Genomic DNA, 229,979 nt, shown 5'->3' with positions numbered 1-229,979 from the left:
GCTGCTGAGGTCGAGTTGGTCGGAGGTACGGCGAACCGCGGGTTGGTGGTGCGGGTCGGGGATACCGTCCGGCGACCGCTGCGTGCCAGTAGTACGGCGACGCATGCGCTGCTGCAGCACCTGGAAAGCGTCGGATTCAAGGGGGCGCCGGCGTTCCTCGGGGTGGACTCGCAGGGGCGGGAGATCCTCTCGTACCTGCCCGGAGAGACCGTTACCGCGCCGTACCCATCCTGGTCCATGACAGACAAGGCGCTCGACAGCGTGGCGGCGCTGCTGCGGTCGTACCACGAGGCGGTTGCGGACTTCCGGCCCGCCGGGCTCGAGTGGGCCGAGCCGGTGCCCGCCGGCTACGTGACCGGGCTGATCAGCCACAACGACCCGAACCTCGACAACGTGGTGTTCCGGGACGGCGTCGCGGTCGCGCTGATCGACTTCGACCTGGCCGGACCTGGGTCGGCCCTGTGGGACGTCGCAACCGCCGTGCGGCTGTGGGCACCGTTGCGCCCGGACGCGGACATCCACGACGTACGGCGCGGGCAGTCGCTCGCTCGTCTGCGCCGCTTCGCGAACGCGTACGGCCTGACCGACGCGGACCGCCTCCGCCTGGTCGACGCCGCCGCCGACAATCACATCTGGTGCATGGACTACGTCCGCCGAGGCTCCGAAGCCGGCCACCCGTGGTTCCACCAACGCTGGACCACGGGCGAAGCCGAGCTCACAGACCGCACCAACCGCTGGTTCAAGCAGTCGGAGGCCGCCCTCCGTCAGGCGCTCCTGGACTGAGCTCCCGCTCAGCCTCTTCCCGACCCTCGTAGTACTTCTCCTGCAACCGCTTGACGAGCGGCGGGATGAAGATCGACACGGTGCTCGGAAAGCTGCCCCAGTCGTCGCCCACCGCGTACACCACAAACTCAGCACCGACCAGGGCAGTCACCACGATCCAGCCTCTCCGGCAGATTCGTGGCCCTTCGTCGGACATCAGCCCGCGCCGCGTGACTGCTCCGATGCCGAACATGACCCCGATCAGCAGGAACACGGTCCCCCGCGCGATCAGGTACCACTGGTTGGCACCGGAATAGCTGCCGTACCCGCGAAAGACGAGCACGCCGGACACAACCGCGCCTACCGCTATCACCGCGTAGAACGCGGCCCCCAGCTTCATCTTCGGCATACCTGACTATCGCAGGTGGGGATTGGCTGTTGCTGCAGGAAGTGGAAGAGAATGTCCCGGTGCGTTCACGGGTGGTTTTGCTGGCGGGGCCTTCGGGGGCGGGGAAGTCGCGTCTGGCGGAGCAGGTCGGGCTGCCCGTCGTACGGCTGGACGACTTCTATCGCGACGGCGACGACGACGCGATGCCGCGGTCCCCGCTCGGCATCGTCGATTGGGACGACCCACGCTCCTGGGACGGCGATCGCGCGGTCGCGGCCCTGGAACAGTTGTGTACGACGGGAACCGCCGACCTCCCGATCTACGACATCGCAGCCGACGGCACCGTCGGTCACCGACCCGTCACCACCGGCGACTCGCCGCTGATCGTTGCTGAAGGCATCTTCGCCGACCAGATCACCGGCGCGCTCCGCGACCGCGACCTGCTGGCGACCGCGATCTGCGTGTACCACCACCGCGTCGTCACCTTCGTCCGGCGGTTCCAGCGGGACCTCCGCGAGCACCGCAAACCTCCGCTGACGCTGCTCCGCCGCGGCCTGCTGCTGCTCCGCGACGACCCGCAGGTGGTCCGCCGCTGCGTCGCCGCGGGCTGTGAACCGATGCATCCCAAGCCCGCCCGCGCCCGGATCGAGACGCTTATCACGCAGGCGACGTCTCAGTAGCCCCGACTCGTTCGCCTGAAGTTCACCCAGCTCTGTTGGTATCGGGACCATGAGGCGGAAGGGGTCAGCCGTTGCCGTCGCGGCGACCGCGGTACTGCTGGGCGTGACCGGCTGCGGGAGCGCGGACGGCACGTCGGCCGTCGCTGCCCAGCCGCCGGCCGCGAAGCATTCCGCGCTGTCCGGGACGACAGACAAGTCCGCGAGGAGCACTCTCGCCGGGTTGGTCGCGCTCCCCCGCGGGTACGTCGCGGATCCGCGCAACGTCACCGGTCCGTTCACTGCGTCGTCGTACCTGAACACCTGGTCCGCCGACCCGGCGCTGGACCGCGCCCTGCTGCTGAACGCGAGCTTCGTCGAGGGGTACCGGACGACCCGACTCAGCCCCGACAAGAAGAAGCGCTACACCGTGCAGCTGTTCAAGACCGGCTCGGCCGCCAAGGCGAAGGCGCTGCAGAAGGGCCTGTGGAACCAGGACGTCCACGACCACCCCTTCACGATCCCGAACGCGCTCTCCGACGCCCGGGTCGAGTACGACGGCAGCACCGACCAGTCGATCGCCCTGGCCGAAGCCAGCCTCGCCATAGGCCCGATCGTCGTAGAACTCACAGTCCGCGAGGTCAGTGCCCTAGGCACCCACCTCACCCCCGACACCACCCTCATCACCGCCCTCACCAAAGAACAGCACACCCGCCTGACCACAACCTCCAGCTAACCCACTCACCCCACGCCCCGCCGCCCGCTGTCGACGAGGACGGCCTGATGGGAAAGAAATGTCCACATGCCGACGATTTCTTTCCCACCAATGGAATCGGCGGCCGGCACGTGCGGGTATGAAACTGGGGTGGGTCAGTCGATGCGGTCGATCACCAGCGGGCCGCGCTCGTAGGAGTCGGCGACGGCGATTGCGTCCGTGAGGGACTCCAGGGCACGGTCGATGCGTGCGGCGTCGTCGGTGTGGAGCGTGAGAAGCGGCTGGCCTTCCTGGATGCGGTCGCCCGGCTTGGCGTGCATCTCCACGCCGGCGACCGGTGACACCGGGTCCTCCTTGCGCGCCCGGCCCGCGCCGAGGCGCCAGGCCGCGACGCCGACCGCGAGGGCGTCGAGTTTGGACAGTACGCCGGACGACGGGGCCGGTACGACGTGCTGCTCGGGAGCGACCGGGAGCTCGGCGGACGGGTCGCCGCCCTGGGCCGAGATCATCGCCCGCCAGGCGTCCATCGCCGTACCGTCGCGAAGCTTCTCGGCCGGGTCGACGCCGGTGACCCCGGCCGCGGCGAGCATCTCGTTGGCCAGGGCAACGGTCAGCTCGACGACGTCGGCGGGTCCGCCACCGGCCAGTACCTCGACCGATTCGCGAACCTCCAAGGCGTTTCCGGCGGTCAGGCCGAGCGGAACCGACATGTCGGTGAGCAGCGCGACCGTTTTCACACCCGCGTCGGTGCCCAGGGCAACCATGGTCTCGGCCAGCTCGCGGGCATCCGCCAGGTCCTTCATGAACGCGCCGGAGCCGACCTTCACGTCCAGCACCAGCGCGCCGGTACCTTCGGCGATCTTCTTGCTCATGATCGAGCTGGCGATCAACGGAATCGCCTCGACCGTCCCGGTCACATCACGCAGCGCGTACAGCTTCTTGTCCGCCGGCGCCAGACCGTCACCGGCCGCACAGATCACCGCGCCGACGTCCTCGAGCTGCTGCATCAGCTCGTCGTTCGACAGCGACGCCCGCCAGCCCGGGATCGACTCCAGCTTGTCCAGCGTGCCGCCGGTGTGTCCGAGCCCCCGGCCGGACAGCTGCGGTACGGCGACCCCGCAGGCCGCCACCAACGGGGCCAACGGCAACGTGATCTTGTCGCCGACGCCCCCGGTCGAGTGCTTGTCCGCGGTCGGCCGGGACAGCTTGCCGAAGTCCATCCGTTCGCCGGACGCGATCATCGCCGCGGTCCAGCGGGCGATCTCGCGCCGGTTCATCCCGTTCAGCAGGATCGCCATCGCGAGCGCGGACATCTGCTCGTCGGCGACGTCGCCCTTGGTGTAGGCGTCGATCACCCAGTCGATCTGCCCGTCGCTCAGCTCGCCCTTGTCGCGCTTGGCCCGGATGACATCCACCGCGTCGAAACTCATCATTCCTCCAGAAACTCGGGCCCGAACGCGTCCGGTAGCAGTTCGCGCAGCGGCCGGACCCCGGTCGCGGTCTCGATCAGCAGCCCCGGGCCGCCGTTCTCGTGCAGCAGCTGCCGGCACCGTCCACACGGCGTCAGCAGGTGCTCGTGCTGATCCACGCAGGTGAACGCGACCAGCCGTCCGCCTCCGGTCCGGTGCAGGTCCGACACCAGCCCGCACTCGGCGCACAACGTCAGTCCGTACGACGCGTTCTCCACGTTGCACCCGGCAACGATCCGCCCGTCGTCGACGTACGCCGCCGCTCCCACCGGGAAGTGCGAGTACGGCGCGTACGCGCGGTGCATCATCTCGACGGCAACCGCGCGCAACGCCGGCCAGTCGACCTCACTCGGTGACGTAGGGCTCACCGTCCGCCTTCGGTGCTCTGACCCGGCCGACCAGGCCGGCGACCGCGATGATGGTGGCCAGGTACGGCGCCATCAGCAGCAGCTCGCCCGGGATCGGGGTCTGGATGATCTGCAGCTGGGACTGCAACTGGGTCGCGAAACCGAAGAACAGGGCGGCGACCATCGCGCCGATCGGGTGCCAGCGGCCCATGATCAGCGCGGCCAGCGCGATGAACCCGTTGCCCGCGGTCATCTCCTTGGCGAACGAACCGGCGTACCCGACGGTGAAGAACGCGCCGCCGAGACCGGCAAGAATGCCGGCCGCGAGCACGGCCGAGTACCGGATCCGCTTGACCTTGATGCCGACCGTGTCGGCCGCCTTCGGGTGCTCGCCGACCGCGCGGATCCGCAGGCCCCAGCGGGTCTCGAAGAGCACGAACGTGACGACCGCGACCGCGAGGTAGGTCAGGTACACCAGGACCGTCTGGTTGAACAGGATCGGCCCGATGAACGGGATGTCGGCCAGGCCGGGGATCTTCACCGCCGACAGCACGTTCGGCGTGTTCAGCTTCTCCGCTTCCGGCTGCATGAACTGGTCGAAGAGGAAGCCGGTGATACCGGTCGCGAACACCACCAGGACGACACCGAGGACGACCTGGTTGACCAGGTACTTGATCGAGAACACCGCCAGCAGCGCGGCCATCAGCACGCCGCTCGCGGCCGCCGCGATCAGGGCGGCGGTGGCGCTGTTCGTCGTGCTGGACACCAGCGCGGCGGTGAACGCGCCGACCAGGAACTGGCCCTCGATCGCGATGTTGATGACACCGGCCCGCTCGCACAGTACGCCGGCGAGCGCGCCGAGGATCAGCGGCGTCGCGAAGTTCAGCGTGCCCTGGAACTGGTTGGCCAGCGGGAACGTTTTGCCCGCGGAGGCCCAGCACAGGAACGCGCCGATGAACGCGACTCCCAGTACGGCGGCCAGCCACCCGGCGTACCGCTGCGGGACCTGGCGCAGGATGTACGCGACGGCGGCGGCCACGCCGAGGATCCCGAGGACGATGGCGACCGGCTGGGCGGGCAGCCCGAGCAGGTTGTGCTCGAGGTCGCCGGAGACCAGCTGGAACGTCGCCTTGCCGCTCTTGGTGAAGGCCGCCAGCCCGAGGCCGATCAGCGCGAACACCAGCATCACGCCGCCGACGCGCAGCCGGCGGGTGCGGTCGGCCGGGGCCTCGATGACCTGCGGTTTCGCGGGCGCTGCCGGTACCGCGTCCGGTGTTGTCTCGCTCATCCGTTCCAGCCTTTCGCGAGAACCGCGCCCGCTCCGCGTTCCTTCGGCAGGAAGCGGAAGATCGAGCGCACCAGTGCCGGGGCCGCGACGAACAGGACGATCACGGCCTGCAGGACGGTGGTCAGGGTCAGCGGCGTTTGCGTGATCAACTGCATCTGCAGGCCGCCGGCGTTCAGGGCGCCGAACAGCAGACCGGCCAGCACGGTGCCGAGCGGCGTACCGCGGCCGAGCAGCGCGACGGTGATCGCGTCGAACCCGACCGAGGCCGCGACCCCGTCGGTCAGCGGCAGGTCGGTGCCGAGCACCTGCTGGGTCCCGGCCAGACCGGCGAGGGCGCCGGCCACGACCATTGCGATCACGTACGCGCGGCCGACCGACATACCGGCCGTCCGGGAGGCGTCCGCGTTCGCGCCGACCGCGCGGAGCTCGAAGCCGATCGTCGAGCGGTTCAGCAGCCACCAGACGAAGACCGCGGCGACCAGCGCCACCAGGAAGCCGACGTGCAACCGGGTGTCGCCGAACTTCGGGTACTGCGCGTTGCTGTCGACGATCGGGGAGATCGGGTCGGTCCGCCCGGGCCGTTGGAACGTCGACGTGGTGAGCAGCCAGGCGAGCAGGTAGATCGCGACGTAGTTCAGCATGATCGTCACGATCACCTCGTGCGCGCCGGTCCGGGCCTTCAGCAGGCCGACCACGCCGCCCCAGAGCGCGCCGCCGATCAGGCCGGCGACGATCGCCACGATCAGGTGCAGGACGGGCGGCAGGTGCCACGCGAATCCGACGTACGACGCCAGGATCGCGCCGGCGATCAACTGCCCCTGCGCGCCGATGTTGAACAGTCCGGTGCGGAACGCCAGCGAGACCGCCAGACCGCCGCAGATCAGCGGTGTTGCCTGGGTCAACGACTCGCTGATCGGCGTCCAGCCGCCCAGGGCGCCGACGGCGAGCGACTTGTACGCCTCGCCGACCGCGGTCAGGGCCGCGGAGACGGTGTCCATCGGCGCGGCGCCGAAGTACCCGATCGCCTTCTGCACCTGGTCGTCGCCGATGATGATCAGGATCGCCCCGACCAGCAGGGCCAGCACGATCGCGCTCAGCGAGACCAGGCCCTGGACCGCCCACGACGGCAGGCCGGCCGACCGCTGCGGCTCCTTGGCCGGCGGCGCGGGCGCCGCAGCGGCCTCTGTCTCAGTGCTCATCAGATGGTTCCCAAGGTCGTCGGGTTCTCGATCGCCACTTCGTGCGCCTCCGACTTCGAGGCGCCGGCCATCATCAGGCCCAGTTCGTCGCGTGGGGTGTCCGCCGGTACGACGCCGACGACCTTTCCGCGGTACATCACCGCGACCCGGTCCGCCAGCGCGGCGATCTCGTCCAGCTCGGTGGACACGATCAGCACCGCCGTACCGTTGTCGCGCTCCTTCACGATCCGGCTGTGCAGGAACTCGATCGAGCCGACGTCCACACCGCGGGTCGGCTGCGAGGCGACCAGCAGCTTCAGCGGCCGGGACAGCTCACGGGCCAGCACGACCTTCTGCTGGTTGCCACCGGACAGCGACGACACCGGCTGGTCGATGCCCTGGGTGCGGATGTCGAACTCCTCCACCCGGGCCTGCGCGTTCTTCTCGATCTCGTCGGTGCGCAACATCATCCCGTTGCCGAACGGCGGCTTGCGGAACAGGTCGAGGACCAGGTTCTCCGCCACCGAGAACGAGTCCACGAAGCCGTCGTGCCAGCGGTCCTCGGGAACGTACCCGATCCCCGCGTCCAGTCGTTGCCGCGTGCTCCGGCCGGTCAGGTCACGCCCGTCCAGCGAGATCCTCCCGGCCGCGATCGGCGTCAGCCCGAGCAGCGCCTCGGCGAGCTCGGTCTGACCGTTGCCCTGGACACCGGCCACCGCGAGGATCTCACCGGCCCGGACCTCGAGGTCGACACCGTCGACGGCGGTGAACCCGCGCTCGTCGATCACGGTCAGGCCCTCGACCCGCAGTACGGCGTCCTTCGGCTGAGCCGGCTCCTTGTCCACGACCAGGTCGACGGCGCGGCCGACCATCAGCTCGGCGAGCTCCTCCTCGGACGCGGACGGCTCGGCCTGCCCGACCACCTTGCCGCGGCGGATCACGGTGATCTTGTCCGCGATCGCCTTGACCTCTTTGAGCTTGTGGGTGATGAAGACGATCGAGGTGCCGTTCTCCTTGAGCTGGCGCATGACGCCGATCAGCTCGTCGATCTCGGCCGGCGTCAGCACCGCGGTCGGCTCGTCCAGGATCAGCACCCGGGCGTCGTTGGTGAGCGCCTTGATGATCTCCACCCGCTGCTGGACGCCGACCGGGATGTCCTCCACCAGCGCCTCGGGGTCGACCTCGAACCCGTACCGGTCGGACAGCTCGGTGACCAGTGCGTGCGCCTTCTTCCGGTCCAGTACGCCGCCGACCCGGACGTTCTCCCGGCCGAGCATGATGTTCTCGGCGACCGTGAACACCGGGACCAGCATGAAGTGCTGGTGGACCATGCCGATACCGTGCTTGATCGCGGCGCTCGGCGAGGTGATCTGCACCTTCTCGCCGTCGATCACGATCTCGCCCGAGTCGGGCTGCAGCAGCCCGTAGAGCATGTTCATCAAGGTGCTCTTGCCGGCCCCGTTCTCGCCGAGCAGACAGTGGATCTCACCCGGCTCGATGACCAGGTCGATGTGGTCGTTGGCGACCAGCGAGCCGAAACTCTTGGTCAGGCCGGACAGCTCGAGGTGCATGCGGGCAGCCTCCCCTTCAGACGGCGAGCCAGGAAGGCGACGACCTGTAGGTCTGCCTTCCTGGCTCGCACCGTACTACGCAAGACAGCAGCGGTTCAGGATGCCTTCGGCTGAACCTTCGACTGCACGGTGATCTTGCCGCTGATGATGTCGGCCTTGATCTGGTCCAGCTCGGATTTCACGTCCGCCGGGATCTTGCTGTCGAACTCGTGGAACGGAGCCAGCGACGTACCGCCGTTCTCCAGCGTGCCGGTGAACTGGCTGTTGTCGAACTTGTTGTCGACGACCGACACGACCGCGTCCTTCACGGCCACGTCCATGCCCTTCTGGACGCTGCTGAGCAGGACCGAGCAGTACTCCGCCGCGCTCACGCAGCCGTCGGTGTCGACCCAGATCGCGTTCACCTTGCCGTTGCTGGCCTTGGCCGCCTGCAGGCCGCCCAGACCCGACGGGCCGGCCACCGGGAAGATCACGTCGGCGCCCTGGGTGATCAGGTTCTGCGCGTTGTTCTGACCCTTGGCCTTGTCCTCGAAGTCACCGGTGAACAGGCCCGCCTGCTTGGCGTCGTCCCAGCCGAGGACCTGGACGTTCTTGCTCTTCTGCGTGTTGTAGTAGCGCACGCCCTCGGCGAAGCCGTCCATGAAGATCGTCACGGTCGGGATCTTCAGACCGCCGAAGGTGCCGACCTTGCCGGACTTCGACATCGCCGCGGCCAGGTAGCCGGCCTGGAAGCTGGACTGCGCGGTGTTGAACAGCAGCGGCTTCAGGTTCGTGATCGGCTTGGCCGGGGCCGAGTCGACGATCGCGAACTTGATGCCGGCGTTCGCCGCGGCCGCCTTCTCGGTGGCGTCCTCGAGCTTGAAGCCGACGGCAACGATCACGTTGCACTTGGCGTTCACCATCGCGGTCATGTTGGTCGGGTAGTCGTTGTCCGACTTCGACTCCGCCTTGACCTCGGTCAGGCCCTTGTCCTTCACCGCGTCCTGCAGACCCTTGTACGAGGTCTGGTTGAACGACTTGTCGTCGAAGCCCCCGGAGTCGGAGACCATGCAGGCCTTGAAGTCCTTGTTGGCGCTGCTGCCGGAGCCGCTGTCGGTCGGCTTGCTGCCACACGCGGCGACGGCGAGCGTCAGCACGCCCACGATCGCCGTTCCCCGCACGTACTTCTTCACCGGAAGTCTCCTTCTTCGACCAGATACGTTGACACGCCGCACGCCTTCCCCCACGTGCCGCATCCGCAGACTATAGGGCGCGGTCAGTGTTTCTTTGAACGTCAAGCAGGCCTCGATACCGGAAAGTGACCGGCATCCGCGTCACATTTCGACAACTTCTCCGGTGCGGTCACCGCCCGCGCTTCCCACGTCACAGCGTGCACGCTCCGTGGCCGCGCTCACCGAGCGTGGCGATCACGGCTGGTGGAAGGCGGCGGACCTCGACGTGGCCCGGCGTACCGCTGGTGTCACAATCTCCGGATGAGTCATCAGTTACTGGTCGCTGACGTGCTGGCGCGGGTCGAGGCGGTCCGTGAGGACATGGTCGACGTACGGCGCGAGCTGCACGCGCACCCGGAGCTCGGGTGGCACGAGGTACGGACGACCGAGCTGCTCGAGAAGCGGCTCGTCGAGGCCGGGCTGTCGCCGCGGGTGCTGCCGACCGGGACCGGGCTGATCTGCGACATCGGGTCCGGCGACACGTGCGTCGCGCTGCGCGCCGACATCGACGCGCTGCCGGTGCCGGACGGCGTGGAGGCGCCGTGGCGGTCGACTCTCGACGGGGTGGCTCACGCGTGCGGTCACGACGTACACACGTCCGCTCTCCTCGGCGCGGCGCTGGTGCTGGCCGGCATGGCGCGCGACGGGCACCTGGACCGGCGGGTCCGCGTGATCTTCCAGCCGGCCGAGGAGGTCATGCCCGGCGGTGCGCTCGGAGTGATCGCGGCGGGCGGGCTGGACGGCGTACGGCGTATTTATGGTGTGCACTGCGATCCGCGACTGCAGGTGGGTGAGGTCGGCCTGCGCGTCGGCGCGCTGACCGCCGCCGCCGACCGGTTGCTCGTCCGGCTCACCGGACCGGGCGGCCACACCTCCCGACCGCACCTGACCGCCGATCTCGTCTACGCGCTGGCGACCCTGGTCTCGCAGCTTCCTGCGGCGCTCTCCCGCCGCGTGGACCCGCGCGCCGGCATGTCCCTCGTCTGGGGCCGCATCACCTCCGGCTCGGCGGCCAACGCGATCCCGTCCCGCGGCGAGGCCGAAGGCACCCTCCGCTGCCTCGACGCCAACGCCTGGCGACTGGCCGAGGAACTCATCCCGTCACTCGCCGCCCAGATCGTCACGCCGTACGGCGTGGACGCCGACGTCGAGGTCACACACGGCGTACCGCCCGTGATGAACGACGCCTCCGCGATCAACGTCCTGCAGAACGCCGTTCACCAGACGCTCGGCTCCAGCGCCATTGCCCCGACCGACCAGAGCCTCGGCGGCGAAGACTTCGCCTGGTACCTCGAACACATCCCCGGCGCCATGGCCCGCCTAGGCGTCCGCCCACCCACCCAAGAAACCGCCGCCGACCTCCACACCCCCGGCTTCGACCCCTCCGAAGAAGCCATCACCGTAGGCACCACCCTCCTAACCACCACCGCCCTCCTCGACTGAACGGCCACCGGCGAAAGGACACCGCTTCGCGGCGGCAGTCCCGATTGCCGCCTCCGGCGGCATGCGCGAATCGAACCGCCGACAGATGCACGGCGCGAGGCGATGCACCGAGCCTGACGACGATTGAAAGCCTTGCGTGTGTCCTGCAGTTCCCGAAGACGGGCGCCCCAGGCCACTACCGCGCGTGGACTACCGGATGTCTTGGATGAGGTCGACAGCCTCATACATCCCGTACGCGTCGCGGAGAGTCGTGAGAAAGTCGTCGACCGAGATCGGTGGATTCTGGCGGCGTTGGGTCAGCTTGACGACCGCCTCCAACGCCGTCTGCGGCGAGACAGCCACTGTATTGGCCGAGAACTCCGTTGGTGGCAGGATCTCGATGCCGTGCGGGATCTTGCTCCGCGGGAAGTCCTTGAGGTTGACGGTCACGATGGCGCCGGCGTGACCGGCGACGGCGGCCGCGACGACGTGCTCGTCATCGGGATCGGGCAGTCCGAACGTGCCTTCGTACGGCTCCCAGTTCTGGACCTCGGCGTCATCGAAATTGCTTCGCATCTGCTCGATGAGGCGTGCCGCCCTTCGTTGCGCCTCGACCCGGTCGAACCCACGGTCCTCCGTGAGTTTCTCGATCTCGTGATAGTGCAGTTCATCGAGGATCGCGCTGCTCCAGAGCGGGCGGTAGAGATTCTCCACGGCAAGGCTGAGAAGGAAGTCCCGCTGTCGGCTGGGCGAGAGAACACAGGTATCGAGGAGCGCGGCGTACACGCCTCGATACTCTCAGAAACCGGAGGCCCGGCGCCTGTGCTCGGCGCGCTGCTTCCGGATCCGCTTGAGCCGCTCGTTCACAACTGCCGGATCCTCGTCATCGCTCAGATCCAGTGATGTGTCCGCGATCGCCTGGTACTGCCGCTGGCGACGTGCATCGCGATAGGCCAGCAGATCCTTCAGCAGAATCTTGCGACGGCTCCCAACCCGCTCGAAGGGAAGGTCGCCCGAGTCCGTCAATCGCACAACGGTGGGCCGACTGACACCGAGCAGATCTGCGGCTTCCTGGGTCGTCAGCTTCGGCATGGCCGGTGAGATCGTGACCGCCTTGCCGGCCGCGAGCGCTGCCACCGCTTGCACAAGTACCTTGTGGAGCGCCTCAGGAAGCTCGATCTGGTCGTGCTCCTCGGCGCCCGCAAGAAAGTACCGAGCACTCGGACGCTCGCCGGCTTTGCCCTCGTGTGCACTGAGGAAGCTGGCGACCGTCGCCAACTGTTCCTGCTCTTCAGGCAGATACGTCTGCGACTCAAGAAGCTCGGCAGCCATGACAACCTCCGTTCCGAACGTTACGAACCACCTTTCGCAACGTTCGAATATGGTCGCACATTCAAAGACGTCCACACCAGATCAGGACTTCCGCAGCACGCACTGCAATCAAGACGTGATGCCCATGCGAACCATCTAGGCGGACGTGGCGATTCGTGTCGCGCCCGTCTTCTCGTCCCAGAAGAGGACGCAGCGGTGGTACGCGTCGGGAAGGAACGGGTGGGATTGTGACGGACACCGGAGCGTGCGACCGGCGTTTGTCGCGCCTGACTGCGCTGCCGGGCTGACGTTGAGTGGTTAGAGTCGAGGAGTATTAGGTTGTGACAGACATGGACAGGCTCTCCGCCCAGGTCACGAACCCGTGACCGTGGATCCGGGCGTCGCCGCCGCGGCGCGTGTCGCGGTGTCCTCGGGGCGAGCACGCAGTGTCAGCGCCTGGGTCAACGAAGCCCTGCACCGCCAGGTCGATCGTGAACGCAGACTGAGCGGGCTAGATCGCTTCATCGCCGCCTACGAAGCCTGCACGGCACCATCACCGAAGAGGAGATGGCCGAAGCGGTCCGGACAGCCCGAGCCGATGCAATTGCTGTTCGAGGCAAGCGTCCGCACAGCACCGCCTGACCCTCGCCTTGGACGCATCAGGAGGCCGCCCACGGAGCGATGTCCGTCTCGCGGGTCCAGGCCGTCACGCGCGACACCACAGCACTCGGCGCCGGCAGACCCGCCCGACAGCACCTCACGCGCACGCCGCCGAAGGCGGCCAACAGACAGCCACCGCGAAGCGGTGCCCGATTCGGCCGGCGACATCACCCGGATCACCACGACGCTCGATGTCGCGGAGTGGTGAGCCTTAGAAGGTGTCGGCGGGGACGTAGACGCCCCAGACGTCTCGGAGGGTGTTGCAGACTTCGCCTACGGTGGCTCGGGCTTTGAGGGCTTGTTTCATCGGGTAGAGGCAGTTGTCGTTGCCTTCGGCAGCTTTTTTGAGGGCGGCCAGAGCCTCGTCCACCGCGTTCTGGTCGCGGGTGGCGCGGAGGGTGGCGAGGCGGGCTACCTGCTGGGCCTCGATGGTGGGGTCGACGCGGAGCGGTTCGTACGGATCCTCTTCGGCGATCCTGAACTTGTTCATCCCGACGACGACCCGCTCGGCCGAGTCGATCTCCTGGGCGATCTGGTACGCCGAGCGCTCGATCTCCTGTTTCTGGTACCCCTTCTCGATCGCGGCGACGGCACCGCCGTACTCCTCGACCCGGTCCATGAGCTCGAGCGCGGCCGCCTCGACCTCGTCGGTGAGCGACTCGACGACGTACGAGCCGGCGAACGGGTCGACCGTCGCGGTGACGTCGGTCTCGTACGCGAGCACCTGCTGCGTGCGCAGCGCGAGACGGGCTGCTTTCTCGGTCGGGAGCGCGATCGCTTCGTCGTACGAGTTGGTGTGCAGGGACTGGGTTCCACCGAGTACGGCGGCCAGACCCTGGATCGCGACCCGCACCAGGTTCACCTCAGGCTGCTGCGCGGTCAGCTGCACGCCCGCGGTCTGAGTGTGGAAGCGCAACATCAACGACTTCGGGTTGCGAGCGCCGAAGGAATCCCGCATCACCCGCGCCCAGATCCGCCGTGCCGCACGGAACTTCGCCACCTCCTCGAGCAGCGTCGTACGGGCGACGAAGAAGAACGACAGCCGCGGCGCGAACTCGTCCACGTCCAGCCCGGACGCGACCGCGGTCCGGACGTACTCGATACCGTTCGCCAAGGTGAACGCGATCTCCTGCGCGGGCGTCGCGCCGGCCTCGGCCATGTGGTAGCCGGAGATCGAGATCGTGTTCCACCGCGGCAACTCGGTCTTGCAGTACGCGAAGATGTCGCTGATCAGCCGCAGCGACTCCTTCGGCGGGTAGATGTAGGTGCCGCGGGCGATGTATTCCTTCAGTACGTCGTTCTGGATCGTGCCGGTGAGCTTGTCGGCGGAGACCCCCTGCTCCTCGGCCACCAACTCGTAGAGCAGGAGCAGCACCGACCCGGGTGCGTTGATCGTCATCGAGGTGGACACCTGGTCCAGCGGGATCTTGTCGAACAGCACCCGCATGTCGTCGATCGAGTCGATCGCCACCCCGACCTTGCCGACCTCGCCGTGCGCGATCGGCGCGTCGGAGTCGTACCCCATCTGGGTCGGCAGGTCGAACGCGACCGACAGGCCCATGGTCCCGTGGTCGATCAGCTGGTGGTACCGCTGGTTCGACTCGGCCGCCGTGCCGAACCCGGCGTACTGCCGCATCGTCCACGGCCGCTGGGTGTACATCGTCGGGTACACGCCCCGGGTGTACGGGAACTGCCCCGGCTCCCCCAGCTTCGCCCCGGCGTCGAACCCTTCCAGCGGCCCGTACACCGGCGCGACCTCGAACCCCGACTCGCTCCGATGACTCATCCCCCCACGGTAGGCCGAACCACACTCCCACTGGTATGCACAACCCGGGTGAGATCGAGCACTGCGCTGTGAACTGGGTCTCGGGTGCGATTCCTACCAGTGCGATTCCTACTCGGAGGTATCGATGAAGTTGCGGCCGAAGGGCCAGCTGACCGTGCCGCTGGAGATCCGCGAGCACCTCGGGCTGCACGAGGGAGACGAAATGGAGTTCGTCGTCCGGGGGACGCCGTACAGCTGGTCCGCGCGAAATCCAATCGGTCGCACGGTCGGCGGGCCGCCGCGCGGTTGCGCGGTCGTGGCACCAGCGGAATGAGCACCGACGAGATCATGGAGCTGCTCCGTGGCGAGGAGTGACCTCTCACTCCTCCGGCCACCAACAACCCTGGTCGACGCCTGTGTCCTGCTCGACCTCACCACGGACGACCCGAAGTGGGCCGACTGACACATCGCGCTACCGCACCTACTTTCCCACCCTTCAGCTCATCGCCCCCTGAGCGAGGCGATTCTCAGAGTTCGCGTTTGACTAACCGGGCGCAGCTCGGTGGCAACCTGAAGGACACTTCAAGGGCCCGTAGCCGTCGACAGGGCATCGACGGCGGGTCATGGGAGTGTCGCCCACGGTTCATGGTCGGTGAGGAACCTTCGAGCTGTGCGAATCGTGATGGTGGCCGAGACCTTCCTGCCGCAGATCAATGGCGTGGCGAACACGGCTCGCCACGTCGCCGACCGGCTGCGTGCCCGCGGCCACGAACTGCTGATCATCGCCCCCGGCCCGGGCCCCGACAGCTACGGCGACGTCCCGGTGCTCCGGGCCCGGAGCTTCCGTACGCCGGGCTACAAGGAGTACCCGGTCGGCCTGCCGGATCCGTCGATCGAGCGGGCGATGGCCGACTTCCGGCCCGACCTCGTGCATCTCGCCTCACCGTTCATCATCGGCGCGTACGGGCTGCGTGCGGCTCGCAAGCTCGGCGTACCGACGGTCGCGATCTTCCAGACCGACATCGCCGGCTTCGCCCGCCAGTACCCCTGGTACGCCGCCGCGGACCGCGGGATCTGGCGCTGGGTACGGCGTACCCACTCGCGCGCCGACCGTACGCTCGCCCCCTCGTCCGCTTCCGTCGACGCTCTCGTGCAAGGCGGCGTACCGCGGGTGCACCTGTGGGGCCGCGGCGTGAACCTGGACCTGTTCGATCCCAAGCACCGCGACGAGGACTGGCGCCGGCAGATCTCCCCGGACGGGCGGCCGATCGTCGGGTACGTCGGTCGGCTGGCGGCCGAGAAGAAGGTACGGCGGCTCGCGGAACTGACCGACCTGGACTGCCGGATCGTGATCGTCGGCGACGGCCCGGACCGCGCCGCCCTGGAGCACGCGTTGCCGACGGCAACCTTCCTCGGGATGCGCCGGGGCGCCGACCTGGCGTCGATCTTCGCCGGGCTGGACGTGTTCCTGCACACCGGCGAGCACGAGACGTTCTGCCAGACGATCCAGGAGGCGCAGGCCTCCGGCGTCGCCACCGTCGGCCCGGCCGCGGGCGGCCCGCTCGACCTGATCCACCCGGGCGAGAACGGCCTGCTGTTCGAGCCCGGCCGGCCCGGATCGCTGCGGGACGCGGTGAAGACCCTGCTGGACCACCCGACGGCCCGCGGACGGATGGCAGCGAGCGGCCTGCACCGAGTGCAGTCCCGCACCTGGGCCGCCGTCGTCGACGACCTCGTCGACCGCCACTACGCCGAAGTACTCCAAGAGGCCGCGGCCGTACGGCGGGTGGCATGAGCGAGCGCAGCGAGCTCATCAGAAAGCACAGTCGGGTTCGCGCCTCATCGGCGCCCGGAGCGAAGCGAGGACGCCGATGAGCTCACTGCGCATCGCTCAGCTGGCCAACTTCGTCGGGCCGACGTCCGGTGGGATGCGGACCGCGATCGAGCACATCGGCCAGGGGTACGTCGAGGCCGGCGCCGAGCGGATCGTGATCACGCCGGGCGAGAAGGACTCCGTCGACGAGACCGAACTGGGCACGATCGTCCGGGTCAAGGCGCCCAAGGTGAGCGGGGGCTACCGACTCATCACGACGCCGTGGACCGTGATCGACGTACTGAAGCGGTTCCGGCCGACCACGGTGGAGATCTCCGACAAGTCGACGCTGCTCCCGGTGGCACGCTGGGCCCGCAAGAACGACATCGGCACCGTGTTGTTCAGCCACGAGCGGCTGGACGCGATGCTGGCGCTCGGCGCGGCCCGCCCGGGTCAGCTCGGCGGCAACGACGTACTGCGCCCCGGCCGGATGCTCGGCGAACGTCCGGTCAAATGGGGTGCCGACGGAGTGAAGTACAGCCAGCTCGGCATGGTCGCCACCGTCGCGGCGCTGTACAAGATCCTCGGCCGCACGTACGACGCTGTCGTGGTCACCTCGCGCTACGCGGCGGCCGAGTTCGACGAGGTGACGACGCCACTCGTCCGGATCCCGCTCGGGGTCGACCTCGACACGTTCCACCCGTCGCTGGGTGCACCGGCCGATGACGGCGTACTCAAGCTGGTGCACGCCGGCCGGCTCTCCCGCGAGAAGAGCCCGCATCTGGCGGTCGCCACCGCCGCCGAACTGCACCGCCGCGGCGTGAACGTGCGGATGGACGTGTACGGCACCGGCCCGCACCTCGACGAGCTGATCGAGATCGCCGGGGACGCGCCGGTCACGTTCCACGGGTACGTCGACGGCCGGCATGCCCTCGCCAAGCACCTCGCCGAGGCCGACATCGCCCTGTCCGTCTGCCCCGGCGAAACCTTCGGCCTGGCCGTCCTCGAGGCCCTCGCCGCCGGCACCCCGGTGGTCACCGCGAACACCGGCGGCGCCCGCGAACTGGTCGACGAAACCTGCGGCCGCTGGGCCCCCGCCAACCCAATGGCCCTGGCCGACGCCACCCTGGCCCTGGCCCAACTCCCCAGCCGCCGCGCCGCCGCCCGGCACCGCGCCGAGCTCTACACCTGGCAGGCCTGCATCGACCGCATGCTCGCCCTCCACAACCGCCTGGCCCACGCCCGCCTGGCCGCCTGATTGCACAAAGCTGCAACTGGGCCCGGGAAACTTGCGGTCCGGACCGCTTTCGCGATACTTCTTCCCTCTCGCCGGTGTTACTCGGGGTGCGCCGGATTCCCCTGCCCTGGAGATTCAATGCGCCGCGCCCGCAAACCCGCCCTGTTCCGCGCTGCCCTGGCCACCGCCCTCGCAGCCATCACCATCCCCTTCATCGCCCACGCCGCCTTCGGCGAGGACACCGCGCTGGGCGTCGTCACCAGGGACATCCTGGTCGTCGACAGCTCCGGTACCAAGCGCATCACCGACAACACCGAGATCACCTCGGCGACCACCCAGGACGGGGAGCTCTACCTGTCGAACGTCTGGTTCGGCCCACCCCTCGGCCAACGCCTCGCGAACGGCACGACGTACGACGTGGCAGCACAGCGAACCGCCTCGGCCGGGCTGATCGGCAACGTGTGCCGCACGTTCGACAACCAGGTCGCCCAGGCGAAGTCGGGCGCGCTGACCGTCGACGAGGTCAAGTACGACGGCGACACCATCACCAGTATCTCCGCGAGCTGGACGGTCGAGTGCGAGAACGCTCCGACGACGTCGCAGGGCTTCGTCCGACTGGCCGACGACCGCCCGCACCCACTGGTCGCGCCTGCGCCGGTCACCATGCCCGAGGCAGGCCGGACGGATCCCGTCCAGGCAACCGTGACGCTGACCAACTCCGGCGATGCCGCCACCGGGACGCTCGGCGCGGCCACCGTCGATCCGGCTCTCGCCGGCGGCCAGTACTACGACGTCGCCACCGACAGGTGCGCCGGAAAGAGCCTTGCACCGGAGGAGACCTGCACGGTCGACGTCGTCTACCAGCGGGGAACGGCCGGGATCTCCAGGGCCCGCATCGCCGTGGCCGCGCCGGGGTATCCAGGGGGCAGGATCCTGGCGGCCGCGACCGGGAGGACGATCGTCGCGCCGACGGCTCCCGTCGTCACGCCGTTCCCGATCCTGACCGGGCAGGGCCTCCACTGGTACGTGGTCATGAACGCCTCGTGGTTGCAGGTCGAACGCCGGCTGCCCGGGGAAAGCTGGCAGGACGTCTCCGGCCGGATCGCGGGGACCGCGACGAACTGGGCGGACCGCACGCTCCCGGTCGGCGGCACCGCGGAGTACCGCGTCACCGCCGGTAACGCGGACGGGGCCTCACCGCCGAGCGCCGTCGTGACCGCGACGAGGCAGCCGGACGTCGGCACCGGCACAGTCACCGCGCTGTCCGTCGACACCGACGGGGCGGCCGACCAGGTGGTGACGTCCTTCGAGGAGTCCTCGGCCGGGACGCACTACCGCATGCTGCGCTCGCCGGCGTTGTCCGTCACGTTGCCCGAGCTGCCCGGACCGGGGGTCTACGAGATCGGTCCCGAGGCCGCGTACCAGGTGTCCATCCGGTCAACGCTCGGGTGCTCGATCGACGGCACGCTGCGAGTCGACCAGCTCGCCTACACCGACGACTTCTGGCCGACTGCCACGATGGCAGCGACAGCCGACGGTGTCTGCCGGACGGACAGCGGCGACGGCCCACAGATGATCCTGGAACTGCGGGTGCACAGCGCACGGCCGCTGGTGGCGATCGCGTCCGGGCCGGTCGACGCCGGCCGCGTTGTCGTCGGCCAGGCGTCGGAGCCCAAGCCGGTCACCATCCGCAACACCGGCAGCACGCAGGTGCAGCTCGGCGCACCGACCGTTGTCGGAACGACGGCCGGCGACTGGGCGATCCAGACGAACCACTGTCCGGCGGCCCTCGCCGTCGGCGCGAGCTGCACCGTCGACCTCGTCGTCCGGCCGTCGGCGTCCGGCACGCACACCGCTCAGCTGGAACTGCCGGACAACACGGCCAGAGGGAAGCACCACGCTGCCCTGACCGTCACCGGTGTCGGTACGGCGGCAGCACCGGTCAACTTCAAGGCAGTGGGAACGCTCACCGGCGTCGACCTGAGCTGGGATCCGCCGACGGACACCGGGCAGAGCGAGGTGACCGGCTACACCGTGCACCGCCTGGCCGGCGGCACCACGACGACGTTCGAGGTGGCGGCGGCCGCGAACGGAACGACCTCGCGCTGGACCGACTCCAATCCGCCGGCCGGTGCGACGTACGCCGTCTCCAGCCGGAACCAGATCGGCGACGGCGTACCGACAGCCGCGCAGACCCCGCGGCAGACCTCCGATGTTCTTGCCTACAGCAACGGTGGGCTTTACCAGTGGTCGTGGCCGGACGGCACCCAACCGGTTCCGGTCGGCTCAGGCACTCCGGCGCAAGACGTCGGCGAAATGGCCGCCTCGAGCGACGGCCGGTACCTGGCGTACGTGGCGGACGGAGCGCTGTGGACCGTTCGCGCGGACTCCCGAGCAGTCTCGACGCCGGTCCGGGTGGCGTCGGTCGGCACCGTGTGGGACATTGCCTGGTCACCCGACCGGAGCCGGCTGGCCTACGCGCAGACCCAGCCTGGAGAAGATTTCTGCGTATGGGTGGTGACGCTACCCAGCGGCGATCCGGTCAAGGTCCGATGCGGTGTCAGGCAGCCCAGCTGGCTTCCCGACCTACAGGCACTTGTGGTCGCAGACACCCACGGCGGTGCGCTGCAGAAGGTCGCGGCCACCGCGACCGGCGCTGTGCTCGGCACCTACGCCGGCACCACCGGCGCGACGACGACGGCGGTGTCTCCTGACGGACGCTGGATCGCATATGCGAGCTCTCCGTTCGCACCCAAGGTGGGCCTCCTCCCCCTGGTCGGCGGCGTGGCACAGTCGACGAGCCTGTCCTACTTGCCGGGCAAGCTGTACTGGTCACCCGCGGCCGACCGCCTCCTCACCTGGGCCCACACCGACACGCACGGCCTGCTGACGGTGGCCGCGGACGGCAAGCTCGGACCCGAGGCGTCGCTCTTCGCGCAGTACGTCGAGGGCATCCGGGCGCCCGTATGGCAAGGCCTGAGCGTTCAGATCCCGCCGACCGCGGCCTTGACGGGGAGGGCTGTCAGCATCCCGTTCGACGTCTCCGCCCTCAGCGCCGGCACGTCGACGGTCTGCCGGCTCGACTCGGGCGCCTGGGCGCCGTGTACGTCGCCGTACCGCGCCACAAGCGTGAACGGTGGCGCCCACACGTTCGCCGTGAAGGCCACCGAGCCCAGCGGTCGTACGGTCGTCGGCTCACGCTCGTTCACCGTCGACGCGACCGGCCCGGTCGCTCGGGTGACCGGGCCGGCATATCAGGCGACGGTGGCCGCGACGGCGACGCTGACGGTGTCGGCGACGGATGCCAGCGGGGTGAGGTCGTACGACGTTCGCTACCGGCGGGCCACGTCCGCCGGGCCGTACGGCGCCTATGTGCAGCCGTGGACCGGTACGACCGCGACGTCGATGAACCTCGCGGTCGCGGCGGGGTACGAGTACTGCGCGTCCGTTCGGGCGACGGACAAGCTCGGGAATGTCGGCCCGTGGAGTGCCGACCGATGCTTCTCGCGGCCGCTCGATGATCGATCGTTCTCACTGGCAACGAGCGGGTGGACGCGGGCGACCGGGGCGACGTTCTACTACGGGACCACGACGCAGACAACGGCGTACGGGAAGGCCCTCACTCGGACCGTGCAGGGGAAGCGGTTCTTCCTGGTGGCGACGCGTTGCCCGACGTGTGGGTCGGTCGCGGTGTACGCGGGGAACAGGTACCTGAGCACGGTGAACCTCGCCTACCCGACGACCCACAAGCAGGTGCTGCTCGGCCTTCCGGTCCAGAGCACGCTCTTCAGCGGCACCCTCAAGTTGGTCAGCGCGTCCACCGGCAAGCTCGTCCAGATCGACGGGCTCGCGGTCGGCCGGACCTGAGAAGCTGCGCCGGACGCCCCGTCCGAGGGGCGTCCGGCGTGGGCTCAGGTCAGGTGGTCGTAGTCGCCTCGGGTCCAGGCGGCGTGGCGGTCGGCGGAGCGGCGTACGACGGCTTTTGCGTCGACCGGGATGACTGAGCCGAAGTTGTTGTAGAGGCGGTCGTACTCGAAGGGGTCGAGGGAGCGGGCGACGCGGTCGACGACGGCGCCGGACAGCGGGATGCGGTTCGGATAGCTGCGCATGAAGCTGACCGAGGTGCGGTCGGGGTTGGCGAAGATGGTGTCGCCGGACAGGATCACTCCCTTGCCCTCGGCACCGTTCGCCCAGTGCACGACCGCGCTGCCGGGGAAGTGGCCGCCGGGCTGGATGACGGTCACTCCGGGTAGCGGCGTGAGCTGCCCGGACCAGGCCTTGATCACCGCGTCCGGCCGCGCGACCCACTCCTTGTCGGCTTCCGAGACGTACACCGGTACGTCGCCCAGGCGGTGGCTCCACTCGACCTGGACGCCGTACATGTGCGGGTGGCTGGCGACGATCGCGACCACGTTGCCGAGTTCCCGGATCCGGCGTACGGCGTCGTCGTCCAGGTACCCGATCGGGTCCCAGAGCAGGTTCCCCTCGGACGTTGTCACCAGCATCGACTGCTGCCCGATCCCCACCGGCGGCTTCGAGCGGACGCCGTACAGGCCCGGCTCGACCTCGTCGACCGTGACCTCGGTGCCGGCCGCGGCCAGCTCCTCGAGCGTGGTCCAGTGCTGCCCGTCGGCGGGCACCCACTGCCGCTCGTCGGCGCAGATCGCGCACACCTCGACCTGCTCCGCGTGCTCCACCGCACAGGTCGCACAGATCCAGAAACTCACTGTAGTTCTCCCCTTCGATTCTGATGTGCCGTCAGCCAAGACGCTCAAGCGCAGTTGAAGTCAAGTGCATCGGAAGCTCACCGTCGAGGGCCAGTGCGGGGCCCGCTCGCTGGGCCACTACGCGACCGATCTCACACCTGGCAGGACATTTCGGGGCTGATCGCGGGACTAGCATCGAACCGGCTTGGTTTTCTCCGGGCCTGGAGACGTTCGATCGGAGGACGGTTTGCCCAGCAAACCAGCCGGCACGCTCTACCGCGGCCGGGAGGGCATGTGGTCATGGGTCGCGCACCGGATCACCGGTGTCGGGATCTTCTTCTTCCTGCTGGTGCACGTGCTGGACACCGCACTGGTCCGGGTCTCGCCGGAGGCCTACAACGAGGTCATCGGCACCTACAAGAACCCGATCGTCGGCCTCCTCGAGGTCGGTCTGGTGGCGGCGATCCTGTTCCACGCGTTCAACGGCGTGCGGCTGATCCTGGTCGACTTCTGGGCCAAGGGCCCGCGCTACCAGCGGCAGCTGATGATCGGCGTCGGCGTGCTCTGGGTGGTGCTGTTCGTGCCGTTCGTGATCCGTCACCTCTCACATGTCTTCGGGGGCTGAGATGAGCGACATTGCCGCGCCCCGGTCCAGCTCCAGCGCCCGCAAGCTGAAGGGCGGCGGCCGGAACCGTTCCGGGCAGACCAACTTCGAGCTGTACAGCTGGCTGTTCATGCGGCTGTCCGGGCTCGCCCTCGTCATCCTCGTGCTCGGGCACCTGTTCGTGAACCTGATGCTCGGCGGCGGGATCACCGCGCTGGACTTCGGCTTCGTGGCCGGCAAGTGGGCCAACCCGCTGTGGCAGGTCTGGGACCTGCTGATGCTGTGGCTGGCGATGCTGCACGGCACCAACGGGCTGCGCACGATCGTCAACGACTACGCCGAGAAGGACCAGAACCGGTTCTGGCTCAAGGCCTTGCTGATCACGGCGGCGATCGTCATCGTCGTCCTCGGCACCCTGGTCATCTTCACGTTCGACCCCTGCCTCGACCCCAACTCCACGTTGTCGGTCTGCAAATAAAGGAAGTCATGCAACAGCATCAGTACGACGTCATCATCGTCGGCGCGGGCGGCGCGGGGATGCGCGCGGCCCTCGAGTCGAGCAAGCGGACCCGTACCGCCGTACTCACCAAGCTCTACCCGACCCGTTCGCACACCGGCGCCGCCCAGGGCGGTATGTGCGCCGCGCTGGCGAACGTCGAGGAGGACAACTGGGAGTGGCACACCTTCGACACGGTCAAGGGCGGCGACTTCCTGGTCGACCAGGACGCGGCCGAGGTGATGTGCCGCGAGGCCGTCGACGCGGTCCTCGACCTGGAGAAGATGGGCCTGCCGTTCAACCGGACCGCCGAGGGCAAGATCGACCAGCGGTTCTTCGGCGGCCACACCCGCAACCACGGTGAGGCCGTCGTACGCCGGTCCTGCTTCGCGGCCGACCGTACCGGTCACATGATCCTGCAGACGCTGTACCAGCAGTGCATCAAGCAGAACGTCGAGTTCTTCAACGAGTACTACGTTCTCGACCTGCTGATGACCGATGGCAAGGCGAGCGGCGTGGTCGCGTACGAGCTGGCCACCGGCGAGCTGCACGTTTTCTCCGCGAAGTCGGTGATCTTCGCGTCCGGCGGTTTCGGCAAGGTCTTCCGTACGACGTCCAACGCGCACACCCTGACCGGCGACGGGATGGGCATCGTGTGGCGCAAGGGCCTGCCGCTGGAGGACATGGAGTTCTTCCAGTTCCACCCGACCGGCCTGGCGGGTCTCGGCGTACTGCTGTCGGAAGCGGCCCGCGGTGAGGGCGGCATCCTGCGGAACAAGGACAACGAGCGTTTCATGGAGCGCTACGCGCCGACCGTGAAGGACCTGGCGCCGCGGGACATGGTCGCCCGGGCGATGGCGAACGAGGTCCGTGAGGGCCGCGGCTGCGGTCCGGACGGCGCGTACGTGATGCTCGACCTGACCCACCTGGAGCCGGCGCACATCGACGCGAAGCTCCCGGACATCACCGAGTTCGCCCGGACCTACCTGGGCGTGGAGCCGTACACCGAGCAGATCCCGGTGTTCCCGACCGCGCACTACGCGATGGGCGGCATCCCGACCAACATCAAGGGCGAGGCGCTGGCCAACAACGAGGACGTGATCCCGGGCCTGTACGCCGCCGGCGAGGTCGCCTGCGTCTCCGTGCACGGTGCGAACCGGCTGGGCACCAACTCGCTGCTCGACATCAACGTGTTCGGCCGCCGGGCCGGGATCGCCGCCGCGGAGTACGCCGCCACGGCGTCCTTCGAGGAACTGCCGGCCAACCCCGAGGCGTACGTCGTCGAGCTCGTCGAGGGCCTGCGCAACTCGACCGGCCAGGAGCGGATCGCCGCGATCCGGGCCGACCTGCAGGCGACGATGGACCTGAACGCGCAGGTGTACCGCACCGAGGGCTCGCTGAAGCAGGCGCTCGTCGACATCGCGGCGTTGAAGGAGCGGTTCAAGAACGTCGCCGTACAGGACAAGGGCAAGCGGTTCAACACCGACCTGCTGGAGGCCGTCGAACTCGGGTTCCTGCTCGACCTGGCCGAGGTGCTGGTGGTGTCCGCGCTGGAGCGCAAGGAGTCCCGCGGCGGGCACTTCCGCGAGGACTACGACAAGCGCGACGACGTCAACTTCATGCGGCACACGATGGCGTACCGCGAGGTCGATGCCGACGGCAACGAGACGATCCGGCTCGACTACAAGCCGGTCGTGCAGACCCGCTACAAGCCGATGGAGCGCAAGTACTGATGGATGTCAAGGTCAAGATCCTGCGGTACAACCCCGAGGTCGTCGACGAGGCCGAGTGGAAGACGTACTCCGTCACGCTGCAGCCGACCGACCGGGTGCTGGACGCGCTGCACAAGGTCAAGTGGGAGCAGGACGGCACGCTGACGTTCCGGCGGTCCTGCGCGCACGGTGTCTGCGGCTCGGACGCCATGCGGATCAACGGCCGCAACCGGCTGGCCTGCAAGACCCTGATCAAGGACCTGAACCCGGACAAGGAGATCACCGTCGAGCCCATCAAGGGCCTGCCGGTGCTCAAGGACCTGGTCGTCGACATGGAGCCGTTCTTCGACGCGTACCGCTCGGTGATGCCGTTCCTGGTCACCAGCGGTCACGAGCCGACCCGGGAGCGGATCCAGTCGCAGGCCGACCGGGACCGGTTCGACGACACCACGAAGTGCATCCTGTGCGCCGCCTGTACGACGTCCTGCCCGGTGTTCTGGTCCGACGGGCAGTACTTCGGCCCGCAGGCGATCGTCGGCGCGCACCGGTTCATCTTCGACAGCCGTGACGAGGGCACCGAGCAGCGGCTGGAGATCCTGAACGACAAGGAAGGCGTCTGGCGCTGCCGGACCACCTTCAACTGCACCGACGCCTGCCCACGCGGCATCGAGGTCACCAAGGCGATCCAGGAAGTGAAGCGCGCACTCATCTTCCGTCGGGTGTGAGCTTGCGCCTTCTTTCGCATAAGATTCCACCGCCGACCTGACCCCCTTGCGGGGACACCTGCGCCTTGGGGGGTGACTGTGGAGCCGCGCCTGCGCGAGTTGTCCGACCGCTACTACCGTCGCCTGGTGGAGCTGTTGGAGCGCTGTGGCCTCCCCCGCAGCATGCCGCCGCTCCTGGTCCTCGGGGTGCTCGCGGCCACGACGTCCATCGTGCTCGCGGTGGTGCACCTGACCTCGCACCGGACGCAGACCGATCCGCCGATCGCCATCGAGCCGGCCGTCGCGGGGCGGTCCGGCAGCGCGGTGGTGAACTCCGAACGCGCCCAGGTGCTGTCGATCACGATGGTCACCCGGAACCGGTGGGCGGCCGGCTGGTCCGACTGCACCAGCGGCCCGCACTGCAAGTACGCCGCGGTGATCGACCGCGACGGCTCGCGCGCCACCGCCCCCGAGTGGCCGGTCCCGTATGCGACCCTGCAGGCCGGCAAGGAGGCGATCGCGGTCGCCCCGCCGCTCGAGGGCACGCTCACCGGTGACGCGACGATGATGTTCCGGCTGACGTACGACGGCCCCGTGCTCACCAAGCTCCGGTACCGGCTGCCCACCACGACGTTCGAGAAGAACGAGATCCTCACCGACCGGATCGTGCCGGGCTCGATCGTCGTGGTGAACCCGGAGGAGTCGACGGTCCGGATGCTCCGGACCCGCGGTACCCGGTCCCCGGTCTGCGACGAGTCCGGCCGCTGCTGGATACTGACCGGGATCGGCCGCACGGACGTCGTCTGGACCGACGACGGCGGCCGCACGTGGGACTCGCGGTCGCTCGACAGCCACAACCAGCTCGGCCGGCTCGCGATCAGCCCGGACGGCCGCACGCTCCTCTCGACCGCGGTCACCGTCGGCGCCACCGGCCAGACCGTCTCGAAGATGCAGATCTCCACCGACCGCGGCGCGAACTGGACGACGGTCGAGAACCCGCCGCAGAGCCTGGCGGTCGCGCCGCTCGCCTTCGACGACGGCACCGCGCTGATCCTCGGCGGCCGCCCCGGCGACCGCCCACGCCTCTACCGCGTCCGCGACGGCGCCGCCAAACTGGACCGCGGCTACCCCGGCGACCTCGCCGACCTCTCCGGCGACGCCCAACTCATGTACGGCTCCGAAGTCCCCAAACGCCGCACCACCGAGGTAGTCCTCAGCACCGACCAAGGCGCCACCTGGACCAAGTTCGCCCCTCGCTAGTGCCGCTGCGCCGGAGATTCGTGCCCAAAATCCGAAGTCACCTAGACACCCGCCTGTGATTCGGGCCCCCAAACCAGTTTGGGGAGTCCTACCCACCCGGATCGGGCAGTGGTGCTCCCCAGTCGCGGGCGAAGAGCCTCCCCGAACCGGTTTGGGGAGGCGCAGGCCAACCGCGTCCCGGCACGTCGTACCGCTCGTACTGGACGACGTACGGTCGCCCGAACTGCGGCCGTTCGCGCCCGAACGGTACCTGCTCAGTGGTGCTTGGTGGCGCCCTTCAAGGTTTTGTCGACGGCGTTCTTCGGGCCGTAGAAGGCGATGCCGACCAGGTCGAGTTCGGCGGTACGGACGGCCTTCACGGCCGCGCGGTTGTCCCGGTCGTTGCCCGTGGCAAACAGATCCTGAGTGAACACCGAGTGCTCGATCCCCCGGCCGAGAGCCCGCTCGTGGGCAGTGGTCATGAACTCCTTGGATCCCTCGAACACCATCACCGGCTGCCGGAACATCGGCAGATAACGCACGTCATCCGCGTCCTCGTACGCCTCCCCGACAACCTCCGGATGCGTCCCGGCAATCCCACTGACCAGAAACGCCGTCACATTCAACCGCTGCCAAACAGCCAGGTCATCCCGCAACAACACAGCAATCTTCGTATCGAACTTTTCCACAACCCCAATGCTCAAGCTCAAGACCGCAAGCGGTCTTGTACGTTCTTAACCGGCTCAGCAGTACGGCGGGTTTGTGGTTACTGCTGTGCAGACTCGGAGGAACAGGTTGAAGATGCGGTAGAGGTGGAGCATGTCGCCGGTGACGGTGACGGTGCGGTCGTCGCGGCGGGTTACGCCGGGGATGGCGGTGAGGTGGGAGGCGACCGAGGCGGACTGCCAGCGGACGGCGAGGGTTCGGGGGCCGGCTGGGGCGTCCGGCTTGGAGAGGGTGCGCAGCGCCTCAGCGGTTGTCGCCTCGATCGACTCGCGGGCCTCCGCGACCGGGACGAGTTGGGCGGCGAAGCGGTCCTTGGCGAACTTGACCGGCACGGTCGCGACCGCGGGATCCCAGGCCTTCATCTCGTCGCAGGCGGTGTCGTCCCCGGTCAGGAGCGCGAGCGGTACGCCGTACGCCGCCGAGGCCGCGTGGAACAGGCCGATCTCGCCGGTGAGCTGCTCGTCCAGCCAGATGTCCTCGATCTCGTGGCCCATGAAGCTGTGGCTCAGGACGCCGAGCACGCCAGCGCGGGCGTGGTACCCGATGCAGAGTACGGTGTCGTACTCCGGGGTCAGGCCCTCCATCATGCCCATCGGCTTCGGGCGGCCCTTGATCAAGCCGGCGCGCGGGTCGAGGAGGTCGGGCAGCAGGTTGCGCATCGGGCCATGGGCGTCGTTCACGAGGACCTCGGTCGCGCCGGCGGCGTACGCACCACGGACGGCGGCGTTCACGTCCTCGGTCATCAGCACCCGGCCGCGCTCGTAGTCCCGCCCCGGCGGCTGCACGTCCTCCGCGTCGACGACCCCGGTGACGCCTTCCATGTCCGCACTCACATAGACCTTCACACGCAGCAGCGTATGTTCTACCCATGAGCAGCAGCGCCACGGTTCGGGCGTGGCGGCCTCGGGTGGACGGGGTCGTCGAGGTGCTGCATGCGCACTTCCCGTCGCACGCGTACCCGAGCCACACGCACGACGCGTGGACGGTGCTGATCGTCGACGAGGGCGCGGTCCGCTACGACCTGGACCGTCACGAGCACGGGCTCGCACAGGCGCAGGTCTCGCTCCTCCCGCCGCATGTCCCGCACGACGGCCGCTCAGTGCTGCCGCAGGGCTTCCGCAAGCGGGTCCTCTACCTCGAACCCGGCCGGCTCGGCGGCACGAACCTGATCGGCGCGGCCGTCGACCAGCCCGAGTACGTCGACCCGCTGCTGCGGCACCGAATCCACCAGCTGCACGGCGTACTGGAAAGCGGTGTGGAGGACCTGGAGGCTCAGAGCCGGCTCACGCTGATCGAGGAGCGCCTCGGGCAGCATCTGCGGCGGCAGGTGGTCGCTCCACCGGACCGGTCCGACGCGGGCGTGGCCGCGCAGTTGCGCGATCTGCTCGACGCGCATGTGCCGGACGGGATCAAACTCGAGGACGCGTCGAAGCTGGTGCATGCGCATCCGGCGCATCTGGTGCGGGCGTTCAGCCGGGAGTACGGGATGCCGCCGCACCGGTACCTGACCGGCCGGCGGGTCGATCTGGCTCGGCGGTACCTGCTCGACGGGCATCCGGCCGCGGAGGTGGCGACGCTGGCAGGGTTCTACGACCAGTCGCACCTCAACCGGCACTTCCGGAAACTGCTCGGGGTCACACCGGCGAGTTTTGTACGGTCTTAGCTGCCCTGTACTTAGCTGCCCTGTACGCGCGGACTCCCCAGGTGCCGAGCAGCGCCGCGATCAGCAGGTTCACGATGATCAGGACGGTGTGCGCGACGTAGTACCCGGTCGGGCGGTCCTCGGTGTCCACCAGCGCCTTGATGAAGCGCAGGTAGGTGATGACGTTCCAGGCGGCGATGGCCAGCAGGACGAGTGCGTGCTTCCGTTCGAGCTTCACTCAGCCATTCTGACCCAGGCTCAAGAATTGGGCCGGTCGACCATGCGGAGCAGTTGGGTGCGGTTGGCCACTCCGAAGCGGCGGTACAGGCGGGTCAGCTGCGACTCCACGGCCTTCACCGACAGGTACAGGGCCGCGGCGATCTCGCGGTTCGTGGAGCCGTCGCGGACCATCGAGACGATCTGCTGCTCGTTGTCGGTCAGCTCCGACGGCTGCCGGCTCCGGCTCGGTACGTCGAGGCGCGCGAGTTCCATCTCCGCGACCTCGCGCCAGGCGGGTGCGCCGTACGCCTCGAACTGCTCGATCGCGTCCAGGAACGCGGTCCGGGCGACCGACCTGCGACGGGCCTGCCGGGCGATCCGGCCGCGGGTCAGCTCACAGCGCGCGAGATCGAGCGGGTAGACCCGGTCCCCCGCCGTACTGACCGTCTTCTCCAGCAGCTCCAGGGCGGCGGCCGGGTCGCCCTGTTTGGCGACCAGCAGCGCCTCGGCGCGGTCCAGGCCGAGCTTCACCACGTGGCGGTCCAGGTTCTCGGCGCGGGTGCGGATCTCGGCGATCAGGGCGGCCGCGTCGTCGAGCCGGCCGGCCGCGACCAGGGCCTCGGCGTAGTCCGCGTGCCACGGGATCACCGCCGGGTCGTACGGCATCGCGGCCTCGCCCGACCCCGCGATCGCGTCGAACGCCTCGACGGCCCGCTGCGGGTCGCCGGTCAGTACGCCGATCAGCCCGAGGCTGACCAGCGCCGGGCCGGTCCATTCGTCGTTCCCGACCAGGCGGACTGCGTCCAGCGCCGCCTCGGCGAGCTGCCGGCCCATGGCCGCCGAGCCGCCGACCCACTCCGCACGGCTGGCGATGACCATGCCGACCTCGGCCTCGTCACCGATGTCCTGCATCAGCTGGTAGCACTCGTGTCCGGCGGCCAGCGCGTCGGCGCCGCGGCCGCTGCGCTCGTAGATGGCCGTCGCGGAGATCAGTACGGACGCCAGCCAGCGCATCGCGCCGTGGTCGCGGACCTCGTCGGCCAACGCGGTGATCGCGGTGATCGCCTCGTCGGTCCGGCCGCGGAACAGCTCGCGCATCGCGGCCATCTGGCGGGCGTTCACCACGGTCTTGGTGAGCGGCAGGCCCTTGGCCAGCTCACCCGCCTGCTCCAGCACGGCGTCCGAGGTCTCCTCGGCATCGCGGGCCATCAGTACCGAACTCGACGCGCTCAAGGCGTCGACGATCGCCTCGGTGTCACCGGTCTCGCGCGCCAGCGCCTCTGCGATCCGCGCATCCTCCTGCGCGTCGTCCAGGCTGCGATCGAAGTAGTGGCTGTGGCTGCGCTCGATCCGCACCCGCGCCTCGAGCCGCTTGTTGCCCTCGGCCGCCGCGAACGCCTCCGCGAGCAGCTCGACCCGCCGATCCCGCTCCGGCCAGACCGCGTCGGCGCACAACAACAGCGCGGGCACCCTGGTCTCGGGCGTCGTTGCTGTCTGTACGGCGAGTCGCGCCATGTCGGCCGACTCCGCCAGGTGACCAGCGGCCGCGGCATCGTCGGCGGCCCTGGTGAGGCGGCGGGCGCGTTCATCGGGCTGGGTGCACGGTGTCCGGTCGGCGCTCAGCCGCCAGAGGGTCGCGGCGGCGCCGGGGGCTCCCCGACCGGCGGCGACAGTGGCCGCCTCCTCGATCGTCGCGGCCAGCTCCGGATCGGCCTCCTGGGTGGCGAGGGCGCGGTGGGTCGCGTTCTCCACCGGTTCGTCGACCACAGCGGCGAGTTTCGCATGGGCCTGGCGACGCGCGGCCGACGTGGCTTCGGCGTACACGAACTCCCTGAGCAGGGGGTGTGTGAAGCGGAGCCGCTCGGCGGAGACGTCGATCAGGCCGAGGGTCTCCGCCTCGGCGAGGTCGACCTCGATCGGGCGTTCGAGGGACTGGGCCAACTGCGTGGTGGTCGGACGCGGAGAGGACGCGGCGTGCAGAAGCAGCTCGTGGGTCTCGGTGGACAGGTCGCCGAGGCGCTCACCGAGGAGGGTCTTGAGGCGGCTGGAGACCGGGAGCGGGTCGTTGGGCGAGACGCTCTTCGGGTGCCGCAGTACGGCGCGACCGAGCTCGAGGGCCATGAACGGGTTGCCGGCGCTCGCGGTGAAGATGCGGCGCGCCGTCCGGACCGGGAGCGGGCTGGACAGCCGCTGCCGGAGCAGGCCGAGTACGTCGGGCTCCGTGAGCGGCGGGACCTCGAGCTGCAGGACAGGCTCGGGGCAGGCGTCGGACATCACCGGCAGGTCGCCGTCGGCCACCTGCTCGGTGGCGAGCAGGTGCACGCCCTCGGAGAGCCGGCGAGCACAGAACGTGAGCACCTCGAGACTGGACGGGTCCACCCATTGGATGTCGTCGACAACGATCAGCACCGGGCCGGTCGTGGCGAGACGGCGGAGGACGTGCAGTACGGCGAGGCGCACGGCCAGCTCGTCACGCACCGTATCCGGAGCGCTCGCCTTCAGCAGCGCGACCTCGAGCGGCTGCCGGAGGTGGTCCGGCAGCACCTGCCAGGCGAATTCGAGCTGGTTGGAGAGCAGATCGAGGAGCGTGACGTACGGCAGGCCGGCCTCGGAGTTGGACGGGGCGGCGCTGAGGATCCGGCAGCCCTTCCGGCCACGCTCCGCGACGAGCGCCCGGCCGAGGGCCGACTTGCCGATGCCGGTCGGGCCGTAGAGCAGCACGCTGCCGCTGGTCTCGAGCTGCTTGGTAGCACGCTCGACCAGTCCGGCACGCCCGACCAGCTCGTCGTCAGTCATCCAACTCCTCGAAGGATTACCCTCGCCGATTATCACAGTGAATGACCGTTCGACACGGCGAGTGTCACATGAGGAAATTTGCTGGCCACCATCCTGACACCCATTACTGCACAGTTCCGAGCAGTCACGACGGCACGATCGTGCCGGGGCACCGGATGGTCTTTTGACGACTTACGGAGGGGTCAGATGGATTCGAGGTCGCGTTCGATGGCGGCGAGCTCCTCCTCGGTGCCTTGGACCTTGGGGCCGGTAAACCAGCGGCGGGCGGACAGGAACCAGTACGCCGCTGCGAAGCCGAGCACCACGAGTACGGCGATCGGCGTGTAGTTGAACGTGCTACCAGTGACGGGACTGACCTGCGGCAGCATGAACAGGACCGTGATGAACGCGACCCAGACGATCGCGACGATCCCGATCGGGCGGCTCCAGCGGCCGAGGTGCCACGGACCGGGCTGGAAGTTCTTGCCCTGCAGCAGCCGCAGCAGCGTGGGCAGCACGTAGGCGATGTACAGGCCGATCACCGCGATCGACGTGACCGCGGCGTACGCCGTCGCGTTCCAGAGGTACGGCAGGCCGAGGAGGAACGCCCCGCCGGCGGCCAGCCAGATCGCGTTCGTCGGCGTCCTGGTCTTGCCGTTGATCTTGTGCCAGAACTTCGACCCCGGCAACGCTCCGTCACGGGAGAACGCGTAGATCATCCGCGAGTTCGCGGTCACCGACGACATCCCGCAGAACAGCTGCGCGCCGATCACGACCAGCAGTAGGACCTTGGCCAGGCCGCCACCGACCGCGTCGATGAAGATCTGGGCCGGCGGTACGCCGATATCGCCCTCGAGGGCGCCGTCGTAGCTCTGGATCGCGAAGGTCAGGCCGATCAGCAGCACCCACCCGGCCGCCAGCGAGACGAGAATCGACATCACGATCCCGCGCGGACCCGACCGGGCCGCGTCGTGAGTCTCCTCGGTCATGTGCGCGGAAGCGTCGTACCCGGTGAAGGTGTACTGCGCGAGCAGCAGGCCGAGCAGGGCGACGTAGAAGGTGGAGCCCCAGCCGGTGTTGTTGACGAAGTGGCCGAACACGAAGCCGGCCGACTGGTGCTTGTCCGGCACGAACACGAGCGCGCCGACGATGAAGACCACGCCGACGATGTGCCACCAGACGCTGATGTCGTTGAGCCTGGCGACCAGCTTCACGCCGAACGAGTTCAGCAGCCCGTGCACGAGCAGGATGATCCCGAACAGCAGGATCGTGTGGCCTGGCGTCGTACTGAAGCCGAACTGCAGGTCCAGGAACGCGTTCAGGAAGAACGCGGCGCCGAAGTCGATCCCGGCGGTCACCGCGACCTGGCCGAGGAAGTTGAACCAGCCAGTGAACCAGGACCAGGCCGCGCCGTTGGACGGCGCGAGTTTGGCGGACCAGTAGTAGAGCCCGCCGGCGGTCGGGAAGCTCGAGCAGACCTCCGCCATCGCGAGGCCGACGAACAACGTCATCAGGCCGACGAACGGCCAGCCCCACACGATCATCACCGGGCCGCCGGTGTTCATCCCGAACCCGTACAAGGTCAGGCAGCCGGACAGGATCGAGATGATCGTGAAGGACACCGCGAAGTTCGAGAACCCGGACATCGTCCGGGACAGCTCCTGCGCATAACCCAACTGATGCAGGCGTTTCTCGTCGTCGGTCATCGGGGCGGCGGACTCGTCATTGCTCATTGCGGGGCCTCCTAGCCACAGCGCCTCAATGGTCTCCCCCCAGACCTTTGGACAATTGAGGCACCCCGGTCAGGCACTGTCAAGGGAAACCGCACGCGTTGACATCCCGACCCAGACTTGAGTCAATGGACTGGAAACAGACCAATAGAGCTCCGGGAGTGGCCGTGCTGGGTGTTGAGGAGTTGCGCAGGCTGGTCGAGGCCGGCGAGGTCGACACGGTGCTGGTGGCGATCACCGACATGCAGGGACGGCTTCAAGGAAAACGTTGCGGTGCACGGTATTTCCTGGAGGAGGTGCTGAAGCACGGGACCGAGGGCTGCAACTACCTGCTGGCGGTCGACGTCGACATGAACACCGTCGACGGCTACACGATGTCCTCCTGGGAACGCGGGTACGGCGACATGGTGATGGCGCCCGACCTGGACACACTCCGCCTGGTGCCGTGGCTCGAGGGCACTGCGCTCGTGTTGTGCGACGTACAGTGGCTGGACGGTACGCCGGTGGTCGCGTCGCCGCGGCAGGTGCTGCGAGCCCAGCTGGACCGCCTGGCGGAGCGGGGACTCAAGGCGTACGTCGGGACCGAGCTCGAGTTCATCGTGTTCGACGACACCTACGAGGCCGCGTGGAACAAGCGGTATCTCGGCCTGACTCCCTCGAACCAGTACAACGTCGACTACTCCCTCGTCGGCACGTCCCGGATCGAGCCGCTGCTGCGCGACATCCGCAACGGCATGACCGGTGCCGGGCTGTACGTCGAGTCCGCGAAGGGCGAGTGCAACCTCGGGCAGCACGAGATCGCGTTCCGGTTCGACGAGGCGCTCGCGACGTGCGACAACCACTCGATCTACAAGACCGGCGCGAAGGAGATCGCCTCCAAACACGGCAAGAGCCTCACGTTCATGGCGAAGTACGACGAACGTGAGGGCAACTCGTGCCACATCCACCTGAGCTTCCGCGCCGACGACGGCGATCCGGTGCTCGCGGGCGACGGCGACCACGGCTTCTCCCGGTTGATGGAACAGTTCATCGCCGGCCAGCTCGCCTGCCTGTCCGAGTTCACCTACCTGCTGGCCCCGAACATCAACTCCTACAAGCGTTTCGTCCGCGGCAGCTTCGCGCCGACCGCGATCGCCTGGGGGCTCGACAACCGCACCTGCTCGCTGCGCGTGGTCGGCCACGGCGATTCGCTCCGCGTCGAGAACCGGCTCCCGGGCGGCGACGTGAACCCGTATCTCGCGGTCGCGGCGATCATCGCCTCCGGCCTGCACGGTATCGAGAACGAGCTGGAGCTCGAGCCGCTGCTGGAGGGCAACGCCTACGAGTCCGACAAGGAGCACGTCCCGTCCACGCTCCGCGAAGCCGCCGCGCTCTTCACCGGGTCGAAGGTCGCCCGTACGGCGTTCGGCGACGAGATGGTCGACCACTACAGCAACGCCGCACGCGTCGAGCTGGACGCCTACGACGCCGCCGTCACCGACTGGGAGCGAGTCCGTGGTTTCGAACGCCTCTAGACCGCGCATCGGCATCACGACGTACCTGGAGCCGGCGGCCTGGGGGATCTGGAAGCGGGAGGCCGCTCTGGTTCCGCGGGTGTACCTGGACGCGGTGGTAGCGGCCGGAGGGGTGCCGCTGCTACTGCCGCCGGTCGGTACGGATCCGTCGGTCCTGGAGATCCTCGACGGACTCGTGATCGCCGGTGGGTGCGACGTCGATCCCGGCTCCTACCAGGCGATTCCGCACCCGCAGACCGTCGACACCCGGCCGGGACGTGACGACCACGAGGCGATCCTCATCCGAGCCGCCCTGGACAGTGATGTGCCGTTGCTCGCGATCTGCCGCGGTCTGCAGATGCTGAACGTGACGCTCGGCGGCACCCTGCACCAGCACCTGCCGGACGTCGTCGCCCACGACGCGCACCGCCCGGAGCCGGCAACGTTCGGCACCGTCGAGGTGAAGATCGAGCCCGGCACCCTCACCGCGCGGATCCTCGGCGAACGCGCTCACGGCAGCTGCTACCACCACCAAGCCCTCGACATCGTCGCACCGGGGTTGAAGGTCACCGCCCGCGCGGACGACGGAACGGTCGAGGCGGCGGAGGTGGAAGGCCACGACTTCGCCCTCGGGGTGCAGTGGCACCCGGAGGAGAACCCCGATGACCTGCGGCTGTTCACCGCACTGATCAGGAGCACGCAATGAAGTACGACGTACTGAATCCGGCCACCGAGAAGGTGATCCGGACCATCGAGCTCGCTTCGGAGGCCGAGGCCGACGCGGCGATCGCCCGGGCCGCGAAGGCCTTCGAGACCTGGCGGGACGTGACGCCGGCCGATCGCGGGCGCCTGCTGCGGCGGTTCGCCGACGCGGTCGACGCCGACCTGGAGAACCTCGCCGCGCTGGAGGTCGAGAACGCCGGCCACACGATCGGCAACGCGCGCTGGGAAGCGGGCAACGTCCGGGACGTGCTCACCTACTACTCGGCCGCCCCGGAACGCCTTTTCGGAAAACAGATTCCGGTTGCCGGCGGCATCGATATCACGTTCCAGGAACCGCTTGGCGTGGTCGGCGTGATCGTTCCGTGGAACTTTCCGATGCCGATCGCCGGCTGGGGCTTCGCCCCTGCCCTGGCAGCCGGAAACACCGTTGTCCTGAAGCCCGCCGAGCTGACCCCCTTGACCGCTCTGCGCCTCGGCGAGCTGGCGCTGGAGGCCGGCCTGCCGCCCGGTGTCCTCGAGGTCGTGCCCGGTAAGGGAACCGTTGTCGGAAACCGTTTCGTCACGCATTCCGCGGTCCGGAAAATCGTCTTCACCGGCTCGACCACGGTCGGCAAGCAGATCATGGCCGGCTGCGCGGACCAGGTGAAACGGGTGACGCTCGAGCTGGGCGGCAAGTCGGCGAACATCGTCTTCGCCGACGCGGATCTGGAGAAGGCCGCCGCGCAGGCGCCGTACGGTGTGTTCGACAACGCCGGGCAGGACTGTTGCGCGCGGTCGAGGATTCTCGTCGAACGTTCGGCGTACGACCGGTTCCTGGAGCTGCTGGAGCCGGCGGTGAAGAATTTCAAGGTCGGTGACCCGTCGGATCCGGCGACGGAGATGGGGCCGTTGATCTCCGCCGGGCAGCGCGAGCGGGTGGCGTCGTACGTCGAGAACCCCGCGTTCCAGGGGACTGCGCCGAGCGGGCCCGGGTTCTGGTTCCCGCCGACCGTGCTGGCTCCCGCGAGCGAACGGGCGGTGCGCGAGGAGATCTTCGGGCCGGTGGTCGCGGTGATCCCGTTCGCGGACGAGGCCGATGCGCTGCGGATCGCGAACGACAGCGAGTACGGGCTGTCCGGCTCGATCTGGACCCGCGACGTCGGCCGCGCGCTCAGAGTGAGTCGCGGTGTCGAGGCCGGGAACCTCTCGGTGAACTCGAACTCGTCGGTGCGGTACTCGACGCCGTTCGGCGGTTACAAGCAGTCCGGCCTCGGCCGGGAGCTCGGGCCGGACGCGCTCACCGCGTTCACCGAGACCAAGAACATCTTCATCAGTACGGAGGACTGAATGGACGTCAAGGCTCATCGGCTCGAAGGTCGGGTCGCGGTGGTGACCGGCGGTGCGAGCGGGATCGGTCTGGCCACGGTACGGCGGCTCGCCGCAGAGGGAGCGCACGTCGTGATCGGGGATCTCGACCCGGCCGCGGGCAAGGACGCCGCGGACGAGGTCGGCGGGCTGTACGTGCCGACCGACGTCACCGACCCGGCCGGGGTCGACAACCTGTTCAAGCAGGCCTTCGACACGTACGGCGCCGTGGACATCGCGTTCAACAACGCCGGTATCTCCCCGCCCGACGACGCATCGATCCTGGACACCGGGCTGGAAGCGTGGCGCAAGGTGCAGGAGGTCAACCTGACGTCGGTGTACCTGTGCTGCAAGGCCGCGATCCCCTACATGCAACGGCAGGGCCGCGGGTCGATCATCAACACCGCGTCCTTCGTGGCCGTGATGGGTGCGGCGACCTCGCAGATCTCGTACTCCGCGTCGAAAGGCGGCGTACTCGCGATGAGCCGCGAGCTCGGCGTGGAGTTCGCACGGCAGGGGATCCGGGTGAACGCGCTCTGCCCCGGGCCGGTGAACACGCCGCTGCTCACCGAGCTGTTCGCGAAGGACCCCGAGCGGGCCGAGCGCCGGCTGGTCCACGTCCCGATGGGCCGCTTCGGCGAACCGGAGGAGATCGCCGCCGCGGTCGCGTTCCTGGCCAGCGACGACTCCTCCTTCATCACCGCCAACACGTTCCTGGTCGACGGGGGAATCTCGGGCGCCTATGTGACACCGATCTAGGCCCTGCCCGGCAACTCCACGCCGTCGCGAGCAGGTGCTCGGTGCGGTGCATCGGCGTGCGGGAGCGAAGGTCTCGATGCGGAGCATCGTGGCCTTTGCTCACGTGCGGCGAGGTGCCGTGCCGAGTGCCGCGCAGTAGGCGTGGGGTTGCCGGGCAGGGCCTTAGTGTTGGGGCATGGTCGTTCAGGCAGATGACGCGGTGTTCCGGCCGGTGCGGGCCGGGAACCCGTTCGAGGAGACGGTCGAGCGGTTGCTGCAGGCAATCAAGCTCGGCGTCGTCGCGCCCGGCGACCGGCTGCCCCCCGAGCGCGAGCTGGCGACCCGGCTGAACGTCAGCCGGGTCACGCTCCGTGAGGCGATCCATGCCCTCACCGAGGCCGGCTACGTCGAGTCCCGACGCGGCCGGTACGGCGGTACGTTCGTCAACGAGCAACTCCCGAAGCCCCGCCGTACGCCGGCCAAACGCCTCGCCCGCGACCTCGCCGGAGGCCTCGACGACGCGCTCACGCTCCGCTTCGTGCTGGAAACCGGCGCCGCGGAAGCCGCCGCGTCCCGCACCCTGACCGCGGCCGAACGCGACCACCTCGAACGCTGCCTGGCGGAAACGTCCACCGCCCGCCTGGCCGACTACCGCCGCCTGGACTCCCGCCTCCACCTGGCCATCGCCGAAATCACCGGCTCCCCCTCCCTGACGTCGGCCATGGCCGACGTCCGCATGCGCCTCAACGAACTCCTGGACGCCATCCCCCTGCTCGAGCCCAACATCCAGCACTCCGACGAACAACACCGAGCCGTCGTCGACGCGATCCTCGCGGGCGACCCCGCCACCGCCCGCCGCGCCATGCAAGAACACCTGGCCGGCACCGAAGCCCTCCTCCGAGCCTTCCTCGAATAGGTCCTGTCTGGTGATCCAGCGCCCACTGCGGGGCGGAACCTGGCGCCTCGGCGTGGTGGTGCCGTGGCACTGGGGGGTCAGGGAATCGGTTGGCAGGTGCCGGGATGGTGGGGAAAATCGCCGGATTCGGCCGCACCGCCCAAAGCGGCCCGATTCTGGAGGACCGCTATGCGATCTTTCGTTACCCGTCCCCGCGCCCTGGCCGTTCTGCTCGCCGGTACGGCGCTTGCGTTCAGTCCGCTCGGTGGACAGGCGACTGCCCAGTTGCCCGTCGACCAGATCGGCAACCCGGCCTGCTTCACCCCCGAGGAAGGCCCCGCCGCACGTGGTGGCTTCGGCGCCGACCACCGGGAGCTGTCGGCGGCCGAGCAGAAGGCCATCGAGGCCAGGACAGCACAGATCCTGAAGGCCAAGGCAGCCCGTGGCCTCGCCCCACAGGCAGGCACGCTGGCCTCGGCGAGTGTCCCGGTCTACATCAATGTGATGCGGAGCAGCACCGGCGCCGGAGACGTCACCGACGCGCAGATCACGCAGCAGATCGCCGAGCTGAACCAGGACTTCGCCGGCCAGGAGTCGTCGCAGGCCGCGAACACCGGATTCACGTTCTATCTGGCCGGGACGTACCGCTACAACAACAACCAGTGGCACAACGACCGGCAGAGCACGCAGTACCGGTCACAAACGCGCAAGGGTGGCAAGAACGCCCTGAACATCTGGCTGGTCGACTTCTCGTACCTCGGCATCGCGACCTTCCCGTGGGACTACGCGAGCAACCCGTCGATCGACGGCATCCGGGTGCAGTACTCCTCGCTGCCCGGCGGCTCGGCGACCAACTACAACGAAGGCAAGACCGCGTCCCACGAAGCCGGGCACTGGTTCGGGCTGTACCACACGTTCCAGGGCGGCTGCACGAGCACGAACGACTCCGTGGCCGACACGCCGGCGCAGAGCAGCTCGTCCAGCGGCTGCCCGACCGGTCGCGACTCGTGCTCACTGCCGGGTCTGGACCCCATCCACAACTACATGGACTACTCGTACGACTCCTGCTACAACCAGTTCACGCCCGGCCAGTCAACCCGCATCAGCAACATGTGGACCGCCTACCGGGCCTGATGGGGGCATGAGACCCGACTGTGACATCTGCACCGTCGGCCAACTAGAGTGCGGCCGATGCGTTTGCTTCTGACGGGCTGCGCAACCGCCGCACTGGTGGTCGCCGGACCTCTGACAGCGACCGCCGCCGGCCAGGTCCCACAGGGCCCGGTCGGCGGCGACCTGCTGACCGCGAAGCCGACGGTGGTCGCCGACGGGGCGACACCGCCGGCCGTCCAGGCGTCTGCGTACGTCGTGGCCGACGTGGACACCGGCCAGGTACTGGCCGCCAAGGCGCCGCACGCGCAGCTGCGCCCCGCGAGCACGCTCAAGACGCTGACCGCGCTGGTCCTGCTGCCGCGGCTGAAGAAGACCGATCCGGTGATCGGTTCGGACGCCGACGCCGGCATCATCGGCAGCAAGGTCGGCGTGTACCCGGGCCTGCACTACACCGTGGACCAGCTGTTCCAGGGCATGTTCCTGGCGTCCGGGAACGACGCCGTCCACGCATTGTGCGCCCACGACCAGGGCGGCGTACCCGCGACCATCCAGCGGATGAACGCGAAGGCCAAGGATCTCGGAGCGCTCGACACCCACGTCACCGACCCGACCGGCCTGGACGCCGACGGGCAGTACTCCAGCGCCTACGACCTGGCCCTGTTCGCGCAGGCCGGGCTGACCCGGGAGGACTTCGCCAAGTACGCGTCGACGAAGTACACGAACTTCCCGAATGCCGGCAACAAGGGCACCTACCAGGTCGCGAACCAGAACAAGCTTCTCTTCAACTACGACGGCGCGCTCGGCGTGAAGACCGGCTACACCACGCTGGCGCGGAACACGTTCATCGGCGCCGCCCGCCGCAACGGGCACACGCTGGTCGTGACGATGATGAACGCGCCGCACGGCATCACCCAGGACGCGAGCAACCTGCTGACCTGGACATTCACCAACTACGGCAAGCTCAAGCCGGTCGGCACCCTGGTCAAACCGGCCAACGCGCCGCCGAAAACCCAGGCGGAAGGCAAGACCGCCGCCAAGCCCCATCAAGGTACGGCGGGTCGCCCGCAAGCACGCACCGCACTCAACCCCGGTCAGGCAGTCCAGTCACTCGCCCTCCGCGTCCCCGACTGGGCGTACGCCGCCCCGCCCGTACTCCTGCTCGGCCTCTTCCTCCGCCGCCCGCGGGCCCTCCGCCGCCGCCGTCACTGACGACGGACGGAGCGCACCGCTCGAAGGCCCTGGACGGCCAGGGTGGTGAGCGTTGCGCCCAGGACCGCGCCCGCGGCGACAGCGACGGTGTCTGCCTTGCGCTCCGGGATCGGCACGACCTGGTAGCGCTTGCCGGGCGGGCCGAGGAGCAGCGGCTCGATCTCGGCCGGGCCCGACGGGAGCTCAGAGGGCTCAGCGGGCTCAGCGGCCGTGGCGTCGAGCGTCGCTTCCTTCGTCCAGGCGGCGATCAGCATGATCACCCGGGTCATCAGGTAGATCCACACCAGCAGCGCCAGCGGCAACGCCACAGCGCCGTACGCCGCGTTGGCGCCGAGGACATGGTCGACGTAGAGGTTGCCGAGCCGCTGCGCGAGGTAGAACACGATGCCACCGGCGAGCGCGGCGATCAGCGCGACCTTCCGGGGCAGGAGGATCCGCGGCAGGGCCGTCTGCAGGTACAGGAACAGGACGGCGCCGGCCGCGATCCCGATCACCAGACTGGTCAGGCCGAGTCCCCAATCCGCCAGCCAGGTACCCTGCAGGTTGACCCAGCCGACGATGCGCTTGGACAGAGCGGTCAGGACCGACGAAGCGCCGGTGGCGGTCATGCCGATCAGTCCGAGGCCTATCAGGGCGCCGAAGTCGACGGCCTTCAGCTTGACGATGTTCCCCGGCTCGTCGTCGAGTTCGTGCATCGAGCGGATCGAGGCGCGCAGCGAGTCGATCCAGCCGAGACCGGTGAACAGCAGCGACACTCCGGAGATCAGGCCGATGGTGCCGGCGTGCCCGATCAGCGAGTCGATGTCGATCTTGTCGCCGATACCGGGCAGGTTCTTCTGCAAGCCGTCCTTCAACGCCTCGATGGCGTCGTGGCCGAGCAACGGCCCGACGATCGCCGCGGCCAGCACGATCAGCGGGAACAGCGACAGGAATCCGAAGAAGCTCGTTGCCCCGGCCAGCCGGTTGCCGCGCCGGTCGCCGTACCGCTTCCACGCCCGCCACAGCTGCGACTTCTTGAACCGCGCCCAGGCGCGCTTGATCCTGCTCATGAGTCTCCTGTACCCCGACGAAGGAGACTCAGCCTGCCAGCGGGAAGAACCGTTGCGGGCGCCACACGCCGTCCGCGCCGTGTTCGTAACGGCTGAAGTGCTCCACGTCGAACGCGCAGTCGTACTCCGAGAGGGCGTCGTACGCGCGGTCGAGGGCGTCCTTGTCCAGGTCGTGCGCGACGGTGACGTGCGGGTGGTACGGGAACTTGAGGTCGATCTTCAGCGGGCCGGACCGGACCTGCGACTGCAGCACCTCGCACGACGAGATGCCCTCGGCCAGCGGCACGAACACCACCGGCGAGATCGGCCGGAAGGTCGCGGTACCGCGCAACCGGATCCGGAACCGCGGGAACCGGGCCGCGACCGCGAGCAGGTGCTCGTCGATCGCCGCCAGGTCGCCGGCCTCGATCTCGGTCGGCGGCAGCAGCGTGACGTGGGTCGGGATCGACGCGGCCATCGGATCACCGAACTCGGCCCGGTACTTCTGCAACTCCGTCCCGTACGGCTCCGCGATCGGAATCGCGACACCGATCGTGGTCATGGTCATCCGCGGCTACCGGCCCTGCGCAGGGCCGGTGACGAAGCCGAGGCGGTCGTAGACCCGGGCCAGTGTCGGCTCGGTGACCGCGCGGGCTCGCTCGGCGCCTCGGGCGAGGATCGCGTCCAGTTGGGCCTTGTCGTCGAGGTAGGTCAGCGTCTTCTCGCGGAACGGGGTGACGAACTCCACCACCACGTCAGCGAGGTCCTTCTTGAAGTCGCCGTACCCCCGACCGGCGTACTCGTCCTCCAGCTCGCTGATCTTGCGGCCAGTGAGCGCCGAGTAGATGGTCAGCAGGTTCGCGACGCCGGGCTTGTTCTCCTGGTCGAAGATCACATCGCGACCGGAGTCGGTGACCGCGGACCGGATCTTCTTCGCGCTCGCCTTCGGGTCGTCCAGCAGGTCGATGATCCCAGCCGGCGAGGAGCCGGACTTGCTCATCTTCGAGCTCGGGTCCTGCAGGTCGAAGATCTTCGCGGTCTCCTTGACGATGTACGGTTCCGGCAGCCGGAAAGTCTTGCCGAACCGGTGGTTGAAGCGCTGCGCCAGGTCGCGGGTCAGCTCGACGTGCTGGCGCTGGTCCTCGCCGACCGGGACGCGGTCGGCCTGGTAGACGAGGATGTCCGCGGCCTGCAGGATCGGGTACGTGAACAGACCGACGGTGGCGCGGTCGGCGCCGCCCTTCGCGGTCTTGTCCTTGAACTGCGTCATCCGGCTGGCCTCGCCCATCCCGGTGATGCAGGACATCACCCAGGCGAGCTGCGCGTGCTCGGGCACCTGCGACTGGACGAACAGGGTCGAGCGCTCCGGGTCGATCCCGGCCGCGAGCAGCTGCGCCGCGGACCGGCGGGTGCGCTCGCGAAGGGCCTTCGGCTCGTACTCCACGGTGATCGCGTGCAGGTCGACGACGCAGTAGAACGCGTCGTGGTCGTCCTGCAGGGCCACCCACTGCCGCAACGCGCCGAGGTAGTTGCCGAAGTGGAAGGAGTCCGCCGTCGGCTGGATCCCGGACAGCACCCGAGGGCGCCGCTGGGAACCGGCTGCGGAGGGGTCAGACGCAGCTTGGGACATGCGCCCGATTCTGCCAGCGCCCGAAGTTCAACTCACACCCGGGCGGGTCCGTCACCAGGACCAGCCGCGGGCGGCCAGTTCCTGCTCTTCCTGCCAGCGTTTTTCCTCGGAGCGCTTCTGCTCGGCCTCCCCCGGGCAGCCGGCCAGGCGGCAGGCCTCGTCGAGGAGGTCGTCGTACGCCGCCTCGAGGGCCATCAGGCGATGCGCGCGGGCGTAGACCTGGGGCGCGGACTCGATCCGCCGGATCTTGCCGGCCAGGTACCCCAGGCGGGTCTGCAGCCAGAGCGTGTCGAACGGATCCGGGTCCAGGACCGGATGCCGGTGCAGCCGGTCCGCCATCCGCGCCGTACGCCGCTGGAGGCTGCGCCGCAACCGTGACGGCGGCGGATTCGGCAGCAGGAGGTTCAGCAGGACGCACAGCACCAAGAACAGAACCGCCGCTGCCAGCCATGCCATCGCTCTCACCCCCTTAGAGCGTACGGCGAACCAGCCGCCTCAGGCGACGGTGTTTTTACGCGTTCGTCGCCGGGTTTCCGTCCACTGCGGCGGCCCGGGATGCTGCGCCCGTACCTCGGAGAACCGCGCCTCGATCCCCTTCACGAGCTCGTCGGCCTGCGCCGCCTTCCCGACCGCCTGACCGACGGTCCGCGCGACGACCTGCCAGGACACGCCCCAGTCCGGTACTCCGGCCGGCTGCGCGACCGTCGGCGCGATCGCGGTCAGCTTCTTGTAGTCGTCCGCCGTGATCCCGGAGTACAGCCCGATGATCAGGTCCGGCTGCAGCGCCGCGATCTTCTCGAACTGCAGGCCGTCCTTGTCGCTCAGCACCTGCGGTACTGCGCCATCACCCAGCTTCGCCTTCGCCCACGGGAACAACGCGCCCGGCTTCTCCCCGAACCACTCGGTCGTCGCCACCGGCACGACGCCGAGCGCGAGCAGTGCGTCCTGCTCGACCAGCCCAACCGTCACGACCCGTTGCGGGGCCTGCTTGACGACGGTGTCGCCGTACTTGTTCTTGATCGTCACCGGGAAGGCGCCGCCCTGCTCACGCGCTGCCTGGGGTACGTCGTCGTCGTTCCCGCTTCCGCACCCGGTCAGGGCGAGCAGGAGTACGGCCAAGAACACCAGCAGGCGACGCATAGGAGACCTCACAGGGATCAAGTTAGGTTGCCCTAACCTAACCTAGCTCTCAGTCTCGGTGGTACTTCGTGACCGCGTTGTCCTGTTTGAGCTTGTCGGCCGCAGCCTGGATCCGCGCGGTCCACTCGGACTGGGCCAGACCGCCGGCCATGAACTGCCCGGTGGCCGCGGCGGCCGCGGTCGCGAACTCCGGGTACCAGTCGTCGAAGTACCACGTGATCAGCTGATCCCCGGCCGACGCGAGCAGGTCGCGGGCCGAGCTGAGCGCCGTACTCATCTCCAGCCCATCGGCCGCCCCGCGGACGATGGTGAGCTGACTGGACTCCGAGGTGACCTGCGCCGCGACGTCCGCCGACAGCAACGCTCGCAGGTACTCGAGGCCGCCGGCCTGGTTCTTCGCCTTCTCCGGCACCAGGAACGGCGCGGTCGCCCCGACGTGCAGTCCACTGGCCAGCGCGGGCGACGTGTCCAGCGCCGGTACGGCGAACATCGTCAGCGCGAAGTCCTGCGGGACCAGGCCTTTCATCTCGTTCTCGAGCCAGTTGCCGCACGGCAGCATCCCGACCTTGGAGGCCAGGAGGCGTTTCTGCGACCCGATGTGGTCGTAGTCCGCGGTCCCCGGGGCGAGCAGCCCGCGCCTGCTCAGCTCACCGACCGCTTTGATCGCCTTCGTGACGCTCTCGTCCGTCCAGGCGCCGTCGTCGAGGTTGTCGATCCGCTTCACAACGTCCGGGCCGCCGGTCTTCGCGGCCAGCGTGAGCACCAGTTCCAGCAGGTAGTACGGATGCGTGCCGGCGTACATGAACGGGCCGAGGCCGGCCGCCTTCATATCGGCGCCGAGGGCAAGCAGATCGGACCAGGTGCGCGGCACTTCCCAGCCGTGGCGCTGGAAGAGGCTCGCCGAGTACCAGATCCCGTAGACGCTCGCGATGTAGTTGACGGTGCGCTGCGCCCCGTCGTACCGGCCGAAGTTCAGCATGTCGGGCAGCAGTTGGTCCTTGACCGTCGCGGCCTGGTTGTCCCAGGACGGTGCGTCGAGCAACTGCTGCAGGTCGGTCAGCTGACCTTCCTTGACCAGCCGGCCGAGCTTCAGCGCGTCGTCCCCGGTGCTGAGCACCACGTCGGGCGGGTTGCCCGCAGCGAACCGGGGCAGCAACTCGGCGGACAGTTGCGTGGTCACCTTCGGCGTGACGGAGGCGGCCGCGTACTTCTTGCGGTACGCCGCCGCCGCGAATCCGCCGTACTCCTCACCGATGACCAGGTCGACCGGAGCGTTCCCGTCCACCGTGAACGGGTTGTCCTTCGACACAGGCGGGGCGACCGGCTCGCTGGTGCAGCCGCTCAGGACCGCACCGGCCAACGCGCCCTGCAACAAGGTCCGCCGTCTCAGCATCACCGCAGGCTATTACTTCACGCCTCCGGCGGTCACGGAGACCTGCAGCTGACGCTGGAAGATGATGTAGACGACCAGGACCGGCGCCACCGTGATCACCACGGCTGCGAACAGAGCACCGAAGTCCACCGCATAGCCGGCTTGCGATGCGAACGAGGCCATGCCCTGCGAGAGCACGTAGTTCTTCGAGTCCGTGTTCAAGGCGACGGGGAGCAGGAACTGGTTCCACAACCCCAGGAAGTTGAAGATGGCGACCGACGCCATCCCCGGCCGCGCCATCGGCAGCATCACCGAGAAGAACGTGCGCCACTCACCGGCTCCGTCGATCTGCGCGGCCTCGTAGATCTCACCCGGCAGCGCCTTGAAGAAGCTGTGCAGGAAGAACACGGTGAACGGCAGCGCGAACGCGACATAGGTGACGATCAACCCGGGCAAGGTGTTGAGCAACGAGAGGTTCTTCAGCACGAAGAACAGCGGCACGATCGCCAGGAAGACCGGGAACGTCAGCCCGGCCAGCATGGAGTAGTAGATCAGCCGGTTGCCGGGGAACGTGAACCTGGCCAGCACGTACGCGCACATCGCGCCCAGGATCATCACCAGCACCAGCGCGACGCCGACGACGATCACCGTGTTCGCGAAGTAGCGACCGATGCCGGCCGTCGTCCAGGCGTTGGCGTAGTTCTCGAATCGCAGCTTGCCCGGCAGCGACAGGGGGTTGCCCAGGACCTCCTGCGTCGACTTGAACGAGGACAGCAGCGTCCACACCAGCGGCAGGATCACCAGCAGCGACCACAGGATCAGCGCGAGGTGGGCGGTCGTGGCCACACCCCTGCCCTCCGGGGCCCGCTGGCGAGGCGCGCGGGACGCAGCCGCGGCCTCGGCCCGGTCGGCGGTGGTTGTCGTCATCGGCGTTCCTTCACTTTCCGCTCACGTCCGCCGGTCAGTGCGTTCACCGTGAAGACCAGGAGCGCGAAGAGCATCGTCACCGCGGCCAGGATCACGCCCATCGCCGTCGAGTAACCGAACTGCCCTTTGGTGAAGGCCGTGGTGAACAGTTGCTGGGGCATGACCAGGGTCGAGTTCTGCGGCCCGCCGCCGGGGTTCAGCGCCTGCATGTAGACGAAGGCGTCGAGGGCGGCGATGCCGAGATAGATGTACGCCGTCTGCACGTTGTCCCGGATCAGCGGCACGGTCAGCGACACCGCCGTACGGAACCGGCCGGCGCCGTCGATCCGGGCGGCCTCGAACACCTCGGGGTCGATGCCCCGGATGGCGGCGATGAACAGCACCATGTAGAAGCCGACGAAGCCCCAGATCATCACGAACATCGAGGCCGGCATGGCGGTCCGCGCATCACCGAGCCACGCGTAGTTCTCGAACTGGTGCAGCCCGATCTTCGACAGCACCGCGTCCAGCACACCCGAGCCCGGCGTGAACACCTGGGCCCAGATCAGGCCGATCACGATCGCGGGGATCACGTACGGGAAGAACGAGACGATCCGGTAGAAGCCGGAGTTGCGCAGCCCGCGGACGGTCCCGGTGCCCGAGCCGCCGATCGTCACCAGCGTGGCAAGGGCCAGCGCCAGCACGATCGTCACGATCGGCACGACGATCGCGAGCAGGATGTTGTTGCGCACGGCCTTGAGGAAGATGTCGTCGTGGAACAGCTTGACGTAGTTGTCGAGGCCGACGAAGTTCTGCCCCGAGCTGAACCCGGACCAGTCGGTCAGCGAGTAGTACAGCGCCTGCACGAACGGCGAGACCACGAAGATCACGAAGACCGCCAGCGGCAGGCCGAGGAACACGACCATGAAGCTGGCCCGGTCGAAGGTCAGCGGCCGGCGGCGCCGGGTGACGGACCGCTTCGGTCCGCCTCCCGGCACAGCCTCTGGTGTCACGGTCACTTCGTGACCGGGATCTTCTTGACGGAGCTGTCGTTACGCACCTTGTCGGTGATCTCCTGCAGGCCCTTCGTCAGGCCGGCCGCGTCGAGCTGGCCGGACAGGAACGAGTTCCAGACCACGAGGTTGTCGGTGTTCATGCCGTACAGGCCGACGAACTGGTAGTCGAAGATGTTGGTGCCGGCGGCGTCCAGCATCGCGGTCTGCGACTGCAGCGCGGTCGAACCGAAACCGTCCGCGGGCACCAGACCCTTGACGATCGTCGGCGCCAGCCGCGTCTTGGCGAAGTTGGTGGCCGCTTCCTTGGACAGCATGGCCCGCAGCAACTCCTTGCCGCCAGCAACGTTCTTGCCCTTGGACGGGACGATGTACGGCTCACCGGCCGCGCTGCGCAGCGACTCGTACGGCATCTTCGGGCTGTCGGTGACCGTCGGCTCCGGGATGCCCTTCATCTGGAAGCCGCTCTTGGTGGCCTTCTTCATCTCGTTCTCGATCCACGAGCCCGAGGGGTAGAGGATGGCCTGCTGGTCGTTGCTCCACTTCGCCTGGGCTGCGGTGAACTGGGTGCCGGCGCCACCGGGGACGAAGTAGCCGTTCTTGACCATGGTCTCCATGGCCTTGAAGACGCTCTGGAGCTGCGGCTGCGACCAGCAGTTCTCCTTGAGGTTCTCCAGCGCCAGCCGGACCTCGTCGCCACCCTCCTTGATCGCGGAGTCGACGGCCAGGGTGTGGTAGTAGGTCGCGGCTTCCTTGCCCCAGACGAACAGGTACTTGCCCTTGGCCTTGGCCTTGGCACCGAGGTCGAGCAGCGCGTCGTAGGTCTTCGGCGGCTCCCAGCCGTTCTCCTTGAACAGGCTCTCGGAGTACCACAGGCCGTAGAGGGTGAGCACGTAGTTCATCGCGACGAACTTGCCGTCGTACGTCCCGGGGTTCTTGGCGCCGGGGTACAGGGTGTCGGCGATCTTCGTGCCCTCGTAGTTGTTGGCCTCGAAGACGTCGTCCAGCGTCTCCAGCTGGTCCAGGATCGTGCCGAAGCCGATCTGGGCCTTGCCGGAGTTGTCGATCAGGTCCGGCGGGTTGCCGCCGACGAAGCGCGGCTGCAGCTGCTGGGCGATCTCGGTGGACGGTGCGACCTTGACCGTCGAGCCCGCGAACTTCTTCTGCACGAGGTTGGCCGCGAACGTCACGTAGTCGTAGCCGTACCCGCCGTTGAAGATCACCGCGTCGACGGTCGCCTTGTCCGCCATTCCGAACGGGTTGTCCGCGGTCTTGTCAGCGCCGCCGCCGGTGGAACCCTTGTTGTCGCTGCCGCTGCCGGCACACGCAGCCAGCAGCGTGCTGCCGCCGGTCGCCATCAAGGTGCCGACCGCTGCGCGCTGCAGGAACAGGCGCCGCGACAGGTTGTTGGGAGTGGTCATTGGTCCCGCCTTCCAAGGAGTGTTTCACGCAGTACGCCGGATGCGACCGGCGTACCTTGCTTCAAGGGCATGGTTGTGTTCGTCGCCGCCCGGGATGTTCGCGGACAGGTACACCGGCGGCGTCTCGCCGGCCTCGGTCATCCGGCGCAGCACCTCGGCAACAAGCAGCTGCGCGATCAGCGCAGCGGTGATGGACGACACCGCGCAGACCTTGCCCGCACCGTCGGGCAGGTCCAGGACGGAGTCGCCGTACGGCGCGTGGTTGTCGAGCACCACGTCTGCGAAGTCGATCAGCTTCTTGCCGGACGGGTGCCGCGAGTCCATACCGCCGGTGTGCTGCAGCGAGGTGATCGCGATCAGCGGGTGACCGTGCTCCTTGACCACACTCGCGAGCTCGACGATCGAGCCGTTCACACCTGAGTTGGAGGCGATGACGAACAGGTCGCCCTCACGGGCCGCGGACAGCTCGTAGAGCTTCCGGGAGTACGCCGGGTCGCGCTCGAGCTCCGCGCTGCGCAGCAGCTCCTTCGGCTCGCCGCCGAGCAGCACCAGGTCGCGCAGGGCGATCCGGTTGGAGGCGATCAGTCCGCCGGCCCGGCCGGCGATCTCCATCGCGAGGGCCTCGGAGTGGCCGGAGCCGAAGGCCTGGATGACACCGTTCGCGCGCAGCGACGTGACCATCAGGTCGGCGGCCTGCTGGATCGGGCCGTCGATCTGGGTGGTGACCGCGGCCATGATCGGCATCAGCGTTTGAACATACGCCTGTGCGCTCACGCCAGTGGATTCCCCCGTGTTACTGCTGGCCATCAACGGCCCACCCCTCGACTAATCTGCTCGCCGGCGACACTCCAAGTGCCGACAAATGCGCAAGTTTGCTGTTTGCTGGACAGAACTTTTCTCAACTCGTAGCTAAAGTCAAGGCTCATTCGTGTGATCTCCCCAGATCGGGACCGTTGCGTAACCTTGTTTGCTTGTGCTTACTTATAGGCTCTTCCGAGCAGTTTGGAGCATCGCGTATGTCGGTCGAAGGCTCGCTTCCGGACGCTGACGCCGCACCTGTCGACCAGGTGGTCCCGATACCTGCCGGACCACTGGTCCTCGGCGGCGACCTCGGCGGCACTTCCACCCGGATCGTGATCGCGGACTCTGAGGGCAACGTAATCGGTCGCGGCGCCGCAGCGGGAGGGAATCCGACCAGTCATCCGGCAAGTGCGGCGGCCAACTTCGGGCACGCCCTTCACGCGGCACTGTCCGGACTGGACCCGACGGCGGTCAAGGCCGGGGTGGTCGGCATGGCCGGCGGGGTGGCGCTCGCCCGCCCGGACGTGGCGGCCCAGTTCGAGGCCGCGTGGACCGGCGCTGGGCTCACCGTCGCGCCCGACTACATCGGCGATCTCGAGGTCGCTTTCGCCTCAGGTACGCCGGAACCGGACGGAACCGTGCTGATCGCCGGGACCGGCAGCAACGCCGGCCTGGTACGCAATCATCAGCTGCTGCGCACCGCGGGCGGACACGGCTGGCTGCTGGGCGACGACGGCTCCGGGTTCTGGCTCGGCCGGGAGGCCGTGCGCAGTGTGCTGCAGGCCCTGGATCTGCGTGAGCCGCTCGGGCTGCTCGGGCAGGCCGTCGTACAAGCGATCCTGCCCGATCGGGACGAGCATGCTGCTGCACAACGTGAAGGATACGACGCACTGCGTGATGATCTGGTGCGAACGGTTAACAGCCGGCCACCCGTTCTGCTCGCAGAGCTCGCGCCGACCGTGATGGCGGCGTACGCGCAGGACGACGAGACGGCGCGGTCCCTGGTGAAACGCGCAGCCGAGTTGCTCACAGAAACCGCCGCACGGCTGAAGACAACGTCGGACAAGGGCCCGATGGTGCTCGCGGGCAGTGTCGCCGGTGAGTCATCTCCTGTGGGACATCTCATCCGACAGCACTTCGCGGGCGACGTCCTGACCGCGCGAGACGGAGTCGGAGGCGCCACCTGGCTGGCCCTGGGCGCCCTCGACCCCGCCCTCGCAACAATCGAGAACCACCAACGCCTAGTCGAACACTGAGACTGGGCGGACCTCGACCGCGTAGAAGCCTGCTTCTGGGATGGTGGCGGCTACCTCTTCGGCTCGTTCTTGACTTGCTACGTCGATGAGGAAGACGCCGGCTAGTTGTTCCTTTGCCTCGGAGTAGGGGCCGTCGGTTGTGGCGCGGACGCCTTCGCGGACGCGGACCACCCGGGTCTTCGTGGGTGGGTCGAGCGGGACGGCGTTGATCAGCTCGCCGTTGGCGTCGAGTTCGTTCAGCAGGTTGTCGAGCTGCGCGGCGAGCGCGTCCCGCGCCTTCTTCGGCAGGGCCTTGCCCTCCTCGGTGTGCAGGAACGACGGGTGACCCCAGGTGATCGGGTTGCTGTGGATCATCAGCAGGTACTTCATGTCGGCGTCCTTTCGGGCAGTCACTGGATCTTCGCAGCAGAGGTCGGACACAACCGCCGACACTCGACATTTCGCCGTTTTCTGGTCAACGGCATGGAGCCCGGCGTACCGAAGGACGGGTAGCGGTTAGGTCCGGATGTGCACGCTCGACAGGTAGAGCACCGCGGGACACCGTACGCACCAAGGACCGCCACGCTCAGGTGCACTACCCAGTCTCCTGACACCTCCTGTCGAGCTGCACCTCGCCGGCTGGGCGCTACCCGTTCTTCGGTATGGCGCCGAACATTCCAAGCAACGGCTTGACATTGGGTTTGAGGGTGCTGGATATTCCAAGCATGTCTTTGGAGAAGGATCCGCGGCGGGCGCGGTTGCTGGACGATCCGCTGGCCATTCGGGCGATGGCGCACCCGGTGCGGCTGGACCTGCAGTCGCTGCTGGGTCGGGAAGGGCCGTTGACCGCGGCCGATGCGGCGCGGCGGCTGGGGATCAGTCAGGCGCTGGCGTCGCACCACCTGCGGCAGTTGGCGAAGTACGACTTCGTCGAGCCCGCACCGGGTAAGGACAACCGCGAGCGGCCGTGGCGCCTGGTGTCCACCTCGCAGTCCTGGCAGGACGCGATCAAGACGTCCGAAGGCGCGGCCGCTGCCGACGTACTCGAGCAGCTGATGGCCGAGCGGGCGCTGGACTCGCTGGCGAAATGGCAGGAACAGCGCCCGCAGGCAGACCCGGCCTGGCGGGACAACTCCGGCATCGGACAGACCGGCCTCTACCTGACCGGCGAGGAACTGGCGGAGATCGTTGGCCAGATCAACGAGATCCTGCAGCGCTGGGTCGACGAGCGGCCCATCGACGACAAGTCCACCCGGCCGGCGGGGAGCCGCTATGTCTCGTTCACCCAGATCGTCACGATCGCGCCGGAGGAGCAGGACCTAGGCAGATGAAGGACTTGTGGGATGTCCTCGCGCGGCAACGTGACTATCGGCTGATGCTCAGCGCCGGCCTGATCTCGCTCACCGGCGACTGGCTGCTGCGTACCGGCCTCGCGTTCCAGGTCTACGTACTGACCGGCTCGACGCTCGCGTCCGGCGGACTGCTCCTCGCGTCGTTCCTCCCCGCCGTACTGCTCGGCTCGCTGGCCGGCGTCTTCGTCGACCGGTGGAACCAGCGCACCACGATGATCGTGACGAACGTGCTGAACGCCGTCGTACTGCTCCCGCTGATCGCCGTCCACGACGCGAGCACGATCTGGATCGTGTACGGCGTCGTACTGGCGCAGAGCTGTCTACAACAGTTCTTCACGCCTGCCGAGCAATCACTGGTCCCGCTCCTCGTGAGTTCCGAGCAACTGGTGACCGCGAATGCCCTGAACAGCCAGATCCGCGACCTCGCAAGGCTGGTCGGCGCCGCGCTCGGCGGTGTGCTCGCGGCCGCCGGCGGACTCACGCTGCTCGCCGTCGGCGATGCTGTGACGTTCCTGGTCGCGGTCGTGCTGGTCGCCGCGATGCGACACCGTCAGGCACGCCCCGAATCCAAGGAAGAAACGGCCGGCGGCGCGATCAAACGGCTGAAGGAGGAGTGGACCGAGGGACTGCGGCTGTGCGTCGCGGGTCCGGCGATGCGGCTGTTCTTCGTGTTCTGCCTGGTCACCGGCGTCGGCGAAGGGATCATGAGCACGCTGTTCGCGCCGTTCGTCAGCTCCGAGGTCGGCGGCGACGGGAAGGTGTACGGCCTGATCGTGTCGTCGCAGGCGATCGGCGGGATCGTCGGCGGCCTGATCGCGGCCGCGATCGGCTCCCGCCGGCCGGCCGCGACCCTGTGGGGAGTCGGCGCCTTCGCCTTCGGTCTGATCGACACTGCCCTGTTCCTTTATCCCTTGGCGTTGGACAGCGTGATCCCGGCGTTCGTCTGCATGATCGTCGTCGGCCTGCCCGGCGCGCTCACCATCGCGGGGATGATGACGGTGTTCCAGAACCTCACCGTCGACGGCACCCGCGGCCGCATCTACGGCGCGGTCGGCGCCGCCGAAAGCGTCGCGGTCCTGCTCGGCATCGCCGCGGCCGGCCTGCTCGGCGACGCCGTCGGCATCATCCCGATCCTGCTCTTCCAGGGCCTGGGGTACGTCGTCGGCGGACTCGTCGTACTCAGTCGGCGGCGGGTTCTGGTTGCTCGGCCGGAACCTCTTCCGACGGCTTGACCAGGTGGAGGCGGACTCGGGCGACCCGGCGGCCGTCCATCTCGGTGACGGTCAGCGTGTGGGCGTCGAACGGGACCTCGTCACCCGTCGACGGGACCTTCCCGAGGCGGGCGGCGAGGAACCCGCCGACGGTCTCGTAGGGCCCGTCGGGGAGCTCGATCGTGGTCGCTTCGGCGAAGTCGTCCAGGTTCAGCAGGCCGTCGACCTCGATGTCGCCGCTGCGGAGCCGGGTCGTCTCGGCCGGCTCCTCGTCGTACTCGTCCTTGATGTCGCCGATCAGTTCCTCGACCAGGTCCTCGAGTGTGACGATGCCGGCGGTGCCGCCGTACTCGTCGAGGACGATCGCCAGATGCGTGCTGCGGCGGCGCATCTCGGTCAGCGTCGGCAGCAGCTTCGCGGTGTCCGGCAGCATCAGGACCTCACGCGCCAGGTCGCCGACCCGCACCGAGCGGGTCGCGACCGCCGGGTCGAACAGGTCCCGGACGTGCACGAAGCCGACGATGTCGTCGGCCGAGCCGTTCATCACCGGGTACCGCGAGTGCGGCCGCTCGGCGGCGAACTTGACCGCCTTGTACGCCGGCATCTCGGCGTCGACGAAATCCACCTCGGTGCGCGGCAGCATCAGCTCGCGCAGCTGCCGGCTGCCGGCCTCGAAGACGTCGTCGACGATCTTGCGCTCCTCCACACCGAGCGACTCGTGCGCGGAGATGACGTCGCGCAGCTCCTCGTCGGTCATCACCTCGCGGTTCGCGTTCGGGTCGCCGCCGAGCGCGCGCACCACCAGGTCGGTGGACTTCGACAGCAGCCAGATCACCGGCCGCGCGCCGGACGCGATCCGGTCCACGAACGGCCCGAGAGCGAGCGCGAAACCCTCGGCCCGCTGCAGGGCCAGGCGCTTCGCGGCCAGCTCGCCGAGCACGATCGAGACGTACGAGATCAGGATCGTGATCAGCACCAGCGCGACCGTGCCGGCCACCGACTCGGGCAGCCCGAGCTTCTCCAGGTGCGGCGCGAGGCCGTCGGCGAGCGTCGCGCCACCGAAGGCGGCGGACAGGAAGCCCATCAGGGTCACGCCGATCTGCACGGCGGACAGGAACCGGTTCGGGTTGGCGGCCACCTTGGCGACGATCTCGCCGCGCCGGCCGCGGTGCGAGAGTGCCTTGAGCTGACTCTCCCGGAGCGAGACGAGGGCCATCTCGGCCGCGGCGAAGACCCCGCCGATCAGCACGAAGACCAGAATCAGGACGATGTTGAGCAGGGTTTCGTTCATGGGTCGGAGTTCCTAGCGCCCTCTCGTCAGCTGCCGAGAGGGCGTGCGTTGGGCGTAGTCGTCCATCTACCAAGCCTACCGGTCACGCGGTCCCTCGTGCGTGTTCGAGTTTGTCGGTTTATGATGATTCCTGGCCGGACGCGTCGTACGGCCGGGAGGGGTCACACCATGAACACACCGCGCGGTGTACGCCGGACCGACACCAGACTGTCGGACGGCCGCGAGCTGATCTACTACGACCCGTCCGACGCGCCGGTCCGGGTGCCGCTCGAGGACACCCGCGGCCTGCCCGCCCCGCAGCCGCAGGTCGAGCTGCGCACGGACCCGCTCACCGGCGACGTGATCACCTACGCCACCCACCGCAACACCCGGACGTACCTGCCGCCGGCCGACCAGTGCCCGCTGTGCGCGAGCAAGCCCGGCAACCCGACCGAGATCCCGGACCACGACTACAACGTCGCCGTCTTCGAGAACCGCTTCCCGTCCTTCGCCGGCCCGGGGCGGACCGAGGTGGTGTGCTTCACCAGCGACCACAACCGCTCGTTCACCGATCTGTCCCAGGGCCAGGCCCGGCTGGTCGTCGACACCTGGGCCGACCGGACCGCCGAGCTCGGCGCCCGCGACGACGTCGAGCTGGTGTTCCCGTTCGAGAACCGCGGCCGCGAGATCGGCGTCACGCTCAGCCACCCGCACGGCCAGATCTACGCCTACCCGTTCCTCCCGCCGCGGATGCAGAACCTGCTGCGGCAGGCCCGCAAGCACCAGGAAGTTGCCGGCAGCAATTTGTTCGCCGACGTCCTGGCCGCGGAGCGCAAGGAGGGCACCCGGGTCGTCGCGGAGAACGGCAACTGGACCGCGTTCGTCCCGGAGGCCGCCCGCTGGCCGGTCGAGGTGCACCTGTACCCGCACCGCCAGGTCGGCGGCATCGACGAGCTGTCGGTCGGCGAGCGCGACGACTTCGCCGAGCTGTACCTCGACGTCCTCAGCCGTCTCGACGGCCTGTACGGCGAGCCGCTGCCGTACATCGCCGCCTGGCACCAGGCGCCGGTCCGGATCGATCGCGAGCTCGGCTACCTGCACCTGGAGCTGTTGTCGATCCGGCGGGCCAAGGACAAGATCAAGTACCTGGCCGGCTCCGAGTCCGGCATGGGCGCGTTCATCAGCGACACCCGGCCCGAGGATGTGGCCGAGACTCTGCGAAAGGCCGGCCAGTGAGCTTCCAGAAGGTTTTCGGTACGTCGCCCGACGGCAGCTGGCGTGCCCCGGGACGGGTCAACCTGATCGGTGAGCACACCGACTACAACGACGGCCTGGTGCTCCCGATCGCGTTGCCGAACCGCATCCTGGTCACCGCGTCGAAGCGGGACGACGGCCGGATCGCCGTCGCGTCGAGCGGGCAGCGGGGCGTGATCGAGTTCGCGATCGACGACCTGGCCCCGGGTTCGGTCGGCGACTGGGCGGCGTACCCGGCCGGCGCGGCCTGGATCCTGCGCGAGTCCGGCTACCCGATCCGCGGCGCGAACCTGCTGGTCGAGTCGGACCTCCCGTCCGGCGCCGGTCTGTCGTCGTCGGCCGCCCTGCTCTGCGCGACGTTCGTGGCGCTGCTCGGACTGCGCGACCTCGAGGTCGACCCGGCCGAGATCGCGCGGTTGGCGCAGAAGGCCGAGAACCAGTACGTCGGCGCACCGGTCGGACTCATGGACCAGATGGCCTCGATGTGCTGCACCGCGGGCCATGCGCTGTTCTTCGACATCCGCGCGATGTCCACCGACCAGATCCCCTTCAACCCGCCGGCCGACGATCTCGCGCTGCTGGTCGTCGACGTGAAGGCACCGCACCGGCACGTCGACGGCGAGTACGCCGCGCGCCGGAAGAGCTGCGAGCAGGCGGCGGCCGAGCTCGGCGTACCGGCTCTGCGTTCGATCGCGTTCGAGGACCTTGACGACGCGCTCGCGCGGCTGTCGGACGACGTCGTACGGCGGCGTGTGCGGCATGTGGTGACCGAGATCCGCCGGGTCGAGGACGCGGTCGCGTTGATGCGGGCCGGCAAGCTGCGCGAAGTCGGTCCCCTGTTCACCGCGTCGCACGCCTCGTTGCGTGACGACTTCGAGATCACCGTGCCGGAGCTCGATGTTGCGGTCGACACCGCGCTGGAGGCGGGGGCCCTCGGTGCGCGGATGACCGGTGGCGGCTTCGGCGGTTGCATCATCGCGTTGGTCGAGGCCTCGGCTGCCGACGCCGTACTGTCGGCGATCGAGAAAGCCTTTGCGGAACACGGTTTCTCGGCCCCGAGCTCGCTCGCGGCGACCCCGTCGGCAGGTGCCTCCAGGGTCAGCTAGGAGGCGATGACGAGGTCGCATCCCGTGTCGCGCATGGCCTTACGGGCGGGGGGCGTGAGGCCGTTGTCGGTGACGATCACGTCCAGGTCGGACCAGGTCGCGAACGTGCTCAGCCCGACGGTGCCCCACTTGGTGTGGTCCGCGACCACGACCACCTCACGGCTCGCGGCGATGAACGACCGGTTGGTCTCGGCCTCCATCAGGTTCGGCGTGCTCAACCCGTGCTCGGCGTCGACACCGTGCGCACCGAGGAACAACAGGTCGAGGTGCAGTGACGCCAGCGCAGCGGTCGCGATCGGGCCGACCAGCGCGTCCGACGGGGTGCGGATGCCGCCGATCAGGACGACGGTGCGGTCCGAGCGCCCGTTGCCGTGGAACACATCGGCGATCCGCGCCGAGTTCGTGACAACCGTCAAGTTTTCCACCCGCAACAGCTGACGAGCCAGCGCGTACGTCGTCGTACCGGCGCCGATGCCGATCGCGCTGTCCGGCTGCACCCGAGTGGCGGCCTCGGCCGCGATCGCCTGCTTGGCGGCGGACTCCTGGGTCAGCTTGGCGTCGAAACCCGGCTCGTGCGCGCTGCGCAGACCCACGGAGGTCGCGCCGCCGTGCACCTTGTGCAGCAGGCCGCTGGAGTCCAGGGCGTCCAGATCGCGCCGGATCGTCATGTCCGAGACCCCGAACCGGTCGACCAGTTCGGCGACCGTGATCGCGCCCCGGCTGTTGACCTCGGCAACGATCGTGGCCTGCCGCTGGGCGGCGAGCTGGCCGCCGCGGCCGCGGGGCGGTTCTGCTCCGGCTGCGTTCACGTCCACAGAATAGTCCCGCCGGCAGGGAAATGTGTTGCCCGGCCGGTGGCAGCGCGTCACCCTGAAGCATGCGATTTCCCGACGACGTCCCGGTGCTGACCGACGGTGTGGTGACCCTGCGTGCGCACACCGCCGCCGACGTAGAGCCGGCGTACCGGATGTGTCAGGACCCGGTGATGCAGGAATGGACCACGATCCCGGTCCCGTACCTGCACGAGCACGCGGTGAACTTCCTCACCGAAGTGGTCCCGGCCGGCTGGCGCGACAACACCGCCTGGGCCTGGGCGATCGAGTACGACGGGAACTACGTCGGCACCATCGACCTGCGTGACGGCGAGGGCGGTGCCGGCGAGGTCGGGTTCGCGGTGTCGGCCGAGGTCCGCGGCAACGGGGTGATGACCCGCGCGCTGAAGCTGGTGGTGCGGTACGCGTTCGACGGCCTCGACTGGAAACGCGTCATCTGGCGCGCGTACGTCGGCAACTACGCGAGCCGCCGGGTCGCATGGAAGACCGGATTCCGTGGCCTGGTGACGATTCCGGGCGGTGGACGCTCGCGCGGCGTACGCAAGGACGAGTGGGTCGCGACGATCGGGTGCGACGACGAGCTCGAGCCGAAGGGCAACTGGTGGACGGTGCCGGTGCTCGAGGGCGATGCGATCCGGCTGCGGGAGCTGCGCGATTCGGACGCACAGCGGGTGATGGAGGCCTGCGCCGACGAGCGGACGCAGCAGTGGCTGACGGGCATGCCGTCGCCGTACGGACTCGACGACGCCAAAGGATTCATCGCGAGCCGGCCGGACGCGGCGGCCAGTGGTGATGCGGTCGCGTGGGCGGTCGCCGACGCGGTCACCGACGAGTTGCTCGGCAACGTCAGCATCTTCGGTCTGAACCACCGGATGGACAGGACGGTCGGCGAGATCGGGTACTGGATGCACCCGGACGCCCGCGGCCGCAAGGTGATGTCGACGGCCGTCGAACTGGTGATCGCACACGCTTTCCGGCCGATCGAGGAAGGCGGTCTGGGCCGTCGCCGGCTGGTGCTGAAGTGCGCCGATGAGAACACCGCGTCCGCGCACGTTGCCGAGGCCAACGGCTTCACGCAGGTCGGCAACGAGCGCCTCGCCGACCCTCGCCGCGACGGCACCTACAACAACCTCCTCACCTACGACCTGCTAGCCACCGAACACCCCGCCGGGTGACGTCTCGGGCACCGTGGTGACCGGCTGCAGGCAGTGGTTTACGGCGAGTTGGTGACAAACGACACCGGTTCCCCTCGCCGTCGCGCTGCCGGGCTGCTTGAATCGACGGGTGAGAGATCGTGAGGAACTCGTCCGCCGTTGGCAGGCCGGGTGGTCCGTCTCGCGGGGCTGGACCACGGTTGAGGAGGACAACGACGGCATCCTGATCGTCCGGGCAGGTGAGGAGAGCCGGCCGACGGAGTACGTCGTACTGGATGCCGACGACAAACCGGAACGGGTGGACCGCGCCGCCCAGCTGGCCCTCGCCGACGGCGGCGGGCGCGGCTCGGGCTGGATCACGCTGGCCACCGACGACAAGGAAGCCCGGATCGAGCAACTGGAGGAGCTCGGCCTCGAGGTCCAGCAGGACCAGGACTGGCTGATGACGATCCAGCTCTCGGAGCAGCCGGCGCTGAAGCTGCACGAGCGATATTCGTTGCACACCGAGCTCGAGGACGACCTGATCATCACCCGCGCCACGATGCACGGCGGAGTCGTGTCGAGCGGCCGGATGGCGGTCGTCGGCGAGGACGCGGTCGCCGACCGGATCGAGACCGACCCGGCACACCGCCGGCGCGGACTCGGCAGCGCCGTGATGGCATCGCTGGTCGAGGCGGCCGCCGCGAAGGGTGCGAAACGCGGCATCCTGATCGCGTCGATCGACGGCCTGCGGCTGTACCGGAGCCTGGGCTGGAAGGTGATCGCCGACATCGTCATCGCCCGTTGCCGCTGACAGTCAAACGATTGCCATAGTCAAAGCGTTGTTAAGGGCGGGCCGTTCGGGAGTTGGCAGGCGTCGGCCTGGGCAAGGCTGCACACCATGACGAACCACCGACGGCCATCGAGTAACAACGTGGCCGGTCCGCTCCTCGCGTCCTTGTCGGCTCTGATGCTGTTGGCCGGTGTGGGGTGGTTCGTACTGCGTCAGTCGGACAGCAGCAGGGTGACGAGCCAGGAGACTCCGGTCACGATGGCGACCGCGAGCGACGACGCCTCGTCGGCCGCGCCGGTCCGTCCGATCAGCCCGTCGTACACACCTCGCCGTACTCCGTCCACGACCCCGTCCCCGGCTCCGTCGACGGCGAAGAACATGACGCCGCGGCCGACCCGGACGACGTCGGCACCCAGCCGGAGCAGCTCTCGAACGCCGCAGCCCACCACGTCGACGCCGACTCGTTCGGCGACGCCGACACCGACGCTGACCAAGAAGACGAAGACCTCGGAGCCGGTCGGCGGATCGGGTCCGGTCGAGGCGCAGGTGCTGGACCTGACCAACCAGGAGCGGGCGAAGGCCGGCTGCGGACCGTTGCGAACCAACAAGTCGCTGACCCAGGCCGCCGAGGCGCATGCCGCCGACATGGTTGCCGAGCACTACTTCGCGCACGACAGCCTGGACGGCCGCAACCCGTTCGACCGAATGAAGGCGGCCGGTTTCCGGGGCGGCGCGATGGCTGAGAACATTGCCGTCGGCTACACGAGCGCGGCCGCGGTCGTGCAGGGCTGGATGAACAGCGAGGGGCACCGCGCGAACATCCTCAACTGCACCTACACGATGATCGGGATCGGCTACGACAGCGGCCAGGTGAAGCCGGAGTGGGGCAACGGCAGTTGGGTGCAGGACTTCGGCGGCTGACCCACCCTCGGGACGAGGTTCGCGGCGGTCAGTCAATCGTTTTCTTCAGGATTCGTTAAGAGGGCACTCGGCTCCGTAACGATGACCTTGCGCGTCGGTTAAGGTCGCTGTTCGGTGAGACCAGGGGGGACCTGGCTGGACCACGGGGAACGACGCGCAACTCGGTACGAAAAACGAAGAGGATTCGCCCATCCCATGACGGATTCGCCTACCCCCCGGCGGCACCGCGGCAGTAGACGAGCTCCCCGGCGGAGCCGTGGCCTGGTCGGCCCTGTCGTCAGCGCGCTCTCGGTCCTGGTCGCGATCGGACCGGTGGTCTGGCTGATGTCTCGCGACACCAACCGGGTCGACGACGCCGCCAGGGTCCAGTACGTCTCCGACGGCACCCGCGTCGACGGCCGATCGGCGGTCGAGGGTACGACGGCCGGCACGCCGCTGATGACCGTCACGAAGACCTTGCCGGACGGCCGCACGACCACAGCAGTCCTCGGTACGCCGGCTTTCGGCGCGGCCGCGTCCTCTTCCGCGACCCCGACGAGCCCAGGTACGTCGAGCGACACACCGAGCAACGTGCTCACCACGCCGACGGCGCCGACCGTCGGCGTGACCACCGTGACGGTGCCGCCGACGACGCCGCGCACCACCCGGACCCAGGCCGGCAAGCCGACGAAGACCGCGAGTACGACACCGACACGGACCCCGACGCGAACGCCGACTCGGACGCCGACCAAGACGCGGTCCACCGACCCGACGCCGAGCGACACACCGGAGCCGCCGGCCGGTGGCGGCGGGACGAACACGCAGGAGCGGCAGGTCCTCGAGTACACCAACCAGATCCGTGAACAGCAGGGCTGCGGCCCGCTCCGGCTGGACAGCGCACTCGTCGAGGCCGCCGGCAGGCACGCGTCGGACATGGTCCGCAGGCACTACATGGACCACACGAATCCCGACGGACAGGACCCGGGCGATCGGATGGCGGCCGCCGGGTACCGCGGGTCGAGTTGGGGCGAAAACATCGCGGCCGGCTACGACAGTGCACAGAAGGTGGTCGCCGCCTGGATGCAGAGCGACGGGCACCGCAAGAACATCCTGAACTGCCGGTTCACGACGATCGGCGTCGGGTACGACCCGGGCCAGGTGCGATCGGACTGGGGACCAGGCAGCTGGGTCCAGGACTTCGGCAGAAGCTGAGACCGGGGAGCCATCGTGGTTGTCATCGTGTCCAGAACACCGAGAGTGGGCAGAACGTTGTTCCAGCGCCACAATGTCCGGCCGGTTCACCGCCGGTCCCGGCGGGTAGATCGATCCTTGTCATGGTGCCGGACGGTCCTGGGGGGCTCCGGTGAGACGACGTGTGAGGCGTCTCGAGCTGACGAGGCACGTCGTGGGGGCGCGACTTCGAAGGGAACAACGAAATAATGTCCGAGTCCGGCAACGGCCGGTACAAACCACGCAGGAAAGCGACCCGAGCGGCCTCCCGTTCGTCGCGGTCCGGCAACCGGCCCACTCCGCCCGCGGAAACCACCCCGCCCGCACCACCCGAACCGCCGCGCTACGCGCCGCGGACCAGCGACGAGTCCCCGTTCTGGGCGAGCGCGCCGAAGGGCGCCACGTCCAGCGAGTCCCCGTTCTGGGCCGGCGGCAACCAGTCACGTCCGGCCACGCCGCAGTACGCCCCGCGCGGCGCCCTGCCCAGCTACACCGCTCCCGACACCAGCTCCGGTCTGCCTACTCGGCCCTCCGAGGAGCCGGGTCTCGGAAGCCGGCGGCCTGCTGGTGGTACGCCGTCGTGGGTCGACCAGTCGATCGCAGGCACCGACCCCGAACCACCCACGCGCGCACGCCGTGCAGCCGGCCGAACGGAGACCCCAGCGCCGGCGCCGGCACCGCCCGGCGAAACCGCCGGCACCTGGTCCTCCCGCCGAGCCGCCGACGACTGGGCCTCCCTGGGCACCGCCTCGGGACGTGCAGCTGACGCAAGCACCCGCTCAGCCGCAGACGACCTCGCCGCAGCCGCCACCCGCCGCCCAACGCCCCGCCCCGAAGCACCCGAAACCGCCTTCGACACCACAACTGCAGGCACCGGCACAGCCGCGAGCACGTTCGGCGCCGGCGAATCCGGAGTGAACGCCGCCGGAGCGAGCAAGTCCGGCGTCGGCGAGAGCACGTTCGGCACCGCCGGTACAGGCGCAGCCGCCGGGGCGTTCGGCGTCCGCGAATCCGGTGTGGCCGCGGGCGCAAGCACATCCAGGGTTGGCGAGAGCGCGTTCGGCGTTAGCGCGAGCACCTCCGGCGCGGATCGTGTGGACTCGACCCGCGCGAGGACGTCCGGCGTCGGCGAGAGCGCGTTCGGCGTTGGCGCGAGCTCGTCCCGCGTTGGTGAGAGCGCGTTCGGCGGGGATCGTGTGGATGGGGGCGTGGCTGGTGCAGGTGGTGGTGCGGCGGCGTACGCGGGTGCTGGGTCTGGGGTCGGTGGGACCGACTCGGGGACCGAGCATGTTGCTGCCGCTGGTGCCTCCGGCGGCGGGCGTGGGACCTCGGGGCCGGGCAGGTCTGGCGGTTCTGGTCCTGGTGGTTCTGGGTCTGGTGGTTCTCGGCCGGGACGGCGGACCGCGGCGCGGTCGGCGGTGGCTGGGCGGTCGGCTCGTGGCCGCCGTACGGTGATCGCCATTGCTTCTGTCCTGCTGGTGATCACGCCGATCTCGTGGATCCTGCTGCACCAGCCGCAGAACGACGAGGCAGACGCATCCATCCCGATCGTCACCCGCACCGACGACACCTACATCACCCCCACCACCAAGGCAGCCGTCGCAACCCCCTCGGCCCGAGTCACCGTCCCGCCAACGGCGACCCCCACGGCCACCCCCACCAGCACCCCGTCGGAAACCCCCTCGACAACTCCGTCGAGCACTCCGACCAACACCCCGACCGACTCCCCCACCACCAAGTCCTCCAAGACCCCCACCACCGCACCGACCTCGGCCCCGACAACGCAGCCCACCACCGCCCCAACCTCCCCGGGCCGCACAGTCCCCACCCCCACGCCGACCAAGACCACTACAACCACACCGCCACCACCACCGGTCGACGGCGGCATGAACGCGGACGAGCAGCAACTGTTCGACCTGATCGACAACGCCCGCGTGAACAACGGTTGCGCCCGCCTGAAGGAAGACCCGAGCCTCACCGACAGTGCCGAGGCGACCGCAGGCAGTCGCGCCAAGACCGGCAGCGGTATGGACGATCCCGACGGGTCCCAAGTGGGAGCAGGCGGCGACAAGATGACCGCGCAGCAGGCCTACGACAGGCTGATGTCGAGCGCCCGCAGCACGGTTCTGAACTGCAACCTGACGACGCTCGGCGTCGGCCTCGGCTCCGCGAAGCGGTGCACGTTCCCGGTCTTGATCGGTTGCCTCGGCTACACCGACCGCAAGGCCTGGGTGGCGAACTTCTCGTAGGTGTCGAGCAGCCCGCTGCGGTCGTGTGACAGGTGATGGTGGGTCGGGACCTGGTATTGCCTGTTCCCGGTCACCAGCGCCTGTTCGCAGTCCCCGCCGTCGCTCGGCTCCCCGGAGGCGCGTGAATTGGGCCGGGAGTGGGATCATGGGGGTGAGGGACCTGGTCCACCGGCCTGCGGGAGGTTGGATGTTTGAGCGGGATGATGTGGATCGGGCGGAGCCGGCGCATTTCGGGATTCATCCGGAGGCGTTCGCCGAGGAGCGGCCGGATCCGCGGCCCGAGCAGGCCAAGCGGATGGGGCTGAGCCGCCATACCGAGGAAGGCGCCGTGCTCTACTTCGCGTCGTCGCTCGATCGCGGCAAGCCGGCGCACCGGATGATGGCCTGGATCCTGCTGATCACGTTCGCCGCGCCGGTGATCTACATCTTGCTCTCGCTGTAGAACTCCTGCCGATGCCGCTGCGGCGTCGTACCGAGCAACCCGTGGAAGTGGTGCCGCAGCGCATCGCTGCTCCCGAACCCGCTCTCCGCCGCCACCCGCTCGACCGACAGGTCCGTTGTCTCAAGCAACAACCGCGCCCGGTCCAGCCGCTGCTGCAACAACCACGCCTGTCCCGAGCTCCCGGTCCGCGCCCGGAACTGCCGAGTGAACGTACGCCGTGACATCGCCACCGCTCCCGCCCACTCGTCGAGGGATACCGGCTGGTCGAGCCGTGCCCGCGCCCACACCATCGCCTTCTCGATCAGGTCGTCGGCGGGGTCCGGCGGCACCGGCACCGGGATGTACTGCGCCTGCGACCCGCTCCGATGGGGTGCCACCACGATGTCCCGGGCAACCTTCTCAGCCATCTCGACCCCGTGCTGCGTGCGTACCAGGTGCAGGCAGCAGTCCAGCGAGGCCGCCGTACCGGCCGATGTGACGACGTCCCCCTGATCCGACCACAGCACGTCGGCGCGCACCTTCAGGTCCGGATACCGCGACCGCAGCTCGTCGGCGAAGCGCCAATGCGTGACCACTTCGCGTCCTTCGGCGAGCCCGCTCTCCGCCACCAGGAACGCCCCGAGGCACAGCCCGACCACCATCGCTCCCCGCGCGTGTGCCCGCCGGATCGCGTCCAGCAGTACGTCGGACGCGACCAGACCGGGCTCCCAACTCGGGAGCACCACGACATCGGCCCGCTCCATCACCTCGAGACCGTGATCCACCGTGATCCCGAACCCGGCGCTGGTGGCGAACGATCCCGGCTCCTCCGCACAGACGCGTACGTCGTACCGCGCCGGCAGCCCGCGGCGTTCGCCGAGCACCAGGCACGGCACGGACAGGTGGAACGGGCTCATCCCGGGATACGCGAGGACCGCGACAGTACGCATGAGAACAGTATGGCCCGATCTTCAGGAACTATGACTCGCGGGCCAATGGTGAGACGGACCGTCAGACCGGAGGATCGTGGTCATGAAGATCACGCACATCGGCGGCCCGACCGCCGTCCTCGACCTCGGCGGCCTCACGTTCCTGATCGACCCGGCGTTCGACGAGCCCCGCGACTACCAGCTCCCGGGCCGGGTGATGACCAAGCTGACCGGCCCGGCGATCCCGGCCGCGGAGCTCGGCCCGATCGACGTGGCGCTGGTCTCGCACGACGAGCACAAGGACAACCTCGACGACGCCGGCCGGGCGCTGCTCCAATCCATTCCGACCGTCCTCTCGACCCCCGGCGCGGCCGTCCGCATCCCCGACGTTCGCGGGCTGAAGAACTGGGAGTCGATCGATCTGCCCCGGCCGGACGGCGGCGTGATCACAGTGACCGGCGTACCGGCGCTGCACGGCCCGGAAGGCGCGGAGGAGGTCCTCGGCGTGGTCACGGGATTCGTCCTGCAGGGCGACGGACTCCCGACCGTCTACGTCTCCGGCGACAACGCCTCGCTCGGTCTGGTCAAGGAGATCGCCGACCGGTTCGCGCCGATCGACGTCGCGGTCCTGTTCGCGGGCGCCGCGCGCACCACACTGCTGGACGGCGCCAACCTCACTCTGACCTCGGCGGACGCGGTCGAGGCGGCCCGTCTGCTCGACACGGCCACGATCGTCCCGGTCCACACCGAAGGCTGGGCGCACTTCAGCGAGGGCCCGGAGCAGTTCATCGCTGCGTTCCGTGACGCCGGGCTGGAGGACCGCGTCGCGCTCCTCGAGCACGGCGTCGCGACGAGCCTTGCTTGAGGGCTTGACGAGTACGGAGCGTGACGGATAGCGTGCGACCGCCGGGGGGACCGGCAGCATGCACTCATCGGGCCGGGGGAATTCGGCCCACTGCCCAGGGGGACATTCCTTTGTTCGTACGACGCTTTCGCGCGCTCTTTTCCGCCGCCACGGCCGCCCTGGTGCTGGCCGGTACGGCGGCTCTCGCACCACTGCCGGCCGATGCGGCGATCACTGTCGTCCTGAGCGGTATCCAGTACGACCCGCCGGGCGCGGACGTCCGCACCAACGCCCAGCTGAACAACGAGTTCTTCACCGTGCGCAACATCAGCTCGCGGCCGATCAACCTGGCCGGTTTCCGCGTTCTGGACGCCGCCAACCACCTGTTCGTGTTCCCGCGCGGCTACGTGCTCCCGGGCCGGTCGACCGTCATCGTCCGCACCGGCAAGAACCGGAACCGCGCACTCACGCTGTACTGGAACCAGAGCTGGTACATCTGGAACAACACCGGCGACACCGCCCGCTTCCAGACCCCGGCCGGCAAGACCTTCGACACCTGCACCTACACGGCGGTCACCGGCCGCTACCGCGTCGGCTGCTGACAGCAACTGCTAGCGGCGGTCCGGGCCGGGGTCGGTGCCGTCCGGGATCCATTCCTGGACAGTGATCTCGTCCCCCACCCGGATGTTGCCAGGGGCAAGTACTGCGCCCTTGACGCCGAAGCTCACCCCGCCGCCGTAGGCGGGTTCCCGCCGGTACGTCGCCAGCGTCCGGGTCGGCTCCGGCCCGGACTTGGAGCCGGTGGCCTGGTCCACGGTCGGCACCGCGCAGCGGATCCCGCGCGCGGAGTACCCGATCTGCACCGCGCCGGCGGTCATCCGGAGCACCTTGTCCTCGGTGTGCGGCTCGGGCCACCCGGACACGACGATGTTCGGCCGGAAACGGTTCATCGGAATCGCGTTTCCGCCGTGTTCCACGATGCGCGCGTTCAGCCCGTCGAGTGACGCCTGCGACGTGATCATCAAGGCATGCGCGTCACCGAATCCGGTCAGTCCGCGATGCGCGCCCCATCCGGGGCGTTCGTGCTCGGGCGTCACGCGAACCAGGGCCGCCGGCGCACCGAGGCGCGCGGTGAACCACTCGTCCGCGGCCGGGTCCTGCACGATGCCCTGCCCGAACCATTTCTCGAACAGGCTGACGTCCCGCCGCTTCCCGTCGTACCGGATCTCGACCTCGAGGTCCGGGGCGCCGGGCGCCGAGAGCCGGAGCGCGTCGCCGGCGAGTTCGGCGCGCAGCGTGGCCATCGCGGGCAGCTTGCGCTGACTGAGGAACGACCCGTCCGGCTGGACCAGCATGAACAACCGGTCGTGCAGCAGACCGGTCGGTCCGACCTCGGCGGATTCGACGGAGATCCCGGCAAGGCCCTTCACCGGGTAGTAGGCCAGGGCGGCAACCTTTGCGACGGACACAGGCACCAGCCTAACCGGCCTTGATCTGTTGAAACATGTTGAGTTATGTTTGAACACGTGGAGGATGTCGCTGCTTTCGCTGCCGCCTTGGATCGGGTACGTCGTCAGGCGGGTCTGAGCTATCGCCAATTAGCAGACCGCGCGCACTACTCGCATCCGCATTTGATCCGTGCGACGAGCGGCAAGCACCTCCCGACCTGGGAGGTGGCCGCCGCCTATCTCACCGGCTGTGGAGTCCCGACGGATCTGCTGCCGGTGTGGCACCGGCGCTGGCAGCAGGCGAGCCGCGACCCGCGCGACATCGTCGGCCTGCTGGAGAACGTGCAGGACCTCGAAGACCTGGGAGTCGCGCTAGCGGCGCTAGCCCGGCCGCGGTCCTTGCGAGCGCTCGAGCAGCAGACCGGGATCCCGCGGGCGACGATTCAGGCCTGGCTCCAAGGCACCCGACTCCCCGGCCGGGACCGCCTCGACCACCTCGTCCGCTCGGTCGGCGCAACACCCGCCGAGCGCTCCGCAGTCGCCAACGCCATAGACCGCCTCGCCACCGCACGAGACCGGACCGGCCGCGCGCCGGTGACCTCCGCGCCGGTGAACTCCGCGCGGGTCGGCCGCGCGCCGGTGAACTCCGCGCGGGTCGGCCGCGCGCCGGGCAGCTCCGCGCGGGTCAGGTCCGGAAGACTGAGGCCGGCGCCCGCGGCGTGACGAAGCCTTCCGCGTCGGTCAGCGGCGCCGCTTTCCCGGCAAGCTCCTGCAAAGGCATCACGTCGTACGGCGGTTGCGCCCGCCGCCCCGCAGCCGTCAGATCGGGCACGGGCTGCGGCGACGCCACAATAATGACGTTCCCGAATCCCTTGCCCCGCAGGATCTTCCGCTCCGCGAGCACGACGCCCGCGCCGACCACGTCCCGTACCGTCGCCGCCGTACGCCGGATAAACGGCAGCCCCGCCTTCCCGTCGATCAGGTTCGCGACGAGCACGCCCGTCGGCCGCAGCACCCGAGCACACTCCGCGAAGAACTCCGCCGTCACCAGATTCGCCGGCACCGACTCGTGCTCGAACGCATCCAGGATCACCAGATCCATCGAGTCGTCGTACAGCTCGGTGATCCCTGCCCGCCCCGTGACTGGCCGCACCTTGATTCCGGACCGCTTCGGCAACGGCAACGTCTCGCGGACGAACTCGGTCAGATCCTCGTCCGGTTCGAGCACGATCTGGCGCGACCGGGGCCGCGTCACAGCGACGTACCGCGGCAAACTCAGCGCGGCCCCGCCGACATGCGCCACCGCAACCGGCTGCCGCCGCGGCGCGACGGCATCAACGACGTCACCGATCCGCCGCATGTACTCGAACGACAGGTTCTCCGGATCCGCCAGATCCACCTGCGACTGCGGCGACCCGTCGACCCGCAGAACAAACGTCCCGTCCCCCTGAGCCTCAACAGAAGCCATCCCCGAACCAGTCCGTCGCTCCACGCGCACATGCTCCCATCTTTGAGAACCCACCAACCGTTCGGCCGCGGGCAAAACGGTTGGTGGGTTCTCAAAGTTGATGTGAGCAAGTCGGCGGTGCCCCAGCGTTGGGCTGCGACACCTGGCTTGCTAGCGTCCGAAGCACACAATCGGATGAGCTAGGAGCATGTCGTGAGCACTACACCGGTGAAGGTGGCCGTTACCGGGGCCGCAGGGAATATCGGTTACAGCCTGCTGTTCCGGATCGCGAGCGGCGCGCTGCTCGGGCCGGACACGCCGGTGGAGCTGCGGCTGCTGGAGATCACCCCGGCGCTGAAGGCGCTCGAGGGGGTCGTGATGGAGCTCGAGGACTCCGCCTTCCCGACACTCGCCGGTATCGAGATCGGCGACGACCCGAACGTCGTGTTCGACGGGGTCAACGTCGCGCTGCTGGTGGGCGCGCGGCCGCGGACCAAGGGGATGGAGCGCGGCGATCTGCTGGAGGCGAACGGCGCGATCTTCACCGTCCAGGGCAAGGCGCTGAACGACCACGCCGCCGACGACATCCGGATCACCGTGACCGGCAACCCGGCGAACACCAACGCGCTGATCGCGAAGAGCAACGCGCCGGACATCCCGGCCGAGCGGTTCTCGGCGCTGACCCGGCTGGACCACAACCGGGCCCTGGCGCAGCTGGCGAAGAAGACCGGCACGCACGTCACCGACCTGAAGAAGCTCACGATCTGGGGCAACCACTCCGCGACGCAGTACCCGGACATCTTCCACGCCGAGGTGGCCGGCAAGAACGCGGCCGAGGTCGTCAACGACCAGGCCTGGCTGGAGAACGAGTTCCTGCCGACCGTGCAGAAGCGCGGCGCCGCGATCATCGAGGCCCGCGGCGCGTCGTCGGCGGCCTCCGCCGCGGCCGCCACCATCGACCACACCCGCGACTGGCTGAAGGGCTCGGCCGAGGGTGACTGGCTGTCGATGGCGGTCGTCTCCGACGGTTCGTACGACGTACCGGAAGGCCTGATCTCGTCGTTCCCGGTGACCACGAAGGACGGCAACTGGAAGATCGTCCAGGGCCTGGAGATCAACGAGTTCTCCCGCGGCAAGATCGACGCCTCGACCGCCGAGCTCGGCGAGGAGCGCGACGCCGTGAAGGACCTCGGCCTGATCGGCTGACAACACCTGACAGAACGGCCCCCGGGATGTGTCCCGGGGGCCGTTCTGCTGTTCTCACCGCAGGCTGTAGGCGGCGATCACGGTTTGCGTCGTGCTGTTCCCGGCCGCGTCCGTCGCGGTGGAGCGCAGCGAGACGGTCTTGCCGGCCGGCGTCGGGAAGACCGCCTTGCCGCCGGCAACCGGCGCCTGACGCCAGGTCGCTCCGGCGTCACCGGAGTACTCGATCTTCACCCTCGCCACCGCACCGCCCTTGACCTCGTAAGGCAGGACGGTGACCGGCTTGCGTTCCATCGTGTTGTTCCCGTCCAGCTCCGGCCGGAACGCGACCGTGTGGATCGGAACGCTCGTCCGGTCCGCCGACGACGTGAACGTCACTTCCAGATCGACCCGCGTGGAGAACGGCCACAGCGCCTGTGTGCCGGTCGTGACCAGCTTGTACGACGCCTTACCGGCAGGCAGGTCCGCGACGTCGATGTCGCCGAAGTACGGCGTGGCCCCGATCTCGGTCCCGTCGCGGTACAGCTTCGTACTCGCCGACGTCCTGGTGATGAACCCGGCGTGCCCGTCCGCGTCGGTGAGGCCGTACAGCGCGATGTTCAGCCGGCTCCCCGACCGAGTCGCGGCGTACACCGACGGCACGAACGTGGCCGCGTTCCACCGTTCGGTGTAGGACCGGCCGGCCTTGTACAGCACCGGCTTCCCCTCCAGGCGCCACTTCGGCAACGGGAAGTCCCCGCCGTCCGTGTCCTCCTCGGTCACGCCGGACCAGCCGTACTGCGTGTCGTCGAGGTAGTACCGGATCGTCCGCGGTACGTCGAGGCGGATGACCCGAGCCCAGCCGCCACCACCGTCGGGCATCACCGGGGAGAGCATCTTGAACACCCGGACATCCGCGGTCGCGTTGACCGTGGCGTCCACGGTCGCGAGGTCGGACTGCTTCACCTGCCGGTCGAAGCCGGTGGGGAACTCGCCTGGGAAGTAGTTCGCGATCCCGTACAGGTACGGCGTGTTCGTGAAGAACCCGTCCGCACCCGGCACACCCCACTGGGACGTGACATGCCCGGTCAGTTCGGCCGCGGACAACTGCCGCCCGGCGCTGTACGTGTACATCTTCCCGGACAGGAAACCGCCCGCGGAGTACATGTACGTACCGTCCTTGATCTGGCGGTCGAAGCCGATGTCCGAGTTCGCCTGCTTCGCGTCGGCCTTCGGCACGGACGTGGTGACCGGCTTCGCCTTCCGCGCATCCAGGACGACCGTCTGGTCCGAGGTGAGCTTCACGCTGGGCGCGGCCAGGATGAAGAAGATCCAGTCCTCCGGTCCACGCTCGAACTCCTGGAACTGGTCGACCATGTACTCGCCCTGCGGCAGCCTGAGCGTCACCGTCCCGGTCTCGTCCGGCGAATACATCTCGTGCTTGTCGTTGTCGACGCCGGTGAGCGACATCGGGTAGTCCGGGTCCGGTGCACCGTCGGGCCGGATCAGCTTGACCGTCAGGTTGTACGTCGGACCTTCCTTGTCCACCCCCACCGGTACGACGACCGTCTGACCGCCCCCGGTGGCCGTGATCCGACCGCTGTACAGCCCGTCCGCACCGCCGAGTGCGGTATCCGACGTCGCCTGCACAGACGCCGTACCACCGGCTGGGACGGTCACCGAGTCGGCGCTCAGCTTCAGCGCACCAGCCGGAGCCGTTGCACCGTCAGGCCCGTTCAGCACCGACGTCAGCGACAGCGTGACGGCCGCGTCGCCCAGGTTCCGGAACGTCACGTCGCGCGTGACCGGCTGGTCGTCGGAGTGCGGGTACGCCGCTTTCCCGAACGACACGCCGCCGGGCAGACTCACCACACTCTGCTTGATCGCGGTCGTCAGGTCGATCCGCCCGGCGCCCTGCTGGAACGACGTCTGGCCGGCCGCGACCTTCGCCGAACCCATCAGGGCCGCCTTCAGCTCGGCCGGCGTCCAGGTCGGATGCTCCTGCAGCAGAATCGCGGCAGCGCCGGCGGTGTGCGGCGTCGCCATCGACGTACCGGAAAGCCGCAGGTACTTGTCGCCGACCGGTTCGCCGATCGAGGAGTCCTTCGACTTCGCCGCCACGATGTCCGTGCCCGGCGCGGTCACGTCCGGCTTCAGCGCGCTGTCGCCGACCCGCGGCCCGCGGCTCGACGTCGGGTTGAGCTGATCCTGCTTGGTCACGTTGCCGACCGTCAGCGCCGCGTCCGCGCTGCCGGGCGAGCTGATCGTCCCGTCCCCCGAGCCTTCGTTGCCGGCGGCAATCACGAACAACGTGCCGGACTGCGCCGTCAGCCGGTTCACGGCTTCCTCGACCGGGTCGAGCTCGGGCGTGTCCCGGCCGCCGATGCTGAGGTTGACGATCTTCGCCTTGACGTCGTTCGCGGCCCACTCCATCCCGGCGAGGATCGCGGAGTCCTCGCAACCCCAGACCTCGCAGATCTTGCCGTCGTAGATGCGCGCGTCCGGCGCCACGCCCTTGTAGCGTCCGCCCGACGCGGCGCCGGTGCCGGCGATCGTCGAGGCGACGTGCGTACCGTGGCCGACCAGGTCGTCGGCCGACTCACCGGTGAAGTTCTTCTCCCCGGCGATCTGCGTCGCGAGATCCGGATGGGTCGCGTCGACACCGGTGTCGAGCACCGCGACCGACACGCCCTTGCCGGTGTACCCGGCCTGCCACGCGACCGGTCCGCCGATCTGCGGCACCGACTGGTCCAGCAGCAGCTTCCGCTTGCCGTCCAGCCACAGCTTGCTGAACCCGGCCGAGCTCATGAACGCCTTGGCGTTGCTCTTGCTGACCTTCATCGCCGCGCCGCTGATCGACGGCAACTGCCGCGTGACCCGCGTTCCGGCCGGTACGGCGCGCTTCGCAGTGCCGGCGTACGTCGTCAGCACCGGGATGGTGCTCGTCGACGCGTCGTCGTACCCGTCCTTGACCAGCTCGGTGACATCGAACAGCCGGCGGTCGATCCGCCCGTCCCCGACTGCTTGATAGACGTCGGCCGGGATCACGTAGGCGTGGTCCCGGACCCGGTAGGTGTTGAAGCCGACGTGCTCCCGGCCGGCCGCGGGCTGGACCGTCGTCTTGGTCGCGTCTCCGCCGGCCAGGACCACTCGGTCGCCGGTGATCAGCGTGACGCTGACGTCCTTGCCCCCGGCCGCCCGGGCGGATGGCTGGGCGGACGGCTGGGCGGCCGGTGTCGCACGGGCGGGTGTCATCACCCCGACGGCAAGGCCCGCGACCGCCAGGACGGCGATCGCGGGCATTCCTCTGCGCGTAGCTCTCGAACTCACTGCCTCACCCCAAAAGTCGGTTGTCTGCGCAACTGCTAGAACGCGGCAACCGGTCTCCGGGGTTGCGTCGTCAGCGCATCGCGTACGACCCGATGACCGTCAGGTCCGTGACGTTGCCGGCGCCGTCGACCAGGTGCGACCGCAGCGAGACGTTCTTTCCGGCCGGAGTCGGGAAGATCGCCTTGTACCGGCCGTGGCCGATCGGCGCGACCGCGGCGTTCTTCCAGGTCTTACCGCCGTCACCGGACACCTGGACCGTCAGCTTCCGGATCACCGGCAACCGCTGCCCAGCCTGCGCGTCCACCACGACAGGCAAAACTGTGATCGGCTTGCGCTCGGTGACGTTGTGATCGTCCACCGTGGGCTGGTACCGGATGCCCAGCAGCGGCAGCCTGGTCTCCGCAGACGTGGCGGCCGAACTGAACGTCCACCGCAGATCTGTCCGGGTGGCGAACGGGCTCCTCGACTGCGTCTGCGTCGACACCAGCGTGTACGTCGTCTTTGCCGCAGGCAGCTCGGACGCCTCGACGTACCCGAAGAACGGCGACTCGGCGACGACCTTGCCGTCCTGCATCAGCTTGCTGGACTCGGAGTCGGTGGCGATGAACCCGCCGTTTCCGTCCGCGTCAGCAAGGCCGTAGGCGGACACGAACAGGCCGTTCCCTTGCCGGACCGCCGCGTCCGGCGCCATCGTGAACGCCGCCGCGTTGAACCGTTCGCGGTACGACTTGCCGGCCCGGTACTCCTTCGACGGCGACATGAGCCGGCTGATCGTCTCCGGGAACGGGTTCTCCGGATCCGTGCTCGGGATGATCTCGTCGACCTCGGTCTGCCAGGTGGCCGGCTTGCCGTCGACGTACGCCGTCGTGGTCAGCGGCGCCTTGCCGTACGTGAGGCCTACCGCCCAGCCGCCGTTCATCCCCGGACCGCTGCCGAACACAATCCGCTCGTGCCCCCGGTCGCTCGTGGCGTTGACGGTCTGCTGGAGCGTGGCCTGGTCCTTCGCCTTGACCTTCCGGATGAACCCGGTCTGGAACACGCCGGGGAACGTGTTGACCTGTCCGACGACGTACGGCGAGTTGTTGAACGAGCCGTTCGCGTCCGGCTTCGCCCACTGCGACGTGACATGGCCGGTGAACTGCTCCTGCGGCAACACAGCGGAGCCCACCTGCGCGGTGTAGATCCCGCCGAATCCGAAGGACAAGTTGGCGTAGCTCAGTCCGTACATGCCGTCCGGGGATTTCCGGTCGAATCCGATGTCGGCGAGCGCGGCCTCCGCGCCGGCCTGTGGCACGGTCACCTTCACCGGCTTCGTCGTCCGCGCGTCGAACACCACCGTGGTGTCCCCGGTGAGCTTGATCGACGGCTGTACGAGCCCGTAGCTGACCAGATCGCCGTCCGACTGCTCGACGTACTGGCTGTTCTGCACCAGGTACTCGCCCTTCAGCAACCGCAGCTTGAGCGTGTCGGTGCCGTCGCTGAGGAACTGGAACAGGTTCCGGTCCACCGCGGACAGGACGCCGTCGAACGGGGCCGGCTTTCCGTCCGCACCGATCGCCTTCAGGGTGAGGCTGTAGCTCTCCTTCTCCTTGTCCACACCGATCGCCGACGTGACGCTGACGTCTCCCGCGGTCGCCGTGAGGCGGCCGGAGTACATGCCGTCCGGGCCGGCGTGCTTGGTGTTCGAGGTCGCCTGGACGGTGGCGGTGCCGCCCGCCGGGACGGTGACCGTGGTGGCACTCAGTTTGAGCGCGCCCGCCGGAGCGGGGCTGCCGTCGGGGCCGTTCAACGACGCGGCCAGGTTGAGCGTGACCGGCTGGTCGCTGAGGTTGCGGTACGTCACGGTCCTGGTGACCGGGGCGTCGTCGCCGTGCGGCCAGACCGCCGTACCGAACGAGATGTTGCCGGGCTCGGCGGTCACGGTCTGCTTGATGCCCTTGGCAACATCCACCCGCCCGGCGCCCTGCTCGAACGCGGTCTGGTCAGCGGCCGGCTTGGCCGAGCCCATGAGCGCGCCCTTGAGCTCGGCCGCCTTCCAGTTCGGGTGTTCCTGCGCGAGGATCGCGGCCGACCCGACCACGTGCGGCGTCGCCATCGACGTACCGTCGAGGCGCAGGTAGTCCTCGCCGACCGGCTCGCCGATGATCGAGTCCTTCGCCTTTGCGGCGACGATCGACACACCGGGCGCGCTGATGTCCGGCTTCACGGCGCCGTCGCCGACGCGCGGACCGCGGCTGGAGAAGTCGGCCAACTGGTTCTGCTTGTCGACCGCGCCGACCGTGAGCGCTGCGTCCGCGCTACCCGGCGAGCCGATGGTCCGCTCCCCCGGGCCTTCGTTGCCAGCGGCAATCACGAACAGCGTGCCGGTCTGCGCGGTCAGCCGGTTCACGGCCTCCTCGAGCGGGTCGATGCCCGGGGTGTCGGTGCCACCCAGGCTCAGGTTGACGACCTTGGCCTTGATCTCGGTCGCGGCCCACTCCATGCCGGCCAGGATCGCGGAATCCGGGCAGCTGCCGAAGTCGTCACAGACCTTGCCGTCGTACAGTCGCGCGTCCGGCGCCACACCCTTGTACTTGCCGCTCGACGCGGCCGCCGTTCCGGCGATCGTCGAGGCGACGTGCGTGCCGTGGCCGAAGTGGTCGCCGTCCGGGGAGTCGGTGAAGTTCTTGCCGCCGACAACCTGGGTCGCGAGGTCGGGATGGGATTTGTCGATCCCGGTGTCGAGCACCGCGACCGGGATGCCCTTGCCGGTGTAGCCCGCCTGCCAGGCGGTCGGTGCGCCGATCTGCGGCACCGACTGGTCCAGCGTGACCTTGCGCTTGCCGTCGAGCCAGATCTTGTCGATACCGGCCCCGTCCAGGACCTTCGAGTCCTTGGTGACCTTCAGTGCGGCGCCGTTGATGACGGGCAGCTGACGCGAGACGGTCGCTCCCGGTATCGCGGCTCGCTTCTGGGCCTTGCCGCTGTACGTGACGATCAGCGGCAGCGTGTCGCCGTACCCGTCCTTGATCAGGCCGGTCACGTCGAACAGCCGGCTGTCGAGCTTCCCGCCGGCCAGACGCGCGCTGACGTCGGACGGTACGACGTACAACTGGTCCTTCAGCCGGTACGAGTTGAACGCGATGTCGGTCCGGCCGGTGCCGGGCCGGATCATGGCGCGGGTGGGGTCGCCGCCGCGCAGGGTGACCCGGTCGCCGGTGATCAGCGTGACGCTCTGATCCTTGGGGGCCGGATGGGCTTGGAGGCCGGCAGTTGCTCGCAGGCCGGCTTGTGCTTGGGGGCCGGCTGTTGCCTGGCCCGGGGTAGCGAGCCCGAAGGCAGCGATCAAGGCGACGGCGGCAACGCCGCGGCGCCTCGATCGTGGTGTGGATACCACGATGAGTCCCTCCCGATCGGTTGTCCTCACAGCGGGCCGCACCAGACCACTCACAGAGCGGAGTCATACGGCCACTCACCGATAGATGTCCGGACCCTATCGAATGGTTGCCAGAACCACCTGCCACGGCAGGTTGTTGCCTCGTCACTGTCTGTAAGGGCGTCCAGGATCAGGAAGGCGGGGCAGCCATGGCGTCGGCCTGCCCGGAGGCGGCCAGGGACGCTGCGATGAAGCCCGAGGACTTCAGATTCTCGATCAGGTCGTGCAGGTAGGCGACCGTCTCGGGGCGCTTGGACCTCGTGGTGCCGACTGACTGCTGGATCTGCATGAACCGCTCGTCGATCAGGCGGAGGTCCGGGTTCTCGGCGACGTACCGGGTGATCGGCTGCCGGATGCCGGCCGCCACCTCGAGCCCCTCGTCACGGAACACGTCGACGCCTTCCGCCCCGCGGACCACCGTTGCCTGCTGCAACGTCCTGGTCAGGTAGAGGTCGTACGCCGACCCCTGCTTCACCCCGATCCGCACACCCGGCGCATCCACCTCGGCAACGGTAGTCAGCCCGGACTCGCGCGGTACGGCGTAGACGCCCTCGATCACGACGTACGGCGCCGTGAACGCGACCTCGGCCGCCCGGGCCGGGTCGATCGCGAGAAAACAGAGATCCGCCTGCCCGGTCGTCATCGCCTCGAACGACTTCCGCGCCGCATCGAAACACACCAGCTCCAACGGCAACTCGAGCCGCTTGGCCAGCTCCCGCGCGATGTCGACAGTCACTCCAGCCGGCGCCTCCGGCGTCCCCTGCGCCAGCACCGGATTCCCGAGATTGATCGAGGCCCGCAGAACCCCGCCCGGCGCAAGATCCCCAGCAACAGTCCTCATACGCCGACCCTAGTCCACACCGCAAATGGGGAGCCGATCTCGGCGCTGCACCGTAGTCTTCGGTGAGTGGATCTGAATCTTCTCCAGGATCGGTTCGGCGCTGACGGCGCCGAACCGATCTCGGTCGGTTGCTCCGACGCGACCGTGATCCGGCTCGACCGCGGCCCGGAACGCCTGTACTACAAGGCGGGTCAAGGAGTCGGCGTCGAAGCCGAGCGTTTGGCGTGGCTCTCCGGCACCGGATTTCCCTGCCCGCGCATCGTTGACCAAGGCAACAACTGGCTGCTGACCACGGAGCTGCCCGGCCGCGACTCGTCCCAACCGTGGCCGGCGCGCGACCGTCCCGCCGTCCTCGCGGCGATCGCGTCAGGCCTGCGGGCCCTCGACGATCTGACCGACTGCCCGTTCGCCTCGCCGTTCCCGGGCGCCGGGACCGCCGTGACCCACGGCGACTACGCGGCGCCGAACGTCTTCATCGACCCGGCAACACTGCGCTTCGCCGGCGTCCTGGATCTCAGCCGACTCGGCGCCGGGGACCGGTACGTCGATCTGGCGTTGATGTTCAAGAGCCTGCGCGGCACCCTCAACCCGCAGTACGGCGGACCGCCCGCGGCACGACGCTTCGTCGAGCTGTACGGCGGGGATCCGGACGACCCGCGCATCGAGCACTACATCACCCTCGACGACACCGGCGACTACTTGCCCTGATACGCGCGGCGGTACGCGCTCGGGGTGGTGTGGAGCGCGGCGCGAAATCTTCTGCGCAGATTGGTCGCGGACGAGAGGCCCACCCGGGTGGCGATGGCGTCGACGGAAAGCTCCGTTTCCTCCAGCAGAACACGTGTTCTGGCGATCCGCTGAGCCAGCAACCATTGCCCCGGCGCAGCACCCAACTGCTGCTCGAAGCGCCGTGCGAGGGTCCGCGGCGAGACATTCGCCCGCCGAGCGAGATCGTCGACGGTGATCGGCTTGTCCAGGCGTTCGACGGCCCAGTCCAGCAGGCCTCCCAACGACTCTTTCGGCACCGGCTCCGCCGAACGGTACTGCGTCTGACCACCCTCGCGATGCGGCGGCATCACCATCCGCCCGGCGACCCAGGCGGCGTACGACGCCCCGTGGTCGCGGCGCACCAGGTGCAGACACAGATCGATCCCGGTTCCCGACCCGCCGCTCGTCGCCACATCCCCGTGGTCGACGTACAGCACGTCCGGATCCACTTGGATCGCGGGGAACCGGCGCTGCAGTTCGTCGGCGTACCGCCAATGCGTCGCGACCCGGCGCCCGTCGAGCAGTCCGGTCGCCGCGAGCAGGTAGGCACCTGAGCAGATGCTGACGAGCCGCGCTCCGCGTCGATGGGCACGCGTGAGCGCGCGGAGGACCGCCGGCGTCGGCTCGCGATTGATCGGCAGCCATCCGGGGACGACGATCGTGTCGGCGCGGTCGAGCGCGCGCAGACCGGACGTCACCACCATGTCGAAACCCTCGGTAGTGCTGAGGTCTCCGGGTTGCTCGGTGCAGACACTGAAGCGGTACGGCGGATCGCGGAAGACCGCCGCCGCACACCCGAGCTCGAAGCTGGCCTGCGGCGCGGTCACCAGTGCGACAACGCGATGCATGGCAGAAAAGTACCTGATCGGGACTTTCCTGACACTGGGGAAGAGCCTGTGGACGGCGCGAGGATCGGAGGCATGGAGAACTACGAGTGGGCGTCGGTCGACGACGCACCGGTCCGCGAATTGTTTCCCGGCATCAGATTGCGGCCCCTGTGGTCCGGAGCGGTCGCCAAGGCGTTCGTGCTGCAGATGGATCCGGGATCGAGCTGGAAAGGCATCGACGTACACGATCCCGGACCGGAGGAGGTGTTCGTCGTGGACGGGGTGTTCAACGACGGTGAACGCGACTACCCGGCCGGTTCGTTCATCCACGCCCCGGCCGGGTCGTCGCACGTTCCGCAGTCCACCCAGGGCTGCACCCTGTTCTTGTTCTACCCCGAAGGCTAGTCGCTACTGCGGCTATTCGCTGCTGCGGTTAGTCGGTACTGCGCAGTTCGGTCGGGGCGCCGTGGACGGCGGGGATGCTGCCGAGCTTGCCGGCCTGGAAGTCCTCGAAGGCCTGGATGACCTCGGCGCGAGTGTTCATCACGAACGGACCGGCCATCGCGATCGGCTCGCGGATCGGGCGGCCGCCGATCACGAGTACGTCGAGGTTCGGCTCCGCCTGCGGCTGCGTCGTACTGGCCGCCGTACGAATCGTGTCGCCGGGACCGAAGACCGCCAGCTGACCCTTGCGGATCGGGCGCCGCTCGGAGCCGACCGTGCCCTGACCGGCCAGCACGTAGACGAGCGCGTTGTAGTCCGGCTGCCACGGGAGCACCATCTCCGCACCGGGACTGACCGTGGCGTGGACCAACGTGATCGGGGTGTGGGTCGAACCGGGGCCGTTGTGGCCGTCGACCGAGCCGGCGATCACCCGGATCAGCGAACCGCCGTCCGGTGTGGAGAGCAGCGCGGAGTCGCCGCCGCGGATGTCCTGGTAGCGCGGCGCAGCCCACTTGAGCGCCTTCGGCAGGTTTACCCAGAGCTGGATGCCGTGGAACAGGCCACCACTCATCACCAGGTGCTCCGGCGGTGTCTCGATGTGGAGCAGGCCGCTGCCCGCGGTCATCCACTGGGTGTCGCCGTTGGAGATCACGCCGCCACCGCCGTTGGAGTCCTGGTGTTCCATGATCCCGTCGAGCATGTACGTGACGGTCTCGAAGCCGCGGTGCGGGTGCCACGGCGTGCCCTTCGGCTCGCCCGGCGCGTACTCGACCTCACCCATCTGGTCCATGTGGATGAACGGGTCCAGGTCACGCAGGTCGACGCCCGCGAAGGCCCGCCGTACCGGAAAGCCCTCGCCCTCGTACCCGCTCGGCGCCGACGTCACCGACTTCACCGAACGCTCGTTCACCGGCTCCTGCGCACTGATGCGGGGCAGAACGGTGATGTCACTGACGGTCACGGCGGGCATGGTGTGCTCCTCGCTGATTGGTAGTTCAACAATAAACTATCTCCCCGAACCACGGCAAGAGCCCACGCATTCCCGGCTCACAGCGACCTCCCAGCCGACGCCCAGGGACGCCGAAGACCCACTTGTCATTGTCACCAGTGAAAGCCGTACGCCGAACTGGAGACGATCATGACGACGCTGCTCGACCGACCTGTGAAACCACAACCCCAGCCACCTGCCCGACCACCGGGGAAGCTGCGGCGAGTTGTGCGTGGTCCTGCCGGGCAGACGGCGTACGTCCGGCCGGCAGCGCTGGCGATGCTGGCCGGTACGGCGTTGCTATATCTGTGGAATCTGACGGCCTCGGGGTACGGGAACAGTTTCTACGCCGCCGCGGAGCTGGCCGGGACGCAAAGCTGGAAGGCGTGGCTGTTCGGGTCGCTCGACGCGGGGAACGCGATCACGGTGGACAAGCCGCCCGGCGCACTGTGGGTCGCGACCGCGTTCGCACGGTTGTTCGGGTTCAACAGCTTCACTGTGCTGGCGCCGCAGGCCTTCATGGGGATCGCGGCGGTCGGGCTGCTGTACCTGACCGTGAAGCGCGTCGCCGGTCCGGTCGCGGGGCTGATCGCGGGTAGTGCGCTGGCGTTGACGCCGGTCGCCGTACTGATGTTCCGGTTCAACAATCCGGATGCGTTGCTGGTGCTGCTGATGGTGGCCGCGGCGTACTTCGTCGTACGGTCGCTGGAGAACGCGTCAGGGCGGTGGCTGGCGGTGGCCGGGGTGGCGATCGGGTTCGCGTTCCTGACCAAGATGGGACAGGCGCTGCTGGTGCTGCCGGCGTTCACGCTGGTGTACCTGATTGCGGCGCCGACCTCGTTCCGCCGGCGGTTGCTGCAGCTGCTGGGCGCGCTCGGTGCGCTGATGGTGAGTGCCGGTTGGTACGTGGCGCTCGTCGAGCTCTGGCCTGCGTCGAGCCGTCCCTACATCGGTGGATCGACCAACAACTCGCTGCTCGAACTTGCCCTTGGCTACAACGGGCTCGGGCGGCTGCTGGGTGGTTCGGGGAACGGCGGCGGTGGTGGCGGTGGCACGAACACCGGGTTCGGCGGAAGCACCGGGATCACTCGGATGTTCGGTTCCGCCTTCGGTACCGAGATCTCCTGGTTGTTGCCTGCGGCATTGATCGCGTTGGTCGGTGGGCTGTGGCTGACGCGGCGCGCGCCGCGGACCGACCGGGTCCGGGCCGGGCTGGTGCTGTGGGGCGGTTGGCTGCTCGTGACCGCGGGCGTCTTCAGCTTCATGAGCGGAACGATCCACCCGTACTACGCGGTCGCGCTGGCCCCGGCCATCGGCGGGCTGGTGGGGATGGGCATCTCCGTCGCATGGAAGCAGCGGGAGGCGCCGGCGGCGCGGATCACGCTGGCCGCGATGGTGCTGGCGACAGGCGTGTGGGACTACGTGTTGCTCGGCCGTACGTCGGACTTCGTGCCGTGGGCGAAGTACGTCGTACTCGCGGCTGGTGCGATCGCTGCGCTCCTGGTGCTCGTCGGTCGTCGGGTTCGGCGAGTCCTGCCCGCGGTTGTGTTGGCGGTTGTGGTTTCACTTGGACTCGGAAGCACGGCGTACGCGGTGGCGACGGCGTCGCAGACGCACAACGGCTCGATCCCGACGTCGGGGCCGAGCAGCAGCGCGATGGGCGGCGGCGGTACCCGCGGAGCCGGAGGCCCCGGCGGCACAGGAGTCCCCACCGGCACCCCGCCCGACGGATCCACCGGAACCGGATCGACCGGTTCGACCCGCCCGGGTTCGATGGGCACTGGCACGGCCGGGGCTTCGCAGTCGGGTGGGAGTTCAGGGGGTGGGATGGGTGGCGACGCCTCCGCGAGCAGTGAGCTGACGGCTTTGTTGTCGAAGACCAACACGACCTGGGCCGCCGCAACCAGCGGCTCCCAGTCGGCGGCGTCGCTCGAGCTCGCCACCGGCAAGTCGGTCATCGCAATCGGCGGCTTCAGCGGCACCGACGACGCGCCCACCCTCGCCCAGTTCATGCAGTGGGTGGCCGAAGGCAAGATCTCGTACTACATCGCCGGAGGCCAAGGCGGAGGAGTCGGCGGAGTCGGCGGAGTCGGCGGCCAGAGCACCTCCGCGGCCGGCCAGATCCAGTCCTGGGTCGAGTCGAACTACACGGCGACCACCGTCGGCAGCACCACCGTCTACAAACTGACGAGCTGACCCGGACGCCCAGCCCATCACAATTGCCCGCCTCGGCCGGGCGGCCCGCGTGGCCGCCCGGCCGACCACCACTTGTGATGGCCTGGCGGTCCGGACCCCTGCCACTCACCAACCCACCCCGGGCCGCCCACTCCAGCCGGCGCCACGCCTAGGAACGTCCGACGCGGCGCGGTTGGTGAGTGGCGGCGGTCCGGGTAGGGGGCCGGGTGTGGTACGTGGCAGACTCTGGGGTCGTGACGGCGCAGATTCTGGATGGCAAGGCGACGGCGGCGGCGATCAAGGACGAGTTGAAGGTCCGGGTCGCGAAGCTCGCCGAGCAGGGCGTCGTGCCCGGGCTCGGCACGATCCTGGTGGGTGACGACCCGGGCAGCCGGGCGTACGTGGCGGGCAAGCACCGCGACTGCGCGGCGGTCGGGATCTCCTCGATCCAGGTCGAGCTGCCGGACACCGCGACCCAGGACGAGATCGCCGCGAAGGTGCAGGAGCTCAACGACAACCCGGAATGCACCGGGTTCATCGTCCAACTCCCGCTCCCCAAGCACGTCGACACGAACACGATCCTCGGCCTGATCGACCCCGCCAAGGACGCGGACGGCCTGCACCCGGTCAGCCTCGGCAAGCTCGTCCTCGGCCAGGACGGCCCGCTGCCGTGCACCCCGAAGGGCTGCGTGGAGATCCTCCGGCGCTACGACGTACCGATCGCCGGCGCGCACGTGGTCGTCGTCGGCCGCGGCGTGACCGCGGGGCGGCCAATGGGGCTGCTGTTCACCCGGCGCAGCGAGAACGCGACCGTGACGCAGTGCCACACCGGCACGAAGGACCTCGCCGCCGTCGTGCGGACCGGCGACATCGTGATCGCCGCCGCGGGGTCGGCCGGCCTGATCACCGCCGACATGGTGAAGCCCGGCGCCGTCCTCCTCGACGTCGGCACCAGCCGGAACGCCGAGGGCAAGATCGTCGGCGACATCGAGACCGCGGCCCGCGAGCAGGCCGCCTGGATCGCGCCGATGCCCGGCGGTATCGGCCCGATGACCCGCGCGATGCTCCTCACCAACGTGGTGGAAGCCGCCGAATCGAGCCTCCCCCAGTGACCTCGGGCGGTACGGCGTACGCGGCCGAGCTGGGTGTGGCGTGCTGATGGCGGGTGAGGCCCAGCGCCGGAGCCAATGGCCCCTGGGGTTGACGCTGCTGGTGGCACTTGCGGGCTTGGTCGTGCTGTGGTTCTACGACTGGCGCAACGGCGTCTTCATCTTCGCCGGCGCACTGGGCCTCGCCGGACTCCTCCGAGTAACCCTCTCCGACACAGCCGCAGGCCTCCTCCACGTCCGCAACCGCATGTTCGACACCACCTTCCTCCTCCTCACAGCCGCCGCCATAGCAGTACTCGCCCTCATCGTCCCCAGCTGACAACTCAGCTGCGGACGGCCCACCGCATGGGCATAATCAGGCGGATGGTGACTGTTCGTCCTGCCGGCGCTGATGACGGTCCGACGGTTGCGCGGATCTATGTCGATTCGTGGAACGAGGGGTTCGGGGAGTTGATGCCGGCCGCGGTGCTGGATGGCGGGCGGATCGCGCGGTGGTCGGAAACGCTTGCTGGTGGCAACTGGTGGGTGGCCGAGGTGGACGGGACCGTCGCCGGGTTCGTGGGGATCGGCGCGAGCCGTGATCCGATCGACCCTGAACTGGGCGAGCTCGACACGATCGCCGTCGACTCGCCGTACTGGCGTCAAGGCGTCGGCACCGCCCTCATGCACGAGGCTCTCGAGCACCTGGCAGCACAGTACGACGAAGCGATTGTGTGGACGCTGGCGAACTATCCCCAGGGGCAGAAGTTCTACACAAAGACAGGGTGGACGCTGAGCGGATCGACCCGCGACGACGGCCGGCAGGTGTCGTACCGCCGCCGGTTCAGGTAGTCAGTCCGGGCTGACCCCGAACAGCTGCTCCAGCAGGGTCGCGGTGGTCCAGGTGGCCACCTCTTCGCTTGTCCAGCCGAGATCGCGGGTGAACTGGTTGTAGAGCTGCGGCCCTAGGACGACGAGCAGGATGTCGCGGGCCCGAGTGTCGGACAGGCCTTCGCGCAGTGGGTGCTTGCCGGTGAGGAAGGCGAGCGCGCGCTCATACCCCGCTCGCCGCAGCCCGTCGTTGTACTCATAGCTCTTCCGCGCGTTCTCATCGCCGAGAACCGTCCACACCAACGGCGCGGCCCGCTCGAACCCTGCGGACCCACCACTGGCCGGCGCGCTGGGCCGCCCTGCCGCTGATCTTCGGCGCCTTCCAACTGCTGATCGTCACGCCGGCCATCTTCGTCACCGGTTTCACCAGCTTCACCACCTACGTGGCAATCGCCCTGGCCGACCTTCTGATCGCCGCCATCGGCGTCCGCCTGCTGACCACCGAATGAACGTCCGCCCGGATCGAGATCCGGGCGAACGTTTTGACTCAGTGGAAGAAGTGGCGGGTTCCGGTGAAGTACATGGTGATGCCGGCCTTGGTGGCGGCTGCGATGGCGGCTTCGTCGCGGATGGAGCCGCCGGGCTGGACTACTGCCTTGACGCCGCCTCCGATGAGGACCTCGAGGCCGTCGGGGAAGGGGAAGAAGGCGTCGGAGGCGGCGACGGAGCCGGCGGCTCGGTCGCCGGCGCGGGAGACGGCCAGCCGGCAGGAGTCGACGCGGTTGACCTGGCCCATGCCGACGCCGACCGAGGCACCGTCGGCGGCGAGCAGGATCGCGTTGGACTTGACCGCACGGCACGCCTTCCACGCGAAGGCGAGATCGGCGAGCACCTCGTCCGAGGCGGCCTCGCCGGCGGCGAGGGTCCACGCGGACGGATCGTCACCGGAAGCCTGGAAGCGGTCGCGGTGCTGCAGCAGCAGGCCGCCGCTGATCGCGCGCCACTCGACCGTCTCGTCCGCGGACACGGCCGGCGCCACGAGCAGCCGGATGTTCTTCTTCGCCTGCAGGATCTCGACGGCGCCGTCCTCGAACGCAGGCGCCACCAGCACCTCGGTGAAGATCTCCGCGACCTGCTTGGCGAGGTCCACCGACACCGGGCGGTTCGTCGCGATCACACCGCCGTACGCCGACACCGGGTCGCACTCGTGCGCACGCCGGTGGGCCTCCGCGATGTCCTTGCCGACGGCGATCCCGCACGGGTTCGCGTGCTTGATGATCGCGACCGCCGGCTCGCTGAAGTCATAGGCGGTACGCCGGGCCGCGTCGGCGTCGACGTAGTTGTTGTACGACATCTCCTTGCCGTGCAGCTGCTCCGCCGCGGCCAGCCCGCCCCGTCCGTTCAGGTACAGCGCGGCCGGCTGATGCGGGTTCTCGCCGTACCGCAGGACGGCGGACTTCTCCCACGAAGCGCCCACCCACGCAGGGAAGCCGGACCCCTCGCTCGAGTCGGTGAGCACGTTGCCCATCCAGGACGCGACCGCGATGTCGTAGTCCGCCGTGTGCACGAACGCTGCCGCCGCCAGCTGCTTCCGCTCCTCGAGCGAGAACCCACCCTCGCCCAAAACGCTGTACAGCAAGGAGTACTGGGCAGGCGAGGTAACGACCGCGACGTTCGCGTGGTTCTTCGCCGCGCCGCGCACCATCGACGGCCCGCCGATGTCGATCTGCTCGATGCACTCGTCGACCGACGCGCCGGAGGCGACCGTCTCGGTGAACGGGTACAGGTTGCTGACCAGCAGGTCGAACGGCTCGACCCGCATCTCCTGCAATTGCTCGACGTGATCGGGCTTCCGCAGGTCGGCGAGCAGGCCGGCGTGCACGAGAGGGTGCAGGGTCTTGACCCGCCCGTCGAGGCACTCCGGGAACCCGGTCAGCTCCTCGACCTTGGTCACCGGAACCCCGGCCGCCGCGATCCGCGCCGCGGTGGAACCGGTCGACACCAGTTGGACACCGGCGGCGTGCAGCGCGGAAGCGAGCTCCTCCAGGCCGGTCTTGTCGTACACGCTGATCAGCGCGCGGCGAATCGGCCTGCGGTCGGTGCTCACTTCAGTCGAACCTTTCGTCCAGTGATGGTCCAGCCCTCCCGGACCAGGCGGCCGACCCACTCCACCAACTGGCGGCGTTCGACGTCCTTGATCCGTTCGGTCAGGGCTTCTTCGGTGTCGTCGTCGAGAACAGGTACGACGACCTGCGCGATGATCGGCCCGGTGTCGACGCCGCCGTCCACGAAGAACAGCGTCGCCCCGGCGACCTTCACGCCGTACTCCAGCGCGTCCCGGGGTCCGTGGATCCCGGGGAAGGCCGGCAGCAGCGCGTTGTGGGTGTTGATGTAGCGGTCGCCGAAGGACTCCAGGAAGTCCTCACCGACCAGCTTCAGGAAGCCCGCGGACACGACCAGATCAGGCTTGTACTGCGCGACGGACGCGGTCAGCGCACGATCCCAGTCGGCGCGTGACGGGTACTCCTTCACCTTGTGCACGAAGGTCGGCACACCGGCGGCCGCGGCGCGATCCAGGCCGGCGATCCCGTCCCGGTCGGCGCCGACGGCGACGACCTGAGCACCGTACGCCGGGTCCGCGCACGCGTCCAGCAATGCCTGCAGGTTCGACCCCGACCCCGACACGAGCACGACGAGGCGTGCCTGCCCTGAGTCGACCGCAGCGGCATCAGCAGAAGTCACGGCCGGAAGCCTATCGCTCGGCGTCGGTCTCCCTGTCAGCCGGGCGGCGGGACGAGACGACAGCGGCCGTGATCGCTGCCCCGATCGCCATCCCCGCGGCAAGTACGCCGGCCGCCGGCAACGCCGCCGGAACTCCGACCGCGGACATCCGCCCGGGCCCCGCCGATCCGCCCGACAGCGCCAGCAGCGCGAACACGATGACGCCCGCGACGAGCGCCGCCATCGCACCGCGCAGCGCGAACGCATCCCATCCCAGCGCGTCAGCGTCCCGCTCCGCGAGCCCCCGCCGTACGACCACCAGACCTGCGACCGCACCGGCGACCAGCGGCACGACGGCCGTCAGCACCAGCAGGTACGACGGGGTGGCGCCGTCGGCAGGTACCGCCGCCAGCAGCGGGAGCGCGGGCAGGTTTCCCACGTCCACACCCGTCGGCGCGATCGTCGTACCGACCCCCAACTGGAACCCGGGCCCGGCGAGGAACGCGACGACGTACAGCACCATGTTCGGCACGAGCATCAGGCAGATCGCGAACAGCACGACCGACCCGATCACGCCGGCGTCCAGAAGTTCGAGCATCCCGGTGATCCGGGAGAAGTGGATCGCGAGCAGTACGCCGTACAACAGCGAGGCCATCGCGATCACGGTCAGGACCGCGGCCAGCGCGGCGGGTACGGTGTCTCGCAGACCGGCCGGTGTGGCGTCCGCGAGATCCTCGGCCGCTCCGGACTCGACCGCGATGCCCGCAAGCCCGGCCACCAGCGCCAGCGAGAACGCGCCCAGGAACGCGCCCAGTGGCGACACTTTGAGCGAGCCCTCTGCCGTGAGCAACGCCACGACGAGCGCGCCGAGGCCGTAGACGAGCGCGAACGCCCCGGCCAGCGCGATCAGGTCCCGGGTCCGGTCGGCCGCGCTGGACCGGGCCGCCGACCTGCCTCCGCGGTACAGGCACCAGGCGAAGAACAGCGTCAGGCCGAGCGGCGCGACGCTGATCCGGCCGGTGCCGATCGTGCTGCTGCCAATGGTGACGGCGGCCTTGTGCGCGATCAGCCAAGCGGACGCTCCGGCCCGGACCGCGCCGGAGGCGCCGCCGAACGTCGCGCCCAGCCAGCCGATGACGGCGACCGCGGCGCAGGTGAGCAGACCCGTCAGCAGGCACGCTCCGGCTGAGATCACGGCCGACACGATCAACGGCTTGGTCTGGGCGGCGATCTCCGACGTGGGCGCAGCGCTCGTCTCGCCGTCCCGGGCCCCGGAGCGGCTCAGCATGTCGGTCATCTGACTCCCATGGTCTCCCCGCGCACGGACGCCACTCGTCCTGACACGCCGGATGTGGGAGACTTCAGCCCGCTTACTCACGCTCAGTTCATAGCTGTTCGCCTGTTGGTAGCTGAGTGGGAGCAGCGTGGGTTCACCCGGTACTGTCGGGTGGAATCAGTCAGGAGGACGAGCTTTGGCCGGTTCCCACCGTGCATCACGCGGCGGCGGTCGCGCCGCTGCCCGGGAGGCGCGCCGCCTGAAGGCGCGCAAGCGGAACCAGACGATCGCAGCAGGCGTCGCGGTCGTGGTGCTGGTCGGCGGCGGCGGTGTCGCCGCACTGAACGCGTTCGGCGGCGACAAAGAGCCCGGCGCGAAGGCCGGCAACGGCCCGACGGACGACAAGCCGACCAATTCCGACGTACTCGCCGACGAGAAGGCGCTGCTGGACGCCGCGAGCGCGAAGACGCTCGGCGCCACCGGCACCTGGGCGGTCACCAAGACCGCGGACGGCGACTCGGCCCCGGACAGCGCGTTCGCCTGCCAGTCACAGCGGTTCGCCGACCCGTCCGGCCTGCGGACCTGGGTCCGCACCCTGCAGAACTCGGCCACCAAGGACACGGCGGTGCAGTACGTCGATGTCTCGAACGACAAGGCCACCGCCGCGAAGACCTACACCACGGTCGTGCACTGGCTCAGCCAGTGCACGACACCGCAGACGCGGTTGTCGGCCGGTTACGTGACCACCGGCGTCGGCGAGCGGGGTGTGATCGCGGTGTTCGGGCAGGTCCCGGGCGCGAAGACGAAGTACAAGACCGTCGCGGTCAGCCTCGTCGGGCAGGCGACCATGGTCGTCGAGCACGACACGATGGCGACCACGCCGCCCCGGCCGGACACGGTGCTGGCCACCGCGAGCGCCGCGGCGAAGAAGATCTGCGCCCAGACTGGCGGCTGCGCGACGGGGGCGCCGATGGCGAAACCCGCCCTGCTGCCGAACACCGACGCCCCGGGCTTCATGGCGTCGGTCGACCTGCCGCTGCTGGACGAGATCGACAAACCGTGGGTGAGCGCCGCCGCGACGAGCATCGACGGCACCGGCTGCGAGAAGCTCGGCCTCAAGAAGGCGAAGGCGACGAAGTACGGCACGGTCACCTACGTGACGCCGGAGGCGAAGGTGCCGACCGAGTTCGGGCTCGACGACACGGTGATCAAGTTCCCCACCGCGACCGCTGCCGCGAGTTACGTCAGCCAGATCAAGAAGAACGTCGACGCCTGCGAGAAGAACGTCTCGAACGCGAAGGTCGAGTCGACCGGCACGGTGAAGACCAACACGATGACGGGCAAGAGCTGGAAGGCGACGTACGACACCGGCGACGGGAAGAAGTTCGTCTACCGGATCGGGATCGCCGGATCCGGGACCCGGGCGGTCTACGTGCTGTTCCCGGTGCTGAAGGAGCTGGACATCACCGACGCGGCGTTCAACGAGACGCTGGCCCGCGCGGCCGACCGCTCCGCCGCCTACCAGTAGAAAGCGGGACCCACCCCGTCAGGGGCAGGTCCCGCTGCACAGCTGCGGCAGTTACTTGCTCAGGCCCTGCATGATCTCGCGCATCAGGTTGGCGGTCTCCGACGGCGTCTTGCCGACCTTCACGCCGACGGCCTCGAGGGCCTCCTTCTTCGCGGCCGCAGTGCCGGACGAGCCGGACACGATCGCGCCGGCGTGGCCCATGGTCTTGCCCTCCGGCGCGGTGAAGCCGGCGACATACCCGACGACCGGCTTGGTCACGTTCTCCTTGATGAACGCAGCCGCCCGCTCCTCGGCGTCACCGCCGATCTCACCGATCATCACGATCGCGTCGGTGTCCGGGTCGTCCTGGAACGCCCGCAGCGCGTCGATGTGCGTGGTCCCGATGATCGGGTCACCGCCGATGCCGATCGCGGTCGAGAACCCGAAGTCCTGCAGCTCGTACATCATCTGGTAGGTCAGCGTGCCGGACTTCGACACCAGACCGATCCGGCCCTGGCCGGCGATGCTGGCCGGGATGATGCCCGCGTTCGACTCCCCCGGGGTGATGATGCCGGGGCAGTTCGGCCCGATGATCCGGGTCGTGCCGGACGCCTGCGCGGCGGCGAAGAACTCGGCGGTGTCGTGCACCGGCACGCCCTCGGTGATCACCACGACCAGCGGCACCGCGGCCTCGACGGCCTCCAGTACGGCGTCCTTGGTGAACTTCGGCGGGACGAAGATGACCGACACGTTCGCGCCGGTCTCCTTGACCGCGTCGGCGACCGTGCCGAACACCGGCACCGCCTTGCCGTCGAAGTCCTGGCTCTGACCCGCCTTGCGCGGGTTCACGCCGCCGACGATGTTGGTGCCGGAGGCAAGCATCCGGGTGGTGTGCTTGGTGCCCTCGGAGCCGGTCATGCCCTGGACGATGACCTTGCTGTCCTTGGTCAGGAAGATAGACATTGTTCGGCGATCCCTTACTTCGCAGCCAGCTCGGCGGCGCGCTTGGCGGCGCCGTCCATCGTGTCGACCCGCTCCAGACCGGCCAGGCCGGCCTCGTCGAGGATCCGGCGGCCCTCCTCGGCGTTGTTGCCGTCCAGCCGGACGACCAGCGGCTTGGTGACGGCCTCGCCGCGGCTCGACAGCAGCTCGAACGCCTGCACGATGCCGTTCGCGACCGCGTCACAGGCGGTGATGCCGCCGAAGACGTTCACGAACACGCTCTGCACCTGCGGGTCGGAGATGATGATCTCCAGGCCGTTGGCCATCACCTCGGCGCTCGCGCCGCCGCCGATGTCCAGGAAGTTCGCGGGCTTGACGCCACCGAACTCCTCACCGGCGTACGCGACGACGTCCAGGGTGCTCATGACCAGACCCGCGCCGTTGCCGATGATGCCGACCGAGCCGTCCAGCTTCACGTAGTTCAGGCCCTTGGCCTTGGCCGCCGCCTCCAGCGGGTCGGCCGCCGAGACGTCCTCGAACTCGGCGTGGTCCGGGTGCCGGAAGTCCGCGTTCTCGTCCAGCGTGACCTTGCCGTCCAGCGCCTCGACGTTGCCGTCCTCGAGCTTGACCAGCGGGTTCACCTCGACCAGCGAGGCGTCCTCGGCGATGAACACGTCGTACAGCTTGACGATCTCCGGTACGACGGCGTCGATCACGTCGGCCGGGTACTTCGCGGCGACCGCGATCTCCCGCGCCTTCGCCTCGTCGACACCGGTCGCCGGGTCGATCGAGATCTTCGCGACCGCGTCCGGGTTGGTGTGCGCGACCTCCTCGATCTCCATGCCGCCGGCGGCGGAGGCGATGCAGAGGTAGTTGCGGTTGGCCCGGTCGATCAGGAACGAGAAGTAGTACTCCTCGCCGATCGCCGCGGCCGGGACGATGTTCAGGATCTTGACGACGTGACCCTTGATGTCCAGCCCGAGGATCTCGCGGGCCCTCTCCTCGGCCTCGTCCGGGTTCGAGGCCAGCTTGACGCCGCCGGCCTTGCCGCGGCCGCCGGTCTTGACCTGGGCCTTCACGACCACCCGGCCGCCGATCTTCTCGGCCGCCGCGCGGGCTTCCTCCGGAGTCGTGACAACCGCACCCACGGTCGTCCGCACTCCGTGCTTGGCGAAGACCGTCTTCGCCTGGAATTCCATCAGATCCACGAGTGTGGTCCCTCTCTCGCCTGTACGGGGCTTCTGACAGTAGCCACCCTCGTGCCGGCAGCAACAGGCGGGGTCCCGGCTGAGACGACCGTCACAGCCTCTTCCGGGCCTCATGTCAGGCTAGACCGCATGACCGATCCTGAGATCAGACCAGCTGACGACTGGTGGCGTAGCGCCGTCGTCTACCAGGTGTATCCGCGCTCGTTCGCCGACGCCGACGGGGACGGGACCGGCGACGTGAACGGGATCCGCGCCCGGCTGCCGTACCTCGCAGAGCTCGGCGTCGACGCGATCTGGATCAGCCCCTGGTACCCGTCCCCGCTGCTCGACGGCGGGTACGACGTCGCCGACTACCGCGACATCAACCCGGAGTTCGGCACCCTCGCCGACGCGGACGCGCTGATCACCGAGGCGCACGCACTGGGCCTGCGGATCCTGATCGACCTGGTGCCGAACCACTGCTCCTGGGACCACCCGTGGTTCAAGGCCGCGCTGGCGGCGGGCAAGGGTTCTCCGGAGCGGGATCTGTTCTGGTTCCGGGACTCCGAGGACGGCCTGCCGCCGACCAACTGGCCGGCCGCGTTCGGCGGCGGCGCGTGGCAGCAGATTGACGACGGGCAGTGGTACCTGCACCTGTTCGACATCTCCCAGCCGGACTGGAACTGGGACAACCCGAAGGTGGTCGAGGAGTTCGATTCGATCCTGCGGTTCTGGTTCGACCGCGGCGTCGACGGATTCCGGATCGACGTCGCCGACTCGATGGCGAAGGACCCGGCGTTGCCCGACGTACCGCTGCACAACGGGAAGCCGACGCGCGAGAAGTACGTCGGGAACCCGTTCTACGACCAGCCCGGAGTGCACACCATCCACCAGCGCTGGCGCGCGATCGCCGACGAGTACGCCGATACGCCGCAGGGACCCCGGGTCTTCGTGGCGGAGGCGTGGCTGTCGCCGGCCGAGCGGCTGGCGCAGTACGTGCGGCCCAACGAACTGCATTCGGCGTTCAACTTCGACGCCCTGCGCGCGGCGTGGGACGCGAAGGAGCTGCGTGAGGTCATCGACCACACCACCGACAACCTGTGGGCGGTCGGGGCGCCGGCGACGTGGGTGCTGAGCAACCACGACACGATCCGGCACCGCACGCGGTACGGGCGCGACCGGAAGGACGCCCTGGAAGGCGCAGGCGTCGTACCGACCGATCTGGAGCTCGGGCTGCGCCGAGCGCGGGCGGCCGCGCTACTGGAACTGGCGCTGCCCGGTGGCGCGTACATCTACCAGGGCGACGAGCTCGGGCTGCCCGAGGTGGAGGACCTGCCCGAGGACGTGCTCGACGATCCCACCTGGGAGCGCTCCGGGCACACCGTCCGCGGCCGCGACGGCTGCCGGGTCCCCATCCCGTGGTCCGGCTCCGAACCGCCGTACGGCTTCAGTGCTATTCGCAAACCCGCCCCACCACCCAATAGGCCCGGGTCCGGGCAGCCCTGGCTCCCGCAGCCGGCCGACTGGGCCGGTCTGACCGCCGAGGCCCAGGCATCTGATCCGAGCAGCCACCTCAACCTCTACAAGCAGGCGCTCCGCATCCGGCGTGAGCACCCGGCACTGGGCGAGGGCCGGCTGAAGTGGGACCAGGACGCGCCCGACGGCGTCCTCTCGTTCACCCGCGACCCCGGCTTCCGTTGCGTGGTGAACCTGAGCAGCAGTCCGGTCGCCCTCCCCGAGCACCAGAAGGTCGTGCTGAGCAGCGAGCCGCTGCCGAACGGCGAGCTTCCCACCGACGTCACCGTCTGGCTCGAGGTGTAGCCGACGCACGAGGGCCGGGACCTTCGCGGTCCCGGCCCTCGGCTGTCAGCTAGCGGTAGCGCTCACGGTCGCGGCGGTCCCTGTCTTCACGGTCCCTCCGGTCCCGGTCTTCGCGGTCGCGGCGGTCCCGGTCCTCGCGGTCCCGCCGGTCCCGATCCTCCCGGTCCCGGCGATCACGCTCTCGCCGGTCCCGCCAGTTCACTTCACGCCACCTGCCGTGAGGCCGGCGACGATACGGCGCTGGAACAGCAGTACGGCGATCACGAGCGGGATCGTGACCACCACACCGGCGGCCATCTGGCTGCCGAACGGTTGGTCGCGACCCGATGTACCCGTGAAGCCGGTGATGACGACGTTCGCCGTCTGGATCGACTTCTTGTTCACCATGCTCAAGGCGATCAGATACTCGTTCCAGGCCGCGATGAACGTGATGATCGCCGTGGTGAACACCCCGGGTGCGGCCAACGGGATGATGACCTTGCGGAACGCCTGCGCCGGAGTGCAGCCGTCCACCATCGCCGCCTGTTCGAGCTCGCGTGGCATCTGCCGGAAGAAAGCGGTCAGGTTCCACACCGCCAGCGGCAGCGCGAACGACAAGCTCGGCACGATCATCGACTGGTAGGTGTTGATCCAGTTGATGTCGCTGAACAACTTCTTCAGCGGGATCACCAGCGAGATGCCGGGGAACATCGAGGTCGTGATGATGATCGCCAGCACGACGTTCTTGAACTTGAAGTCCAGCCGCGCCAGCGTATACGCCGCCACCATGCCGATGACGAGGGTCAGGATCGTCACGGTGCCGGCCACGATCAGGCTGTTCAGCAGGCCCCGGCCGAAGCCGGTGCCGGCCTTGAACACGTCGGTGAAGTTCGTGATCGACCAACGCTTGGGGAGGATCGAGTTGTCGAACTGGTCGGTCGGCCGGCGCAGCGCCGACACGATCATCCAGTAGAACGGCAACAGGCAGTAGAGCACGATCACCAGGAGGCCGACCAGCGGCAGCCATCGCCGGTACCACGGTGCCTCGGCCGCCTTGACGTCGATGATCTTGGGAGCCTTCTCAGCTACAGCCATCACGCACCTCCGTGGCCGGCGGTCGCGCTCGCCGACACCGATCCGGTCGTCACGGCCTCCGCCTGCTTACGCCCTCGGCGGCCGTTGCCGTTCTTCTTCGACGTCTTCTGCCGGGCCTCGCCGATCACGTCGGCGCCCAGCACCTTCACGAACACGTACGCGACCACTGCCACGTAGATGAACAGCAGCGTCGCGTACGCCGCCGCAGGTCCGTACCGGTTCTGGTTCGATTCGAGGTAGGCCAGGATCGACAGCGTCTCGACCGACGACTTGTTCGGCCCGACCAGCACGAACGGCAGGTCGAAGATCCGCAGTGTGTCGAGGATGCGGAACAGCACCGCGACCAGCAGCGCCGGCTTCACCAGCGGCATCGTGATCCGGACGAAGGTCTGCACCGGACTGGCCCCGTCGACCTTCGCGGCCTCGTAGACCTCGTCCGGGATGGTCTGCAGACCGGCCAGGACGAGCAGGCCGATGAACGGTGCGGTCTTCCAGGTGTCGGCGATGATCACCGAGAGCACCGACTGCCAGCCCTCGGTGGACCACAGGATCTGGGTGCCGAGGATCGCGTTCGCGATGCCGTCGGCCTGGAAGATCCACTTCCAGAGCAGCGCCGAGACCACGGTCGGGATCGCCCAGGGAACCAGGATGCTGGCCCGGACGAGACCGCGGCCCTTGAACGCCTTGTGCATCACCAGGGCCATCGCCACACCCAGGACGGTCTCCAGGACCACACAGGTGACGGTGAAGAACGTGGTGTTGTAGAAAGCGTTCCAGAATCGGTCGGCGGTCTCACCCTTGAAGATCGCCGCGAAGTTGTCCCATCCGACGAACTCGGATCCCTGGACCACGAACCCGTTCGCGTCGATCCGCTGGCCGCTCTGGTACAGCGACTCGCGCAGCGCCGACAGGATCGGGTACAGGACCACCAGGACCAGCACGATCAGCGTCGGCGACAACAGCAGCGCAGCCAGCCGGCCGGTGCCCTCGTTGAACGAGCTGCGGCGCCCGGGCTTCTTGGTAACTTCCGGCGTCGGTCGCGGTGCGACCGGGGCGGATGTAGTCACCTCTGCCTCCTTTTCTCTGCCCGCCTCCAGCGGGCATCGACGGGCCGGGGCCGGCACGCAGCGGTGAAGCTACGCGCCGGCCCCGCCGCTTCGGTCATTGCGTGATGAGCGTGCCCAGCTTGGTCTGCAGCTGGCTGAGCGCGTCCTTTGGTTGCGTGGTCCCGGTGAGCGCGCCGTACGCCGCTTCCTGGATCGCGGTGGTGACGTCGCCGTACTTGACGACCTTCGGCCGCGACTTCGCGCCCTCGATCGACGCCTTCAGCGGCGCCAGGTACGGGAACTGCTTGTTCAGGGTCGGGTCGTCGTACAGCGAGGCCCAGGTCGGCGCCTGCGACGTCTTCTCGACGTTCGCCTTCTGGCGCTCCTCGCTGGACATGAACTTGATGAAGTCCGCCGCGGTCGCCTTGTTCTTGGCGAACTCGGAGATGGCGTAGTTGTGACCACCGAGGGTGGACACGCCCGGACCCTTCAGACCCGGCAGCGGTGCGACCGCGAACTTGCCGGCGATCTTCGACGATCCGTCGGTCTTGTTCGCCAGCGCGTACACGTACGGCCAGTTGCGGTGGAAGAGCAGGTTGCCCTCCTGGAACGCCCGGCGGCCTTCCTCTTCCTTGTAGGTGATGGCGGCCTTCGGGATGAAGCCCGTCTTGAAGCCCTGGACCAGTGCGGTCAGACCGGCCAGCGCCTCCGGAGTGTCGACGTTCGGCTTGCCGTCGTCACCGACGACGACCCCACCGGCACCGTTGACTGCCTCGGAGAAGTTCACCGTCAGGCCTTCGTACTTCTCGAACTGACCCGAGTAGCAGCCGATGTTCTTGCCCTCCGGCAGCGCCTTCACCTTCTGGCAAGCGGTGACCATCTCCTCCCAGGTCTTGGGTGGCTGTACGCCGGCCTTGTCGAGCAGGTCCTTGCGGTAGTACAGCAGCCCGCCGTCCGACGTCACCGGGACGGCGTACAGCTTGTCGCGGTACTTCGCGGTGTCCACCGTCGACGGCAGCAACTTGCCGAGGTCCGGGAACTGGCTCGCGGGCAGCTCGGTGACCCAGCGGTTGGCGGCGAACTCGGCGGTCCAGACGACGTCGAGGTTCAGCACGCTGAAGGCGTCGGACTTGATCTGGGCGTTCTGGATCATCTGCGCCCGCTGCTGGTCGGCCGACTCCGGCAACTCGGTCACGGTGACCTTCTCGTCCGGGTGCTGCGCGTTCCACGCGTTGACCTGGTTCGTCAGGTTCCCGGAGGTGTCCTTGCCGGTGGCGAAGTTGATCGGACCGCGGCCCTCGAGCGCTCCCCCGTTCGAGCTGCCGCCCCCGGCGCTGCTTCCGTTGTCACCGCCACCACACGCGGTCGCCAGCAGCGCCAGGCTGCTTGCGACGGCCACGAAGGCCACGCGGCGTGTGTGTGATCGTTCAAACCTCATCGTTTACCTGCCCTCTCCCGATGGGACATCGCTTGGGTCCTGCGGCGGCCGATCGCAATCCCCCACCACGCTGCGATCCGCCATGTCCGGACAGTAACCGAGATCGGGTTCGATGTGTTCTGAGCCACACGAGTTCCGTCCCGGCGGTCTCTGAACCGGACAGCCGCATGGCTGTATGCGACCGCGTTTGGGAAGCCCGCACAACCGGGCATTTCCTAACGATTCGGTATTACCGGTTAGTAACCTTACTGAACCGGGCAAGACCGTTCAGAACGACTCCGCGCAGTCGTCATCACGCTCCGGAGCGGATTCGCGACTCCGGTAGCCGACTGCGGATCAGAACACGGAGCTTCAGGCCGGGGACGCCGACGCGTCGCCGACGTGGCCGCGGACCCACTCGACGATCTCGGTGGTCGTCGCGCCCGGGGTGAAGATCTTGTGTACGCCGAGTTCGGCCAGCGGCTGCAGGTCGGCGTCCGGGATGATGCCGCCGCCGAACACCACGATGTCCTCGGCGTCCCGCTCGGTCAGCAGCTCGCGGACCCGCTTGAACAGCGTCATGTGCGCGCCGGACAGCACCGACAGCCCGATCGCGTCGGCGTCCTCGGCGATCGCGGTCTCGACGATCTGCTCCGGGGTCTGGTGCAGCCCGGTGTAGATGACCTCCATGCCGGCGTCCCGCAGGGCACGGGCGACGACCTTGGCGCCACGGTCGTGACCGTCCAGACCGGGCTTGGCGACGACAACGCGCAACGGGCTCGTAGCAGACATGTGGGCAGGCTAACCCGCTGCGTTCCTCACGGATAAGACACGGCGGCGTGTGTTCGCCCACACGCCGAACGGGAACCGGTTACCGTTGAAAGTGATCGGACCACCGGGGGGTCTGGTTTGGTGAGGAGGCGCGCATGGGCTCCTGGCAGGACGAGGTCCGCGGCGCACTGGACGGACTCGCGTACGGCGCCCGCTCCGCACTCTCGCCCAGCGTGCTGCACGGCGCGGCGGTCGAGCTCGGCTGGCTGACCACGCACCTCGCGATGTATCCGCTCGGTCTGGTCGGCGGCGCTCCCGCACTACCCGCGCGACTGAACCTGACCGGCCTCGGCCCGGCGCAGCGCGGCCTGCTGGTCAGCGACATCCAGGCCGCCGGTACGCCGATCCTGCTCGCGCACGGGATCATCGACAACCACACGGTCTTCGCGATGATGCGCCGGCACCTGGTACGGCGCGGATTCAGCAGCATCCACACGTTCTCGTACTCACCGCTGACGCTGGACGTACGCCGTACAGCGGAACGGATGGGCCGCGAGATCGAGGCGATCTGCGAGGCGTCCGGATCCGACCGGATCCACGTCATCGGGCACAGCCTCGGCGGGCTGATCGCGCGGTACTACATCCAGCGCCTGGGCGGCGACGCCCGCGTGCACACCTGCGTGACGCTGGGGACGCCGCACCAGGGCACGGCCGCGGCCAAGCTGCTGCCGTGGCCGCTGGTGAAGCAGGTCCGGCCCGACAGCGACCTGATGGCGGAGCTGGACGAGCCGGCGCCGGACTGCCGGACCCGGTTCGTCGCGTTCTACAGCGACGTCGACCAGTTGATCGTGCCGCAGCGCCGGGCCCGGATCAGGCACCCCGATCTGGTGACGAGCAACGTCCGGGTCCACGGCGTGGGCCACCTGTCCTTGCCGTTCCACGGCGAGGTCGTGCACCGCATCACCGGCGTACTGGCCCACCTGGACGAAGAGCCCAGAACTGCCTGATCAGGAAGCCTTCTCGGCGATTCGGGCGGATGCACGTGCAGCGGCTCATGCAAAAGTTTCGTGAAGGACACGCGGAAAAGTGGGTGGCGGGGTTTGTCACCCCGTGACCCTTCCGTTATGGTCTGTGAGTCCTCCCGGGGAATAAACCCCCCGAGAGGAGGAGAGAGCTTCCCTTCGCTCTTCCCTAGCCCCTCCCCTGTGACCGAAAGGCCACGTTGTGTCCCAGCACCGTGCCGCGGGAGACCGCGTCACGCCCGGCAACGCTGCGCGAAAACCCGGCGCAGGACGTCACAGTGCCAAGCATCGCGTCGCCAGGCGTAACACCCCCACCAGCTCCCAGATCGTCGGTTTGACCGCGGCGCTCGCCGCAGCAGCCGGAGCTGTCGGCTTCAGCCACAGCTCGCTGGCGTCACCGACCCAGGCGAACTCCGCGGTGAACCTCGCCGCGCTCAGCCTGGACAGTGGGCAGCAGCTGTCCGGTATCACCACGGCACGTATCCAGGCGCGCCAGCTCGCCACCCGTGACTCCTCCCGGGTCCAGCTGGCCGACACGACGAAGAAGCAGTCCGCCGCCGCGAAGCTGGCCCAGGCCCGCGCCGCGAAGCTGAACGCCACCCAGGCCCTCACCGCGAAGCGCGCGAGTGCGCTGGCCGCCGCGAAGGCCAAGACCGAGGCCGCCGAGCAGAAGCTCCGCGAGTCCGCGACCCGCTGCGAGATGATGATCTCCGGCTATCACATCACCGCGACGTTCGGGCAGGGCGGCAGCCGCTGGGCCCGCAACCACACCGGCACCGACTTCGCCGCCCCGATGGGCACCCGGATCGGCGCCGTGATGAAGGGCGTCGTGATCTTCGCCGACTGGGCCGGCCCGTACGGCCGTCAGGTCCAGGTCCGGCACGAGGACGGCACCGTCACCTGGTACAACCACATGTCGAAGTTCAGCGTGTCGGTCGGCGAGACCGTGTACGCCGGTGACCAGGTCGGCGCGGTCGGGATGACCGGTAACACCACCGGCCCGCACCTGCACTTCGAGGTCCGGCCGGGCGGCGGCGAGCCGATCAACCCGATGCCGTGGCTGCGCGACCACTGCGGTCTGAACCCGTAATTCCCGCGCACCGCGACACCACCTCTGACTAAGCTGCGGCGCATGCGTCCGGCTGCTGGCGAGGTTCTGCACTTCTCCGAGGATCCGACCATCGAGATCTTCCGGCCGCACGTCGCGAAGACGGCGCGGCAGGCCACGGCGTACGTCTGGGCCGTCGGCCACGACCGCGCGCCGGACTACTGGTTCCCGCGCCAGTGCCCACGAGCGATGGCCTGGATCGGACCGAACACCACTCCTGAGGACCGCGACCGGATCATCGGCGCCGGCTCCGGCTCCCGCGTCCACGCCGTCGAGTACGGCTGGCTGGACGCGATGCGCTCCGTCGAGCTGTACGCCTACCGCCTCCCCGCCGACGCCTTCGTCGAGCACGACGCCGCCGTTGTCGCGACCACCGACGTACGACCTCTGGATACGCCGGAGCGGGTCCGTGATCTGTTCGCGCTGCACGAGGAGGCCGGGATCCAGTTGCGGGTCCTGCAGCGGCTGCACGACTTCTGGGCCGCGGTCACCGCGAGCACCCTCGAGTGGAGCGGCATCCGGCTCCGGAACGCCAAGCCATGACGTACGGCGAGATCGGCGAAACGGCCTGGGGCTGGGTCATGGACCAGGTCCGGTGGGACGACGACGGCCCGTGGATCCCCGAGTTCGCCGGCGACGAGCAGCCGATCGAGGAGGAGCGCGACGGGCTGCACAACGGCATCGCCGGGCTCGCCCACGCGCTCGCCGAGATCCGCCTGACCCGGCAGTGGACGGCTGCCGAGCAGGACCTGGCCGCCGCGATCGCGGACCGCCTCCGGAGGACGATCCCGACGACGACGACCACCACCTTCTTCGGGGGACTGGTCAGCTCGATCGGAGCGCTCACCGCCCTCGACCAGCCGGGCACGAGCGCCGCGCTGGAACGTCTTCAGGCGTGGGCGACCGAGGACGGCTGGCCCGAGAGCTTCCTCGCCCAGCCGAGGTACGCGCCGGGCGCGGTCGCCAACGACGTCACCCTCGGAACCGGCGCGATCCTGCTCGGCGCATTGTGGGCGACCCGGAGCGGTGACGACGCCTCGGCGCTCGCCAACCAGGCCGCGGACCTGCTGCTCGGCGAACAGGAGAAGACACCGGCCGGGGTCAACTGGCAGTTCGTGTCCCGCCGGTTCCGCACCGACGAGCCGACCGAGATGCCGAACTTCTCGCACGGTCTCGCGGGCATCGCGGCGGTGCTCGCGGTGGCCGGCGTGGAACTCGGGCGGCCTGAGCTCGTCGACGTGGCGCGGCGCGGGGCCGAGCACCTGGTGACGCTCGGGATCAACGACGACAAAGGCTTTCGGGTGCCGCGGGTGATTCCGTGGGCGGAGCGGCACGGCGACGAGTACACGTTCAACTGGTGCCACGGCGGTGCCGGGACCGCGTCGACGTTCAGTGCGCTCGAGTACGCCGACGTACCGCAGATCGCCGGTGAGACGCCGCAGACCTGGCGTCGCCGGTGTTTGGACAGCGTCCGGTACTCCGGCATCCCCGAGCGGCTCCATCCGGGGTTCTGGGACAACGACGGCCGCTGCTGCGGTACGGCGGGGGTCGGCGACGCGTTCCTCGACGCGTGGCACCGCGACGGCGAGGACCAGGACCTGGAGTTCGCCGTACGGATGGGCGACACGCTGCTCGACCACGCCTATCCGGAGGGCTACTGGCGGTTCGTCGAGCACCGCAACGAGGATCCGCTGCTACGGCCGGGCGTCGGCTGGATGCAGGGCGCTGCCGGGATCGCGGCGTACCTGTTCAGGCTGCAGCGCGTGCTCGGCGGCGATCAGCGGGTCGTCGAGCGGATGGAGAACTGGTTCAACCGGCGTTAACGCTGCCAGACCTCGGCGGTCGTGAGGAACGCGGACGAGCCGGGCTTGTCCGGTGAGCCGTCGACCTGAACGAAACCGGGCACCGAGGCGCCGCCGATCGAGACCGTCGCGGTGCGGACCGGGGCGATCACCAGGCTGAGGCTGTGGTTGCCGTCGGCAAGCTGGAAGTTGTCGGTCGCGAACAACCGCCGGTCCAGGACGCCGCTCATCTCGATCTGGATGTCCGCGGCCTTCGCGCTCAAGCCGTCGGCCAGGTTCATCGAGACCTGGACCAGGTCCCGTTCGACGGCCGGCTCGTGCCACGGCAGGCCCTGGACCTCGAGGAACGACCGGACGAAGTACTGCTCCAGCCAGGAGGCGAGATCGACGTCCTCGGACACCACGCGGACGATCCCGTCGAACCACAGCACCACCGCCGTACCGGAGCCGCGGATCGACCAGTCGACCATCCAGATCGACGCGTACGCCGTCACCTTGCCGTGCTCGTCGAACAGCCGGAGGCCAGGATTCGCTCCCGCCAGGATGATCCGGCGGTGACTGGCCGACGACTTGGACATGAGCGGATGCGCTTCCGGGAGGGGCCGAAGATCCTTGATTGTCTCAATCTCCGGGTCAGATGCAACGCATACCCCCACAAAGCTTCAGCTGGATCTGCTCACGGCCGCCACGGATGGGCCCGCTCGGCGGCGGCGACCGGGTCGTCGGGCCACACGATCGGGTGGGTTGCGACGCCTGCGCGGCCCGGCAAGGCCCGCGCCGAAGCGACTGCCGCCAGCAGGGCCTCGGCGGTCACCGCCGGGGAGTAACGCTGCGTGATCCAGTCCCGCGCCGCACCGCGAACGGGATCCTCCGCCGGCACGTCGACCAGCTCCAGCGCCTGATCCGCGAGCAGATGCGGCCGCGCGTCGTCGATCCGCCAGGTGCCCGGCGCCTCGAACAGCTCCTCGCCGCCACCGGCGGGATACCCGACGACCAGGCAACCGGCGGCGAGCGCCTCCGCGACCGGCAGGCCGAAGCCTTCGGAAATCCCCAGTGCGACGAACACGGACGTCCGGCCGAGCGCCTCGACCACCTGGCTCTCGCTGAGCTCCGCGAGCACGGCCAGCTGCACTCCGTCGGCTCGCGGGTCGTTCCGGAGCAGCCGTTCCAGCACCGACGCCTCGAGCGGACGACGCCGCGGCATCCAGGCGATCTGGCGGGCGCGTGCCGGTCCGGGCTTGAACAGCTCCGTGTCGATCGGATTGGGCACCAGGCGGACCGGGAGCTCGGGGTGCAGCCGGCCGAGCACGTCGTGGCTCTCCTGCGACACGGCCCAGACCTCCGGCGCCGGGTCCCAGCCCGGGTACCCGGCGGTGTCGCGCCACGACCAGAACGTCAGGAAGTGGTTCTGGTTGAAGATCACCTTCCGCACACCGGGCGCGGGGTCCACCCCCGGCAGCAGGTACAGCTCCGGTACGACGAGCAGATCGTCGGCGTCCAGCTCGAGCTGGTCGTTCCCGAGGATCGGCGCTGTCGTCTCGAACCACGGCAGCCGGTATCCCGGCGTACGGAACCACAGGGCGGCGTCGATCCCCGCAGCTCGCAGCAGCTCGACGTGGTGGGCCTGGACCCGGATCCCACCGCCGGGAGAGTCGGGCTCCTTCACCGCATAGATCACCCGCCCGCCAGCAGGCAGACTCAAGCCTTCTCCACCGGCGCGTACGCCCCTTTCACCTTCTTCAGATCTTTTCAACAGGCGCGTAGCGCAGGAGGAGTCGCTTCACACCTTCGGAGCCGAAATCTATGTCGGCCTGGGCCTGCTGACCCTCGCCGCGGACCACCACGACGGTGCCCATCCCGAAGCTGTCGTGCACCACCCGGTCGCCCGGGTTCAGGCTGATCACGGGCTTGTCGGACGCCGTTCTGCGGGCCGGCTCGTACCGGCTCGGGATCCCGCTGCCGCGGGTCGTCCCGGTGCCGGACCAGCGGGTGATCGCGGACTCGTCGCGACGCCAGTCGAGCAGCTCGGCCGGGATCTCCTCCAGGAAGCGCGACGGCGGGTTGTGCTGCGGAGCGCCGTACGCCGAACGCACTGCGGCCCGGGAGATCGCCAGTCGTTGCCGCGCCCGCGTGATGCCGACGTACGCGAGCCGGCGCTCTTCCTCGAGCTCCTTCAGGTCGGTCAGCGACCGGGAGTGCGGGAAGACGCCGTCCTCCATGCCGGTCAGGAACACCACCGGGAACTCCAGGCCCTTCGCGGTGTGCAAAGTCATCAGCGTGACCACGCCGCCGTCGTCGGCCGCGTCCGGGATCTGGTCGGCGTCGGCGACCAGCGCGACCCGCTCCAGGAACGCCTGCAGGTCGGCGGCCTCGCCGGCGGCGGTCCGCTCCTCGACGAACTCGCGCGCCACCGAGATGAACTCGTCCAGGTTCTCCAGGCGGGTCTCGTCCTGCGGGTCCGGGGACTTCTGCAGGGTCTCGTAGTACCCGGAGCGGTGCAGGGCGACGTCGAGGATGTCGTCCGGCGGAGCGCCCGAGTCGACCATCGCGGTCAACTCGTCGAGGATGTCGACGAACGCCTGGACCGCGTTCACCGAGCGCGACGCCATCGCCGGCGCGTCCTCGGCCCGGCGCATCGCCTGCGCGAACGAGATCCGGTCACGCTGGGCGAGCGCCTCGATCGCGGCCTCGGCCCGGTCGCCGATCCCGCGCTTCGGCTCGTTCATGATCCGGCGCAGCGAGACGGTGTCCTCGGGATTCACCAGGACCCGCAGGTACGCGAGCGCGTCGCGGACCTCCTTGCGCTCGTAGAACCGGACGCCGCCGACCACCTTGTACGGATGGCCGGTCCGGATGAAGACTTCCTCGAACACCCGGGACTGCGCGTTGGTCCGGTAGAACACCGCGACGTCGGACGGCTTCACTCCGTCGGCGTCGGTGAGCCGGTCGATCTCGTCGGCGACGAACTGCGCCTCGTCGTGCTCGTTGTCCGCGACGTACACCGCGATCTGCTCGCCCTGGCCCTGGTCGGACCAGAGGTTCTTCGCCTTGCGGCCCTCGTTCCGGCTGATCACCGCGTTGGCCGCGGTCAGGATCGTCTGGGTGGAGCGGTAGTTCTGCTCGAGCAGGATCGTCTCGGCGCCGGTGAAGTCCTCCTCGAACGCGAGGATGTTGCGGATCGTCGCCCCGCGGAACGCGTAGATCGACTGGTCGGAGTCGCCCACCACCATCAGCTCGGCCGGCGGCGCCGTCGGGCCGTTGTAGTTGGGCTCGTCCTCGCCGCAGAGCTCGCGGATCAGCGTGTACTGCGCGTGGTTCGTGTCCTGGTACTCGTCGACGAGCACATGACGGAACCGGCGCCGGTAGTACTCACGGACCTCGGGGAAGGCCTGCAGCAGGTTGACCGTGGTCATCAGCAGGTCGTCGAAGTCGAGGGCGTTCGCCTGGGCGAGGCGCTCCTGGTAGATCCGGTAGCACTCGGCGTAGGTCTGCTCGAGGTGGTTCTCCGCCTTCGCGGCCGAGGTCTCGTGGTCGATCAGCTCGTTCTTCTGGGTGCTGATCCAGTTCAGCACGGCGCGCGGGTTGTACCGCTTGACGTCCAGGTCGAGCTCGCGGCAGACCAGCGTCATCAGCCGGCGCGAGTCGGTGTCGTCGTAGATCGAGAACGTCGAGTTGATCCCGAACCGCTTGATGTCGCGGCGGAGGATCCGCACACAGGACGAGTGGAACGTCGAGACCCACATCAGCTTCGCCCGCGGGCCGACCAGGTCCACCACCCGCTCGCGCATCTCCGCGGCGGCCTTGTTGGTGAACGTGATCGCCAGGATCGAGCCGGGGTGCGCGTCGCGGGCCGCCAGCAGGTAGGCGATCCGGCGGGTCAGCACCCGCGTCTTGCCCGACCCGGCACCGGCCACCACCAGCAACGGCTTGCCGGCATGCACCACGGCAGCGCGCTGCTGCGGGTTCAACCCCTCGAGCAGCGCATCCGGGTCGGCCCGAGACGTCTTCGACTCCTCCAGCGGCACCGGAAGCTCATCAGGCGAGAACAAAGTGGTCATCACCCAACACCTTAGGCGGTCCCCCAGACACTTTCCGAAAACGGGTTCGAACTGCGCGTCCTGGACTGCGAGGATCACCCCCATGGACGCCTCGGAGCTGCGATACGACGACCTGGTGGACCGGATCGAGGTCCTCTACAACGACCACCGCTACCGCGCGGCCGCGGACCTGCTCGAGGCGGAGAGCGACGGGCTGGAGGTGTGGTCGGCCGAACTCGCCCATTTGAAGGCCTGCCTGCTCGGCGCGGGCGGAGACGCCGATGGAGCGCTGCGGGCGTTGCGGGAGGCGAGTGCGACGGGTGCGTGGTGGGCGCCGGAGATCCTGATGGGGGACGACGACCTCGCCGGGTTGCGCGGACGGTCCGAGTTCGAGGAGTTGGTCGCTGTGTCGGGGGCTCGGGTTGCCGACGATCCGGTTCCGGCGCTGGTCGACGTGCCCGATCGGCCGGTGGGGGTGGTGGTTGCGTTGCACGGCGCCGGGCAGACGGCGGCGCACGCGCGAGCGGACTGGGGTGGGGTGCTGGAGCTCGGCTACGCGCTGGTTTGCGTGCAGTCGTCGCGGCGGATGTCGCCGATGTACCGGACGTGGCCGGATCCCGAGCAGGCACGCGCGGACATTGCCCGTGCGCTGGACGAGTTGCCCGCCGAGGTCGGCGGCTTGCCGGTGATTGCGGCCGGGTTCTCGGCGGGTGGGCGGGTGGCTCTCGACTGGGCGCTCACGGGTCGGCCGGCGGCCGTTGCCGGGGTGCTCGCGTTGGCGCCGGCGTTGCGGGAGCTTCCGGCCTCCGCGGACGGGAAGTTGTCGCCGGCAACGATCTGGATCGGGACCGACGACGAGCTCCTCGAGGTCGTGGACGGTGGGGCCGAACAGCTCACCCGGTTCGGGTGCAGGATCGAGCGGCTGCCGGGGCTCGGGCACACGTTCCCGGCCGGCTTCGACGAGTTGCTGGCCGGCGTTCTCTAGGACTGCTGGCGGGTCAGGTGCAGGACCACCGGGGTGGTGGCGCCGAGCCAGTGCATCTTGGCGTTGTGGTCGTCGTACGACGTGATGCGTAGGCCGGGGACGCCTTCGATGGTGCCCTCGTAGTCCTTCGCGGCGAGATGGGCGACGACGTCGGCCAGTTCGGGGCCGTCCATCCACTCGATGCGGGCGAGGTCGGGGCGCGCCTGCCACATGTCGACCCAGCCGGCCGGATCCTCGCTGAACAACGTCGTACGCAAGATCATCGACACCGCGCCGAGCAGCGTCGCGGCCGGGGTGGCCGTCAGTTCCAGGAGCCTGCGCTCCTGCTCGGACAGGTCGTCTGCCACCAGGTAGCTCGAATTCACCCGCAGGAGATTGCCACATCATCAGCTTTGCTGTGAGCAGACTTGCCGTCAGCAGAAAAGCTGGGACGGCGCCGCTCGCCCGGTCAGTGTGGATGACATGGCAGAAGACATGAAACCGCCGCTGTTCAACGAGACGGCCCGGCAGCGGCTGCTCGGGCAACGGATCGTCGTTCTGGACAGAGTCCTCGACGACGACCTCGGCACCCTCCTGGCCGCCCAGATCATGACCCTGGCGGCCGAGGACCCGGACGCCGACATCGCGTTCTGGATCCACTCGCCCGGCGGCTCGGTGCCGTCGATGCTGGCGATCCGGGACGTGATGCGGATGGTGCCGTGCGACGTGTCGACGCTGGCGATCGGGCTGGCCTGCAGCGCGGGGCAGTTCCTGCTGTCGGCCGGTACGCCAGGGAAGCGCTACGCGTTGCGGCACGCCCGCGTCCTGATGCACCAGGGCTCGGCCGGTATCGGCGGGTCCGCGGTCGAGATCGAGATCCAGGCCAACGACCTGCGGCACATCCGCGACACCGTACTCGGGCTGATCGCCGAGGACACCGGGCAGCCGTTCGACGTCGTGCACGAGGACTCGCGGCACGACCACTGGTACACCGCCGAGCAGGCCCGCGAGTACGGCTTCATCGACCACATCGTCGAGTCCTTCGACCAGGTCATGCCCAGGAGGGCCGCAGCATGAGCAGCTACACGATTCCGAACGTGATCGCCCAGCACCCGCGTGGTGAGCGGATCATGGACGTCTACTCGCATCTGCTGACCGAGCGCGTCATCTACCTCGGCACGGGCATCGACTCCGGCGTCGCGAACGCGATCATCGCGCAGCTGCTGCACCTGGAGACGGACAATCCCGAGGCGGAGATCAACCTCTACATCAATTGCGAGGGCGGCGACATGTCCGCGATGCTCGCGATCTACGACACGATGCAGTACATCCAGTCGCCGGTCGCGACGTACGGCGTCGGGCAGGCGATCTCCGCCGGTGCGGTGCTGCTGGCGGCCGGTACGGCGGGGCGTCGGGCGCTCCTGCCACACGCGCGCGTCGTCCTGCACCAACCGGCAGGCCGTGGTCAGGGCACGATCCCCGACCTGATCCTGCAGGCGGACGAGGTGGTGCGGGTCCGCGGTCAGGTCGAGGAGATTCTGGCCCGGCACACCGGCCAGACGATCGAGCGGCTGCGGCAGGACACCGATCGCGACCACGTGCTGACCGCGGCCGGCGCCAAGGAGTACGGCATCGTCGACCACGTGATCAGCGCGCGGACCCCGGTTCCGGTGCTCACCTAAGCCCGTCTAGTCGGCGGCCTCGAGCACCTTGTCGGCGACGGCGGCGTGGTGGAGGAGGTCGGGCTGCGGGCGGCCGACCCGGTTGGTCAGGTACGCGTACGCGATCCTGCGATCCGGGTCGGCCCAGCCGATACAACAGTTGCTGCCGTTGTGGCCGAACGTCCGTTTGCCGCTCAGGGAGCCCATCGACGACACGGCACCCTCCATCCACCGCGGTCCGCCGAGCTGGAAGCCCTGGGACCACCGGACCGGCGCCCGCGCCACCGGGTCGTACTCGCCCTCGCTCGTCGGCTCGAGCGCGACCGCGAGCGTCTCCGGCCGGAGTAGACGGCCGTCCAGCAACGCCTGATAGAAGACCGTCAGATCCAGCGCGGTCGTCGACATCCCGGCAGCCGGTACGACGGCCTCGCGCGTACTGCGGCGGTTCACGACGGACTGGATGAACGGCCCGAGCGGACCGGACGCACGGATCGGCACGTGCCGGCCCCAGAGCTCGTCGGGCAGACCGAGGTACGTGTCCTCGACACCCAGCGGCTCGAGGACGTTACGACGTACCAGCTCGTCGTACGGCGTCCCGCTGCAGCGCCGCACGACCTCGGCGAGGATGAATCCGAACGCGAGCGGGCTGTACGCGACGGTCCCGATCGGCCAGCGCGGCCTGGCCTCCTCGATCCGGCGCAGCGCGCGGTCCCAGTCGGTCATCGCGCGGAGCTCGCCGACGTACGAGCCCGCGTTCGACAGGCCGGACCGGTGCCGCAGGACCTCGCGGACGGTGATCTCGCGTTTGCCGTTGCGCGCGAACTCCGGCCAGTACGCAGCGACCGCGTCGTCGAGATGCAGCCGCCCGGATTCGACGAGTTGATGGACCACGATCGCGACGTACGGCTTGCTTGCGGAGAAGAGCCAGAACAACGCGTTCGGTGAACACCCGAAGGAGCGGTCGACCACCGTCACGCCGTCCCGGACGACGCACAACTGCGCGACCCCGCCACGTGCCTCGATCAGCCCGATCGCCTCCGCGAGACGGTCCGGGTCGAAACCGGCGTCCTGGGGGTCGCAGACCCCACCGAACTCCATGAGTCCACTGTGCCCGCCCGGGCAAACAGTTACTGTCTGTTGGTGACTGTTCCTGAGGCGAATCCACGACCGGACAGCGAGATCGAGCGGGCGCTGGTCGTGATGGCGCACCCCGACGACATCGACTTCGGCGGCGCCGGCACGGTCGCACTGTGGACCAAGGCCGGAATCGAGGTGCACTACTGCATCGTCACCGACGGGCAGGCCGGCGGCTTCGAGCCGGATCGGGACCGTGCCGAGATTCCCGCCGTACGGCGGGCTGAGCAGACCACGGCCGCACAGCACGTCGGCGTCGAGAACCTGCATTTCCTCGGGTACGTCGACGGATCGGTCGAGCCGACACCCGCGTTGGTCCGCGACATCAGCCGAGTGATCCGGACTGTTCGGCCGCAGCGCCTGCTCACTCAGTCGCCGGAGCGCGTCTGGTCGCGGCTCGAGGTGTCACACCCAGACCATCTGGCCGCGGCGGAGGCTGCCGTCCGGGCGTTCTACCCGGCGGCCGGCAACCCCTACGCGTACTCCGACCTGGCCGAGGAGGCGTGGGACGTCGGCGAGCTCTGGATGATGGACCACCCGGAGATCAACCACTACGTCGACGTCACCGACACCTTCGACCAGAAGCTGGCCGCGCTGCTGTCGCACACCAGCCAGCACCGGGACCCCGACGGCCTTCGCACGGGGATCACCGCCGCCTTCGCCGCTGTCGCCGTCGAAGCCGGCTTCCCGCCGAACCACTACGCCGAGTCGTTCACTGTCGTCCGCCTGTAGGTTCTGTCTGGTGGTCCAGCGCCGTAGCGAGGAGGTGCTCGGTGCGGTGGCTCGGCGTGCGGGGGCGAAGGTCTCGATGCGGAGCATCGTGGCCTTTGCACCCGTGCGGCGAGGTGCCGTGCCGAGTGCCCCGCAGTAGGCGATGGACCACCAGACAGAACCTATATCAGTTTGCCTGCGGGCAGGTGCGACCTGGATGGTGCAGCCATGACGATTTCTTATGACGTGACCGGGGACGGCCCGGATCTGCTGCTCGTGCACGCGGGCGTGGCCGATGCCCGGATGTGGGCCCGGCAGGTGGAAGAGCTGAAGTCGAGCCATCGAGTGATCACGCTCGACCTGCGCGGGTACGGCGAGACGCCGGTGGAGGCGGGCGCCAAGTACTCCGACGCGGGCGACGTACTCGCGGTACTCGACGCGGTCGGCTCCAGTGCGGTGACGGCGGTCGGCGCGTCGTACGGCGGGTACGTCGTACAGCAGGCCGCGAGCCGGGCGCCCGAGCGGTTCGACCGTCTCGTACTGATCTGTGCGCCGACCGACAACGTGGAGCCGGACGACGAGCTCCGAGCGTTGTGGGGCGAGGAGAACAAGCTGCTCGAGGCCGGCGATGTCGACGGCGCGACCGACCTCACCGTACGGCGCTGGATCGGTCCGGACGCCGACGACGAAGCCCGCGAACTGCTCCGCGCGATGCAGAAGCGCGCGTACGAGCTGCAGCTCGCCGCCGGGGACGACCTCGTCAACGAGGAGTACGCCGTCGAGCCCGAGAAGATCGGCGCGCCGGTGCGATTGATCACCGGCGCGCACGACTTCAAGTTCTTCACCGACAGCGCGGACTACCTGGCGGAGCGCCTACCGAACCCGGAGCGCATCCACCTCCCGTGGGCCGGCCACCTGCCGACCCTCGAGAGGCCTGCCGAAGCATTAAGCCTGATCGGCTAGGGCGCCCATCGGGTCCCAGGCGGGGAGGACGATCGGGGCCTCGTCCAGGCGGGCCTGCAGGTCGGCCGGCAGCGCGGACCGGCGTACGGCGACCTCGAAGACGTGCTCGCCGAACCACGAGTCGTTCATGGTCCAGAAGCCGCTGTCGGCCTTCTCGTCACCCCAGCTGTTCTCGACCCGCCAGCGGCGCGGCTTGCCGTCCACCACGTCGACGCCGGTGAACAGCATCGCGTGCGTCATCAGCGTCTCGTGGTGCACCAGCCGCTCGGCCTTGTCCAGCGTGAACTCGGTGTCGTACACGGCGCCGTAGTCGTACAGTTTGGCGTCCCAGAAGCCGAGGTCGGCGTTCATCTGCTTGCCGACGTCGCAACCGAACCAGACCGGCTCGCCGCCGACGATCGCGTCCTGGGTGAGCTGCTTCATCAGGTCGATCTCGACGTTCAGGTACACCACCGGCGGGGCGTCGATGACGTTGCCGAGGAAGTCGACGGTGAAGGTCCGGCCCACCGGGCTGGTCTCCCGCGGGTCGTGCACGAGACAGACGTACTCGTCGACGGGCAACTGCACGTACGCCGCCGCGAACTCGGTCGGCGTGGTCCAGCCGTCACGGTGGAAGCCCTTGTCGCTGTCCTTCCACTGCCACAGGAACTTCTGCGGCGGCGTACCGAGGTGGATGCTCAGCACCCGGTGCACGGTGGTCAGGATCTCGCGCTTGCGGTCGCGGCGGGCGTCGTCGGTGTCGAGTGCCCGCAGGTCGCGCGCACCCTGGCGGAGCAGCTTGCGGAGGGCGTCGTTGAGCTGCGCGGTCGCGGACGAGCTCTCGGTCTCCGGCATCGCCGACTTCGGCACCAGGCCGTGCTTGCGGACCAGCGCGACGAACATGTTCCACTGGCCGCCGTCACCGATCGGGTCCGACAGCAGGTGCGCGACGGTCCGGTCGTCGGCGTCCCGCTCGGAGGTCTCGATGATCGCCTCGAGGAAGAAGTTCGAACGCTCGAACTTGTCCCAGAACAGCAAATAGTTCTGGGAGAACTCGAAGTCCTTGACCCCGAGCTTCTCGGCCGCGCCGACGCGGAGCAGGTTCAGCCCGGCGAACAGCCAGCACCGACCGCTCTTCTTCTGATTGGTGACCTTCCAGTCGTCGAGCAGATGGGACACCGAGTGGTCCATCGACGTGACGACCTGGCGATCCAGGGCAATGCTGTTGACCGGCGTCTGCGTGACGGCGTTCTGCATCACCCGGTACTGCGGGTTCGACGCGAACTCCTTCTCGAAGAGCGCGAGCTGATCGGCTGTGAGATTCCGCTCCATAAGAGTCGACGGTATAACAGCCGCCAAGCCCGGACCGAAGGAACGGAGTGGCGAATCGATGCCCTGGCCGAAACGCGCCACCGCGGACACCCTGCGCTACGCTAGTTGAAAACGACATTCAACAAAGGAGGCCGTCATGGCCCGACGCCCGGCACCGACCGGCACGCGCAAGCCGAAGCAGAACCCACTGGACCGCGACGGCATCACCTTCATCGACTACAAGGACACCGCACTGCTGCGCAAGTTCATCTCCGACCGCGGCAAGATCCGCTCCCGCCGCGTCACCGGCCTGTCCGTCCAGCAACAGAAACAGGTGGCCCGAGCCATCAAGAACGCCCGCGAAATGGCCCTTCTCCCCTACACGTCGTCCGGCCGGTAACCCTCCCATGCGGCCGTCAACCGGCTGATACTTGGGGAATGTCGATCATGGATCTGCCCGAGTTCGAGCGGGCGCAGCTGCATGCGATCGACGTACTGCGTGGCGGTGGGGCTGTCGTCGTGACCAGGCCCAGTCCGATGACGTACGGCGTGGTGGCCCGCGACGCGCGTGCGGTGAATGTCCTGAAAGGCCGTCCCGTCGACCAGCCGGTCGGGATCTCGGTCCACCTGGAGGCCGCGCACGATCAGCTGTTCCGGTGCCTCGACCTGGGGACCGACACCCTCGCCGCGGTCGACTTCGCACTCGCCGAGCGAATCTCCGTCCTGGCGCCGATCCGGCCGGACCCGACGATGCCCGAGTGGCTGACGCCGGCCATCAAGGACGGCTGGGTGCTGTTCTTCGACGGCGCCTGGGGTGAGCTGCCGTTCCTGTGGCCGAGCTTTCCCTTCCTGTACGGAAGCAGCGCCAATCGGACCGGCGAAGCACCGGCCACTTCAGCAGGCGAAGCCCGTGCGCAGTTTCCGCCCGGCACCGTGATCATCGACGCCGACGACCGACGTACGCCGGCTGCCGCCTACGGAGCCAGCACGATCGTCCGGGTAGAGCCGGACGGTCGGATGTCCCTGCATCGATCGGGGGTCCAGGACCAAGAGGCCGGTGGGGCCGACGTACTCCTGGACCGACTGCGTGACTTCAGATCCGCGATCGGCGTACTGGACGGATCGATCAGAATGCCGCTGGGCAAGACCTATCTGTCGACCGCGGTGGTTGAGGACGGCGAAGCCACACAGCTGCTGCCGAACACGCGGATCCGGCTCCAGTTCGCGCGACAGCCGAACAAGAACGAAGAGGGGCCGCAGGTGTTGGACAGCGTGAGAGCGCACGTCGGGTGCAACAGCCTGGGCGCCGCCGTCGGGGCCGGCGAACTGCTGACTCATGGGAGCCTGTCGGTCCCCGGACTCGGCGGCACCCAGGTGGGCTGCCCATCGCCGCTTCGGGAACAGGAGGAATGGTTCAAGACGTTCCTGATGAGCAAACCCTCCTGGCGGCTGAACGACGACGAGCTCATCCTCGCCTCAGGCGGTACGACGATCACCTTGCTGGACCGGAAGATCGCCGAACCGGACTTCCCCCTCGACGGAATCAGGTGGAAGGTCGTCGCCACCATCACCAACGGCGATCTGCGCCAGGGCTACGGCCGCGCCGAGCCGGCGTGGATCAGCTTCGACCGCGGCCGCCTGACCGGCTGGACCGGGGGCAACGAACTCTCCGGCACCTTCACCCGCAACAACACAGAACTGAGCTTCAGCGCCGTCACCACGACCGACCACGCCTGCACACCCGAATCCGCCGCACTACAGACCACAATCCTGTCCACCCTAGGGCCCGCAGTCACCTACACCATCGACCACAACCAACTAACCCTCCTAGCCCCCTCCGGCACCGGCCTCGCCCTGAAAGCGGGGTAGGTTGCCCCCCGAACCGCACCGTTGCCCACCGAAAATCCGAGGGAACAACCCACCACGCCAGGGGGCAACCCGCCAATGCAGGAACAGTTTCCCGCGACGGCCTGCTGGGAAACAAATGTGCTTATGCTGACGATCTCTTTCCCACCAAGGGATTGGCAGCCGGCCCAGGCCCTTGATTGAACGGCGTTGGGCCTACCCGACCTCGCGAACCACAGGTTTCTAGGTCAGTTGCTTGCGCATCAGAGTTATCCGGGTTTCGTAGCGGGTCGTGGATCCGTCCGGAGCCTCCTGGTTCCACGAGGCGATCTCGTTGCCGCTCACCACATAGCCCAACCGCTCGTACAGGCCGCGCGGCCGCGAGCTCTTGTCGTCCACGCCCAACTCGACCCAGCGGAGTCCGCGGCCTCGAGCCCGCTGCTCCAACGCCCCGATCAGGACAGCGCCGATCCCGCATGAGCGCAGCTCCGCCTGAACCGACAGTTGCCAGATCGTCGCCGCGCCGGGCGGTTTGGTGTAGTCGACCCCACCGACCGCAACTGGCAGACCCGAAGGTGGACAGACCGCCAGGTAATCGACCTCGCCGCGGCCGGCACGCTGGATCGCTTCGGCCACGTACGCAAGATCCGTCGCCGTCCCGTACCACCCGCAGACGGGCAGGTCGGCTTCGGTCAGATCGCGAACGGTAAGCGGTACGACAACCTCAGCCATGTCGGCACGCTGGCAGGTTGGCGGCGAAGATCGCCAACGATTTGGTACGGATCGCTCTCACGCTGACAGTAGATACCGCCTTCGGGCGTGTCGGAGTGGCGCGTGGGAGCCACTCCCGATCCGACTCATGTAGAACGGGCAGGCGGCATCACGGTGTGGTCGCCCCGGCGGCAGCCGGAATCGCGCGGTAGCGCGCAATACGCGTGCTAAGCGCGGGGTGGGTGGGAGCGGTGCGTAGCACCGCGTTGGGCCTTTTACACCAGGCGGCGGTCGGTGGCCCAGCGGGTTAGTTCGTGGCGGTTGGAGAGTTGGAGTTTGCGGAGGACCGAGGAGACGTGGGTCTCGACCGTCTTCACGGAGATGAAGAGTTCGCGGGCGACCTCCTTGTAGGCGTAGCCCCGCGCGATCAACCGCAGTACCTCACGCTCCCGCTGTGACAGCCGGTCCAGGTCCTCGTCCACCGAGGCGATGTCAATCGCGCCGGAGAAGGCGTCCAGTACGAAGCCGGCCAGCCGCGGCGAGAACACCGCGTCGCCCTCGGCGACCCGGTTGATCGCGTCGACGAGCTCGGTGCCGGAGATGTTCTTGGTGACGTACCCGCGGGCGCCGGCCCGGATCACACCGATCACGTCCTCGGCGGCGTCGGACACCGACAGCGCGAGGAACTTGATGTCCGGGTGCCGCTGGTGCACCTGCTTCATGACCTCGGTGCCACCGCCGCCCGGCAGGTGTACGTCGAGGAGTACGACGTCCGGCTCCGCGCCGACGATCGCCTTGACCGCGCTGTCGACGTCGGCCCCCTCCCCGACGATGTCGACCGCGGTGCCGATCTCGCTGCGTACCCCGGCCCGGAACATGTCGTGATCGTCGATGACGACAACGCGCCTGCTGCTCATCTGTCCATCTCCAGTCGCACTTCGGTGCCTGTCTCGGGATCGGACCGCACCGTCGCGCGTCCGCCGTGCCGTTCCATTCTGCCCATCACACTGTGCCGCAAGCCGAGGCGGTCGTCCGGGACCTCGTCCACGGCGAAGCCCTTGCCCCGGTCGCGGACGAACATCTCCACCCGATCGCCGTCCACCTCGACGAACACGTCGATCTTCGCCGCGCCGGAGTGCTTGGCCGCGTTCACCATCGACTCCCGGGCGGCCCGGACCATCGACGCCAGCGGCTCGGTCAGGTCGCAGTCGCCGACCGTGACCACCTCGATCGGTACGCCGTGCGAGTCCTCTACCTCGGCGGCCGCCTGCTTCGCGGCGCCCACGATCGTCTGGTCGGCGTCGTGCTCCTCGTCGTACAGCCAGGACCGCAGCTCGCGCTCCTGCGAGCGCGCCAGCCGGGCCACCGCCTTCGGGTCCTCGGCCTGCTTCTGGATCAGCGCCAGCGTCTGCAGCACCGAGTCGTGCAGGTGCGCGGCCATGTCGGCGCGTTCCTGCGAACGCACCCGCTCCGCGCGCTCGGCGTTCAGGTCGCGGGTCAGCCGGTGCACCCAGGGCCCGGCGATGACCCCGATCCCGACCACGGCGAGCAGCAGCGCGATGAGTACGTCGCCGACCATCGAGAGCCGGCCGTTCTGTACCAGGAACAAGGTGACCGCGGTGCCGAGCAGGACCAGGCCGACCGCGATCCGGATCAGCGACTTCCAGCCGCCCTTGCCGAGCACCAGGCCGAGGATCGGGACCCGGACGTCGCGCGTCCACTTGTCCTTCTGACTCTCGTCCGCCTGCCGCCAGATCAGCGCCAGACCGGTCGCGGCGAACACAAGTGGCCAGAACAGCTTCCCGGCGATGCCGAGCCCGGCGACCTGCAGCAGCAGGACCAGGCCGATGCCGATGGCCACCAGCGCGGGCAGCTGCCCGCGACTCTTCTCCCGCGTCCGCTGCTTCGCCTCGGCGACCGGCGGCGCCGGCTCGTCGGTACGCAGCCCTTTGCGTGTGTGCGCGGCCAGCCCAGGCGCATCCGGCACGGTTTCCGGCGCGAGCGGCATCAGGAACCACAGCGCCGCATAGATCAGTACGCCGAAGCCGCCGGACACCGTGGCCGCGATCAGCACCAGCCGGACGACGGTGTCCGACACGCCGAGGTGATCCGCGATCCCGCCGGCCACACCGGCAACGACGCGCCCCTCGGTACGCCGGTACGCCCGACGGGTCGGCTCCGCGGCCTGCCGCGGCGGCGTGGACGAGTACGCCGGACCACCTGGGCCGGCCTGCTGGTTGCCCATCCGCGCGGCGTAGGCGGCGTACGGGCCTTGGTACTGCCCCGGGCCCTGCGGTCCCCAGCCCTTGAAGCGCCACTGATCCTGATTCTGCCCAGGCGGCGGCTCGGGTGGGGCTCCGTTCGCGGAGGACCCGCCCGGCGGCGCGGCTGCTGGCTGACTCATCACAACGATCGTCACATGCGGACCGGTCCGACACCAGCAGGCTTGTCCCGGGCCGCCTCCTCACACGCGTTCCCGCCGGGCTCAGGGTCGGCTCGGGGGAAACCCCGATTTCCGGCGACTCCGGGGTCCTCAGGGGGCATCCCCGATGTGATCCGGGGTGAGTTCGCGCCAGTATCGATGGCATGGAGCAGAACCAGAGTGGACCCGCCGGGTTCGACCGCAACCGCCTGCAGAACCCTCAGAGCTGGCGGCGCAGCAGGTCGGACCGCTGGGTCGCGGGTGTCTGCGGCGGCATCGGCCGCTCGCTGAACATCGACCCGGTGCTGGTCCGCGTGGTGATGGCCGTGCTGATCATCAGCGGTCCGGGCGTGATCTTCTACATCGCCGCCTGGGTCCTGATGCCCGACGAGGGCAGCGACCGCTCCGCAGCGCAGGGCGTGCTCGGCGACCGGCTCCGGACCGACCACCCGTGGTTCTGGCCGGTGGTGATCGGCGGGTGCGTGTTCATCGCGATCGCGATGATGTCGTCGTTCAACTTCGGCCGCTTCGTCCCGGGCCCGCTGATCGTGGTGGGTGTCATCTGGCTGCTCGCGAAGCAGCGCAAGGGCAACAACAATCAGGGCCGGCGCCCGCAGGACACGGTGCCGCCGACTACTTCGGCGTACGCCGGTCCGCAGCCGACCACGGCGTACACGCCTCCTCGGACCGACCCGTCAGCTCCCCCGGCGGGTCCGTCGTCCTCGGCCACGCAGCGACCCCAGGACCGCACCGTCGAACCGGTCCAGCCTGTGTGGACCGAGGACGACCCCCTCGGCCTGTACGTCGACGAGCCCGCCGGCACCGCCCAGCCGGTCGCGAGCACCCCCGCCGGACCGCCTGCCAAGGGCGTGCGCGGGATCAAGTCGATCATCGTCGTGCTGACCGGTCTCGCGATCGGCATCGCCGCGCTGGCGGGCGCGCCGACGGCGACCATGCTGATCATCGGCCTGGCGACACTCGGCGGCGGCATGCTGCTCGGCGGGTTCGTCGGGCGCACGCTGGCCCTGCTGCCGCTCGGCATCCTGCTGGCCGTCGGCGCCATCGCGAGCACGGTGTTCCCCGGGGTGCCGCGCAACTTCGCGGACACCAACTACGTCGCGCCGTCCACCCAGACCATCACCGCGACCGGGACGAGCTACGAGTTCGACGCCGGGTCGGTGCACCTCGACCTGACCCAGGCGAAGTTCGGCCCGGGCGCCAAGGTCCAGGTCCACGGCGGCCTCGGCGAGGTGGTCGTGCGGCTCCCGCAGGACGTGGACGTGCAGGGCACGGTGTCGACCGAGATGGGAGACGTTGCCTTCCTCAACCAGCACCAGGACGGCCATAATGCCGAACTGAAGCTGAACGACCTCGGCATGGACGGCAAGCCCGGCCAGCAGGTCACCCTGGACCTGGACCTCAGGCTGGGCAGTATCAAAGTGGAGCGAGGATGACCCAGCAGCGGAAGACCAGGCCGGACGTGCCCGGCGTGGTGGCCGGCACGGTCCTGACCGGCGCCGCCACGATCTGGATGCTGACCGACAACGGCGTACTGCAGACCGACGACCTCGGCGTGACCAGCGCCCTCCTCCTGGTCACCGCAGGCCTCCTCGGCCTCGCCGCCTCCCGCCGCGCCTAGGGCCTAACTGGGTGGACGGTGGGTACGCCGGTTTTCTAAGCTCCACGTTGTGAGCAGCCCGGAGGCGGACAGAGCGTAGCCACCGGCCGTTCCGTGCGCTTGCGCCGGGACCGCCGGAGACGACTCATACCCGTCTTCTCATGGTTGCGGAGCATTTCCATGCCTTTCGTGCTGTACCTCCTTGGCCTGGCCGTTTTCGCCCAGGCGACCTCTGAATTCATGCTCTCCGGGCTCGGCCCGGACATCGCCCGGGACCTGGGTGTCTCGATCCCCACCACCGGCTGGCTGACCTCCGGGTTCGCGCTCGGGATGATCGTCGGCGCCCCGGCCGTCGCCGTACTCGGCGCCCGCTGGCCGCGCCGCCGGACGTTGCTCGTGACGTTGACCGTGTTCCTCGCGGTCCACGTGGTCGGCGCGCTGACCAGCGACTTCACGGTTCTGCTGGTCACCCGGGTCCTCGCGGCCCTCGCCAACGCAGGCTTCCTCGCCCTCGCACTCGCCACGGCCGCCGCACTCGTCAGCCCGGACGCGAAGGGCCGCGCGACGTCCGTCCTTCTCGGCGGTACGACGCTCGCGTGCATCGTCGGCGTACCGGCGGGTGCTGTGCTCGGCCGCTACCTCGGCTGGCGGTCCGCGTTCTGGGCGGTCGCGATCATCTCACTGCCGGCGTTACTCGGGGTCCTGCGCTCGGTCCCGAACCGTGCGACCGGCCCGGCGACCGTCGGGCGGTTCAGCGTGACAGCGCGGCTCGCCGTACTGCTGCTCCTCGGCGCCCTCGTGAACGGCGCGACGTTCTGCTCGTTCACCTACCTCTCGCCGATACTCACAGACGTCACCGGCCTCGGGGCGGGATGGGTGCCGGTGATGCTCGCGCTCTTCGGCCTCGGCTCGTTCGCGGGCGTCACCGTCGCCGGTCGGTACGCCGACCGTCGCGACGACCGGCTCGTACTCGTTGCCGGCGGCATCTTGCTGCTCGGGTGGTGCGCGTTCGCCCTCACCACGGCGTACGTCGTACCGGCCGTCGCCCTGGTCCCTGTCCAGGGCGCGCTGTCCTTCGCGGTCGGCTCGACGCTGATCTCGTACGCCCTGTACGCCGGCACCGAGTCGCCCGTCCTGACCGGCGGACTGGCCACCGCCGCCCTGAACGTCGGCGCCGCCGCCGGACCGCTGCTGGGCGGCCTCGCGATCCGATCCGGCACCTTCCACGGCCCGCTCTGGGTCAGCGCGGGGTTGGTGGGTGCGGCGCTCTGCCTCGGTTGTGCGGCTCAGGGCTGGACGCGGCGAGCAGCACGCCGCGTGACGTAGCGGCGCATCTTCTGGTTGACGCCGCAGATCTCCATCGAGCACCAGCGGCGGCTGTTGTTCTTCGACTGGTCCAAGAACAACCAGGGGCAGCCCGCGCAGCGTTTGATGCGGGTCGCGCGAGGGCCGGTGAGCAGCTCGTAGGCGGCGAGTGCCACCGGCCACAGCGGCGCCTCCAGCTCCTCCTTCGGCCAGACCGGGCGGCGGTCCACCAGGTCGGCGTGGTCGACCGCCGCACGGACGAAGGGGCGCAGCTCGGTCCATCCCTCCAGCTCGCGGCCGTCGGCGATCGAGCCCGCCGCCAGGTTGATCACATCCCGCAACTGATGGGCCCGGCGCATTACGACCGCCGCTCGGCGCGGCGCGGTACGGAGCAGCAGGCGGTCCGCGTCGGCCGCGGTCAGCAGGCCCATTCGCAGCGACCAGTGCAGCAGCGAGCGGTAGTCCGCGATGTGGTCGTGCCGCAACGGACCGGCGGGATCGTCGACCGTGTTGGCGAAGTCCAGCGCGAGATCACCCGCGACCACGGGCAGCTCGCGGATACCTGGTGGGAGCTCAACTGTTTCCATCAAAACGCATTTTACCAGTTTGCCGCCAGATGGAGCCGGGCACTGTTTCCAGCATGAACGGTTTGACCGGAAACATCTCGACCCGTTCCGCCGGCTGGGCAGTCGTCTGCGTGGCCCAGTTCGTCGTGGTGCTGGACGCGACCATCGTCACCACCGCACTGCCGGCGATCGGTGCGGACCTGGGTTTCGCCGCGGCCACGCTCCCCTGGGTGTTCATGGCGTACACGATCGTGCTGGCCGGGCTGCTCGTGCTCGGTGGCCGGACCGCCGACCTCGGCGGTGCCCGGCGAATCTTCCGGATCGGGCTCGTCGTGTTCTCTGCCGCCTCGCTCGTCTGCGCGCTCGCCTGGTCCCCGGCGGTTCTGATCGGCGCCCGCGTCGCCCAGGGCGCCGGCGCGGCACTCCTGTCTCCCGCGGCGCTGGCCGCGTTGTCGGACGCCCTGCCCCCGGAAGCGACGCGGCGTGCTCTGGGATGGTGGACGGCAGCGGGCGCGGGGGGTGGGGCGAGCGGCTGGTTCCTCGGCGGCCTGATCACGCAGGTCGCAGGCTGGCGCTGGGTGTTCGCCGTCAACGTGCCGATCGGCTTCGTCGCGCTGCTCTGGAGCGTCCGCAGCCTCCCCGGCCGCGGGAGCCGGACTCACGTCGCCACCCTCGATCTCCCGGGCGCCTGCTGCGTCACGGCCGGCATCGCACTGACGGCCGTCGGCCTGTCGGAGATCGCGCGGGATGCCTCCGCGTGGCCCGGTTGGGCGGCGCTGACAACAGCTGCCCTGCTGCTGATCGGGTTCACGCGCATCGAGCGAAGGTCGCAGCAGCCCTTGCTCCCGCCCTCGCTGCTGCGAACCCACGGCGTCCTCGGCGGCAACCTCACCGCCGCCGCGTTGACCGCCTCGACGAGCCCGGCGATGCTGACCGCCGCGCTGTATGTGCAGGACACATTGCGCCTGCCGCCGGCACTGGCCGGGCTCATCTTCCCGGTCTTCAACATCGCAGTAATCGGTGGATCAATGCTCGGTCCGCCCGCGGTCCGCGCGCTCGGCGTACGGCGCGCGCTGTTGACCGGATTCACCGGTGTTGCTGTGGGCGTCGCCGTACTGCTCCACCTACCCGCGGAGGGCCTGCCGCTGACTCTGCTGATCAGCGGCTTCGGAGTCATGGGCGTGAGCCTCGGCGTCGCGTCCGTCGCATCCACCACCGCGGGTACGGCGTACGTGCGCGAAACCGACCGTGGTGTCGCCGCCGGCGTCCTCAACTCGTCTGCTCAGCTCGGGGCCTCGCTCGGACTCGCGCTGTCCGGGCCGGTGATCGCGTCCGCAGCGCCCATGACCGGGTACCGGATGGCCTTCGGGCTCGGTATCTCGGTCGCCCTCACCGGACTCGCCGCCGCGTTCACGGTGCCGCGGACAGTGCGCCGTTCGGCCGACAGCCTGGGCTAGGCTTGTGGACCGCGAAGTAGCGGAGGGGTCCGGGTGCAGCGGATCCCGTGGTCAAGGAGTATCGATGGTGCGCGGCACCGTGAAATGGTTCAACGCCGACAAGGGCTACGGTTTTCTGGCCGTCGACGGGCAGGACGACGTGTTCGTGCACTGGAGCAAGATCGTCTCCGACGGGTACAAGACGCTCGAGGACGGCCAGCACGTCGAGTTCGAGATCGTCGACGGGCCCAAGGGCCGTGAGGCCGACTCCGTCACCCCGGTTTGACCGGCAGTAGCGGGCGGTAACCGGTAACCTGACGTCTCATCGTGTGAGGGGTGAGACGTGACAGAGCCGGTACCCGTGATCCGGAAGCTCGAGCATGCGCTGGCCGACGACGACTTCGCGTGGTCGCTGGTGCTGGTCGGCGAGGACCAGACGGACAAGCTCGCGACCCTGACCGGCGATCTGCGCGGACCGTTCTCGACCTCCGGTGACGGCAAGCAGATCACCTCGGGCTTCTCCTACTGGGGAATCGGCCCGACGATCGCCTGGGCGAACGCCACCAACGACCCGTTCTACCTTGTCATGAAGGCCGGCGCGGAGTCGTTCCTGCGCCACTGGCGCAAGCTCCGCCCGCACGTCGAGAACGGCGGCTTCCACCTGGTCAGCCTCGGTGTCGGCACCGGCGTCAAGGACCGCACGATCCTCAGCGACATGCGCCGGCACAACCCCGACATGTACTACATCCCGGTCGACATGAGCTCGGAGATGCTCCGGATGGGCACCCTGGAGCCGGTCCGCGGCGCCCGCTTCCCGGTCTCCCAGATACTCCCGGTGCAGCTCGACTTCTCGATCGCCGACAACATGGAGGAGCTCGGGCAGATGCTGGCCCGGCTGGTCGACGACGAGCCGATCCTGTTCGCCCTGACCGGCAACACACTGGCCAACTTCGAGAGCGACGAGGAACTGCTCGAGACGCTCACCCGGGTGCTGCGGCCGCAGGACCGGCTGCTGCTCGAGGTGGCCAGTACGACGCGACTCGACCAGGAGTCCGCCGACGCGGCCGCGGACGAGTACCACCAGACCCGCGCGTTCGCGGAGTTCGTCACCAGCACCCTGCGGTACAACACCGACCTCAAGATCAACAACGACCAGGTCAAGTTCGTCGGCGAGGTCGAGGACGAGGACGCGCTGCTGGTGAAGATCTTCTGGCAGAACGACACCGGCGAAGAGATCCGGATGGAGCTGCCGGACCACACCGAGGCGGTGCTGCCGATCGGCGACACGATCCGGCTCTACACGACCCGCAAGTACTCCACGACCCGGCTGAAGCGGCTCACCGAGGCCTGTCAGCTGACGCCGGTCGAGGCGATCCAGTCCCAGTTCCGCTACGCCCGCCGCCCGAACCCGTTCGGCCTGGAACTGCTGCTGCTCGCGCCGGAAGGGGCCGGCGAGACGGCACGCAGCCTCGCCGACGACATCTGGTCCACATGACGCGGACCGTCGTCAGTGCGGTGACGTACGGTCTGCTCGCACTGGCCTTCGTGCTCGGCGTCCTGTGGTTCTTCTGGCCGCAGGGCTCGCGCTGGGAGCCGGCGGTCAACTCACTCACCCTGGTCGCCGGACTGACCGGCATCTTCGTCGAGCGGCTGACGGCCGAGGCGGAACGCCGTACCGAGGTCCTGCGAGCCGTCGCGAACGAGCTGCACGAGAACACCAGGCTGCTGAACGACGAGCGGTTCTCGCCCGACGCCCCGACCACCCGGCAGGTGTACCCGCGGCTGGTGGTGTCCGCGGTCGATCTCGCGCTGGTGTCCGGCGCGCTCGGCCTGCACCGCGACGCCGAGCTCGTCGGCCTGATGCACCGCTGGCGGGACACCGTGCACCTGTTCAACCGGCGGCTCGACCTGACCGAGATCAGCACGTTCTCGAACACCATCTCCGCGGCCGAGCTGGCCGCGTTCCACCGTGCGCTGCACCGCGAGAACAGCTACTTCGCGCGCACTCGCGAGAAGCTGCAGAAGCTGCTCGACGCGCTGCCCCAACTATGACGCAGCTTTAACGGCCGAGGCCGTAACCGGGCCCGTTCCTGTCAGTAGCTGCAAATTGTGCCGAGCCGTTGACTTCGCCACGCCGCGAGAGCTTCACTTTCGGACAGGACCGTAAATACGGCACCCCGGAGGCAATTCGCATGCGATCAGTCCGCTCCCTTCTCGCACTGGCCATCGTCGCTCTGCTCGGCACAACCCTGACCGCTCCGGCGCAGGCCGGTCACCGACCACCGGTCGGCACGGTCACCTCACTCGGTACGCCGCTGTCCGACGTACTGCTCATCGGCGGCACCGTCGCGCCCGGCCCGAACGGCAGGACCGCGATCTGGAACGTGTCCACCGGAAGTCCTGCGTACCTGAACGCCATCGACCCGGCCAGCGGCGACAGCCTGCTCTCCGCCGCGCTGCCCGGCGCGGACGGCAGCTACGCGGTCGCCGCGACGCCGGACGGCACGATCTACGTCGGCACCTACAACAACGGCCACCTGTACCGGCTGCGGCCGGGCGGCAGCGTGGAGGACCTCGGCCGGCCGATCGCGTCCGAGTCCATCATCTGGCGGATCACCACCGACGAGCAGGGCAACGTGTACGGCGGCACGTACCCGAACGGCAAGGTGTTCCGGTACGACGACAAGACCGGCGCGATCCGCGACTACGGCACCGTCCTCGCGGGTCAGACGTACGTCAAGAGCATCGACTACGCGGGCGGCAAGGTGTACGCCGGCACGATGCCCGACGCGCACATCATGGAGGTGGACGCCACCAGCGGAGCGATCACCGAACTCCCGTCGCCACCCGGGCTCGGCGACCCGTCCGACAAGGTCGTCTACGACCTGAACGCCCGCGGCGGCCGCGTCTACGTGCGGATCAGCACGGCGTTCCCCGGCCCGCTGTACGTCTGGGACATCGCCTCGCGGACCTGGGTCGACGAGATCCCGAACGCGCACGGCCTGGACATCTCCCCGATCGGCGCGGACGGCTCGCTGTACCTGATCCAGAGCAGCGAACTGAAGAAGTACGACCCGGCCACCAAGACCCTGACCGGCACCGGCCTGATGTTCACGGGCCGGATCCAGAACGCCCGCTCCATCGGGTACGCCGACCTGAACCTCCCCGACTACCCGGGCACCAGCGTCGTCGGCACCCTGTGGCGCGGCGAGGAGTTCCGGTACAACCCGCAGACCGGCAAGTCCGAGATCTTCACCACCAAGGTCCGGCGGGAGCCGATCGAGATCCTGTCCGTCGCGGGCGGCAAGAACAACATCTACGCCGGCGGCTTCCTGAACGGCGGCGTGTCCGTGGTCAACCCGACCACGGGTGAAGCGAAGTTCAACCGGTTCTCCCAGGTCGAGGCCCTGATGGAGGGCTCGGACGGCACCGTCTGGATCGGCGCCTATCCGGAGGCCCGCCTCTACTCCTACGACACCACGAAACCCTGGAGCAGCCCGGAGTACTCCCCCGGACCGCCTGGTACGCCGGACAACCCCAAGCAGCTGCTCAACCTGAAGCCCGATCTCCTGCAGACCCGCGCCCGCGCACTGACCGAGGTGAACGGCAAGATCGCGGTCGGCACCGTCCCCGACGGCGACCGGCTCGGCGGCGCCCTGGTCATCTACGACCCGGTGACGAACACCGCGGAGAAGTACCGCAACGTCGTCCAGGACGAGTGCGTCTTCGGCCTCACCTCCCGCGACGGCATCGTGTACGGCGGTACGTCGATCGCCGGCGGCCTGGCCACCACGCCGCCGACCCGGGAAGCGGGCACAGTGTTCGCGTGGGACGTGGCCGGCAAGAAGAAACTCTGGGAGACCGTGCCGGTGCCGAAGGCCGCGACGGTGTCCTCGGTCACGATCGGGCCGGACGGCCTGCTGTGGGGCGTGGCCGGGAAGACCGTGTTCGCCCTGGCACCGGACAGCGGCAAGCTGAAGAAGTCCTTCACGCTCGGGACGACGACCTCCAGCGGCGACATCGTCGCCACGCCGGAGGCCGTTTACGTGAGCATCGACCTGAACAAGATCTACCGGATCGCGCCGGGGGCGAAGGCCGTCCCGACGCTGTTCGTCGCGCACGCCCACCGGCGGCTCGGCGTCCGCGGAGATCACCAACTGCTGATGACGAGCGGCTCCGAGCTGTTCCGGATTGATATCAGCCGTTGACAGCCGAAATTCACCCCAGCTACTTTCGGTCCTGACCGTTATTCGGTTCCACACTTTCCGGCCCTGACTTCCGGACACCCTGGGGGTGCGATGATTTCCACCGTCCGCCGCATCGCGGCACCACTCACGGCACTCGTTCTCGCTGCCGCGCTCAGTTCGTGCGGCGGAGGTGACTCTGGCTCCTCGGACTCGAAGAAGAGCGTCACGCTCTGGATGTACCCGGTGATCGCCGACCAGGCGGCCAGCGACGCCTACTGGAAGAAGGTCGAGACCGACTTCGAGGCGGCCAACTCCGGCATCGACCTGAAACTGGAGAACCAGCCGTGGAAGGGCCGGGAGGAGAAGGTCGCGGCCGCGTTCTCCGGCGGGAAGGGTCCGGACGTCCTGCTGATGATCCCGGACCAGATCCCGCAGTACGTGAAGAGCGGCTCGCTGGAGCCGGTCGACGACGTGGTCACCCCGGAGAAGGACAAGTTCCTGCCGGCCGCGATCCCCGGCCTGAGCGTCGAGGGCAAGGTGTACGGCGCCCCGATCTACCACACGGTCACGACGACGATGTACAACAAGACCGTCCTGGCCAAGGCCGGGATCAGCAAGCCGCCGGAGACCTGGGACGAGATCAAGGCGGCCGCGCCGAAGCTCAAGGCCGCCGGGTTCTCCACGCTGGACTACTCGGCCTCGCCGGAGGCGACGCTGAACCTGAACTTCTACCCGCTGCTGTGGCAGGCCGGCGGGAAAGTGTTCGCCGACGACGGCAAGAGCGTCACCTTCAACCAGGCCCCCGGCCTGGAGGCGCTGACCTTCCTGAAGTCGCTGTGGGACCAGGGCGCGATCCCGAAGACCGCGCTCACCGCGGGCAACGTGGTCGCCGACTCGCCGTTCGGCAAGGGTCAGGTCGCGATGGCGATGACCAGCGTGCCGGCCGACGCCGCCACGGTGGCGAAGACGTGGGGCGCGGCGAACGTCGAGATCGGTACGCCGCTGACCGGCAAGAAGCAGGTCGGCTTCGGCCTGCCGGGCGGTCTGGTCGTGAACGCGGCCTCCGAGAACACCGACGGGGCCAAGAAGTTCCTGTCGTTCATGATGCAGCCGGCGCAACTGGACGCGCTCAGCAAGGCGTCCGGGTTCTACTCGCCGCGCAACGATGCCAAGTCCGAGTCGACCGACCCGATGGCGGCGAAGTTCCACGACGCGCTGCAATACGCCGTACCGGGTGAGCCGAACCCGGCGGCGCGGCAGATCATGTCGTTCCTGAGCACCGAGATCCAGGCCGTGCTGACCGGCAAGAAGCAGCCGCAACAGGCGCTGGACGACGCCGCCAAGCAGGCCAACGACCTGCTCTCGAGGCAGCGTTGACCGACACAACCGACACGGTCGCGGGTCGGGCGGGACCCGCGGCCGGCCGTCGTCGAGGTGGGCCGCGGCGCAGACCCTGGGTGGGTCTGCTGTTCGTCGCCCCCATGCTGGTGCTGTTCCTGCTGTTCCGGTTCCTGCCCGCGATCGGGGCCTTCTTCCTCTCGCTGACCGACTACCGGATCAGCGGCAAGTGGGACTTCATCGCGCTCGACAACTACACCCGGCTGTTGTCGGACAAGGTGTTCCACGAGGCGCTGCTGGTGACGATCACCTACACGGTGATCTTCGTCCCGCTGACGGTCCTGCTGTCGCTCGGAACCGCCGTACTGCTCCACCAGGTGGTGTGGAAACGCGGTTTCTTCCGCGGCGTGTTCTTCCTGCCGTACGTGACCAGCATCGTGCTGGCCGCGGTGATCTGGAAGTGGATCTACGACGCCCAGGACGGGCTGCTGAACGCCGTACTCGGACTGGTGAGCATCGGTCCGATCGACTTCCTCAGTCAGTCAGGCACCGTGCTGCCGTCGATCGCGGTCACGTCGGCGTGGAAGGGCTTCGGGTACTCGATGCTGATCCTGCTCGCGGGTCTGCAGGCGGTGCCGAAGTCGTACCTCGAGGCGGCGATGATCGACGGGGCGAGCACCTGGCAGCGGTTCCGGTACGTGACACTGCCGCAGCTGCGGCCGGTGCTGTTCTTCGTGCTGGTGATCGAGACCATCGGGGCGTTCCAGGTCTTCGACGCGATGTACGTGATGACCGGCGGCGGACCGGTGCGGTCCAGCTACTCGCTCGTGTACTTCCTGTACGACAGCGGTTTCAAGTACTTCGACTTCGGTTACGCCAGCGCGATCGGTCTGGTGCTGTTCCTGATCGTGCTGATCGTCTCGCTCGTACAGCGCCGGCTCGTCGGGAGGGACGACTAGATGGCTCAGATACTCGACCGCCCGCCGGTCCGGCCGGTAGTGGAGGCACCGGCGGCAGGACGGCGTACGGCGGGCCGGCTGACGTTGCCGACCTTGCTGGCGCTGACGGCGATCGTGACCGTCGTGCCGTTCGCGGCGATGGTGCTGGTCGCCTTCGCGCCGCCGAGCGGGCGGACGTTCCCGGACGCGCTGAACCCGGCGAACTTCACGCTGGAGAACTTCTCGAAGGTGCTGTCCAGCTCGGACATCCCGCGGTGGACGGTGAACTCGCTGCTCTACTCGCTGGTGTCCGTGGCGTGCGTGCTGCTGTTCGCGTCGATGGCCGGATACGCGTTCGCGAAGAAGAAGTTCCCCGGCCGGGAGATCATGTTCTGGGCGTTCCTCGCCACCCTGATGGTCCCGTTCCAGGCGACGCTGATCCCGTCGTACATCCTGGTCGCGAAGCTGGACTGGGTGGACAGCTACTGGGGCCTGATCGTGCCGACGCTGGCGAACTCGCAGGCGGTGTTCCTGATGCGCCAGTTCATCATGCAACTCCCCGACGAGCTGTTCGAGGCCGCCGAGATCGACGGTGCGCCCGAGTGGCGGATCTTCACGATGATCGTCCTGCCCCTGGTCCGCCCGGTGCTGGCGACGCTAGGGATCTTCGTCTTCCTCTGGCACTGGAACGACTTCCTGTGGCCGCTCGTCATCGGCCAGTCCGGCAAGATGCAGACCCTCACCGTCGGCCTGGCCACCCTCCAAGGCCAAGCCGTCCCCATCAACCAACTCATGGCCGGCGCCACCATCACGGTAGTCCCCAGCCTCCTGGTCTTCGGCCTCCTCCAGCGCTACCTAACCGACAGCATCGCCATGTCCGGCCTCAAAGCCTAGAAATCGCCCTGCGCCCGACGGGAGATCTCCTGAGTGTCGGAGCCCTGCGCACGCAGGTGCGGGAGCGCGGCCTGCACGACCCAGAACGCCCCGAAGAAGTTGGTCTCCATCTGGTCGCGCAACTGCTGCTCGGACAGTTCCTCGACGGCGCCGATCTGTGCGTAGCCGGCGTTGTTGACGATGACGTCGAGGCGGCCGAAGTGTTCCTTGGCGCGGTTGACGGACGCGAAGACGGCAGCCTTGTCGGTGACGTCCAGCGCGAGTGGGAGCACGGCGTCGCCGTACTTGGTGACGAAATCGTCGAGGCTCGCGGCGCTGCGGGCCGTCGCGGCGACCTTGTCCCCGCGCGACAGCGCGGCCTCCACGAACTCGCGCCCCAGACCGCGACTCGAACCCGTGATGAACCAGACCTTGCTCATTGCTGTCTTCCTTCTGTGGTTGGCGGTTTCGATCACGAGATGCCGCCCGCCCCATGCCCGTGACAGCCACGAGCGGTGATCTACGCCACGGACCGCTGGCGTCGCTGCGCGCTCATCCGCGCTGTGCAGACGGGGCAGCTGCGAGCGTCGCGTTGGTGCGCCGACGCAGTACGCCGAGGCCGTAGAGGCAACTGCCGGGAGTGCCGAGCAGCGCGAGGACGGCGATCATCGGCTGGACGTCGCCACCTTCGGCGAGCAGGACCTGCGTGGGTCCCTGGAACGCCGCTACGCAGCACCCGCTCCAGGTCACCAGCCAGGCGATCCGAGGGCGTCGTGTGCGCTTGAACGAGAACGGCTGGACGAAGGCGGCCAGACACAGAATCCCTGTGACGACCAGGACCGTCCGCTGCGCCGGGAGGTCCATGCCCTGAGGACCACTGGAGCCCGGGCCGAAGATGCCCCAGTACAGGTTGGCCGCGCCGAACGGCAGCAGACCGACAGCACCGGCGACAGTCAGCACAGTCGACGGCGGCTGCGGTGGCGCGCTGATGAGATCGTCCCACCGCGCCACGACGTACTCCGCCAGCAGGACGGCGATCGCGATGCCGAGCAGGCCGAACCCGGTGTAGACGGTGCCGAACACCCACGGCGCCAGACCGGTGTCGTCGGCCGGCTTCACAGCTCCGTTGGCGACGAGCTGGATCACCACGCCGAGTGGCAGCCCGAGCAGGATCGGCGCCAGCAAACCGGTGGCCCCCGCGCCGAGGACGAACACGAGCCAGGCAGGCACGCTCCGAGCCCACGACCGGGTCAGGGCGATCGCGAAGGCGACGGCCACGAGCATCAGCAGAACGGTGATCGCGTTGCCGACGACGAACCTCGTCTCGTGCATCTCGCTGACTCCGGCGTCGCTCGTCGTACCGAGCGTCGAGCCGCTCAGCCACAGCAGCTTCAGGACCACATACGGCACCGGGGCCAGGCAGGCGACCAGGAGGGCTACCCGCCGCAACAGCAGGCGCAGGGGGGACATCACGACGACTCCACTCAGTAGAGATGCTCATCTAGAGAACGATGTCTAATATGGGAGAGCTGGTAGACCTGGGTCAAATCCCGGCCCGGGGTGCCGACTAGGGTGGCCGAGTGGCGAAGCGTGCGCTGTACTCGCGGGACGAGATCCTCGACGCCACCGTCCAGGCGGTCCACGAGCGGGGGCACTCGGCTACCGTCGCCGATGTGACGGCGGTGCTGAAGGCGCCGTCGGGGTCGATCTACCACCGCTTCCCTTCCAGGCACTCGCTTTTCGTCTCGGCCTGGATGCGCTGCGTCCGGCAGTTCCACAGCACCTTCGCGCACCTCGTCACCGGCGACCCGGTGGACGCGATCGTCGCTACCGGCCTGCAGATCCCCCGGTTCTGCCGCGAACATCCGGCCGAGGCGCGGACGCTGACGCTGTTCCGCTACTCGGTCCTGATGGCGGACCCGCCCGCGGACCTCGCGGCAGAGCTCGAGGGGCTCAACGATCCGGTCGCCGACCACATCGCGGCACTCACCCGCAGGCGGTACGGACGCGTCACCCAGCGCGGTCGTGAGCTCGTGGCCCTGGCTTGCCGTGACACGCCGTACGGAATGGTCCGCAGCCTCATCGGCGGGCCGATCCCGGAGTGGCTGGACGAACCCATCGCCGCCGCATCCCGCGCCATCGCCCTGCTGGACGACAAAGCGGGGTGATCAGGCGTCCAGTTCAAGAACCGATCACGAGAGATCGCCGAAGGCTTCGATGGCCTTCAGGGCTTCGGATTGGGGCATGTTGGGGGGTTGGATGCGGAGGATGATGCCGTCGGCGCCCATGGACTCGTAGTGGGCGAGGCGGTCGGCGCATTGGGCCGGGGAGCCGATGACGCTGCGGTCGGCGATCTCGTCCCAGCCTTGGGTGTAGCGGGCTGCGTCCGTCGACGTACGCTTCCAGCCGGTGTAGGCGTCGTACAGGTCGCGTAGCGGCTCCTCAAGGGCCTGCCGCGCGTCCTGGGTCGTGGGGGCGCAGTAGCCCTCACGGCAGAGGATGACCTCCTGGCCCAGCGATCCGGCGCCTTGGGGGTAGGACAAGTACTCGGCGATCTTCGCCGGCAGGTCCGTGTCGAGTTCGTTGAACGACGTCGTCCACCCGTCACACATCCGCGCCGTACGCTCCAGCACTGCCGACACCCGTCCGCCGTTCCACAACCGCGGCCGCGGCGTCTGCACCGGTCGGGGCGACAGGTACGCCTCCTGGATGGACGTGAACTTGCCGTCGTACGTGACGTCGTCGGACGTCCACAACCGGGTGAGGATCTCCAGCCCTTCCTCGAACCGTGCGACCCGCTCCGCCTGCGTCACGCCGTACAGCGCGAACTCCTCCGGCCGGTACCCGAGCACGAACCCCGCGGTCAGCCGCCCACCCGACAGTACGTCGATGTGCGCGAGCGTCTCGGCGAGTACGACGGGGTCGTACAGCGGGGCCACGATCCCGGCGGTCGCGATCCCGATCCGGGACGTATGTGCGGCCAGCCAGGTCATCGACGTCAGGATCTCGTGGTACCCGGGCCGGTGCAGGTGCCGCTCACCCAGCACGACCCACTCGAATCCGGCCTGCTCGGCCAGCCGCGCCTGCTCGACGGCGTCGGCCAGTTGGGGCCGCTCGTCCGGGGTGCCGTAGAGGTTCAGATAGAGACCCAGCCGCATCGGGGTGCCACCTTCCGTTGACAGGGAGCGCTCAGGGTATTTACGGTCTTGACCGTAAATGCTTTCCGCCCAGATTGCGACCCTAGGAGCCGGTTATGAGTCTTGCAGCAGAACCGGCCGGGTTGCCGGGTGGGGGATCGGAGCCTTCCGGAGCCGCGATCAGTGCGATCAAGACCCGCGTGGTGAGCGCGCCGTACCGCCGGCCGTTCCAGATCAGCAGCGGGGTGAGCAACGAGCTGATCAGCCTGGTCGTCGAGGTGCACACCGCCGACGGCGACGTCGGGATCGGCGAGACCTCGCCGATGACGGCGTACACCGGCGAGACGCTGGCCGGTGTCCAGGCGGCGATCGAGGAGCACCTCGCGCCGGCCCTGATCGGCCGCGACCCGCTCGACCGCGCGGGCGCCCACGTCACGATGGACGGCGTACTGCGCGGCCAGCAGGTCGCCAAGGCCGGCCTCGACATCGCCCTGTTCGACCTCGCCGGACGGATCAGCGGCTGGCCGGTCCACGCCCTGCTCGGCGGCAGCGTCCGCGACCGGGTGCAGACCACGTGGGTGGTCGGCCTCGGCACCCTGGACGAGATGGCCGCCGAGGCCGCGGAGTACGCCGACCGCGGGTTCATGCACCTGAAGGTCAAGGGCGGTCACGACCCGGCGAAGGACCTCGAACTGATCCGGGCCGTCCGCGCCGCGATCCCCGCCGACGCGGAGCTGTGCCTGGACGCCAACGAGGGGTACGACGCAACCACGGCCCTCCCGTACCTCACCAAGATGAGCGCGGCGGGCCTCACCCTCCTCGAGCAGCCCCTTCCGCGCTGGGACCTGACCGGGCTCGTACGGCTTCGGGACCGCCTCGACGTCCGCGTGATGGTCGACGAGAGCATGCACTCGCTGCACGACGCTCTGGAGATCGCGCGGCGCGGTGCGGCCGACGTACTGAACATCAAGATCCTCAAGGTCGGCGGGCTCCATCGCGCGCTGCAGATCGCTGCCGTGGCCGAGGCCGCGGGGCTGGCGGTGAAGGTAGGGTCGATGCCAGAGCTGGGTGTCGCGACGCTGGCCGCCGTACACCTGGCCGCCGCCGTACCCGGAGCGACCGTCGCGGCGGACCTGGTGGGGCCGTTGATGGTCGACGAGGACCCGCTGGCGCCGACCGTGTTCGCCGACTGCGACGGCTGGATCGACGTACCGAAGCGCCCCGGTCTCGGGCACGACGTTTAACAGGGTCTGAGAGGTCATCATGCATCCACTCGTCGAACGGCTCCGCGGCACGCTGCTCCCCGCGGTCGTCACCCCGATGGACTCCGACGGCGTCGTCGCGTACGACGCTTTGTCCGCGTACGCCGTCTCGCTCACGAAGCACGCTGTCGGCGGCGTCGCGGTGTGGGCGCACACCGGGCGCGGGCTCTACCTGTCCCCGGGCGATCGCGTGAAGGTGCTCGAGACGTGGCGGTCCGCCACCGACGTACCGATCGTCGCGGGTGTCGGCGTACCGAGGTCCTCGGCTGCGCAAACGTTGGAGCAGGCGGCGGACGCGACCGTGGAGATGGCGCGGGCCGCCGCGGCCGGTGGGGCCGATGCGGTCATGGTCTATCCGCTAGCAGCGCTAGGCGAACTGCCGGACGGGCACGCGCAGGCGGTCGCGTTGCACGAGCGGGTCGCGACCGAGAGCGGGCTGCCGCTGGTCGGCTTCTACCTGCACGGCGAGGCCGGCGGGTACCCGTACTCACCCTCATTGATCCGCGACTTGCTCTCGCTGGACGCGATGCTCGGCGTGAAAACGGCGACGCTGGACCACGCGATCGGGTGCCAGGACGCGATCTGGGCCGGGCGCGACAGCGGGAAGCTGCTCATCACCGGCGAGGACCGGATGTACGGGCCGTCGTTCATGTGGGGCGCGGACACGGCACTCGTCGGGATCGCGTCGGCGCAGGTCGAGTTGTCGGCCGCCGTACTGCGGGCCTGGACGGCCGGCGAGCACTCGGAGTTCCTGACCGCGTCGGAACGGCTGGACCGGTTCGCGGCAGCGACGTTCTACGCGCCGATCGAGGGCTACGTACAGCGGATGCTCTGGGCCGCCGAGTGGGAAGGCCTGATCTCGGCGACGGCCGCACACGATCCGTACGGGCCGGATCTGCCGCCGGGCGAGCGCGAGCTGGTCGTCCGCTGCCTGGAGGAACTGCACCGCTAAGTGGGGCAGTGAGGTGGCGCGCTCCCTCCTTCGCTCCACCACACCGACGCTCCCTGGAACCGCCTCAGGGGTGGCGGTAATTGTGGTCTTGACCGAAACTAGGAGAGCAAGCCCGGAACGTCAAGATCTCGGAGCCCGCTGCGCTATTCTGCGACTTGAGGGCCAGACCAGAAGTCGTCGGAGGACTGCGTGAGGATCTGCTCAGCTGTCGGCGGGGTTGACTGATGGCACTTGCGGTCGGCGTGGTCGGGCCCGAGGACCTGGTCCAGCGGGTGACGGTGGTCGGCGCCCCGAGCGGGACCGTGCTCGTGCCGCTGGCGTACCGGCACGAGACCGAGGCCGTCGAACTCGTCGAGCACTCGCACTCGGACGTCGACGCCTTCCTGTTCACCGGCGTCGTCCCGTACACGATCGCCACCGAGGCCGGGGTGATCGACCGGCCGGCGATGTACGTCTCGTACGACGGGGCGACCCTGCTGCGCGCCCTCGTGGAGCTCCTGCGCCTCGGGCACAACGTCACCCAGTTCTCCATCGACACGCTGCGGCGGTCGGAGGTGCTGGAGACGCTGATCGAGGCGAAGCTGCCGACCGACCAGATCCAGGTGCTGCCGTACCGGCCGGGCCTGACCTCGGACGACATCGTCGCGTTCCACCGCACGGCCCGCGAGAAGCACGACACGAAGGTCGCGATCAGCTGCCTGGGTTCGGCGTTCCACCTGATCGAGAACGAGATGCCGTCGGTCCGGCTCGCGCCGTCGCGGTACTCGATCCGCTCCACGCTGCAGGCCCTGATCCTCACCACGACCGGCCAGCACGTCGGCGACGCCCAGGTCGCGCTCGGCGTCATCGACCTGCCCGAACCGGACGACGCGCTCGCCGCGGACCTGATCACGCTCGGCGGCAGCCTCGCCGCCCTCCCCGACGGCCGGCATCTCGTCGTCACCACCCGCGGGCTCCTGGAGCAGGCGACCGAACAGTTCTCCCGGATGCCCCTGCTCGACCACCTGGCAGCCCGGCACAGCACGGCGTACGTCGGTTTCGGCGTCGGCCGTACGGCGGCTGAAGCCGAGGCGCTCGCCCGTCGCGCCGTGGGCCGCGCCGCCTCGATCGGCTCCGTCGCCGGTGTCGTCTCGATGTCCGACGACGTCGAGATCGTCATCGAGCCCTCCGGCGACCAGCCGTCCGGCGCCCGCGGCACCGAAAGTCTCCCCCTGCTGGCCCGCCGGGTTGGCCTCAACACCCAGACCCTCGCCCGGATGCGCGAACTCACCGCCACCCTCCCCAACGGCCTCACCACCCAAGACGTAGCTGACCACCTGGCCGTCCAGCTCCGCACCGCCCGCCGAGTCCTGAAACGCCTGGAACGAGCCGGCCTGGCCGCCCCCACCGGCACCCAACAACACGGCCGAACCGGCCGCCCACCCACCGTCTATCTCATCCGCCTGTAGCGGCCGGGCTTTGCGGAAAGAAGTTTGCACCTACTGCCGAAAATGTTCCGCAAAGAAGCGCGCGGCTTCATTCGCCACGGCGTACCAATCACCGCGAAGGTCATGACGCCCGCCATCGATCGCCAACAGACGCGACGGCGCGCCGACTGCGAGCAGCGCGTAATGGAGTCGCTCGGCCTGCTCGTACGGAACCGTCTCGTCGGCAGTCCCGTGGACGATCAGGAACGGCGGTGCGCCGGCGCTGACATGCGCGATCGGACTTGCCGCGCGCAACTGTTCGCGATGCGTGGACACGTCGCCGCCGACCAACGCGGTGACCGGCGAAGGGCGGTCGATCCGCAGGGCGCCGCCGGGACGGAGGAGATCGCTCGGACCGCTGATCGTCACCACCGCATGGACGTTCGCAACCGCCGTACGGCGAGACGTGAGGCCGGCGAGCGCTGCAAGGTGGCCCCCGGCGGACTGTCCCCAGATGCCGATGCGATCAGGATCGATCGGGAGGCCGAGCGGATTGCGGTGCAGCCAGTCCAGGGCGGCCTGTACGTCGTGCAGTTGCGCGGGGAAGATCGCCTGCCCGCTGTGACGGACGGAGATGGCAACGGTCAGGAAGCCTGCTCGGACCAGCGCGGGGTTCGCGAACGGCAGCAGTGCGGACGAGCGATCACCAGGTCCCCAGCCTGGGCATCCGTCGATCCGTACGACGGTCGGGAGCGGGGTGGTGGGCAGCGGTGCCGGACCTAGTACGTCGAGGCAGAGGTCGAGGCCGTCCGGGCGGGCGTAGCGGACATCTGCGAGGTGGGTGAGCTCGGATCGCGCAGCAGACATCAGGTCCATCGCCTCCTCGGCCGGGGATCCGATCGTCGTACCCGGGCGATGACGAGGTCCAGAGCGACCGGCTAGGGAGTGATGATCGTGACGCCGGCGGGGGTGCCGTTGGTGAGGGCTGCCAGGGCGGCGGGGGTTTGGTCGAGGGTGATGGTGCGGGTGACGAGTTGCTGAGGGTTGAGGTTGCCGGTGGCAACTAGGTCGAGCAACTCGGGGTAGGCGTGGGCGGGCATGCCGTGGCTGCCGAGCCAGGCGAGTTCCTGGCCGATCAGGCGGCCGACCTCCAGCTGCACGCCCTGGGGCAGGAGGCCGATCTGGACGTGACGACCTCGTGGACGGAGAGCTTGCAGGGCTTGCTGAACGACGTCGTTGGAGCCGAGCGCATCGATCGTGACATGAGCACCGCCCAGGTCATGGATCTGCGCAACGGTGTCTGCAGACGCGTGGATTGTGTGTACGGCGCCGTACTCGCGGGCCAACTGCAGCGCGTCGGGGTTGGTGTCGATGGCGATGACCTCGGCGCCGAGAGCCGACGCGATCATGACCGCGGACAGGCCGACGCCACCACACCCGAAGACGGCCACGCGTTCACCCGCGACGACCTGTCCTACCTGGTGGACGGCGCGGAACGACGTGGCAAATCGGCAGCCCAGGCCCGCGGCGGTCGCGAAATCCATGTCGTCGGGCAGTCGCACCAGGTTCACAGCGGCGTACGGCACAGCGACGTACTCGGCGAACGAACCCCAGTAGTTGAACCCAGGCTGCAGCTGGTTGGGGCACACCTGCTGGTTGCCCTCGAGGCACTGCTCGCACGCACCGCACGCGCAGATGAACGGCGTCGTGACCCGATCCCCGACCGCCCACCCGCTCACACCCGCCCCGACCGCGGCGATCGTCCCGGCAAGCTCATGCCCCGGCACATGCGGCAGCACGATGTCGGAGTCATGCCCCATCCACCCATGCCAGTCACTACGACACAGCCCGGTAGCCTCAACCTTCAAAACCACCGAGCCGTCCGCAACCTCAGGCTCCGCAACCTCACGAATCTCAGGCAGTACGCCGTACTCCGAGATGACAACCGCACGCATCAGAGCGGCTTCATCAGCCGCCTGCGACCGCTGGGATGATGGAGACCTGGCCGCCGTCCTTGATCGTGGTCTGGAGGCCGTCGGCGAAGCGTACGTCGTCGTCGTCGACGTACACGTTCACGAACCGGCGGAGCTCGCCCGAGTCGTCCAGCACGCGGCCCTTGATCCCCGGGTACGACGCGTCGAGCGAGTCGAGCACCTCGGTTAGGGTCGCGCCCTCCGCGGACACCTCGGACACGCCCTGGGTGTAGGGCCGCAGGATGGTCGGGACGCGAACGCTCACACTCACTGCAGGCCTGCCTTCACGAAGGCGTCGTACGACGCGGGGATGGTCACCTTGGGGCCGACCCGGTCGGCCACGGCGTCGAGCGTCTTCAGCCCGTCGCCGGAGTTGATGATGACGGTCTCGGCCTCGGGGTCGAGCTGCCCGGTCGCGATCAGCTTCTTCAGCGTCGCGACGGTCACCCCGCCCGCGGTCTCGGCGAAGATGCCCTCGGTCCGGGCCAGCAACTGGATGCCCTCGACGACCTCGTCGTCGCTGACGTCCTCGATCGCGCCACCGGTACGGCGGGCGACGTCCAGGACATAGGGCCCGTCGGCCGGGTTGCCGATCGCCAGCGACTTCGCGATCGTGTCCGGCTTCACCGGCTTGACCACGTCGTGGCCGTCGCGGAACGCCTGCGCGACGGGCGAGCAGCCGGTCGCCTGGGCGCCGTAGATCTTGTAGTCAGTAGCGTCGACGAGGCCGAGCTTGCCGAGCTCGGTGAAGCCCTTGTCGATCTTGGTCAGCTGCGAACCGGACGCGACCGGGATCACGACCTGCTGCGGGATCCGCCAGCCGAGCTGCTCGGCGATCTCGAAGGCGAGGGTCTTGGAGCCTTCGGAGTAGTACGGGCGGACGTTCACGTTCACGAACGCCCAGCCTTCCTCCTCACCGGCGATCTCGGAGGCCAGCTTGTTCACGTCGTCGTAGTTGCCCTCGACGGCGACCAGCGTCCCGCCGTACACGGCGGTGGTGATCACCTTCGGGCGCTCGAGGTCGTGCGGGATGAACACGACCGAGCGGATGCCGGCCCGGGCCGCGGCCGCAGCGACCGCGTTGGCCAGGTTGCCGGTGGAGGGGCAGGCGAAGACCTTCATGCCGAGCTCGCGGGTGGCGCTCAACGCTGATGCAACCACCCGGTCCTTGAAGGAGTGGGTCGGGTTGCCGGAGTCGTCCTTCACCCAGAGCTTCCTGAGCCCGAGCTCGCGGGCCAGGTTCTGCGCGTCGACGAGCCGGGTGTAGCCGGGCTCGGTGTTCGGGAAGCTGGCCACGTCCACGGGGACGGGCAGCAGCGGCTGGTACCGCCAGATGTTCTTGGGTCCGGCCTCGATCTGCTCACGGGTGATCGTCGGGTACTCGTAGCCGACCTCGAGCGGACCGAAGCACTCCATACATGCGTAGAACGGGCCGAGCGGCGACTTCGCCCCACAGGCGCGACAGCTCAGGTGCGTACCGTTGCCGAAGGCACCTTCACGGATCGTGTGGGTGGCGGCGGTCAGGCTCATGAGTGAGGTTCCCCTCTCATCTTCCCCGCGAACACCGGATCTCGGCGGCGGGACGGATTTGGCACCGTTCCACCGCGAGACGCCCCGGGCGGGGGCTCGACGGGGAGGGTTGCCGGGACTTCAACGGGCCGTTTCCCTCAGTCCCTCTGGATGAGCTCCCCCGAGATTACCCAATCGGGTCCATATTGTGTCTTGTGATCCCACCATCTGAGACACGTGATCTCAGCTGCGGCGCTCCAGGAAGCGCATCACCGGCGTCGCCGCGATCCCGTGCACGACCACGCTCAGGATCATCGTGAACCCCAGTGTCGCCCACAGCCACGGCAGCTCGTCCCGGAACTGCGCTCCGGTCGCGGCGAGGTAGTAGACCGACGACACACCCCGGACGCCGAACGCCGAGATCGCCCAGCGCTCGGACCGGCGCAACTCCGATCGCGCGAGCGACAGCCACCCGAGCAGCGGACGAACCACCACAACCAGCAGTACGCCGACCGCCGCGCCGGTGGACGTGAGCGGCTCCAGGAGCCCCGCCGTGACCGCGGCACCGAGCAGGAGCAGGACTCCCCACGTGAGGATGTGCTCGAGCTCGCCGATGAAGTCGTGCAGCTCCCCGTGGAACTCGTGCTTGCTCTCCACCGACCGCAGAGTGAGTGCCGCGACGAACGCCGCGATGAACCCGTAGCCGTGCAGCACCTGCGTGAGTCCGTAGACGCCGAGCGTCATGGCCAGCGCGAGCACCGGCTCCCGCGACTCGGACAGCCGCAAGCTCCGAGAGGGGGCCGAGAAGGTCATCCGCCCGAGCAACCAGCCGGCACCGACCCCGATGGCGACACCGATCACGGCCTTCCCGACCACGTCCCAGGCGATCCACTGCCACGGCGAGAGGCTCTTGGTCGCAATGAACACCGCCAGGTAGACGAAGGGCGCCGCGAGCCCGTCGTTCAGCCCCGCCTCGGACGTGAGCGCGAACCGCACCTCGTCGTCCTCGTCGAGCTCGGCGTCCTCACCGGTCGTCGGCCCGTCCACCTGTACGTCGGACGCGAGCACCGGGTCTGTCGGCGCCAGGACCGCTGCTACGAGGAGCGCGGTAGCCGGAGCCAGCCCGAGCAACCATCCGACTCCGGTCAGTGCGGCGATCCCCGCCGGCATCGCGACGAACAGCAACCGCCACGTCACCGTCCAGGTGAAGAGATTGATCGGCCGGTCGATCGCCAGGCCGACGCCCATCAGCGCGACGATCACGGTCAGCGCCGCCAGATGCTTGGTCAGCGTGGGCTCGGCGATCGGGCTCAGGTGGGTGCGATCCACGGCCAGCCCGAGCAGCATCCCGGCGCCGACGAACGCGATCGGCGCGGATACGGCGTACCGGCGTAAGAGGCGTGGAAGAACGGCGCCGAGGAGCAACGCCAGGCCCGCCACCAGGTACAGGCCGTCCCCGTCGATCGTCATTGTGCCGATCCGGTGCCCAGTGTCACCTCAAGCGATGCGTTGCTCCCGGGGTGTGAGTGGGCAGCGCCTTGCGGGGGCCGTAGCGCGGGTGGCCGATGCCGGCGAGCTCGAGGAGGCGCTGGACGCGGAAGCGGTGGCCGCGGTACGGCTCGATCAGCTCGGCGCAGCCGTCGTCGTCGAGTTCCTCGCCGATCAGCGCGTACGACACGTTCCGCGATACGTGGTAGTCCGCGAACGAGAACGCATCGGCGTCCCCGTGAGCCCGCTGCCGTACCTCGGCCGCCGTCCACACCCCGACCCCGGGCAGTGACCGCAGCCGCCGCTCGATCTCGTCGGAGTCGCTCAGGTCGAGCGTCCGCTCCAGCGCCTTCGCCCGCGTCGCCGCTGTGATGACAACCCGCGACCGCCGGCCCTCGACACCCGCCCGCAGCCACTGCCACGACGGGATCTGCCGCCACTCCTCGGGCGCCGGCGGCACCATCATCTCCCGTCCGTCCGGAGGGGTCGGCCCCGGCGCAGGCTCGCCGTACTCACGCAGCAGCAACCGCCACGCCCGGAACGCCTCCTTGCCGGTCACCACCTGCTCGATCCCGGCCGCCGCCATCGCCTCGAACACCGCCCGCGTCCGCGGCACACGCACATCCGGGAACCGCCGCGCCGCGTCCACCAGCGCCCGATGCTCCGGCAGCGGCTCGAACCCGTCCCAGCTGTCCCGCTCCCCCAGCAACTCCGGCACCCCGTCGAGCGCCCACTCCGACCCCGGCCCCCAAGCCTCCGCCTCGACAAACCCGGCGTACGGCGTCAACCGCAACAACACCGCCCCGTCCGGAGTCCGCGTCGCCCGCCACACCGTCCGCCGCGCCGCGTCGAACACGTACGCCGGATCCCCAGGCCCCTTACGCAACCCCCCGATCACCGAATGCGGGTCCACCACCCGCCCAGGACGCCAAACCCGCACCACCGAACTCACTCGCCAAGTCTTACCCACGCCACCGACACAACCGCATACTGGGCCGCATGACCGCCTGGCAGAGGGTGAAGTTGGTGGGGAACTTTCTCAATCTGACCACTGTGGCCGGGCTGATGGTCGGGGTGATCGGGCGGGCTTCGTTCAGTCGGGGGCCTCGGGGGTTGTTCTTCGCGAACGGATACAAGCTCGGGTTTCCGGTCGCGGGGGCGTTCACGATCGGGAATGTCGTGCTGAGCAAGCACGGGCGGGCGTACTTCGACAACCCGGCGCTCGTCCGGCACGAGGAGCGGCATTCGTGGCAGTACTTCTGCCTGATCGGCCTGCCGATGCTCCCGCTGTACGTCGTGGGCGTGGTCGTCTCGTTCCTGCTCACCGGTGACCCGGCGTCGCGCAACCCGTTCGAACGGCTCGCCGATCTGAGAGAGGGCGGGTACGTCGAGCGCCCGATCCAGCCGATCGGCAAGACCGTGACGCAGGCGTTCAGCGGGCTGAGATCGCGTCCGAAAGGGCCGTGAGGACGGTCACCACACCGCTCGGGTCGTCGACGACGATGTCCGCGGCCTCGATCAGCTCGGTCGCGTTCGAGGACCGCGTGGCGAGCAGTACGCCACGTAGTCCGGTCTCCCGCTGCTCCTGGATCGCCCGGTACGCCGCGAGGTCGCCCAGGTCGTCCCCGGCGTACAGGATCGACCGCGCGCCGGTCGACTCGATCAGGCGGCGGAGCGCGACGCCCTTGTCGATGCCGGGCGGCCGCAGCTCGAGCACGAGGTTGCCCGGCTCCAACCGCAGCCCGGTCTCCTGAGCCAGCGCGGTCAGCGGCGCCCGCAGCAGTTCGAGTGCGCGGACCGGATCCTCCAGCCGACGCGTGTGCACAGCCAGCGAGCTGTCCTTGTCCTCCACAAACGCATCCGGTACGCCGACCTCGCGCAGGAGCCCCGGCAACCGGTCCCGCGCCGTCGCGACACCCTCCGGCACCGGGTCGCTCGTCACCTTGCCGGTCGCCGCGTCCCAGCGCTCCAGCCCGTAGTGCCCGAGTACGACGAGACTGCCCAGCCCCGGGTGACCGCTCACACCGGACAGTTCGGTGGCGACCAGTGCGGGCCGGCCGGTGACGATCGCGACCTGGTTCACGGTCCGGGCGAGCCGGGCCAGTGCGTCCAGGGCGCCTTCGACCGGCCGGGATCGCGCCGGGTCCTCGACGAGCGGCGACAGTACGCCGTCGAAGTCGGACGAGATCACCGCGGTCGCCGGGTCCGAGACGATGGCCTCCCAGCCCTCTCGTCCCGAGTCGGTCTCGATGACCGGAGTACTCATCCGCTGTAGTCCGAGGTCAGGATCACGGTCAGGCGATCCTTCTTCATGTTGTCCAGTGCGCCCTTGGACCGGCCGATGCCTAGGTCGTGGGCGAGTTGGTTGGCGGCGTCGAGCATGCCCGGCGGGTAGTAGACCGTGCTCTCGGCGATCTTGCCGTGCCAGTTGTCCGGCGACCCGGCCACGGTCCAGCCGGCCTGCCGGGCGCGGTTCGCGACGCTGTCGGCCAGACCCTTGCGCGCGGTGTTGTTGTACACCTCGATCGCCGGCCGTTCCTCGGCCGGGATCGTCACCGCCGGCTGGGTCGGCTGAGTCGACGGCGTAGTCTCGGGCGGCTGCGAGGTCTCCGACGGCTGCGAGGTCTCCGACGGCTGCGTCGTCTCGGTCGGCTGAGTCGGCGCGGTCGACGCCGGCTCGCTACTCGGCGCACCAGTCGGCTCGGGGGTCGGCTTCGTGGACGGTCGCGGCACGCTGGCGCCGACGGTCGACGGCCCGGAGGTGGGCTTCGGCGTACTCACGCCGGCCGGCTTCTCGTCGGCCTTGCTGTCGTGTCCTCGCGTCCCGAACAGCACCAGCAGTCCGGCCACGATCGCCACCACGGCAGCCACCGCGACAAGGGAAGACAGCACCTGCCCCTGCTCGCCCCGCAGGCGTGGGACCGCTCGGCACGCCCGAAGGCGGGACATGGTCAGACCTCGATGCCCAGTCGGCGTGCGGAGCGGGCGCGCTGGCGGGCCGCACGGAGACGGCGCAGGCGCTTGACCAGTAGCGGGTCGTGCGCGAGGGCCTCGGGCCGGTCGATGAGCGCGTTCAGGACCTGGTAGTACCGGGTCGCCGACATCTGGAACTGGTCCCGGATCGCCTGTTCCTTCGCTCCGGCGTACTTCCACCAGTGCCGCTCAAAAGCAAGGATCTGGCCGTCCCTCTCAGAGAGCCCGGCAACGGCCGGCGGCGCAGCTTCGGCGGGGCCGGAAGAGCTGGCGTTGGCGCTGTCCATGTGCAGCTGACTCCTGTGCGGTCGGTGATCGTCCGTCCGCCTGCCACTCTACGTGCTGAACAACAGCGATGTCATTCACCGCTCGGACGACACGAGGCGTGTCGCTGACAGGACAACCTGATCTCGGCAACTCTGGCAGGATCTTGGGGGTGAGCTCAACTCCGTCCAGCGTGGCGCTGGTGGAGGAGTTGCAGGGGCGGATTCGTGAGGTCGACCCGCTGGTCAACGCCGTCTGCACCTCTAACCCCGCCGCGCTCACCGAAGCTGCCCGACTCGACACCGAGCGTGACGAGGGACGGGTCCGTGGGCCGCTGCACGGCGTACCGGTGCTGGTCAAGGACAACATCGACACCGCGGACCTGCCGACCACGGCCGGCTCGCTGGCGCTGGCCGACCAGCCACCGCCGCCGCAAGACGCGCCGTTGGTACGGCGGTTGCGCGAAGCGGGCTGCGTGATCCTCGGGAAGACCAACCTGAGCGAGTGGGCGAACTTCCGCGGCTCCGCGTCCTCGTCCGGCTGGAGTGCGTACGGCGGCCTGACCCGCAACCCGTACGCGCTGAACCGCTCGGCCGGCGGCTCCTCGTCCGGCTCGGGCGCCGCGGTCGCGGCGGGCCTGGCGGACTATGCGATCGGCACCGAGACCAACGGCTCAATCGTTTGCCCGGCCGCGTTGAACGGAGTCGTCGGCCTGAAGCCCACGGTCGGCCTGGTCCCCCAGCAGGGCATCGTCCCGATCTCGCACTCGCAGGACACCGCCGGGCCGATGGCCAGGACGGTCACCCAGGCGGCAGCGCTGCTCTCCGTTCTGACCGGCGGTCAGACGGACTACACCGAGGCCTGCCGCGGCACGGACCTCAGCAACGTGCGCATCGGCGTACCGCGCGGTCCCCTGTGGGGCTACTCGAACGGCCTGGACCAGGTGACCGAGCGGGCGCTGGAGCTCCTCAGCCAGTGTGGAGCCACGCTGGTAGACAACCTGTCGTTGCCGACACCAGGTGGTGACGAGGACCAGTTGCAGGTGCTGGCGCACGAGCTGAAGGTCGACATGGCGTCGTACCTCGCTACCCGTGTTCCTGGCGGCCCGCAGACGCTGGACGACCTCATAGCGTTCAACAAGAAGCATGCGGACCAGGAGCTGCGGTGGTTCGGCCAGGAGCTGTTCGAACGTGCTGCTGCCACGGAGGGCCTCAGCTCCCCCGTGTACGTCGCCGCTCGCCTCACTGCACTGCGCGCGGGCCGGGACGGCATCGACAACCTGCTCCGAGACAACCAGCTCGACGCGCTGGTATCCCCGGCGTACTCACCGGCCTGGACCATCGACCTGGTGAACGGCGATCACGTGCTCGGCAGCTCCTCGTCGCACGCGGCCCTGGCCGGTTATCCACTGCTCTCGGTCCCGTCCGGAGTAGTGTCCGGACTGCCGGTCGGACTCACGATCAGCGGTACGGCGCGAAGTGAGGTCACGCTCATTCGCTTGGCGCACGCCTTGGAAACCGCGAGAATCGCTGCAGACGGACCGTTCCCGACCCCGGAGTTCAGACAGTGGGTATAGATCGCGTCAGGTGGGGCATCGTTGCGACCGGCAACATTTCGACCCAGTTCACGCACGATCTCGCGCTGCTCGGTGACGACGCCGTCGCGACCGCGGTCGCCTCCCGCTCCCAGGACAGCGCGAACAGGTTCGCCGCCGAGTTCGGCATCCCGCACGCGTACGACGACTACCGCCGGCTGATCGACTCCGGCGAGGTCGACGTGCTCTACATCGGTACGCCGCATCCGCAGCACTACGCCGTCGCCCGTACGGCGTTGCAGGCCGGCGTCGCCGTACTGTGCGAGAAGCCCGTCACGCTGACCGCCACGCAGGCCCGGGACCTGATCACGGTCGCCAAAGAGCACAACACGCTGTTCGCCGAGGCGATGTGGATGCGCACGAACCCGGTGATCCGGGCACTCTTCGAGGACCTGGACAGCGGCGTGATCGGCGAGCCGCAGCAGGTGGTCGCGGACTTCGCGTTCCACAAGTCTTCCTTGCCGGTTCGCCTGCTCGACCCGGCGCTCGGGGGAGGCTCGCTGATGGACGGCGGCATCTACCCGATGACGTTCGCCTTCCTGGCGCTCGGCCGTCCGGCGGAGGTGAAGGCAGTCGGTTCGCTGAACGACGACGGCATCGACGTGAACGTCGCGATGGCGTGGCGGTACGACTCCGGCGCGGTCGCCGCGCTGACGTGCGGCCTGCGCTCGCAGAACCCGTGGGTCGCGTCGATCAGCGGCCCGGACGGGAACCTGCAGGTCCCGCACCGTTTCCACCACCCCGAGTACTACGTGCGCACGACCGCTTCCGGAGCGGAGCGCATCGACGTACCGACGCATGGTCGTGGGTACCACTATGAGGCAACCGCAGTCATGCAAGCGCTGCGCGAAGGGCTGATCGAAGTGCCGGCCCTCCCCCACGCCGCCACCCTCGAGATTCTCGACCTGCTCGACGAAACCAGGAGACAGATCGGGGTCCGCTACCCCGGTGACGACGACGATTTGAGTGGATGAACTGAATATGCCGAACGGTAGGAGTTCCTTCGTAGTGGTGGCCAACCGGCTGCCGGTCGACCGGATCGAGATGCCCGACGGCAGTACGGCGTGGCGCCGAAGTCCCGGCGGTCTCGTGACCGCGCTGGCGCCGGTGATGCAGGGCCACCACGGCGCCTGGATCGGCTGGACGGGCAGCCCGGACGAGAAGCTGGACCCGTTCGACGACAACGGGATGCACCTGGTCCCGGTGATGCTCAGCGCCGAGGACGTCCAGCTGTACTACGAGGGCTTCTCCAACGCCACGCTCTGGCCGCTGTACCACGACGTGATCGTGGCGCCGGAGTTCCATCGCGAGTGGTGGGAGTCGTACGTCGCGGTGAACCGGCGGTTCGCGGAGGCCGCCGCGGAGGCCGCCGACGACAACGCCGACGTGTGGGTGCACGACTACCAGCTGCAGCTCGTCCCCGCGATGCTGCGCCGGCTGCGTCCCGACGTACGCATCGGGTTCTTCCTGCACATCCCGTTCCCGCCGACCGAGCTGTTCGCGCAGATGCCGTGGCGGCGGCAGATCCTGGACGGGCTGATGGGCGCGGACCTGGTCGGTTTCCAGCGCCCCGGCGCGGCGTCCAACTTCGCCCGGCTGGCCCGCAACCGGATGGGCCTGCGGACCCGCGGCGACCGGATCCACCTGCCCGACGACCGGATCGTCCGCGCGAAGGCGTTCCCGATCTCGATCGACGTCGACGAACTGGAGAGCCTCGCCCGGCAGCCGGAGACGACCGCCCGCGCGGCCGAGCTGCGCCAGGAGGTCGGCAACCCGACGCACATCCTGCTCGGCGTCGACCGGCTCGACTACACCAAGGGCATCCGGCAACGGCTGCGGGCGTTCGGCGAACTGCTGGACGAGAAGCGGATCTCGGTCGACGACGCGGTGTTCATCCAGGTCGCGACACCGTCCCGGGAGCGCGTCGAACAGTACCGCGTGCTGCGCGACGAGATCGAGCTGCTGGTCGGGCGGATCAACGGCGAGCACGGCCGGATCGGTACGCCGGCGATCAACTACCTGCACACGACGTACTCGCGGACCGAGATGGCCGCGCTGCTGCGAGCCGCTGACGTTGCGGTGGTGACGCCGTTGCGGGACGGTATGAACCTGGTCGCCAAGGAGTACGTGTCGACGCGGTACGACGACACCGGCGCGCTGGTGCTGAGCGAGTTCGCCGGCGCGGCGGACGAGTTCCGGCAGGCGTTCCTGGTGAACCCGCACGACATCAACGGGATGAAGGACACGATCGTCGACGCGATGAACACCGACGACCGGCAGCTCGGCCGGCGGATGAAGGCGATGCGCAAGCACCTCGCGGCGCACGACGTGAACCTCTGGGCCCAGACCTTCCTGAAGGCGTTGCATGACGAAGACTGAGGCCGACCGGGGCGGTGGGGTGGGGCAGCAAGGACACCGCGTGCTCGCACTCGATCTGGGTACGTCGTCGGCGCGGGCACTGGTCCTCTCGTCAGAAGACGCCGCGCCGATCCCCGGTGCGCTGGCGCGACACAAGATCTCCCCGACGTACGGCCATGACGGCTCGGCGACGCTCGACCTGCACGAGTACGTCGAGGGCCTGCTCGGGTGCCTGGACGAGCTCGAGCAGAACGGTCACCTGGACGGCATCGGCGCGATCGTGCTGTCCTCGCAATGGCACTCGATCGTTGCGCTCGACAACAAAGGTGTCGCGCGTACACCGGTGATCACGTGGGCCGACACGCGCTCGGTCGACCTCGGTCTCGGTACGTCGTTCGACGAGCGAGCGTTCCACGCGCGCACCGGTGCGTGGCTGCACCGGCTGTACTGGACCCGCCGGATCCCGTGGCTCCTGGCCGACGACGCCCCGGCTGCCTTCGCCGGCCTGCCGGACCTGGTGCTCGAGCGGCTGACCGGCGAACGCGTCACGTCCGTCTCGATCGCATCCGGGACCGGCACGCTGGACCTCGCGACCGGCGCGTACGACGACGAGGCGCTGGAGATCGCCGGCGTGACGGCCGACCGGTTGCCGCCGATCGTGCCCACAGGCTGGACGGGCACGTTGTCCAAGGAGTACGAACGCCGCTGGCCCGGTCTGGTCGGCGTACGCGTGCATCCGCCGACCGGCGACGGCGCCGCGTCGAACGTCGGGACGGGCGGGTACGACGCCGGCGTCGCAGCGGTGACCGTTGGTACGTCGGCCGCCGTACGCGTCGTGCACCCGATCGAGAACGCGCCCGAGCTCCCGTGGGAGCTGTGGCGGTACCGGGTCGACGACAAGCGGGCCGTGACCGGGATGGCGTTCTCGGCCGCCGGCAACCTGCACGCGTGGCTGACCGGCGTACTGCGGCTGGAGTCCGATGAGCCGAACGGCGTCGAGATCGGGGCGACGGGCGCGATCGCGATCCCGTTCATGGCCGGCACCAGGCCACCCGCGGTGGTGCCCGGCGGATCCGGCGTGTACTTCGGCCTGTCGTTCGACGACAGCCCGGCCGAACTGCTCGCGGCAGCACTCCAAGGAGCGTCACTGGAGATCGACCGCGGACTGCGGATCCTCGACTCGTTGTTCGGGCAGGAGCTGGAGGTCGTCCTCGGCGGCGGCGGGATCGACGCCTCCGAGTGGTGGCGCCGCTGCCTGACCGCCACCTTCGCCCGCCCGACCACGGTCTGCGCCGAGGCCGAGGTCGGCGCCCGCGGGGCGGCCGCCGTAGCTCTCGGCCTGTCCCCCGACCCGGGTGGCGAGCACCTGACCCCGGTCCCGGACGAGGTCTCCCGCGTCGCCGACCTCCGCCCCCGCTACGGTGCGTTGCGGGAGCTGGCCGTACAGGCGTCGTCGATCTAGTACCGCGGATGCGGTACGGCGGGGATACTGCCGCTGGACGAGGTGGTCCGACGGGCGGACACGTACTGTGAAGGGATGGAACGGCTCACCCGGTTCTGTCGTGCCTTGGCGCGGCATCCGTTGGCGCTGGACCTTGCTGTTGCCCTCGTGATCCTGCTGATCAACCTGGTGGTGCCGGGTGGACGGCACGTCGGTGAGCGCATCCAGCTGAACCAGACGGTGGTGCTGCTCGCGATCGCCGGCGCGGTCGTGATCACGTTCAGGCGCCGGGCGCCCCTGCTCGTGCTGGCGATCACGACCATGATCACCACGACGTTCGTGATCGCCGAGCAGGGCAAGAGCCCGATCGTCATCTACATGGGCGTCGCGGCGTACACCGTCGTCCTGTCGAAGGACCGGCCGACACGCTCGATCGCGGTCGTGGCCACGGCGCTGGTCAGCTTGACCGCCGAGGCGTTGTTCGTCGGCGGGGACGTCCTCGACAACCTCGGTCTGACCTTCTTCGTGCTGTTCTCGGGCGCGATCGGAGAAGCGGTGCGATACCGGCGCGCATACCTGCTGGAGCTGGAGGAACGCGCCGTACGGGCCGAGCAGTCGCGGGACGAAGAGGCTCAACGGCGGGTGATCGAAGAACGGTTACGAATCGCGCACGAGCTGCACGACGTGATCGCTCACCACATCGCCTTGATGAACGTGCAGTCGGGTGTCGCGGCACATATCCTCCGCACTCAACCGGACGAGGCGGAACGCGCCCTCTCACTGGTCCGCTCCGGTGGTCGCACTGTCCTCCAAGAACTCACCGTGCTCCTCGGGGTCCTGCGTCGCTCCGGCTCACCGCTTCCCACGGCGCCTACGCCGTCCCTGCACGAGCTGGACGCCCTCATCCGCTCGTTCACAGCAGCCGGTGTAGAGGTCGACTGGACGCCGCCTGCCTCGCTAGGCGCACTCCCGGACGTCATAGAGCTCACGGCGTACCGCATCGTCCAGGAGTCCCTCACCAACGTCCTCAAACACGCCCCCGGCGCGGCGGCTGAGGTTCAGCTGATTCACCGATCCAGCGCGTTGGAGATCACCGTCACGAACGGACCTGCTCCAGCCAGCACGTCAGAAGCAAGAGGTGGGCATGGGTTGGTGGGGATGCGGGAGCGCGTGAGCGCGGTCGGTGGGGAGCTACGGGCGGGGCCTGCGGCTGGTGGCGGGTTCGCCGTACATGCTGTGCTTCCTCTGGAGACGGGAGATCTGGGTGACGATCAGAGTGCTGCTGGCCGACGATCAGACGTTGATCCGGAGCGGGTTCCGGGTGCTGGTGAGTTCAGTACCCGATCTGGAGGTCGTTGCTGAGGCGTCGAACGGGCGGGAAGCCGTCGAGCTGGCGCGGTCCGAGCGGGCCGACGTGGTGCTGATGGACATCCGGATGCCCGAGGTCGACGGCCTCGCGGCGACCCGGGTGATCACCGCGGACGAGGCGCTCGCGGGCGTGAAGGTGCTGATCCTGACCACGTTCGAGGTGGACGAGTACGTGTTCGACGCGATCCGCGCCGGCGCCAGCGGCTTCCTCGGCAAGAGCGTCGAACCGGCCGAACTGATCGACGCCATCCGCGTGGTCGCCCGCGGCGACGCCCTGCTGTCCCCGAAGGCCGTCCGCGGCCTGATCAACCGCTTCCTCGCCGAACCCACCCCCGGCCACCAGGTCGGACCCACGGTCCTCGACGTCCTCACCGACCGCGAACGCGAGATCGTCGGCCTGGTCGCCCTCGGCCTGTCCAACGACGAGATCGCCGAACGCCTCGTGCTCTCCCCGTCGACGGCCAAGACCCACGTGAACCGGGCGATGGTGAAACTCGACTGCCGCGACCGCGCGCAGCTCGTCGTACTGGCGTACCAGACCGGCCTCGTGCGTCCCGGCGTACCGCAGACGCAGTAGCGGGTACGGCGAACGCGGTACGGCGAGAAGCCCACCGGCAGCAGACGCGGACGACGGCCGCATGCCGGAAGCATCGGCCGCATGGCTACGTACCTCTACCGGCTCGGCCGATTCGCGTTCCGCCGCCGCCGGTTCGTGCTCCTGGTATGGCTGGGACTGCTGGCTGCCGGAGCAGTCGGCGCCGGCACACTCTCCGGCCCGACCGCCAACGGCTTCTCGATCCCCGGCACCGAGTCGCAGCGCGCCGCGGACCTGCTCAACGAACGCTTCCCGCAGGCGGGCGCCGACGCCGCGACCGCCCGGATCGTGTTCCAGGCACCCGCCGGCCAGAAGCTCACCGACACGCCACAGGTCCAGCAGACCCTGGACAAGCTCGCGACCGCACCGCAGGTCGCCCGTGTCGTCGACCCGTTCAGTGCCAAGGCGATCTCCGCCGACGGCCGCACCGGGTACGCGCAGGTCACCTACAAGGTCCCCGCGCAGGAGATCACGCCGGAGGCGCAGGCCGCCGTCGCCGCCGCGGTCGGACCGGCCCGCGCGTCCGGACTCACGGTCGAGTACGGCGGCGACGCGATGCAACCGCAGGGCGGGCAGCAGCTCACCGAGGTGATCGGTATCGGCGTGGCTGCCGTCGTACTGCTGATCACCTTCGGCTCGTTGATCGCCGCCGGACTGCCGTTGCTGTCGGCAATCATCGGGGTAGGACTCGGAGTGACCGCGATCTCGACGATCAGCGGTTTCGTCGACATCGGATCCGGTACGCCGATCCTTGCGCTCATGATCGGCCTCGCGGTCTCGATCGACTATGCGCTCTTCATCATGTCCAGGTACCGGCATGAGCTGAGCACCGGACTGGAGCCGGAGGAGGCGGTGGGCCGAGCGGTCGGCACGGCCGGCTCTGCCGTGGTCTTCGCCGGTCTGACCGTGGTGATCGCGCTGGCCGGACTGTTCGTGGTCGACATCCCGTTCCTCACCCAGATGGGCCTGGCCGCCGCCTTCACCGTGGTCATCGCGGTCGCGATCGCGCTCACGCTGCTGCCCGCGCTGCTCGGGTTCGCGGGACGGCGGGTGCTCGGCGGTCGCATCCCCGGTCTGCGCGGCGGCGATCCGGAAGCGGCCGGACGGACGACGATCGGCCGCCGGTGGGCAGGCTTCGTCACCCGGCGTCCATTGGCGGTGTTGGTGGTGACCGTGATCGGTCTCGGCACGCTCGCGATCCCGGCGACCGATCTCGAGCTGGGGCTGCCCGACGACAGCACCGCGGCGCCCGACTCGACCCAGCGCAAGGCGTACGAGCTGCTCTCCGAGGGCTTCGGTCCTGGGTTCAACGGCCCGCTGATGGTGGTCGTCGAGGCCGGCGCGTCGACCGATCCGCGTACGGCGGCCACCGCGACGGCAGCCGCCGTACGCGGGCTGCCGGACGTGACGATGGTGACGCCACCGGTCTTCAACCCGGCTGGGAACACGGCGTTGCTGACCGTGATCCCGTCGAGCGGTCCGAGTACGCAGCAGACCAAGGACCTGGTCGAGGCGATCCGGTCGATGCCCGACCAGGATCGCGCCGAGGTGGCGGTCACCGGGGCGACCGCGGTCAGCATCGACATCTCGGACAAGCTCGGCGGCGCGCTCCTGCCGTACCTGTCGCTGATCATCGGGCTCGCGTTCCTGCTGCTGATGCTGGTGTTCCGCTCGATCCTGGTCCCGCTGAAGGCGACGCTCGGGTTCCTGCTCACCGTCGTGGCCACGTTCGGTGCCTTGGTCGCGGTCTTCCAGTGGGGCTGGCTGGCCGGGCTGTTCGGCATCTCGGGACAGACCGGGCCGGTGATCAGCATGCTGCCGATCTTCCTGATCGGGGTGGTGTTCGGGCTCGCGATGGACTACCAGATCTTCCTGGTGACGCGGATGCGCGAGGAACACGTCCACGGCGCCGCGCCGCGGGTGGCGGTGGTCGACGGGTTCGCGCACGGGGCGCGGGTGGTGACCGCGGCGGCGGTGATCATGACCGCGGTCTTCTCCGGGTTCATCCTGTCCGGGGAGACACTGATCCGTGAGATGGGCTTCGGGCTGGCCCTCGCGGTCGCGCTCGACGCGTTCGTCGTACGGATGACCGTCGTACCTGCGGTCATGGCACTCCTCGGCCGGCACGCCTGGTACCTTCCCGCCTGGCTGAACCGGCTTCTCCCGAACGTCGACGTCGAAGGCGACTCCCTCCGCCGCCGGCCGGCGGTCGAACGGGAAACTGAACCGGTTGGGTGATTGCGGCCACTGACAGGAACCGGATTCGCCCGGATCATGGCCGCCATGTGGCGGGAGATCATGAAGTCGAAGGTGCACCGGGCGACGGTGACGCAGGCCGATCTGGACTATGTCGGATCGTGCACGCTGGACGCCGCGTTGATGGAGGCGGCCGACCTGTTGCCCGGTGAGAAGGTGGACATCGTCGACATCACCAACGGTGAGCGGCTGTCGACGTACCTGATCGAAGGGCCGCGCGGGTCCGGGATCGTCGGGATCAACGGGGCCGCGGCGCACCTGATCCACCCGGGTGACCTGGTGATCCTGATCGCCTACGGGATGTTCGACACCGCCGAGGCGAAGATCTTCGAGCCGAGCGTAGTCTTCGTGGACGAGCACAATGCGATCACCCGCATCGGTTCCGACCCCGCCGAGGCGCTTCCCGACAGCGGCACGCTTCGCGGGGACCAACTGCATCCGTAGCCACGACCGGCGCCACCGCCGCCGAGATGAGGACTGGTCGACGATGACTGACCCGACCGAGACCGCCGACCCCGCCACCGAAGCCGCCGCGCCGAAGACCGCCTCCCACGACAACGAGCCGAGCCCGAAGCTGCGCGCGTTCATGAACTCCGGCTGGGCGGACTCCGAGCGGCACGATCTGTCACTGAGCGATGTCGGCGTGTGGGCCGCGAAGCGCCGGGACGCGCTGTCGCAGGCGTTCCCGGGCGAGCGGCTCGTGATCCCGGCCGGCACCTACAAGGTCCGCTCGAACGACACCGACTACGTCTTCCGCCCGCACACCGACTACGTGTGGCTGACCGGCAACCAGACCTCCGACGCGGTCCTGGTCCTGGAGCCGAACGGCACCACCGGCCATGACTCGGTGCTGTACTTCCGCCCGCGCGCCGACCGCTCGCAGGGCGAGGAGTTCTGGCGCGACCGGATGTACGGCGAGCTGTGGGCCGGCCGGCGCCCGTCGCTGACCGAGACCGCCAAGGAGTTCGGGATCGAGACGCGGCACGTGGACCAGTTGGCCGACGCGCTGAAGAGCGACGTACCGACGCGGGTACGTCGGGGCGAGGACGAGTCGATCGCTTCGCTGCTGAGCGGTGCCCGGACGGAGCAGCTCAAGGACGGGGAGTTCGCGGCGACACTGTCCGAGCTGCGGCTGGTCAAGGACGCGTACGAGCTCGAGCAGCTGCGGGACGCCGTCGCCATCACGCACCGCGGTTTCTCCGACGTACTCGCCGAGATGGACAAGGTCCGGCAGTACGGCGAACGTTGGATCGAGGGCACGTTCTGGCGCCGGGCCCGTGCCGAGGGCAATGACGTCGGGTACACGTCGATCGCCGCGGCCGGTCCGCACGCGACCACGCTGCACTGGATCGAGAACGACGGCCCGGTGAACGACGGTACGCTGATGCTGCTCGACATGGGCGTCGAGAACCGGCAGCTGTACACCGCGGACATCACGCGGACGCTGCCCGTGAGCGGTGAGTTCACGCCGCGCCAGCGGGACCTGTACCAGCTGGTGCTGGACGCGCAGAACGCCGGGATCGCCGCGCTCACCCCGGGTGCGACGTTCCGCGCCGGGCACGAGGCGGCGATGGAGGTCATCGTCCGCGGCCTGGACGCGATGGAGCTGCTGCCGGTGTCTGCCGAGGAGGCGCTCGATCCCGAGAGCCGCCTGTACCAGCGCTACACCCTGCACGGCGTCAGCCACATGCTCGGCCTCGACGTCCACGACTGCGCGTCGGCCCGCGACGAGAACTATCGCAAGGGCCCCGTCCAGCCCGGCTACGTCCTCACCGTCGAGCCCGGCCTCTACTTCCAGTCCGACGACCTCACCGTCCCCGAGGACCTCCGCGGCATCGGCATCCGCATCGAGGACGACATCCTCATCACCGACAACGGGCCCGAAAACCTCTCCGAAGCCATGCCCCGCACGGTCGACGACATCCAGACCTGGATGTCCTCGTAACCCTCCCGCGCCGCCGAGTCGTGGCAATCGGCTCACCCCGGAACCCTCGAGTCGTGGAGGATGGCCGGTCCTCACCAGCCAATCCCCACGACTCGGGGGTCGGTCGTGGCGTTACCAGATGCGGACGCGGTCCTCGGGGGCGAGCCACATGGCGTCGGAGGGGGTTGTTTTGTAGGTGTTGTGGAATTCGTCGATGTTCTTCACCACCGCGTTGCAGCGGAATTCCGGGGGTGAGTGGGGGTCGATAGTGAGGCGGCGGGCGGCTTCTTCGGGGCGGGTCTTGGTGGCCCAGGCGTACGCCCACGCGGCGAAGAAGCGCTCGGCACCGGCCTGCAACTCCTCCTCGGTCTCGGTGCCGTCCAGGGACAGTTGGTAGGCGACGTACGCGATGGACAGGCCGCCGAGGTCGCCGATGTTCTCGCCGAGGGTGAGTTTGCCGTTGACCTTCTGGCCGGGGGTCTCGGCCGGCTCCAAAACGTCGTACTGCGCGACGAGTTTGTCGGTGCGCTGCTCGAAGGCGGCGCGGTCCGCGTCGGTCCACCAGTCGTTCAGGTTGCCGTCGCCGTCGTAGCGTGAGCCCTGGTCGTCGAAGCCGTGGCCGATCTCGTGACCGATCACCGCGCCGATCGCGCCGTAGTTGGTGGCGTCGTCGGCGACCAGGTCGAAGAACGGCGGCTGCAGGATGCCGGCCGGGAAGACGATCTCGTTCATCCGCGGGTTGTAGTACGCGTTGACGGTCTGCGGCGTCATCCGCCACTCGTTCCGGTCGACCGGCTTGCCGAGTTTGGCGAGGTCCCGCGCGGTCTCCACGGCGACCGAGCGGCGGATGTTGCCGAACAGGTCGGCCGGGTCGATCTCGAGCGCCGAGTAGTCCTTCCACTCGTCCGGGTACCCGATCTTCGGGATGAAGGTGCCGAGCTTGTCGAGCGCCCGCTGCCGGGTGTCCGGGCCCATCCAGTCCAGCGCCTCGATCCGCTGCCGGTAGGCGGCCACCAGGTTCTCCACGAGCTCGACCATCCGGGCCTTGGCGTCGGGCGGGAAGTGCTCGGCGACGTACAGCTTGCCGAGGGCCTCACCGAGAGCCTGCTCGACCGCGCCGACAGCGCGCTTCCAGCGCTCGCGCAGCTCGGGCGCACCGGTCAGGGTCTTGCCGTAGAACGCGAAGTTCTCGTTGACGAACGCCTGGCTCAGCAGCGGCGCGGCGCTGTGCACGACCCGCCAGGCCAGCCACTCCTTCCACCGATCGACGTCGATCTCCTGCAGCGCCGCCGCGGCCGCGGTCAGGAAGTCCGGCTCGCGGACGACGACCTCCGCGAACGCGCTCTCCGGCACGCCGGCACCGGCCAGCCACGTCGCCCAGTCGAATCCGGGCGTCAGCTCCTCGAGCCCGGCCCGGTCGAGCTTGTTGTAGGTGAGCTGGACGTCGCGCTCCTTCACCCGGTCCCAGTGCGCGCCGGCGACCCGGGTCTCCAGCTCCATGATCCGCTCGGCGGCGGCGGTCGCGTCCGACAGCCCGGCGAGCTCCAGCATCGTCGCCACGTGGTCGACGTACGCCGTCCGGATCTCGGCGAAGCTGTCCTCGCGGTAGTAGGACTCGTCGGGCAGGCTGATGCCGCCCTGGGTCAGGTGGACGATGTTCTCGTCGGACTTCTTCGCGTCGGCGTCGACCCAGTAGTGAAGGACCCCGGGCACGCCCTGCAGCTCGAGCTGTCCGAGGACGGACACGAGCCCGGTCACGTCGGTCACGCCCTGGACCAGGGCGAGCTGCTCGGCGATCGGCTCGGCGCCCAGCCGCTCGATCCTCTCGGTGTCCATGAAGCTGCTGTAGAGGTCGGCGATCTTCCGCGGCTCGCTGCCTTCCGGGTGCCCGGCGGCGACGGCCTTCTCGACGATCTCGCGGACGTCCTGCTCGGCGGTGTCCCGGAGCGCGTGGAACGCGCCGTGGATCGCTTTGTCCGCGGGAATCTCGTGCTCCGCCAGCCACGCACCGTTCACGTAGCGGTACAGATCGTCCTGCGGGCGAACCGCCACCGAGTCGTCGAGTTCTGCTGTCATCCCTGACCCCTTGTCCCAAGTCGAGTTGCTGCCAGCGAACATACCCGGTTCGCGAATCCGCCGGTTCGGTTTCCCGCGCCTCGACCGGTGAGCCGTTCCCGATCGGCGCCGGCCGTCCTACGGTGTGACGAAGGGGAGGAATCATGCACAAACGTCACGTGATGGCCGCTCTCGGCCTGCCCGTCCTGCTGATGGGCCTCGTCTCCACGTCGGCGGCCGCCACCGGTGCACCCGCGCCGGGGCCGGCCGTCGTCAAGCACTCGGTCTACGACTCGCCTTGTGACCGGATCCGCTTCGGCGACCAGCGGACATCCCGGCAGACATCCCGGCAGTCCAGGGTTTTCCCGACCCGGATCGCCCTACCGGACGGATTCCAGCCGGAAGGCATCGCGATCAGCCGCGGTACGGCGTACTTCGGATCGCTCGTCGACGGCGACATCTACGCCGCCACGCTGCGCACCGGGCGCGGAAAGGTGATCAGCCAGGGACCCGGTACGCCGTCGGTCGGACTGAAGGCGGACAACCGCGGACGACTGTGGATCGCCGGCGGATCGGCAGGGAACGCCCGCGTGGTCGACATCCGCACCGGCAAGATCCTGAAGAGCTACACGTTGACCACCCAGACGGCGACGTTCGTGAACGACGTGGTGCTCAGCAGGACCAGCGCCTGGTTCACGGACTCCAGTCGTCCCGTCGTCTACCAGGTGCCGATCGGCCGGCACGGCCGGCTCTTGAACAAGGTGCGGACCGTTCCGCTGAGCGGCGACTACGTGCACGATCCGACCGGCTTCAACGGCAACGGCATCACGCTGACGCCGGACGGCCGGGCGCTGATCATCGTGCAGTCGTCGACCGGATTCCTGTTCCGGGTCGATCCGCGGACCGGCGTCACCAAGCGCGTGAACCTCGGCGGCACGCTGATGACGAACGGTGACGGGATGCTGCTGCTCGGACGGTTGCTGTACGTCGTGCAGAACTTCTCCAACCAGGTCGCGGTGGTGCGCCTCGACCGGGCCGGGACGACGGGCCGGCAGATCCGGACCATTACCGATGCGAGCTTCGACATCCCGACGACCGCTGCCGCGTTCGGGTCCCGGCTGTACCTGGTGAACGCCCGGTTCAGCACTCCGCCGACGGCTACGACGCCCTACTGGGCCACGGCTGTCCGCCGCTGAGGGTCAGCGGACGGTGCGGAGGTCGCCTCGGGCCGCGGCCTTGAGGCGGCTTCCGCACGACAGGCGCACGGAGTAGCCGGCCGGGATGTTCAGCGGCTCGCCGGTCTGCGGGTTGCGGCCGGTGCGCGGGGCGCGCATGACCCGCTCGATGCTGAGCAGGCCGGTCAGCGACACCTTGTCGCCGCGCTGCACAGCCTCGGTGACGACGTCGCCCAGCGCGTCGATGACGTTTTCGGCCTGGCCGCGCGGGATACCCGCCTTCTGCGCCACGCCGGCGATCAGTTCGTTCCGGTTCACGGCTCTCCTCAGACTCGGTTCACACTTCCGAGCAACACCTTAACCGCAATGATTGTCATTAGCGAGAAGCCTTCGTGATTACAGGCCGTCTTGGTCGTGCCAGTGGTTCTGCCAGCGGTTGTCGATCGCGTCGTCGGCGCGCTGGTAGCGGATGTCGGTCGACAGGCGGAGCTCCGTCGACACGTTGTCGAGGGCCGCGTGGACGCTGTGTGCGGTGTGTACGACGACATCTCCGGCGGCGTAGTCCGCGACCAGCCAGTTGGCGTCGTACTGCGTAGCCAGAGCGGGCAGGTCCGCGGTGATGGACGCAGCCGGGCGCTTGAGCCGGCCGGCTGCCTCTTCCTCGAGCACTCTGTGGTGGCTGCCCTCCAGGTAGGTCAGCCCGCCGCGACTGACCGGACAGTCGCCGAGTGGGATCCACGCGGACAGCACCTGGTCACTGCCGCCACGCAGGTATACGAGGTCGTAGTGCGCCTGGGTCGCCGTACCGATGCCGTTCTCACCCGGCGCTGTCTGCCGGATGATCTTCCGCCGGTGCAGGAACGGCTCACCACCAAGGAACCACTCGAACCAGCCCTTCAACGCCGGCTGCGCACAGAAGGCCGCGTACTCAGGCCCCGGCACGATCTCCTCGAACAGCACCTTCCGGTACGACGCTCTGTCCGCAACAGCCCCCGTCAACCCGAAGTAGTACTCCCGGAACGCCAGCACCACCGCAGGGTCCAGCAGACCGGTCAGGAACAGGTACCCGTCCCGCTGCAATCGTGCGCGTAGCTGCGGCCGATCGCCCCGCTCCTCCTCAGGCACCGCCACCAGCTCACCCAACCGTTGCTCATCGAGCACATATCCGTTAGACGTCAGCACAGCTCCATTCCACCGGCGTACGGCGCTCAGCGGAATGGACACCCGCCCCGGCTTCTTGGACTCTTGTAGCCGTGCAGAACTGGTCGATCTACCTGACACCAAGCGCTGTCGAGAGCCAACTTGGACTCTCCTGTCTTGGCGCCGGCGAACAGACGCACGGCGCCGAGCCCGCACCGGACCGTGCGCTCGGCTGTCACGCCCTGGTCTGGCTGAGAGAAGGCCGCGGCCACCTGCTGCATGGCCCTGACCGCCAACTGCACGAGATACGCGCTCCTGCGATGCTCTGGCTCTTCCCTGGTGTTCTGCACGGCTACCGCCCCGCGACACGCTGGCGTCAGGCCTGGACCCTGTTCAGCGGATCTGCGACCGCCGCACTCACCTCACTCGGCCACCTCGATCCCGGCCAACCAGTCCGCCGGTACGGCGACCCGCGTCCGATCGACCGCGCGTTCACCCGCCTCCTCCGCGTCAGCACGCAGCACAACGCCGTACAGCTGACGGGAGCGCTCTACGACCTGATCGGTCTGGCTGGAACGAGTTCTGGTGACGGAGTCGCCGCACGGCTCGCTGAGCTCGCGTGTACGCCAATGAGCATTCAGGACTACGCCAGTGAGCTAGGACTCACCGTGAACGAGTTGCGCGACGCAGTACGCCGTACGACAGGTTCAACCCCGCATGAGCTCGTTCTGAGCACCAGACTCAGCTCTGCAAAGGTTTTGCTCGCCGAGGAGGACCTGTCGGTCGCGGCCGTCGCGCGGCGGGTCGGGTACGACGATCCGGCGTACTTCAGCCGCCTGTTCGCCGCCAGGGTTGGGATGTCGCCGGTCGCGTTCCGGCGGTCCGGTTCGATCTCCGGGCGGATTTCCTCCCTTTGAAGGAGGCGCCATCGACTTTCCGACGTGTAAAACCATTCACTGGGGTGACGTGGTCGAGGGCCGGTCACCGATACGGTCATGGCTATGAGTGATACGCAGCCCATCGACCCGCGACAGGCGAACCCGGCGCGACGCCCGAAGAAGCGCCGCAACTGGTTCCTCCGGACCGTCGGACTGATCGTCCTGCTGTTCGTTGTGATGCTGATCGCCGTCCCGCTCTACGCCTGGAGCCGGATCGACAAGCTCGACGCGATGCCCACCGGCGAGCGGCCGGCCGAGACCCCCGGTACGACGTACCTGATGGTCGGATCGGACGCCCGCGAGGACCTCAGCCGGGCCGAGCGTGCCCGGCTGCACACCGGCGGGGACGCCGGCCCGCCGCGGACCGACTCGATCATGCTGATGCACGTCCCGAAGTCCGGCCCGACGGTGCTGATCAGCATCCCGCGCGACAGCGCGGTGAACATCCCCGGCGTCGAGGGCAAGCAGAAGATCAACGCCGCCTTCAACAAGGGTCCGGCGGCGCTGATCCAGACGATCGAGAACAACACCGGGCTGCGGATCGACCACTACGTGGAGGTCGGCTTCGGCGGTTTCGCGTCGGTGATCGACAGCGTCGGCGGCATCAGAATGTGTTTGCCGAAGGCAATGAACGACGACAAGGCGCACATCAACCTGCCGGCCGGCTGCCAGGAACTGGACGGCGTGAAGGCTCTCGGGTACGTGCGCTCGCGACACGCCGACGGCAAGAACGACTTCGGCCGGACCGAGCGGCAGCGGCAGATGGTCGGCGCGGTCGCGAAGAAGGCCGCCTCGCCGTCGACGTTCCTGAACCCGGTGCGGTACTACAACGTCGCGACCAAGGGCGTCGACGCACTGACGGTCGACAAGGACATGAGCCTGTTCGACTTCGTCCGGTTCGCCCGCGGTATGCAGGCGATCTCCGGCAGCGGCGGCGTCGCGCTGAGCGTGCCGACCAGCGACGACAACTTCCGGCTGTGCTGCAACCGGGGCGACGCGGTGAAGTGGGACACCGCCAAGGCGAAGGCGCTCTTCAACGCGCTCAAGGAAGACAACACCAGCGGCCTGAAGAGCAGTTGATCGTCCTCGTCCACGCGGTGGTGAGCCTGGGGATGCTCATCGTCGTACCCCTCGGACTGACTCTCCTGCCGACGCTAGGGAGGCACCCCCTAACCATCAGCACTCGTTGGTGGTTCGCGTTCGCGGTTCCTGGTGCGGTGGCTCTGTGGCTGCCACGTGGTGCGGTGTCGATCGTGCTGGCGTCGGTCTACTTCGTCGGGACGCTCGTGCTCATCGCACTGGCCGCACGGCACTTCTTCCACGCCAGGACCGTCAGCACGCGACAGGTGGCGCTCTACACGGCCCTTGCCACGCCGTCGATCGCAGCGCTCGCACTGGTCGCCGAGCGTTCGTCGTACGAGCTGTTCGGCTTCAACCTGACCGTGCTGTCGCTGACGGTCGCGCACTTCCATTTCGCCGGCTTCGCGGCCGCGCTGATGGCCTACCTCGCTGCGGACGGTCTGGCGGCAGTGAGTGTTCCACTGGGTACTGCGATCGTTCTGCTCGGGTTCTTCCTCGGCGACCCGGTGGAGCTCGTTGGAGCCGTCGTACTGACCACAGGCATGTGGCTGGTCGGCTGGAACCTGTGGAAGCGGTCGCAACGTGTGGACCGGACTACAGCGATCCTGTTGACAGTGTCCGGCTCCGTGCTCGTGCTGACGATGCTGCTCGCAATCAGTTGGGCACTGGGACATGTGGTGGACACGCCGTACCTGCCGTTGGAGTGGATGGTTGCCACGCACGGTGTGGCGAATGCGGTTGGCTTTGCGCTGTGCGGCGTACTGGCAATGCGACGGGAAGGAGCCCGATGAAGCTGGAAGACCTGGCGGGGTTGCGGTTCACGTACGACGAGGTGGGGTGCACGCAGTACGACGAGACACCCGAGGGCTTCCACCGACTGGAGTATCGGCAGCGGATCGGCGACGGGGACGAGGTGTTCCAGCGGGCTGCAGACGCGTTGCTGACATGGCGCATGCACCGCGCGGCCGGCATACCCGTGACCGCGACCGCCACACCACCGCAGGTCGGCACCGACTCGCTGGGCCGCCTAGGACCCGGCATGTTGATCCGTCGCCTCCGAACACAGACCCAACTAGGTCTGCCAGTGCCGTGCCGGGTCGTCCGGGTCGTCAACGAACCGGACCGCATCGGCTTCGCGTACGGCACCTTGGCAGGCCACCCCGAGGCGGGCGAGGAGTCCTTTCTCGTCACCCGCGACCAGGACGGCGTGTACGCCACTATCCGCGCCTACAGCCGCCCTGCCACCTGGTACACCCACCTGGCCGGTCCCATCACCCGCAGGGCCCAGCGCTATGCCGCAACCCGCTACGCCGCAGCCCTACGCCGGTTAGCTACCTGAGGCATGCAAAGGCCCCGCGAGCTCATACCTCCGCGGGGCCGCGACCTTTGTACCGTCTGCAGCCACACCGGCGTTTGAGCGACACGCGAACAACAGGCGACAACCCGAGGTGCACTGGGAGCCGCAGTACTGCGAGACTGTGGCGGGTGAGTCCTAAGACGTTGTCGGATCTGGTGGCGCCGGACTGGGCTGAGGCGTTGGCTCCGGTCGAAGAGACTGTGGCGCGGATGGGTGAGTTCCTCCGCAGCGAACTCGCCGCGGGGCGGGCCTATCTGCCGGCCGGGGAGAACGTGCTGCGCGCGTTCCACCGGCCGCTGCAACAGGTGAAGGTGCTCATTGTCGGGCAGGACCCGTATCCGACCCCTGGCCACCCGGTCGGACTCAGCTTCTCGGTGGCTCCCGACGTACGGCCGATTCCACGCAGCCTCGCGAACATCTACCGCGAACTGATGGCGGACGTCGGCGTACCGGCGCCGTCCAACGGTGACCTCACCCCCTGGGCCGACCAGGGCGTACTGATGCTCAACAGAGTCCTGACCGTGCAACCGGGCAAGTCCGGTGCACACCGCGGCAAGGGCTGGGAGAGCGTCACCGAGCAGGCGATCCACGCGCTGGTCGACCGCGGCGGCCCGCTGGTCGCGATCCTCTGGGGACGCGACGCCCAGACCCTCAAGCCGATGCTGGGCAGCACACCGTACGTCGAGAGCGCGCACCCGAGCCCGATGTCCGCCGACCGCGGCTTCTTCGGCTCCCGCCCGTTCAGCCGCGTCAACGCCCTCCTCGCCGAACAGGGCGCCGACCCGATCGACTGGCGCCTCCCCTAACCGCCTTTTCCGATGTGTGGGTGATGGTTGCCCCCATCCGGTCGTGAGACAGGCAATGGTGGGTGGGGACCTGGTATTGCCTGTCTGCTGCCGCCATTTCCTGTCCCCAGTCCCCGCTGCCGCGCCGCTGCCAACGAGCCGGATGTCCGCCAGAAGACGAGGGGAGATCCCTTCGTGTGTGGGGTTCTCTGCTGATATACGAGGGGGGTTATCCATTGCTGTTGCGCGATGCGCGAGCCGGTCCGTGCCTACCGGTCCGGCCGGTGGTCTCACGCCACGAGTTCCTGTCTCACGCCACCAGATTCCCCCGCCACCGCACCCCGGTCGGCCAACCCTGCCCGACCACCCACACATGCGTCACAAGACCCTCTTCCAGCGGTACGACGACGCGCCGGGGCCTCAGGGTCACGGCGCGTTGTCGTGTTTCGGAAAGATTTGTTCGAATGATGCATTGCAGGATCGTTCAACAATCTCCTATGGTGAGCGGAATCGCCCTGTCCCTCCGGGAGGAACCATGTGGGTTCTGCTCGCCATCGCGGTAGTAGTCGTCGGGTTCGCCGTCGGAATCAACTCGATGCTGGTCGTCACAGCGGCCGGCATCGTGGCCGGCCTGATCGGCGGACTGTCTCCGGTCAAGATCCTGAACGCGTTCGGCGACGGCTTCGCCGGCAGCCGGTCCGTCACCGTCTTCATCGTCACGCTGCCCGTCATCGGGCTGATCGAGCGCTACGGCCTGCAGCACCAGGCCCGCAAGCTGATCGGCAAGCTCAAGGTCCTCACGACCGGCCGCTTGCTGGCCATCTACCTACTGATCCGGCAGGGCACCGCAGCCCTCGGCCTGACCAGCATCGGCGGTCCCGCGCAGGCGGTCCGGCCGCTCATCCACCCGATGGCCGCCGGCGCCGCGGAACGGCGCTACGGCAAGCTCCCGGAGAAACTCCAGGAGAAGATCAAGGGCTTCGCGGCCAGCGCCGACACGGTCGGGTTGTTCTTCGGTGAGGACATCTTCGTCGCGATCGGTTCGATCCTGCTGATCACCGGCTTCGTCGACACGACGTACGGCCTGCACCTGGAAGCGATCGACATCGCGCTCTGGGCGATCCCGACCGGGATCTGCGCCCTGCTCATCCACGGCACGCGCCTGCTGCTCCTCGATCGCCAGCTGGACAAGCTCGCGGCCGGGGACAAGGCCGCGACGAAGGAGGCCGCGCGATGATCAAGGTCGAGTGGTTCTACTGGCTGTGCGGGATCTTCTTCGTCCTGATCGCGCTGCAGGTGCTCAACGACCGCACCAACCCGAAGCGGGTCGGCAGCGCGGCGTTCTGGGGCATCCTCGGCCTCTCGTTCGGCTACGGAACGTTCGTGGTTAACAAGCAGGCGCCGTCCTGGCTGCTCGGTATCGCGGTGATCGGCCTCGCGGTGCTGGCCGGCTCGGGCTTCCCGGGCAAGGGCGAGGAGCGTACGACGACCCCCGCCGAGCGCGTGCACTTCGCCGACCGGTTCGGCAACAAGTTGTTCCTGCCCGCGCTGGTGATCCCGGTCGTCGCGGCGATCTTCGGGGCCTGGCTCGCGAAGGTGAAGCTCGGCGACGGCAAGTTGCTGCTGCAGACCGGCTCCGCCACCATCATCGGCCTGGGGGTCGCGTCGATCCTGGCGCTGATCGTCGGCATGGTGCTGCTCCGGCCGAAGTCCCCGGCCGTGCCGGTGCACGAGGGGCGCCGTCTGCTCGAGCACATCGGCTGGGCGGCGATCCTGCCGCAGATGCTGGCCACGCTAGGCCTACTGTTCAACACGTCCGGCGTCGGCAAGGCGGTCGGACGGGTCACCGACCACCTGGTCCCGAAGGGCTCGCTGATCGCCGCGGTGGCCTTGTACTGCGTCGGTATGGCGGTCTTCACGATCATCATGGGCAACGCGTTCGCAGCGTTCCCGGTCATGACGGCCGCGGTCGGCTGGCCGCTGCTGCACGAGCAGTTCCATGGCACGCCCGCGATCATCTTCGCGGTCGGCATGCTGGCCGGCTTCTGCGGCACGTTGTGTACGCCGATGGCGGCCAACTTCAACCTGGTCCCGGCGGCGTTGCTCGAAATGAAGGACCAGTACGGGCCGATCAAGGCGCAGATCCCGACCGCGATCCCGCTGCTGGGCTGCAACATCCTGATCATGTATTTCTTCGCATTTTAAGGGGTTTCATGAAGTACGCCGCCGCCTGGGCAGACATCGCCTGCGAGGTGCTCGAGACGCCGTACCCGTACGGCACTGCCCACGCGTCGCGGGGCCCGGACGACGTCGACGTGACCCCGGATCGCTTGCACCCGGCGTTCCACGGATCCTACGACTGGCACTCCAGCGCACACATGCAGTGGTCCCTGGTCCGGTTGCTCACGTTGGCGCCGGACCAGGTCGGCCGCCGCCCCATCGAGGTCCTCGACCGGCGCCTGACGCCCGACGCGATCGCCACCGAGGCCGCGTACCTACGGGAGCGTCCGTCGTACGAACGCCCGTACGGCTGGGCCTGGGCCGCGATGCTGGTCGCTGCCACCCGCAAGACTCAGTGGGCAGACGCGCTCACTCCGCTCGGCGATGTCATCGCGGACCTCGTCCTCGCCTGGATGCCGAAGCAGGCGTACCCGGTGCGGCACGGCGTACACCTCAACTCCGCGTTCGCTCTCGCGCTGCTGCACGAGGCATACGGCGAGTTGGATCGCGCTGATGTGGCCGAAGCGATCCGCGCTCGCGCACTGCAGTGGTTCGGCAGCGACACGGCGTACGACACCCGATTCGAGCCCTCGGGAACTGACTTCTTGTCGCCGGCGCTGTCCGAGGCGGAGTTGATGCGGCGGGTGCTGCCGGACGCCGAGTTCGCCGGCTGGCTGTCCGCGTTCCTGCCGGGGCTGGGTGGCGACGCGCACCAGCACCTGCTCGAGGTGCCGGTGACGGATGACTCCGGTGACGGGCAGTTGGCGCACTTGTCCGGGCTGGCGTTGTCGCGAGCGTGGCAGCTGCGGGCGCTCGCGCCGGCGCTGCCGGATGTGGCCGACGTACTGCGGGCTGCTGCGGACCGTCAGGTCGATGCGGTGCTGCCGACGGTCACCGACGGGGACTTCATGTCGACGCACTGGCTGGTGTCGTTCGCCCTCCTCGCTGACCAGGCGTAGCTCCCTGATCCCCTCCGGGTGATTGACCCGGCCGCAGTCCGCCGTACGGTCTCGGGCTAATAGGAAACTTTCCTAACAGTTCGGATGATCAGCGCGGCGAGTACCCGCGGGCGGCGAAGGGCGGCAGGGTTGGCACATGGCAACAACACCCGGAACGCCGCGCCTACTGCGCGCGATGAACGACCGCGCCGCCCTGGACCTGCTGCTCAGCCAGGGCCCGCTCTCCCGTACCACGCTGGGCAACCTGACCGGGCTGTCCAAGCCGACCGCCTCCCAGCTGCTCGCGCGGCTGGAGGCGGCGCACCTGGTGCGCCCGAGCGGCACCACCGCGGGCCGTCCGGGACCGAACGCGCAGCTGTACGAGATCAACGGCGAGATCGCGTACGTCGCGGGGCTGGACGTCACACCGGCCCGCATCCGTGCCGCCGTCGCGGACCTGACCGGCATGGTAGTCGGCCGCTACGAGCTGGCCACCCCGGGTCGCAGCGCCAAGGGCACGGTCGACCGGGTCGTCAAGGCGATCGAGGGCGCGGCCGGCGAGGCAGGCCTGAGCCGTGAGCGCCTCCACCGGGTCTCGATCGGCACGCCTGGCGGTTTCGACCCGACGACCGGCCGGCTGCGGTACGCGACGCATCTGCCCGGTTGGCACGCCCCGCACCTGCTCGAGGAGCTGGCCGCGGCGATCGCCGTACCGCTGGAGGTCGAGAACGACGTCAACCTGGCCGCGATCGCGGAGCAGCGCGTCGGCCATGCCCAGGAGCACGACAACTTCGTGCTGCTCTGGGGCGAGGAAGGCATCGGCGCCGCGATCGTCATCAACGGCCGCCTGCACCGCGGCGCGACCGGCGGCGCTGGCGAGGTGGCGTTCCTGCCGCTTCCGGGTACGCCGTTGGTCCGCAACGTCGGCCGCAACAACGCCGGCGGTTTCCAGGAACTCGCCGGCGGCGAACCGGTCCTGGAGCTCGCCCGTGAGCACGGCCTGAAAGCCCGTACGCCGGAAGCCGCGATCGCGGCCGCACTACAGACCGAGGGCGCGGGCGACGCCGTACTGAATGAGTTCGCGCACCGGCTCGCGGTCGGTCTCGCCGCGATCGTCGCGGTCGTCGACCCCGAGCTGATCGTGCTGGCCGGTGGCGTCATCACCGCAGGCGGCGAACGCCTGCGCGGGCTGGTCCAGGATGAGCTCGCCGATCTCGCCGTACCGCGGCCGCAGCTGTTGATGACCGCGATCAGCACCGACCCCGTGCTCTCCGGAGCCCTGCAGTCCGCCTTGAGCACCACCCGCGACGAGGTCTTCGACACGGCGGGACCACCCATCACCTAGGAGTCAACCGATGAAACTCGCAGTCGTTGGTGGCGGATCCACTTACACGCCTGAGCTCGTTGATGGCTTCGCCCGACTGCGGGACACGTTGCCGGTGTCGGAGCTTGTGCTCGTCGACCCGGCGGCCGACCGGCTTGAGCTGGTCGGCGGTCTGGCGCGGCGCATCTTCGCCAAACAAGGACATGCCGGCCGGGTGATCACCACGTCCGACCTGGACGCGGGGATCGACGGTGCGGACGCCGTACTGCTGCAGCTGCGAGTCGGTGGACAGGCTGCGCGCAACGAGGACGAGACGTGGCCGCTGGAGTGTGGCTGCGTCGGTCAGGAGACCACAGGTGCTGGCGGTCTCGCGAAGGCGCTGCGGACGGTACCTGTCGTGCTGGACATTGCCGACCGAGTACGGCGTACCAACCCGGACGCGTGGATCATCGACTTCACCAACCCGGTCGGGATCGTGACGCGGGCCCTGCTGTCCCACGGACACAAGGCAGTCGGGCTGTGCAACGTCGCCATCGGGTTCCAGCGCCGGTTCGCCGCGATGCTGGGGGTCACACCGGAGGAGGTGTCGCTCGACCACGTCGGGCTCAACCACCTCACGTGGGAGCGCGCGGTCCGCGTCAACGGTTCGGATGTACTGCCGCAGCTTCTAGAGGAACACCTGTCCGAGATCTCGGATGACCTGCACCTCCCACTGGACCTGGTGCGACAGCTGGGCGTCGTGCCGTCGTACTACCTGCGCTACTACTACGCGCACGACGCCGTGGTGCAGGAGCTGCTGACAAAGCCGTCCCGAGCCGCGGAGGTCGCTGCACTCGAGAAGGAGCTGCTCGACATGTACGCCGACCCGCAGCTCGACGAGAAGCCCGCACTGCTCGAGAAGCGCGGCGGCGCGTACTACTCCGAGGCGGCTGTCGCACTAGCCTCTTCCCTGCTGAACGACACCGGCGACGTGCAGGTCGTCAACACTCTCAACAACGGCACCTTCCCGTTCTTGCCCGATGACGCTGTCATCGAAGTACCGGCCACGGTGAACGCACAGGGCACCCGGCCGGAGCCGGTGTCCCCACTGGAGCCCTTGTACGCCGGACTGGTCGCCCACGTGACGGCGTACGAGGACCTGGCGCTTGAGGCTGCTGTGAAGGGCGGATCCGAGCGAGTGTTCCAAGCTCTGCTGGCGCATCCACTGGTCGGGCAGATCTCCATCGCACAGGAGCTCAGGGACAGGCTGCTGGCACACAACAAGGACTACCTCCCGTGGGCGCGCTAGTCCCAGGCGGTGTTCTCGCCTTCGACGCAGGCAACAGCAAGACCGATGTCGCTCTCGTCGCAGCCGACGGGACAGTGCTCGGTACGGCGCGTGGCGGCGGGTTCGAACCGCAGCGGATCGGCGCCGCGGCCGCTGTGGACAGCCTGGAGCCACTGGCCCGGGCTGCTGCGGCTGCAGCCGGGCTGCGGGTCGGCGACGTACCACTGGTCCAGCAGATCTCGGCGTGCCTGGCCAACGCCGACCTGCCGATAGAGGTCGAGCGACTGACCGCCGTCTTCGAGGACCGCGGCTGGGCCGAGTCGGTGTACGTCACCAACGACACCTTCGCGCTGCTGCGCTCCGGGGTGGACGAGCCGCGTGGTGTCGCGGTTGTCTGCGGCGCGGGCATCAACTGCTCCGGAATGCTGCCGGACGGGCGGACCGCGCGGTTCCCCGCCCTGGGCAAGCTGACCGGCGACTGGGGCGGCGGAGCACAGCTGGCCGAGGAAGCGTTCTGGTCCGCGTCACGGGCCGACGACGGTCGCGGGCCCGCCACCGCACTGCTCACCGCATTGCCGCTGCACTACGGGATGGCGTCCCTTGCCGCGGTGATCGAAGCGTTCCACTTCGGTGAGCTGCCGGCCGACCGGCAGTTGGAGGCCGCGCCGGTGCTGTTCCAGGTCGCGGCCGCCGGTGATGTTGTTGCCCTGGGCATCATTCAGCAGCAGGCCGAGGAGATCGTCGCGATGGCGTCGAGCGCGTTGCGGCGGCTCGACCTGCTCGGCGAGCGGGTCACCGTGGTCCTCGGCGGCGGTGTGCTGACGGCAGGCCACTCGATCCTTCTCGACCGGGTCACGAAGCTGCTCGCCGACGTTGCCCCGAAGGCGATCCCGCGCGTGGTCGACGTACCGCCGGTGGTCGGTGCGGCGCTGCTCGGTCTTGACCACACGGCCGCCGGAGCGAGCGCTCAGGAACGGTTACGTGCCGCGTTCGGGCCGCCGCCGGCCGCTTGATGTTGCAGGCCTGTTTCATTCGAATCCGATGCAAACTCCCGAGTGCGGTGTGGCGTCCCACCAGTAAGACCACATCCACTCGGGAGGTCGATGATGATTCGCAGGATCATTGGTCTAGGTAGCACTACAGCACTCGCGGTCACCGCACCGCTGCTTCTCACCGGCGCCGCACCGGCCACTGCGGCCACCACCAGCTGCAGCCAACTGGCGTCCGCCAAGAGCATCTCGGCGGTGTCGTACGCCGACCGACTCGTTCGCGCCTGGGGTCGGGGCGACACCGCGGCGACCAACTGCTACACATCCACAGCGGCAGCACGCACCCTTTACGCACAGACGACGCGCGGCGGGATCCACTGGCGGCGCGTCTCCACCGAGGGTGCCGCGGGCACGATCTACGTGACGTACCACGACGACGCCCGCGGCGGGAATCTCACGATCGGCGTCCAGAACGTCGGTCTGCGCGCGGCGGACGGCTGGCACGCGGCGTACACCGCCAAGTTCGCCGGCGAGCCGAAGGCCTGGAACGCGGTCCAGTGGTCGGACAACCTCGTCCGGGCCTGGGGACGCGGCGACGCGAAGTGGACGGCCTACTACGCGACGCCGAAGGTCGTCCGGCAGTTGCACAGCATCTCCGCGACGGGCGGATCGCACTGGCGCCGGATCTCGGCCGAGGGTGCGGCGGGTACGACGTACACGACGTACAGGAACGACGTCACCGGGCGGATGCTGCGGATCGGCATCTCGCATGTCGCACTGTCGGACGGGGACGCGCATGCGGCGTACACGGTGACGTACTGGTGACTACTTGAGCTCGATCTGCTTAGGTGTAATCATGATTACATGAGTACACAGACCGAGCAGGAGAAGGTGCGGGGCTGGCTGACCGGACGGTTGCCGGGCGACTGGTTCGAGGGTGACCTCGAACTGGAGATCGACCGGGACGAGATCCTGATCGTCGGCCGGATCCCCGCACCCGAGCAGAACAAGGACGTGAGCGCGGCCGAGCGCTCCGCCGCCGAGGACGGCCGGATCAAGCAGTTCCGCGAGGACACCCGCGAGCGCCGGATCGAGATCGCCCGCGAACTCGAGCACGCCACCCGGCGGAAGGTCGCGTGGGGTCTGCGCTGCGGCGACACCCGCACCGTCTTCACCTCACTGTCCGCGCCGGTGATGACCCGCCTCCGCCAGCCCGAACGCCAGGTCCTCGACACCCTCGTCGACGCCGGCGTGGCCCGCTCCCGTAGCGACGCCCTCGGCTGGTGCGTCAAACTCGTCGCCCAGCACAGCGAAACCTGGCTGGCCGACCTCCGCGAAGCCATGACAAAGGTAGAAGAGGTCCGCAAAGCCGGCCCCGACAACAACTAACGATGCCTACCTACGTGGGGTTTGCAGGGAGCAAGTGCCCCGCGACTGGTGCCGCGCCGGCGGGCCGGCATGAGGCTGTCCCACCCAGGGTCCGGCTCGGCGATCGGCAGGCGACGGGCGGCAACCCGGTTGGATTGCCGCCCGCCTGAGGTGAACTGCCTAGCCTCTACAGCTCTCTTGAAGAGCGCTTGGTTACTGACCCTGTTGCCAGGTGCCGTTCGACGGGGTTCCGTCTGACCAGTTACCCGGGGCGGCGCTGTGGGCCGGGTGCTGGGTGGGCTGGGTGGGCTGGGTGGGCTGCTGGTAGCCGCCTTCGTAGTTGCCCTGGCCCTGGTAGTTGCCCTGCTGCGGGTACTCCGTCGTACCGTCCATCCCGTTCTGCGCGGCCGGCTTGACCATCTTGTCCTTGTCGAACAGGTTGCTCAGTGCGCGGCCGGCCATCTCGCGGCCCCCGAGGCCGAAAGCGAGACCGAGAGCCAGCGCGGCGCCCGCGAGGACGATCAGCAGCGTGTTGCCGGTGAGCTGGACCGCGACACCGAGCTGGGTCAGCGCGGCGAACGCGGCGTACACCAGGACGGCGTACCGGGCCACCTTGGCCAGGGTCTCGTTGGCGGTCGCACCGCGGATGACCGCGGCCAGGAAGTTGGCGAACAGCGCCGCCAGGCAGACGATCACGATCGCGGCGAAGATCCGCGGGATGTAGCCGAGCATGTCGCTCATGAAGTTCGAGATCTCCGGCACGCCGAGTGCGGAGGCGAACATCGTGAAGCTGATCAGGAAGACGAACCAGAACACGACCTTGCCCAGCATCGCCGAAGCGGTCAGCCCCGTGCCCGACCGTTGCAGCACACCGGAGACGCCGGCCCGTTCCATCCAGCCGTCGAAGCCGACGCGGCCGAGCAACTTGCCGACGAGATTGCCGAGGATCTTGGCCACGAAGTAGCCGACGACCAGGATGACCAGGCCGCCCAGCAGGTTCGGGATGAACGACAGCAGCTTGCTGAACGCGTCCTCGAACGGCTGGGTGAAGTCAATTGCTAACGCTGACATCGGATGAACCTTTCAGGACTGGCCCGCATCCGCTGTCGGCGCATAACTGCCCCAACCCCGGCACGGGCGGATGCAGTGGTGTCCAGTATCACTCGTACCCTTCGATGCCTTGGGCAAACAGCGTTCCAGGCGCGCCGGGCAACGAAAAGTGCTTGCATAAGGCAATTACCATCGCCGCACTTCGCTGCTTACCCTGCCGACTGAACCGCTTCAGGCGTTTGCGATCCTGTACCTATGAACGATGTCGTCATCCGCCGCGCCACCGCTTCCGACGTCGCCGCGATCGTCGCGATGATCGCCGACGACCAGCTCGGCGCCACCCGCGAGTCGCTCGACGACCTGACGCCGTACCTGGCGGCGTTCGAGCAGATCGACGCCGACCCCAACCAACTGCTGATGGTTGCTGATCGCAACGACGAGGTGATCGGCACGCTCCAGCTGACGATCATCCCCGGGCTGTCCCGCCGCGGCTCCACCCGCGGCCTGATCGAGGCCGTCCGCGTCGCCGCCCCCGCCCGCGGCTCCGGCCTCGGCGCCATGCTCGTCCAATGGGCCGTCGAAGAGTCCCGCACCCGCGGCTGCACCCTCGTCCAGCTCACGTCGGACAAGTCCCGCACCGACGCCCACCGCTTCTACACAAACCTGGGCTTCGCCAACACCCACGAAGGCTTCAAACTCAAACTCAGCTGACCCAGGTCGCAGGTGCGGCCCACGTGTTACAGGCCGCCGGGGACCTGGCCGCGAACGCACCGTCGGTCCACGAGGTGTTGCTCGCCTGCGATCCGTGGTCCCGGACACCATCCGGCTGGTCGTCGTCGCCCCCGTGCGCAGCCCAGCGGTACGCGTTCAACCTGTCGTCGTACAGGTTCAGGGGTGCCTGGTTGGCGCCGAGGAAGGCGGACCCGAAGCAGGACGCCTGGAGCTCCTGGCGGCGCATCTGCTCGAGGCGAGTCGCGCCGGCCGTACGGTCCCAGCGATCGTCGTAGTACGTCGAGATCCTTACGAGCTTCTGCACGTGGTGCCCGTACTCGTGCGCCATCAGGAACTGGACGGTTGTCCGGGCCGCCACGGGCCCGGTCTTTTCATCCTCGACGAGCTGGTCCCAGTCGAGATAGATTCCCGAGTTCGCTCTGCAGTAGTACCCGTAGTCCTCCTTGCCGAAGGTCCCGCAGGCGGTCTTCGAACCCTGGTTGACGGCATAGATGACCGCAGGCACGAACTTGACGTGCGCACCCACCACCAGCGGCTTCCACGCCCGCTGGAGACAGTCCAAGACCGCGCTCGCGTACTGGTGCACCGCCTGTTGCGACCGCACTGCGACATCCGGCAACCTGCACGCCACCGCCGGAACCTGTCCCACCGAGTAGATCTCGTTGTGGAGCAGGTAGATCTCCTCCTGCTTTCGGTACGGCGGGGTCGCCGCCACCGGACTCGGTGCAACCCTCGGCCTCGGCGTCGTACTCGACGTCGGTTCATGTACCGCGCTCGAACCAGGCGTCGCCGGGAATGCTCGATCCGCGAGGTCGCACCCGGCGACAGTCACCACGAGCAACCCGGCGACTCCCACCAAGGCCGCTCGGCGCACGCTCAGCTCACCTTGGCCGCGGGGGCGGTGAAGGTGTTGCAGAGTTTGGGGTCGGCGGATTTGAAGGCGGGTTCGGACCAGAGCCAGTAGTTCTTGCGGGAGCCGTGGTCGCGGATCTTCTTCGGGTTGTACTCGTCACCGCTGTGCTGGGTCTCCCATTCCCAGAGCTTCAGCTTGCGGCCGGACAGGCCAAGAGCCTTCTTGTTCGCGCCGAGGAAGGCCGCGCCGAAGCAGCTCGCCTGCAGCTCGGTACGCCGGCTCCACTCGAGTTCCTCGGCCTTCGTCTTCGCCCAACCGCCACGCGAGTCGGCGGCGGTGAGCATCTCGGTGAGCTTCTGCACGTGGTGGCCGTACTCGTGCGCCATCGTGTCCATCATCCACACCCGCGCCGCGAGCGGATCCGCCTTGTAGAACTTGGCGTCTTCCTTCCAGCTGACGTAGATGCTCTCGTCAGCCGGACAGTAGAACGCGACGTCCCCCTCGCCGGTGCAGCTCGCCGAGGTGTTCTGGCTCGTCTGCAGCACCACCTTCGGTGGACGGAACGGGTAGCCGGACCTTTGCAGCGCCGGCGCCCAGGCCTTGTCCAGGCAGGGCGCGAGAGCCCTGTAGTACCGCAGGATCGCCGACTGGGAGTCCGGCTTGATCGCCGGCTCCTTGCAGCTCACGGCGGCGACCTTGCCGGACGCATAGATCTTGTTCTGCTGCAGCCGGACGACGTCCGGGATTCCTTGTTTGGTGACGGTGACCGTCGGGTTCGGTGGGATGGGGAGTGGGGCCTGGGACTTTCGCACCGAGGGTTGGGCGAGCGGGTTTTCCACGTTGCCGTAGGAGTCGACGAGGCGGAAGCCGGCGATGGTGGCGCCGGTGAGCATCAGGATGACGAGGATCGACAGGCCGACGACGACCGGCCGCGAGTACTGGCGTGGCGGGGCGGCGGGTGGTGGCTCGGTGGTGAACTGGGCGCCGGAGCGGGACGGGTTCGAGTGCCAGCCGGTCGGGCGTGGGCCGCCGACGCGGCGGGTGCCGGTCAGCGGGGTGAGCGGTACGCCGGTCTGCGGCGCGACGGGCGGGCCGCTGTACTCACTCGCCGTACCCGGTTCTGTCGGCAGCGGACGCGCCTTACGGCGTACCGCGGCGTCGTCGAGCGACACCGAGCGGGCTCGGCCCAGGCCGCCGGGCTGTGTGCTCTTCAGGGTCAGCGGGCGTGTGCCGGCCGCCGGTTCACCGGACGCGAAGTGCCCGGGCCCCGGCACACCTTCCTCGGAGTCAGGCATCGATCGTTCCTATCTCGCTCAGCTGACCTTGGCGGATGCTGCGACGAAAGTGTTGCAGGACCCGGGGTTGGTTGTCGCCAGGCCCTGGTTCATCCACAGCGCGAGGCTCTTGCTGGAACCGTGGTCGCGGACCTTGTCCTTGGTGTGCTCGTCGCCGCGTCGCTGGATGAGTCCGTTCCATTGCCGGAGCAGTTCGCCGCGCAGCGGGAAGCTCGTCTTGGCCGCACCGAAGAACACCGCGCCGAAGCAGTACGCCTGGAGCGCGGCGCGCCGGTTCATCTCCAGCTGCGCGGCCTTGCTCGCCGCGGTGTCGGCGAGGTTGTCGGAGGCGTCGGCCATCCCGGTCAGGTTCTGCAGGTGTACGCCGTACACGAAACCGAAGGACTGGGCCATCTCGGCGCGTACCTCGGCCTTGTTCTTCGGATACTCCTCGACGAGCTCCTGCCACGGCATCGTCGCGCTGCCGCCGTGCTCGTCCTGGCAGTACAGGGCGAGGTCGTGCTGTACGCCGCACGCGGTCTCGTCGCCGTCGGAGAAGATGACCAGGTTCGGCGACCGGAACCCGAACCCGGCCTTGGTGACGATCGGTTCCCAGGCCTTGTCCATGCACGCGGTCAGCGCCTGGTAGTACGAGCGGACGTTCTCCATCGACGTCGGCCGGAACGCGGGTTCCGGGCATTTCGCCGCGGCCAGCGCCCCGGCGGCGTAGATCGGGTTCTTGCCGACGATGTCGGTGTCCGGCGTCCCCTTGCCGATCGGGCCCTTGGTCGTCGGCGCGCCGCTCGACGTCGCGGACGGCGTGCCGTTCGGGTTCGGGAGGTTGAAGTTGGGCGAGGAGAGCACCTTGACCGCGAACGTCGCGCCGCCGCCGAGGAACACCAGCACCGCGACGACCATCAGCGCGATGAGCCCCTTGGACCGCTGCTTGGGGACGAACGGCACCGGCTCCGGGTGGAACACCTCCCGGTACGCCGCCGCCGCGCGACCGTCCAGCGGCGGGCCGAGCCGGCTGCCGGAAAGCGTCGTACGGCGGGAGTCGATCCGGGACCCGCTCAACTGCGGGGGCGTCGGCGGCGCTTCCCCGCCGAGCCGCGGCGTGGGTGCCGCCAACGGCGCCCCCGACGGTGCCTTCAACGGCGCGGTCGACGAGGCGTTCGACGGTGCCTGCGACGGGGCATTCGACGGGGCGGAAACCCCCGGTTTCCGGTCGTCGCCCGCGATCTGGTCACCGTCGCCGCCTGGCAGGAAGTGCCCAGGCTTGGGTGCCGGCTTGTCCGCCATAACTTCCCGCTTCTCCCCAGTACCGGCCGTCCGCCGGTCCCACCCGATGCATCAGAAAAGCCGGAACACCCCCAGTGCCGGCCGCCGCACGATATTACGGCCTGGACCGCCACCCCGAGAACCGCATTGCACCTATTGACATCATTCCGCGACCACCCGCCGACTGCCGCCTACGGACCGCATTCAGTCGGCTACGCGGCCGTGGGCGAGGAAGTGGGGGCTGGCGGCTTGGAGTTTGGGGTCGGATTCGACCTGGCGGGCGAGGAGGACCGCGGCGGGGAGGAGGGTTTCTATGGCGTCCGGGGCGGCGTTCTGGAGGATGTTGCCGGCGGGACCTTCTATGCCGAGGACCTCTACGCCGGTGAGGCCGGCTGCGGTGAGCTCGGTGGCGAGTTCTTCGGCGTGGTGGAAGTAGGCGACGGTGAAACCGTTGGTGCCGTCGATGCTGCCGGACGCGAACGCGTCGAGGAACAGCGGCAGTCGCTCCTCCGTGAGCGTGCCGTTGCTGCCGGCCTCGAGCAGGCCGCCGTACCGATTGATGCCCGCGGCGACGACTACCCCACCGGGACGCGTCACCCGTACCGCTTCGGCCAACGCCCGCGCACGATCCGCCGCGTCGACCAGGTGGTAGAGCGGACCGAGGAGCAGCGTCACGTCCACGCTCGCATCCCCCTGCCGGAGCGCCCGCGCATCGCCTTCCTCCGCCGCGAAGGTCCCGATCGTCGCCGCCTGCTCCACATGCTCCGGAACGGGGTCGACCAGCGTGACCTGATGCCCGTCCGCCGCAAGCCATCGCGCGTGGACGCCGGTCGCACCACCGACATCCAGTACGACGGACGCGGGCGGGAGCCACCGCCGCAGCAACTCCTGGGTACGCAGGAACTCGAGCCGGCCGTGCCCGCGGACGATCAGCCGATCGTCCTCGACGTACCGGTCCCGATAGAAGGAGCGAATCACCGGATCAAGTTCAGTCATTCCCCCACTGTCCTGGACGAAAATTCCAGGCACATCCCGTTTTGCTCCCACTACCCTGCGGCTCGTCGCCCGCAAGCAGTGAGCCGCCTGGCATGCTGGGGGCATGAGCTGGGCTGTTTACGCGATGCGCGGGCCAGGAGGCGTACGGCGCCTCGACGACATTCCGGTCGACTACGAGCCACCGGCCGTCGGTCTGGCGACCGACGTGGTGGCCAAGGTCCGGGAGGTGGTGCCGGACGTCGACACGAGCAAACCGTCCTGGCTGGCGCTGCGAAGTCCGGAGTACGACGTCGAGATGACGATCGGCAAGGGCGTCGAGGTCCGTGACATCACCTTCTACCTGAACGACGGCCCGCGGTCGATCCCGATCGTGATGGAGATCAGCCGCCGCCTCGGCGTCACGCCGTACGACACCGAATCGGGCAACTTCCTCACCGAGGAGTCCCGGCCGCCGGTCCCGCCCCCGATGACCGCCGACGAGATCAAGATGAACAAGCCGAAATGGTGGAAATTCGGCCGTAAGTAACCCTCCGACCCCAACCGCTGGCACTATTGCCTGCCCCTAGCGCCTGTCCCCACTTCCCGCCGCGAGGTCAGGGGGCGCAGTCTCGACAGGACATGTCAGCCGAGGGGTAGTGCACCTGAGCGTGAACGTGGCCGTGCGTACGGTGTCTCGCTGGTGCTCTACCTGTCGAGCTTGCACACCATCGGCCGACGGGGCGCGCGCCGTACGTCGTGCGCGTTCAGTGGTACGGGCGACAGGAATGGTGCATGGCGGGCGACAAGACGTGGTGGGTGCAGACCAATCCATCGGTGGCGTCTGGTTGGGGTATCCCGCGTCTGGGACGCCGCGCCGGTGTCTGGGAACAGGAAATTGCCTGTCTCACGGGCCCGGGGCCTGTTCCCACATCCGGGTGGTGGGGTTGCGGACTTGCGGAACGAGATCGGGCTGGCGGCCACACCGCGGTTCTGGATCCGGGTGCCTGGCCGGTCGTCGGCGGTACCCGTGTAGGCGACGACCCGCAGGTTCCGTACGCCGCGAGACCAACGTCGAGCGAAAGCCTCAGTCCAGGACGGTGAGGTCGGTTGGGCCGAGGCGGAGTGTGCCGGAGGTGAGTGGGGTTGCGCGGATGCCGCCGTGGCTGCGCAGCGCCTGCATCGCGCCGGGTGCGAGGACCTCGTCCATCCACGCGCACGGGTTGGCCGGGCGGTTCGCCTGGAAGGTGATCGACCCCAGCGTGAAGCGCCGGCCGGGTACGCGGGTGCCGTCCGCGGCGCGGTGTGCGGCGAGCTCGTCGATCGGGAAGCCACGCAGGGTGATGTTGCGCCGGGTGAGGTGCGGGTCGAGTGGTGCGTCCAGGTTGAGGACCCGCTCGACCTCGTCGAGGGAGGCGGCGTCGATCAGCGTGACGGCCGCGTTCGTGTGGATTGCTTGGGCGTAGTAGCGGTCGCCGACGACGCCGAGGTCGGCGCGGACCTCGATCTCGGTACGCGCGACCGGTTCGGGGTCGGGGCGCGGGCCGTCCTGCGGGCGTCCTTCGAAGGCGTGCTCGCGGGAGACGACGAAGGCAACGAGTTCTACTCTCATGATTCAGCCCCAGGTGAGCGGATCGAGGAGACGGAAGAAGTACAGGCGGCGCGCGTCCGGGTCCGGTACGCCGTACGCCTCGAGGAACGGCGCCGGGTCGGCGGACCACTCGTCGTGGAGCTGGATCGTGGTGAGGGCGAGGTCGGAGTACCGGTCGGCGATCCCGAGCCGTCCGAGATCGATCAGGCCGGTGACTTCGAGGGTCTCGGGGTCGAAGAAGATGTTCGGCAGGCAGGCGTCGCCGTGACAGACCACCGGCTCCAGAACGCTCTCGATGTAGGGGCGCTCGGCAACCACCTGGGCGAGCAGCTCGGACGGCTGCAGGCGGCGCCATTCGTCGGTGAGGTACGCCGGGTTCACGGCATCACGCCGTACGACGTCGGTCGCCGTCGCGATCACCTCCGCCAGCGGCCGCTCGAACGGGCAGTCGGTCAGCGAATGCAGGTCGCGAAGAGTCGTCCCGAGGTTCCGCATGGCACGATCGTGCGACGCCGGCGGGAGGGTGTCGCCGGGAACCCCCGGCACCGCAGAGGTCACCAGACACGCGCCACCCGAGGACGACCCGACCCCCGACCCGAGACCGTCAGGCTGGGGCGAGGTCAGCTCGAGCCAGTCCACCACCGTCGCGCCGGGGAAGCCGGTCCCAGCGAGCCACGTGATGCGGTCGCGTTCGGCTGCCAGCTCGGCGATGCCGGACGGGCCGCAGCACTTGGCGAAAGTGTTGCCTCGGCGATAGACCGACGTGTTGGACTCGCCGATGTCGACCGGCTCCCAGTCGTCAGCCGGCGGCGCGTGCAACGTGTTCCCTGGTGTGGTTGAGGATCGCGGTCACCTGATGTCGACTCAAGAAGACTCCCGGACGATGAGTTGCCAGGGGAAGTCGAACACTTCGCCGGGTGCACCCTCCCGGTCCGTCAGTCTGCTCACGATGATCCGGGCGAGCGCCTCGTTGAACCCGACAGGTCCGACGGTGGACAGCGACGGGTCCAGGTGCTCGCCTTCGGGCGTGTTGCCGACCCCCACGATCGCCAGATCCCCCGGTACGTCGATGCGCAGCCGGTGCGCCGCCCGGACGGCGGCGATCGCGGCGAAGTCGGTGGTGCAGTAGAGACCGGTCGGCCGATCGGGCTTGGACAGCAGCGCCATCGCGGCCCGGTACGCGCCCTCCGGATGCTGCTCGAAGACCTCGATGTCGTCGCTGCTGATCGGCTTGCCGGCCGCGCGCAACGTGTTGACGTACGCATCGAAGCGCGCGAACCCGGTGGTCCGCGAGGTGAGCGCGCCGACCCGGTCGTGGTGCTCCAGCAGGTGCTCCACGGCGAGGTGGCAGCGCGGCTCGGCGCCGGAGCGGATCACGTCGAAACCCTGCGGTTCCAGGGTTTCGCTGAACGCCACGATCTGCACGCCCTGCGCCGCGAACGCCTCGAGCTCGGCGATCTGCTCCGGGTCGGGCTTGATGCTGTCGATGAAGATCACGTCCGGTGTCCGGTTGGACAGCACGGTCCGCCAGTCGCCGTCCGCGACGATCAGCGCGGTCTTCCCGAGCGGCGACACCGCCGTACTGACCGTGGCCGCCACGGCCTGCGACCACGGGTCCGCGAGGACGTTCAGCGACAGCAGGACGAGATCGGACTTGCCGGTCCGGATCGCGCGGGCCGCGTCGTTGCGCCGATACCCCAGGCGCGACGCGGCCTCGCGGACCCGGTCCGCGGTCGAGTCCTTGATCGTGTGGCTGCGGTGCCGTCCGGACAGCACGTAGGACACGGTCGCGACCGAGACACCGGCCTCCTTCGCCACCATCCGCAGCGTCGGCCGCTCAGCCAAAGGTGAGGACATATATCGATTCTTGCAGATCAGCCTTTGACCGCACCCGTAATAACGCCCTTGGTGAAGTGCCGTTGGAGGAATGGGTACACCATGGCGATCGGCACCAGCGCGACCACGACGACGGCCATCTGCAGGGACTGGGGCTGCGGCGGCGGGTGGACACCGAGCTGGTCGGCGGACAGCGACTTGCCCTGCAGGACGTAGGTCCGCAGGATCACCTGGACCGGCCACTTCGACGTATCGTTCAGGTACAGCAGCGCGTTGAAGAACGCGTTCCAGAAGCCGACCGCGTAGAACAGCCCGACGACCGCGATCACCGCCTTCGACAGCGGCATGATGATCCGGCGCAGGATCGTGAAGTCGCTCGCGCCGTCGATCCGGGCGCTCTCCAGCAACTCGCCCGGCACGTTCATGAAGAACGTGCGCAGTACGACGAAGTTGAAGGCCCCCAACGCACCGGGAAGGATCAGCGACCACAGGCTGTCGAGCAGCCCGAGCTGCTTCACCACCAGGAACATCGGGATGATGCCTGGCGCGAACAGCAACGTGAACAGCACCATCAACAACACCGGCCGCCCGAACAGCACCGGCCGCGACGTCGCGTACGCGAGCGCGATCGTGACGGCCAGCGCAATCGCCGTACCGACGAGCGTCACGAACACGCTGACCATGATCGCCCGGCCCATCAGACCGCCGCTGAACAACGTCTGGTACGCCTTCACCGTCGGATGCGACGGCCACAGCACATACCCGCCCGCGTCGATGATGTCCTTGTCACTGGCCAGCGACGTCGAGATCACGACCAGGATCGGTACGACGATCACCAGCGCGAACCCGCCCAGGATCACCGCCTTGATCGCCTGGTAGCCCGGCGACGGATTCTCTTTCCACACAGGTCTCATGAACGCCTCTGGAAGATTCCCGGCTCGCCGAGCCGGTGAGCGAGTGAGTTGGCACCCCAGAGCAGCAACGCACCGACCACACCCTTGGCCAGGCCGGCCGCGGCACCGCTGCTCCAGTCCCCGCCGACCACACCGGCGTAGTACGTGAACGTGTCCAGTACTTCGGCAGCACCTGGACCGACCGAGTCGCGTTGCAGGATGAACTGCTCGAACCCGACGCTGAGGATGTCGCCGATCCGCAGGATCAGCAGGAGCACGATGACCGTCCGCAGCGCCGGCAGCGTGATGTGCCACAGCCGCCGCCAGCGCCCGGCGCCGTCCGCCGCGGCCGCCTCGTAGAGCGAGACGTCCACGGTGGTGAGCGCCGCGAGGAAGATGATCATCGCCCAGCCGGCGTCCTTCCAGATCAGCTGCGCGACGACGAGCAGCGGGAAGGTGTCCGGATTCGTCATGAACGGGATCGGGTCCAGTCCCGCCTGCCGGAGCAGGTTGTTGACGAACCCCGCCCCGCCGAGCGACTGCTGGAACAGCGTCACGACCAGCACCCAGGACAGGAAGTGCGGCAGGTACGCGATCGTCTGGAACCAGCGCCGGAAGCGGTTGCTGACCAGCGAATCGACGATCAGCGCCAGCCCGATCGGCACCGGGAAGAACAGCAGCAACTGGACGGCGGCCAGCAACAACGTGTTCCGCAACGCGTCCCAGAAGTCCGGGTTCGCGTACAGGTTGACGAAGTTCTGCAGGCCGTTCCACTCGCTGTGCATGATGCCGAGGAACGGCTGGAAGTCCTGGAACGCGACCACGTTGCCGATCACCGGCAGGTAGAAGAACACCAGCAGGAAGACGACGCCGGGAATCATCAGCAGGACCATCTGCCAGTCCCGGCGCCACTTCGCCTTCAGCGGCAGGCCGTTCTTGGCCCGCCGCTTGTCCGAGTTCGCCTTCAGCATCGATCAGGACCCGGTGACCGGAACGCTCGCCGGAAGCACGGCCGCGAACTCGTCGCGCATCTTGTCACCGCCGCCGGACTTCCAGCGCTTCAGCGCCGCGTCGTACGCATCCATCTTCTGCCGGCCGGTGACGATGTCGACGATCGTGTCCCGGAACGCCGCGGTCAGCTTCGGGCCGACCTTGCTCGACGTGTCGGAGTACGTGCCGGCCGTCGGGTTCCGCATCGCGAACTTCAGCAGCTGCTGCTCGGTCTCGTAGATCTTCTTGGTGTCGTCCGGGTACGCCGGGTTGAAGATCACGCTCTCCGGGGAGTTCATGATCTGCAGCGCGCTGACCAGACCGGGCGCCTGCTGCTGACCGGCCTTCGTCAGCACCGGGTTCATGTTCGCGTCCAGCTGGTACTGCTGCCCCTCCACGCCGAAGTTCTTCACCAGGTACTCCTTGGTGCCGAACGGCGCCGACAGGTAGTCCATCAGCGCGAGCAGCTCGCGGATCCGGCCCTCGTCGGTCTTCTTGAACGGCGTGAAACCGACCGTGCCGTAGCCCATGTCGTAGACCGGCTTCGCCTTGCCGTCGTGGCCGAACGGGATCATCGTGTCCACGAACAACGTCGGGTCCAGGTTCCGGAAGTCGGCGGTCGCCCGTGGGCCGACCGTGACCTGCGCGGCGATCTGGCCGTTCACGGTCTTCGGGGTGGCGTCGGCCAGGTTCAGGTCCGGGTAGAACACCTTGGCCGCCCAGAGCTTGGCGGCGTACTCGACGGCGGCCTTGTAGTTGTCGGTCTCGTACATGTGCGTGAGCGAGCGGTCCTGATTCACCCGCCAGCTGGTCGGGGCGCCGAACCACTCGCCGAACATGTGCAGCATGTTGATGATCGCCGGCTCGAGCGCGTAGTTCGTACCGTTGGTGAGCTCCTTGCACTTGGCGAAGAACTCGTCCGCGGTGGCGCACTGCAGGCCGCCGACCTTCGCCCAGGTCTTCGGGTTGCCCATCATCACCTGGCCGAACGGCGTCGACGGGATCGGGGCGCCCCAGATCTTCCCGTTCACCACGGCGGTCCGCCAGGAGGCCGGCTTCAGCGCGGCCAGGTTCGGGTACTCCAGCACGGCGTCGCCGGACAGGTACTTGGTCAGGTCCTGGAACTTCGCCTCGAGCATCGGTCCGATGTTCGGGATGCCCTGGTTCGGCGGCAGCCACATCAGGTCCGGCAGCGAGTCGCTGGCCAGCAGCGTCGCAAACTTCTCCGGGTAGCCCGGGTCGGTGCCGATGGTCAGCCGGAGCTCACCGCCGAGCGCGGAGTTCAGCGCCTGCCACATCGGGTTGCTGCCCATCGGCGGCGGAGGCGTCGCGAACGTCTCGGTCAGCGCGGTGACCGCACTCTTCAGCGGCGGCGCCTTCACGCTGGCGACCGCGTCCGCCGGGAACCTCAGGAACCCGGGCTCGAGGCCGGACTCGGCCCCCGGGAAGTCCGGGTGCAGCCCCTCGAACGGTTTGTACGTCGGCAGCTTGAGGTCGCCCGACGCCTTGGCGCCGCCTCCTGCCGCCCCGCCGTCGCCGCAGGCCGCCAGCGTGGAGGTGGCAATCGCCGCACCGGTCACCTGCAGGAACCGTCGCCGACTGATCATAGTTGCTCCAAGTTTCGAAGAAGTGCTCACTAACACTCACTTAAACGTTAACCCGGACCGTAAACCTGACCAGCCCCTCGATGCAAGGCGCCAACACACAAAACCGGCGGCCGCAGGACTCGAGATCCCGCGGCCGCCGGCCGTCGTAGGTACTTCAGTAACGTCTCAGCAGCGCACGATCAGCCCGGTGACCGCGGTGCAGCTCCGCGTCGCCTTGTCGTTCGTCGCCACCGGATCGTCCGGCGAACTCGCCGTACGTTGGGCACTCGCGGTCAGAGATCCGACGGTCAGCAGACCCGTGTCAGCACTGAAGGTCCGGGTCGCACTAGCTCCGCTGGCCAGTGACGCGATGTCGCAGTTCACCGATCTCGTCGTCCCCACGCGCGTACAGGTACTGCCGGCGTACACGAGCCCCGCCGGGTAGGTGCCGACCACCCGAACTCCGGTCGCGTCGGCCGGCCCGTTGTTCTTCACCGTGACGGTGTACGTGATCCGTGCGGTGACCACGGTCCGCACCGAAGCAGTCATCGACACCGCGACATCGGCGATCTGCGGTACGTCGGTGATCGTGAGCGCCGGCCCGTCAAGGATCTCGAACGCATAGTTCTCCCCGATGAACTGATGCTGCAACGTGATCGTCCCGAGCGGAGCGTCGTCCTTCACCCGGAACGTGAACGTCACGGTCCGGGACTCGCCCGGCGGTACGTCGTGGACGCCGCCCCGGACGCTGACGCCGAGCGTGTCGCAGGCGTACGCACCGGGACAGGACACCAAGTCGACCATCGCGGGCAGCGATGTCTCCTTGGCGTACAAGCCGGCTTTCCCTCCGACGATCGTGAAGTCACGGTCGTTGTACACCGTCTGCGTGACCGTGAAGGTCTGCCCACGAGCCACCGAGGTCGCCCCCACCTCGATCGCACTGGACGGTGGTACCGCATGGGCGGTCATTGGGACCGCCACCAAAGTCGCGCCGGCGACGGCCGTCACCAGCGCAGCACGAACCGACTTCCAGGCATGCATAGCAAGCCCCCATTCCCCATGAACCCCAGTCAACCGCCCCCACGGCCCGCCGACGGCGGTCCAAGCAGTATGTAGTTGCCACTGTCCGTGGTCAACCACTTGAAACACCCACTCGACTTTTCCTTGCGGCGGGGTGTCACTCTTTCGATTGATCCCGGGCGCCTCCGGCTCAGCCGTTGCAGTGAGCAAGGACTAGTCCGTACGGCGCTCCTGGTCGTCGCGGCCGTCGCGTTTCTGGGGTTCTGCCGGTGGTTGTGGCCGGCCGAGCCGTCAACGCCTCGTGCCTACTGGCGATCGGCGTACTGATGACGTGTGCGCTCCGCCCCACGTGGTCGCGAGAACGCGTTCTGGCGTTGGGATTCGGGGTCGGTGCACTGGGACTGACACTGGAGCCGATGCGGTCGACGTTCGCCCTCGGGCAGGTCAACCTGATCCTGCTCGTTCTCCTGCTCGCGGATCTGCTCGGGCGGACGCCGTCGCTCGGCGCTCGCGATGTTGTGGGCGGTGGTCACGGTCTTCGGATTCCCTTGGCTGGCACCGAATCACGACGACCGCGAGTACCACCTGCACGGCTTCGGCCTGCTTCTCGGGAAGGCGTACGCCGTCCTCGCCGCGACCACGATCCTGCACGCGGCATACGTTCAGAGTGACAGCCGGTCGAGCAGCTCCTCGACGCGTTCGGTACGGCCCGTGTGACGGTGACGTTCCCAGTCCTCGCGGGACAGCGTGTCGCCGACGAGTTCGAGGGCTTCCGCGAGTTCCTCGTCCAGGTACGGGTTGGAGATCTCGAGCCGTTCGCCCATCGCCTCCTCCGCGCCGAACAGGTGGGCGGCGCCGACCGGATCGCCGCGCCGGATCAGCAGGTTCATAACGGTGTTCGAGAACGCCATCGTGAGAATCGGGCTGCCGAGCGCCAGCACGGTCGGCATCAGCCCGCGGGCGAGCTCGGCGGCCTCGTGGATCCGGCCCGCGAGGATCAGCAGATACGCGAGGTTCTGCCCGTGTGTGGCGATCTCGTGCGCGTCCCCGATCGACTCGGTGATCGTGAGGGACTCGCGGAGCAGGTCCTCGGCGCGCTCCAGGTTTCCGAGGTCCTCCTCGATGCCGGCGAGGTGGCTGAGCGCCCGCGCCAGGAGCCAGTCGTTGTCGAGGGTACGGAGTCGTTCGACCGCCCCGGTGAGCGTCGCCCGCGCCGCCTCGAGATCGCCCTGCTGCCGTTCCACCGACGCGAGCATGGGCATCCCGAACGCGATGCCGACCGGGTCATCGAGCTCCCGGGCCATCTCCAGGCTGCGCGTCGCCAACTCGTGGGCACGTTCCGTCTCGCCCTGCAGGAGCAGGAGGTTGCTCAACCCGCGCAGGCAGGCGGCCAGCTCCGGCGACGACCTCGTACCGGCGGCCGCGATCACCTGCTCGTGCCAGGCGCGACTCTCACCGATGTAGCCGCCGAACAGCCAGACCCAGGCGAGCGCCGAGCACAGGCGCAACGCCGTCCTGATGTCGTTTTCGGTCGCCCAGGTCAGTGCGGCGCGGAAGTTGTCGAGGTCCGCCTCGGCCCTCTCGACAGGCGGCTCGGACATCGTCTTCTTGAAGGCCTCGAGGTGGCCGGCGAGGTCGGCGTAGTACGTCGCGTGTTCGCGGTGGACCGCCTCGGCTTCGGCGGTCAGCTGCAGCTCGTCGGCGGCGTATCGGCGGATGGTCTCCAGGAGCCGGACGCGGGTGCCGTCCGGTCCGTCGGACAGCGTGATCAGGTTGGCGTCGTGCAGCTCGGCGAGGGCGTCGATCGGATCGATGCCGGTAGCAACTTTCTCGACCGCAGCCAGGTCGGCGCCGCCGGCGAAGACGGCGAGGCACCGGAAGGTACGGCGGTGTTCGGGGCCGAGCAGTTCGTACGACCAGGCGATCGTGTCCCGCAGCGTCCGCTGACGTTCCGGGGTCGCCGTGCTGGTGGACGCGATGTCGAGCGGTTGATCGATCCGGGCGAGCAGCTCATTGACGCTGAGCAGCCGCACCCGCGGCGCGCACAGTTCGATCGCGAGCGGGAGTCCGTCGAGGCGGCGGCAGATCGCGACCACGTCGGCCGAGTTCTCGGGAGTCAGATCGAACGCCGGCCGGACGGCCTGGGCGCGCTGCACGAAAAGTTGTACGGCGGCATCTGTGATCGAGAGTGGCAGCACCGGGTGCTGCCACTCGCCGGTGAGGCCGAGCGCGCGCCTGGAGGTGGCGACCAGTTTCACGTGCGGCGCGCCTTCGATGATCTCGTGGACGACCTTGCCGGCGTCCGGGAGCTGCTCGAGGTTGTCGAGCACGAGCAACAGGGTCCGCTGCGCCAGGTAGGCGACGATCCGGCCGCGCTCCCGCGGCGGGATGTCGAGGACTTCGGCGATCGTCGTCCACAGCACCCGCGCGGACGTGACCGCCGCGAGCGGAACGAAGTACACCCCGCCCGGGAACTTCGTGGTCAACTCCGCGCGACGCCGATCCCCAGGCGGGTCTTCCCCGACCCGCCTGGTCCGGTCAGGGTGACGAGCCGTACGTCGGGGCGCGCGAGCAGACCGGTGACGCGGTCGAGATCCTGTTCGCGCCCTAGTAGCGGGGTCGCAGGTGCCGGCAGGCTGGTTGACGTACCGAGAGTGCGTGGTGGCGGGAACTCGGCCTTCAGCCCGTCGACAGTGACTTGGAGCAGGTGCTCGGGCTCCGGGATGTCCTTGAGGTGGTGCGTGCCGAGATCGCGCAGCGTGACCCCGTCGGGCAGTTGCGTCAGCTCACCGGTGGCGGCGGACACCACGATCTGCCCACCGTGTGCGGCGGCCCCGATCCGTGCCGCGAGATGGACGTCCATGCCCCAGTAGTCGCCGTCGTACACACCCGGCGTACCGGTATGAATCCCCATCCGCACCCGCAACCGCTCGTCGTCGGGCCAGCGGTGCTCTTCCAGTCGCCGCTGCCCGTCGACGGCCGCCCGGACCGCCTCGCCGGCCGTCCCGAACACGACGAAGAAACTGTCGCCCTCGGTGCCCATCTCGGTCCCGCCATACGCCGTCCAGACCGCCCGCAGGATCCGCCGGTGATCTTCCAGCGCCTCCAGGTACCGGCCCCCCAATTCCCCCACCCATGCCGCCAGTCTCAACCGCCGACCCGGCGGTGCGCCAGTGCATGGGGGTGGCTCGTGGAACCGTCAGCCCCCTAGCCGATGCCGGTGGTGCTCTCGCGGACTACGAGGCTGAAGGGGGCTTGCAGGCGCTGGGGCTCGCCGCCCGGGCGCTGGTCGCGGAGGGCCTGCAGCGCCAGGCGGGCGATCGCGACGCGGTCGGGCGCGACCGTGGTAAGCGTCGGGAGGGTGGCGAGGTCGTACGGGATGTCGTCGAACCCCACCACGGCCACGTCCTGCGGCACCCGCAGACCGCGCAGGACCAGCGCACGGATCGCGCCCATCGCCAGCCAGTCGGTGGCCGCGAAGACCGCGTCCGGCGCCGGGTTTCCCTCGTCCAGCCACTCGCCGAGAGTCCGCTCGGCGTCCTGGCCGCGCAGGCCGCCGGTCGCGAGCACGATGTCCTCGTCGACGGGCAGGCCGGCCGCGGCGAGCGCGGCGCGGTACCCGTTGATCCGCTCGTCGTTCATCCGTGGTCCGGGTGCCAGCGCCATCACGTGGCGCCGGCCGAGCTCGAGCAGATGCTCGGTCGCTACCTTGCCTGCCTCGCGGTTGTCGATCCCGACGTGATCGGCGTGGTGCTCCGCGCCGGCCTTCTCACCCAGCAGGACGAGCGGCAGCGCCGGGTCGCGGTTCTGCACATCCTCCGCGGTGAGCCCGAGCGGGCTCATCACGATCCCGTCGAGACGGGCCGGATGCCGTTCGGTGAGCAGAGCGAGCTCGGCTTCGCGGCGGCCGCCGGTCTGGTGGAACTGCACGATCCAGCCGAACGCCTCGGCCTCGTCGAGCATCCGCGCCGCGAGCGAGGCGAAGTACGGCCGGTCGAGCTGCGGCACAGCGAGCGCGATCACTCCGCTGCGTCCCTGCGCCAGGTTCCGGGCCGCGATGTTCGGCCGGTACCCGAGCTTGTCGATCGCGGCCAGCACCCGCTGCCGCGTCTCCTCGCGGACATGCTCGGCGCCGTTGACGACATTCGAAACCGTCTTCATCGACACCCCAGCCGCCTCGGCGACATCGGTCAGGCGCGGCCTCATGGGATGGATACTGTCATTTGAGGCCGGTGTGGGCCATTCCGGCCAGGATGCGGCGTTGGAAGATCACGAACACCACGACGACCGGGACCAGCGTGACCACGCTCATCGCGAACAGTGCGCCCCACTCCGAGCTGCCGGTGGCGTCCAGGAAGCCGCGCAGCGCGACCGGCACCGTCAGCCGGGTCCGCGTGGACAGGTAGATCAGCTGGCTGAAGAAGTTGTTCCAGGTCCAGATGAACGAGAAGATCGCCGTCGTCACCAAGGCCGGCGACAGCAGGGGCAGGATGATCCTCCGGTAGATGCCCCACGCCTCGCAGCCGTCGATCCGCGCCGCGTCGTCCAGCTCGACCGGGATCGACCGGATGAACTGCACCATCAGGAACACGAAGAACGCGTCGGTGGCCAGGAAACTCGGCATGATCATCGGCCAGAAGGTGTCGATCCAGTTCAGTTTCCGGAAGATCGAGTACTGCGCGATCAGGGTCACGTGACCGGGCAGCATGATCGTCGCCAGCATCAGCGCGAACAACGTTTTCCGGCCCACGAACGTGAGCCGCGCGAACGCGTACGCGGTCAGCGAGCAGGTCAGCACGTTGCCGATCACCACCGCGGCGCAGATGATCAGCGAGTTCATGAGGTAGATGCCGAAGCTGGTCCCGGTCGACGACCAGCCGAGCGCGTAGTTCCCGAGCGTCGGGTGCTCCGGGATCAGCCCGGGACGGTCGAAGATCTCCTTGTTCGGCCGCAGCGAGGCGCTGATCATCCAGAGCAGTGGGTAGAGCATGACCAGTGCGCCCACGATCAGGCCGGCGTGGGCCAGTACGCGCTTCATCGACGTACCCCTTCGTCTCCGTAGAACACCCAGGTGCGGCCGAGGACGAAGTTCAGTCCGGTGAAGACCGCGATGATCAGCAGCAGCACCCAGGCCATCGCGGCGGCGTACCCCATCCGGAAGTTTCCGAACGCCTGCTGGTAGAGGTACAGCGTGTAGAACAGTGTCGAGTCCGACGGGCCGCCCTTGCCGCCGCTGATCACGAACGCCGGCGTGAACGCCTGGAACGCGCCGATGATCTGCAGCACCAGGTTGAAGAAAACCACCGGCGACAGCAGCGGCAGCGTCACCCGCCAGAATCGTTGCCATCGGCCCGCACCGTCGACCTCGGCGGCTTCGAGCACCTCGTCCGGGATCTGCCGCAGGCCGGCCAGGAAGATTACCATCGGGGCGCCGAACTGCCAGACCCGGAGCAGGATCAGGGTCAACAGCGCCGTACCCGGCTCGGAGATCCAGCCGCGGCCGTGGATTCCGAAGATGCCGAGTACGTCGTTCAGCAGGCCGTCACTGCCGAAGATCTGCTGCCACAGCAGGGCGATCGCGACACTCCCACCGAGCAGGCTCGGGACGTAGTACAGCGCTCGGTAGACGGCGAGACCTTTGAGCCCTCGATTCAGGAGTACGGCGACGGCGAGCGCGAACGCCATCTCGAGCGGCACCGAGACGCCGACGTATATGAAGGTGACTTTGAGCGACTGCACGTACCGCGAGTCCTGGAAGAGCGCCGTGTAGTTGTGCAGCCCGGTCCATTCGGGGGTGTTGAGCAGCGCGTAGTCGGTGAACGAGTAGTAGAGCGACAGCAGCATCGGGCCGATCGTCAGCCCGAGTACGCCGATGAACCAGGGCAGCAGGAAAAGGTACGCCGGAACGCTCTGCCTCAATCGGGAAATCACTGACCGAGAGTCTTTCCGGACAGGTCCACGAACTCCTGAGCGCCCGCTGCCGGGTTGCTCTTGCCGAAGCCGATGTTCTCGGCGATCCGGTCGAACCCGGTCAGCAGCTCGCCGTATCCTTTCGGCCACGGCTTCGGCGACGGACCGACCTTGCCGGCCAGATCCTCGACGTACTTGATCGCCCGCGCGCCGGCCGAACCGGCGTCCGCGGAGACCAGGTCACGCGCCTTCTTCGACGGCGGTACGCCGAGGAGGATGCCGATCGCCTTGATCGCCTTCTCGTCGTTCAGCAGGAACCCGATCAGTTTCGCCGCGTCCTCGGGATCCTTGCTCGCGGCCGAGATGCACCACAGGTCGAGGCCCTTGACGAACTGCCCGGTCAGATCGCCGGCCTTGCCCTGCGGGACCGGGAGAACGGCCAGCGGGCTCTTCACCAGCGGCTGGTAGAAGGTGACCTGCTGGACCCAGCCGAACTGCAGCGGAGCCTTGCCGGTGGCGATCAACGACTTCTCGATCCCCGTCGTCTCACCGCTCACGTTCTGCGGCGGCGCCGCCTTCGCGCTGCGCAGGTCCGCCCAGTACTGGAACCATTCCTGGACAGTTTCCTTGGTCGTCAGCAGTTTTCCGCCGTCGTCAGAAAACATTTCCGTGCCGTGCTGACGCGCGTACACCTCGAACAGCTGGAAGTTCCCGGCCTGGTCGCTCGACCCGAATGAGCCCTGCACCGAACCGGAGTAGTCGCGCGCGAACTCGGCGAACTTGTCCCAGGTCCAGCCCTGCGCCGGTACCGTCCCGCCGGCCTTCTTGATCGCGCCCTCGTCGACATACATCGAGTAGCTGATCGAGCTCTGCCCAATCCCGTAGTTCTTGCCGTCGGCAACACCGCTGGCGGCGACATCCTTGTCGAGACCCGACGTGTCGATCCCCAGCGAACCAAGGTCCTTCAGCGCACTCCGCCCCGCGTAGTCGCTGAAGTAGCTCATCGACATCCGCAGTACGTCGGGTGCGTTGTTGCCGGAGGTCTGCGTGGCGAGCTTGTCCCAGTAGTCGTCGAAGGGAGCGCTTTCCGCGGTGTACTCGGCGCCACCGCTCGACTTCCACGCGTCGAGGGCCTTGTTGAGCGCCTTGGTCACCGGGTCCGGGCCGTACCAGGAAACGCGCATCGGACCGGACTTTCCGGAGCAACCCGGGACGGTGATCGCCGCGGCGGTCGCGGCCCCGAGACCGAGCAGGGTCCGGCGGGTAAGGGTGTTCATGTTGGATCTCCTTGGGGTGCCCAGCGCCAGTTGTGGGGCAGGCGGAGCGGGGTGTAGTTGCCGTTCGGGAGGTCGTCGGTCAGCCGTGCCTGCCAGCGGGCGAGCTGATGCAGGAGGCGGGCCCGGACGGCGACATGCGCGTCGTCGTCGAAGAGGTTGTCGAGCTCGGCCGGGTCCTGTGCCAGGTCGTACAGCTCACCGGGCAGGTCGGCATGGACGATCAGCTTCCAGTAGCCGCTGCGGAGCATCCGCGCGGCGCCGGATTGGGTGACGGTGTTCAGCTCGTCGAAAGTGGGGCCGTCGTACGCGAAGTGCAGCGGCGGCCGGGCAGTCACGGCGTACGCGCGACCGCCGTACCCGTGCTCGGCGATGATGCTGTCGAACTCTTCCTCGGGTGCGTCCTCGCCGCGGGTGAGTGGCAGGAGGCTGCGGCCCTGGACGCCGTCGGGGATCGGTTGGCCGACGGCCTCGCAGATGGTGGGCAGGACGTCGACGATCGACACCGGTTCGTCGCGCCGCTGAGGGTGTACGCCGTCGCCGGTGATGATCAGCGGGATCCGCATCAGGAACTCGGACAGGCCGGCGCCCTTGCGCTGCAGGCCGTACTCGCCGACGTAGTCGCCGTGGTCGGCGAGGACGATGGTGAGGCGCGGACGCGTGCGTTGGGCGAGACCCTCGTGCAGGCGAGCGATCTGGTCGTCGAGGAGATTGAGCATGCCGAGGTAGTTGGCGGCGTACCGGCGCCACTTGTCGTCGTACCCGGGTCGCTTCTCCTCCTGGAGCCTGCGCAGCCAGGCGTAGCTGCCGCCCTTGACCTCTGTTGCCTCGGGCCCCGTTGTGCGGTCGGGGACATCCTGGGGGCTGACCAGGTCGAAGTACGGCTGCGGGACCTGGTACGGGTTGTGGGGCTCGGGATAGGAGACCCAGAACAACGCTGGCTGATCGGGGTCGACTTGTTGCGCTGCCTGCAGTGCGTCGGTGGTGATCCGGTAGGGCAGTTGGTTCTTCACGTCGTACGGCGTCGGCTCGTCGGAGACGCCGTGGTCGAGGTCCTCGAGCCAGGTGTCGAAAGCGTTTTCCTCGGCGTTCCGCTCGGGTCCATGGGTGTGGAAGTACGGACCGGCGTACGTGTCGAAGTCCTGCGCGTCGCGGTGCATGTGCGGCTTTCCCGCGAAGTGCAGTTGGTAGCCGGCGGCCCGCAGTACGTCGACCAGGTCCTGGGCGAACCGTGCGTGCTGGGCGTTGCTGTTCTGCCGGACGTGATGCGCGCTCGGGAACCGGCCGGTGAGCAGGCTGGTGCGCGCCGGAACGCACGCCGGGGCGGCCGTGTACGCGTTCCGGAAATCCGTTCCGCGGTCCGCCAGGCTGTCGACGAACGGCATGGTGTCCACCGGATACCCGCTCCGCCGGGTCAGCCTCACCCGCTGCTGATCGGTCATCACGATGACGATGTCGGGACGCATCTACCTGCTCTCTGCTTGAGGTTTACAGCGCTGTAATGCAGCGCTGTAAACCTTGCCGCAGGCCTCCGCCCGACGTCAAGAGGTGAGCTGTGCGCCGGATAGCCTCGGCGTCGTGATGTACGAGCCGATGAGCCGACGCCTGGTCATTTCGTTCGCAGTGATCGGCGTGGTCCTGGCCGTCGCCGGGCTGATTGCGCGGCGGCGAACATCACGGTCGCGGTCGTGCTGTTCCTGGTGGCCGTCATGATCCTGGGTCTGGCCGGTTACGGCGTCCTCGATCGCACAATCGGCGGCCGCAAGCGATCCCGCCCCGCCGACTGAGCTGCGGCTACTTGAGCTGTTCGGCCAGGCGGCGGATGCCGCGTTCGGGGCTGGTGAGGACCGGGACGGTGAGGTCGAGCCCTTCGGCCGCCGAGGCCATCGACGCTTGCGCGAGGACGACCACGTCGCCCGACGCCGCCTTGATGGCGTCCGCCACCAGCGAGTCGTGACGACCGCGATCTCCCGCGACGGCCGCTTCGAACGCACCCGGTACGACGACCTCGTCGATCTCCACGTCGCGTCCTTGGAGCTCGGCCCGCTCACGGAGAAGCGCTGCCGTCGGCTGCACGGTCGTGGGCAGCGTCGCGATCACACTCACACGGTCACCTGCACGAACGGCCTCGTCCGCCATCGCCTCGTCGACCCGATAAACCGGGACGCCGAGACGATCGGCAAGCGGACCGGCGTACTGCGAGATCGAGGAGCAGGTGAACATCACCGCCTCCGCACCAGCCGCTACCGCCGCATCACCGAGATCAGCAAGCCGCTGGGCGATCTGCTCAGCGGCAGTGCCCCGACCCAGATCGGCGACGATCTTGTCGTCGAGCAGGTTCTGCACCTCCACGCCAGGCAGATGCTCGCCTGCAAGCGTCGCGAACGTCGGAATGACCACAGCCCCGGTATGCAGAAAGGCGATACGCGTCATGCGGGCGCTCCTCACGTGTCAATCGCGACGCATGTCCGCGCCAACCTTGACACGTTCCCGACGCTTCACGCAATCGTTTGCATGCAGAACGACGCCCCGGTGCCCCTCAGTGCAGAGCGACTGACAACAGCAGAACAGACGCAGTACGAGCATGTACGTCGTGACGCTGTGGAGGCACCGCCACGAGATCTCCCGCCCGCAGTTCGACCTCGGCGTCACCTGCCCGCAGGACGACGTCTCCCTGCAGGCACATCAGCGAGGCGTCTCCGGGGCTTTGATGCTCGCCAAGAATCTGACCGGCATCCAGTGCGATCAACGTCTGCCGCAACCGGGCGCCGGGCCGGGTGTACAACGTTGTCGCACTACGTCCGCTGTCACTCTCCCCAGCCAACTCCAGGTGAACGGCCGCCAACTCCTCGACACGCAAGACCTCCATCAGCCGATAGTCGCACCGACCCGACGAAGACTCCACCCCCGCCCCGTTGCAACTGCGCCACGTATCGAGCATCCTCGGCTCAGACGTCGCGCGCGACGGCCAGATCAGGAAGCAGCGCCTGGCGATGCGTCATGCGACTGTCCGCTCGGCCCGGCGGATCGAGCGCTCCATCCCGAGGCGCCACAGCAACCCGGCTCGGGATGATTTCCGAAGCCGCCCCTCCTCACGCATCACAGCGAGGAAGTGGTCGGCGAACCCAGCCCGAGGCTCTCGCGCGTGAACCTCGTCGACGCTGCTCAGGGCGATCTCCAACCGCCGCGACCCAACCACGTCAAGATGCGTGCCCGCGTGCAACAGATGCGCCTCGGCACCCCACGACAGCGGTACGGCGACGTTGAAGTGCGCCGCGATCGCATCAGCCACACCGTCAGCCATCGCAGCACCCCCACCCGCCTCGATCACGACATCACGCGCGACCGTCGCCCCATGTACGGCGAAGCAGGCAGCCTCCGGACCGGGACGATGCGCATCGACGAGCGCGACATCATGCAGCAGCGCAGCGACGTACAAGCGCTCACCGTCGTACTCGAGCCGATCGAGGTCGGCCAGCATGCAAGCCCACAGCCAAGAGCGCACGCTGTGATGCAGCAAGGGCGCGGGCAGGACAGTCCGAGCGAAGCCGGTGACGTGCTGCGCGACGACCGTGCTCGGCGGAGTTCGATCGACAGCGAGCACGGCTCCACCCCGACGCCGCGGCGCGAGCTCTCGAACGATCGCCTGAGCGACGAACCGCACCTGGTCCCACAACCCCAGCGCACCGTTGGTCTCCGCCACCCAGTCCGGCGAACCTATTGCTGCCATCGCGCCAACCCTTCCCGCGCGACAAGCTCAGGCCGATCCTCCGCGACGTACGTGAAGGAGTCAGGGATCAGGTGCACCCGAGTCCCGAGCCGCTCGGCGTATGCCGTCGCGTGTGCCGTCGGGAACACGTGATCCTCCCCAGCCCACAGCAAATCGACCGGCTTACCGAACTCCTCGACGAGCGTGGCGGCGGCACCCCGGCTGTACCGCTCGTCGACCGACCCGATCGCCTTCCGTCCGTCGTACCGAATCGCCGAATCGTTCAGTACCGGATCGATGTAGCTCCGCATCGTCACGTCGTCGATCGGGTACTTGGCCAGCCAGCCGTACGTGTTCCGCCATCGCCAACTCCCCGGCCATCGCAGCACCTGATACAGCGCGCGGTACGTCAACGGATGCACCGCCGTCCGCTTGAGCAGCGGAAAGCCGCCCGGTGTCGGCGGCCACGTGCAGTCCGGTGTCTCACACGAGGCCAGCACCAGCCGTCCGATGCGCTCCGGGTACGTCGCCGCAGCGAGCTGACTGTAGGCGCCGCCCGAGTCGTTGCCGAACAGGATCACGTCCCGCAGATCGAGCGCGATCAGGAAATCCGCGATCAACGTCGCGATTCCGGGCGGCGACAGGTCGGCGTCCCGGTTCATCGGCACCAGATGAGACCCCAGCGGCCAGTCCGGCGTGATGCACCGGAACTGCCCCGCCAACAGCGGCACGAGCTTCCGCCACAGGTTCGCGTTCACCAGATACCCATGCACAAAGACGATCGGCGGACCGTCCCCGACTGCGTGGTACCGCAGCGTCCCGGCCGGCAGCTCGACCTCGTACGCCGTACCCAACCGCGCATCGCGCGAGTCCGTCATCACGCCGCGACCTCCTTCTTGTAATCATTGCAAGAAGTGTCCGCACATTAGCACCGGCCGTTGCCGCCCGCAATCTCAGTCGCGTTCGACCAGCAGACCGCGGGCGAAGGCGTCCGTCGCCGCGCGGAGCAGGCGCTTCAGCTGCCTCGGGTTACGTTGCAGGCGGTCCTGCCGCCAGCCGAGGCTGATGATCCCGTTCCACGAGGACCACAGCACGGTCGCCACCTCCTGGGCGTTGACCTTGCGGATCGTGCCGGCCTTGATACCGCGCTTGATCGCGTCGACCATCCGCCGGTTCTGCTCGTCCACCGAGTCCGCCAACCGATCCGCGAGTTCCTGTCCCGCGGCGTAACTCCCCGGCTCCGCGGGAAACGCCAGCATCCGGAAATACTCCGGATTCGCCAGATAGAACGCGAGATACTCGTCGGCCGCGGCGTACAACTGCTCGACCGGCCCGCGACCCTCGACGTACGCGAGGTCCATGAACTGCCGATCCACGACAACGGCCCGCTCGACCAAGGCGGCGTACAGCCCGGCCTTCGATCCGAAGTGGTTGTAAACCGACCCGACCGCGACACCAGCAGTGGCCGCGATCTCCTCGACCGTGACGTCGGCGACGGATCGAGCCGCGAAGAGCTCTTCGGCAGCGCTCAGCAACGTATCGATCGTCCGCTGCGCCCGTGGATCCACCATCCTGCAACCATTCCACAAACCTCACTGGAGGAGGTCAGCGGTCAGGCAGGTTGAGTCGCTTCAGTCGCTCGTACGCGCCGAGGATGTGCTTGTCGATTCCGTCCTGCGCAGCTTGCGGATCCCCCAGAGCCAGCGCGTCGCGCAACTCCTTGTGCTCGCTGTAACCGACCTCCAGGAAATCCGGGAAACTCGCGTTCCGTGCCCGCAGGAAAACGGTCACCTGCCCGCGGATGGATTCCCAGACGCGCTGCACGCGCGAGTGGTCGCAATACGCGTAGATGATGTCGTGGAACTGGAGGTCCAGCCGTACGGCGTCCTCCGGATCGATCTTGGTGTCGACGCTCTTCATCTGCTCCAGGACCTCGTCCATCTGGGCGAATCCCGCGCCCTGCATCCGGGTGCACGCACGGCCGGCTGCCAGTCGCTCGATCGCGCCGCGGAGGGTGTGCACCTCCTCCACATCGGTCCTGGTCAAGGTGCTGACGAACGCCCCGCGGTGCCGCCGGAGCTCGACATGTCCCTCCTCCTCGAGCCGGGCCAGCGCCTGCCGGATCGGCCCGCGGCTGACCTTGAGCGCCTCGGCCAGCTCGGTCTCCTTGAGATGCTGGCCCGGCTGGAACCGGCCGCCCGTGATCATTTCCCGGAGCACGTCGGTCACCAGATCACCGAGAGCGCGCTGCGACGGCAGCGGGGACACGACGTCGTCGGGGATCAAGCCGACCACCTCCTCAAGCCAGTTACCGCCAGTATCCGATGCACTCTAACCCCTCTGAAGCGTCGCTGTAGATTGTAAACAATTACCCATTGACAGTAAACGAAGTGCCGAGCAGACTCTGAAGCTCCCGCTCAGGCAGAGAGAGGTCACGACGCCGATGACCACAGACATCTCGGTTCACACCGGACGCAGGGCACTCGGCCCCTTCCCGCCCGCCGCTCCCCGGAATCCCGACGCACCGCACGTCACCGCGGCGACGATCGAGGTCGACGCCGCGGAGATCGAGAGTCCGCTGACGCGCATCTGGGAGAGCTTCGGGTATGACGAGTTCAACTGGACGTACATGCCCACCGGCAAGCGCCTGCTGCAGACCTTCGCCGACTTCTCCGGCGCCGGTTACTTCGTCCGGCCGCACTACATGTACTGCTCCGGCAGCGGATTCGGCATCCCGCACTGGAGCTCCGGCAACGTCTACCACGAAGACGCCGACGGCAATCCGTATTACGACTTCACCCTGCTGGATCAGGCGTACGACGCGATTGTCGGCGCCGGACACCATCTACTGGTCGAGCTCGGCTTCACTCCGCGCGATCTGCTGCCACCCGAGGCCGCCGAGCTGACCGTCGTACCGAGCCCGACCGCCTACACGAACTACGAGGCAGGTGCCTGGGGATATCCACCCAAGGACTACGAGAAGTGGGCGGGCCTGATCAGCGCCACGGTTCGGCACTGCATCGATCGCTACGGCGAGGCCGAGGTGAAGACCTGGCTCTGGGAGCTGTGGAACGAGCCGGACATCGACTACTGGCGCGGCACTCTCGATCAGTACAACGAGCTCTACACCGCAACGGTGCAGGCGATCCGCGCCGTGCTGCCCGAGGCGAAGGTCGGCGGACCGGCCGTCACCAGCGGCGGATTGAATTTTCTGCAGGGTTTCCTGGACTACACCTCGCGTCGCGGCGAGCCGCTGGACTTCATCTCGTACCACACCAAGGGCTGCCACTTCCCGACCCGCGACTACCGCCCGTTCGCCGAGCCGGCGGCCGAGCAGCTCAGCCCGTCGTCGACGAAGATGCTGTACGACCTGCGCGAATTCAACCGGCTGATCGGTTCGTACGAGGCGTACGCCGAGTTGCCGGTGATCGTCGACGAATGCGACGCGGCGGTGCCGGCGCACTTCGGACGCTACGACAACCGCAACTACAGCTTCCAGAACACCGAGTACTACCCGGTCTTCCAGGCCAAGCTGATGAAGAAGATCCTCGATCTGAACGCGACCGAGCCGGCGCAGGTCGCGTACGCCACCTCGTGGAGCTTCTACTTCGAGGCCGAACGCTACTTCGAAGGCACCCGCTCGTTCCTCACCGCGGGTGGCGTCGAGAAGCCGTTCCTCAACGCCTACCGGATGCTGTCGTTGCTCGGTCCGGACCGTCTCCGTACGACGTCGGACGCGGCCTGGCAGGTCGGCGAACTCGAGGGCACCGACGGCAGCAGCATGCCCGAAGAAGTCGACGCCCTGGCTTCGCGCTCCGAGGACGGGAGCGTCGCCGTACTGGTCTGGCGGCACATCGACGACCAGTACCAGACCAGCCCGGACCTGACACCGGTGACCTTGACCTTGCGCAATCTGGCGGCCGGGTCGTACCGGTTGCGGCATCTGCGTATCGACGCCGATCACAGCAATGCCTTCACCGTCTGGCAAGGGCTCGGCTCGCCCCAGGACCCGACCGCCGAACAGTTGGCCACGATCAAGAGCCGGCAGGGTCTCGAGGAGTTCGAACCGGAACGCAGCCTCACGGTCGACGGCGAGGTGTCTCTGGAGATCTCACTACCGTTGCCGTCGGCATCGTTACTGATCCTCGAACCAAGCAGCTGATCGCGATGATCACACTCAATAACGGCGTACAGGTCCCCCAGCTCGGCTTCGGCGTCTTCCAGGTCCCGCCGAGCGACACCCAGCGCGTGGTCGAGCAGGCGATCGAGATCGGGTACCGGCACATCGACACCGCAGCGGCGTACAACAACGAGGCCGGCGTGGGTGCCGCCGTACGAGCCAGCGGTCTTCCGCGCGACGAACTGTTCGTCACCACCAAGTTGCGCAACGGGGAGCACGGTTACGAGTCAGCACTGACGGCGTACGACGAAACTCTGCAGCGCCTCGGCCTGGACTACGCGGATCAGTATCTCGTGCACTGGCCCCACCCGACTGCCGATCGCTATGTCGACAGTTGGCGTGCACTGGAGCGGATCTACGCCGAGGGGCGAGTACGGGCGATTGGCGTGTCCAACTTCCTGCCCGAACACCTGAACCGCTTGGCCAAGGAGAGCGAGATCGTTCCCGCGGTCAACCAGATCGAGCTCCATCCCAGCTATCAGCAGCGCGACCTGACCGAGCTGTGCCGCGAGCGGTCGATCGCGATCGCGGCGTACTCTCCGCTCGGTCAGGGGCACGATCTCGATCTTCCGGTACTGGCGTCGATTGCCGACGCTCATCACGTGACGCCGGCCCAGGTCGTACTCCGTTGGCACCTCCAACAAGGGCACTTCGTCATCCCCAAGTCGGTCTCTCCCGAACGGATCCGCGCGAACTTCGCTGTCGGCGGTTTCGAACTGGCCGACGACGAGATCGCCTCGATCACCGCGCTGGAGAACGGCCGGCGGATCGGCAACGATCCCCGCACCTTCGCGCTCAGCCAGATCAGGTAGCCGGATCATGACTGGCAGATCTGTGCGACTCAGGACCACCTGGATCTGGATCTTCCTCGTGCCGACCGTCGTGCTGTACGGCGTTTACACCATCTACCCGATCATCGCGAGCTACTGGTACTCGCTGGTCGAATGGAACGGTTTCGACGCCGACCAGAAGTTCGTTGGCCTGAGCAACTACCGTGAAGTCTTCGCCGATCCGCTGTTCTGGAACTCGTTCAAGGTCACGTTGCTCTTCATGCTGCTGGTGGTGCCGGCGCGGGTGTTGCTCACGTTGCTGCTGGCAATGGTGCTCAATTCGCCGAAGCTGCCCCTGATCGGCTTACTGCGTTCGGCGTTCTTCATCCCGGTGGTGACCACAACGGCGATCATCGGCGTGGTGATGCGCTTCATCCTGGATCCGGCCAGCGGACCGGTGAGCACGGCGTTGACGAAGCTCGGGTTCGGCGGCGTCGACTTCCTGGGCGATCAGCACCTGGCCCTGCCGACGGCAGCCGTCCTCTACGTGTGGAAGTTCTTCGGCGTCACGATGATCTACTGGCTCGCGGCACTGCAGACCATCCCGTACGAGTTGTACGAGGCCGCCCGGATCGACGGCGCGGGCACCAGGCAACTCTTCCGGCACATCACGCTGCCGATGCTCAAGCCGTTCCTGATCATCATCACCGTGCTGACGGTCGAGGAGACCTTCCACAACTTCGACCTGATGTACACGCTGACCGGCGGTGGACCGTATTTCCACACCGAGATCATCGAGATCTACATCTACCGCTGGGCCTTCGCCGCCTCGATCCCCCAACTCGGCCACGCCTCCGCGGCCGCAGTCATCTTCGGGCTGCTGGTCGCCGTCGTCGGAGCCCTTCAGTTGTGGGGCGTGTACGCGGGTCGCCGGCTGAGAGGAGAGCAGCGATGACAGCGCAAGTCGTCGTACGCACGGATCGGCAACGGCGGCTGTTGCACCGGCTGCCTTGGTGGATCGCCGCGCTCTTCCTGGTGGGTATCGCGGTGCTCTGGATCTTCCCGTTCCTGTGGATGCTGTCGGCATCGCTCAAGGACAACATGGAGATGTTCGCGGGCGGCCTGAAGCTGTGGCCTTCGAAGTTCGTCTGGGACAACTACGCGCGGGCGTGGAACGACGCGCACTTCGGCCGGTACCTGATCAACACCGTCGTCACCACAGTCATCACCGTTCTGATCGTCACCATCCGCTGCGCGACCGCGGGCTATGTCCTGGCCCGTTACCGATTCCGCGGGTCCAAGCTCTTCCTCGGCGTACTGATCGCGACACTCTTCGTCCCCACCGGCTACACGATCATCCCGGTGGTCAAGATCTCGATGCAACTGCACCTGATCGACTCGCTGGGCGGAATGATCCTGGCGCTCAGCGGCGGGGCGTACGTGTCGGCGATCCTCTTGTACTACGGATATTTCCGGCAGATCCCCCGCGAACTGGAGGAGGCCGCGGTCGTCGACGGCGCCGGGTTCGTTCGTATCTTCTTCTCGGTGATGCTGCCGCTGGCGATGCCGGTCACGGCGACCGTCGCGGTGCTCACCTTCATCACGACCTGGAACGCCTTCTTCCTACCGCTGGTGTTCACCTTCAGCCGGCCCGACCTCCGGACGGTGAGCGTCGGCATGCAGGCGTTCGTCGGCGAGACCGCGACCGACTGGGCCGGCATGGCCGCGGCCGGGGTGATCTCGATCGTGCCGGTGGTCGTGCTCTTCATCTTCCTGCAGCGCTACTTCGTCGAGGGAATCTCCGGAGCAGTCAAGTCCTAAGGAGTGGAAATGACCGGGATGACACGTCGCAGTCTGCTCGGCGCATCGGTACTCGCCGCCGTCGGAGCCGCGACCGGATGCAGCGGCTCGAGCTCGCAGACCGGCAGCACGAGCGGAGGCGCCACCGGAACGCTGGACTGGTGGGACCACTTCAGTTCGTTCAAGCACCTCAATGACGACTGGGCCAAGACGCAGTCGTCGTCGCTGAAGACCAACGTCGCCCATACGTACTACGACGCGTCCAAGGCGACCCAGGCGTTCCAGTTGGCGCATCAGGCGAACAAGATGCCGGACGTCTACTCGAATGTGATCGGGCTCCCGTTGCCTGCCCTGGTGAGTGGCAAGTGGGTGCACGAGGTCACGATCCCGGCTGACATCAAGTCCAAGCTTCCGAAGGACGCGTTCACCGAGGGCGTCACCCAGCTGGACGGCAAGCTGTACGGCTTTCCGATGTTCAGTTTCCGGCAGAGCTCGACGCTGGTGTGGGTGAACAAGGACCACTGGTCCAAGGCCGGACTCGATCCGAACAACGTCCCCACGGACTACGCCACGTTCAAGGACGCGTTGGGGAAGCTGAAGTCGGCCGGGATCCAGCCGCTCACGCTGGCTATGGGCGCGGACGGCGGGCGCATCCGCGACCAGGTCGATGACCTAGCCCAGGCTGCGGGCTTCCCCGGATACCAGGGTCTGCAGTTCACCACCGGCGAGTACGCGTACCACCACGATGCCTACGTCACGGTGATCGAGTTCTTGAAGCAGCTGAACGACGACAAGTTGATCATGCCGGGCTCCAACAACTTCGGTGTCGTCGATGCTCGCACCCGGTACGCATCTGGAGCGGTCGGGACGTTCATCGACGGCATCTGGTGTGCCGGTGGATCGAAGGCGCTGGCACCGACGATCGTGGACAAGCTCGCCTCCGGACAGATTCTGGTGCCGACCTCCGGCATGAACCCGTGGTGCTACCGCGGCCGGCCGGCTGCGGCGTACTTCGTTTCCGCCGACAGCAAGAATCCCGACGTCGCCGGGAAACTGATCGCGTCCTTCATGTCCGACGACTACCAGAAGGGAATGGTCGAGGCGATGGACCAGCCGCCGCTGAACCTCGACCTCGTCGCGTCGTCGAACGTGGTCGACGCGTACAAGTGGGGCGTCGAGTACTGCAAGAAAAACGTGTTCCTGATGCCGCAGGCGATCGTGAAGAACCCCGCGATAGCTCGCGTCGACGCCGTGCGCAAGCCGGTCACCCCACACGTCGGCAACATCGTCCAGGGCTACCTGGGCGGATCGATCAAGGACCTCAAGGCCGAACTGAAGAAGCTGAGCGACGCCACGTCGGCCGACCGCGCCCAGGCCCTGACAAAGGCCAAGGCCGCCGGCGCCAAAGTCTCCGAAGCCGACTACGTCTTCAGCGACTGGAAACCCGGCCAGGACTACGGAGCCGCCAAGTGAACGCCGACACCGCCGCCGAAAACACCGCCGACCACGCCGCGGATGCGCCCGGCGCGCGCACCGCGGTCGTGACCGGCGCGGCATCCCCCCGCGGCATCGGCCGCGCCACCGCATTGCTCCTCGCCGAACAGGGCTGGAACATCGGGCTCCTCGACATCGCGCCCTGCGACACCCTGGCCGCAGAAATCGTTGCCGCCTACAACGTGAAAGCCTTCAGTGTCACCGCCGACGTCTCCGACGAACCCGCCGTCCGCACCGCGATCGACCACCTGGAATCCGCCCTCCCACCGCTAGCAGCGCTAGCAAACATCGCCGGCGTCAGCTCCCCCGTCCCCTACCTGGAACTGACCTCCGACGAGTGGCACCGAGTCATCAACACCAACCTCAACGGCGTCCACTACGTAACCCGCCGAGTAGCCGAATCCATGGTCCGCCACAACTACGGCCGAATAGTCAGCATCTCCTCCACCTCAGCCCAACGAGGCGGCGGCACCTACAGCAAAACCCCGTACTCCGTAGCCAAAGCAGGCGTAATAGGCCTGACCCGAGCCCTAGCCCGAGAACTAGGCCCCCACAACATCACCGTCAACGCCATAGCCCCCGGCCCCATAGCCACCGAAATCATGGGCGGCCCCCTAACCCCCGAACGCCGAACAGCCCTAACCGCCGACCTAGTAGTCAACCGCATAGGCGAACCCCACGACGTAGCCTCCGCAATCGCCTTCCTACTATCCGACGACTCCAGCTACATCACCGGCCACACCCTCAACATCGACGGCGGCCTATACATGCACTGACCCGCCGGCAGACCAACTAATGAAGGGATTGCTAGCTGCACCGCGCCGACTGACAACAGGCAGGTCGTGGCGAACCGCATTCTCGGAATCTGCGACTGCAGGAAGGCATACATCCGCGAGAGGCGACATCGTTGAAGTACCCCGACACGGCCTCGGTTGCGACGGCGGTTCGACCTAGCGGGTCAGGACGAGAACGATCTCACCTGCGCCGCTCGGATCCACCCCCAACCACTGGCGCCCCTGACGGCTTCATCGCCCATCGCGGCGCGAGGTCGCTAGGTCGCTGGGAGACACTTGGCTAGTGGTGGGGAGTTCATGACTCCGCTCCTATCAGGTCACCGCGGAACGCCTTGGCGAGGACAGCCTGGGAGCTCTGGTTGACGCGGTCCGACGCTAGCTCGACACGAGCGAGCAGTGCATCCGCCAAGCTAAGCATGCGCGATGCCCTCCTCACGATCTCTCGCTGCTCCTCGATCGGTGGTAGCGGCAAGGGCATTGTTGCGAGCTTGGTACCATTGATGTTCGATTGACTAACACCATCGGTTTTGACATGACGGGCCCAGACTCGTCCCCACGCCGAGTTGATCCAGTAATTTACAAAGTCGGCCTCGGCTACCTTCTCAGCAAAGCGCACCCTGATCAAGTAGGACGCGAACGTCATCGGCGTATTCTCGTGGAAAACTGCCGCCTTGCCCACGAGTTCAGGACTGTTGGTCCGGTTGAAGAGGAGGTCTCCGTTCTGGAGCATGAGGCGTTCGATTTCGCGGTCGATAGGGCAGTATTTAAGATCGGTAACGTCAAGTCGACCATCCTGGATGTTGCCCATCCTTAAGACCGGGATTCCGTCGGGCGATGCCTCGGCACGCTTTGACGTTCCGTATTCCAAGGCGGTGGACGCTCGGCCTACGGTGGTGAGTGTGTAACTATCGGGAAGGCCCGGAAGAGCAAGATCGCTAGGGTTGTTGGCCGCAGTGCGTCGAGCCTTTCGGCCGGGTGCCGCTGCAAGTGCGGCTTCTACTGATTGCGCATCTGGATTCGCCTCGCGCCAGTCGGCCGTGAGCCGGCCTGAGCAAGCCGCAGCGAGGACGGCTTGACCGAAGCGTTCTATCGAGCGCCGAGCGCGAACGAGGTGGCCCAGCGCTGAAGCCCTGCTCTCGGAAATCTCGGCCACACGGACGGCGATCTGACGCTGTACATCAAGTGGGGGAGTAATGAGCTGCGACTCATTGAGCTTTCCCTTGGTAATATGCGCAAGACCAACACCGCCCTGTGCCTCGGAGATATAGTCGTTGAGGTTAAAGTCGAGAGCCAGCTTTAGGAAGTCGCGATCGAAGTCCTCGGAGGAGAAGTCCACTCGGAAGATATGCTGGTTAATCCAGGCCTCGGGGCCATCCCACACATGGGCGCCGAATGATGTACCCGGGGTGCCCGACCATGCAAAGAGGAGATCACCCGGATCGGCTCGAAAGCGGTCGGGCAGATCGCCGTCGAAGTAGTTATGAGTAGCAGAATCCGATTTAAGATTCTGAATGCGAATGATCGGTCGACCCAACTGGCTCCACTCGGACGTCTTGAAGGCGTACCCATTACGCAACTTCAGGACATCTCCGACTCGTCGACGCGTCCACCCCGGCGGAAGAGTTTCCGCGTTCCCCGTCACGACTGCCCTCCATTGCCCTCGAGGAGATGCTGGATGTCCGCAAGGTCATCTAAGGCGAGCTGAAGCTCTCCCATAACTTCGGTGATTAGCTCCTCGGGTTCCGGGATGTCGTCGGGATCGTCGAGCTCCTTATCTCGAATCCACTTGAAAGCATCGAGCTTGTAGTGATGCGTCTTAATCTCATCAATGCTGAAGCTACGCCAGCGACCATCCGTCGAGTCAGCATCAAGGCGCTTGCTACGGCCGTTGGGGTCGGCGCCATAGCACGCCTCAAACTCAGCGAAGTGCTTAGCAGCGAGCGGTCGGCTTGTCTTCGTGATCTTTGGGACATTGGCACGGGCATCATAGATCCAGGTGCGCTTGGTAGATTGTCCCTTAATGAAGAAGATGACGTTGGTTTTAGTGCCCTCAGTGTAGGGGCTGAACGTGCCGCGGGGACAACGGAGCACGGTGTGGACGTCACAGTCCTGCATCAGCAGCTCGAAGACCTCCCCTGCCTGATTCGCGAAGAGGACGTTGTCGGGAACGACGACTGCTGCGCGCCCGCCCGGCTTGAGGGTAGTGAGGACGTGCTGGAGGAAATTCAGTTGTTTGTTACTCGTCGAGACGACAAAATCATCGCGCACGGGCGCCTGGTTGGCACCCTTCGTGCCAAACGGCGGGTTGGTGAGGATGACATCAAAGCGTTGACCGCTCGGCTCCTCATAGATGGAATCGCCTAGCGTGATGTGCGGCTCGACCTGGTGTAAGTACATGTTCATCAGCGCCAGACGCCGTGGCCGCGCGACGAGTTCTTGACCGAAATAGGTCTGCTTGCGTACGCGGCGGGCGGTCTCACGGTCAAAGGCGCCACCAGTCTCGTCTTTGAGCCACTCGTAGGCAGCAACCAGAAAACCACCCGTACCACACGCCGGATCGCCGATGGCGAAGTCCCTACTCGCACGAGGGTCAGGCTTGACGCAACGCACCATGGACTGGATGAGCAGGCGCGGCGTGAAGTACTGGCCGGCGCCCTTCTTGCCTTCGGCCGCTGCCTTCTCTAGCAACCCTTCGAAAACTGCGGCCTTGATGTCTACGTCGAGCGATGTCCACTCAGTCTCGTCGATGATGCGGATGAGCTTCTGGAGGTTGACTGGGTTAGCGAATCGGCTCTGGGCTCCACTGAAGATGTCCCCAAGGATGCCGCGCTCCTTGCCAAGAGTGCGCAAGGCCTCGATGTAAGAGTCGGACAGATCCGTTCCGCTCTGTTTGCGGAGGTACTTCCAGTCGGTGTTCTCGGGAAGCTCAAGACCTCGCTCGTCGGCCATCTTTATGAAGAGCAAGTAAGTCAACTGCTCGATGTAGTCTCCGTAGTCCACGCCGTCGTGGCGCAGGACGTGGCAGAAGCCCCATAGTTTTCCAACAACATCCGTCACGCTGCTACTAGCTCCTCATTAAGTTCATTGATCAGCTCGGTGAGACGCCCCTCGAACACCCGGTTGGCACGCCCCCAACCGCCATGGTCGGACAGTACTGGTATCGCCTCGAAGTCGTCTCGCTCGATGGAGAGGTTGGCGACAAGATGTTGCCGAATGTACTCGATCCACTCTGCCTGGGCTTTGCTCAGACTGCGGCCCGCGACCACCCTGTCAACGGCCTGGTTGACCCGCTCCTCGGCCGTGAGTAACGGGGAGGTCTCGACCGCTGCGCGTTTGACCATCGAGATGATGTCGGCCAAGGCCTTCTGATGAGCTGCGTGGAAGGCTCGCTGAAGGTTGACCTCGGTGAAGTGCTCAGGAGCCTGCGTTAGTGCCTGACGCAGTTCGGTTAATGGCGCAGCGCCCCAGTCCTTGGGACGTGACAACAAGATCGAGATGGCCTGGACCTGATCCTGGCGCTCGTGAACGAAGGAGGCGAAGGCCTCCAGGTACTCGCTGGGTTTGTATTCCTGCCCTGTGCCGGCCCGGATGAGCCACTCGGAGGACACCTCGTCGGTTACGCCTGGGGCGACGAGGAAGGTGCGTTGGGCACGTGGGTAGTCGACGAGCAACTTCTGAAAGTCGGGATCCCGCAGGATGCGCATGGTGTCAACGAACGTACGGCGCAGCAGAGCTGCGAGATCCTCGGCGAAGGCGGCAATATCGCCACCCGGAATGAAGCGAGCGAACAATTCGCGCGCGTCGCCGGACATCTGCTTGTCGATGCGCTGGAGGCGTTTGGTGAGTCGGCGCGTGTTATAGGCGCGATCCTTGTTCTGCCAGATCTCTTCGATGATCTGCGCGATACTCTTGCCGTCCCCTTCGGGTTGTTCGACGGTCATGCCGGTGGTGTTGCGGAAGTACTCAAACAGCGTGCCGTCGAAGCAGTCGAAGACCACGAAGTGTGACTTGTCGGGGTACTTTTCGCCCTTGCGTGTGCCACGGCCGAGCATCTGCTCGAACAGGATGCGAGACTTCACCGGGCGCAGGAAGACGATGTACTCGAGGTCAGGGATGTCAACGCCTGTGGTAAGCAGGTCGACGGTGACGACTATCCCGGGATTGGGGCGGTTGCGAAACTCCCGGATCCGCTGAAGTGGCCTGTCGACCCGTCCGGTGATCTTGGCAACGAACGATTCTCCGCGTCCGAAGGCGTCGCGTGCCAACTCCACGAGCTGGTCGGCATGGGACGTGTGCGGCAGGTCGTTAGCAGCGAAGATGAGCACCTTGGGGAAGCGGCCATACTGCTCTTCGTGCGCGTCCGCGAACGCCTTAAGCTCCTGGATGATCTTGCGGTTCGAGTCTGGCGCGGTAATCTTGCGCTCGACCTCCGTGGCGTCGAAGCTGCGTTCGTCCTCCAGAAGGTCGAGATGTCGGGTGCCGGTGTCGGGGTCGACCTCGTCAACCTGCTCACCTTCGTTGAGGAAGACGCCGTTCATGCGCACGTTCGAGCGGACTCGGACGACGTCATAGTCGACTAGGTGCCCTTCACGCACGGCGCGGTCATACTCGTAGCGGAATACGAGGTTCTCGAAGTACGCCACGGTGTGCGCCGCCGGCGTGGCCGTGAGGCCGACTTTGACGGCATCGAAATGATCGAGCGTCGTCCGCCACACTGACATGTCCTTAGCGGAGTACCCGCGATGGCACTCGTCGGCGATTATCAGGTCGAAGGCGTGGATGGGAATGTTGAGCTGGTCAACATCAACATCTGCCGCCTCATCGCCAAGCGTGAGCGCACCCTCGCCACCGAGGAGGTTCATCGCCATTCGTTGGATCGTGCAGACGTAGACGAAGGCATCGCCCAGCTTCGGATTGGTCAGCAGCCCGTTGGGCATCACGTTGGGGTCCCAGGTACCACCCTCTTCCAGATCGGACTGTTGGAATCGCTGGGAGTACACGGGATAGATCTTGTCAAACTTCAAGCCCGGCTCAGCCTCAAACGACGAGAACGCGCGCACAGCCTGGGCAGCGAGTGCCTTGCGGTCGACGAGGAACAGCACGCGCCGCGCTGTACCGGATTTCATGAGGCGGTAGACCTCGTTGACCATGGTGAGCGTCTTGCCCGTGCCGGTGGCCATAGCGACAAGCATCTTGCGTTTGCGATCTCGAATTGCCTGCTCGATGGCGGCGTTAGCCTCGACTTGGTACGGCCGCATTCGAAGGTTCTGCGGAATGAACCCGAGCGCCTCAATCTCCGAGTCGAAGTCACGGGCGAGCATCTCATCCAGGGCAGCTGGTGTGTGGAAGCCGGACACGCGACGGGAGCGGTTGAGCTCATCTCTGATGTCATGGAACCAAGTCACTTCGCCGTTGGTCGAGTACAGGAAGGGCACGCCGAACTCACCCTGATGTTTTGGCGACTGACCGATGCCCCTCGAATATCGCTCAGCTTGGACGAGCACACCTTGAGGACCAAGCGTCACCTTCTTGGCCTCTACGACGGCGCGGACCTCATGAGCATCACAGAGTGCGTAGTCGGCTGGGCCTGCGCTGGTGGGATACTCCTCAAAGGCCACGCGCTTATACGGACGTGTGTCAGTTCCGCGAAATGGAAGGATTGACCAGCCCGCAGCCTTGAGGCGAGGATCGATCCGCTGCTTCCTTGTCTGCCTCTCTAGCTCTGTGGACATTCCACCCCCTTGGATAGCGCTGCGATGGCCTTAAGGCCGTCGCCTATCAGGACAGCGTAGGACCTAGCCCCGACAGGGGCCCGTAGCTCTCGGCACAGACATCTGAAGTCCACCTGTCGCAGTCTCGGTTCGTGCCGCTCGTCAGTACATCGGAAGGATGCGGTTCCCCGTTACACACTGTAGCTGTCAATCCGACCCAGGCGACTGCATGACGTCCTCGATCACGCTCGCCACAAAGACCGGCTCGTCGTTCCGGACGTAGTGCCCACCGATGGGTGCGACCTTCTGTGTCTCACCCAGCGCAGCAGCAAGTTCGCGGTGGTTGCGCTGCCAGCGCTCGTCCAGCTGCTCCAAGCTGGATGGCCGCCGCAGGCCCGGCGTCTTGGAGTCCAATCAGCGGCCGACGCGGCTGGTGATGACAACGCTCGGGATGCTGCGGTCGCCGGCTGGCGGCGACTCCTTCAGGCCCCGAGAGCGGAATCGAGGCAGCGCGGATCTCGATCGATCCGTGGCCGGGATAGATCTCGCCGCCACGCTCGAACACCTGCGCCATCGGTTCGCATGGATCGTCGAGTCAGGAAACCGCTCCTTTGGGCGATCACCCAGAAGAAGCCCAGCGGAACATGTCGGACCCCCGGGTCCCGAGCTCGCGCCTCGGCCTCCAGTGCTGCAGCCAGACTGGATCGGTCTCGACCGACGGATCGAACACCACCGCCAACTCGAAGAACGGCCATCGCATCGGTACACCAAGTGCATCTGCCCAGATCGCCATCCGACGCAAATACTCAGGCGCGAGCAGGCGACGCGACTTGGAGTGCCTCTCCTCGGTCACACGGTCTTCCCAGCTCGCCACCACGAGGCGCGCCAAGAGCCTCTCGCACGCTCCTCGAACGACGGTACTCGGCACCGCAGAATCTCGTCTGGCGATCGTTGTGAAGTTGCGGTTCGGTGACTGCTTCAGTTTGGAGATGGTCACGGCGCGTTGTCACGGGTCAAGCGTCTTGCGGAATGCCCGGTTGGTCTCGCGTCGACCAGATACGTACGGTGGGATGGGTTCGTAGCCGGCCGCGATATAGAGCCGAATCGCGGCATAGTTCAGTGCGCCCGTTTCCAGCAGGATGGTCCGGACACCGTGCACGGTCGCATGTCGTTCTAGCTCGCTGAGGATTCTCCAGCCGAGTCCGTGGCTGCGGTACTCCGACGTGACGAACATCTTGCGTACCTCGGCTACGCGCGCATCTTTGTCATAGGTGCGATAGCCACCGCAGCCGACAGGCTGGCCAGAGGGTGCGTAGGCCACGAGAAGCAGCCCGGACGGTTCGGCGTAGTCGTCGGCGATCTCCGAGTCGGGCGAATCGGCGAAGCTGTAGGTGTCGAACTGTTCGGCGTAGAGGGCTTTGACGAGGAACTGGGCGTCATGATCGTCGTACCGTCGCGGCCGTAGCTCCGTCGGCGTACCTGCGTCATCGCCATACGCCCGATCGTCGCCCGTAGGGGAATTGGTCACAGCCCCCAACGCGGCGTCGAGTTCCGGCAAGAACTCTGCGACGACTGTGGCTCGTTGGCGTTGCGCCAAGCTCCGACGAAGGTCCCGCAGCGATGCCACGCACCGCCCCGATTGCACCTCGGCCAGTCGGCCGAGCGCGACACGCGCGGTTTCGACAGTGCCCTCGAGGTCGCGGCGAAGCAGGTACGCACGCGCCAACTGGCAACCGTGCAGGAGTGCCGAGCGTTGGTAGGCCGGATCGTCGCCGATACTCGACAGCGGCGTCAGGCGCTCGATCGCTTGCTTGAGCAGCGGTTGCCGGTACCCACCAGCAACGCAGTCTGGCACTGGGTCGCGGGTCCTAGTCAGTCGGCGTTGTTCGGCTACCTGCTGGGCATGCGTGACGGCCGGGTGGGCGCGTAATTGCTCGGTTCGAACCCGTTCGTTTTCGTCGAGTTCGTCAAGAGCCACGGTGTCGATCCGGAATGGCGCTTGGGCGAGCCGCTCAGCTATGCCGCGGAAGGGCAGCGAGCCGCCGTAGAACTCGATCTCCCGGTGACCGGGCCAGATCTCGCCACCCCGCTCGAACAGTTGCACCATCGGTTCGTACGGCTCCTCGAAGGTCGGGAAGCGTTCCTTCGTGCGGTCGCCTAGCGACGCCCAGCGGAACATGTCCGTGACCACCTTCGTCGACATGGTGCCTAGCCGATGCCCGATGCCGGCTTCAAGCCGCTGCATCCAGACTGGGTCGGTCAATACCGCAGGATCAAACATCACGGCCAGGTCGAAGAACGGCCCCTTTCCTGGCACCCCCAGAGCCTCGGCCCAAACTGCCATTCGGCGCAGGTACTCGGCTGCCAACTGGCCGCGCGACGCGGCGCGCCGTAACGCGGCGGCATCGTCGTCCCAGTTCGCCGCAGCCAAGCGCGACAGGAGGCTCTCGCACGCCGCACTGTCAGTCACGGGCGCCCTTGCTCGGCGCGTTTGGCGGCTTGACGTGTCAGTGACTTCTCGGTTCTGAGCCGCTCATTCTCGTCCACCTCGTCCAAGGTCGCACGGTCGATCGGGAACGGGGGCTGGGTCAGTCGTTCGGTGATGCGGCGATACGGAACCGGGGCAGCGAGGAGTTCGATGAATCCGTGGCCGGGATAGATCTCGCCACCACGCTCGAATACCTGCACCATCGGCTCGTAAGGATCGTCGAAATCAGGAAACCGCTCCTTCGGATGATCGCCCAAAGAAGCCCAGCGGAACATATCGGTAAGCACCTGTTCGGTCAGGCTCCCAAGCTCGCGCCCCACCCCGGCCTCCAGGCGCTGTAACCAGGTTGGATCGGTCTCGACCGATGGCTCGAACACCACCGCCAGATCGAAGAACGGCCACCGCCTCGGCACACCAAGCGCATCGGCCCAGATCGCCATTCGGCGCAGATACTCAAGGGCAAGCAAACCTCGTGACTTGGCGTGCCTTTCCTCAGCCTCATGGTCGTCCCACCTCACCGCCGCTAGGCGCGCCAAGAGCCGCTCGCACGCTTCCGTGTCCGTCACAATCCCAGCCCTTCCTTCGCCACACGTACTACTTCCTCAAGGTTCGACAGGTCGTCAGCGACCTGTAGGTGGTCCCTCGGTATCTTCAGTTTCGTGTCCCATAGGATCAGTAGATCCGTCCGTGTTGAGCGTGTGCTCAATGGTGCTGTGTTATGCGCCGACGGATAGGCCGCTGAAGGATCCGGCATCCCGTACTCGTCCCACGCCCCAGGATCCGCCGACAGGTAGGGCAATCCAGCCTTCATGAGCTTCGACTCTACGTACTCGTGCGCCAACAACGACCAGAACTCCACCCGATTCCGATCAGTCAACTCCGCGCCGGATGCGACTTGCTCCCACAGATCGCCGTACGACGCGAACGGGGTGAAGTAGCCATGCCTGACGTCGTCCGGACCTATTGCCACGTCGTGCTGGCGTTGGAAGAGGTGTTGCTTGGCCTCCTCGATGACGTCGCGTGGCAGCCCGCTGTGTTCGGCGAGAGCGTCGAGGTCGTCAGCTTCCCTGATTCGGCGGTACTGGTCCATCTCCTCCGGGGTGGCATCTTCAATGAACTCGTGTTCCAGCTCGACCGTCTCGTCGAGGCCGGCAACAGACGCTGATTCGGAATCGATGCGAGCGGCAACGTCGTCGGTTTCGAACGGAGCGCTGCCATCCGCCGGAACGCTGTCGACGGCCGACTCCTGATCCTTGGTCGCGGCGTCGACGCTGTCGGCGGCCGGCTTGTCAAGAGGAGCCAAGTTGGCAACGGGCTCATCGCTCGCTTCGACGACCAGACGTGTCGTCGACGCGTTGCTTTCGTCCGCCCGCACCGCGTCGCTGGCTGCGTCGTCAGGCAACTCCGCCTCTGACGTTCGCTCATCATCGTCGGGCGACTCGACCAGGCTGGGAGTAATTGCGTCGTGGGAGGTGGACTCGGCTTCGTCGTTGGGCGGGCTGAGGTACTGGAGACGGGCCAGGGTGTCGTCGTGAAGCATGTGGGCCCGGAGTTCTGGTGAGTATGAGGCGAACGGGTCCTCCGGCTCGGGTCGAGGATCGATCGGCGTCCTCGCCGCGGGAGCATCGGCCGGCCGTCGGTTGACCGACTCGTCCGCACCCTGCTCGGTTGACGACCAGTTGGAGTACCCGGGCCAGTACATCTCATCGTGACGTTGCTCAAGCTTTTCGCGAGCAGTCAATGGCCTTGAAGCCTGACGGTCTGCGGTCTCGCGTTCGTCAGGTGAGTCGGCCTCGGATACCTGCACTTCCCTCAGCCGAGGATCAGTGGCCGCCCGCGAATCGTCCTGCTTGCTGGCCGGAGCCCGGGACGCGACATCGGCGGAGTGCCGGGCTGTTGAGTCGTTACGTTGCTCGTCCGATGTCCCGCGCGCGTTGGCTGGCCCGTGGACCTCGCCGGGGTGCTGCTCGACCTTCTCGCGAGCGGTCAGCGGGCGCGGTGTCTCATGATGTGCAGGGTCGTTGCGATGCGGCGTTCGATTGTCTTGACGACTTGTCTGCTGGTCGCGCGCGCCACCGTCGGACTGTCGAGGGATCTCGTGCTTGGGAGGACGGGCTTCACTAGTTTGATCTCCTGGCGGGTTGTCCTTGCTCGGGTCGTCACCGCTGCGACGACCTCTCAGCTCGGACACAACCGTCTCCTAACCACGCTCGTGGCGAACCAGAAGTAGCAACATCATCACAAACAGTATCCGTTTCGAGGCCCATACGTGGGCGGATCGGGAGCACCGCGACATGATCGATCGGCCAGCGACCCCGCGAAGGAGTTCCCCCGTGACGCAGAGCCCTCTCATAGTCGAGCCCGTCGCCCAGGTCGTCGGCGGTCGAAGCGATCCGACCGATGACTACTGGGGCGGCACGCGGTCGGTCCTGCGGATCAATAGCGAGCGTTTCGACGAACGATCCACTGTTGGTTTGGACGCCTTCTCGCACCTTGAGGTGGTGTTCTTCTTCCATCTCAGCGACCAGACCGATCTGAATCTGGGCGCCCGCCGCCCCAGGGACAACCCTGCCTGGCCGGAGGTCGGTGCGTTCGGCCATCGCAACATGCGCCGAACCAACTGGCTCGGCATCTCTCGGTGCCGTCTGGTGAAGGTCGATGGACTCGATCTGCACGTCGAGGATCTCGACGCAGTCGACGGCACTCCGGTCATCGACATCAAACCCTGGTTCGAGGAGTTCGGTCCCAGGGGCGAGACGCATCAGCCGGCGTGGACCACCAACATGCTTACGAACTACTTCGCACCCGCAGGAGAACGCTGAATGCCTGCGGGCAGGTGCCGTGCTCAGGGCTAGGGGTTGAGGATGAAGAGCCTGGTCGCGGCCGGCATGTAGATCAGGGCCACCGCCATGGCTGTCACCGAGATGCCGAATGGCGCCACTGCCTGCACGTAGAACGCGCCGGTCTGCCATGGCTGAAGAGTTTTGTCATGCCAGCATCTTCGGCTGAGCGGAACCACTCAAGCGGTGGCCGGCGGCCGACGACAGGGGGTCGCCGGCCGCCGGGATTCCCGTGGCGGTGCCCGGCCGCCTCCGCCCCGGCGGGAGGGTATCGGCCACGGGTTGTTGCGCCCGGCTGCCAAGAGGGCACAGGTCTTGGCGGCCCGCGCTTGTCCTGAGAACCCGATGGTTCTTCTGCATCGCGTACCCCAAGTGCCGGATCTCATGCGACCCCGAATGGACTCCGGGCAGTTGGGCACGGGCAACTCAACAGGGATCCACGAGGAGGACAGCACGTGATGGCCGATCAGCCGAATGTCAACGTCAGCGTCATCTACTACTCGTCCACCGGGACGATCGCGGACCTCGCTCGAACGATCGCGGAGTACGCCGCGAAGGCGGGAGCCACCGTCCGGCTGCGTAAGGTGCGCGAACTGGCACCGGACGAGGCCATCGATTCGAATCCCGACTGGCGAGCCAATCTCGAAGACACGGCCGACGTCGAGGAGGCCGTCCCGGACGACATCGTCTGGGCGGACGCCGTGATCGTCGGCTCCCCTACGCGCTTCGGCAACGTGGCAGCACAACTCAAGCAGTACATCGACACGCTCGGCCCGCAATGGGAACAGGGCCAGCTGGCCGACAAGGTCTACAGCGGATTCACGTCGTCGCAGACCGAGCACGGCGGCCAGGAGTCGACCCTGCTCGCGTTGTACAACACCGTCTACCACTGGGGCGGCATCGTCGTACCTCCTGGCTACACCGACCCAGCGAAGTTCGAAGACGGCAATCCGTACGGGACCTCACATGTGTCGGCACACGGCGCCGTGGACAACACAGCCCGCATCGCCGCGGCAGTCCAGGCTGAACGCGTCGTACGGATCGCTGCGGCGTTGAAGTGACCCAGATCGCAGGAACTGGCCAAGGGCGCTGAGCCACGTCGGACTGGCATACTCCGCCGGGTGAGTTATGACTTCGCGGTCTGGGAGGGCGACGCATCCGCTGGCGAGCACAGTACGGCGGCCACCTTCGAAGACCTGTTCACCCGGTATCTCGATGCCGACCTGGTTGCGCCGACCCCAAGGATCCGGGCGTACTCCGAAGCCCTGGCCGCCCGGTTCCCAGACGACCAGAGCGACGACACTCCCTGGGCAGCGGGCGGTCCGAGCAGCAATTGTTCGGGCCCGATCCTGTACGTCGCGGTCAGCTTCAGCCAGGCCGAGCAGGTCGGAGTAGTCACGGAGCGCCTCGCACAAGAACACGACCTGGTCTTCTTCGACCCGCAGAAGGCACCAACGGCACCAATAAACCGCGGTGAGGTGACCGTCACCACCTCGCGGGGGAGAGTAGCTCTACCTGACCGCTGGGCCTTCTTCGTTTCGGAAGAACTGCGCAATTTCGACGGCTACGTGGTCGTGGACAGCGGCCGTGACCACAGCTTCGCCCAAGCACGCAACGAGAACGGAACCCTCACTCTCGAGTACCGCGACGGCTCACCGCAACAGCACTACCAGGTGCAGGGCATTGATCTTGGCGATGTCACGGAAGCGCTGTCCCAGTGGGCCGAGAACCGCCATCAGTTCATTGACAAACACACCTGGGAGCGCCTGACCCTCTGGGACTGACCGTCCGGAGGCATCCCGGCACACCACCAATCGCTATGTGGAACGGCGGCGGTGTTCGCAGCGTAGGCAGAGTCTGATGGTGGGGATTGCCTCCAGCCGGTGCGGGGGCATCGTCTCTCCGCAGACTTCGCAGGCGCCGAACGTACCTCGGGACAGGCGGAAGAGGGCCGCGTCGATTTCCGCCAAGGCCCGTCTTGCTCCGGCCTTCAGCGCGGCTCGCACCTCCGCCACCGCGTGCGGGCACGGCCCTGCCGTCTCGTAGGACAGTTGGATCAATTGCTCGATCCGAAACTGGCGCTCCTGATACAGCTCCCGACGGAACCACTCCACATCGATGACGGGCTCTTCCTCTGAGGACCTGACTGTCCGCTCCTGGTACATCGACAACCTCCTGCTGCGAGGTCACAATTCCAGGCCGCTTCTTGACCGTCCGGAAGTAAGCCGCTCCCCAGTGCTTCCGTGTTGTGGACCACGCTCTCAGGTACCCGCACGCAAACGCTGTAATGCCTTCCAGAGCAGGGATTCGCTGTATCACCGACGGGTACCGGCAGGAGAAGCCGGACACGGGGGCCCGAGTGACGGAGGATGTGGCACCCATGGCGAGGTTGAGGCTGCCTTGGTCCAGGCACGCGACGTGTGTTCCCGACAGTACGGCGTACTGCGTGCATCCTGGATGCGTCCGTAGCGCGACGCACTCCCGTCCGCTGGGGGTCTCCGGTGCCGGCGACCTCGTCGAGGAACTGATCTGCTGCAAGCACGATCACAGTCCGCGGATCCAGACCTCCTGAGTCATCCCCGACTGCCGTGGTCCGTGAAGAACCGGCGCGGATCTACGCCAGGACCGGGCGGGGAATCCAGCCAGGCCTGGAAGGCTTCGGGATCACGCCGCTCCAGTTCGTCGAGGCACTGCTGTCTGGAGTCGATGATCCGAAGTCGGGCTTGGTCCGATCCTGCCTGGTTCAGTGCGCCATCACTGTCCAGCCACCGCCGACACAGCTCGTCCGTACCCATCACCCTCAGCGGCTGTGAGAAGCCTGCCTGACTCAGCAGACGCAGGTACCAACGCACCGCCGGCGGCGCCGACGCTCCCGCCGCCAACAGCGGGAGGAATGCGGCGGCACCTAGAGACGTCGCAAATGCCGATGTCGCCAGGTACGCAGCGCAAGCAAGCGTGATGATCCACAACCACCGTCGAGGTGAGCCTACTGTGGCCGGCTCGCTGGTTCTGGCGGCGTACGCGACCGTCAACGCGATCGCAGCCCACACGACGCCCACGAGAATCCACAGCGCGAGGGGCAGCACTACAACCGCAGCCGCGAATCCGGCACCAAGGCAGACGCCGCAGCTGCTCTGCCACGCAACTCGGTACTTCTTCACTCGAGGTGATCGGCGAGATACAGGACGGGTCAGGCGCGTCGAACGGCGCGAAGAAGCTCTTCCTTCGTCATTTTCGAGCGTCCCTTGATGCCCAGGCGCTTGGCTTCGGCGTACAGCTCGTCCTTGGACATGCGTTCCCGGGCGCGGGAAGTGCGTGACCTCTCGCCGGTGACCCGCCCGGCCATCGCGTCGGTGCGGCGTTCCGGATCCGCGTCCGTGAACGCGTGCGCGACGTCCCTCAGTCCACCTTTGATGTTCTTGACCTGTCGTCCGAGCTTGTCGCCCAGTGAATCGTCAGGCATGGTGACTCCTTCCGCAGTAGCGGTGCCTGACCGGTACCCGCGGAAATTGGCCACCATGCCTTGATCTGTGGAGTCATGGCGTGGCTGAGGACCATACGAGAGGTGTCTGCCAGACGAGAGCTGACGGCCTTGCGCGGCTGGCGATTCGAACGCATCGCGGGCAGCGACGACTGGGTGACGGTCCGGTTGCTCGCCACCGCGAGTCTGGCAGGGTCCGACCTTCACTCGGGACTCCCGGATCTTCCGCGGCTCTGAGCACGAAGCGTCCCCGGGCGCACATGGCGCTCAGGGACGCTTCCCACAGATCCACCTGGCCCCTCGATCAGGTGGTGCCGTCGCTTCGCGGCGGCGGCGTGGACCGGCGAGTACCGCCGAGGGGGTCGCCTGTCAGCCCCATGGTCGACGACTCTCCGGGCTCCGTCTGCCACTGGCTGCGCTCAGCGTCCTCCCGGCCTCGCTGGTAGGCCTGCTCGCGGGCTTGCGCGTTCGGGAAGTCCTGCTCGGCACGATCCAGCCAGCGCTCCCAGCGGCGTTGCATCGGCCGGATCATCCCGCCGCCCATGCCGACGACGATGACGCCGCCGACCGTCGCGAGCACCGCGATCAGCACCGGAGTGGTCACCGCCGTCGCGACCCCGATCTGGTTCAGCGCCGCGATGACGCCGAGGGCGATGACGAAGATCTGCACCACCTTGGCGATCAGCTGTCCGTAGCTGAGTCCCGACAACGCGCTCCCGACGAGATCACGCAGCGCGTTCGCGATCGCGGCCGACACCACCACGATGACGATGGCCACCACTGCTCTGGGCAGCCATCGGACGATCGAAGCCAGCAGATCACTGACCGGGTTCGGACCGAACACCCCGAAGGCGAACTGCAGCGCGATCAGCAGTACGGCGTAGTAGACGAGCGCTGCGATCAGGCCGCTGGCGTCGTACTTCGATTGCGCGAGCGCCCGTCCGACACCGCCGCGCTCGACGGCGCGGTCGAAGCCCACGCGACCGAGTACGACGTTGACGACCTTGCGCAGCGTCGTGGCGATGAGCCATCCGATGAACAGGATGACGAGGAAAAGCACGAACTTCGGCAGGAACGTGATCATCGCATGTACCGCGTCGTTCCATGATTGGGTCAGGTTCATTCTTCCGTTCCTTCCGATCAGTCCGTCTCGAGTTTGTCCGGCAGTACGACGTTCATCAGCCAACTGACGACGGTGATGATCAGCGCGCCGATCAGCGCCGTACCGAAGCCGTCCACCGTGAACGGGACGTTGAGGCCGTCACTGATCCAGGACGTGAGCAGTAGCATCAGCGCGTTGATCACGAAGATCAGCAAGCCGAGCGTCAGCACGATGAACGGCAGCGACAGGATCGTGGCCAGCGGTTTGATGACCGCGTTGACCAGACCGAAGATCGCCGCGACCACGACCAGCGTGATCACCTTGCTCGTGGTGCTCGAACCACTGAACGCGATGCCCTTCAGCAGCCACGCCGCGACGGCCAGCGCGACGGCGTTCACGACCAGCCTCATCAAGAGCTTCATCGTCAGCCTCCGAACACACCGGCGAGGCGCTTGCGGCCGCGATGGCCGGCCTTGCCGGCGTCGTCAACCGCATTGCCGGCCTTCTTCCGTAATTTCCGGCCGGACTTCTTTCCTCGTTTGCCCGCACGCTTGACGTCACCTCGGACGTCTCCGTGCGCACGCAGCCCGAGCCGCTTGCGCAGCCCGCGTTTCACCTCCGGCGCCCCCGGAACCAGGATCTGTACGCCGTACCCGTAGAGGCGGAGCCCGAGCGCCATCAGGGGCAGTCCGAGCGGTAGCAGAATCACGGTGACGCAGAGCACCGCCGCCAGGATCATCACGACCGTCGCGAGCAGCCACACCAGCGCCGCGCCGAGTCCTCGAAGTACTTTCATCATCACCACGTCCAGACCTATTCAGGCAGGAGCGAACCGAGCGGACCGAGGTCGATGTTGAGATCGGACGCGCTCAGACCGAACTGCTCACGCAGAGCGGTCATGGCCTCGTCGAGTCGCATCAGGCCGAGCCCGAGCTCCTCGACCTGCGCCGTACTGAGGTCACCTTCATCCATCCGGCGGATCGCCTGCCGTTCCATCAACTGACGGACCAGCTCGACGATCGTCAGCACGAGTTTGAGCAGCTCGCGTTCGACGGTGTCGGCGTTGGCCTCGATCCGATCCGTCAGCGGCAGCACAGGCTCAGTCATAGGTTCTCCATCTCCTTGCGGACCGAGCCGATGACGGCTGACAGCTGGATGCGGACCAGGTCGACCCCGGCCAGCGAGACGATGACATCACCGGTGACCACGACGCCTTTGCCGAGCAACCGGTCGAGCAGGTCGACCAGGCTGGGCTCCGTCGCCGCCGCCGTCTGGGTCTGAACGGTCATGGCTTGTCCAGTACGGCGAAGGAGTACGGCGGCCAAGGTCCGTTCACCTCGATGTCGAGAGACGGGTACCTGGCTCGTGTCGCGTTCACCAGCTCGAAGAAGTCGGTGCTGTGATCGTCGTCGACAAGGAACGAAGCGTTCAGCGCCATCGGCTCCCGGCGACCGGTCAGCTTCTGGTCCTGAGGAGGAAGCCGCCGGGTCGCGGCCGCACCGGGCACCAGGTCCCAGAAGAGCTGGTCGGCCAGCATCTGCTGCTCGCCGGCCGCTTGTTGCCGATCACGGATCTCGGCCCTGCGCCGCTCCAGGTAGGCAACACCCGAACTCGCTGCCTCGACAGTTGCCGACGGCACCGACCGGACGCGGCAGAACACCTTGATACTCCACTCGCTGCGCCGGTCGACCCGGTCCAGCACGAGGACGAGGTCGTCGTACAACTCCTCGATCCGGTCGCAGGCCGCGTCGTCCGAACGATAGATCGTGACCAACCGGAACGGCGCGAGTGCGGTCGTGATCGCCGCCGCCCGCCGAACGACCTCGTCGTGTCTGCGGGCGGTCTCCTCCACCCAGGCCAGGACCTCGAGGTTGCGGCGCAAGGCGTCCTCGCCGAACTCCTCGAGGTCGACGGTGCTGACGACCGCGGTCAGCTCGCGGTGACTGATCATCCGGACCGAGGAGCCGCCGACGCCCTCCAGCCCGGACAGCACCTCCTCGTCGAGGTTCCGCCCCACGGCGTACACATAGGTGCCGGATTCACTCACCATCGCGCTCCAGCTCCTCGACACGTTCGCGCAGTTTCCGGTTCTCGTCGGCCAGCGCCTGAGCGTCGGTGGACAGCATCGGATCGTGCCGCCACCAGTCGATGCCCATCTCCATCGCTTTGTCGACAGAGACGATCAACAGGCGGATCTTGATGGTCAGGAGTTCGATGTCGAGCAGGTTCACCCTGATGTCACCGGCGATGATGATGCCCTTGTCCAGAACCCGCTCGAGGATGTCGGCGAGGCCCTCCGGACGCGATGCCGGCGACGTGGATCCGTAGCGGTCGAACGCGCCACGACGAGAAGAGATCGTAGGTTCGCTCATCGCGCTACTCCTGGACTCGCCCGCGGACATAACGGTCCTTGCGCCGGTACCCGGTCACGCCGCCGTCGGCGTCGACCTCGACCTCGTACACGGCGAGGATGTCGGTCGTTGCCGGGATCCGGTGCGCCTCGACCACCTCGACCTGGACGAGCCAGCCCTCGTCGCGCTTCTCGACAGCCACGATTCCTTCCGGATCATGTCCGATCAGCTGCGCCAGTTCTCTGGCGGCCATGAGCGCGACGTTCCGCAACGACTGCGGCGGTGACAGGCGCTGCCCGTTCTGCGATGCGCCGGGCGAGGCCGCCCGCTTGGCCGTCGTACGTCCCTTTTCCGGCTGCCTCGTCGTACGGCTCTGGGTGGACTTCCTCGGGGTTGCCATCAGTGCTCAGGTCTCCTCGCGCGGTTGGTAGAGCCGGCTGACCAGTTCGTCCTCCCAGGCCCCGGCCAGGTCCGGGTCGATCTCACCGTTCTCCCTGAGCATGTCGATCTGCTCGAGCTGCAGACGGATCCGGGCCGGGTCGTAGTACTCGGCCTCGGCCTGCTGCCGGATCTGCTCGGCCAGTGCGATCGTGGCCCGCACCGGCGCGAGCGGCAGGGTCAGCAGGTTCGTCATCAGGCCCATCACTCCTCCGCATCCACGAAGTCGTACGGCGCGGTCGGCCCGATCAGCTTCAGCCGGGCTCGACCGGCGAACCTCTCCGCCAAGCCCTCGACCGCCTGCTCGAACTCCGCACGGCGGCTGTCCTCGACCAGTACGGCGACATCGAGCAGGCCGTTGATTCCGGCGGTCTCCCGGACGTTCAGCGCGGTCACGTGCCGCTCGATCTCGAGCAGCATGGCGCGCCCGTCCGCGGCGCTCTTCGTCTCCAGCGCCTTCGCGACCAACTCGCCCAGCCTGACGCGTTCGCCGTACGACGCTTCCTCGGGCTGTTCACGGGTGAGCTTGCGAAGCTGGGCGATCTCGGCATTTTCCGCCACGACCTCGGTCAGCACCTGCTCCTCGTCGTATCGCGCCCGGACAACGAACTGCGCGTGACCGGTGAGATCTCGAAGCATCGCCCGGAAGCGTTCCCGGCCGGGTTCCAGCAGGTCGCCGGCGACGGCCTCCCAGTTCTCCAGCACGGATCCGAACCGGACCGGGATCACCGGCCCCAGTTCGGCGATCTTGTCGAGCACCTGGCCGTGGGCCAGGAGGTCCGCGCGCCCGGCGAGCGCGACGTTGCTGTCCACGAGGCTCATGACAGCGGCGACGTCGCCGCTCGGGGCCAAGCAGACGAGCTGATCACCGACACCCCTGAGGTCCGGCGGTACGACGAGGTCCGCGGCCACGATGCCGTACACGTAGCACCCCAGGCCGATGTCGCTCGGCGTTGTCACGGTCACTCCTCAGTCCTCCTGCGACGGGCTGCAGCCTTCTTGGCCGGCCGCCGGCGACGCGGAGGTGCTTCCTCCTCGTGCTCCGGCTCTTCGCGCTCGCCAATCTGCTCCATCTCCCGGTCGCGCTGGTCCCGCCCCCGGTCGCGCTGCTCCAGCTCCCGGTCGCGCTGGTGGTCCTCGTCGGAGCCGAACAGAGCCTCCTTCGCCCCCGTGAGCAGACCACGCGTCTTGCCCTGCGCGCCGCTTTCGGTCATGTCCTGGATCACCTCGGGGAGATCTTTGCTCTTCTCGGCCAGATCCAGCCGGTTCGTGGCTTCCGCGAAGTGCAGGTAGGTGTCCACGCTGGCGACGACGATGCGTGCGTCGATCGTCAGCAGTTCGATACCCACCAGCGACACCCGGATGTAGGCATCGATCACGAGCCCCTTGTCCAGGATGCTGTCGATGACGTCCGCGAGACTGCTCGGGGCGGGCCTGTCCAGATACCCTCCGGATCGGCGTTGGCCGGTGGCCGCGACGGTCATGGCTCTTCCTTCCAGTCGACTCGATCAGCTCGCCCGGCGGCGAGGCCGCTGCTCGGGCTCTTCTTCGTACTCGTCCTCGGGCTGGTCTTCCTCGTCGTACTCGTCGCCCTCGTCGTATTCGTCCTCGTCCTCGTACTCTTCCTCGTCTTCGTCCTCGGGCTCTTCGTACTCGTCCTCAGCCAGGTCCTCGTCGGCTTCGTCCTCGTCCTCGTCCTCGTCGGCGGGCTCTTCCTCGTCCTCGTCCTCGGGCTCTTCGTACTCGTCCTCAGCCAGGTCCTCTTCGGCTTCGTCCTCGTCCTCGTCCTCGTCGGCGGGCTCTTCCTCGTCCTCGTCCTCGGGCTCTTCGTACTCGTCCTCAGCCAGGTCCTCGTCGGCTTCGTCCTCGTCCTCGTCCTCGTCGACGGGCTCTTCCTCGTCCTCGTCCTCGTCGACGGGCTCTTCCTCGTCCTCGTCCTCGGGCTCTTCGTACTCGTCCTCAGCCAGGTCCTCGTCGGCTTCGTCCTCGTCCTCGTCCTCGTCGACGGGCTCGC

The 229,979-nt window shown here is 68.0% G+C and carries 226 protein-coding genes and 1 riboswitch (1 of these 227 cut by a window edge); of the genes, 107 read left to right on the top strand and 119 right to left on the bottom strand.

What is annotated here, in order from left to right; genetic code table 11:
• Positions 1–783, top strand: partial view of a phosphotransferase gene (locus tag EV651_RS11965; RefSeq protein ID WP_133785316.1) — the 3' portion only. 9 nt of this gene lie to the left of the window's left edge; only the last 783 of its 792 coding nucleotides appear in the window; the start codon falls outside the window, past its left edge; its stop codon occupies positions 781–783.
• Here EV651_RS11965 and EV651_RS11960 read toward each other — a convergent pair.
• Complete coding sequence (locus EV651_RS11960) at positions 740–1,171, bottom strand: hypothetical protein (protein WP_133785141.1); 432 nt, start codon at positions 1,169–1,171, stop codon at positions 740–742. The genes EV651_RS11965 and EV651_RS11960 overlap by 44 nt on opposite strands.
• 59 nt (positions 1,172–1,230) lie before the next feature.
• Here EV651_RS11960 and EV651_RS11955 point away from each other — a divergent pair, with 59 nt between their 5' ends.
• Together EV651_RS11955 and EV651_RS11950 are read left to right on the top strand one after the other, a co-directional pair.
• The gene (locus tag EV651_RS11955) at positions 1,231–1,830 is read left to right on the top strand and encodes a uridine kinase (protein ID WP_133785139.1); all 600 of its coding nucleotides are present in this window, start codon (positions 1,231–1,233) and stop codon (positions 1,828–1,830) included.
• Between the two features lie 49 nt (positions 1,831–1,879).
• The gene (locus tag EV651_RS11950) at positions 1,880–2,542 is read left to right on the top strand and encodes a hypothetical protein (RefSeq protein WP_133785137.1); all 663 of its coding nucleotides are present in this window, start codon (positions 1,880–1,882) and stop codon (positions 2,540–2,542) included.
• A gap of 134 nt (positions 2,543–2,676) precedes the next feature.
• Here EV651_RS11950 and EV651_RS11945 read toward each other — a convergent pair whose 3' ends face one another.
• From EV651_RS11945 to EV651_RS11920, 6 genes are all read right to left on the bottom strand, one after another.
• Positions 2,677–3,954: a thymidine phosphorylase gene (locus tag EV651_RS11945; RefSeq protein ID WP_202870287.1), complete on the bottom strand. Its 1,278-nt coding sequence runs from the start codon at positions 3,952–3,954 to the stop codon at positions 2,677–2,679.
• Positions 3,951–4,358, bottom strand: coding sequence for a cytidine deaminase (locus EV651_RS11940; RefSeq protein ID WP_133785133.1), 408 nt, complete (start codon positions 4,356–4,358; stop codon positions 3,951–3,953). Before EV651_RS11940 ends, EV651_RS11945 begins: the two co-directional genes overlap by 4 nt.
• Positions 4,336–5,625 (bottom strand): ABC transporter permease, encoded by a 1,290-nt coding sequence (locus EV651_RS11935; RefSeq protein ID WP_133785131.1) that lies wholly within the window; start codon positions 5,623–5,625, stop codon positions 4,336–4,338. Before EV651_RS11935 ends, EV651_RS11940 begins: the two co-directional genes overlap by 23 nt.
• On the bottom strand, positions 5,622–6,824 hold the full coding sequence (locus tag EV651_RS11930) for an ABC transporter permease (RefSeq protein WP_133785129.1): 1,203 nt from the start codon (positions 6,822–6,824) through the stop codon (positions 5,622–5,624). Before EV651_RS11930 ends, EV651_RS11935 begins: the two co-directional genes overlap by 4 nt.
• Positions 6,824–8,374 carry an ABC transporter ATP-binding protein gene (locus EV651_RS11925; RefSeq protein ID WP_133785127.1) on the bottom strand — a complete coding sequence of 517 codons (1,551 nt, stop codon included), beginning with the start codon at positions 8,372–8,374 and terminating at the stop codon, positions 6,824–6,826. The genes EV651_RS11930 and EV651_RS11925 overlap by 1 nt, the downstream gene beginning before the upstream one ends.
• Before the next feature lie 95 nt (positions 8,375–8,469).
• The gene (locus EV651_RS11920; RefSeq protein WP_133785125.1) at positions 8,470–9,546 is read right to left on the bottom strand and encodes a BMP family protein; all 1,077 of its coding nucleotides are present in this window, start codon (positions 9,544–9,546) and stop codon (positions 8,470–8,472) included.
• Positions 9,547–9,846: 300 nt separating this feature from the next.
• On the opposite strand from EV651_RS11920, the gene EV651_RS11915 reads away from it, so the two are divergent.
• Positions 9,847–11,028 (top strand): amidohydrolase, encoded by a 1,182-nt coding sequence (locus EV651_RS11915; RefSeq protein ID WP_133785123.1) that lies wholly within the window; start codon positions 9,847–9,849, stop codon positions 11,026–11,028.
• 189 nt (positions 11,029–11,217) lie between these two features.
• On the opposite strand, the gene EV651_RS11910 is transcribed toward EV651_RS11915, so the two are convergent.
• The 3 genes from EV651_RS11910 to EV651_RS11900 all read right to left on the bottom strand — a co-directional run bounded on the left by EV651_RS11910 (position 11,218) and on the right by EV651_RS11900 (position 14,764).
• Positions 11,218–11,793, bottom strand: a complete 576-nt coding sequence (locus EV651_RS11910) for a PIN domain-containing protein (RefSeq protein ID WP_133785121.1) — start codon at positions 11,791–11,793, stop codon at positions 11,218–11,220.
• 12 nt (positions 11,794–11,805) lie between these two features.
• Positions 11,806–12,414, bottom strand: coding sequence for a helix-turn-helix domain-containing protein (locus EV651_RS11905; protein WP_238156824.1), 609 nt, complete (start codon positions 12,412–12,414; stop codon positions 11,806–11,808).
• Positions 12,415–13,189: 775 nt separating this feature from the next.
• Complete coding sequence (locus EV651_RS11900) at positions 13,190–14,764, bottom strand: methylmalonyl-CoA mutase (RefSeq protein WP_133785119.1); 1,575 nt, start codon at positions 14,762–14,764, stop codon at positions 13,190–13,192.
• Positions 14,765–14,888: 124 nt separating this feature from the next.
• On the opposite strand from EV651_RS11900, the gene EV651_RS11895 reads away from it, so the two are divergent.
• The 4 genes from EV651_RS11895 (at position 14,889) to EV651_RS11875 (ending at position 21,660) form a co-directional block, all read left to right on the top strand.
• Positions 14,889–15,077 carry an AbrB/MazE/SpoVT family DNA-binding domain-containing protein gene (locus EV651_RS11895; RefSeq protein ID WP_202870285.1) on the top strand — a complete coding sequence of 63 codons (189 nt, stop codon included), beginning with the start codon at positions 14,889–14,891 and terminating at the stop codon, positions 15,075–15,077.
• A 336-nt stretch (positions 15,078–15,413) separates the two neighbouring features.
• Positions 15,414–16,538, top strand: coding sequence for a glycosyltransferase family 1 protein (locus tag EV651_RS11885; RefSeq protein WP_202870284.1), 1,125 nt, complete (start codon positions 15,414–15,416; stop codon positions 16,536–16,538).
• A 76-nt stretch (positions 16,539–16,614) separates the two neighbouring features.
• Positions 16,615–17,814 (top strand): glycosyltransferase, encoded by a 1,200-nt coding sequence (locus EV651_RS11880; protein ID WP_133785117.1) that lies wholly within the window; start codon positions 16,615–16,617, stop codon positions 17,812–17,814.
• A 117-nt stretch (positions 17,815–17,931) separates the two neighbouring features.
• The gene (locus EV651_RS11875; RefSeq protein WP_133785115.1) at positions 17,932–21,660 is read left to right on the top strand and encodes a choice-of-anchor D domain-containing protein; all 3,729 of its coding nucleotides are present in this window, start codon (positions 17,932–17,934) and stop codon (positions 21,658–21,660) included.
• 44 nt (positions 21,661–21,704) lie between these two features.
• Here EV651_RS11875 and EV651_RS11870 read toward each other — a convergent pair whose 3' ends face one another.
• On the bottom strand, positions 21,705–22,520 hold the full coding sequence (locus tag EV651_RS11870; RefSeq protein ID WP_133785113.1) for an MBL fold metallo-hydrolase: 816 nt from the start codon (positions 22,518–22,520) through the stop codon (positions 21,705–21,707).
• Positions 22,521–22,746: 226 nt separating this feature from the next.
• On the opposite strand from EV651_RS11870, the gene sdhC reads away from it, so the two are divergent.
• The 5 genes from sdhC (at position 22,747) to EV651_RS11845 (ending at position 27,275) form a co-directional block, all read left to right on the top strand.
• Entirely contained in the window at positions 22,747–23,124 is a 378-nt protein-coding gene (sdhC, locus tag EV651_RS11865) for a succinate dehydrogenase, cytochrome b556 subunit (RefSeq protein ID WP_133785111.1), read from the top strand.
• Position 23,125: 1 nt separating this feature from the next.
• On the top strand, positions 23,126–23,581 hold the full coding sequence (locus EV651_RS11860; protein WP_133785110.1) for a succinate dehydrogenase hydrophobic membrane anchor subunit: 456 nt from the start codon (positions 23,126–23,128) through the stop codon (positions 23,579–23,581).
• Positions 23,582–23,589: 8 nt separating this feature from the next.
• The gene (gene sdhA / locus EV651_RS11855) at positions 23,590–25,332 is read left to right on the top strand and encodes a succinate dehydrogenase flavoprotein subunit (RefSeq protein WP_133785108.1); all 1,743 of its coding nucleotides are present in this window, start codon (positions 23,590–23,592) and stop codon (positions 25,330–25,332) included.
• Positions 25,332–26,036, top strand: a complete 705-nt coding sequence (locus EV651_RS11850; protein WP_133785106.1) for a succinate dehydrogenase iron-sulfur subunit — start codon at positions 25,332–25,334, stop codon at positions 26,034–26,036. Before sdhA ends, EV651_RS11850 begins: the two co-directional genes overlap by 1 nt.
• A gap of 72 nt (positions 26,037–26,108) precedes the next feature.
• Entirely contained in the window at positions 26,109–27,275 is a 1,167-nt protein-coding gene (locus tag EV651_RS11845) for a hypothetical protein (protein ID WP_238156823.1), read from the top strand.
• A gap of 254 nt (positions 27,276–27,529) precedes the next feature.
• Here the strand turns inward: EV651_RS11845 and EV651_RS11840 are convergent, their stop codons facing one another.
• Positions 27,530–27,943 (bottom strand): DUF2000 domain-containing protein, encoded by a 414-nt coding sequence (locus EV651_RS11840; RefSeq protein WP_133785102.1) that lies wholly within the window; start codon positions 27,941–27,943, stop codon positions 27,530–27,532.
• Positions 27,944–27,997: 54 nt separating this feature from the next.
• Positions 27,998–28,825, bottom strand: coding sequence for a M55 family metallopeptidase (locus EV651_RS11835; protein WP_133785100.1), 828 nt, complete (start codon positions 28,823–28,825; stop codon positions 27,998–28,000).
• A gap of 23 nt (positions 28,826–28,848) precedes the next feature.
• Here EV651_RS11835 and EV651_RS11830 point away from each other — a divergent pair, with 23 nt between their 5' ends.
• A complete protein-coding gene (locus EV651_RS11830) occupies positions 28,849–29,643 on the top strand; it encodes an AraC family transcriptional regulator (protein ID WP_133785098.1) in 795 nt (264 codons plus the stop codon).
• On the opposite strand, the gene EV651_RS11825 is transcribed toward EV651_RS11830, so the two are convergent.
• From EV651_RS11825 to EV651_RS11815, 3 genes are all read right to left on the bottom strand, one after another.
• Positions 29,615–29,860 carry an SCO4848 family membrane protein gene (locus EV651_RS11825; RefSeq protein WP_133785096.1) on the bottom strand — a complete coding sequence of 82 codons (246 nt, stop codon included), beginning with the start codon at positions 29,858–29,860 and terminating at the stop codon, positions 29,615–29,617. The two genes, EV651_RS11830 and EV651_RS11825, sit on opposite strands and share 29 nt — an antisense overlap.
• A gap of 20 nt (positions 29,861–29,880) precedes the next feature.
• Positions 29,881–32,637, bottom strand: a complete 2,757-nt coding sequence (locus EV651_RS11820; RefSeq protein WP_133785094.1) for a LuxR family transcriptional regulator — start codon at positions 32,635–32,637, stop codon at positions 29,881–29,883.
• A 182-nt stretch (positions 32,638–32,819) separates the two neighbouring features.
• The gene (locus tag EV651_RS11815) at positions 32,820–34,349 is read right to left on the bottom strand and encodes an amino acid permease (protein ID WP_166658586.1); all 1,530 of its coding nucleotides are present in this window, start codon (positions 34,347–34,349) and stop codon (positions 32,820–32,822) included.
• Positions 34,350–34,513: 164 nt separating this feature from the next.
• Here EV651_RS11815 and EV651_RS11810 point away from each other — a divergent pair, with 164 nt between their 5' ends.
• The 7 genes from EV651_RS11810 to EV651_RS11775 all read left to right on the top strand — a co-directional run bounded on the left by EV651_RS11810 (position 34,514) and on the right by EV651_RS11775 (position 41,861).
• Entirely contained in the window at positions 34,514–35,860 is a 1,347-nt protein-coding gene (locus EV651_RS11810; RefSeq protein ID WP_133785092.1) for a glutamine synthetase family protein, read from the top strand.
• Entirely contained in the window at positions 35,841–36,545 is a 705-nt protein-coding gene (locus tag EV651_RS11805; RefSeq protein ID WP_133785090.1) for a gamma-glutamyl-gamma-aminobutyrate hydrolase family protein, read from the top strand. The genes EV651_RS11810 and EV651_RS11805 overlap by 20 nt, the downstream gene beginning before the upstream one ends.
• On the top strand, positions 36,542–37,888 hold the full coding sequence (locus tag EV651_RS11800; RefSeq protein ID WP_133785088.1) for an aldehyde dehydrogenase: 1,347 nt from the start codon (positions 36,542–36,544) through the stop codon (positions 37,886–37,888). The genes EV651_RS11805 and EV651_RS11800 overlap by 4 nt, the downstream gene beginning before the upstream one ends.
• A complete protein-coding gene (locus EV651_RS11795) occupies positions 37,889–38,665 on the top strand; it encodes a 3-oxoacyl-ACP reductase (RefSeq protein WP_133785086.1) in 777 nt (258 codons plus the stop codon).
• Between the two features lie 175 nt (positions 38,666–38,840).
• Positions 38,841–39,560, top strand: a complete 720-nt coding sequence (locus tag EV651_RS11785; protein WP_133785084.1) for a FadR/GntR family transcriptional regulator — start codon at positions 38,841–38,843, stop codon at positions 39,558–39,560.
• Positions 39,561–39,728: 168 nt separating this feature from the next.
• Positions 39,729–40,673 (top strand): zinc metalloprotease, encoded by a 945-nt coding sequence (locus EV651_RS11780; protein WP_133785082.1) that lies wholly within the window; start codon positions 39,729–39,731, stop codon positions 40,671–40,673.
• A 57-nt stretch (positions 40,674–40,730) separates the two neighbouring features.
• Positions 40,731–41,861: a D-alanyl-D-alanine carboxypeptidase family protein gene (locus EV651_RS11775; protein WP_133785080.1), complete on the top strand. Its 1,131-nt coding sequence runs from the start codon at positions 40,731–40,733 to the stop codon at positions 41,859–41,861.
• Here EV651_RS11775 and EV651_RS11770 read toward each other — a convergent pair.
• From EV651_RS11770 to EV651_RS11725, 10 genes are read right to left on the bottom strand one after another with little or no spacing between them, the layout of a single operon-like run.
• Complete coding sequence (locus EV651_RS11770) at positions 41,855–42,910, bottom strand: YihY/virulence factor BrkB family protein (RefSeq protein ID WP_133785079.1); 1,056 nt, start codon at positions 42,908–42,910, stop codon at positions 41,855–41,857. The genes EV651_RS11775 and EV651_RS11770 overlap by 7 nt on opposite strands.
• 28 nt (positions 42,911–42,938) lie before the next feature.
• Entirely contained in the window at positions 42,939–43,451 is a 513-nt protein-coding gene (locus tag EV651_RS11765; protein ID WP_133785077.1) for a 2'-5' RNA ligase family protein, read from the bottom strand.
• A 12-nt stretch (positions 43,452–43,463) separates the two neighbouring features.
• On the bottom strand, positions 43,464–44,519 hold the full coding sequence (trpS, locus tag EV651_RS11760; RefSeq protein ID WP_133785075.1) for a tryptophan--tRNA ligase: 1,056 nt from the start codon (positions 44,517–44,519) through the stop codon (positions 43,464–43,466).
• A 51-nt stretch (positions 44,520–44,570) separates the two neighbouring features.
• On the bottom strand, positions 44,571–44,975 hold the full coding sequence (locus EV651_RS11755; RefSeq protein ID WP_202870283.1) for a hypothetical protein: 405 nt from the start codon (positions 44,973–44,975) through the stop codon (positions 44,571–44,573).
• A gap of 39 nt (positions 44,976–45,014) precedes the next feature.
• Positions 45,015–45,659 (bottom strand): ABC transporter substrate-binding protein, encoded by a 645-nt coding sequence (locus tag EV651_RS11750; RefSeq protein ID WP_238156822.1) that lies wholly within the window; start codon positions 45,657–45,659, stop codon positions 45,015–45,017.
• Between the two features lie 49 nt (positions 45,660–45,708).
• Positions 45,709–47,052, bottom strand: coding sequence for an N-acetylglucosamine/diacetylchitobiose ABC transporter substrate-binding protein (ngcE, locus tag EV651_RS11745; protein WP_133785071.1), 1,344 nt, complete (start codon positions 47,050–47,052; stop codon positions 45,709–45,711).
• Between the two features lie 12 nt (positions 47,053–47,064).
• On the bottom strand, positions 47,065–47,958 hold the full coding sequence (locus tag EV651_RS11740) for a carbohydrate ABC transporter permease (RefSeq protein WP_133785068.1): 894 nt from the start codon (positions 47,956–47,958) through the stop codon (positions 47,065–47,067).
• Positions 47,955–48,950 (bottom strand): carbohydrate ABC transporter permease, encoded by a 996-nt coding sequence (locus EV651_RS11735; protein WP_238156821.1) that lies wholly within the window; start codon positions 48,948–48,950, stop codon positions 47,955–47,957. Before EV651_RS11735 ends, EV651_RS11740 begins: the two co-directional genes overlap by 4 nt.
• Before the next feature lie 2 nt (positions 48,951–48,952).
• Positions 48,953–50,371, bottom strand: a complete 1,419-nt coding sequence (gene ngcE / locus EV651_RS11730) for an N-acetylglucosamine/diacetylchitobiose ABC transporter substrate-binding protein (protein WP_133785066.1) — start codon at positions 50,369–50,371, stop codon at positions 48,953–48,955.
• A 24-nt stretch (positions 50,372–50,395) separates the two neighbouring features.
• Positions 50,396–51,178: a sugar isomerase domain-containing protein gene (locus EV651_RS11725; protein WP_133785064.1), complete on the bottom strand. Its 783-nt coding sequence runs from the start codon at positions 51,176–51,178 to the stop codon at positions 50,396–50,398.
• 209 nt (positions 51,179–51,387) lie between these two features.
• On the opposite strand from EV651_RS11725, the gene EV651_RS11720 reads away from it, so the two are divergent.
• Entirely contained in the window at positions 51,388–52,428 is a 1,041-nt protein-coding gene (locus EV651_RS11720) for an N-acetylglucosamine kinase (protein ID WP_133785062.1), read from the top strand.
• On the opposite strand, the gene EV651_RS11715 is transcribed toward EV651_RS11720, so the two are convergent.
• Positions 52,414–52,797: a YciI family protein gene (locus EV651_RS11715; RefSeq protein ID WP_133785060.1), complete on the bottom strand. Its 384-nt coding sequence runs from the start codon at positions 52,795–52,797 to the stop codon at positions 52,414–52,416. The two genes, EV651_RS11720 and EV651_RS11715, sit on opposite strands and share 15 nt — an antisense overlap.
• A gap of 335 nt (positions 52,798–53,132) precedes the next feature.
• On the opposite strand from EV651_RS11715, the gene EV651_RS11710 reads away from it, so the two are divergent.
• On the top strand, positions 53,133–53,738 hold the full coding sequence (locus EV651_RS11710; protein ID WP_133785059.1) for a helix-turn-helix transcriptional regulator: 606 nt from the start codon (positions 53,133–53,135) through the stop codon (positions 53,736–53,738).
• On the top strand, positions 53,735–54,991 hold the full coding sequence (locus tag EV651_RS11705; RefSeq protein ID WP_133785057.1) for an MFS transporter: 1,257 nt from the start codon (positions 53,735–53,737) through the stop codon (positions 54,989–54,991). The genes EV651_RS11710 and EV651_RS11705 overlap by 4 nt, the downstream gene beginning before the upstream one ends.
• Here the strand turns inward: EV651_RS11705 and EV651_RS11700 are convergent.
• Positions 54,939–56,261, bottom strand: a complete 1,323-nt coding sequence (locus tag EV651_RS11700; RefSeq protein ID WP_133785055.1) for a hemolysin family protein — start codon at positions 56,259–56,261, stop codon at positions 54,939–54,941. The two genes, EV651_RS11705 and EV651_RS11700, sit on opposite strands and share 53 nt — an antisense overlap.
• A 168-nt stretch (positions 56,262–56,429) precedes the next feature.
• Here EV651_RS11700 and galT point away from each other — a divergent pair, with 168 nt between their 5' ends.
• Complete coding sequence (gene galT, locus EV651_RS11695) at positions 56,430–57,476, top strand: galactose-1-phosphate uridylyltransferase (protein ID WP_133785052.1); 1,047 nt, start codon at positions 56,430–56,432, stop codon at positions 57,474–57,476.
• Positions 57,473–58,600 (top strand): galactokinase, encoded by a 1,128-nt coding sequence (gene galK / locus EV651_RS11690; RefSeq protein ID WP_133785050.1) that lies wholly within the window; start codon positions 57,473–57,475, stop codon positions 58,598–58,600. Before galT ends, galK begins: the two co-directional genes overlap by 4 nt.
• Here galK and EV651_RS11685 read toward each other — a convergent pair.
• Positions 58,597–59,409 carry a DeoR/GlpR family DNA-binding transcription regulator gene (locus EV651_RS11685; RefSeq protein ID WP_133785048.1) on the bottom strand — a complete coding sequence of 271 codons (813 nt, stop codon included), beginning with the start codon at positions 59,407–59,409 and terminating at the stop codon, positions 58,597–58,599. The genes galK and EV651_RS11685 overlap by 4 nt on opposite strands.
• Before the next feature lie 68 nt (positions 59,410–59,477).
• Here EV651_RS11685 and EV651_RS11680 point away from each other — a divergent pair, with 68 nt between their 5' ends.
• Both EV651_RS11680 and EV651_RS11675 read left to right on the top strand, forming a co-directional pair.
• A complete protein-coding gene (locus EV651_RS11680; RefSeq protein ID WP_133785046.1) occupies positions 59,478–60,608 on the top strand; it encodes a GNAT family N-acetyltransferase in 1,131 nt (376 codons plus the stop codon).
• A 109-nt stretch (positions 60,609–60,717) separates the two neighbouring features.
• Positions 60,718–61,380, top strand: coding sequence for a GNAT family N-acetyltransferase (locus EV651_RS11675; RefSeq protein WP_133785044.1), 663 nt, complete (start codon positions 60,718–60,720; stop codon positions 61,378–61,380).
• A gap of 191 nt (positions 61,381–61,571) precedes the next feature.
• On the opposite strand, the gene EV651_RS42330 is transcribed toward EV651_RS11675, so the two are convergent.
• Positions 61,572–61,853: a hypothetical protein gene (locus EV651_RS42330; protein ID WP_238156820.1), complete on the bottom strand. Its 282-nt coding sequence runs from the start codon at positions 61,851–61,853 to the stop codon at positions 61,572–61,574.
• A 52-nt stretch (positions 61,854–61,905) separates the two neighbouring features.
• Between EV651_RS42330 and EV651_RS42325 the strand changes: the two genes are divergently transcribed.
• From EV651_RS42325 to EV651_RS11655, 4 genes are all read left to right on the top strand, one after another.
• Positions 61,906–62,280 (top strand): CAP domain-containing protein, encoded by a 375-nt coding sequence (locus EV651_RS42325; protein ID WP_238156819.1) that lies wholly within the window; start codon positions 61,906–61,908, stop codon positions 62,278–62,280.
• Positions 62,281–62,475: 195 nt separating this feature from the next.
• Entirely contained in the window at positions 62,476–63,471 is a 996-nt protein-coding gene (locus EV651_RS11665; protein ID WP_133785040.1) for a CAP domain-containing protein, read from the top strand.
• A gap of 227 nt (positions 63,472–63,698) precedes the next feature.
• Complete coding sequence (locus EV651_RS42320; RefSeq protein WP_238156818.1) at positions 63,699–65,738, top strand: hypothetical protein; 2,040 nt, start codon at positions 63,699–63,701, stop codon at positions 65,736–65,738.
• A 187-nt stretch (positions 65,739–65,925) separates the two neighbouring features.
• Entirely contained in the window at positions 65,926–66,180 is a 255-nt protein-coding gene (locus EV651_RS11655; protein ID WP_133785038.1) for a hypothetical protein, read from the top strand.
• Here EV651_RS11655 and EV651_RS11650 read toward each other — a convergent pair.
• Positions 66,159–67,109, bottom strand: a complete 951-nt coding sequence (locus tag EV651_RS11650; protein ID WP_133785036.1) for a GlxA family transcriptional regulator — start codon at positions 67,107–67,109, stop codon at positions 66,159–66,161. The two genes, EV651_RS11655 and EV651_RS11650, sit on opposite strands and share 22 nt — an antisense overlap.
• An 82-nt stretch (positions 67,110–67,191) precedes the next feature.
• Between EV651_RS11650 and EV651_RS11645 the strand changes: the two genes are divergently transcribed.
• Both EV651_RS11645 and EV651_RS11640 read left to right on the top strand, forming a co-directional pair.
• Positions 67,192–67,953, top strand: a complete 762-nt coding sequence (locus EV651_RS11645) for an MBL fold metallo-hydrolase (RefSeq protein WP_133785034.1) — start codon at positions 67,192–67,194, stop codon at positions 67,951–67,953.
• Between the two features lie 110 nt (positions 67,954–68,063).
• The gene (locus EV651_RS11640) at positions 68,064–68,534 is read left to right on the top strand and encodes a lamin tail domain-containing protein (RefSeq protein WP_133785032.1); all 471 of its coding nucleotides are present in this window, start codon (positions 68,064–68,066) and stop codon (positions 68,532–68,534) included.
• Positions 68,535–68,543: 9 nt separating this feature from the next.
• Here EV651_RS11640 and EV651_RS11635 read toward each other — a convergent pair whose 3' ends face one another.
• Positions 68,544–69,401, bottom strand: coding sequence for an MOSC domain-containing protein (locus tag EV651_RS11635; protein WP_133785030.1), 858 nt, complete (start codon positions 69,399–69,401; stop codon positions 68,544–68,546).
• A gap of 57 nt (positions 69,402–69,458) precedes the next feature.
• On the opposite strand from EV651_RS11635, the gene EV651_RS11630 reads away from it, so the two are divergent.
• Positions 69,459–70,103 (top strand): helix-turn-helix transcriptional regulator, encoded by a 645-nt coding sequence (locus tag EV651_RS11630; protein ID WP_166658584.1) that lies wholly within the window; start codon positions 69,459–69,461, stop codon positions 70,101–70,103.
• Here EV651_RS11630 and EV651_RS11625 read toward each other — a convergent pair.
• On the bottom strand, positions 70,066–70,848 hold the full coding sequence (locus EV651_RS11625; protein ID WP_238156817.1) for a spermidine synthase: 783 nt from the start codon (positions 70,846–70,848) through the stop codon (positions 70,066–70,068). The two genes, EV651_RS11630 and EV651_RS11625, sit on opposite strands and share 38 nt — an antisense overlap.
• Positions 70,849–71,040: 192 nt before the next feature.
• Between EV651_RS11625 and EV651_RS11620 the strand changes: the two genes are divergently transcribed.
• Positions 71,041–72,033: a malate dehydrogenase gene (locus EV651_RS11620; RefSeq protein WP_133785024.1), complete on the top strand. Its 993-nt coding sequence runs from the start codon at positions 71,041–71,043 to the stop codon at positions 72,031–72,033.
• A gap of 54 nt (positions 72,034–72,087) precedes the next feature.
• Here the strand turns inward: EV651_RS11620 and EV651_RS11615 are convergent, their stop codons facing one another.
• From EV651_RS11615 to EV651_RS11605, 3 genes are all read right to left on the bottom strand, one after another.
• On the bottom strand, positions 72,088–75,339 hold the full coding sequence (locus EV651_RS11615; protein WP_238156816.1) for a S8 family serine peptidase: 3,252 nt from the start codon (positions 75,337–75,339) through the stop codon (positions 72,088–72,090).
• 70 nt (positions 75,340–75,409) lie between these two features.
• Positions 75,410–78,715 carry a S8 family serine peptidase gene (locus tag EV651_RS11610; RefSeq protein WP_133785022.1) on the bottom strand — a complete coding sequence of 1,102 codons (3,306 nt, stop codon included), beginning with the start codon at positions 78,713–78,715 and terminating at the stop codon, positions 75,410–75,412.
• 169 nt (positions 78,716–78,884) lie between these two features.
• Complete coding sequence (locus tag EV651_RS11605) at positions 78,885–79,595, bottom strand: transporter substrate-binding domain-containing protein (protein WP_133785020.1); 711 nt, start codon at positions 79,593–79,595, stop codon at positions 78,885–78,887.
• Positions 79,596–79,661: 66 nt separating this feature from the next.
• Here EV651_RS11605 and EV651_RS11600 point away from each other — a divergent pair, with 66 nt between their 5' ends.
• Complete coding sequence (locus tag EV651_RS11600) at positions 79,662–80,303, top strand: phosphotransferase (protein WP_133785018.1); 642 nt, start codon at positions 79,662–79,664, stop codon at positions 80,301–80,303.
• On the opposite strand, the gene EV651_RS11595 is transcribed toward EV651_RS11600, so the two are convergent.
• Positions 80,291–81,211: a helix-turn-helix domain-containing protein gene (locus EV651_RS11595; RefSeq protein WP_133785016.1), complete on the bottom strand. Its 921-nt coding sequence runs from the start codon at positions 81,209–81,211 to the stop codon at positions 80,291–80,293. The two genes, EV651_RS11600 and EV651_RS11595, sit on opposite strands and share 13 nt — an antisense overlap.
• A gap of 72 nt (positions 81,212–81,283) precedes the next feature.
• On the opposite strand from EV651_RS11595, the gene EV651_RS11590 reads away from it, so the two are divergent.
• Positions 81,284–81,595 (top strand): cupin domain-containing protein, encoded by a 312-nt coding sequence (locus EV651_RS11590; RefSeq protein ID WP_131344540.1) that lies wholly within the window; start codon positions 81,284–81,286, stop codon positions 81,593–81,595.
• A gap of 28 nt (positions 81,596–81,623) precedes the next feature.
• Here EV651_RS11590 and EV651_RS11585 read toward each other — a convergent pair whose 3' ends face one another.
• Complete coding sequence (locus EV651_RS11585; RefSeq protein WP_133785014.1) at positions 81,624–82,604, bottom strand: pirin family protein; 981 nt, start codon at positions 82,602–82,604, stop codon at positions 81,624–81,626.
• A gap of 246 nt (positions 82,605–82,850) precedes the next feature.
• Here EV651_RS11585 and EV651_RS11580 point away from each other — a divergent pair, with 246 nt between their 5' ends.
• The 4 genes from EV651_RS11580 (at position 82,851) to EV651_RS11565 (ending at position 86,737) form a co-directional block, all read left to right on the top strand.
• Complete coding sequence (locus EV651_RS11580; protein WP_238156815.1) at positions 82,851–84,818, top strand: glycosyltransferase family 39 protein; 1,968 nt, start codon at positions 82,851–82,853, stop codon at positions 84,816–84,818.
• A 233-nt stretch (positions 84,819–85,051) separates the two neighbouring features.
• Positions 85,052–85,909: a bifunctional methylenetetrahydrofolate dehydrogenase/methenyltetrahydrofolate cyclohydrolase gene (locus EV651_RS11575; RefSeq protein ID WP_133785011.1), complete on the top strand. Its 858-nt coding sequence runs from the start codon at positions 85,052–85,054 to the stop codon at positions 85,907–85,909.
• 46 nt (positions 85,910–85,955) lie between these two features.
• Positions 85,956–86,225: a DUF3017 domain-containing protein gene (locus EV651_RS11570; RefSeq protein ID WP_133785009.1), complete on the top strand. Its 270-nt coding sequence runs from the start codon at positions 85,956–85,958 to the stop codon at positions 86,223–86,225.
• A gap of 44 nt (positions 86,226–86,269) precedes the next feature.
• Entirely contained in the window at positions 86,270–86,737 is a 468-nt protein-coding gene (locus EV651_RS11565) for a GNAT family N-acetyltransferase (RefSeq protein WP_166658583.1), read from the top strand.
• Here EV651_RS11565 and EV651_RS11560 read toward each other — a convergent pair whose 3' ends face one another.
• The 4 genes from EV651_RS11560 to EV651_RS11545 all read right to left on the bottom strand — a co-directional run bounded on the left by EV651_RS11560 (position 86,738) and on the right by EV651_RS11545 (position 90,734).
• The gene (locus tag EV651_RS11560) at positions 86,738–87,016 is read right to left on the bottom strand and encodes a hypothetical protein (RefSeq protein WP_133785005.1); all 279 of its coding nucleotides are present in this window, start codon (positions 87,014–87,016) and stop codon (positions 86,738–86,740) included.
• A 247-nt stretch (positions 87,017–87,263) separates the two neighbouring features.
• On the bottom strand, positions 87,264–88,823 hold the full coding sequence (gene purH / locus EV651_RS11555) for a bifunctional phosphoribosylaminoimidazolecarboxamide formyltransferase/IMP cyclohydrolase (RefSeq protein WP_133785003.1): 1,560 nt from the start codon (positions 88,821–88,823) through the stop codon (positions 87,264–87,266).
• On the bottom strand, positions 88,820–89,458 hold the full coding sequence (gene purN / locus EV651_RS11550) for a phosphoribosylglycinamide formyltransferase (RefSeq protein ID WP_133785001.1): 639 nt from the start codon (positions 89,456–89,458) through the stop codon (positions 88,820–88,822). Before purN ends, purH begins: the two co-directional genes overlap by 4 nt.
• A gap of 10 nt (positions 89,459–89,468) precedes the next feature.
• Positions 89,469–90,734 (bottom strand): DUF6350 family protein, encoded by a 1,266-nt coding sequence (locus EV651_RS11545; protein WP_133784999.1) that lies wholly within the window; start codon positions 90,732–90,734, stop codon positions 89,469–89,471.
• Between the two features lie 175 nt (positions 90,735–90,909).
• On the opposite strand from EV651_RS11545, the gene EV651_RS11540 reads away from it, so the two are divergent.
• A complete protein-coding gene (locus EV651_RS11540) occupies positions 90,910–92,241 on the top strand; it encodes a hypothetical protein (protein ID WP_133784997.1) in 1,332 nt (443 codons plus the stop codon).
• 51 nt (positions 92,242–92,292) lie between these two features.
• Here EV651_RS11540 and sucD read toward each other — a convergent pair whose 3' ends face one another.
• Both sucD and sucC read right to left on the bottom strand, forming a co-directional pair.
• Positions 92,293–93,183: a succinate--CoA ligase subunit alpha gene (sucD, locus tag EV651_RS11535; RefSeq protein ID WP_133784996.1), complete on the bottom strand. Its 891-nt coding sequence runs from the start codon at positions 93,181–93,183 to the stop codon at positions 92,293–92,295.
• Between the two features lie 14 nt (positions 93,184–93,197).
• Positions 93,198–94,370, bottom strand: a complete 1,173-nt coding sequence (gene sucC, locus EV651_RS11530) for an ADP-forming succinate--CoA ligase subunit beta (RefSeq protein ID WP_133784994.1) — start codon at positions 94,368–94,370, stop codon at positions 93,198–93,200.
• Between the two features lie 129 nt (positions 94,371–94,499).
• Here sucC and EV651_RS11525 point away from each other — a divergent pair, with 129 nt between their 5' ends.
• The gene (locus tag EV651_RS11525; protein ID WP_133784992.1) at positions 94,500–96,170 is read left to right on the top strand and encodes a glycoside hydrolase family 13 protein; all 1,671 of its coding nucleotides are present in this window, start codon (positions 94,500–94,502) and stop codon (positions 96,168–96,170) included.
• A 198-nt stretch (positions 96,171–96,368) separates the two neighbouring features.
• Here the strand turns inward: EV651_RS11525 and EV651_RS11515 are convergent, their stop codons facing one another.
• The 4 genes from EV651_RS11515 to EV651_RS11500 all read right to left on the bottom strand — a co-directional run bounded on the left by EV651_RS11515 (position 96,369) and on the right by EV651_RS11500 (position 100,499).
• Positions 96,369–97,247 carry a carbohydrate ABC transporter permease gene (locus EV651_RS11515; RefSeq protein WP_370352496.1) on the bottom strand — a complete coding sequence of 293 codons (879 nt, stop codon included), beginning with the start codon at positions 97,245–97,247 and terminating at the stop codon, positions 96,369–96,371.
• On the bottom strand, positions 97,244–98,311 hold the full coding sequence (locus EV651_RS11510; protein WP_133784988.1) for a carbohydrate ABC transporter permease: 1,068 nt from the start codon (positions 98,309–98,311) through the stop codon (positions 97,244–97,246). The genes EV651_RS11515 and EV651_RS11510 overlap by 4 nt, the downstream gene beginning before the upstream one ends.
• A gap of 94 nt (positions 98,312–98,405) precedes the next feature.
• Positions 98,406–99,698 (bottom strand): ABC transporter substrate-binding protein, encoded by a 1,293-nt coding sequence (locus EV651_RS11505; protein ID WP_238156814.1) that lies wholly within the window; start codon positions 99,696–99,698, stop codon positions 98,406–98,408.
• Positions 99,699–100,079: 381 nt separating this feature from the next.
• Positions 100,080–100,499 (bottom strand): cobalamin B12-binding domain-containing protein, encoded by a 420-nt coding sequence (locus EV651_RS11500; RefSeq protein ID WP_133784984.1) that lies wholly within the window; start codon positions 100,497–100,499, stop codon positions 100,080–100,082.
• Between the two features lie 134 nt (positions 100,500–100,633).
• Between EV651_RS11500 and EV651_RS11495 the strand changes: the two genes are divergently transcribed.
• From EV651_RS11495 to EV651_RS11480, 4 genes are all read left to right on the top strand, one after another.
• Positions 100,634–101,485, top strand: a complete 852-nt coding sequence (locus tag EV651_RS11495; protein WP_133784982.1) for a triacylglycerol lipase — start codon at positions 100,634–100,636, stop codon at positions 101,483–101,485.
• Between the two features lie 349 nt (positions 101,486–101,834).
• A complete protein-coding gene (locus tag EV651_RS11490) occupies positions 101,835–102,590 on the top strand; it encodes a M23 family metallopeptidase (RefSeq protein WP_133784980.1) in 756 nt (251 codons plus the stop codon).
• Positions 102,591–102,632: 42 nt separating this feature from the next.
• Complete coding sequence (locus EV651_RS11485; RefSeq protein ID WP_133784978.1) at positions 102,633–103,151, top strand: DUF6886 family protein; 519 nt, start codon at positions 102,633–102,635, stop codon at positions 103,149–103,151.
• On the top strand, positions 103,115–104,431 hold the full coding sequence (locus EV651_RS11480; protein WP_202870282.1) for a lanthionine synthetase LanC family protein: 1,317 nt from the start codon (positions 103,115–103,117) through the stop codon (positions 104,429–104,431). Before EV651_RS11485 ends, EV651_RS11480 begins: the two co-directional genes overlap by 37 nt.
• Here the strand turns inward: EV651_RS11480 and EV651_RS11475 are convergent.
• From EV651_RS11475 to pcrA, 3 genes are all read right to left on the bottom strand, one after another.
• Positions 104,428–104,988, bottom strand: a complete 561-nt coding sequence (locus EV651_RS11475; protein ID WP_133784976.1) for a hypothetical protein — start codon at positions 104,986–104,988, stop codon at positions 104,428–104,430. The two genes, EV651_RS11480 and EV651_RS11475, sit on opposite strands and share 4 nt — an antisense overlap.
• 98 nt (positions 104,989–105,086) lie before the next feature.
• Positions 105,087–106,112, bottom strand: coding sequence for a glycosyltransferase (locus EV651_RS11470; RefSeq protein ID WP_133784974.1), 1,026 nt, complete (start codon positions 106,110–106,112; stop codon positions 105,087–105,089).
• Positions 106,113–106,149: 37 nt separating this feature from the next.
• Positions 106,150–108,468 carry a DNA helicase PcrA gene (gene pcrA / locus EV651_RS11465; RefSeq protein ID WP_133784972.1) on the bottom strand — a complete coding sequence of 773 codons (2,319 nt, stop codon included), beginning with the start codon at positions 108,466–108,468 and terminating at the stop codon, positions 106,150–106,152.
• Between the two features lie 82 nt (positions 108,469–108,550).
• On the opposite strand from pcrA, the gene EV651_RS11460 reads away from it, so the two are divergent.
• Positions 108,551–109,432 (top strand): phospholipase, encoded by an 882-nt coding sequence (locus tag EV651_RS11460; RefSeq protein WP_133784969.1) that lies wholly within the window; start codon positions 108,551–108,553, stop codon positions 109,430–109,432.
• Here EV651_RS11460 and EV651_RS11455 read toward each other — a convergent pair.
• Positions 109,429–109,797 (bottom strand): hypothetical protein, encoded by a 369-nt coding sequence (locus EV651_RS11455; protein WP_133784967.1) that lies wholly within the window; start codon positions 109,795–109,797, stop codon positions 109,429–109,431. The genes EV651_RS11460 and EV651_RS11455 overlap by 4 nt on opposite strands.
• 97 nt (positions 109,798–109,894) lie before the next feature.
• Here EV651_RS11455 and EV651_RS11450 point away from each other — a divergent pair, with 97 nt between their 5' ends.
• Complete coding sequence (locus tag EV651_RS11450; RefSeq protein WP_133784966.1) at positions 109,895–110,488, top strand: ClpP family protease; 594 nt, start codon at positions 109,895–109,897, stop codon at positions 110,486–110,488.
• The gene (locus tag EV651_RS11445) at positions 110,485–111,093 is read left to right on the top strand and encodes a ClpP family protease (RefSeq protein ID WP_133784964.1); all 609 of its coding nucleotides are present in this window, start codon (positions 110,485–110,487) and stop codon (positions 111,091–111,093) included. Before EV651_RS11450 ends, EV651_RS11445 begins: the two co-directional genes overlap by 4 nt.
• 6 nt (positions 111,094–111,099) lie before the next feature.
• Here the strand turns inward: EV651_RS11445 and EV651_RS11440 are convergent, their stop codons facing one another.
• Positions 111,100–112,170 carry a serine hydrolase gene (locus tag EV651_RS11440; RefSeq protein WP_133784961.1) on the bottom strand — a complete coding sequence of 357 codons (1,071 nt, stop codon included), beginning with the start codon at positions 112,168–112,170 and terminating at the stop codon, positions 111,100–111,102.
• A 42-nt stretch (positions 112,171–112,212) separates the two neighbouring features.
• On the opposite strand from EV651_RS11440, the gene EV651_RS11435 reads away from it, so the two are divergent.
• Together EV651_RS11435 and EV651_RS11430 are read left to right on the top strand one after the other, a co-directional pair.
• Entirely contained in the window at positions 112,213–112,938 is a 726-nt protein-coding gene (locus EV651_RS11435) for a PIG-L deacetylase family protein (RefSeq protein ID WP_238156813.1), read from the top strand.
• 207 nt (positions 112,939–113,145) lie between these two features.
• Positions 113,146–113,880 (top strand): alpha/beta fold hydrolase, encoded by a 735-nt coding sequence (locus EV651_RS11430; RefSeq protein WP_133784959.1) that lies wholly within the window; start codon positions 113,146–113,148, stop codon positions 113,878–113,880.
• Here the strand turns inward: EV651_RS11430 and EV651_RS11425 are convergent.
• On the bottom strand, positions 113,863–115,191 hold the full coding sequence (locus EV651_RS11425; protein ID WP_133784957.1) for an aminopeptidase C: 1,329 nt from the start codon (positions 115,189–115,191) through the stop codon (positions 113,863–113,865). The two genes, EV651_RS11430 and EV651_RS11425, sit on opposite strands and share 18 nt — an antisense overlap.
• Positions 115,192–115,327: 136 nt before the next feature.
• Between EV651_RS11425 and rpsR the strand changes: the two genes are divergently transcribed.
• The gene (gene rpsR, locus EV651_RS11420; protein WP_133784955.1) at positions 115,328–115,570 is read left to right on the top strand and encodes a 30S ribosomal protein S18; all 243 of its coding nucleotides are present in this window, start codon (positions 115,328–115,330) and stop codon (positions 115,568–115,570) included.
• Positions 115,571–115,608: 38 nt separating this feature from the next.
• Entirely contained in the window at positions 115,609–117,039 is a 1,431-nt protein-coding gene (locus EV651_RS11415; protein WP_133784953.1) for an META domain-containing protein, read from the top strand.
• A 219-nt stretch (positions 117,040–117,258) separates the two neighbouring features.
• On the opposite strand, the gene EV651_RS11410 is transcribed toward EV651_RS11415, so the two are convergent.
• The 3 genes from EV651_RS11410 to EV651_RS11400 form a co-directional block, all read right to left on the bottom strand.
• Entirely contained in the window at positions 117,259–117,747 is a 489-nt protein-coding gene (locus tag EV651_RS11410; RefSeq protein ID WP_133784950.1) for an N-acetyltransferase, read from the bottom strand.
• 254 nt (positions 117,748–118,001) lie between these two features.
• A complete protein-coding gene (locus EV651_RS11405) occupies positions 118,002–118,643 on the bottom strand; it encodes a response regulator transcription factor (RefSeq protein ID WP_131344606.1) in 642 nt (213 codons plus the stop codon).
• The gene (locus EV651_RS11400; protein WP_133784948.1) at positions 118,640–120,130 is read right to left on the bottom strand and encodes a PspC domain-containing protein; all 1,491 of its coding nucleotides are present in this window, start codon (positions 120,128–120,130) and stop codon (positions 118,640–118,642) included. The genes EV651_RS11405 and EV651_RS11400 overlap by 4 nt, the downstream gene beginning before the upstream one ends.
• 182 nt (positions 120,131–120,312) lie before the next feature.
• Between EV651_RS11400 and EV651_RS11395 the strand changes: the two genes are divergently transcribed.
• From EV651_RS11395 to EV651_RS11385, 3 genes are all read left to right on the top strand, one after another.
• Positions 120,313–121,602: a PspC domain-containing protein gene (locus EV651_RS11395; RefSeq protein ID WP_133784946.1), complete on the top strand. Its 1,290-nt coding sequence runs from the start codon at positions 120,313–120,315 to the stop codon at positions 121,600–121,602.
• The gene (locus tag EV651_RS11390) at positions 121,599–121,787 is read left to right on the top strand and encodes a hypothetical protein (RefSeq protein WP_133784944.1); all 189 of its coding nucleotides are present in this window, start codon (positions 121,599–121,601) and stop codon (positions 121,785–121,787) included. Before EV651_RS11395 ends, EV651_RS11390 begins: the two co-directional genes overlap by 4 nt.
• Before the next feature lie 159 nt (positions 121,788–121,946).
• The gene (locus EV651_RS11385; RefSeq protein ID WP_133784942.1) at positions 121,947–123,092 is read left to right on the top strand and encodes a Cmx/CmrA family chloramphenicol efflux MFS transporter; all 1,146 of its coding nucleotides are present in this window, start codon (positions 121,947–121,949) and stop codon (positions 123,090–123,092) included.
• Here EV651_RS11385 and EV651_RS11380 read toward each other — a convergent pair.
• Positions 123,053–123,658: a CGNR zinc finger domain-containing protein gene (locus EV651_RS11380; protein ID WP_133784940.1), complete on the bottom strand. Its 606-nt coding sequence runs from the start codon at positions 123,656–123,658 to the stop codon at positions 123,053–123,055. The genes EV651_RS11385 and EV651_RS11380 overlap by 40 nt on opposite strands.
• A 53-nt stretch (positions 123,659–123,711) precedes the next feature.
• Here EV651_RS11380 and EV651_RS11375 point away from each other — a divergent pair, with 53 nt between their 5' ends.
• From EV651_RS11375 to EV651_RS11340, 8 genes are all read left to right on the top strand, one after another.
• Positions 123,712–125,094: an MFS transporter gene (locus EV651_RS11375; protein WP_166658582.1), complete on the top strand. Its 1,383-nt coding sequence runs from the start codon at positions 123,712–123,714 to the stop codon at positions 125,092–125,094.
• A gap of 64 nt (positions 125,095–125,158) precedes the next feature.
• The gene (locus EV651_RS11370) at positions 125,159–125,359 is read left to right on the top strand and encodes a cold-shock protein (protein WP_133784936.1); all 201 of its coding nucleotides are present in this window, start codon (positions 125,159–125,161) and stop codon (positions 125,357–125,359) included.
• Positions 125,360–125,416: 57 nt separating this feature from the next.
• Positions 125,417–126,568: an L-histidine N(alpha)-methyltransferase gene (locus tag EV651_RS11365; RefSeq protein ID WP_133784934.1), complete on the top strand. Its 1,152-nt coding sequence runs from the start codon at positions 125,417–125,419 to the stop codon at positions 126,566–126,568.
• Positions 126,565–127,125 (top strand): hypothetical protein, encoded by a 561-nt coding sequence (locus tag EV651_RS11360; RefSeq protein WP_133784932.1) that lies wholly within the window; start codon positions 126,565–126,567, stop codon positions 127,123–127,125. Before EV651_RS11365 ends, EV651_RS11360 begins: the two co-directional genes overlap by 4 nt.
• 140 nt (positions 127,126–127,265) lie before the next feature.
• Entirely contained in the window at positions 127,266–129,281 is a 2,016-nt protein-coding gene (locus EV651_RS11355) for a hypothetical protein (RefSeq protein WP_133784930.1), read from the top strand.
• A gap of 90 nt (positions 129,282–129,371) precedes the next feature.
• Positions 129,372–130,637 (top strand): extracellular solute-binding protein, encoded by a 1,266-nt coding sequence (locus EV651_RS11350; protein WP_133784928.1) that lies wholly within the window; start codon positions 129,372–129,374, stop codon positions 130,635–130,637.
• A gap of 80 nt (positions 130,638–130,717) precedes the next feature.
• Positions 130,718–131,557: a carbohydrate ABC transporter permease gene (locus EV651_RS11345; RefSeq protein ID WP_238156812.1), complete on the top strand. Its 840-nt coding sequence runs from the start codon at positions 130,718–130,720 to the stop codon at positions 131,555–131,557.
• Positions 131,558–132,430, top strand: a complete 873-nt coding sequence (locus tag EV651_RS11340; protein WP_133784926.1) for a carbohydrate ABC transporter permease — start codon at positions 131,558–131,560, stop codon at positions 132,428–132,430.
• Here the strand turns inward: EV651_RS11340 and EV651_RS11335 are convergent.
• Together EV651_RS11335 and EV651_RS11330 are read right to left on the bottom strand one after the other, a co-directional pair.
• On the bottom strand, positions 132,427–132,849 hold the full coding sequence (locus tag EV651_RS11335) for an SDR family NAD(P)-dependent oxidoreductase (protein ID WP_202870281.1): 423 nt from the start codon (positions 132,847–132,849) through the stop codon (positions 132,427–132,429). The two genes, EV651_RS11340 and EV651_RS11335, sit on opposite strands and share 4 nt — an antisense overlap.
• 112 nt (positions 132,850–132,961) lie before the next feature.
• Entirely contained in the window at positions 132,962–133,879 is a 918-nt protein-coding gene (locus EV651_RS11330) for a hypothetical protein (RefSeq protein WP_133784924.1), read from the bottom strand.
• Positions 133,880–133,989: 110 nt separating this feature from the next.
• On the opposite strand from EV651_RS11330, the gene EV651_RS11325 reads away from it, so the two are divergent.
• Positions 133,990–134,577 carry a TetR/AcrR family transcriptional regulator gene (locus tag EV651_RS11325; protein WP_133784922.1) on the top strand — a complete coding sequence of 196 codons (588 nt, stop codon included), beginning with the start codon at positions 133,990–133,992 and terminating at the stop codon, positions 134,575–134,577.
• 24 nt (positions 134,578–134,601) lie between these two features.
• On the opposite strand, the gene EV651_RS11320 is transcribed toward EV651_RS11325, so the two are convergent.
• The gene (locus EV651_RS11320; protein ID WP_133784920.1) at positions 134,602–135,567 is read right to left on the bottom strand and encodes an LLM class flavin-dependent oxidoreductase; all 966 of its coding nucleotides are present in this window, start codon (positions 135,565–135,567) and stop codon (positions 134,602–134,604) included.
• 95 nt (positions 135,568–135,662) lie between these two features.
• Between EV651_RS11320 and EV651_RS11315 the strand changes: the two genes are divergently transcribed.
• The 3 genes from EV651_RS11315 (at position 135,663) to EV651_RS11305 (ending at position 139,208) form a co-directional block, all read left to right on the top strand.
• A complete protein-coding gene (locus tag EV651_RS11315) occupies positions 135,663–136,790 on the top strand; it encodes a mandelate racemase/muconate lactonizing enzyme family protein (RefSeq protein WP_133784918.1) in 1,128 nt (375 codons plus the stop codon).
• A 19-nt stretch (positions 136,791–136,809) separates the two neighbouring features.
• Positions 136,810–137,760, top strand: coding sequence for a dihydrodipicolinate synthase family protein (locus EV651_RS11310; protein WP_133784916.1), 951 nt, complete (start codon positions 136,810–136,812; stop codon positions 137,758–137,760).
• Between the two features lie 224 nt (positions 137,761–137,984).
• Entirely contained in the window at positions 137,985–139,208 is a 1,224-nt protein-coding gene (locus EV651_RS11305) for a hypothetical protein (RefSeq protein WP_133784914.1), read from the top strand.
• Between the two features lie 30 nt (positions 139,209–139,238).
• Here the strand turns inward: EV651_RS11305 and EV651_RS11300 are convergent, their stop codons facing one another.
• From EV651_RS11300 to EV651_RS11275, 6 genes are all read right to left on the bottom strand, one after another.
• Positions 139,239–140,033: a prolyl oligopeptidase family serine peptidase gene (locus tag EV651_RS11300; protein ID WP_166658581.1), complete on the bottom strand. Its 795-nt coding sequence runs from the start codon at positions 140,031–140,033 to the stop codon at positions 139,239–139,241.
• Between the two features lie 71 nt (positions 140,034–140,104).
• A complete protein-coding gene (locus EV651_RS11295; protein WP_133784910.1) occupies positions 140,105–141,121 on the bottom strand; it encodes a zinc-dependent alcohol dehydrogenase family protein in 1,017 nt (338 codons plus the stop codon).
• A gap of 13 nt (positions 141,122–141,134) precedes the next feature.
• Positions 141,135–141,410 (bottom strand): ubiquitin-like small modifier protein 1, encoded by a 276-nt coding sequence (locus EV651_RS11290; protein ID WP_130383007.1) that lies wholly within the window; start codon positions 141,408–141,410, stop codon positions 141,135–141,137.
• On the bottom strand, positions 141,407–142,669 hold the full coding sequence (thrC, locus tag EV651_RS11285) for a threonine synthase (protein WP_133784908.1): 1,263 nt from the start codon (positions 142,667–142,669) through the stop codon (positions 141,407–141,409). The genes EV651_RS11290 and thrC overlap by 4 nt, the downstream gene beginning before the upstream one ends.
• Positions 142,670–142,682: 13 nt before the next feature.
• Positions 142,683–142,826: riboswitch (SAM riboswitch) on the bottom strand.
• Positions 142,827–142,891: 65 nt separating this feature from the next.
• Positions 142,892–144,118 (bottom strand): sodium:proton antiporter, encoded by a 1,227-nt coding sequence (locus EV651_RS11280; RefSeq protein ID WP_133784906.1) that lies wholly within the window; start codon positions 144,116–144,118, stop codon positions 142,892–142,894.
• Positions 144,119–144,140: 22 nt separating this feature from the next.
• Entirely contained in the window at positions 144,141–145,088 is a 948-nt protein-coding gene (locus EV651_RS11275) for a DNA-3-methyladenine glycosylase (RefSeq protein WP_238156810.1), read from the bottom strand.
• A gap of 47 nt (positions 145,089–145,135) precedes the next feature.
• Here EV651_RS11275 and EV651_RS11270 point away from each other — a divergent pair, with 47 nt between their 5' ends.
• The gene (locus EV651_RS11270) at positions 145,136–145,603 is read left to right on the top strand and encodes a hypothetical protein (RefSeq protein ID WP_133784902.1); all 468 of its coding nucleotides are present in this window, start codon (positions 145,136–145,138) and stop codon (positions 145,601–145,603) included.
• Here the strand turns inward: EV651_RS11270 and otsB are convergent.
• The 3 genes from otsB to EV651_RS11255 are packed head-to-tail and all read right to left on the bottom strand — an operon-like array spanning position 145,569 to position 147,396.
• The gene (gene otsB / locus EV651_RS11265; protein WP_133784900.1) at positions 145,569–146,402 is read right to left on the bottom strand and encodes a trehalose-phosphatase; all 834 of its coding nucleotides are present in this window, start codon (positions 146,400–146,402) and stop codon (positions 145,569–145,571) included. The genes EV651_RS11270 and otsB overlap by 35 nt on opposite strands.
• Positions 146,399–147,028 carry a LytR C-terminal domain-containing protein gene (locus EV651_RS11260; RefSeq protein ID WP_238156809.1) on the bottom strand — a complete coding sequence of 210 codons (630 nt, stop codon included), beginning with the start codon at positions 147,026–147,028 and terminating at the stop codon, positions 146,399–146,401. The genes otsB and EV651_RS11260 overlap by 4 nt, the downstream gene beginning before the upstream one ends.
• Positions 147,029–147,087: 59 nt before the next feature.
• Positions 147,088–147,396 (bottom strand): DUF3263 domain-containing protein, encoded by a 309-nt coding sequence (locus tag EV651_RS11255; RefSeq protein WP_130443900.1) that lies wholly within the window; start codon positions 147,394–147,396, stop codon positions 147,088–147,090.
• Positions 147,397–147,545: 149 nt separating this feature from the next.
• On the opposite strand from EV651_RS11255, the gene EV651_RS11250 reads away from it, so the two are divergent.
• The 9 genes from EV651_RS11250 to EV651_RS11210 all read left to right on the top strand — a co-directional run bounded on the left by EV651_RS11250 (position 147,546) and on the right by EV651_RS11210 (position 158,930).
• Complete coding sequence (locus EV651_RS11250) at positions 147,546–148,949, top strand: amidase (protein WP_238156808.1); 1,404 nt, start codon at positions 147,546–147,548, stop codon at positions 148,947–148,949.
• Positions 148,940–149,941 carry a Gfo/Idh/MocA family protein gene (locus EV651_RS11245; protein WP_133784894.1) on the top strand — a complete coding sequence of 334 codons (1,002 nt, stop codon included), beginning with the start codon at positions 148,940–148,942 and terminating at the stop codon, positions 149,939–149,941. The genes EV651_RS11250 and EV651_RS11245 overlap by 10 nt, the downstream gene beginning before the upstream one ends.
• Positions 149,942–149,948: 7 nt before the next feature.
• Positions 149,949–151,346 carry a trehalose-6-phosphate synthase gene (locus EV651_RS11240; protein WP_133784892.1) on the top strand — a complete coding sequence of 466 codons (1,398 nt, stop codon included), beginning with the start codon at positions 149,949–149,951 and terminating at the stop codon, positions 151,344–151,346.
• Positions 151,333–152,787, top strand: coding sequence for an FGGY family carbohydrate kinase (locus EV651_RS11235; protein WP_133784890.1), 1,455 nt, complete (start codon positions 151,333–151,335; stop codon positions 152,785–152,787). Before EV651_RS11240 ends, EV651_RS11235 begins: the two co-directional genes overlap by 14 nt.
• Positions 152,788–152,862: 75 nt before the next feature.
• A complete protein-coding gene (locus tag EV651_RS42315) occupies positions 152,863–154,128 on the top strand; it encodes a sensor histidine kinase (RefSeq protein ID WP_133784888.1) in 1,266 nt (421 codons plus the stop codon).
• Positions 154,031–154,711 carry a response regulator transcription factor gene (locus EV651_RS11225; protein ID WP_133784885.1) on the top strand — a complete coding sequence of 227 codons (681 nt, stop codon included), beginning with the start codon at positions 154,031–154,033 and terminating at the stop codon, positions 154,709–154,711. Before EV651_RS42315 ends, EV651_RS11225 begins: the two co-directional genes overlap by 98 nt.
• Positions 154,712–154,792: 81 nt before the next feature.
• Positions 154,793–156,967, top strand: coding sequence for an MMPL family transporter (locus EV651_RS11220; RefSeq protein WP_133784883.1), 2,175 nt, complete (start codon positions 154,793–154,795; stop codon positions 156,965–156,967).
• Positions 156,968–157,012: 45 nt separating this feature from the next.
• Entirely contained in the window at positions 157,013–157,429 is a 417-nt protein-coding gene (gene panD, locus EV651_RS11215; protein WP_133784881.1) for an aspartate 1-decarboxylase, read from the top strand.
• Positions 157,430–157,472: 43 nt separating this feature from the next.
• Positions 157,473–158,930, top strand: coding sequence for an aminopeptidase P family protein (locus EV651_RS11210; protein ID WP_133784879.1), 1,458 nt, complete (start codon positions 157,473–157,475; stop codon positions 158,928–158,930).
• 111 nt (positions 158,931–159,041) lie between these two features.
• Here the strand turns inward: EV651_RS11210 and EV651_RS11205 are convergent, their stop codons facing one another.
• Positions 159,042–160,985 carry a M13 family metallopeptidase gene (locus tag EV651_RS11205; RefSeq protein WP_133784877.1) on the bottom strand — a complete coding sequence of 648 codons (1,944 nt, stop codon included), beginning with the start codon at positions 160,983–160,985 and terminating at the stop codon, positions 159,042–159,044.
• Positions 160,986–161,128: 143 nt separating this feature from the next.
• On the opposite strand from EV651_RS11205, the gene EV651_RS11200 reads away from it, so the two are divergent.
• Positions 161,129–162,160 carry an SMP-30/gluconolactonase/LRE family protein gene (locus EV651_RS11200; protein ID WP_133784875.1) on the top strand — a complete coding sequence of 344 codons (1,032 nt, stop codon included), beginning with the start codon at positions 161,129–161,131 and terminating at the stop codon, positions 162,158–162,160.
• A gap of 3 nt (positions 162,161–162,163) precedes the next feature.
• Here EV651_RS11200 and EV651_RS11195 read toward each other — a convergent pair whose 3' ends face one another.
• Both EV651_RS11195 and EV651_RS11190 read right to left on the bottom strand, forming a co-directional pair.
• Positions 162,164–162,457 (bottom strand): HU family DNA-binding protein, encoded by a 294-nt coding sequence (locus EV651_RS11195; RefSeq protein ID WP_133784873.1) that lies wholly within the window; start codon positions 162,455–162,457, stop codon positions 162,164–162,166.
• Positions 162,458–162,535: 78 nt separating this feature from the next.
• Entirely contained in the window at positions 162,536–163,270 is a 735-nt protein-coding gene (locus EV651_RS11190; protein ID WP_238156807.1) for a phytanoyl-CoA dioxygenase family protein, read from the bottom strand.
• Between the two features lie 122 nt (positions 163,271–163,392).
• Here EV651_RS11190 and EV651_RS11185 point away from each other — a divergent pair, with 122 nt between their 5' ends.
• From EV651_RS11185 to EV651_RS11125, 13 genes are all read left to right on the top strand, one after another.
• Positions 163,393–164,196: an AraC family transcriptional regulator gene (locus EV651_RS11185; protein ID WP_133784869.1), complete on the top strand. Its 804-nt coding sequence runs from the start codon at positions 163,393–163,395 to the stop codon at positions 164,194–164,196.
• A gap of 84 nt (positions 164,197–164,280) precedes the next feature.
• Positions 164,281–165,297 (top strand): LCP family protein, encoded by a 1,017-nt coding sequence (locus tag EV651_RS11180; protein ID WP_133784867.1) that lies wholly within the window; start codon positions 164,281–164,283, stop codon positions 165,295–165,297.
• Positions 165,294–166,088 (top strand): YndJ family protein, encoded by a 795-nt coding sequence (locus EV651_RS11175; RefSeq protein ID WP_133784865.1) that lies wholly within the window; start codon positions 165,294–165,296, stop codon positions 166,086–166,088. Before EV651_RS11180 ends, EV651_RS11175 begins: the two co-directional genes overlap by 4 nt.
• On the top strand, positions 166,085–166,636 hold the full coding sequence (locus EV651_RS11170; protein WP_133784863.1) for a DUF1990 family protein: 552 nt from the start codon (positions 166,085–166,087) through the stop codon (positions 166,634–166,636). The genes EV651_RS11175 and EV651_RS11170 overlap by 4 nt, the downstream gene beginning before the upstream one ends.
• A 146-nt stretch (positions 166,637–166,782) precedes the next feature.
• Positions 166,783–167,460 carry a uracil-DNA glycosylase gene (locus EV651_RS11165; RefSeq protein WP_133784861.1) on the top strand — a complete coding sequence of 226 codons (678 nt, stop codon included), beginning with the start codon at positions 166,783–166,785 and terminating at the stop codon, positions 167,458–167,460.
• A 514-nt stretch (positions 167,461–167,974) separates the two neighbouring features.
• Positions 167,975–168,676, top strand: a complete 702-nt coding sequence (locus tag EV651_RS11160; RefSeq protein ID WP_133784859.1) for a DUF969 domain-containing protein — start codon at positions 167,975–167,977, stop codon at positions 168,674–168,676.
• The gene (locus EV651_RS11155; protein ID WP_133784857.1) at positions 168,673–169,644 is read left to right on the top strand and encodes a DUF979 domain-containing protein; all 972 of its coding nucleotides are present in this window, start codon (positions 168,673–168,675) and stop codon (positions 169,642–169,644) included. The genes EV651_RS11160 and EV651_RS11155 overlap by 4 nt, the downstream gene beginning before the upstream one ends.
• Positions 169,645–169,652: 8 nt before the next feature.
• A complete protein-coding gene (locus tag EV651_RS11150) occupies positions 169,653–170,618 on the top strand; it encodes a DUF2891 domain-containing protein (protein WP_133784855.1) in 966 nt (321 codons plus the stop codon).
• Positions 170,619–170,754: 136 nt separating this feature from the next.
• The gene (locus EV651_RS11145) at positions 170,755–171,942 is read left to right on the top strand and encodes an ROK family transcriptional regulator (RefSeq protein ID WP_133784853.1); all 1,188 of its coding nucleotides are present in this window, start codon (positions 170,755–170,757) and stop codon (positions 171,940–171,942) included.
• 10 nt (positions 171,943–171,952) lie between these two features.
• On the top strand, positions 171,953–173,209 hold the full coding sequence (locus tag EV651_RS11140; RefSeq protein WP_133784852.1) for a 6-phospho-beta-glucosidase: 1,257 nt from the start codon (positions 171,953–171,955) through the stop codon (positions 173,207–173,209).
• Positions 173,197–174,201: an N-acetylglucosamine kinase gene (locus EV651_RS11135; RefSeq protein ID WP_133784850.1), complete on the top strand. Its 1,005-nt coding sequence runs from the start codon at positions 173,197–173,199 to the stop codon at positions 174,199–174,201. Before EV651_RS11140 ends, EV651_RS11135 begins: the two co-directional genes overlap by 13 nt.
• Positions 174,202–174,291: 90 nt before the next feature.
• Positions 174,292–175,002: a hypothetical protein gene (locus EV651_RS11130; RefSeq protein ID WP_133784848.1), complete on the top strand. Its 711-nt coding sequence runs from the start codon at positions 174,292–174,294 to the stop codon at positions 175,000–175,002.
• A gap of 39 nt (positions 175,003–175,041) precedes the next feature.
• Positions 175,042–175,566: a hypothetical protein gene (locus EV651_RS11125; protein ID WP_133784846.1), complete on the top strand. Its 525-nt coding sequence runs from the start codon at positions 175,042–175,044 to the stop codon at positions 175,564–175,566.
• Positions 175,567–175,758: 192 nt separating this feature from the next.
• Here EV651_RS11125 and EV651_RS11120 read toward each other — a convergent pair whose 3' ends face one another.
• Entirely contained in the window at positions 175,759–176,616 is an 858-nt protein-coding gene (locus EV651_RS11120; protein ID WP_133784844.1) for a hypothetical protein, read from the bottom strand.
• A gap of 234 nt (positions 176,617–176,850) precedes the next feature.
• Between EV651_RS11120 and EV651_RS11115 the strand changes: the two genes are divergently transcribed.
• Positions 176,851–177,306 carry a GNAT family N-acetyltransferase gene (locus tag EV651_RS11115; RefSeq protein ID WP_133784842.1) on the top strand — a complete coding sequence of 152 codons (456 nt, stop codon included), beginning with the start codon at positions 176,851–176,853 and terminating at the stop codon, positions 177,304–177,306.
• Here the strand turns inward: EV651_RS11115 and EV651_RS11110 are convergent.
• The 4 genes from EV651_RS11110 to EV651_RS11095 form a co-directional block, all read right to left on the bottom strand.
• Positions 177,299–178,201 (bottom strand): neutral zinc metallopeptidase, encoded by a 903-nt coding sequence (locus tag EV651_RS11110; protein WP_166658580.1) that lies wholly within the window; start codon positions 178,199–178,201, stop codon positions 177,299–177,301. The genes EV651_RS11115 and EV651_RS11110 overlap by 8 nt on opposite strands.
• Positions 178,202–178,203: 2 nt before the next feature.
• Complete coding sequence (locus EV651_RS11105) at positions 178,204–179,475, bottom strand: neutral zinc metallopeptidase (RefSeq protein WP_133784838.1); 1,272 nt, start codon at positions 179,473–179,475, stop codon at positions 178,204–178,206.
• A gap of 18 nt (positions 179,476–179,493) precedes the next feature.
• Positions 179,494–180,756 (bottom strand): neutral zinc metallopeptidase, encoded by a 1,263-nt coding sequence (locus tag EV651_RS11100; protein ID WP_133784836.1) that lies wholly within the window; start codon positions 180,754–180,756, stop codon positions 179,494–179,496.
• 183 nt (positions 180,757–180,939) lie between these two features.
• Positions 180,940–181,731 carry a bifunctional 2-polyprenyl-6-hydroxyphenol methylase/3-demethylubiquinol 3-O-methyltransferase UbiG gene (locus tag EV651_RS11095; protein ID WP_133784834.1) on the bottom strand — a complete coding sequence of 264 codons (792 nt, stop codon included), beginning with the start codon at positions 181,729–181,731 and terminating at the stop codon, positions 180,940–180,942.
• Between the two features lie 103 nt (positions 181,732–181,834).
• Between EV651_RS11095 and EV651_RS11090 the strand changes: the two genes are divergently transcribed.
• On the top strand, positions 181,835–182,257 hold the full coding sequence (locus EV651_RS11090; protein WP_133784832.1) for a hypothetical protein: 423 nt from the start codon (positions 181,835–181,837) through the stop codon (positions 182,255–182,257).
• A gap of 537 nt (positions 182,258–182,794) precedes the next feature.
• Here EV651_RS11090 and EV651_RS11080 read toward each other — a convergent pair.
• From EV651_RS11080 to EV651_RS11050, 7 genes are all read right to left on the bottom strand, one after another.
• Entirely contained in the window at positions 182,795–183,319 is a 525-nt protein-coding gene (locus EV651_RS11080; RefSeq protein ID WP_133784829.1) for an MOSC domain-containing protein, read from the bottom strand.
• Positions 183,320–183,322: 3 nt separating this feature from the next.
• Positions 183,323–184,117, bottom strand: a complete 795-nt coding sequence (locus EV651_RS11075; protein ID WP_133784827.1) for an aminoglycoside 3'-phosphotransferase — start codon at positions 184,115–184,117, stop codon at positions 183,323–183,325.
• A 45-nt stretch (positions 184,118–184,162) separates the two neighbouring features.
• Positions 184,163–185,155, bottom strand: a complete 993-nt coding sequence (locus EV651_RS11070) for a LacI family DNA-binding transcriptional regulator (protein ID WP_202870279.1) — start codon at positions 185,153–185,155, stop codon at positions 184,163–184,165.
• Positions 185,156–185,172: 17 nt separating this feature from the next.
• Entirely contained in the window at positions 185,173–186,048 is an 876-nt protein-coding gene (locus EV651_RS11065) for a carbohydrate ABC transporter permease (protein WP_133784825.1), read from the bottom strand.
• Positions 186,045–186,998, bottom strand: coding sequence for a sugar ABC transporter permease (locus EV651_RS11060; RefSeq protein WP_238156806.1), 954 nt, complete (start codon positions 186,996–186,998; stop codon positions 186,045–186,047). Before EV651_RS11060 ends, EV651_RS11065 begins: the two co-directional genes overlap by 4 nt.
• A 3-nt stretch (positions 186,999–187,001) precedes the next feature.
• The gene (locus EV651_RS11055) at positions 187,002–188,624 is read right to left on the bottom strand and encodes an extracellular solute-binding protein (protein ID WP_133784823.1); all 1,623 of its coding nucleotides are present in this window, start codon (positions 188,622–188,624) and stop codon (positions 187,002–187,004) included.
• A 165-nt stretch (positions 188,625–188,789) separates the two neighbouring features.
• On the bottom strand, positions 188,790–189,572 hold the full coding sequence (locus EV651_RS11050) for a DUF11 domain-containing protein (protein WP_166658579.1): 783 nt from the start codon (positions 189,570–189,572) through the stop codon (positions 188,790–188,792).
• Between the two features lie 320 nt (positions 189,573–189,892).
• Here EV651_RS11050 and EV651_RS43245 point away from each other — a divergent pair, with 320 nt between their 5' ends.
• Positions 189,893–190,294 (top strand): glycosyltransferase 87 family protein, encoded by a 402-nt coding sequence (locus tag EV651_RS43245; protein WP_166658578.1) that lies wholly within the window; start codon positions 189,893–189,895, stop codon positions 190,292–190,294.
• Here the strand turns inward: EV651_RS43245 and EV651_RS11040 are convergent.
• The 13 genes from EV651_RS11040 to EV651_RS10980 form a co-directional block, all read right to left on the bottom strand.
• Positions 190,286–192,109, bottom strand: a complete 1,824-nt coding sequence (locus EV651_RS11040) for a tetratricopeptide repeat protein (RefSeq protein ID WP_133784819.1) — start codon at positions 192,107–192,109, stop codon at positions 190,286–190,288. The genes EV651_RS43245 and EV651_RS11040 overlap by 9 nt on opposite strands.
• Positions 192,106–192,756 (bottom strand): adenylate/guanylate cyclase domain-containing protein, encoded by a 651-nt coding sequence (locus EV651_RS11035; RefSeq protein WP_166658577.1) that lies wholly within the window; start codon positions 192,754–192,756, stop codon positions 192,106–192,108. The genes EV651_RS11040 and EV651_RS11035 overlap by 4 nt, the downstream gene beginning before the upstream one ends.
• A gap of 74 nt (positions 192,757–192,830) precedes the next feature.
• The gene (locus EV651_RS11030; protein WP_133784815.1) at positions 192,831–193,829 is read right to left on the bottom strand and encodes a LacI family DNA-binding transcriptional regulator; all 999 of its coding nucleotides are present in this window, start codon (positions 193,827–193,829) and stop codon (positions 192,831–192,833) included.
• A gap of 13 nt (positions 193,830–193,842) precedes the next feature.
• Complete coding sequence (locus EV651_RS11025) at positions 193,843–194,661, bottom strand: carbohydrate ABC transporter permease (protein ID WP_133784813.1); 819 nt, start codon at positions 194,659–194,661, stop codon at positions 193,843–193,845.
• On the bottom strand, positions 194,658–195,554 hold the full coding sequence (locus tag EV651_RS11020; RefSeq protein WP_202870278.1) for a carbohydrate ABC transporter permease: 897 nt from the start codon (positions 195,552–195,554) through the stop codon (positions 194,658–194,660). The genes EV651_RS11025 and EV651_RS11020 overlap by 4 nt, the downstream gene beginning before the upstream one ends.
• Complete coding sequence (locus tag EV651_RS11015) at positions 195,551–196,810, bottom strand: extracellular solute-binding protein (RefSeq protein WP_133784811.1); 1,260 nt, start codon at positions 196,808–196,810, stop codon at positions 195,551–195,553. The genes EV651_RS11020 and EV651_RS11015 overlap by 4 nt, the downstream gene beginning before the upstream one ends.
• The gene (locus tag EV651_RS11010) at positions 196,807–198,273 is read right to left on the bottom strand and encodes a sulfatase-like hydrolase/transferase (protein ID WP_133784809.1); all 1,467 of its coding nucleotides are present in this window, start codon (positions 198,271–198,273) and stop codon (positions 196,807–196,809) included. Before EV651_RS11010 ends, EV651_RS11015 begins: the two co-directional genes overlap by 4 nt.
• Positions 198,274–198,601: 328 nt before the next feature.
• Positions 198,602–199,240 carry an aspartate/glutamate racemase family protein gene (locus tag EV651_RS11005; protein WP_133784807.1) on the bottom strand — a complete coding sequence of 213 codons (639 nt, stop codon included), beginning with the start codon at positions 199,238–199,240 and terminating at the stop codon, positions 198,602–198,604.
• A gap of 106 nt (positions 199,241–199,346) precedes the next feature.
• On the bottom strand, positions 199,347–199,676 hold the full coding sequence (locus EV651_RS11000; RefSeq protein WP_133784805.1) for a cupin domain-containing protein: 330 nt from the start codon (positions 199,674–199,676) through the stop codon (positions 199,347–199,349).
• Between the two features lie 129 nt (positions 199,677–199,805).
• A complete protein-coding gene (locus EV651_RS10995) occupies positions 199,806–200,537 on the bottom strand; it encodes an HD domain-containing protein (protein WP_133784803.1) in 732 nt (243 codons plus the stop codon).
• The gene (locus EV651_RS10990; protein WP_133784801.1) at positions 200,525–201,394 is read right to left on the bottom strand and encodes an alpha/beta fold hydrolase; all 870 of its coding nucleotides are present in this window, start codon (positions 201,392–201,394) and stop codon (positions 200,525–200,527) included. Before EV651_RS10990 ends, EV651_RS10995 begins: the two co-directional genes overlap by 13 nt.
• A gap of 75 nt (positions 201,395–201,469) precedes the next feature.
• Complete coding sequence (locus tag EV651_RS10985) at positions 201,470–202,087, bottom strand: TetR/AcrR family transcriptional regulator (protein WP_202870277.1); 618 nt, start codon at positions 202,085–202,087, stop codon at positions 201,470–201,472.
• Between the two features lie 34 nt (positions 202,088–202,121).
• The gene (locus EV651_RS10980; RefSeq protein WP_202870276.1) at positions 202,122–202,802 is read right to left on the bottom strand and encodes a GntR family transcriptional regulator; all 681 of its coding nucleotides are present in this window, start codon (positions 202,800–202,802) and stop codon (positions 202,122–202,124) included.
• Positions 202,803–202,959: 157 nt separating this feature from the next.
• Here EV651_RS10980 and EV651_RS10975 point away from each other — a divergent pair, with 157 nt between their 5' ends.
• From EV651_RS10975 to EV651_RS10950, 6 genes are read left to right on the top strand one after another with little or no spacing between them, the layout of a single operon-like run.
• A complete protein-coding gene (locus tag EV651_RS10975) occupies positions 202,960–204,678 on the top strand; it encodes a glycoside hydrolase (protein ID WP_133784799.1) in 1,719 nt (572 codons plus the stop codon).
• Between the two features lie 5 nt (positions 204,679–204,683).
• The gene (locus EV651_RS10970) at positions 204,684–205,508 is read left to right on the top strand and encodes an aldo/keto reductase (RefSeq protein ID WP_202870275.1); all 825 of its coding nucleotides are present in this window, start codon (positions 204,684–204,686) and stop codon (positions 205,506–205,508) included.
• 7 nt (positions 205,509–205,515) lie between these two features.
• Entirely contained in the window at positions 205,516–206,421 is a 906-nt protein-coding gene (locus EV651_RS10965) for a carbohydrate ABC transporter permease (RefSeq protein WP_133784797.1), read from the top strand.
• Positions 206,418–207,287 (top strand): carbohydrate ABC transporter permease, encoded by an 870-nt coding sequence (locus EV651_RS10960; RefSeq protein WP_133784795.1) that lies wholly within the window; start codon positions 206,418–206,420, stop codon positions 207,285–207,287. The genes EV651_RS10965 and EV651_RS10960 overlap by 4 nt, the downstream gene beginning before the upstream one ends.
• Positions 207,288–207,296: 9 nt before the next feature.
• Entirely contained in the window at positions 207,297–208,739 is a 1,443-nt protein-coding gene (locus EV651_RS10955; RefSeq protein ID WP_133784793.1) for an ABC transporter substrate-binding protein, read from the top strand.
• On the top strand, positions 208,736–209,536 hold the full coding sequence (locus tag EV651_RS10950) for an SDR family NAD(P)-dependent oxidoreductase (protein ID WP_133784790.1): 801 nt from the start codon (positions 208,736–208,738) through the stop codon (positions 209,534–209,536). The genes EV651_RS10955 and EV651_RS10950 overlap by 4 nt, the downstream gene beginning before the upstream one ends.
• A gap of 313 nt (positions 209,537–209,849) precedes the next feature.
• Here the strand turns inward: EV651_RS10950 and EV651_RS10945 are convergent, their stop codons facing one another.
• From EV651_RS10945 to EV651_RS10920, 7 genes are all read right to left on the bottom strand, one after another.
• Positions 209,850–211,196: a restriction endonuclease subunit S gene (locus tag EV651_RS10945; RefSeq protein ID WP_133784788.1), complete on the bottom strand. Its 1,347-nt coding sequence runs from the start codon at positions 211,194–211,196 to the stop codon at positions 209,850–209,852.
• Positions 211,193–212,611, bottom strand: a complete 1,419-nt coding sequence (locus EV651_RS10940; protein WP_133784786.1) for a class I SAM-dependent DNA methyltransferase — start codon at positions 212,609–212,611, stop codon at positions 211,193–211,195. Before EV651_RS10940 ends, EV651_RS10945 begins: the two co-directional genes overlap by 4 nt.
• On the bottom strand, positions 212,608–215,172 hold the full coding sequence (locus EV651_RS10935) for a type I restriction-modification enzyme R subunit C-terminal domain-containing protein (protein ID WP_202870274.1): 2,565 nt from the start codon (positions 215,170–215,172) through the stop codon (positions 212,608–212,610). The genes EV651_RS10940 and EV651_RS10935 overlap by 4 nt, the downstream gene beginning before the upstream one ends.
• Before the next feature lie 300 nt (positions 215,173–215,472).
• Positions 215,473–215,640 carry a hypothetical protein gene (locus EV651_RS41345; protein WP_166658576.1) on the bottom strand — a complete coding sequence of 56 codons (168 nt, stop codon included), beginning with the start codon at positions 215,638–215,640 and terminating at the stop codon, positions 215,473–215,475.
• Between the two features lie 631 nt (positions 215,641–216,271).
• Positions 216,272–217,735: a GNAT family N-acetyltransferase gene (locus EV651_RS10930; protein WP_202870273.1), complete on the bottom strand. Its 1,464-nt coding sequence runs from the start codon at positions 217,733–217,735 to the stop codon at positions 216,272–216,274.
• Positions 217,732–218,319, bottom strand: a complete 588-nt coding sequence (locus tag EV651_RS10925) for a hypothetical protein (RefSeq protein ID WP_133784782.1) — start codon at positions 218,317–218,319, stop codon at positions 217,732–217,734. The genes EV651_RS10930 and EV651_RS10925 overlap by 4 nt, the downstream gene beginning before the upstream one ends.
• Entirely contained in the window at positions 218,316–219,560 is a 1,245-nt protein-coding gene (locus tag EV651_RS10920; RefSeq protein ID WP_133784780.1) for a hypothetical protein, read from the bottom strand. Before EV651_RS10920 ends, EV651_RS10925 begins: the two co-directional genes overlap by 4 nt.
• 526 nt (positions 219,561–220,086) lie before the next feature.
• Here EV651_RS10920 and EV651_RS10915 point away from each other — a divergent pair.
• From EV651_RS10915 to EV651_RS10905, 3 genes are all read left to right on the top strand, one after another.
• Positions 220,087–220,575, top strand: a complete 489-nt coding sequence (locus tag EV651_RS10915) for an SAM-dependent methyltransferase (RefSeq protein WP_202870272.1) — start codon at positions 220,087–220,089, stop codon at positions 220,573–220,575.
• 476 nt (positions 220,576–221,051) lie between these two features.
• A complete protein-coding gene (gene wrbA, locus EV651_RS10910) occupies positions 221,052–221,654 on the top strand; it encodes an NAD(P)H:quinone oxidoreductase type IV (RefSeq protein ID WP_133784777.1) in 603 nt (200 codons plus the stop codon).
• Between the two features lie 60 nt (positions 221,655–221,714).
• Positions 221,715–222,377 (top strand): hypothetical protein, encoded by a 663-nt coding sequence (locus tag EV651_RS10905; RefSeq protein ID WP_133784775.1) that lies wholly within the window; start codon positions 221,715–221,717, stop codon positions 222,375–222,377.
• Between the two features lie 33 nt (positions 222,378–222,410).
• Here EV651_RS10905 and EV651_RS10900 read toward each other — a convergent pair whose 3' ends face one another.
• Positions 222,411–222,758: a TraR/DksA C4-type zinc finger protein gene (locus EV651_RS10900; RefSeq protein ID WP_133784773.1), complete on the bottom strand. Its 348-nt coding sequence runs from the start codon at positions 222,756–222,758 to the stop codon at positions 222,411–222,413.
• Between the two features lie 1,025 nt (positions 222,759–223,783).
• Positions 223,784–224,056, bottom strand: coding sequence for a Rho termination factor N-terminal domain-containing protein (locus EV651_RS41845; RefSeq protein ID WP_202870271.1), 273 nt, complete (start codon positions 224,054–224,056; stop codon positions 223,784–223,786).
• Positions 224,057–224,158: 102 nt separating this feature from the next.
• Here EV651_RS41845 and EV651_RS41335 point away from each other — a divergent pair, with 102 nt between their 5' ends.
• A complete protein-coding gene (locus EV651_RS41335; protein WP_166658575.1) occupies positions 224,159–224,311 on the top strand; it encodes a hypothetical protein in 153 nt (50 codons plus the stop codon).
• Between the two features lie 67 nt (positions 224,312–224,378).
• Here EV651_RS41335 and EV651_RS10890 read toward each other — a convergent pair whose 3' ends face one another.
• The 12 genes from EV651_RS10890 to EV651_RS41330 form a co-directional block, all read right to left on the bottom strand.
• Positions 224,379–225,197, bottom strand: a complete 819-nt coding sequence (locus tag EV651_RS10890) for a hypothetical protein (RefSeq protein WP_133784769.1) — start codon at positions 225,195–225,197, stop codon at positions 224,379–224,381.
• Between the two features lie 17 nt (positions 225,198–225,214).
• Positions 225,215–225,598: a phage holin family protein gene (locus tag EV651_RS10885; RefSeq protein WP_133784767.1), complete on the bottom strand. Its 384-nt coding sequence runs from the start codon at positions 225,596–225,598 to the stop codon at positions 225,215–225,217.
• A gap of 2 nt (positions 225,599–225,600) precedes the next feature.
• Positions 225,601–225,975, bottom strand: coding sequence for a hypothetical protein (locus tag EV651_RS10880; protein ID WP_133784765.1), 375 nt, complete (start codon positions 225,973–225,975; stop codon positions 225,601–225,603).
• Between the two features lie 14 nt (positions 225,976–225,989).
• Positions 225,990–226,283 carry a gas vesicle protein K gene (locus tag EV651_RS10875; RefSeq protein WP_133784763.1) on the bottom strand — a complete coding sequence of 98 codons (294 nt, stop codon included), beginning with the start codon at positions 226,281–226,283 and terminating at the stop codon, positions 225,990–225,992.
• On the bottom strand, positions 226,280–226,465 hold the full coding sequence (locus EV651_RS10870) for a gas vesicle protein (RefSeq protein ID WP_133784761.1): 186 nt from the start codon (positions 226,463–226,465) through the stop codon (positions 226,280–226,282). Before EV651_RS10870 ends, EV651_RS10875 begins: the two co-directional genes overlap by 4 nt.
• Entirely contained in the window at positions 226,462–227,226 is a 765-nt protein-coding gene (locus EV651_RS10865) for a GvpL/GvpF family gas vesicle protein (RefSeq protein WP_133784759.1), read from the bottom strand. Before EV651_RS10865 ends, EV651_RS10870 begins: the two co-directional genes overlap by 4 nt.
• Positions 227,216–227,548, bottom strand: coding sequence for a gas vesicle protein (locus tag EV651_RS10860; RefSeq protein ID WP_133784758.1), 333 nt, complete (start codon positions 227,546–227,548; stop codon positions 227,216–227,218). Before EV651_RS10860 ends, EV651_RS10865 begins: the two co-directional genes overlap by 11 nt.
• Before the next feature lie 4 nt (positions 227,549–227,552).
• A complete protein-coding gene (locus tag EV651_RS10855; protein WP_133784755.1) occupies positions 227,553–227,927 on the bottom strand; it encodes a gas vesicle protein in 375 nt (124 codons plus the stop codon).
• A 6-nt stretch (positions 227,928–227,933) separates the two neighbouring features.
• The gene (locus tag EV651_RS10850) at positions 227,934–228,161 is read right to left on the bottom strand and encodes a gas vesicle protein GvpG (RefSeq protein WP_202870270.1); all 228 of its coding nucleotides are present in this window, start codon (positions 228,159–228,161) and stop codon (positions 227,934–227,936) included.
• Between the two features lie 8 nt (positions 228,162–228,169).
• A complete protein-coding gene (locus EV651_RS10845) occupies positions 228,170–228,925 on the bottom strand; it encodes a GvpL/GvpF family gas vesicle protein (RefSeq protein WP_166658574.1) in 756 nt (251 codons plus the stop codon).
• Positions 228,926–228,927: 2 nt separating this feature from the next.
• Entirely contained in the window at positions 228,928–229,407 is a 480-nt protein-coding gene (gene gvpJ / locus EV651_RS10840; protein WP_370352557.1) for a gas vesicle protein GvpJ, read from the bottom strand.
• 66 nt (positions 229,408–229,473) lie between these two features.
• Positions 229,474–229,979, bottom strand: a 506-nt coding sequence (locus EV651_RS41330; RefSeq protein ID WP_202870269.1) for a hypothetical protein, incomplete at its 5' end; no start/stop codon positions are given.

Origin of the sequence: Kribbella sp. VKM Ac-2571 (assembly GCF_004362255.1) — a bacterium.
Taxonomy (GTDB): Bacteria; Actinomycetota; Actinomycetes; order Propionibacteriales; family Kribbellaceae; genus Kribbella; species Kribbella pratensis.
Note: the sequence above shows the minus strand (reverse complement) of the source record. Positions and strands in the feature narration are given on the sequence as shown.

Coding starts and splice junctions, on each gene's coding strand:
- EV651_RS11960 (WP_133785141.1), bottom strand. CDS start 1,171: ATGCCGAAGATGAAGCTGGGGGCCGCGTTCTACGCGGTGATAGCGGTA.
- EV651_RS11950 (WP_133785137.1), top strand. CDS start 1,880: ATGAGGCGGAAGGGGTCAGCCGTTGCCGTCGCGGCGACCGCGGTACTG.
- EV651_RS11945 (WP_202870287.1), bottom strand. CDS start 3,954: ATGATGAGTTTCGACGCGGTGGATGTCATCCGGGCCAAGCGCGACAAG.
- EV651_RS11935 (WP_133785131.1), bottom strand. CDS start 5,625: ATGAGCGAGACAACACCGGACGCGGTACCGGCAGCGCCCGCGAAACCG.
- EV651_RS11930 (WP_133785129.1), bottom strand. CDS start 6,824: ATGAGCACTGAGACAGAGGCCGCTGCGGCGCCCGCGCCGCCGGCCAAG.
- EV651_RS11925 (WP_133785127.1), bottom strand. CDS start 8,374: ATGCACCTCGAGCTGTCCGGCCTGACCAAGAGTTTCGGCTCGCTGGTC.
- EV651_RS11915 (WP_133785123.1), top strand. CDS start 9,847: ATGAGTCATCAGTTACTGGTCGCTGACGTGCTGGCGCGGGTCGAGGCG.
- EV651_RS11900 (WP_133785119.1), bottom strand. CDS start 14,764: ATGAGTCATCGGAGCGAGTCGGGGTTCGAGGTCGCGCCGGTGTACGGG.
- EV651_RS11895 (WP_202870285.1), top strand. CDS start 14,889: ATGAAGTTGCGGCCGAAGGGCCAGCTGACCGTGCCGCTGGAGATCCGC.
- EV651_RS11880 (WP_133785117.1), top strand. CDS start 16,615: ATGAGCTCACTGCGCATCGCTCAGCTGGCCAACTTCGTCGGGCCGACG.
- EV651_RS11875 (WP_133785115.1), top strand. CDS start 17,932: ATGCGCCGCGCCCGCAAACCCGCCCTGTTCCGCGCTGCCCTGGCCACC.
- EV651_RS11860 (WP_133785110.1), top strand. CDS start 23,126: ATGAGCGACATTGCCGCGCCCCGGTCCAGCTCCAGCGCCCGCAAGCTG.
- sdhA (WP_133785108.1), top strand. CDS start 23,590: ATGCAACAGCATCAGTACGACGTCATCATCGTCGGCGCGGGCGGCGCG.
- EV651_RS11850 (WP_133785106.1), top strand. CDS start 25,332: ATGGATGTCAAGGTCAAGATCCTGCGGTACAACCCCGAGGTCGTCGAC.
- EV651_RS11830 (WP_133785098.1), top strand. CDS start 28,849: ATGAGCAGCAGCGCCACGGTTCGGGCGTGGCGGCCTCGGGTGGACGGG.
- EV651_RS11820 (WP_133785094.1), bottom strand. CDS start 32,637: ATGACTGACGACGAGCTGGTCGGGCGTGCCGGACTGGTCGAGCGTGCT.
- EV651_RS11815 (WP_166658586.1), bottom strand. CDS start 34,349: ATGAGCAATGACGAGTCCGCCGCCCCGATGACCGACGACGAGAAACGC.
- EV651_RS11800 (WP_133785088.1), top strand. CDS start 36,542: ATGAAGTACGACGTACTGAATCCGGCCACCGAGAAGGTGATCCGGACC.
- EV651_RS11795 (WP_133785086.1), top strand. CDS start 37,889: ATGGACGTCAAGGCTCATCGGCTCGAAGGTCGGGTCGCGGTGGTGACC.
- EV651_RS11785 (WP_133785084.1), top strand. CDS start 38,841: ATGGTCGTTCAGGCAGATGACGCGGTGTTCCGGCCGGTGCGGGCCGGG.
- EV651_RS11780 (WP_133785082.1), top strand. CDS start 39,729: ATGCGATCTTTCGTTACCCGTCCCCGCGCCCTGGCCGTTCTGCTCGCC.
- EV651_RS11775 (WP_133785080.1), top strand. CDS start 40,731: ATGCGTTTGCTTCTGACGGGCTGCGCAACCGCCGCACTGGTGGTCGCC.
- EV651_RS11770 (WP_133785079.1), bottom strand. CDS start 42,910: ATGAGCAGGATCAAGCGCGCCTGGGCGCGGTTCAAGAAGTCGCAGCTG.
- EV651_RS11765 (WP_133785077.1), bottom strand. CDS start 43,451: ATGACCACGATCGGTGTCGCGATTCCGATCGCGGAGCCGTACGGGACG.
- trpS (WP_133785075.1), bottom strand. CDS start 44,519: ATGTCCCAAGCTGCGTCTGACCCCTCCGCAGCCGGTTCCCAGCGGCGC.
- EV651_RS11755 (WP_202870283.1), bottom strand. CDS start 44,975: ATGGCATGGCTGGCAGCGGCGGTTCTGTTCTTGGTGCTGTGCGTCCTG.
- EV651_RS11750 (WP_238156822.1), bottom strand. CDS start 45,659: ATGCGTCGCCTGCTGGTGTTCTTGGCCGTACTCCTGCTCGCCCTGACC.
- ngcE (WP_133785071.1), bottom strand. CDS start 47,052: ATGCTGAGACGGCGGACCTTGTTGCAGGGCGCGTTGGCCGGTGCGGTC.
- EV651_RS11740 (WP_133785068.1), bottom strand. CDS start 47,958: ATGACGACAACCACCGCCGACCGGGCCGAGGCCGCGGCTGCGTCCCGC.
- ngcE (WP_133785066.1), bottom strand. CDS start 50,371: ATGACCACTCCCAACAACCTGTCGCGGCGCCTGTTCCTGCAGCGCGCA.
- EV651_RS11725 (WP_133785064.1), bottom strand. CDS start 51,178: ATGGCCAGCAGTAACACGGGGGAATCCACTGGCGTGAGCGCACAGGCG.
- EV651_RS11720 (WP_133785062.1), top strand. CDS start 51,388: ATGTCGGTCGAAGGCTCGCTTCCGGACGCTGACGCCGCACCTGTCGAC.
- EV651_RS11715 (WP_133785060.1), bottom strand. CDS start 52,797: ATGAAGTACCTGCTGATGATCCACAGCAACCCGATCACCTGGGGTCAC.
- EV651_RS11710 (WP_133785059.1), top strand. CDS start 53,133: ATGTCTTTGGAGAAGGATCCGCGGCGGGCGCGGTTGCTGGACGATCCG.
- EV651_RS11705 (WP_133785057.1), top strand. CDS start 53,735: ATGAAGGACTTGTGGGATGTCCTCGCGCGGCAACGTGACTATCGGCTG.
- EV651_RS11700 (WP_133785055.1), bottom strand. CDS start 56,261: ATGAACGAAACCCTGCTCAACATCGTCCTGATTCTGGTCTTCGTGCTG.
- galT (WP_133785052.1), top strand. CDS start 56,430: ATGAACACACCGCGCGGTGTACGCCGGACCGACACCAGACTGTCGGAC.
- EV651_RS11680 (WP_133785046.1), top strand. CDS start 59,478: ATGCGATTTCCCGACGACGTCCCGGTGCTGACCGACGGTGTGGTGACC.
- EV651_RS11665 (WP_133785040.1), top strand. CDS start 62,476: ATGACGGATTCGCCTACCCCCCGGCGGCACCGCGGCAGTAGACGAGCT.
- EV651_RS42320 (WP_238156818.1), top strand. CDS start 63,699: ATGTCCGAGTCCGGCAACGGCCGGTACAAACCACGCAGGAAAGCGACC.
- EV651_RS11655 (WP_133785038.1), top strand. CDS start 65,926: ATGTTTGAGCGGGATGATGTGGATCGGGCGGAGCCGGCGCATTTCGGG.
- EV651_RS11650 (WP_133785036.1), bottom strand. CDS start 67,109: ATGCGTACTGTCGCGGTCCTCGCGTATCCCGGGATGAGCCCGTTCCAC.
- EV651_RS11645 (WP_133785034.1), top strand. CDS start 67,192: ATGAAGATCACGCACATCGGCGGCCCGACCGCCGTCCTCGACCTCGGC.
- EV651_RS11625 (WP_238156817.1), bottom strand. CDS start 70,848: ATGGCTTCTGTTGAGGCTCAGGGGGACGGGACGTTTGTTCTGCGGGTC.
- EV651_RS11605 (WP_133785020.1), bottom strand. CDS start 79,595: ATGAGGACTGTTGCTGGGGATCTTGCGCCGGGCGGGGTTCTGCGGGCC.
- EV651_RS11595 (WP_133785016.1), bottom strand. CDS start 81,211: ATGCATCGCGTTGTCGCACTGGTGACCGCGCCGCAGGCCAGCTTCGAG.
- EV651_RS11590 (WP_131344540.1), top strand. CDS start 81,284: ATGGAGAACTACGAGTGGGCGTCGGTCGACGACGCACCGGTCCGCGAA.
- EV651_RS11585 (WP_133785014.1), bottom strand. CDS start 82,604: ATGCCCGCCGTGACCGTCAGTGACATCACCGTTCTGCCCCGCATCAGT.
- EV651_RS11570 (WP_133785009.1), top strand. CDS start 85,956: ATGGCGGGTGAGGCCCAGCGCCGGAGCCAATGGCCCCTGGGGTTGACG.
- EV651_RS11565 (WP_166658583.1), top strand. CDS start 86,270: ATGGTGACTGTTCGTCCTGCCGGCGCTGATGACGGTCCGACGGTTGCG.
- EV651_RS11545 (WP_133784999.1), bottom strand. CDS start 90,734: ATGACCGACATGCTGAGCCGCTCCGGGGCCCGGGACGGCGAGACGAGC.
- sucD (WP_133784996.1), bottom strand. CDS start 93,183: ATGTCTATCTTCCTGACCAAGGACAGCAAGGTCATCGTCCAGGGCATG.
- EV651_RS11525 (WP_133784992.1), top strand. CDS start 94,500: ATGACCGATCCTGAGATCAGACCAGCTGACGACTGGTGGCGTAGCGCC.
- EV651_RS11500 (WP_133784984.1), bottom strand. CDS start 100,499: ATGTCTGCTACGAGCCCGTTGCGCGTTGTCGTCGCCAAGCCCGGTCTG.
- EV651_RS11495 (WP_133784982.1), top strand. CDS start 100,634: ATGGGCTCCTGGCAGGACGAGGTCCGCGGCGCACTGGACGGACTCGCG.
- EV651_RS11485 (WP_133784978.1), top strand. CDS start 102,633: ATGCGTCCGGCTGCTGGCGAGGTTCTGCACTTCTCCGAGGATCCGACC.
- EV651_RS11475 (WP_133784976.1), bottom strand. CDS start 104,988: ATGTCCAAGTCGTCGGCCAGTCACCGCCGGATCATCCTGGCGGGAGCG.
- pcrA (WP_133784972.1), bottom strand. CDS start 108,468: ATGACCACTTTGTTCTCGCCTGATGAGCTTCCGGTGCCGCTGGAGGAG.
- EV651_RS11460 (WP_133784969.1), top strand. CDS start 108,551: ATGGACGCCTCGGAGCTGCGATACGACGACCTGGTGGACCGGATCGAG.
- EV651_RS11450 (WP_133784966.1), top strand. CDS start 109,895: ATGGCAGAAGACATGAAACCGCCGCTGTTCAACGAGACGGCCCGGCAG.
- EV651_RS11445 (WP_133784964.1), top strand. CDS start 110,485: ATGAGCAGCTACACGATTCCGAACGTGATCGCCCAGCACCCGCGTGGT.
- EV651_RS11440 (WP_133784961.1), bottom strand. CDS start 112,170: ATGGAGTTCGGTGGGGTCTGCGACCCCCAGGACGCCGGTTTCGACCCG.
- EV651_RS11430 (WP_133784959.1), top strand. CDS start 113,146: ATGACGATTTCTTATGACGTGACCGGGGACGGCCCGGATCTGCTGCTC.
- EV651_RS11425 (WP_133784957.1), bottom strand. CDS start 115,191: ATGGAGCGGAATCTCACAGCCGATCAGCTCGCGCTCTTCGAGAAGGAG.
- rpsR (WP_133784955.1), top strand. CDS start 115,328: ATGGCCCGACGCCCGGCACCGACCGGCACGCGCAAGCCGAAGCAGAAC.
- EV651_RS11415 (WP_133784953.1), top strand. CDS start 115,609: ATGTCGATCATGGATCTGCCCGAGTTCGAGCGGGCGCAGCTGCATGCG.
- EV651_RS11410 (WP_133784950.1), bottom strand. CDS start 117,747: ATGGCTGAGGTTGTCGTACCGCTTACCGTTCGCGATCTGACCGAAGCC.
- EV651_RS11405 (WP_131344606.1), bottom strand. CDS start 118,643: ATGAGCAGCAGGCGCGTTGTCGTCATCGACGATCACGACATGTTCCGG.
- EV651_RS11400 (WP_133784948.1), bottom strand. CDS start 120,130: ATGAGTCAGCCAGCAGCCGCGCCGCCGGGCGGGTCCTCCGCGAACGGA.
- EV651_RS11395 (WP_133784946.1), top strand. CDS start 120,313: ATGGAGCAGAACCAGAGTGGACCCGCCGGGTTCGACCGCAACCGCCTG.
- EV651_RS11390 (WP_133784944.1), top strand. CDS start 121,599: ATGACCCAGCAGCGGAAGACCAGGCCGGACGTGCCCGGCGTGGTGGCC.
- EV651_RS11385 (WP_133784942.1), top strand. CDS start 121,947: ATGCCTTTCGTGCTGTACCTCCTTGGCCTGGCCGTTTTCGCCCAGGCG.
- EV651_RS11380 (WP_133784940.1), bottom strand. CDS start 123,658: ATGGAAACAGTTGAGCTCCCACCAGGTATCCGCGAGCTGCCCGTGGTC.
- EV651_RS11375 (WP_166658582.1), top strand. CDS start 123,712: ATGAACGGTTTGACCGGAAACATCTCGACCCGTTCCGCCGGCTGGGCA.
- EV651_RS11370 (WP_133784936.1), top strand. CDS start 125,159: ATGGTGCGCGGCACCGTGAAATGGTTCAACGCCGACAAGGGCTACGGT.
- EV651_RS11360 (WP_133784932.1), top strand. CDS start 126,565: ATGACGCGGACCGTCGTCAGTGCGGTGACGTACGGTCTGCTCGCACTG.
- EV651_RS11355 (WP_133784930.1), top strand. CDS start 127,266: ATGCGATCAGTCCGCTCCCTTCTCGCACTGGCCATCGTCGCTCTGCTC.
- EV651_RS11350 (WP_133784928.1), top strand. CDS start 129,372: ATGATTTCCACCGTCCGCCGCATCGCGGCACCACTCACGGCACTCGTT.
- EV651_RS11340 (WP_133784926.1), top strand. CDS start 131,558: ATGGCTCAGATACTCGACCGCCCGCCGGTCCGGCCGGTAGTGGAGGCA.
- EV651_RS11335 (WP_202870281.1), bottom strand. CDS start 132,849: ATGAGCAAGGTCTGGTTCATCACGGGTTCGAGTCGCGGTCTGGGGCGC.
- EV651_RS11330 (WP_133784924.1), bottom strand. CDS start 133,879: ATGTCCCCCCTGCGCCTGCTGTTGCGGCGGGTAGCCCTCCTGGTCGCC.
- EV651_RS11320 (WP_133784920.1), bottom strand. CDS start 135,567: ATGCGGCTGGGTCTCTATCTGAACCTCTACGGCACCCCGGACGAGCGG.
- EV651_RS11315 (WP_133784918.1), top strand. CDS start 135,663: ATGAGTCTTGCAGCAGAACCGGCCGGGTTGCCGGGTGGGGGATCGGAG.
- EV651_RS11310 (WP_133784916.1), top strand. CDS start 136,810: ATGCATCCACTCGTCGAACGGCTCCGCGGCACGCTGCTCCCCGCGGTC.
- EV651_RS11305 (WP_133784914.1), top strand. CDS start 137,985: ATGGCACTTGCGGTCGGCGTGGTCGGGCCCGAGGACCTGGTCCAGCGG.
- EV651_RS11300 (WP_166658581.1), bottom strand. CDS start 140,033: ATGTCTGCTGCGCGATCCGAGCTCACCCACCTCGCAGATGTCCGCTAC.
- EV651_RS11295 (WP_133784910.1), bottom strand. CDS start 141,121: ATGCGTGCGGTTGTCATCTCGGAGTACGGCGTACTGCCTGAGATTCGT.
- thrC (WP_133784908.1), bottom strand. CDS start 142,669: ATGAGCCTGACCGCCGCCACCCACACGATCCGTGAAGGTGCCTTCGGC.
- EV651_RS11280 (WP_133784906.1), bottom strand. CDS start 144,118: ATGACGATCGACGGGGACGGCCTGTACCTGGTGGCGGGCCTGGCGTTG.
- EV651_RS11270 (WP_133784902.1), top strand. CDS start 145,136: ATGACCGCCTGGCAGAGGGTGAAGTTGGTGGGGAACTTTCTCAATCTG.
- otsB (WP_133784900.1), bottom strand. CDS start 146,402: ATGAGTACTCCGGTCATCGAGACCGACTCGGGACGAGAGGGCTGGGAG.
- EV651_RS11255 (WP_130443900.1), bottom strand. CDS start 147,396: ATGGACAGCGCCAACGCCAGCTCTTCCGGCCCCGCCGAAGCTGCGCCG.
- EV651_RS11240 (WP_133784892.1), top strand. CDS start 149,949: ATGCCGAACGGTAGGAGTTCCTTCGTAGTGGTGGCCAACCGGCTGCCG.
- EV651_RS11235 (WP_133784890.1), top strand. CDS start 151,333: ATGACGAAGACTGAGGCCGACCGGGGCGGTGGGGTGGGGCAGCAAGGA.
- EV651_RS42315 (WP_133784888.1), top strand. CDS start 152,863: ATGGAACGGCTCACCCGGTTCTGTCGTGCCTTGGCGCGGCATCCGTTG.
- EV651_RS11220 (WP_133784883.1), top strand. CDS start 154,793: ATGGCTACGTACCTCTACCGGCTCGGCCGATTCGCGTTCCGCCGCCGC.
- panD (WP_133784881.1), top strand. CDS start 157,013: ATGTGGCGGGAGATCATGAAGTCGAAGGTGCACCGGGCGACGGTGACG.
- EV651_RS11210 (WP_133784879.1), top strand. CDS start 157,473: ATGACTGACCCGACCGAGACCGCCGACCCCGCCACCGAAGCCGCCGCG.
- EV651_RS11205 (WP_133784877.1), bottom strand. CDS start 160,985: ATGACAGCAGAACTCGACGACTCGGTGGCGGTTCGCCCGCAGGACGAT.
- EV651_RS11200 (WP_133784875.1), top strand. CDS start 161,129: ATGCACAAACGTCACGTGATGGCCGCTCTCGGCCTGCCCGTCCTGCTG.
- EV651_RS11180 (WP_133784867.1), top strand. CDS start 164,281: ATGAGTGATACGCAGCCCATCGACCCGCGACAGGCGAACCCGGCGCGA.
- EV651_RS11170 (WP_133784863.1), top strand. CDS start 166,085: ATGAAGCTGGAAGACCTGGCGGGGTTGCGGTTCACGTACGACGAGGTG.
- EV651_RS11160 (WP_133784859.1), top strand. CDS start 167,975: ATGTGGGTTCTGCTCGCCATCGCGGTAGTAGTCGTCGGGTTCGCCGTC.
- EV651_RS11155 (WP_133784857.1), top strand. CDS start 168,673: ATGATCAAGGTCGAGTGGTTCTACTGGCTGTGCGGGATCTTCTTCGTC.
- EV651_RS11150 (WP_133784855.1), top strand. CDS start 169,653: ATGAAGTACGCCGCCGCCTGGGCAGACATCGCCTGCGAGGTGCTCGAG.
- EV651_RS11145 (WP_133784853.1), top strand. CDS start 170,755: ATGGCAACAACACCCGGAACGCCGCGCCTACTGCGCGCGATGAACGAC.
- EV651_RS11140 (WP_133784852.1), top strand. CDS start 171,953: ATGAAACTCGCAGTCGTTGGTGGCGGATCCACTTACACGCCTGAGCTC.
- EV651_RS11130 (WP_133784848.1), top strand. CDS start 174,292: ATGATGATTCGCAGGATCATTGGTCTAGGTAGCACTACAGCACTCGCG.
- EV651_RS11125 (WP_133784846.1), top strand. CDS start 175,042: ATGAGTACACAGACCGAGCAGGAGAAGGTGCGGGGCTGGCTGACCGGA.
- EV651_RS11120 (WP_133784844.1), bottom strand. CDS start 176,616: ATGTCAGCGTTAGCAATTGACTTCACCCAGCCGTTCGAGGACGCGTTC.
- EV651_RS11115 (WP_133784842.1), top strand. CDS start 176,851: ATGAACGATGTCGTCATCCGCCGCGCCACCGCTTCCGACGTCGCCGCG.
- EV651_RS11105 (WP_133784838.1), bottom strand. CDS start 179,475: ATGCCTGACTCCGAGGAAGGTGTGCCGGGGCCCGGGCACTTCGCGTCC.
- EV651_RS11100 (WP_133784836.1), bottom strand. CDS start 180,756: ATGGCGGACAAGCCGGCACCCAAGCCTGGGCACTTCCTGCCAGGCGGC.
- EV651_RS11095 (WP_133784834.1), bottom strand. CDS start 181,731: ATGACTGAACTTGATCCGGTGATTCGCTCCTTCTATCGGGACCGGTAC.
- EV651_RS11090 (WP_133784832.1), top strand. CDS start 181,835: ATGAGCTGGGCTGTTTACGCGATGCGCGGGCCAGGAGGCGTACGGCGC.
- EV651_RS11080 (WP_133784829.1), bottom strand. CDS start 183,319: ATGAGAGTAGAACTCGTTGCCTTCGTCGTCTCCCGCGAGCACGCCTTC.
- EV651_RS11070 (WP_202870279.1), bottom strand. CDS start 185,155: ATGTCCTCACCTTTGGCTGAGCGGCCGACGCTGCGGATGGTGGCGAAG.
- EV651_RS11065 (WP_133784825.1), bottom strand. CDS start 186,048: ATGAGACCTGTGTGGAAAGAGAATCCGTCGCCGGGCTACCAGGCGATC.
- EV651_RS11060 (WP_238156806.1), bottom strand. CDS start 186,998: ATGCTGAAGGCGAACTCGGACAAGCGGCGGGCCAAGAACGGCCTGCCG.
- EV651_RS11055 (WP_133784823.1), bottom strand. CDS start 188,624: ATGATCAGTCGGCGACGGTTCCTGCAGGTGACCGGTGCGGCGATTGCC.
- EV651_RS11050 (WP_166658579.1), bottom strand. CDS start 189,572: ATGACCGCCCATGCGGTACCACCGTCCAGTGCGATCGAGGTGGGGGCG.
- EV651_RS11030 (WP_133784815.1), bottom strand. CDS start 193,829: ATGAGGCCGCGCCTGACCGATGTCGCCGAGGCGGCTGGGGTGTCGATG.
- EV651_RS11025 (WP_133784813.1), bottom strand. CDS start 194,661: ATGAAGCGCGTACTGGCCCACGCCGGCCTGATCGTGGGCGCACTGGTC.
- EV651_RS11015 (WP_133784811.1), bottom strand. CDS start 196,810: ATGAACACCCTTACCCGCCGGACCCTGCTCGGTCTCGGGGCCGCGACC.
- EV651_RS11010 (WP_133784809.1), bottom strand. CDS start 198,273: ATGCGTCCCGACATCGTCATCGTGATGACCGATCAGCAGCGGGTGAGG.
- EV651_RS11005 (WP_133784807.1), bottom strand. CDS start 199,240: ATGACGCGTATCGCCTTTCTGCATACCGGGGCTGTGGTCATTCCGACG.
- EV651_RS11000 (WP_133784805.1), bottom strand. CDS start 199,676: ATGGAGGTCTTGCGTGTCGAGGAGTTGGCGGCCGTTCACCTGGAGTTG.
- EV651_RS10995 (WP_133784803.1), bottom strand. CDS start 200,537: ATGGCAGCAATAGGTTCGCCGGACTGGGTGGCGGAGACCAACGGTGCG.
- EV651_RS10990 (WP_133784801.1), bottom strand. CDS start 201,394: ATGACGGACTCGCGCGATGCGCGGTTGGGTACGGCGTACGAGGTCGAG.
- EV651_RS10985 (WP_202870277.1), bottom strand. CDS start 202,087: ATGGTGGATCCACGGGCGCAGCGGACGATCGATACGTTGCTGAGCGCT.
- EV651_RS10975 (WP_133784799.1), top strand. CDS start 202,960: ATGACCACAGACATCTCGGTTCACACCGGACGCAGGGCACTCGGCCCC.
- EV651_RS10970 (WP_202870275.1), top strand. CDS start 204,684: ATGATCACACTCAATAACGGCGTACAGGTCCCCCAGCTCGGCTTCGGC.
- EV651_RS10965 (WP_133784797.1), top strand. CDS start 205,516: ATGACTGGCAGATCTGTGCGACTCAGGACCACCTGGATCTGGATCTTC.
- EV651_RS10960 (WP_133784795.1), top strand. CDS start 206,418: ATGACAGCGCAAGTCGTCGTACGCACGGATCGGCAACGGCGGCTGTTG.
- EV651_RS10955 (WP_133784793.1), top strand. CDS start 207,297: ATGACCGGGATGACACGTCGCAGTCTGCTCGGCGCATCGGTACTCGCC.
- wrbA (WP_133784777.1), top strand. CDS start 221,052: ATGGCCGATCAGCCGAATGTCAACGTCAGCGTCATCTACTACTCGTCC.
- EV651_RS10900 (WP_133784773.1), bottom strand. CDS start 222,758: ATGTACCAGGAGCGGACAGTCAGGTCCTCAGAGGAAGAGCCCGTCATC.
- EV651_RS41845 (WP_202870271.1), bottom strand. CDS start 224,056: ATGCCTGACGATTCACTGGGCGACAAGCTCGGACGACAGGTCAAGAAC.
- EV651_RS10890 (WP_133784769.1), bottom strand. CDS start 225,197: ATGAACCTGACCCAATCATGGAACGACGCGGTACATGCGATGATCACG.
- EV651_RS10885 (WP_133784767.1), bottom strand. CDS start 225,598: ATGAAGCTCTTGATGAGGCTGGTCGTGAACGCCGTCGCGCTGGCCGTC.
- EV651_RS10880 (WP_133784765.1), bottom strand. CDS start 225,975: ATGATGAAAGTACTTCGAGGACTCGGCGCGGCGCTGGTGTGGCTGCTC.
- EV651_RS10875 (WP_133784763.1), bottom strand. CDS start 226,283: ATGACTGAGCCTGTGCTGCCGCTGACGGATCGGATCGAGGCCAACGCC.
- EV651_RS10870 (WP_133784761.1), bottom strand. CDS start 226,465: ATGACCGTTCAGACCCAGACGGCGGCGGCGACGGAGCCCAGCCTGGTC.
- EV651_RS10865 (WP_133784759.1), bottom strand. CDS start 227,226: ATGGTGAGTGAATCCGGCACCTATGTGTACGCCGTGGGGCGGAACCTC.
- EV651_RS10860 (WP_133784758.1), bottom strand. CDS start 227,548: ATGAGCGAACCTACGATCTCTTCTCGTCGTGGCGCGTTCGACCGCTAC.
- EV651_RS10855 (WP_133784755.1), bottom strand. CDS start 227,927: ATGGCAACCCCGAGGAAGTCCACCCAGAGCCGTACGACGAGGCAGCCG.
- EV651_RS10850 (WP_202870270.1), bottom strand. CDS start 228,161: ATGACGAACCTGCTGACCCTGCCGCTCGCGCCGGTGCGGGCCACGATC.